182 protein-coding genes, 1 tRNA gene, 3 rRNA genes, 1 other RNA gene and 1 pseudogene (1 of these 188 only partly in view) are annotated in these 230,686 nt (G+C 71.0%); 101 read left to right on the top strand and 87 right to left on the bottom strand.

Translation table 11 applies throughout. The annotated features are described in order from the left end of the window. On the top strand, positions 1-1,206 hold the 3' portion of the coding sequence (locus L3078_RS18780) for a class I SAM-dependent methyltransferase (protein ID WP_239755023.1). It extends 96 nt beyond the left edge of the window; the window shows 1,206 of its 1,302 coding nt (coding positions 97-1,302); the start codon falls outside the window, past its left edge; the stop codon is at positions 1,204-1,206. Positions 1,207-1,265: 59 nt separating this feature from the next. On the opposite strand, the gene L3078_RS18775 is transcribed toward L3078_RS18780, so the two are convergent. Both L3078_RS18775 and L3078_RS18770 read right to left on the bottom strand, forming a co-directional pair. Next, entirely contained in the window at positions 1,266-3,806 is a 2,541-nt protein-coding gene (locus L3078_RS18775; protein WP_239755022.1) for an ABC transporter permease, read from the bottom strand. Positions 3,807-3,928: 122 nt separating this feature from the next. Beyond that, positions 3,929-4,699, bottom strand: a complete 771-nt coding sequence (locus L3078_RS18770) for an ABC transporter ATP-binding protein (protein ID WP_239755021.1) — start codon at positions 4,697-4,699, stop codon at positions 3,929-3,931. Between the two features lie 430 nt (positions 4,700-5,129). On the opposite strand from L3078_RS18770, the gene L3078_RS18765 reads away from it, so the two are divergent. From L3078_RS18765 to L3078_RS18755, 3 genes are all read left to right on the top strand, one after another. After that, a tRNA-Leu gene (locus L3078_RS18765) sits at positions 5,130-5,212 on the top strand. A 93-nt stretch (positions 5,213-5,305) separates the two neighbouring features. Beyond that, entirely contained in the window at positions 5,306-5,662 is a 357-nt protein-coding gene (locus L3078_RS18760) for a hypothetical protein (RefSeq protein ID WP_239755020.1), read from the top strand. A gap of 171 nt (positions 5,663-5,833) precedes the next feature. Next, entirely contained in the window at positions 5,834-6,715 is an 882-nt protein-coding gene (locus L3078_RS18755) for a Bax inhibitor-1/YccA family protein (protein ID WP_239755019.1), read from the top strand. 108 nt (positions 6,716-6,823) lie between these two features. Here the strand turns inward: L3078_RS18755 and L3078_RS18750 are convergent, their stop codons facing one another. Next, positions 6,824-7,054 (bottom strand): DUF4287 domain-containing protein, encoded by a 231-nt coding sequence (locus tag L3078_RS18750; protein WP_152169414.1) that lies wholly within the window; start codon positions 7,052-7,054, stop codon positions 6,824-6,826. Positions 7,055-7,157: 103 nt separating this feature from the next. Here L3078_RS18750 and L3078_RS18745 point away from each other — a divergent pair, with 103 nt between their 5' ends. Then, a complete protein-coding gene (locus L3078_RS18745) occupies positions 7,158-7,469 on the top strand; it encodes a hypothetical protein (RefSeq protein ID WP_239755017.1) in 312 nt (103 codons plus the stop codon). A 167-nt stretch (positions 7,470-7,636) separates the two neighbouring features. On the opposite strand, the gene L3078_RS18740 is transcribed toward L3078_RS18745, so the two are convergent. From L3078_RS18740 to L3078_RS18730, 3 genes are all read right to left on the bottom strand, one after another. Further along, complete coding sequence (locus L3078_RS18740) at positions 7,637-8,428, bottom strand: hypothetical protein (RefSeq protein ID WP_239760374.1); 792 nt, start codon at positions 8,426-8,428, stop codon at positions 7,637-7,639. Between the two features lie 295 nt (positions 8,429-8,723). Then, positions 8,724-9,941 carry an acetyl-CoA C-acetyltransferase gene (locus L3078_RS18735; RefSeq protein WP_239755016.1) on the bottom strand — a complete coding sequence of 406 codons (1,218 nt, stop codon included), beginning with the start codon at positions 9,939-9,941 and terminating at the stop codon, positions 8,724-8,726. A 426-nt stretch (positions 9,942-10,367) separates the two neighbouring features. Continuing rightward, positions 10,368-11,459 carry an SGNH/GDSL hydrolase family protein gene (locus L3078_RS18730; protein WP_239755015.1) on the bottom strand — a complete coding sequence of 364 codons (1,092 nt, stop codon included), beginning with the start codon at positions 11,457-11,459 and terminating at the stop codon, positions 10,368-10,370. A 158-nt stretch (positions 11,460-11,617) separates the two neighbouring features. On the opposite strand from L3078_RS18730, the gene L3078_RS18725 reads away from it, so the two are divergent. After that, the gene (locus tag L3078_RS18725) at positions 11,618-13,012 is read left to right on the top strand and encodes a cystathionine beta-synthase (protein ID WP_239755014.1); all 1,395 of its coding nucleotides are present in this window, start codon (positions 11,618-11,620) and stop codon (positions 13,010-13,012) included. A gap of 398 nt (positions 13,013-13,410) precedes the next feature. Here the strand turns inward: L3078_RS18725 and L3078_RS18720 are convergent, their stop codons facing one another. Further along, on the bottom strand, positions 13,411-13,860 hold the full coding sequence (locus L3078_RS18720) for a hypothetical protein (RefSeq protein WP_239755013.1): 450 nt from the start codon (positions 13,858-13,860) through the stop codon (positions 13,411-13,413). Positions 13,861-14,054: 194 nt separating this feature from the next. On the opposite strand from L3078_RS18720, the gene L3078_RS18715 reads away from it, so the two are divergent. The 3 genes from L3078_RS18715 to L3078_RS18705 all read left to right on the top strand — a co-directional run bounded on the left by L3078_RS18715 (position 14,055) and on the right by L3078_RS18705 (position 17,220). After that, complete coding sequence (locus tag L3078_RS18715; protein ID WP_239755012.1) at positions 14,055-15,650, top strand: aromatic amino acid ammonia-lyase; 1,596 nt, start codon at positions 14,055-14,057, stop codon at positions 15,648-15,650. Next, positions 15,647-16,507, top strand: coding sequence for a MurR/RpiR family transcriptional regulator (locus tag L3078_RS18710; RefSeq protein WP_239755011.1), 861 nt, complete (start codon positions 15,647-15,649; stop codon positions 16,505-16,507). The genes L3078_RS18715 and L3078_RS18710 overlap by 4 nt, the downstream gene beginning before the upstream one ends. A gap of 140 nt (positions 16,508-16,647) precedes the next feature. Further along, positions 16,648-17,220, top strand: a complete 573-nt coding sequence (locus tag L3078_RS18705; protein WP_239755010.1) for a hypothetical protein — start codon at positions 16,648-16,650, stop codon at positions 17,218-17,220. Positions 17,221-17,269: 49 nt separating this feature from the next. Here L3078_RS18705 and L3078_RS18700 read toward each other — a convergent pair whose 3' ends face one another. The 7 genes and pseudogenes from L3078_RS18700 to L3078_RS18670 form a co-directional block, all read right to left on the bottom strand. Further along, positions 17,270-18,631: an APC family permease gene (locus L3078_RS18700; protein ID WP_239755008.1), complete on the bottom strand. Its 1,362-nt coding sequence runs from the start codon at positions 18,629-18,631 to the stop codon at positions 17,270-17,272. A gap of 169 nt (positions 18,632-18,800) precedes the next feature. Further along, complete coding sequence (locus tag L3078_RS18695) at positions 18,801-19,514, bottom strand: lipoprotein (protein WP_239755007.1); 714 nt, start codon at positions 19,512-19,514, stop codon at positions 18,801-18,803. Between the two features lie 116 nt (positions 19,515-19,630). Beyond that, positions 19,631-20,005, bottom strand: a complete 375-nt coding sequence (locus tag L3078_RS18690) for a roadblock/LC7 domain-containing protein (RefSeq protein WP_239755006.1) — start codon at positions 20,003-20,005, stop codon at positions 19,631-19,633. A 16-nt stretch (positions 20,006-20,021) separates the two neighbouring features. After that, positions 20,022-20,627 (bottom strand): roadblock/LC7 domain-containing protein, encoded by a 606-nt coding sequence (locus tag L3078_RS18685; protein WP_239755005.1) that lies wholly within the window; start codon positions 20,625-20,627, stop codon positions 20,022-20,024. A 571-nt stretch (positions 20,628-21,198) separates the two neighbouring features. Then, a pseudogene (locus L3078_RS18680) lies at positions 21,199-21,888 on the bottom strand (hypothetical protein); the annotation flags it as partial. A gap of 92 nt (positions 21,889-21,980) precedes the next feature. Next, positions 21,981-22,379, bottom strand: a complete 399-nt coding sequence (locus L3078_RS18675) for a hypothetical protein (protein WP_239755004.1) — start codon at positions 22,377-22,379, stop codon at positions 21,981-21,983. Between the two features lie 330 nt (positions 22,380-22,709). Beyond that, entirely contained in the window at positions 22,710-24,131 is a 1,422-nt protein-coding gene (locus tag L3078_RS18670) for a type III PLP-dependent enzyme domain-containing protein (RefSeq protein WP_239760373.1), read from the bottom strand. 157 nt (positions 24,132-24,288) lie between these two features. Here L3078_RS18670 and hutU point away from each other — a divergent pair, with 157 nt between their 5' ends. From hutU to hutI, 4 genes are read left to right on the top strand one after another with little or no spacing between them, the layout of a single operon-like run. Further along, positions 24,289-25,953, top strand: a complete 1,665-nt coding sequence (hutU, locus tag L3078_RS18665; RefSeq protein ID WP_239755003.1) for a urocanate hydratase — start codon at positions 24,289-24,291, stop codon at positions 25,951-25,953. Beyond that, positions 25,950-27,224, top strand: a complete 1,275-nt coding sequence (locus L3078_RS18660) for an allantoate amidohydrolase (RefSeq protein WP_239755001.1) — start codon at positions 25,950-25,952, stop codon at positions 27,222-27,224. Before hutU ends, L3078_RS18660 begins: the two co-directional genes overlap by 4 nt. Further along, positions 27,221-28,576: a formimidoylglutamate deiminase gene (locus L3078_RS18655; protein WP_239755000.1), complete on the top strand. Its 1,356-nt coding sequence runs from the start codon at positions 27,221-27,223 to the stop codon at positions 28,574-28,576. Before L3078_RS18660 ends, L3078_RS18655 begins: the two co-directional genes overlap by 4 nt. Continuing rightward, positions 28,573-29,880: an imidazolonepropionase gene (gene hutI / locus L3078_RS18650; protein ID WP_239754999.1), complete on the top strand. Its 1,308-nt coding sequence runs from the start codon at positions 28,573-28,575 to the stop codon at positions 29,878-29,880. Before L3078_RS18655 ends, hutI begins: the two co-directional genes overlap by 4 nt. 23 nt (positions 29,881-29,903) lie before the next feature. Here hutI and L3078_RS18645 read toward each other — a convergent pair whose 3' ends face one another. Then, positions 29,904-32,252: an RICIN domain-containing protein gene (locus L3078_RS18645; protein ID WP_239754998.1), complete on the bottom strand. Its 2,349-nt coding sequence runs from the start codon at positions 32,250-32,252 to the stop codon at positions 29,904-29,906. Between the two features lie 307 nt (positions 32,253-32,559). Continuing rightward, on the bottom strand, positions 32,560-33,462 hold the full coding sequence (locus tag L3078_RS18640; RefSeq protein WP_045556445.1) for an RNA polymerase sigma factor SigF: 903 nt from the start codon (positions 33,460-33,462) through the stop codon (positions 32,560-32,562). A 247-nt stretch (positions 33,463-33,709) separates the two neighbouring features. On the opposite strand from L3078_RS18640, the gene L3078_RS18635 reads away from it, so the two are divergent. From L3078_RS18635 to L3078_RS18615, 5 genes are all read left to right on the top strand, one after another. Then, positions 33,710-34,078: an STAS domain-containing protein gene (locus L3078_RS18635; protein ID WP_239754997.1), complete on the top strand. Its 369-nt coding sequence runs from the start codon at positions 33,710-33,712 to the stop codon at positions 34,076-34,078. A gap of 406 nt (positions 34,079-34,484) precedes the next feature. Further along, positions 34,485-35,000 (top strand): ATP-binding protein, encoded by a 516-nt coding sequence (locus L3078_RS18630; RefSeq protein ID WP_239754996.1) that lies wholly within the window; start codon positions 34,485-34,487, stop codon positions 34,998-35,000. 797 nt (positions 35,001-35,797) lie between these two features. Further along, positions 35,798-36,535 (top strand): LPXTG cell wall anchor domain-containing protein, encoded by a 738-nt coding sequence (locus L3078_RS18625; RefSeq protein ID WP_239754995.1) that lies wholly within the window; start codon positions 35,798-35,800, stop codon positions 36,533-36,535. Between the two features lie 15 nt (positions 36,536-36,550). After that, a complete protein-coding gene (locus L3078_RS18620; RefSeq protein WP_420864174.1) occupies positions 36,551-37,648 on the top strand; it encodes a hypothetical protein in 1,098 nt (365 codons plus the stop codon). A 137-nt stretch (positions 37,649-37,785) separates the two neighbouring features. After that, positions 37,786-38,148: a hypothetical protein gene (locus tag L3078_RS18615; protein ID WP_239754992.1), complete on the top strand. Its 363-nt coding sequence runs from the start codon at positions 37,786-37,788 to the stop codon at positions 38,146-38,148. Positions 38,149-38,241: 93 nt separating this feature from the next. On the opposite strand, the gene L3078_RS18610 is transcribed toward L3078_RS18615, so the two are convergent. Next, positions 38,242-39,747 (bottom strand): peptide MFS transporter, encoded by a 1,506-nt coding sequence (locus L3078_RS18610; protein WP_239754989.1) that lies wholly within the window; start codon positions 39,745-39,747, stop codon positions 38,242-38,244. Between the two features lie 635 nt (positions 39,748-40,382). On the opposite strand from L3078_RS18610, the gene L3078_RS18605 reads away from it, so the two are divergent. Next, on the top strand, positions 40,383-41,060 hold the full coding sequence (locus L3078_RS18605; RefSeq protein WP_239754987.1) for a response regulator transcription factor: 678 nt from the start codon (positions 40,383-40,385) through the stop codon (positions 41,058-41,060). Between the two features lie 199 nt (positions 41,061-41,259). Beyond that, the gene (locus L3078_RS18600; RefSeq protein WP_239754985.1) at positions 41,260-42,528 is read left to right on the top strand and encodes an ATP-binding protein; all 1,269 of its coding nucleotides are present in this window, start codon (positions 41,260-41,262) and stop codon (positions 42,526-42,528) included. Between the two features lie 146 nt (positions 42,529-42,674). On the opposite strand, the gene L3078_RS18595 is transcribed toward L3078_RS18600, so the two are convergent. Further along, a complete protein-coding gene (locus L3078_RS18595; protein WP_239754984.1) occupies positions 42,675-43,217 on the bottom strand; it encodes a GtrA family protein in 543 nt (180 codons plus the stop codon). A gap of 236 nt (positions 43,218-43,453) precedes the next feature. On the opposite strand from L3078_RS18595, the gene L3078_RS18590 reads away from it, so the two are divergent. The 4 genes from L3078_RS18590 (at position 43,454) to L3078_RS18575 (ending at position 47,810) form a co-directional block, all read left to right on the top strand. Beyond that, on the top strand, positions 43,454-44,614 hold the full coding sequence (locus L3078_RS18590; protein WP_239754983.1) for a 5-(carboxyamino)imidazole ribonucleotide synthase: 1,161 nt from the start codon (positions 43,454-43,456) through the stop codon (positions 44,612-44,614). Beyond that, positions 44,611-45,147 carry a 5-(carboxyamino)imidazole ribonucleotide mutase gene (gene purE / locus L3078_RS18585; protein ID WP_239754982.1) on the top strand — a complete coding sequence of 179 codons (537 nt, stop codon included), beginning with the start codon at positions 44,611-44,613 and terminating at the stop codon, positions 45,145-45,147. Before L3078_RS18590 ends, purE begins: the two co-directional genes overlap by 4 nt. A 38-nt stretch (positions 45,148-45,185) precedes the next feature. After that, entirely contained in the window at positions 45,186-46,373 is a 1,188-nt protein-coding gene (locus L3078_RS18580) for a dipeptidase (RefSeq protein ID WP_239760372.1), read from the top strand. 150 nt (positions 46,374-46,523) lie between these two features. Next, positions 46,524-47,810 (top strand): dipeptidase, encoded by a 1,287-nt coding sequence (locus L3078_RS18575; protein WP_239754981.1) that lies wholly within the window; start codon positions 46,524-46,526, stop codon positions 47,808-47,810. Positions 47,811-47,941: 131 nt separating this feature from the next. Here the strand turns inward: L3078_RS18575 and L3078_RS18570 are convergent, their stop codons facing one another. Next, complete coding sequence (locus tag L3078_RS18570; protein WP_239754980.1) at positions 47,942-48,304, bottom strand: VOC family protein; 363 nt, start codon at positions 48,302-48,304, stop codon at positions 47,942-47,944. 108 nt (positions 48,305-48,412) lie between these two features. Between L3078_RS18570 and L3078_RS18565 the strand changes: the two genes are divergently transcribed. Further along, positions 48,413-48,919 carry a CGNR zinc finger domain-containing protein gene (locus L3078_RS18565; protein ID WP_239754979.1) on the top strand — a complete coding sequence of 169 codons (507 nt, stop codon included), beginning with the start codon at positions 48,413-48,415 and terminating at the stop codon, positions 48,917-48,919. Between the two features lie 263 nt (positions 48,920-49,182). On the opposite strand, the gene L3078_RS18560 is transcribed toward L3078_RS18565, so the two are convergent. Further along, complete coding sequence (locus L3078_RS18560; protein WP_239754978.1) at positions 49,183-50,526, bottom strand: UDP-glucose dehydrogenase family protein; 1,344 nt, start codon at positions 50,524-50,526, stop codon at positions 49,183-49,185. A gap of 205 nt (positions 50,527-50,731) precedes the next feature. Between L3078_RS18560 and L3078_RS18555 the strand changes: the two genes are divergently transcribed. Continuing rightward, complete coding sequence (locus L3078_RS18555; RefSeq protein WP_275593154.1) at positions 50,732-51,889, top strand: acyl-CoA dehydrogenase; 1,158 nt, start codon at positions 50,732-50,734, stop codon at positions 51,887-51,889. Between the two features lie 84 nt (positions 51,890-51,973). On the opposite strand, the gene L3078_RS18550 is transcribed toward L3078_RS18555, so the two are convergent. Then, positions 51,974-53,017 (bottom strand): sugar ABC transporter substrate-binding protein, encoded by a 1,044-nt coding sequence (locus tag L3078_RS18550; protein ID WP_239754977.1) that lies wholly within the window; start codon positions 53,015-53,017, stop codon positions 51,974-51,976. A gap of 742 nt (positions 53,018-53,759) precedes the next feature. Between L3078_RS18550 and L3078_RS18545 the strand changes: the two genes are divergently transcribed. Further along, positions 53,760-54,125, top strand: a complete 366-nt coding sequence (locus tag L3078_RS18545) for a four-helix bundle copper-binding protein (protein WP_215455871.1) — start codon at positions 53,760-53,762, stop codon at positions 54,123-54,125. A gap of 68 nt (positions 54,126-54,193) precedes the next feature. Here the strand turns inward: L3078_RS18545 and L3078_RS18540 are convergent, their stop codons facing one another. Together L3078_RS18540 and L3078_RS18535 are read right to left on the bottom strand one after the other, a co-directional pair. Next, the gene (locus L3078_RS18540) at positions 54,194-55,471 is read right to left on the bottom strand and encodes an LCP family protein (protein WP_239754976.1); all 1,278 of its coding nucleotides are present in this window, start codon (positions 55,469-55,471) and stop codon (positions 54,194-54,196) included. Positions 55,472-55,589: 118 nt separating this feature from the next. Next, positions 55,590-57,038 (bottom strand): LCP family protein, encoded by a 1,449-nt coding sequence (locus L3078_RS18535; protein ID WP_239754975.1) that lies wholly within the window; start codon positions 57,036-57,038, stop codon positions 55,590-55,592. A gap of 148 nt (positions 57,039-57,186) precedes the next feature. Here L3078_RS18535 and L3078_RS18530 point away from each other — a divergent pair, with 148 nt between their 5' ends. Beyond that, positions 57,187-58,215 (top strand): glycosyltransferase family 2 protein, encoded by a 1,029-nt coding sequence (locus L3078_RS18530; RefSeq protein ID WP_239754974.1) that lies wholly within the window; start codon positions 57,187-57,189, stop codon positions 58,213-58,215. A 72-nt stretch (positions 58,216-58,287) separates the two neighbouring features. Here the strand turns inward: L3078_RS18530 and L3078_RS18525 are convergent, their stop codons facing one another. The 4 genes from L3078_RS18525 to L3078_RS18510 all read right to left on the bottom strand — a co-directional run bounded on the left by L3078_RS18525 (position 58,288) and on the right by L3078_RS18510 (position 64,499). After that, positions 58,288-60,000, bottom strand: coding sequence for an LCP family protein (locus L3078_RS18525; RefSeq protein WP_239754973.1), 1,713 nt, complete (start codon positions 59,998-60,000; stop codon positions 58,288-58,290). Between the two features lie 287 nt (positions 60,001-60,287). Beyond that, positions 60,288-62,036 carry an LCP family protein gene (locus L3078_RS18520; protein WP_239754971.1) on the bottom strand — a complete coding sequence of 583 codons (1,749 nt, stop codon included), beginning with the start codon at positions 62,034-62,036 and terminating at the stop codon, positions 60,288-60,290. A gap of 244 nt (positions 62,037-62,280) precedes the next feature. After that, a complete protein-coding gene (locus L3078_RS18515; RefSeq protein WP_239754969.1) occupies positions 62,281-63,477 on the bottom strand; it encodes an LCP family protein in 1,197 nt (398 codons plus the stop codon). Positions 63,478-63,743: 266 nt separating this feature from the next. Next, on the bottom strand, positions 63,744-64,499 hold the full coding sequence (locus L3078_RS18510) for a TIGR03089 family protein (RefSeq protein ID WP_239754967.1): 756 nt from the start codon (positions 64,497-64,499) through the stop codon (positions 63,744-63,746). A gap of 120 nt (positions 64,500-64,619) precedes the next feature. Between L3078_RS18510 and L3078_RS18505 the strand changes: the two genes are divergently transcribed. After that, positions 64,620-66,077 (top strand): peptidoglycan recognition protein family protein, encoded by a 1,458-nt coding sequence (locus L3078_RS18505; protein ID WP_239754966.1) that lies wholly within the window; start codon positions 64,620-64,622, stop codon positions 66,075-66,077. Positions 66,078-66,278: 201 nt separating this feature from the next. Then, entirely contained in the window at positions 66,279-67,361 is a 1,083-nt protein-coding gene (gene manB / locus L3078_RS18500; protein ID WP_239754965.1) for a mannose-1-phosphate guanylyltransferase, read from the top strand. Between the two features lie 195 nt (positions 67,362-67,556). Here manB and L3078_RS18495 read toward each other — a convergent pair whose 3' ends face one another. The 4 genes from L3078_RS18495 to L3078_RS18480 form a co-directional block, all read right to left on the bottom strand. Further along, the gene (locus L3078_RS18495) at positions 67,557-68,558 is read right to left on the bottom strand and encodes a DNA-3-methyladenine glycosylase family protein (protein ID WP_239754964.1); all 1,002 of its coding nucleotides are present in this window, start codon (positions 68,556-68,558) and stop codon (positions 67,557-67,559) included. Positions 68,559-68,751: 193 nt separating this feature from the next. Then, positions 68,752-70,053 (bottom strand): coenzyme F420-0:L-glutamate ligase, encoded by a 1,302-nt coding sequence (locus L3078_RS18490; RefSeq protein ID WP_239760370.1) that lies wholly within the window; start codon positions 70,051-70,053, stop codon positions 68,752-68,754. Between the two features lie 80 nt (positions 70,054-70,133). Continuing rightward, positions 70,134-71,093, bottom strand: a complete 960-nt coding sequence (gene cofD / locus L3078_RS18485; protein ID WP_239754963.1) for a 2-phospho-L-lactate transferase — start codon at positions 71,091-71,093, stop codon at positions 70,134-70,136. Positions 71,094-71,200: 107 nt separating this feature from the next. After that, complete coding sequence (locus L3078_RS18480) at positions 71,201-71,698, bottom strand: cysteine dioxygenase (RefSeq protein ID WP_239754962.1); 498 nt, start codon at positions 71,696-71,698, stop codon at positions 71,201-71,203. Positions 71,699-72,324: 626 nt separating this feature from the next. Between L3078_RS18480 and L3078_RS18475 the strand changes: the two genes are divergently transcribed. The 3 genes from L3078_RS18475 (at position 72,325) to L3078_RS18465 (ending at position 77,908) form a co-directional block, all read left to right on the top strand. Then, a complete protein-coding gene (locus L3078_RS18475; RefSeq protein WP_003975777.1) occupies positions 72,325-72,588 on the top strand; it encodes a WhiB family transcriptional regulator in 264 nt (87 codons plus the stop codon). A 203-nt stretch (positions 72,589-72,791) separates the two neighbouring features. After that, positions 72,792-76,421 carry a glycosyltransferase family 2 protein gene (locus L3078_RS18470; protein ID WP_239754961.1) on the top strand — a complete coding sequence of 1,210 codons (3,630 nt, stop codon included), beginning with the start codon at positions 72,792-72,794 and terminating at the stop codon, positions 76,419-76,421. Further along, a complete protein-coding gene (locus tag L3078_RS18465) occupies positions 76,418-77,908 on the top strand; it encodes a DUF5719 family protein (RefSeq protein WP_239754953.1) in 1,491 nt (496 codons plus the stop codon). Before L3078_RS18470 ends, L3078_RS18465 begins: the two co-directional genes overlap by 4 nt. A 239-nt stretch (positions 77,909-78,147) precedes the next feature. Here the strand turns inward: L3078_RS18465 and L3078_RS18460 are convergent, their stop codons facing one another. Further along, complete coding sequence (locus tag L3078_RS18460) at positions 78,148-78,603, bottom strand: metallopeptidase family protein (RefSeq protein ID WP_239760369.1); 456 nt, start codon at positions 78,601-78,603, stop codon at positions 78,148-78,150. A 346-nt stretch (positions 78,604-78,949) separates the two neighbouring features. Between L3078_RS18460 and L3078_RS18455 the strand changes: the two genes are divergently transcribed. The 9 genes from L3078_RS18455 (at position 78,950) to L3078_RS18415 (ending at position 89,407) form a co-directional block, all read left to right on the top strand. Next, the gene (locus tag L3078_RS18455) at positions 78,950-79,375 is read left to right on the top strand and encodes a DUF3499 domain-containing protein (RefSeq protein WP_239754949.1); all 426 of its coding nucleotides are present in this window, start codon (positions 78,950-78,952) and stop codon (positions 79,373-79,375) included. A 245-nt stretch (positions 79,376-79,620) separates the two neighbouring features. Further along, positions 79,621-81,237 carry an L-lactate permease gene (locus tag L3078_RS18450; RefSeq protein WP_239760368.1) on the top strand — a complete coding sequence of 539 codons (1,617 nt, stop codon included), beginning with the start codon at positions 79,621-79,623 and terminating at the stop codon, positions 81,235-81,237. A gap of 116 nt (positions 81,238-81,353) precedes the next feature. Next, the gene (locus L3078_RS18445) at positions 81,354-82,718 is read left to right on the top strand and encodes a phosphomannomutase/phosphoglucomutase (RefSeq protein ID WP_239754944.1); all 1,365 of its coding nucleotides are present in this window, start codon (positions 81,354-81,356) and stop codon (positions 82,716-82,718) included. A gap of 236 nt (positions 82,719-82,954) precedes the next feature. Continuing rightward, the gene (locus tag L3078_RS18440) at positions 82,955-83,125 is read left to right on the top strand and encodes a Trm112 family protein (protein WP_239754942.1); all 171 of its coding nucleotides are present in this window, start codon (positions 82,955-82,957) and stop codon (positions 83,123-83,125) included. Between the two features lie 109 nt (positions 83,126-83,234). After that, positions 83,235-84,362 carry an SIS domain-containing protein gene (locus tag L3078_RS18435; RefSeq protein WP_239754939.1) on the top strand — a complete coding sequence of 376 codons (1,128 nt, stop codon included), beginning with the start codon at positions 83,235-83,237 and terminating at the stop codon, positions 84,360-84,362. 68 nt (positions 84,363-84,430) lie between these two features. Further along, entirely contained in the window at positions 84,431-85,582 is a 1,152-nt protein-coding gene (gene manA, locus L3078_RS18430) for a mannose-6-phosphate isomerase, class I (protein ID WP_239754936.1), read from the top strand. A 164-nt stretch (positions 85,583-85,746) separates the two neighbouring features. Beyond that, positions 85,747-86,724 (top strand): cation diffusion facilitator family transporter, encoded by a 978-nt coding sequence (locus L3078_RS18425; protein ID WP_239754935.1) that lies wholly within the window; start codon positions 85,747-85,749, stop codon positions 86,722-86,724. Positions 86,725-87,166: 442 nt separating this feature from the next. Further along, positions 87,167-88,624: an adenosylhomocysteinase gene (ahcY, locus tag L3078_RS18420; protein ID WP_239754931.1), complete on the top strand. Its 1,458-nt coding sequence runs from the start codon at positions 87,167-87,169 to the stop codon at positions 88,622-88,624. A 168-nt stretch (positions 88,625-88,792) separates the two neighbouring features. Then, positions 88,793-89,407, top strand: a complete 615-nt coding sequence (locus L3078_RS18415) for a hypothetical protein (RefSeq protein WP_239754930.1) — start codon at positions 88,793-88,795, stop codon at positions 89,405-89,407. A 20-nt stretch (positions 89,408-89,427) separates the two neighbouring features. On the opposite strand, the gene L3078_RS18410 is transcribed toward L3078_RS18415, so the two are convergent. Then, on the bottom strand, positions 89,428-90,516 hold the full coding sequence (locus L3078_RS18410; protein WP_239754929.1) for an RDD family protein: 1,089 nt from the start codon (positions 90,514-90,516) through the stop codon (positions 89,428-89,430). Between the two features lie 158 nt (positions 90,517-90,674). Between L3078_RS18410 and L3078_RS18405 the strand changes: the two genes are divergently transcribed. From L3078_RS18405 to rrf, 4 genes are all read left to right on the top strand, one after another. Then, a complete protein-coding gene (locus tag L3078_RS18405; protein ID WP_239754928.1) occupies positions 90,675-91,682 on the top strand; it encodes a stage II sporulation protein M in 1,008 nt (335 codons plus the stop codon). Positions 91,683-92,272: 590 nt separating this feature from the next. After that, positions 92,273-93,799, top strand: a 16S ribosomal RNA gene (locus L3078_RS18400). Positions 93,800-94,100: 301 nt separating this feature from the next. Next, positions 94,101-97,221: ribosomal RNA gene (locus L3078_RS18395) — 23S ribosomal RNA — on the top strand. A gap of 86 nt (positions 97,222-97,307) precedes the next feature. Beyond that, a 5S ribosomal RNA gene (gene rrf / locus L3078_RS18390) occupies positions 97,308-97,424 on the top strand. Together the 16S, 23S and 5S rRNA genes form the textbook arrangement of a ribosomal RNA operon. A 104-nt stretch (positions 97,425-97,528) precedes the next feature. Here rrf and L3078_RS18385 read toward each other — a convergent pair. The 5 genes from L3078_RS18385 to L3078_RS18365 are packed head-to-tail and all read right to left on the bottom strand — an operon-like array spanning position 97,529 to position 103,133. Further along, positions 97,529-98,839 (bottom strand): DUF58 domain-containing protein, encoded by a 1,311-nt coding sequence (locus L3078_RS18385; RefSeq protein WP_239754926.1) that lies wholly within the window; start codon positions 98,837-98,839, stop codon positions 97,529-97,531. Then, positions 98,839-99,828, bottom strand: coding sequence for an AAA family ATPase (locus L3078_RS18380; protein WP_239760367.1), 990 nt, complete (start codon positions 99,826-99,828; stop codon positions 98,839-98,841). The genes L3078_RS18385 and L3078_RS18380 overlap by 1 nt, the downstream gene beginning before the upstream one ends. Continuing rightward, positions 99,828-101,021 carry a DUF4350 domain-containing protein gene (locus tag L3078_RS18375; RefSeq protein ID WP_239754923.1) on the bottom strand — a complete coding sequence of 398 codons (1,194 nt, stop codon included), beginning with the start codon at positions 101,019-101,021 and terminating at the stop codon, positions 99,828-99,830. The genes L3078_RS18380 and L3078_RS18375 overlap by 1 nt, the downstream gene beginning before the upstream one ends. Continuing rightward, a complete protein-coding gene (locus tag L3078_RS18370; RefSeq protein WP_239754922.1) occupies positions 101,018-101,743 on the bottom strand; it encodes a DUF4129 domain-containing protein in 726 nt (241 codons plus the stop codon). Before L3078_RS18370 ends, L3078_RS18375 begins: the two co-directional genes overlap by 4 nt. Positions 101,744-101,747: 4 nt before the next feature. Next, positions 101,748-103,133 carry a PT domain-containing protein gene (locus tag L3078_RS18365; protein WP_239754921.1) on the bottom strand — a complete coding sequence of 462 codons (1,386 nt, stop codon included), beginning with the start codon at positions 103,131-103,133 and terminating at the stop codon, positions 101,748-101,750. 140 nt (positions 103,134-103,273) lie between these two features. On the opposite strand from L3078_RS18365, the gene mtnA reads away from it, so the two are divergent. The 7 genes from mtnA (at position 103,274) to L3078_RS18330 (ending at position 112,129) form a co-directional block, all read left to right on the top strand. Further along, entirely contained in the window at positions 103,274-104,419 is a 1,146-nt protein-coding gene (mtnA, locus tag L3078_RS18360) for an S-methyl-5-thioribose-1-phosphate isomerase (protein ID WP_239754920.1), read from the top strand. Positions 104,420-104,427: 8 nt separating this feature from the next. Beyond that, entirely contained in the window at positions 104,428-105,117 is a 690-nt protein-coding gene (gene mtrA, locus L3078_RS18355) for a two-component system response regulator MtrA (RefSeq protein ID WP_189823911.1), read from the top strand. 1 nt (position 105,118) lies between these two features. Beyond that, a complete protein-coding gene (gene mtrB, locus L3078_RS18350) occupies positions 105,119-107,215 on the top strand; it encodes an MtrAB system histidine kinase MtrB (protein WP_239754919.1) in 2,097 nt (698 codons plus the stop codon). Then, complete coding sequence (locus L3078_RS18345) at positions 107,205-109,034, top strand: LpqB family beta-propeller domain-containing protein (RefSeq protein ID WP_239754918.1); 1,830 nt, start codon at positions 107,205-107,207, stop codon at positions 109,032-109,034. The genes mtrB and L3078_RS18345 overlap by 11 nt, the downstream gene beginning before the upstream one ends. A 316-nt stretch (positions 109,035-109,350) precedes the next feature. Further along, on the top strand, positions 109,351-110,166 hold the full coding sequence (locus tag L3078_RS18340) for a ComF family protein (RefSeq protein ID WP_239754917.1): 816 nt from the start codon (positions 109,351-109,353) through the stop codon (positions 110,164-110,166). A 315-nt stretch (positions 110,167-110,481) separates the two neighbouring features. Then, positions 110,482-111,174: a ribosome hibernation-promoting factor, HPF/YfiA family gene (gene hpf, locus L3078_RS18335; RefSeq protein WP_391806714.1), complete on the top strand. Its 693-nt coding sequence runs from the start codon at positions 110,482-110,484 to the stop codon at positions 111,172-111,174. 205 nt (positions 111,175-111,379) lie between these two features. After that, positions 111,380-112,129, top strand: coding sequence for a response regulator (locus L3078_RS18330; RefSeq protein ID WP_239754909.1), 750 nt, complete (start codon positions 111,380-111,382; stop codon positions 112,127-112,129). Between the two features lie 3 nt (positions 112,130-112,132). Here L3078_RS18330 and L3078_RS18325 read toward each other — a convergent pair whose 3' ends face one another. Both L3078_RS18325 and L3078_RS18320 read right to left on the bottom strand, forming a co-directional pair. Next, on the bottom strand, positions 112,133-113,296 hold the full coding sequence (locus tag L3078_RS18325) for a winged helix-turn-helix domain-containing protein (RefSeq protein WP_239754908.1): 1,164 nt from the start codon (positions 113,294-113,296) through the stop codon (positions 112,133-112,135). Between the two features lie 266 nt (positions 113,297-113,562). Continuing rightward, positions 113,563-114,132 carry a GNAT family N-acetyltransferase gene (locus tag L3078_RS18320; RefSeq protein ID WP_239754907.1) on the bottom strand — a complete coding sequence of 190 codons (570 nt, stop codon included), beginning with the start codon at positions 114,130-114,132 and terminating at the stop codon, positions 113,563-113,565. Between the two features lie 301 nt (positions 114,133-114,433). On the opposite strand from L3078_RS18320, the gene secA reads away from it, so the two are divergent. Then, positions 114,434-117,280 carry a preprotein translocase subunit SecA gene (gene secA / locus L3078_RS18315; protein ID WP_239754906.1) on the top strand — a complete coding sequence of 949 codons (2,847 nt, stop codon included), beginning with the start codon at positions 114,434-114,436 and terminating at the stop codon, positions 117,278-117,280. Between the two features lie 173 nt (positions 117,281-117,453). On the opposite strand, the gene L3078_RS18310 is transcribed toward secA, so the two are convergent. Further along, positions 117,454-117,984: an Rv3235 family protein gene (locus L3078_RS18310; RefSeq protein ID WP_239754905.1), complete on the bottom strand. Its 531-nt coding sequence runs from the start codon at positions 117,982-117,984 to the stop codon at positions 117,454-117,456. Positions 117,985-118,333: 349 nt separating this feature from the next. Here L3078_RS18310 and L3078_RS18305 point away from each other — a divergent pair, with 349 nt between their 5' ends. Both L3078_RS18305 and L3078_RS18300 read left to right on the top strand, forming a co-directional pair. Next, a complete protein-coding gene (locus L3078_RS18305; protein WP_239754904.1) occupies positions 118,334-118,849 on the top strand; it encodes a DUF6912 family protein in 516 nt (171 codons plus the stop codon). 272 nt (positions 118,850-119,121) lie between these two features. Further along, positions 119,122-119,790 (top strand): HAD family hydrolase, encoded by a 669-nt coding sequence (locus L3078_RS18300; protein ID WP_239754903.1) that lies wholly within the window; start codon positions 119,122-119,124, stop codon positions 119,788-119,790. A gap of 25 nt (positions 119,791-119,815) precedes the next feature. On the opposite strand, the gene L3078_RS18295 is transcribed toward L3078_RS18300, so the two are convergent. Beyond that, positions 119,816-120,382, bottom strand: a complete 567-nt coding sequence (locus L3078_RS18295; RefSeq protein WP_239754901.1) for a DJ-1/PfpI family protein — start codon at positions 120,380-120,382, stop codon at positions 119,816-119,818. 594 nt (positions 120,383-120,976) lie between these two features. On the opposite strand from L3078_RS18295, the gene L3078_RS18290 reads away from it, so the two are divergent. Further along, entirely contained in the window at positions 120,977-125,950 is a 4,974-nt protein-coding gene (locus tag L3078_RS18290) for an NAD-glutamate dehydrogenase (protein ID WP_239754899.1), read from the top strand. Positions 125,951-126,030: 80 nt separating this feature from the next. Here the strand turns inward: L3078_RS18290 and L3078_RS18285 are convergent, their stop codons facing one another. Both L3078_RS18285 and L3078_RS18280 read right to left on the bottom strand, forming a co-directional pair. Then, on the bottom strand, positions 126,031-128,031 hold the full coding sequence (locus L3078_RS18285) for a serine/threonine-protein kinase (RefSeq protein WP_239754897.1): 2,001 nt from the start codon (positions 128,029-128,031) through the stop codon (positions 126,031-126,033). A 299-nt stretch (positions 128,032-128,330) separates the two neighbouring features. Beyond that, entirely contained in the window at positions 128,331-129,374 is a 1,044-nt protein-coding gene (locus L3078_RS18280) for a serine/threonine-protein kinase (protein ID WP_239754895.1), read from the bottom strand. Between the two features lie 145 nt (positions 129,375-129,519). On the opposite strand from L3078_RS18280, the gene L3078_RS18275 reads away from it, so the two are divergent. Further along, positions 129,520-132,474, top strand: a complete 2,955-nt coding sequence (locus tag L3078_RS18275) for a bifunctional glycosyltransferase/CDP-glycerol:glycerophosphate glycerophosphotransferase (protein WP_239754893.1) — start codon at positions 129,520-129,522, stop codon at positions 132,472-132,474. Continuing rightward, positions 132,471-133,589, top strand: coding sequence for a glycosyltransferase (locus L3078_RS18270; protein WP_239754891.1), 1,119 nt, complete (start codon positions 132,471-132,473; stop codon positions 133,587-133,589). The genes L3078_RS18275 and L3078_RS18270 overlap by 4 nt, the downstream gene beginning before the upstream one ends. Before the next feature lie 89 nt (positions 133,590-133,678). On the opposite strand, the gene L3078_RS18265 is transcribed toward L3078_RS18270, so the two are convergent. Together L3078_RS18265 and L3078_RS18260 are read right to left on the bottom strand one after the other, a co-directional pair. Further along, entirely contained in the window at positions 133,679-134,524 is an 846-nt protein-coding gene (locus L3078_RS18265; protein WP_392315159.1) for an ABC transporter ATP-binding protein, read from the bottom strand. Beyond that, positions 134,517-135,449, bottom strand: a complete 933-nt coding sequence (locus L3078_RS18260) for an ABC transporter permease (RefSeq protein WP_239754889.1) — start codon at positions 135,447-135,449, stop codon at positions 134,517-134,519. Before L3078_RS18260 ends, L3078_RS18265 begins: the two co-directional genes overlap by 8 nt. Before the next feature lie 195 nt (positions 135,450-135,644). On the opposite strand from L3078_RS18260, the gene L3078_RS18255 reads away from it, so the two are divergent. Beyond that, complete coding sequence (locus tag L3078_RS18255) at positions 135,645-136,283, top strand: TetR/AcrR family transcriptional regulator (RefSeq protein ID WP_239754886.1); 639 nt, start codon at positions 135,645-135,647, stop codon at positions 136,281-136,283. A gap of 87 nt (positions 136,284-136,370) precedes the next feature. Next, positions 136,371-136,871, top strand: a complete 501-nt coding sequence (locus tag L3078_RS18250) for a DUF6174 domain-containing protein (RefSeq protein WP_239754884.1) — start codon at positions 136,371-136,373, stop codon at positions 136,869-136,871. A 9-nt stretch (positions 136,872-136,880) separates the two neighbouring features. Here the strand turns inward: L3078_RS18250 and L3078_RS18245 are convergent, their stop codons facing one another. The 3 genes from L3078_RS18245 to L3078_RS18235 are packed head-to-tail and all read right to left on the bottom strand — an operon-like array spanning position 136,881 to position 138,875. Further along, the gene (locus L3078_RS18245; protein ID WP_239754883.1) at positions 136,881-137,828 is read right to left on the bottom strand and encodes an ADP-ribosylglycohydrolase family protein; all 948 of its coding nucleotides are present in this window, start codon (positions 137,826-137,828) and stop codon (positions 136,881-136,883) included. Then, positions 137,815-138,012 (bottom strand): DUF397 domain-containing protein, encoded by a 198-nt coding sequence (locus L3078_RS18240; RefSeq protein WP_239754882.1) that lies wholly within the window; start codon positions 138,010-138,012, stop codon positions 137,815-137,817. The genes L3078_RS18245 and L3078_RS18240 overlap by 14 nt, the downstream gene beginning before the upstream one ends. An 11-nt stretch (positions 138,013-138,023) precedes the next feature. Next, positions 138,024-138,875, bottom strand: a complete 852-nt coding sequence (locus L3078_RS18235) for a Scr1 family TA system antitoxin-like transcriptional regulator (protein ID WP_239754881.1) — start codon at positions 138,873-138,875, stop codon at positions 138,024-138,026. A gap of 202 nt (positions 138,876-139,077) precedes the next feature. Between L3078_RS18235 and L3078_RS18230 the strand changes: the two genes are divergently transcribed. Beyond that, positions 139,078-139,458 carry an ATP-binding protein gene (locus tag L3078_RS18230; protein ID WP_239754880.1) on the top strand — a complete coding sequence of 127 codons (381 nt, stop codon included), beginning with the start codon at positions 139,078-139,080 and terminating at the stop codon, positions 139,456-139,458. A gap of 16 nt (positions 139,459-139,474) precedes the next feature. Here the strand turns inward: L3078_RS18230 and L3078_RS18225 are convergent, their stop codons facing one another. The 6 genes from L3078_RS18225 to L3078_RS18200 all read right to left on the bottom strand — a co-directional run bounded on the left by L3078_RS18225 (position 139,475) and on the right by L3078_RS18200 (position 146,279). After that, complete coding sequence (locus L3078_RS18225; RefSeq protein ID WP_239754879.1) at positions 139,475-140,140, bottom strand: pentapeptide repeat-containing protein; 666 nt, start codon at positions 140,138-140,140, stop codon at positions 139,475-139,477. Beyond that, positions 140,121-142,385 (bottom strand): hypothetical protein, encoded by a 2,265-nt coding sequence (locus L3078_RS18220; protein ID WP_239760758.1) that lies wholly within the window; start codon positions 142,383-142,385, stop codon positions 140,121-140,123. The genes L3078_RS18225 and L3078_RS18220 overlap by 20 nt, the downstream gene beginning before the upstream one ends. Continuing rightward, positions 142,382-142,816 (bottom strand): DUF6507 family protein, encoded by a 435-nt coding sequence (locus L3078_RS18215; protein WP_239754878.1) that lies wholly within the window; start codon positions 142,814-142,816, stop codon positions 142,382-142,384. The genes L3078_RS18220 and L3078_RS18215 overlap by 4 nt, the downstream gene beginning before the upstream one ends. A 138-nt stretch (positions 142,817-142,954) precedes the next feature. After that, complete coding sequence (gene galE, locus L3078_RS18210) at positions 142,955-143,938, bottom strand: UDP-glucose 4-epimerase GalE (protein WP_239754877.1); 984 nt, start codon at positions 143,936-143,938, stop codon at positions 142,955-142,957. Between the two features lie 63 nt (positions 143,939-144,001). Then, a complete protein-coding gene (locus tag L3078_RS18205; RefSeq protein WP_239754875.1) occupies positions 144,002-145,630 on the bottom strand; it encodes a glycosyltransferase family 2 protein in 1,629 nt (542 codons plus the stop codon). Between the two features lie 133 nt (positions 145,631-145,763). Beyond that, entirely contained in the window at positions 145,764-146,279 is a 516-nt protein-coding gene (locus tag L3078_RS18200) for a MarR family winged helix-turn-helix transcriptional regulator (protein WP_239754874.1), read from the bottom strand. A 139-nt stretch (positions 146,280-146,418) separates the two neighbouring features. Here L3078_RS18200 and L3078_RS18195 point away from each other — a divergent pair, with 139 nt between their 5' ends. Beyond that, entirely contained in the window at positions 146,419-146,832 is a 414-nt protein-coding gene (locus L3078_RS18195; RefSeq protein WP_239754873.1) for an organic hydroperoxide resistance protein, read from the top strand. 73 nt (positions 146,833-146,905) lie between these two features. Here L3078_RS18195 and L3078_RS18190 read toward each other — a convergent pair whose 3' ends face one another. The 9 genes from L3078_RS18190 to L3078_RS18150 all read right to left on the bottom strand — a co-directional run bounded on the left by L3078_RS18190 (position 146,906) and on the right by L3078_RS18150 (position 165,319). Then, positions 146,906-148,522 carry a hypothetical protein gene (locus L3078_RS18190; protein ID WP_239754872.1) on the bottom strand — a complete coding sequence of 539 codons (1,617 nt, stop codon included), beginning with the start codon at positions 148,520-148,522 and terminating at the stop codon, positions 146,906-146,908. Positions 148,523-148,561: 39 nt separating this feature from the next. Then, entirely contained in the window at positions 148,562-149,860 is a 1,299-nt protein-coding gene (locus L3078_RS18185; RefSeq protein WP_239754871.1) for a hypothetical protein, read from the bottom strand. Continuing rightward, entirely contained in the window at positions 149,857-152,082 is a 2,226-nt protein-coding gene (locus L3078_RS18180) for a bifunctional glycosyltransferase/CDP-glycerol:glycerophosphate glycerophosphotransferase (RefSeq protein WP_239754870.1), read from the bottom strand. Before L3078_RS18180 ends, L3078_RS18185 begins: the two co-directional genes overlap by 4 nt. Positions 152,083-152,086: 4 nt before the next feature. Continuing rightward, positions 152,087-154,315: a bifunctional glycosyltransferase/CDP-glycerol:glycerophosphate glycerophosphotransferase gene (locus L3078_RS18175; protein WP_239754869.1), complete on the bottom strand. Its 2,229-nt coding sequence runs from the start codon at positions 154,313-154,315 to the stop codon at positions 152,087-152,089. Positions 154,316-154,546: 231 nt separating this feature from the next. Then, positions 154,547-156,790: a bifunctional glycosyltransferase/CDP-glycerol:glycerophosphate glycerophosphotransferase gene (locus L3078_RS18170; protein ID WP_420864075.1), complete on the bottom strand. Its 2,244-nt coding sequence runs from the start codon at positions 156,788-156,790 to the stop codon at positions 154,547-154,549. 375 nt (positions 156,791-157,165) lie between these two features. Next, the gene (locus L3078_RS18165; RefSeq protein WP_239754867.1) at positions 157,166-158,062 is read right to left on the bottom strand and encodes a carbohydrate ABC transporter permease; all 897 of its coding nucleotides are present in this window, start codon (positions 158,060-158,062) and stop codon (positions 157,166-157,168) included. Next, the gene (locus tag L3078_RS18160; RefSeq protein WP_239754866.1) at positions 158,059-159,429 is read right to left on the bottom strand and encodes a carbohydrate ABC transporter permease; all 1,371 of its coding nucleotides are present in this window, start codon (positions 159,427-159,429) and stop codon (positions 158,059-158,061) included. Before L3078_RS18160 ends, L3078_RS18165 begins: the two co-directional genes overlap by 4 nt. 9 nt (positions 159,430-159,438) lie before the next feature. Then, a complete protein-coding gene (locus tag L3078_RS18155) occupies positions 159,439-160,890 on the bottom strand; it encodes an ABC transporter substrate-binding protein (protein WP_239754865.1) in 1,452 nt (483 codons plus the stop codon). Between the two features lie 265 nt (positions 160,891-161,155). Continuing rightward, positions 161,156-165,319 (bottom strand): FHA domain-containing protein, encoded by a 4,164-nt coding sequence (locus L3078_RS18150; protein ID WP_239754864.1) that lies wholly within the window; start codon positions 165,317-165,319, stop codon positions 161,156-161,158. A gap of 506 nt (positions 165,320-165,825) precedes the next feature. Between L3078_RS18150 and L3078_RS18145 the strand changes: the two genes are divergently transcribed. The 4 genes from L3078_RS18145 to L3078_RS18130 all read left to right on the top strand — a co-directional run bounded on the left by L3078_RS18145 (position 165,826) and on the right by L3078_RS18130 (position 171,745). Beyond that, entirely contained in the window at positions 165,826-167,559 is a 1,734-nt protein-coding gene (locus tag L3078_RS18145; RefSeq protein WP_239754863.1) for a serine/threonine-protein kinase, read from the top strand. Between the two features lie 380 nt (positions 167,560-167,939). Next, complete coding sequence (locus L3078_RS18140) at positions 167,940-169,181, top strand: serine/threonine-protein kinase (protein WP_239754862.1); 1,242 nt, start codon at positions 167,940-167,942, stop codon at positions 169,179-169,181. Positions 169,182-169,418: 237 nt separating this feature from the next. Further along, a complete protein-coding gene (gene prfB / locus L3078_RS18135; RefSeq protein ID WP_239754861.1) occupies positions 169,419-170,522 on the top strand; it encodes a peptide chain release factor 2 in 1,104 nt (367 codons plus the stop codon). A 308-nt stretch (positions 170,523-170,830) separates the two neighbouring features. Continuing rightward, the gene (locus L3078_RS18130) at positions 170,831-171,745 is read left to right on the top strand and encodes a hypothetical protein (RefSeq protein ID WP_239754860.1); all 915 of its coding nucleotides are present in this window, start codon (positions 170,831-170,833) and stop codon (positions 171,743-171,745) included. A gap of 123 nt (positions 171,746-171,868) precedes the next feature. Here the strand turns inward: L3078_RS18130 and L3078_RS18125 are convergent, their stop codons facing one another. Next, positions 171,869-172,060, bottom strand: coding sequence for a hypothetical protein (locus L3078_RS18125; protein WP_005486830.1), 192 nt, complete (start codon positions 172,058-172,060; stop codon positions 171,869-171,871). A 242-nt stretch (positions 172,061-172,302) separates the two neighbouring features. Between L3078_RS18125 and ftsE the strand changes: the two genes are divergently transcribed. From ftsE to ssrA, 5 genes are all read left to right on the top strand, one after another. Next, positions 172,303-172,992, top strand: a complete 690-nt coding sequence (gene ftsE, locus L3078_RS18120) for a cell division ATP-binding protein FtsE (RefSeq protein ID WP_009320785.1) — start codon at positions 172,303-172,305, stop codon at positions 172,990-172,992. 34 nt (positions 172,993-173,026) lie between these two features. Next, on the top strand, positions 173,027-173,944 hold the full coding sequence (gene ftsX / locus L3078_RS18115) for a permease-like cell division protein FtsX (RefSeq protein ID WP_239754858.1): 918 nt from the start codon (positions 173,027-173,029) through the stop codon (positions 173,942-173,944). A 68-nt stretch (positions 173,945-174,012) separates the two neighbouring features. Then, positions 174,013-175,212, top strand: coding sequence for a S41 family peptidase (locus tag L3078_RS18110; protein WP_239754856.1), 1,200 nt, complete (start codon positions 174,013-174,015; stop codon positions 175,210-175,212). Positions 175,213-175,284: 72 nt separating this feature from the next. Further along, entirely contained in the window at positions 175,285-175,827 is a 543-nt protein-coding gene (gene smpB / locus L3078_RS18105; RefSeq protein WP_239760365.1) for an SsrA-binding protein SmpB, read from the top strand. A gap of 99 nt (positions 175,828-175,926) precedes the next feature. Continuing rightward, positions 175,927-176,314: a transfer-messenger RNA gene (gene ssrA / locus L3078_RS18100) on the top strand. A gap of 55 nt (positions 176,315-176,369) precedes the next feature. Here ssrA and L3078_RS18095 read toward each other — a convergent pair. The 6 genes from L3078_RS18095 to L3078_RS18070 form a co-directional block, all read right to left on the bottom strand. Next, positions 176,370-177,383 (bottom strand): LacI family DNA-binding transcriptional regulator, encoded by a 1,014-nt coding sequence (locus tag L3078_RS18095; RefSeq protein WP_239754854.1) that lies wholly within the window; start codon positions 177,381-177,383, stop codon positions 176,370-176,372. Then, on the bottom strand, positions 177,380-179,665 hold the full coding sequence (gene yicI, locus L3078_RS18090; protein WP_239754851.1) for an alpha-xylosidase: 2,286 nt from the start codon (positions 179,663-179,665) through the stop codon (positions 177,380-177,382). The genes L3078_RS18095 and yicI overlap by 4 nt, the downstream gene beginning before the upstream one ends. Positions 179,666-179,692: 27 nt before the next feature. Then, positions 179,693-180,517 (bottom strand): carbohydrate ABC transporter permease, encoded by an 825-nt coding sequence (locus L3078_RS18085; protein WP_239754850.1) that lies wholly within the window; start codon positions 180,515-180,517, stop codon positions 179,693-179,695. Then, positions 180,514-181,467 carry a carbohydrate ABC transporter permease gene (locus L3078_RS18080; RefSeq protein ID WP_239754849.1) on the bottom strand — a complete coding sequence of 318 codons (954 nt, stop codon included), beginning with the start codon at positions 181,465-181,467 and terminating at the stop codon, positions 180,514-180,516. Before L3078_RS18080 ends, L3078_RS18085 begins: the two co-directional genes overlap by 4 nt. Next, entirely contained in the window at positions 181,464-182,762 is a 1,299-nt protein-coding gene (locus L3078_RS18075; RefSeq protein WP_239754848.1) for an ABC transporter substrate-binding protein, read from the bottom strand. Before L3078_RS18075 ends, L3078_RS18080 begins: the two co-directional genes overlap by 4 nt. A gap of 113 nt (positions 182,763-182,875) precedes the next feature. Continuing rightward, the gene (locus L3078_RS18070) at positions 182,876-184,267 is read right to left on the bottom strand and encodes an MFS transporter (RefSeq protein WP_239754847.1); all 1,392 of its coding nucleotides are present in this window, start codon (positions 184,265-184,267) and stop codon (positions 182,876-182,878) included. Positions 184,268-184,351: 84 nt separating this feature from the next. Here L3078_RS18070 and L3078_RS18065 point away from each other — a divergent pair, with 84 nt between their 5' ends. From L3078_RS18065 to L3078_RS18020, 10 genes are all read left to right on the top strand, one after another. Further along, entirely contained in the window at positions 184,352-185,326 is a 975-nt protein-coding gene (locus tag L3078_RS18065) for a LysR family transcriptional regulator (protein WP_239754846.1), read from the top strand. Between the two features lie 160 nt (positions 185,327-185,486). Beyond that, a complete protein-coding gene (locus L3078_RS18060) occupies positions 185,487-186,473 on the top strand; it encodes a hypothetical protein (protein WP_239754845.1) in 987 nt (328 codons plus the stop codon). Beyond that, a complete protein-coding gene (locus L3078_RS18055) occupies positions 186,473-188,779 on the top strand; it encodes a bifunctional polysaccharide deacetylase/glycosyltransferase family 2 protein (protein WP_239754844.1) in 2,307 nt (768 codons plus the stop codon). The genes L3078_RS18060 and L3078_RS18055 overlap by 1 nt, the downstream gene beginning before the upstream one ends. Continuing rightward, positions 188,776-190,017, top strand: a complete 1,242-nt coding sequence (locus L3078_RS18050) for an acyltransferase family protein (RefSeq protein WP_239754842.1) — start codon at positions 188,776-188,778, stop codon at positions 190,015-190,017. The genes L3078_RS18055 and L3078_RS18050 overlap by 4 nt, the downstream gene beginning before the upstream one ends. Positions 190,018-190,135: 118 nt before the next feature. Then, the gene (locus tag L3078_RS18045; protein ID WP_239754840.1) at positions 190,136-190,993 is read left to right on the top strand and encodes a hypothetical protein; all 858 of its coding nucleotides are present in this window, start codon (positions 190,136-190,138) and stop codon (positions 190,991-190,993) included. 127 nt (positions 190,994-191,120) lie between these two features. Continuing rightward, on the top strand, positions 191,121-191,531 hold the full coding sequence (locus L3078_RS18040) for a helix-turn-helix domain-containing protein (RefSeq protein WP_239754838.1): 411 nt from the start codon (positions 191,121-191,123) through the stop codon (positions 191,529-191,531). Positions 191,532-191,720: 189 nt separating this feature from the next. Further along, positions 191,721-193,115 carry a serine hydrolase domain-containing protein gene (locus tag L3078_RS18035; protein ID WP_239754837.1) on the top strand — a complete coding sequence of 465 codons (1,395 nt, stop codon included), beginning with the start codon at positions 191,721-191,723 and terminating at the stop codon, positions 193,113-193,115. Between the two features lie 204 nt (positions 193,116-193,319). Beyond that, entirely contained in the window at positions 193,320-194,702 is a 1,383-nt protein-coding gene (locus L3078_RS18030; RefSeq protein WP_239754836.1) for a nitrate/nitrite transporter, read from the top strand. A gap of 242 nt (positions 194,703-194,944) precedes the next feature. Continuing rightward, the gene (locus L3078_RS18025) at positions 194,945-196,126 is read left to right on the top strand and encodes a uroporphyrinogen-III synthase (RefSeq protein WP_239760364.1); all 1,182 of its coding nucleotides are present in this window, start codon (positions 194,945-194,947) and stop codon (positions 196,124-196,126) included. Between the two features lie 88 nt (positions 196,127-196,214). Further along, entirely contained in the window at positions 196,215-196,724 is a 510-nt protein-coding gene (locus L3078_RS18020; protein ID WP_239754835.1) for an NUDIX hydrolase, read from the top strand. Between the two features lie 962 nt (positions 196,725-197,686). On the opposite strand, the gene L3078_RS44600 is transcribed toward L3078_RS18020, so the two are convergent. The 4 genes from L3078_RS44600 to L3078_RS18000 form a co-directional block, all read right to left on the bottom strand. Further along, complete coding sequence (locus tag L3078_RS44600; protein ID WP_275593153.1) at positions 197,687-197,812, bottom strand: hypothetical protein; 126 nt, start codon at positions 197,810-197,812, stop codon at positions 197,687-197,689. A 213-nt stretch (positions 197,813-198,025) separates the two neighbouring features. Next, a complete protein-coding gene (locus tag L3078_RS18010; protein ID WP_239754834.1) occupies positions 198,026-198,310 on the bottom strand; it encodes a hypothetical protein in 285 nt (94 codons plus the stop codon). Positions 198,311-199,379: 1,069 nt separating this feature from the next. Continuing rightward, on the bottom strand, positions 199,380-200,150 hold the full coding sequence (locus L3078_RS18005; RefSeq protein ID WP_239754833.1) for a GntR family transcriptional regulator: 771 nt from the start codon (positions 200,148-200,150) through the stop codon (positions 199,380-199,382). Between the two features lie 33 nt (positions 200,151-200,183). Beyond that, positions 200,184-200,609, bottom strand: a complete 426-nt coding sequence (locus L3078_RS18000) for a TIGR03668 family PPOX class F420-dependent oxidoreductase (RefSeq protein ID WP_239754832.1) — start codon at positions 200,607-200,609, stop codon at positions 200,184-200,186. 125 nt (positions 200,610-200,734) lie between these two features. On the opposite strand from L3078_RS18000, the gene L3078_RS17995 reads away from it, so the two are divergent. The 7 genes from L3078_RS17995 to L3078_RS17965 all read left to right on the top strand — a co-directional run bounded on the left by L3078_RS17995 (position 200,735) and on the right by L3078_RS17965 (position 208,871). After that, a complete protein-coding gene (locus L3078_RS17995; RefSeq protein ID WP_239754831.1) occupies positions 200,735-201,535 on the top strand; it encodes an SDR family oxidoreductase in 801 nt (266 codons plus the stop codon). 325 nt (positions 201,536-201,860) lie between these two features. Next, positions 201,861-202,472: a CGNR zinc finger domain-containing protein gene (locus L3078_RS17990; protein ID WP_239754830.1), complete on the top strand. Its 612-nt coding sequence runs from the start codon at positions 201,861-201,863 to the stop codon at positions 202,470-202,472. Positions 202,473-202,762: 290 nt separating this feature from the next. Then, complete coding sequence (locus L3078_RS17985; RefSeq protein WP_013003188.1) at positions 202,763-203,338, top strand: sigma-70 family RNA polymerase sigma factor; 576 nt, start codon at positions 202,763-202,765, stop codon at positions 203,336-203,338. Positions 203,339-203,367: 29 nt separating this feature from the next. Next, the gene (locus L3078_RS17980; RefSeq protein WP_239754829.1) at positions 203,368-204,159 is read left to right on the top strand and encodes an anti-sigma factor family protein; all 792 of its coding nucleotides are present in this window, start codon (positions 203,368-203,370) and stop codon (positions 204,157-204,159) included. Between the two features lie 124 nt (positions 204,160-204,283). Then, the gene (locus tag L3078_RS17975; protein ID WP_239754828.1) at positions 204,284-206,575 is read left to right on the top strand and encodes a HelD family protein; all 2,292 of its coding nucleotides are present in this window, start codon (positions 204,284-204,286) and stop codon (positions 206,573-206,575) included. A 331-nt stretch (positions 206,576-206,906) separates the two neighbouring features. Continuing rightward, a complete protein-coding gene (locus L3078_RS17970) occupies positions 206,907-208,319 on the top strand; it encodes an NAD-dependent malic enzyme (protein WP_239754827.1) in 1,413 nt (470 codons plus the stop codon). Between the two features lie 270 nt (positions 208,320-208,589). Continuing rightward, a complete protein-coding gene (locus tag L3078_RS17965; RefSeq protein ID WP_005486790.1) occupies positions 208,590-208,871 on the top strand; it encodes an HU family DNA-binding protein in 282 nt (93 codons plus the stop codon). Between the two features lie 114 nt (positions 208,872-208,985). Here the strand turns inward: L3078_RS17965 and murA are convergent, their stop codons facing one another. Then, entirely contained in the window at positions 208,986-210,332 is a 1,347-nt protein-coding gene (gene murA, locus L3078_RS17960) for a UDP-N-acetylglucosamine 1-carboxyvinyltransferase (protein ID WP_239754826.1), read from the bottom strand. 312 nt (positions 210,333-210,644) lie between these two features. On the opposite strand from murA, the gene L3078_RS17955 reads away from it, so the two are divergent. From L3078_RS17955 to L3078_RS17900, 12 genes are all read left to right on the top strand, one after another. Continuing rightward, entirely contained in the window at positions 210,645-211,217 is a 573-nt protein-coding gene (locus tag L3078_RS17955) for a YqgE/AlgH family protein (RefSeq protein ID WP_033524989.1), read from the top strand. Positions 211,218-211,246: 29 nt separating this feature from the next. Continuing rightward, positions 211,247-211,528 (top strand): DUF3039 domain-containing protein, encoded by a 282-nt coding sequence (locus L3078_RS17950; RefSeq protein WP_005486786.1) that lies wholly within the window; start codon positions 211,247-211,249, stop codon positions 211,526-211,528. A 227-nt stretch (positions 211,529-211,755) separates the two neighbouring features. Continuing rightward, entirely contained in the window at positions 211,756-213,057 is a 1,302-nt protein-coding gene (locus L3078_RS17945) for an extracellular solute-binding protein (protein WP_239754825.1), read from the top strand. Beyond that, positions 213,035-214,024 (top strand): carbohydrate ABC transporter permease, encoded by a 990-nt coding sequence (locus L3078_RS17940; RefSeq protein ID WP_239754824.1) that lies wholly within the window; start codon positions 213,035-213,037, stop codon positions 214,022-214,024. The genes L3078_RS17945 and L3078_RS17940 overlap by 23 nt, the downstream gene beginning before the upstream one ends. After that, positions 214,021-214,863, top strand: a complete 843-nt coding sequence (locus L3078_RS17935) for a carbohydrate ABC transporter permease (RefSeq protein ID WP_239754823.1) — start codon at positions 214,021-214,023, stop codon at positions 214,861-214,863. Before L3078_RS17940 ends, L3078_RS17935 begins: the two co-directional genes overlap by 4 nt. Before the next feature lies 1 nt (position 214,864). After that, positions 214,865-216,535 carry a beta-N-acetylhexosaminidase gene (locus tag L3078_RS17930; RefSeq protein ID WP_239754822.1) on the top strand — a complete coding sequence of 557 codons (1,671 nt, stop codon included), beginning with the start codon at positions 214,865-214,867 and terminating at the stop codon, positions 216,533-216,535. 290 nt (positions 216,536-216,825) lie between these two features. After that, positions 216,826-217,719: an FAD binding domain-containing protein gene (locus L3078_RS17925; protein ID WP_184893457.1), complete on the top strand. Its 894-nt coding sequence runs from the start codon at positions 216,826-216,828 to the stop codon at positions 217,717-217,719. After that, positions 217,716-219,689, top strand: a complete 1,974-nt coding sequence (locus L3078_RS17920; RefSeq protein WP_239754820.1) for a 2Fe-2S iron-sulfur cluster-binding protein — start codon at positions 217,716-217,718, stop codon at positions 219,687-219,689. Before L3078_RS17925 ends, L3078_RS17920 begins: the two co-directional genes overlap by 4 nt. Beyond that, positions 219,686-222,001, top strand: a complete 2,316-nt coding sequence (locus tag L3078_RS17915; RefSeq protein ID WP_239754818.1) for a xanthine dehydrogenase family protein molybdopterin-binding subunit — start codon at positions 219,686-219,688, stop codon at positions 221,999-222,001. The genes L3078_RS17920 and L3078_RS17915 overlap by 4 nt, the downstream gene beginning before the upstream one ends. 192 nt (positions 222,002-222,193) lie before the next feature. Beyond that, positions 222,194-222,790 (top strand): SUKH-4 family immunity protein, encoded by a 597-nt coding sequence (locus L3078_RS17910; protein WP_239754817.1) that lies wholly within the window; start codon positions 222,194-222,196, stop codon positions 222,788-222,790. Further along, the gene (locus L3078_RS17905) at positions 222,745-223,059 is read left to right on the top strand and encodes a hypothetical protein (RefSeq protein WP_239754816.1); all 315 of its coding nucleotides are present in this window, start codon (positions 222,745-222,747) and stop codon (positions 223,057-223,059) included. Before L3078_RS17910 ends, L3078_RS17905 begins: the two co-directional genes overlap by 46 nt. Positions 223,060-223,159: 100 nt before the next feature. After that, positions 223,160-223,648, top strand: coding sequence for a DUF6083 domain-containing protein (locus L3078_RS17900; RefSeq protein ID WP_239754815.1), 489 nt, complete (start codon positions 223,160-223,162; stop codon positions 223,646-223,648). 426 nt (positions 223,649-224,074) lie between these two features. Here the strand turns inward: L3078_RS17900 and L3078_RS17895 are convergent, their stop codons facing one another. The 11 genes from L3078_RS17895 to L3078_RS17845 form a co-directional block, all read right to left on the bottom strand. After that, positions 224,075-224,371: a hypothetical protein gene (locus L3078_RS17895; RefSeq protein WP_239754814.1), complete on the bottom strand. Its 297-nt coding sequence runs from the start codon at positions 224,369-224,371 to the stop codon at positions 224,075-224,077. 897 nt (positions 224,372-225,268) lie between these two features. After that, positions 225,269-225,439, bottom strand: a complete 171-nt coding sequence (locus tag L3078_RS17890) for a hypothetical protein (RefSeq protein ID WP_239754813.1) — start codon at positions 225,437-225,439, stop codon at positions 225,269-225,271. Between the two features lie 82 nt (positions 225,440-225,521). Continuing rightward, positions 225,522-226,910: an AAA family ATPase gene (locus tag L3078_RS17885; protein ID WP_239754812.1), complete on the bottom strand. Its 1,389-nt coding sequence runs from the start codon at positions 226,908-226,910 to the stop codon at positions 225,522-225,524. Between the two features lie 86 nt (positions 226,911-226,996). Next, entirely contained in the window at positions 226,997-227,146 is a 150-nt protein-coding gene (locus L3078_RS17880; protein WP_239754811.1) for a hypothetical protein, read from the bottom strand. Between the two features lie 430 nt (positions 227,147-227,576). Further along, a complete protein-coding gene (locus tag L3078_RS17875; protein WP_239754810.1) occupies positions 227,577-227,822 on the bottom strand; it encodes a hypothetical protein in 246 nt (81 codons plus the stop codon). 8 nt (positions 227,823-227,830) lie between these two features. Next, positions 227,831-228,793, bottom strand: coding sequence for a glycine-rich domain-containing protein (locus tag L3078_RS17870; protein ID WP_239760757.1), 963 nt, complete (start codon positions 228,791-228,793; stop codon positions 227,831-227,833). Continuing rightward, positions 228,793-229,062, bottom strand: a complete 270-nt coding sequence (locus L3078_RS17865; RefSeq protein ID WP_239754809.1) for a hypothetical protein — start codon at positions 229,060-229,062, stop codon at positions 228,793-228,795. Before L3078_RS17865 ends, L3078_RS17870 begins: the two co-directional genes overlap by 1 nt. Continuing rightward, positions 229,059-229,364, bottom strand: coding sequence for a hypothetical protein (locus L3078_RS17860; protein WP_239754808.1), 306 nt, complete (start codon positions 229,362-229,364; stop codon positions 229,059-229,061). The genes L3078_RS17865 and L3078_RS17860 overlap by 4 nt, the downstream gene beginning before the upstream one ends. A gap of 243 nt (positions 229,365-229,607) precedes the next feature. After that, on the bottom strand, positions 229,608-229,844 hold the full coding sequence (locus tag L3078_RS17855; RefSeq protein ID WP_239754806.1) for a hypothetical protein: 237 nt from the start codon (positions 229,842-229,844) through the stop codon (positions 229,608-229,610). Further along, complete coding sequence (locus L3078_RS17850) at positions 229,841-230,044, bottom strand: hypothetical protein (RefSeq protein WP_239754804.1); 204 nt, start codon at positions 230,042-230,044, stop codon at positions 229,841-229,843. Before L3078_RS17850 ends, L3078_RS17855 begins: the two co-directional genes overlap by 4 nt. Positions 230,045-230,112: 68 nt before the next feature. After that, complete coding sequence (locus tag L3078_RS17845) at positions 230,113-230,685, bottom strand: hypothetical protein (RefSeq protein WP_239754802.1); 573 nt, start codon at positions 230,683-230,685, stop codon at positions 230,113-230,115. Position 230,686 lies beyond the last annotated feature (1 nt).

The raw sequence follows: 230,686 nt of genomic DNA, 5'->3' as shown, positions 1-230,686 counted from the left end.
GGACCGCCGGAGGCCCCCGTCCTCGTGGTACGCAACCGCAGGGCCCTGCGCCGACTGCTGTGGAAGCCGGGCGAGCTGGGTCTGGCCCGCGCCTGGGTGGCCGGTGACCTCGGTGTGGACGGCGACCTCTACGCGGTACTGGACCTCGTGGCCGGACACGTGTGGGAGCGGGACGAGGACGCCCGGAGCCTCGCCGACACCCTGCGCGACCCGCGCGCACGGGCGGCCGTCAAGGACCTGCTGAAGCTCGCCGGCCCGGCCGTCCTGCTGCCGCCCGAACCGCCCCGCGAGGAGGTCCGCGCCCGCCACCGGCACACCAGACGCACCGACAGACGAGCCGTCAGCCACCACTACGACGTCGGCAACGACTTCTACGAGGCCGTCCTCGGCCCGTCGATGGTGTACTCCTGCGCCTACTGGTCCGCCTCCGACGGCACCACCCCCCTCGAAGCCGCCCAGCACGACAAGCTCGATCTCATCTGCCGCAAACTCGGCCTGGGGCCGGGGCAGCGGCTCCTCGACGTCGGCTGCGGCTGGGGCTCCATGGCCGTGCACGCGGCCCGCGAGTACGGCGTCCACGTCGTCGGCGTCACCCTCTCCCAGGAGCAGGCCGCCTACGCCCGTAAGCGCGTCGCCGACGAGGGCCTCACCGACCGCGTCGAGATCCGCGTCCAGGACTACCGCGACGTCACCGACGGGCCCTACGACGCGATCTCCTCCGTCGGCATGGCCGAACACGTGGGCGCGGACCGGTATCTGGACTACGCCGAGAACCTGTACCGGCTGCTCGGCCCCGGCGGACGGCTGCTCAACCACCAGATCTCCCGGCGCCCGCAGCGCGACGAGAGCACGTACTCCGTCGACGGCTTCATCGACGCGTACGTCTTCCCGGACGGCGAACTCGCCCCCATCGGCACCACCGTCACCCAGCTCGAACGCGCCGGGTTCGAGGTCCGCGACGTGGAGTCCCTGCGCGAGCACTACGCCCTCACCCTGCGCGCCTGGGTCACCAACCTCGAAGCGCGCTGGGCGCACGCCGTCGCCCTGGTCGGCCCCGGCCGCGCCCGCGTCTGGCGCCTCTACATGGCCGCCTCCGCCCTCGGCTTCGAACGCAACCGCCTCGGCGTCAACCAGGTACTGGCCGTACGGCCGCCGGAAGGGGGTGCGTCGGGCCTTCCGCTCAGGGCCCGGACCTGGGGCGCCTGAACGCCCGGACGGGGGCGCGTACGGCCATGTACGCGCCCCCGTCCGTATGTCCGCCTCGGCTACTCCGACTTGATCGCCGCGAGCATGTTCAGCTTCGCCGCGCGCCGGGCCGGCCACAGCGCGGCCAGGATGCCGACGGTGGCGGCGAGCAGGAGGAAGACGGCCATCCGGGCCCAGGGGAGGACCAGTTCGTACGTCGGCATCCTGCTGGCGACGAGTTCGCCGGCGGCCCAGCCGAAGAAGACGCCCAGGCCGATGCCGAGGACTCCGCCGAAGAGGGAGATGACCAGGGACTCCAGACGGACCATCCGCTTGATGCCCCGCCGGTCGAGACCGATCGCACGGAGCATGCCGATCTCCTGCGAGCGCTCGAACACCGACATCGCCAGGGTGTTGATCACCCCGAGGACGGCGACGATCACGGCCATGGCCAGCAGGCCGTACAGCATGTTCAGCATCAGCGTGAACATCTTCGCGATGTCGTCGGAGAGGTCCTGTCCGCTCTGGACCTTGATCGCCGGGTTCTCGCCGAGGGCCTTCTCCAGCCGGTCCTTGGCGGCGTCGGAGGCACCGGCCGAGGTCTTCACCATGACCATCATGTCGGCCGGGTCGACCTCGGCGGGCAGCCGCGCGTCGAGCGTCCTGTTGTCGAGGAGGATGCCCCGGATCAGCTCGTTGTTCTCGTAGACCCCGGCGACCGTCAGCTTCTGCTTCCGGCCCCCCTCGAACCCGGCCGTGAACTCCGAACCGGTCTTCCAGCCGCGCCGCTCGGCGGTCTCCGCGTCCACCACGACCTCGCCGCCGCCGACCTTGAACCGTCCGCTGTCGAGGGGGAAGTCGGTGAGCTTCGCGATGGCCGCGCCGTTGACGCCCGTGAGGTACTCGGTCTCGTCGCCGATCCGGGACTCCGCGTTGCGCAGCGGCGAGACGGCGGTGACGCCCTCGGTCGCGGCGAGCTTCTTCTCCACGTCCGGGGAGAGGAAGTTGCCGTTGGCCATCGAGACGACGTAGTCCGCCTTGATCGCGTCGGCGGCCATCTTGCCGATGGACTTCTGCAGGCTGCCCGCCATCACCGTCATGCCGGTGATCAGCGTCAGACCGATCATCAGCGCCGAGGCGGTCGCGGCGGTACGGCGCGGATTGCGCACGGAGTTCTGCCGGGCGAGCTTGCCGGAGATCCCGAAGACCCGCATGAGGGGCGCGGCCGCCGCGATCAGGGGGCGGGAGAGGAGCGGGGTGAGGACGAAGACGCCGATGATCAGCAGGACCGCGCCGAAGCCCATCGGGGCCTGACCGTCCGAGCCGTCCATCGTGGTGGCGTACAGGACGGTGGCGACGCCCGCGCCGGAGAACAGCGCGCCGATCGTGTTCCGTACGACGAGCGACTTGGTCGTCGCCTTCGCGTGCACGCTGCTCATCGCGGCGACCGGCGGGATCTTCGCCGCGCGGCGGCCCGGCAGCCAGGCGGCCAGCATCGTGATCAGCACGCCGACGAGCAGGGCGGTGGCGACCGTGCCGGGGGAGACCACCAGCGGCCCGGCGGGGACGGTCTCACCGAGGGAGCCGATCAGGGCCCGCATCCCGGCGCCGATCCCGACGCCGGCGGCGAGACCGGTGACGGCGGCGACCGCGCCCACCACGAACGCCTCGATCAGCACGGACCGCGTCACCTGGCGGCGGGAGGCGCCGACCGCGCGCAGCAGCGCCAGTTCCTTGGTGCGCTGGGCGACCAGCATCGTGAAGGTGTTGGCGATGATGAACGTGCCCACGAACAGGGCGATCCCGGCGAAGACCAGCAGCCCGTTCTTCAGGCCGCTCATCTGGGCGGCGATCTGCGTGGCCTGGTCGTCCGCGAGCTGCTGACCGGTGGTGGTGTGGGCGGCGTCCTTCGGCAGGACCTTGTCGACGGCCTTCTGCAACTGGGCCTGGCTGGTGCCCGGCGCTGCCGTCACGTTGATCGTGTCGAACTCGCCCTCCATGTGGAAGAGCTTCTGCGCCGTCGCCGTGTCGAACAGGGTGAGGCTGCCGCCGGCGGCGACATTGCCGTCGTCCGTCGTGAAGATCCCGCTGATGGTGGGGGTGAGGACCGGGCCGTCGACGGACAGCCGCACGGTGTCGCCCACCTTGTACCCGGCCCGCTTCGCGGTCTCCGAGTCGATCGCGATCTCGTCCGCGCCCCGGGGCGCGCGGCCGCCGTCCTGGAGGGGATACCGGGGGTCGTCCGTCCCCCAGAAGTTCCCGCCCTGCGACTGGAAGCCGCCGCCGATCAGCTTGCCGTCCTTGCCGGCGAGGGCGGTGAACCCGCTCACCACACCGAACGCCGACTCGGCGCCGGGCACCCGCTCGACCTTCTTCAGCAACTCCGGGGTGAGCTTCGGCTGTTCGGCGACGGTGTCGCCCTCGTCCGGCTGGTACTCCGACCGGATCGCGACGTCCACGTGGTCGAAGCCCTTGGCCGAACTCTTCTGGAGCGCGTCCGAGATGGTGTTCGTGAAGACCAGCGTGCCGGACACGAAGGCGACGCCGAGCATCACCGCGAGCACGGTCATGAGAAGCCTGGCCTTGTGCGAGAGCACGTTGCGCAGGGCGGTACGGAACATGAAGGGGTCCCTGTTTCGGGGTCGGGGCGGCCGAGGCCGGAGTGGGCCGAAGGAGGCTGGAGCGGGCCGGAGGAGGCCGGAGTGCGCGAAGGGGCAGTGGGAGCAGAGGGGGGTGAACTCCTCTAGCTCGTCCGCCCCTTGGTGTCGAACCTCTTCATCCGGTCCAGCACCAGGTCCGCCGTCGGCTCGTGCATCTCGTCCACGATGCGCCCGTCGGCGAGGAAGATGACGCGGTCCGCGTAGGCCGCGGCCACGGGGTCGTGCGTCACCATCACCACGGTCTGCCCCAACTCCCGTACGGAGTTGCGCAGGAAGCCCAGCACCTCGGCGCCCGAACGCGAGTCGAGGTTTCCGGTGGGCTCGTCCCCGAAGATGATGTCCGGCCGGGAGGCGAGCGCCCGCGCCACGGCGACGCGCTGCTGCTGGCCGCCGGAGAGCTGGGCGGGCCGGTGGCTCAACCGGTCGGCGAGGCCCACCATGCGGATCACGGTGTCCAGCCACTGCTTGTCCGGCTTGCGGCCGGCGATGTCCATCGGGAGGGTGATGTTCTCCAGCGCGGTCAGCGTCGGCAGCAGGTTGAACGCCTGGAAGATGAAGCCGATCTTGTCCCGGCGGAGCTTGGTGAGCTGCTTGTCCTTCAGCGAGCCCAGTTCGGTCTCGCCGATGCGGACGGAGCCGGCCGAGAAGGTGTCGAGGCCGGCCACGCAGTGCATCAGCGTGGACTTGCCGGACCCGGAGGGGCCCATGATCGCGGTGAACTGGGCCTGCCGGAAGTCGACGGTCACCTGGTCCAGCGCGACGACACGGGTCTCGCCCTGTCCGTAGACCTTCGACAGTTCCGTGGCGCGGGCGGCCACGGCGGTGGAACGGTCGGCGAGGGGAGTGGTGGTCACGGGTGGGAACTCCTGTCGGGACGACGGCGCGTGTCGATTCTTGGACGGCTCCATCGTCTCGGCGGAGGGGCGCCGTGTAGTCAGCCGCTGTTCCGGTTCCGGGGGCAGACTTCTGACGGACCGGCGGGGGGCTCGTCATACCTGGGGATGACGGTCGGCTCCGACCGGGGTGTGGGGGACATGACCGACACGAGTCACCGCGTCACCGCGTGTGTGCCGGGTGGGGCCGCTCGTTCGGGCGGTGAAATTCCGTCATTCCGCGCGCGGCCGGTCCTGCCGTCCGTAAGGCTATTGGCAAGTGCGGATGGCGTGTTCCGTGGGCTGATGCACCCTCAGACGTCAATAAAATAAGACAACATCGGTCCGCTCTTCGACTGTTCGGGGGAGGCGTCCCGATAGGCTCGGGACCGCAGCGCGGAGCCCATGGCCTGCCCGGATGGTGGAATGCAGACACGGCGAGCTTAAACCTCGCTGCCCCTCGCGGGCGTACCGGTTCAAGTCCGGTTCCGGGCACCTCCGACCAACCCAGCACATTTCTCCCCACACCCCCACATCCCTTCCCCTACCTGAGGTGCACCTCACCGGCCCCGGCCGCACCCTGTCCTCATGGCGATCGGTGCGGGGATCGGGTTCGCCGCCGGTGACGATTCCCGGGGTGGCGGCGCCGCCCGACCGACGGTGGCACGCGCGCTGGGGGCCGCCGAGAAGCCGACGGGCGACGGGATCCCCGGGGACGGCACCTTCATCGTGGGGGAGGACATCGAGCCGGGTGTCTGTCGCACCGACGGGCCGCAGGGTGGGGTCGTCACGTACTGCTCATGGGCGCGGCTGAAGGGCACCACCCACGAGGCGGAGGACGTCATCGCGGCCGACGGTGGGACGGGGCCCGACAGCGTGACCGTCAAGGCGAGCGACCAGGCCTTCACCGCCAGTGGCTGCGAGCGCCGGGAGCGGGTCGCGTGACGTGGGTGGGGGTGGGTTTGGGTTGAGGGGGGTGGGGCGGGGAATCAGGGGGACGCGTAGCGTGTTCGATGTCAGGGCAGGGGAAAGATCCTCCCCAAGCACTAGGGTCATTCTTTTGCCTACCTATTACTCTTGAGCCAAGGCCACGCAGGGTGGCCATGGAGGAGTGAAATGAGGAGCAGCAACCCGGTCTTCTCGCGACGGGGGTTCAGCCGCGACAACGGCTACGCGGGCTTCAACACCGCGCCGCAGGCCGGGGGAGCAGCTGTCGGCACCCAGGGCAACCCCTACGCCCAGCAGGGCGGCAACCCGTACGCGACGAACCCGTACGCCCAGCCGGGCGTGCAGCCCGGCACCCCGCCGCAGGCTCCGGCCCGCACGGGCGCCATGACCATGGACGACGTCGTCATGCGCTCGGCCATGACGCTCGGCACGGTCGTCGTCGGCGCGGTCCTTGCCTGGGCCCTCCTGCCGGTGTCGCCCACGAGCTACGGCCTGGCCATCGGCGCCGCGCTCATCGCCTTCGTCCTGGCGATGGTGCAGTCCTTCAAGCGCAAGGCCTCGCCCGCGCTGATCCTGGCGTACGCCGCCTTCGAGGGTGTCTTCCTGGGCGTGCTCAGCGAGATGTTCAACTCGCAGTGGAGCGGCGCGCCCTTCCAGGCGGTGCTCGGCACCATGGCCGTCTCCGGCGCCACCCTCCTGGTCTACAAGGCGGGCTGGATCCGGGTCACCGCGCGGTACGCCCGCATCGGCATGACCATCGCGATCGCCTTCATCCTCGTCATGGCGGTCAACCTGCTGCTGGTCGTCTTCGGGCTCGCCCCCGACGGCGGACTGCGCAGCATGGGCCCGCTCGGCGCGATCGTCGGCATCCTCGCGATCCTGCTCGGCGCGTTCTTCCTGACCCTCGACTTCAAGCAGATCCAGGACGGCATCGCCTACGGTGCCCCGCGCGAGGAGGCCTGGCTGGCCGCGTTCGGCCTGACCATGACCCTCGTGTGGATCTACATCGAGATGCTCCGCCTGGTCGCCATCTTCAGCGGCGACGACTAGATCGAACAGGTCGCGCCGATCGCACGGATCGCGCCGATCTGGCGGGAACAGTGATGAAGGGCCCCCGAACCTCGCGGTTCGGGGGCCCTTCATGGGTTCTCGGCGGCTTCACCGGAGCTTCCGCGCGGCCCTCCTCAGGTCGTACTCGTGAATGATCGCTTTGGCGTGTCCGTACGCGAGGTCGTACTCGTGCCGGAGCCAGCTGACCTTCTCCTCGAAATTGAAGAGAGCGGGGCCTTCGTCGACTTTGCGGAGCCAGTCGGAGACTTCGCGACCGGTGCAATGGGGGATGCGGGCGAGCAGGTTGCGATGGGTCTCCTCGGAGAAGACTTGGGACATCGGCGCCTCCGGACGAAAGGGAATGTAAGCCGGTCCTTCAGGTCACGTTGCCTGAGTGGCGGCCTGTTGGCAACAGTCCGGTTCAGGCGCGTACGCTCGCGGCGTGCTTGATACGACGCCGTTGACCCGTGCCGTGGATCATTTCGCCGACCGGCTGCGGGCGGCCCCGCAGAGCCGGCTGCAGCGGAGTGCCGCCGCGGAGGCGCTGGGGCTGGCCAGGGAGTTGGCACTGCGTGCCCAGCGGCTGGAGACGCCCGAGGGGCCGTTCCACGAGATGCCGGACGCGGGCATGTTCGCGGCGGCCGATCAGGTCATGGTCGCGGGTAATGATCTCGCGCTGGTGCTGGCGGACGAGGAGGCGCTCGCGGAGGCCGTGGCACTGGTGGAGGAGGCTCAGCGGCGGGCCGGGGTGTGAGACGAGCCCTCACGGGGTGCGCCGGCGCCCACGGGGGAGGGGGGCGCGCGTTCGTCGGCGGGTGCGGGCCCGGTGGGGCGTCTCGCGCAGTTCCCCGCGCCCCCTCGGGGCGCGGCCCTGCTCGGCGACGGAAACGGCGCCCCGGGCGAGCCAGGGAGTCTCGGCGTCTACAGGGACGCGATGACCCGGTCCGCCAGTATGTAGACCATGTCGTCGCCGCACTCGAACGTGAGGGTGTACGCGCCGGAGATGCCCGAGCCGCCCAGGAGGACCGGGGTGTCGCCGGTCTGGAGGGCCGTGGCGAGGCGCTCGGCGGTCTCGCGGTGGCCGGGGGTCATGCACAGGGTGGTGCCGTCGGCGAAGACGTAGACGTCGAGGGTGCCCAGGGGGCCCGGGCGGACGTCGGCCAGCTCGGTGCGGGACGCGGCGAGGTCCTCCAGGCAGGCGACCGTGCGCTCGTGGTCGTTGGCGACAGGTGACTGCACCGGCACGAAATCGGGGTGCGAGGGGTGGCGGCGGCGGGCCGCGGCCAGCTCGGCGGAGTCCCCGGCGAACTCGTCGCTCTCCAGACCGGGCTCGATCACCGGCTCCAGGTGTTCCAGGTGCTCCAGGCCCGCGAAATCGGACTGCCGGGGCAGGAACAGCTCGCTCTCGGGCAGCCCCAGCAGCGGCGGCGTGTCGGTGACGTCACGGGACTCCTGGGCGGCCCAGAAGGCCCGGGCCTCGGCGAGCTCACGCTCCCGCTCCTCGGCGAGGGCCTCGGCGACGGCGGCGCGTATCTCCTCGGTATCGGCGGCCGGACGGGCGGCCGGCACCAGGGCGCGTGCCCCGGCGGTCCGGCTCTCGGCCAGCTCGGTGCGCAAGGCAGCGACCTGTCGGCGCAGACCCACGAGGGTGCGCAGGACGGCGACGCCCACGGCGGCGGTGGCGGCCGTGGTGAGCAGCAAGGCGATCGGCATGGCGCTCACTGACGTACTCCCGGTTCAAAGTCGACCCCCGACTTCCTACATCAGCTTGAAGGGCGGACTAACCAGCTGTCAGTGCGTAACGTCACGAAACGGGCAGGAAACTTGCCCCGATGTTTGGTGGTGAAACGGCTCTGAGCTGCGTAAATCGCTCTCCGGGGGGAGATAGGTCACATCCTGGGGGAGATTGGATCACAAAACGGCCCGGAGTCCCACGGATTCCGGGACTCCGGGCCACAGCATCACGGTGCGCTTCCGTGCGGTCACGGCTCCACGCGGGACCGTACGGTCAGCTGAGGCGCTCGATGACCATCGCCATGCCCTGGCCGCCGCCGACGCACATCGTCTCCAGGCCGAACTGCTTGTCGTGGAACTGGAGGGAGTTGATGAGCGTGCCGGTGATCCGGGCGCCGGTCATGCCGAAGGGGTGGCCGACGGCGATGGCGCCGCCGTTCACGTTCAGCTTGTCCAGCGGGATGTTCAGGTCGCGGTAGGAGGGGATCACCTGGGCGGCGAAGGCCTCGTTGATCTCGAACAGGTCGATGTCGTCGACGGTGAGACCCGCGCGGGACAGCGCCTGCTTCGACGCCTCCACCGGGCCGTAGCCCATGATCTCGGGGGAGAGGCCGGAGACGCCGGTGGAGACGATCCGGGCGAGCGGGGTGAGGCCGAGGTCCCGCGCCTTGGTGTCGGACATGATCACCAGGGCGGCGGCGCCGTCGTTCAGTGGGCAGCAGTTGCCTGCGGTGACCAGGCCGTCCTCGCGGAAGACCGGCTTCAGGCCCTGCACGGCCTCCAGGGTGACGCCGGCGCGCGGGCCGTCGTCCTTGCTGACGACGGTGCCGTCGGGCAGCGTCACGGGGGTGATCTCGCGCTCCCAGAAGCCCTTGCCGATGGCCTCCTCGGCGAGGTTCTGCGAACGGACGCCGAACTCGTCCATCTCCTGCCGGGTCACGCCCCACTGGCGGGCCAGGTTCTCGGCGGTCTGCCCCATCGCGATGTAGGGGTCGGGGAGCAGGCCGTCCTCGCGCGGGTCGTGCCAGGAGGCGCCGACCGACTTCGAGACCGCCTCCGTGCGGGCCTCGGCCTCGGCGAAGAGCGGGTTGCGGGCGGTGTGGATGTCGCTGGTGCCGCGCGCGCTGCTGCTGACGACCTCGACACCGGCCGAGATGAAGACGTCGCCCTCGCCGGCCTTGATGGCGTGCAGGGCCATGCGGGAGGTCTGGAGCGAGGAGGAACAGTAACGGGTGATCGTGCAGCCCGGCAGGTGGTCCATGCCCAGCTGTACGGCCACGATCCGGCCCAGGTTGTGGCCCTGCTCGCCGCCGGGGAGGCCGCAGCCCAGCATCAGGTCGTCGATGTCCCTCGGGTCCAGCTCCGGGACCTTCGCGAGGGCGGCCGCGACGATGGTGGTGGTCAGGTCGTCGGGGCGCAGGTCCTTCAGCGAGCCCTTGAAAGCGCGGCCGATGGGGGAGCGGGCGGCTGAGACGATCACGGCTTCGGGCATCACGGCTCCATTGGCATGCGTTCGGAAAGCGGGGCTGTGGGGGAAGTTACCCGTACGTATGGTCTGGGTCACGGGCATGAGGGTGTGACTCCGACCGCACTTTTCTAAGCGCTTGCTTTTTGGTTGGGCGCCTAGTGACTCGGGGGTGGGGTTGCGTTGGCGGCCGCGGGTCCGGTGGGGCTTCTCGCGCAGTTCCCCGCGCCCCTGAAAGACCAGGCCCCTGCGGGCCTGAAAGACCAGGCCCCTGCGGGCCTGGAAGACCACGGCCGGGCGGGTCTGGAAGACCACGGCCGGGCGGGTCTGGAAGGCGACGGCTGGGCGGGGTGAAAAGCACGGGGCGCAGCCCCTGCTTTTCAGGGGCGCGGGGAACTGCGCGGGAAGCCCCACTCACCCGCGCCCGCCAACGCAACCCGCACCCCCGAGCTACTAGGCGCCCGGCTGCGCCTCCGCGGTAGCGGCCGGCGCCGGGTCCGTCGCCGGCACCCTCCGCCGACGCCGCCGCTTCAGCAGAGCCCACGGCCCACGCGGCCCCGTAGGCATCGCGGCCGTCACCTCCGTACCCGCCTCCGACGCGGCCTCCGCGGCCGCGCGGGCCACCGGCAGGAAGCCCTCGCGACGGCTGGCGTCCGGCCGCTCCTCGTCCGCCGGCCAGAGGCCCAGCGCCGCGCACACCGTCGGCAGGACGGCCATCGCGGCGGTCGCGTAGCCCTCGGCGGAGGGGTGGTAGTTGTCGGGGCCGAACAGCTCGCGCGGGTTCTGTTCGAACTCGGGGCCGAGGAGGTCGCCCAGCGACACGGTGCGGCCGCCCTGCTCGACGGTTCCGATCGTCTGGGCGGCCGCCAACTGCCGCGAGGCCCGGCGGGCGAGCCAGCGCAACGGCTGCTGCACCGGCTCGAGCGTGCCGAGGTCGGGACAGGTGCCCACCACCACCTCGGCCCCGGCGGTCCGCAGCCGCCGTACGGCCGCGGAGAGATGGCGGACGGAGCGGGTCGGCGGCATCCGGTGGGTCACGTCGTTCGCGCCGATCATGATCACGCAGACGTCGGGGACCTGGGCCGGGTCCTCCAGGACCAGGGCGACCTGCCGGTCGAGGTCGTCCGACTGTGCCCCCGGCAGCGCGACGTTGCGCAGCAGCACCGGGCGCTCGGCGACCGCCGCGAGCCCCGAGGCGATCAGCGCGCCCGGGGTCTGCCGGGACCGGTGGACGCCCTGACCGGCGGCGGTGGAGTCACCGAGCATGACGAGGCGGAGCGGGGGATCGTCAGGGGCGTCGTACGAACTGCCGTACGAGCCGTAGCCGTACGCGCGACCGTACCGGCTGCCGTGCGTGTGGCCGTACACACCCTCCGCGCTCGGCGGGTGCGGGCTGTGCCCGTTGCCCACGACGCGCTTGGCCATCCGCACCTCGGCCAGCACCACGCCCACGGCCGCCGCACCCAGCAGACCGATGCCGCCACCGCCGTACGCCGCGCCCGCCGCGATGCGGCGGGCCACCCTTGCTCTGGACATGCTCGTCATGCGTCGCCGCCACCTCCTCGTACCCGTACACCCACTCCTTGCCCCGTAGCGGCCCTCGGCCAATCCCGGCGGAAGGTGAACAGGGAGAAGAACAGTGAGGACGGGGCTTAGGCTGGCTGGACATTACGACCATCCCTTTTGCGGCTCCGGAGACAACGGTGCAAATCCACGACTCGATGATCAGCCTCGTCGGCAACACCCCGCTGCTGAGGCTCAACAGCGTGACCGAGGGCATCCAGGCGACCGTCCTGGCCAAGGTCGAGTACTTCAATCCCGGCGGTTCCGTGAAGGACCGCATCGCGCTGCGCATGATCGAGGCGGCGGAGAAGAGCGGGGAGCTCAAGCCCGGCGGCACGATCGTCGAGCCCACCAGCGGAAACACCGGTGTGGGGCTCGCCATCGTCGCCCAGCAGAAGGGCTACAAGTGCATCTTCGTGTGCCCCGACAAGGTGAGCACCGACAAGATCAACGTACTGCGGGCGTACGGGGCCGAGGTCGTCGTCTGCCCCACGGCGGTCGACCCCGAGCACCCCGACTCGTACTACAACGTGTCCGACCGGCTGGTCCGTGAGACGCCCGGCGCCTGGAAGCCGGACCAGTACTCCAACCCCAACAACCCGCTCTCCCACTACCACTCGACCGGCCCTGAGCTGTGGGAGCAGACGGAGGGGCGGATCACCCATTTCGTGACGGGCGTGGGGACCGGCGGCACCATCTCCGGCACCGGCCGGTACCTGAAGGACGCCAGTGACGGTCGCGTCAAGGTGATCGGTGCCGACCCCGAGGGGTCGGTCTACTCCGGCGGCTCTGGGCGCCCGTACCTCGTCGAGGGCGTCGGCGAGGACTTCTGGCCGACCGCGTACGACCGGACCGTCGCCGACGAGATCGTCGCCGTGTCCGACAAGGACTCCTTCCAGATGACCCGGCGGCTGGCCAAGGAGGAGGGCCTGCTGGTGGGCGGCTCCTGCGGCATGGCCGTCGTCGCCGCCCTGGAGGTCGCGAAGCGCCTCGGCCCGGACGACATCGTGGTCGTCCTGCTGCCCGACAGCGGGCGCGGCTACCTCAGCAAGATCTTCAACGACGAGTGGATGGCCGACTACGGCTTCCTGGAGGACGAGGGCCCGAGCGCGCGCGTCGGCGACGTCCTCAGCCACAAGGAGCACGGCGCCATTCCGTCCCTCGTCCACATGCACCCGGACGAGACGGTCGGTCAGGCGATCGAGGTGCTGCGCGAGTACGGCGTCTCGCAGATGCCGATCGTGAAGCCGGGCGCCGGTCACCCGGACGTCATGGCCGCCGAGGTGGTCGGCTCCGTCGTCGAACGCGAGCTGCTGGACGCCCTGTTCACCCAGCGCGCCTCGCTCGACGACCCGCTGGAGAAGCACATGTCCGCGCCGCTGCCGCAGGTCGGCTCCGGTGAGCCGGTCGGTGACCTGATGACCGTGCTCGGCTCGGCGGACGCGGCCATCGTGCTGGTCGAGGGCAAGCCGACCGGTGTGGTCAGCCGGCAGGACCTGCTCGCGTTCCTCGCCAAGGGCGGGGTCAAGCAGTAGGGGCGGCATAGCGGCGGCGTAGCGGCGGCGGGATCTGCCGCGCGAGGGGAGGGGCGTCTGAATCGGGGGAAAAATCCCGTGAAGCGCCCTTCTTCGTCGAAGATTTGCCCGAGCCAGGGGTTTGACTTCGCAGAAGTGGTACGAGCGCGTCACGTCCGCGCAGCACCCGCTTAACACGGGTCCGGCACATTAGTGGGTGTCGGCAGGGCGGGAGCGGCTCCCCGCTCCGGCCGACAACCGAACGGCGTCAAGGACCTCCGGAGCGGCTCCCGGACCTCCATGGACGCCACGGACGCGCCAGCCCGGTTCCGACCCGGCCCGCGTCCCTCGCGGGGACCGCCGTCGTCCCGCCCCCCGTCACACGGGGGTGCGGCGGTCCCCGCGCATATCTTCTCGGGTCACTTCTCCCACTCCGATTCCCCGCGCCTGTCCCGGCGTCGGTCCAGAATCGGCGAGTTGCGCAGGGCCCAGGCCACGTTCACGCCGACGATGCCCGCCCAGGTGACGAACAGGCCGCGCAGATCCGCCACCCCGCCGCCGATACCGGACAGGGGGATGGCGGCGACGAGGGAGACCACGCCGAAGCCGTAGCGTTCGCCCCAGCTGTCGGTGGACTTGTCGGGGGAGCGGCTGCCACGGGCCACCACCATCTGCTGCTCGGCCACCTGACGCCGGACCCGGCGGTCGACCACGCTGTCGATGCGCTGGTCGACCTTCTCCAGGAACGAGTCGACGAGCGCGGACTCGTAGTCGTCGCCCAGGTCTCTGCGGGCGTGCAGGGTGGCGGCGAGTTCCTTCTTCAGCTCGGTGTCGCCGAGCTGGGCGTCACGGGCATCCATACCGGTCATGCTCCTCACGGTAGGGATCCGGGAGCCGTCTGGCACTGGGGTTAGCCCCCCGGTCGGCGCACCGGCTCCCCCCTGTTTCCCGTCCGGCATCCTTGTTTCCCGTCCGGCATCCCTTGCCCGGCCTGCATAGTCTCATGCAGAGTTCTCGGTGACTGAATATGTGGTGTCCACCGGGGCTGAGGAGGCTGCTGGTGATGTCCTCTCGGATCATGGGCGCGACGGACGCCCCCGTTGCCGCCGCCGGGCCGAGCGCGCCGGTCGGGCCTGCCGCTTCTGCCGGGCTCGTCGTTCTCGACGGGTGTGCGCTGGGGGTCGCCGACGTCGTGCGGCTCGCCGACGGGGTCGTTCGGCCGGTGCCCGACGGCGCGGCGATGCGGCGGGTCGAGGAATCGTGGGAGGCCGCCCGGCTGATCGCGGCGACCGGACGGGTGTACGGCCGCTCGACCGGGGTCGGCGCCAACCGCACCGAGGACGTGCCCACCGAGGCCGCCGCCGAGCACGGTCTGCGGCTGCTGCGCAGTCATGCCGGGGCCATCGGTGAGGAACTGCCCGCCCGGCAGGTACGGGCCATGCTCGCCGTACGCGCCAATCAGCTGCTCGCGGGCGGGGCGGGGTTGCGGCCCGGTGTCGTGACCGCGCTCTGCGCGGCGCTGGAGAGCGGCGCGTACCCCGTGGTCAACGAGTTCGGTTCGGTGGGCACGGGCGACATCGCGGCCCTGGCCCAGGTGGGGCTGGCGCTGGCGGGGGAGCATCCGTGGCGGGGGCCGGCACCGGTGTCGGGGGAGTCCGGCGTGCCCGAGGCGCAGTCGCTCGACAACAACGACGCGCTCGCGCTGATCAGCAGCAACGCGCTCACGCTCGGACAGGCCGCGCTCGCGCTGCACGAACTGCGGGGGCTGATCGCGGCCACCCAGGTCGTCGCCGGGCTCTCGCTGCTCGCCGTGGACGGCTCGCACGAGGCGTACGCGGCGCCCGTGCACGTCGCGCGCGCCCACCGGGGGGCGCGCGAGGTGGCCCGGCGCATGCGGGAGCTGATCGGCGCGGCCGACCGGCCCACACCTCCGCTGGGGCGGCTCCAGGACCCGTACGGCTTCCGGTGCCTGCCGCAGATCCACGGGCCCGCGCTGGACGCGGCCGACGCGCTGGCGGGCGTCCTGGAGGTGGAGTTCAACGCTGCGGCGGAGAACCCGCTGATCATCCCGGAGGACATGGCCGCGTACCACCACGGCGGCTTCTACCAGGCCCAACTGGCCCTCGCCCTGGACCACTTCCGGCTGGCCGTGACCCAGGTGGCACGGCTGTCGACCTCCCGGCTCTCCTCGCTCAACGAGCCCGCCTACACCCGGCTGCGGCCCTTCCTCGCCGACCACGAGCCCGCCTCCTCGGGCGTGATGATCCTGGAGTACGCCGCCGGGGCCGCCCTCGGTGACCTGCGGGCCTTCTCCGCGCCCGCGTCGCTCGGTCACGCTGTACTCTCCCGGGGCGTCGAGGAACAGGCCAGCTTCGCCTCGCTCGCCGCCCGGCAGACGCTGCGGGCGTGCGGCGCGTACCGGCTCGTCGTCGGCTGCGAACTCGTCGCGGCGGTACGGGCGTTGCGCCAGCGGGACCTGCGGCCGGATCCCGGCCTGCCCGTCGCGCGGGCGCTGGAGCTGGCGGAGGCCGTGCTCGACCCGGACCCCGCCGACCGGCCGCTGACGGCGGACGTGAGCGCGGCGGCCGTACTGCTCGACCGGTTCACCGAGATCTGGACGGACGTCCAGGCGGATCCACTGAGGGGGAGCGCGTCATGAGCGCGGACAACGGCACGGGCATGACGGACAGTCCCGCCGCGCGGCTGCAGACGCTCTTCGAGGGGCACCGGCTGACGCCCACCCAGCGACGCATCGCCCACAGCATGGTGCGGCGGGCGGCCGACGTGCCGTTCCTGTCGAGTGTGGAGCTGGCGGAGCTGGCCGGGGTGAGCCAGCCGTCCGTGACCCGGTTCGCGGTGGCGCTGGGCTTCGACGGCTACCCGGCGCTGCGCCGGCACCTGCGGGACGTCGGGCCCACCGAGCCGGCCCCGGACACCACCGCGTACAACGAGTACCAGCAGGCCGTCGAGGCCGAGATCGAGAACCTGCGGCATCTGGCCGAGGTGCTCGCCGACCCGGCCCCGGTGGCGCGGGCCGGGCGCCTGCTGGCCGCGTCCCGCCCGCTGCCGGTGCTCGGACTGCGGGCCGCGGCCTCCCAGGCGTACGGGTTCGCCTACTTCGCCGCCAAGGTCCACCCCGACGTACGGCTGCTGCACGAGGGCGGCAGCATGCTCCACGACCGCATCGACGCCGCCGTGCGCGGGGGCGCGACCGCGCTGCTCTGCTTCGCGCTGCCGCGCCACCCCCGCGAGGTCGTCGAGACCCTGACGTACGCCAAGGAGGCGGGGCTCTTCGTCGTCACGGTCGCCGACTCCGCGTTCGCGCCCGTCGCCAAGGTCTCCGACCTGCTGCTGCCCGCCGCCGTCGGGACCGGGCTCGCCTTCGACACGGCCTGTGCCCCCATGCTGCTGGGCCGGGTGCTCCTGGAGGCCATGTGCGACGACCTGCCGGACGCCCAGGCCCGGCTGGAGGAGTTCGACGCGAAGGCCGCGACCAGGGGGTTGTTCGTCGAGTAGCCGTCCCGGAGGGGCCGGGCGGCCGTGGCGGACGGGAAGATCCGCGATTCTCAGGCGCGCTTCACGTTCGCTGGTTACGGTGCCCGCGACTGTCGTACGAACCGGTGTCTGACGACCGATGATGACGAGAGGTGGGGAACGTGACGCGCGGAGGGCAGGGGCTTGCTCGGGTGGCCGTCGTGGTGCGGGCCGGGGCGGCGCCGTTGTGGTGGCTGGGAGTGGTCGCGGCCGGGGTCGGGGCCGCGCCGTCGGGGCTGACCGGGCGGCGGATCGGGGTGCTGGCGGGGGCCGTGCTGTTCATCGTCGCGGCCGCCGGGGTGGCGTGGGCCGGGCGTGGCCGGTATCTCACGCCGGTGCGCGCCGCCGTGCGCGCCGGTAAGCACGACGTGCTCCAGGACCGTGCCGTGACCCTGCGCGCCTGGCGCCGAGGCCACCGCTGGTGGCTGCTGCTCGGCTTCGCGGCCGCCCTGGGCTCGTCCTTCGCGCTCCCCGCGGCGGGCGGGATGCTCCTCGCCGGCCTCGGCACGGGCCTCCGCCTCAAGGCGGCCTGGCTGGGCCGCCGTGAACTGGCCGCCGGGCAGCTCTACTGGGTCCGGGTCGACCGGCTGTCCGCACGCGCCGGCCGCCCCACGGGCAAGCGGGTCCCCGACTACCGGCTCACCGGCATCGGAGCGGGCGACGCGGCACCCGGGGGCGGCAGGCGACGGGCGTAGGCCCCTGCTCGACGGCCTCCGGTCGGGCGTAGTCCCTGCCCGACGGGGGTCATTCGCCCCGCGTGCGGAGGACCAGCTTGTTCACCGCCCACAGTGCGATGCCGATGACCAGGAGGACACCCGCGCGGATGTAGACGTCGGCCGGCCGGTCGGCCAGCGGGCTCGCCAGGATCAGGGCCGTCAGGGCGCCGAGCACCGGCAGGGCCGTCGGCGTCCGGAAGTGGGCGTGGTCGACGCGGTCCCGGCGCAGGACCAGGACCGCGATGTTGACGACGGCGAAGACACAGAGCAACAGGAACGCGGTGGTGTCACCGAGGCCCTCGATCTCCCCGGTGGAGACCAGCCCGATCGCGAGGAGGGTGACGAAGACGATGCCCACGACCGGCGTACGCCGGCGCGGCAGGACGCGGGCCATGCCGCGCGGGAGGATGCGCTCGTTGGCCATGCCGTAGCAGAGGCGGGAGGCCATCATGATGTTGATCAGGGCGGAGTTGGTGACCGCGAAGAGGGCGATCAGGGCGAAGAGCTTGTGCGGGAAGTCCACCCCGCCGGCCTTCACCACTTCGAGGAGCGGACCGCTGGAGCCCGCCAGGGTCTCGGCGTCCACCAGGAGCGACGAGACCAGCGCCACCAGCACGTAGATCGTGCCCGTCACGGCGACCCCGATGAAGATCGCACGGGGGAAGGTCCGGGTCGGGTTCTTCGTCTCCTCCGCCATGTTCACCGAGTCCTCGAAGCCGACGAAGGCGAAGAAACCGAGGGCGGTGGCGCCGAGGACGCTGGTGAGCAGGGCGTATCCCGTGCCGCTCGCCTCGAACTCGGTCAGGCGGGACGGCTCGCCGTCACCGCTCAGCACCGCCCACGCGCCGATCGTGAGGATGATCAGCAGGCCGGTCAGCTCGACCAGGGTCAGCACCACGTTCGTCTTCACCGACTCGGAGACGCCCCGCAGGTTGAGGGCGGCCAGCAGGACGATGAAGGTGATGGCGACCAGGGTGGGCGGCAGCGCACCGTTCGTCAGCTCGTCCAGGTAGTCACCGCTGAAGGCGCGCGCGGCGGCGCTCGCGGACGACAGGCCCGAGCACATCACCATGAAGGCGACGATGAACGTGAGGAAGGGCAGCTTGAACGCCTTCTGCGTGTAGAGGGCCGCCCCGGCCGCCTTCGGGTACTTGCCGACCAGTTCGACGTACGACGCCGCCGTCAGGATCGCCACCACGAAGCCGATCACGAAGGGGAGCCAGAGCGCTCCGCCGACCTTCCCGGCGACCTTGCCCGTGGTCGCGTAGATGCCGGTGCCGAGGATGTCGCCGATCACGAAGAGGATCAGCAGCTTCGGTCCGAGCACCCGCTTGAGGCCGGCCTCCTCGGCGGGCGCAGGTGACGCGGCGGTGCCTTCGGTGGTGGACAAGAGAACCTCCCCCGGTCGGTGATCCGTCCGGGGGACTCATGCCCGGTCGCGGGCTGTGGATGCCTTCGCGCCGGTTCTCGGAGCCGGAAACGTGATCAGGCCGTGCGGCCGGAAGCCTGATCAGGCCGTGGAACCGGAAGCCTGATCAGACCGTGGGCCGGAAGCGTGATCAGGCCGTGCGCAGCGTCCGCTTGGCCAGTTCGTACGCCGGGAGCATCTGCTCGTGCTCCTGGGTGTCGAGGCCGCCGAGATGGACGACGACGGGCCCGTCCTGCGTGACCGCGACGAAGGCCCGCTCCTTCTTGGTCTCCTCCAGGGCCTCGCTGGTGTAGAGGTACGCGACCTCGGTGCCGGAGACGTCGGAGTCGGAGGTGAACTCGCTGTACTTCGCCTCGCTCGTGTTCCCCTCGGCCGCCACGAACTCCTTGAGCAGCGCCTCCGCGTCCCCCTCCGTGGCGCCCTTCTCGCCGGTCCAGACCCGGATGAAGCCGATGTTCCCGGCCGGCTTGGCGTCGATCTCGCACGCGGTGGTGAACGGTCCCTGCCGCAGCAGCCCCTCGACCAGCTCGGCCGCGAGCTCGTCCTCCTCCGAGCCGCCCTCGGCGGGCGGGCCGCTCTCGACGGCCTCCGCCTTCCACTTCTCGGCCGTGTCGAAGGCGACCGGGAGCTCGCAGGCGGAACCGGCCGCGCCGACACTGCCGCCGCTCTTGGCGGCCTCCTGGGCAGCGTCCTCGGCGGTGTCCTCCGCGTCGGCGGTCGCCGCCCCGGTGGTGCTCCCCGGAGGCTTCGCGTCGCCGTCCCCCGCCGACTCCGAGCACCCTGTCAGGACCCCGGCGAGCAATGCGAGCTGCGCCAGTGCCGTCCCCCGTGCCGCTCTCCCCACGGTCACCCTCCCCTTGCCGTTCGACGTGTTGTTCGAGGCCGGACACGGTAGCCGAGGCACGCGCGGGCGGCGCTCCCCGGGTGGGGGGCGCCGCCGGAGCCGTCGTATCAGGGCGGTCAGACCTCCAGCTCCGCCTCGATCCGCCTCAACTGGTGCCTCGCCATGGCCAGGTTGGCCCGCTTGGCGTCGAGGACCAGGTAGAGGAAGAGGCCGTTGCCGCCGCGCCCGGTGAGCAGGCGGATCAGGTGGTACGCGTCGGACAGGGTGATCAGGATGTCCTCGATCTCGCCCTTGAGGCCGAGGTGTTCCATGGTGCGCAGCTTGGCTCGGACGACGTCGGTGTTCCCGGCGGCGGCGACATTGAGGTCGAACCCCTTGCTGCCGCCGATCGTGCCCAGTGCCATGCCGCTGGTGTAGTCGACCAGGGCGGCGCCGGTCGCGCCCTCGATGGACGCGAGGGCCTCTTTCAACGCGGTCTCGGTGTTGGCCATGGTGTGCGGTGTCCTTTCAACTCTCACTGGTGGTAGGTGCGTTGGGAGTGGTTCGGGGGGTGGGGCGTGGGGTGGTGGCGCGGGGCGTACGGCGGGGCATGGTCGACCTGACCGTGGCCTTGGCCGGAGTCGGGGCCGGTGTCTGGGCCGGGGGCCCGGGCGTGGTCCCGTCGGCGGTCCTGGCCAACGACCGGGCCGGGTTCCGGGTGGCCGCCGCCCTGGCGTTGCTCGCGGCCGAGTCGTCGGGCCGGGGCAGGGCGTCCACCAGCTCGCCGATCCGGCCGCCCGCCCGACGGCCCTCCAGGTGGAGCCGGCCCACGTTGACCCGGTCCTGGGCCAGCAGCGTCAGCACGGCGGAGGAACCCGCCGCGTACGTCGCCACGTAGCCGTGGTCGCCGCGCAGCAGCAGTTCACGGAGCTCGCCCCGGCCTGCGGCGTCCGTCATCCGTACGGCGACACCGAGCGCGGCCGCGGTGAGCGCCGCCAGGCCCTCGGGTTCCACGCCGGGGGTGTCGTGGGCGAGGACCAGCCCGTCCACACTGGCCGCCAGCGCGCCGGTCAACTGGGGTACACGGGCCCTCAACCGGTGCAGTTCGTCGAGGACTTCGGCCTCCGCGGCCATCAGCAGTCTCCTCTCGGCGGGACGCTCCCGCTGCCGCTCAAAGGGCCTCCAGCGCATCCCTGAGCCTTTGCAGTAGAGCCACGTCGGGGTCCGGGGTGGTGAGCGGCCAAGGTGGGGCGAGGGGCGCCGCCGCGCCCCCGGCCACGAGCCCGGCCGACGGCTCGCGCCCCGCGTCGGCCGCGGTGCGGTGGTGCGGGTCGGCTGGCGTGAGGTGGGCCGGGTGGGCCGGCGTGAGGTGGGCCGGGTGCGTCGGCGTGAGGTGGTGCGGGTCGGCCGGGGTGCGGTGGGACGGGCCGGGCGGTGGGGAGCGGTCCGGGTCGGGTTGCGGGGGGAGGCCCGGTGGGCGGGCGGGGGTGAGGCCCGGGTGGGTTTCGGGGGTGCGGCCCTGTGGGGCGGCGGGGAAGGTGTCCGGCCCTGTGGGGAGCGGCCGTGTGGGGAGCGGCACTGAGGAGAGCGGCCCTGCGGGGACCGGCTTTGCGGGGACCGGTGGTGCCGGGACGGGCCCTGTCGGGGCCAGTGATGTCGGGACCGGCCCTGCCGGAATCGGTGGTGCCGGGATCGAGCCTGTCTGGACCGGCGGTCTGGGGATCGGCCCTGTCGGGACCGGTGGTGTCGGGGCCGGGCTGTTGCGGGCCGTGGATATGAGGCCGGCCGCTGCCAGTCTTCGTACGTCCACGAGGGTGTGGAAGGCGGGGCGGCCCAGGGTCAGGGAGATCTCGGCGGCCGTGCGGAAGCCGTCGACCTGGCCGAGTACGGCTCCCTGCCGGGCCGGCACCGGCGGTGTGTCCAGGCCGGCCGCCGCCCTGATCAGCGGGGCCTCGTCCATCGCCGGGTCGGGCCAGATGCGGTGCAGCAGATCCCGGCGGCGCCGCGCCTCGCGCTCCACGGCGGCCACCGGCACCGGCCGGATCGGTCCCAGCCAGTGCGCGGCCCCGTAACGGAAGCTGGCCGGCGCGCTGCTCGGGCCGAGGACGAAGTACGCCGCGTCGAAGAGCGCCCCCGCGTGGCACAGCTCCAGCGCGCCCCGGGCGACCCGGCCGCTGTCCACCAGGAACCGCCCGACCCGCAGCCCGGCCCCGGCCGTGTCGACCGCCTCCCGCCAGCCGTCGGAGTCCAGGATGCCGCCGGTGGCGAGCAGCACGTCCAGGCCCGGGGAGCGAGGGCTCTCGGCGTGCACGACCTCGCCGTCGGACAGGTACAGCGCACCGGTCTCGCGCAGCAGGACACCGGTGGCCCGCTCGGCGGCGAGGCGGCTCAGCATCGGCGAAACGGCCTGCCGGAAGTGCTCGCCGCGCACGGGGAGCGGGGGCGCCGGGGTGGCTACCGGGGTGGGTACCGGTGTGGTGATCACGCTCATGCCAGCACCAGCCGTCCCGCCATCTCGCCGAGCCGGATCCGGGCCAGCGCGAGGTTGCCGTCCGTACGCGCCAGCCACAGGTGCAGGAACACACTGCTGTCGAACGTCGTCCGCACGAACCGCAGCACGTGGTACGTGTCCCGGTTGCTGACGATCAGGTCCTCGACCGGCAGCTCCGCCCCGGACCAGTCGGAACCCTCCTCCGGTGCGAACGCCCGGTGCTCCGCCGCGAGCCGAGCCAGTTCCGCCGCCTCCGCCGCGGTCGTCTCGTGGTCACCGCCGGGAGCCTCCCCGACCGTGCCCAGCGCCAGTCCGCTGGTCCAGTCGACCACCGCGGCGCCCAGGGCACCGGGCAGCCTCATGGCCTCCACCAGACACTCGTCGATTCCGGGCACCGTGGCTCCCCTCCTGCCTGCGGTTCGGCTGAGTGACGCAGACGCTACGCACCGTGTGCGCCAGGGGGTGAGGGATCTGGCATTTTCCAGCGGAACATGCGGACAGGTGACTAAGGTGGGTCGACTTGCCTGCTTTTCACCGCTGTTGGGGCTGAGGAGGCACGTCAACGCCCTGAGGTGGGCATATGCGGCTGCCCCGCATGCCGGGCCCGAACGAGCCGCCGACCGCTCACCATTCTGGGGGGCGCGAGGGGCGCGGGAAGGAGCGCGACCAGCAACCGTGGGGCGCCCCCAAGCCCCGCAAGTCTCCCCACGACCGGACGGCGACCGTCAAAGCCCCAGCAGCCCCGCCCGCTCGGCTCCCCCCGCCTCCGCCACGAGCTCCTCCACGGTCTGCGCCCGCCGCACCACCGCGAACCGCATCCCCCTCTCCCCGGGCGCGTACCCGTAGATCCCGGGCCGGGGCAGGGAGTTGTACGCGTAGTGGTGCGCGAAGTAGTACGCGCCGGTGTCCAGCGCGGCCGCGTAGTCCCCGGGCTCGAACAGCGGCAGTGCGCGCCCCTCCGCCAGCAGGTCCCCGGCGAAACAGGCGGGCCCCGCCACGTCCTGCGTCACCGTCGGCCCCACCTTCACCCGCCCCTTCGCGTCGTACGCGGCGATCCGCAGCGGCCACGACCCCGGCGCGTACACCGTCCGCGTCGCCACCTGCACCCCGGCGTGGGTGACCGCGATGGCCCGGCCGCCCGCGCTCTTCGTGTACTCCACCCGCGCGACGACCGTCCCGTGCTTCGCCAGCAGCGACCGCCCGAACTCGGTCACCAGCCCGTACCGCCCGTCGAACAGCCCCGGCACCGCCTCCGCCAGCAGCCGCGCGTACTGCTCGTACGTCGGCGTCGCCGCCTCCGAGGCGAAGTTCACCGGCAGCCCGCCGCCGATGTCGATCGTGTCGATCTGCCGCCGCCCGATCCGCCGGTTGATCTCCTCCGCCAGCTCGTACGTCTCCGTGATCCCCCGCGTCATCAGCGACAGCGGGATCCCCTGCGACCCGGTGTGCGCGTGCAGCCGGCTCAGCCAGGGCCGGTCCAGATACGCCCGTACGACCCACTCGCGGGCGCCCTCGTCCCGGAGCGCCACCCCGAACTTCGAGGTGGCCGTCGCCGTGGACAGTGCGTCGATCGCGCCGCCGCCGACCTGCGGGTTCACCCGGATGCCGAGGGGGGAGCGGGTGGTGGCCGACCGGACGAGCGCGTCGATGCGGTCCAGCTCCTGCGGATTGTCCGCGTTGACGGCGATGCCCAGCGCCAGCGCCTCCCGCAGCTCGGCCGACGTCTTGGCGGGGGAGTCGAGCACGGTCAGCCTCGGCGGCACCCCGGCCGCCCGCGCCAGGGCCAGCTCCCCGGCACTCGCCACCTCCGCGCCGATCCCCGCCTCGCGCAGCAGCCGCAGCACGGGCACCAGCGGCGTCGCCTTCACCGCGAACGCGTGCAGCACGGGCGTCCCCGGCGCCGTCACCGCGTCGAACGCCCTGCGCAGCGCCCCGGCCGACGCCCGGATCCCGGTCACGTCGAGCAGCGCGACGACCGGCTCGCCGGGACCCAGCAGCCCCTGCTCCACCGCCGCCCGCACCGCCTCGTCCCGCCGCGCGGCCCGCTCGCCGTCGGTGTCGAACAGCCGCAACGTGCGCTCGGCGTCCCCCTCGTCCTGCCGGGCGCCGGGCCTCTCCCCGCCGGTCCCGCTGGTCCTGTCTCCCATCTCTTCCCCCGCTGTCGTGTCGTCGTCCGAACCCATACGGCCAGTGTGTCCAGCCAAACACCCACGGCGCGCCGCCGCTGGCCCTACGGCTGTATTGACTAGCTCTATTCATCAAGCAAGGATGTGAATAGTTGCTGTAAAGCGAGGAGGCAGACCCGTGTCAGGACCCCGCCCCGTCAAAGCGCCGCGCGGTACGGAACTCAGCGCCCTGGGCTGGCAGCAGGAAGCCGCCCTGCGCATGCTCCAGAACAACCTCGACCCCGAGGTCGCCGAACACCCCGACAAGCTCGTCGTCTACGGCGGCACGGGCAAGGCCGCCCGTGACTGGCGCTCCTTCGACGCCATGGTCCGCACCCTGAGGACCCTCAAGCAGGACGAGACCATGCTGGTCCAGTCCGGGCGCCCCGTCGGCGTCATGCAGACCCACGAGTGGGCCCCGCGCGTCCTCATCGCCAACTCCAACCTCGTCGGCGACTGGGCCAACTGGGAGGAGTTCCGCCGCCTCGAACAGCTCGGCCTGACCATGTACGGGCAGATGACGGCCGGCTCCTGGATCTACATCGGCACCCAGGGCATCCTCCAGGGCACCTACGAGACCTTCGCCGCCGTCGCCGCCAAGAAGTTCGGCGGCACCCTCGCCGGGACGATCACCCTCACCGCCGGCCTCGGCGGCATGGGCGGCGCCCAGCCGCTGGCCGTGACCATGAACGACGGCGTCGCGATCTGTATCGACGTCGACCCGCGGGCGATCGAGCGGCGCATCGAGCACCGCTACCTCGACGTGAGGGCCGACAGCCTGGAGCACGCCCTCCAACTCGCGGTCGAGGCCCGGGACGCCCGCCGCCCGCTCTCCATCGGCCTGCTGGGCAACGCCGCCGAACTGCTGCCGCGCATGCTCGCCGAAGGCGCCCCCATCGACATCGTCACCGACCAGACCTCCGCCCACGACCCGCTGGCCTACCTCCCGGTGGGCGTCGACTTCGACGACATGGCCTCCGCCGCGGCGAAGGACCCGGCCGGCTTCACCACCCGCGCCCGCGAGTCCATGGCCCGGCACGTCGAGGCCATGGTCGGCTTCCAGGACGCCGGAGCGGAGGTCTTCGACTACGGCAACTCCATCCGGGGCGAGGCCCAACTCGCCGGATACGAGCGGGCGTTCGCCTTCCCGGGCTTCGTCCCCGCCTACATCCGGCCGCTGTTCTGCGAGGGCAAGGGCCCCTTCCGCTGGGCGGCCCTGTCCGGCGACCCCGCCGACATCGCCAAGACCGACAGGGCGATCCTCGACCTCTTCCCCGAGAACGAGTCCCTGCACCGCTGGATCAAGATGGCCGGCGAGCGCGTCCACTTCCAGGGCCTCCCGGCCCGCATCTGCTGGCTCGGCTACGGCGAGCGGGACAGGGCGGGGGAGCGGTTCAACGACATGGTGGCCTCCGGCGAACTCGCGGCCCCGCTGGTCATCGGCCGCGACCACCTCGACTCCGGTTCCGTCGCCTCCCCCTACCGCGAGACCGAGGCCATGCTCGACGGCTCCGACGCGATCGCCGACTGGCCGCTGCTGAACGCCATGGTCAACGTCGCCTCCGGCGCGTCCTGGGTGTCGATCCACCACGGCGGCGGCGTCGGCATGGGCCGCTCCCTCCACGCCGGGCAGGTCACGGTCGCCGACGGGACGAAGCTGGGCGGCGAGAAGATCCGCCGGGTTCTCACCAACGACCCCGGGATGGGCGTGATCCGCCACGTCGACGCGGGCTACGACATCGCCGAGACCGCCGCCGACGAGCGGGGCGTACGGGTCCCGATGCGCGAGGGTGACGACGCATGACGGCAGGCGCCAACTCTCCGGAAGCCAGGGACGGGGCCTCGTCCGTCGGCAGCTCGTTCCACACCATGTGGCGGGAGCTGCTGCCCATCGGACGGCACCCCGACTCCCACGGCTACCGGCGGTTCGCCTGGACCGGGGCCGACGCCGAGTGCCGGGCCTGGTTCAGGGAGCAGGCCGAGACGCGCGGGCTGACCTACGAGGTCGACCGGAACGGCAACCAGTGGGCCTGGCTCGGCGACCCCGCCGCCGGGGACGCCGTCGTCACCGGGTCGCATCTGGACTCCGTGCCCGACGGCGGCGCCTTCGACGGCCCCCTCGGTGTCGTGTCGTCCTTCGCCGCGCTCGACGAACTCCGGTCCCGGCGGGTCGAGTTCACCAGGCCCCTCGCCATCGTCAACTTCGGTGACGAGGAAGGCGCCCGCTTCGGCCTCGCCTGTGTCGGCTCCCGGCTGGCCGCCGGGCAGCTCACCGTCGAGGGCGCGCACCGGCTGACCGACGGCGAGGGCGTCAGCCTGCCCAGGGCCATGGAGGCCGCCGGGTACGACCCCGACGCCATCGGCCCGGACCCCGAACGGCTAGCCCGCATCGGCGCGTTCGTCGAACTGCACGTCGAACAGGGCCGGGCCCTGGACCTGTCCGGCGACGCCGTCGGCATCGCCAGCGCCATCTGGCCGCACGGACGGTGGCGGTTCGACTTCCGCGGCGAGGCCAACCACGCGGGCACGACCCGGCTCGTGGACCGCCGGGACCCCATGCTGTCGTACGCGGAGACCGTGCTCGCCGCCCGCCGCGAGGCACGTCTCGCCGGAGCCGTCGCCACCTTCGGCAAGATCGCCGTCGAGCCCAACGGCGTCAACGCCATCCCCTCCCTCGTCCGCGGCTGGCTCGACTCCCGCGCCGAGGACCAGACGACGCTGGACACGGTCGTCGACGCGATCGAGGAGGCCGCCCGCGATCACGCCCAGGCCCACGGGGTCGAGCTGGACGTCGTACGGGAGTCCTTCACCCCCGTCGTCGAGTTCGAACACGCCCTGCGCGACGAGATCGCCCGCATCCTGGGCCGGGACACGGCCGAGCTGAAGGTGCCGGTGCTCGGGACCGGCGCCGGACACGACGCCGGGATCCTCTCCGGGACCGTCCCGACCGCCATGCTGTTCGTACGCAACCCGACGGGCGTCTCGCACTCCCCGGCCGAACACGCCGCCGAGGACGACTGCCTGGCCGGGGTGACCGCGCTCGCCGACGTACTGGAAGGGCTGGTCCGCAGGTGACGGAGACGACCTACTGGCTCGAACACGCCTGGCTCGGCACGCATGTCGAGCCGGGCGTGACCCTGACCGTGGCCGGGCAGGGCTCGGCACAGGCCGGCCGCATCACCGCCGTACGCACCGGGACGCCCACCCCGCCCCCGGGCACGGTCGTCCTGCGCGGCCTCACCCTGCCCGGCCTCGCCAACGCCCACAGCCACGCCTTCCACCGGGCCCTGCGCGGTACCGTCCAGGTCGGCTCGGGCACCTTCTGGACCTGGCGCGAGGTCATGTACCGGGTGGCGGACCGGCTGACCCCGGACACCTACCACGCCCTCGCGCGGGCGGTGTACGCGGAGATGGCCCTCGCCGGCATCACGGCCGTCGGCGAGTTCCACTATGTGCACCACGCCCCCGGCGGCACCCCCTACGCCGACCCCAACGTCATGGGCGAGGCGCTGATCGAGGCCGCCGCCGAGGCGGGCATCCGGATCACCCTCCTCGACACGGCCTATCTCTCCGCCGGCTTCGGCAAGGCACCCGACCACCACCAACTCCGTTTCTCCGACGGCACGGCCGAGGCCTGGGCCGAACGCTGTTCAGTTCTCAAGGACCGGGATCACGCACGGATCGGAGCGGCCGTGCACTCCGTACGGGCCGTACCCGCCGGGCAGTTGGCGACCGTCGCACGCTGGGCCGAGGAACGGCGGGCGCCGCTGCATGTGCACCTGTCGGAGCAGACGGCGGAGAACGACGCCTGCCACGCGGCGCACGGGTGCACCCCCACCCGACTCCTCGCCGACCACGGAGTACTGGGCCCGCGCACCACCGGCGTCCACAACACCCACCTCACCGACGAGGACATCGCCCTCCTCGGCGACAGCGGCACCGGCACCTGCATGTGCCCCACCACCGAACGCGACCTCGCCGACGGCATCGGACCCGCCGTCGCCCTGCAACGGGCGGGCTCCCCCCTCTCGCTGGGCTCCGACAGCCACGCCGTCGTCGACCTGCTCGAAGAGGCCCGCGCGATGGAGCTGAACGAGCGGCTGCGCACCCGCACCCGGGGTCACTGGACGGCGGCGGCCCTCCTGCGGGCGGCCTCCGCCGACGGCCACGCGGCGATCGGCTGGGACGAGGCGGGCACCCTGGAGACGGGCGCGCTCGCCGACTTCACGACGATCGCGCTCGACTCCGTCAGGACAGCGGGGCCGCTTCCACGGCTGGGCGCGGAGACCGCGGTATTCGCCGCGTCGGCAGCAGACGTGTCGCACACGGTGGTGGGAGGTCGGCACGTCGTACGGGACGGGGCGCACGCGCTCGTACCGGATGTGCCGAGAGCCCTCGCGGACGCCGTCGCCGCACTGCGCGGATGACCCCCGCGGGCCCGCCCGTGCCTCCGGCCACCCGTTCCCGTCCCCGTCCCGATTCCGAACCGACCGCCGACCAGGCAACCAAGGACGCCATGAGCAGCCCGACGACCCACAGCCCCGCCCACTCGGCGAGCACCGCCAGCACGCTCATCACCAACATCGCTGCCCTGGTCACCAACGACCCCTCCCTCGGCGACGGATCCCCCCTCGGACTGATCCAGGACGCGGCCGTCGTCATCGACGGTGAACGCATCGCGTGGACCGGTGATCAAAGCAAAGCACCCGCCACTGACAATCGCGTCGACGCCGGTGGGCGGGCGGTGATCCCGGGCTTCGTGGACTCCCACTCCCACCTCGTCTTCGCGGGCGACCGGACCGCCGAGTTCAACGCCCGGATGTCCGGCCGCGCGTACAGCGCGGGCGGCATCCGCACGACCGTCGCCGCCACCCGCGCCGCCACCGACGAGGAACTGGAGGCCAACCTCACCCGTTACCTCCGCGAGGCCCTCCGCCAGGGCACGACCACCTTCGAGACGAAGTCGGGCTACGGCCTGACCGTCGAGGACGAGGCACGGGCGCTGCGCATCGCCGCCCGGCACACGGACGAGGTGACGTACCTCGGCGCCCACATCGTCTCCCCCGACCACGCCGAGGACCCCGCCGCCTACGTCGCCCTGGTCACCGGCGAGATGCTCGACGCCTGCGCCCCGTACGCCCGTTGGATCGACGTCTTCTGCGAGAAGGGCGCCTTCGACGGTGACCAGGCCCGCGCGATCCTCACGGCCGGCAAGGCCAGGGGCCTGCACCCGCGCATCCACGCCAACCAGCTCTCCCACGGCCCGGGCGTCCAACTCGCCGTGGAACTCGACGCGGCCAGCGCGGACCACTGCACCCACCTCACCGACGCCGACGTGGACGCCCTCTCCCACAGCCGTACGGTCGCCACGCTGCTGCCCGGCGCCGAGTTCTCCACCCGTGCCGAGTGGCCGGACGCCCGCCGCCTCCTCGACGCGGGCGTCACCGTCGCCCTCTCCACGGACTGCAACCCGGGGTCGTCCTTCACCTCCTCCGTCCCCTTCTGTGTCGCGCTCGCCGTGCGGGACATGGGGATGACGCCGGACGAGGCCGTCTGGTCGGCCACGGCCGGGGGCGCGCGGGCGCTCCGCCGCGACGACATCGGCCGCCTCACGCCGGGCGCGTACGCCGATCTCGCGCTGCTGGACGCGCCCAGCCACGTCCACCTCGCCTACCGCCCGGGCGTCCCCCTGGTCACGGGGGTGTGGCGCAGGGGCGTACGCGTGCTCTGACCGGCGCCGGGCGCGGACCGCTGCTAGCTGTGGACCGGCCCGGCACCCGCGCGCCAGCGTTGCTTGTCGCGTCCGGACGCCTCGGCGAAGGAGACGGAGCCGAGCGCGTCCGGGGTCACGGCGTGCCCCGGCGCGACCGCCGGGCGGATGACTCCCCGGGAGTCGACCTCGAACCGCAGGTTGTCCCCGTTGTCCCCGTCGAGCGAATCGCAGTCCCAGACGCCCACACCGTCGTCGGTGGCCCCCCGGCTGTCCAGGCACAGGTCGGGGTCCGCGAACGACTGGAGGGCGTCCCGGTGGGAGTCGACCCGCCAACGCTGGGTCGCACGCGAGGAACACGTGGCCGTGACGACGTCGGTGCCCTTCTCCAACTCGCCCCGGATGTCCAGGCACAGGCCCGACGCGACGTTCACCACCTGGGTGTAGGCGGCGTTCAGCGGGGGCCCGTAAGGCAGCGACGGCTTCGGGGGCCCCGACGTCGACGGATCCGGGCTCGGTTTCTTCGGCGGCTTCTCCTTCTGCGGCGGCTTCGAGGGACTCGCCGTCTCCGACGGGGTCGGGGACGGCGTGGGGCTCGGCGGGACGGTCGGGGTCACCGCGCCCGACGGCGGTACGGCGGGCGTGACGCCGGAACCCGCCTCGTCGTCGGACGACGAGCCGCCCGAGCCCGAGAACACCAGGAACGCCAACAGCGGCGCCAACGCCACCCCCAGCGCCACCGAGGTCAGCGCGACCCGACGCGACGACGACCACTTGGCCCCCGACGCCCCGGCCGTGTCCTCCCCACGGGCCCCGCCCCGGGCCCTGCGCAACGACCGCGTCCCGCCCACCGACCGGGCACCGAAGTCGGCCTGTTGTCCGGCCCCGCCACCGACTTCCGCAACGAACCCGGGCACGCCGCCGAACCCGGGAGCCGCTCCGGCCGCACCAGCCACCCCGGCCGGACCGGCCATGTCCGTGAAGTCGGCCGTACCCGCCGTGCCGGCGGGAGCGGCCGACCTGCCTATGCGCGTGTCCGAGTCGGGACCGGCCCACGCGCCCCCTCGGTCGCCGGAGCCGGGGCTCGCCCACGGCTCCGCTCCGGCCGGCGTACGGGCCTGGTCATCGCCATCGGGGCCGGGCCATGTCCCCGCTCCGGCCCCCGTGTCGATGCCCGCCCCGGAGTCGGCGCCGGACCAGCTCGACGGATCACCCGGCGTCTCCGCCCCCGCACCGCTCGCCGCACGCTCCCTGCCACCGGCACCGGCACCGGCACCGCCACCGGCACCGCTGCCTGAGCCCAAGCCGGTCCCGGCCCAAGCCGCAGCCGCAGCCGCAGAAGCCTCGGCAGCCGCCGCCGCACCCGTTCCCGCCCCCGCCCCGGCCCCCGCTCCAGCCCAGTTGCTGCTCGCCCCGGACCCACCCGGTGTTCTACGGCCACCTCGCGCCCCGGCGGTGTCCCGCCCGGCACCCCCGTCCCACGCCCCCGTGCCGCCGTCCCAGGCCCCGGCGCCACCCTCGGCGCGCGATCCCGACGCGCCCCGCGTGTACGCCGTACCGCCCCACGGCAAAAGCCCCTCCGCGAGGGTCGCGCGCGGGCTGTCGCGCAGGGCGCACAGCTCCGCGTACGCGCCGGCGCAGTGCGGGCAGTGCTCCATGTGGGACTGCAGATCGGTGCTGTGGCGAGGGGTGTCCGGCCGTACGGACTCCTCGATCAGCCGGCGGAAGTCCTGGCAGCGCGGGTCGTCGGAGGCGGCCAGGCGCACGCGCAGACAGGCCTGGCGCAGGGCGTGGAGCGCGGACTCCCGCTTGTAGGTCACGTCGTCGGGCGTGAGGCCGAGCAGGACGGCCGTACGGTCGTCCGGTTCCCGCTCCACGACGCCGTACCAGATGAGGCCCTGCGGCCGGGGCGGCAGCAGTTCGAACGCGGCGAGCAGGGGCGGGACGCGGCCGCCGGGGCCCGCCGTGTCCAACACGACGCGCAGGGCGGGGGCGAGACCGGTCGCGCCGCCGTCCGTGGCCCAGCCGGCGGCGACCCGTGCGGTCAACAGGAGCAGCCGATGGCGCCAGGGGACGGTCGACTCGATCCCCCGCGCCGTCTCCTTGGTGGCGGACGTGAACGCCTGCGTCGCCAGTTCCCGTGCCGAGGACTCGCTCGCGGCGCACAGCCGGGCGTAGGCGAGGACCGACGGGTGGTGGCGCTCGCGCAGTTCGCGCAGGGCCGCGTACGCGGTCGGCGAGTTGGAACGTAACAGCGCGGTCAGCCGTGTGTCCGACGCGCTCGCGTGCCGGTGCTCGGACCCGTCGTCGGGGCGTACGCCCGGCGCACCGGTGTCCTGTTGGTCCTCATGGCTGTCGTCGCCGCCGGGGCGCTCGTCCCGAGCCCGAGCCATCCTCGTGCCTCCTCGCACCCCCGTGTCCGCCCGTCGGCTTCTGACATACCGAACAGTCTGGCGCGTGACCATAGTGGCGGAAGGTGAACCGGGGGGAAGGGGTTTCTTGCGGTAAGGGGGTGGGACAGGGGGAGACGGGGTGAGACAGCAGGCGGACCGGACGCGGTTCGGCCGGGTACGTCAGGAGTGTCGCGACTCCCACCGCACCCGGCCGACTTGGATCCGTGCCGCTCGGTCTCTGCGTTTCGTGGCTGTGGCTTAGGCCGTGGCCGTTGCCGTCATTGATGTGGTCGGCTCCGGCGCGCGCTCACTCCTCCAGCGTCAGCCCCTTGCGCAGGCGTACCAGCGTGCGGGACAGCAACCGGGAGACGTGCATCTGGGAGATGCCCAGTTCGTCCCCGATCTCGGACTGCGTCATGCCGGCCACGAACCGCAGCGACAGGATCTTCCGGTCGCGCGGCGGCAGTTCGGCGATCAGCGGCTTCAGGGACTCGACGTACTCGATGCCTTCGAGGCCGTGGTCCTCGTAGCCGATCCGGTCCGCCAGGGCGCCCTCGGAGTCGTCCTCCTCGGGCTGGGCGTCCAGCGACGAGGCGGTGTACGCGTTCGACGCCGCCATGCCTTCGACGACCTCGTCGTTCGTCAGCCCGAGGCGCTCCGCCAGCTCTCCCACCGTCGGAGCGCGATCGAGCTTCTGAGCGAGCTCGTCGCCGGCCTTGGCCAGGTCGAGCCGGAGCTCCTGAAGTCTGCGCGGCACCCGCACGGACCAACTCGTGTCGCGGAAGAAACGCTTGATCTCACCGACGATCGTCGGCATCGCGAACGTGGGGAACTCGACGCCCCTGCTCAGTTCGAAGCGGTCGATCGCCTTGATGAGGCCGATCGTGCCGACCTGGATGATGTCCTCCATGGGTTCGCTGCGCGAGCGGAACCGGGAGGCGGCGAACTTCACCAGAGCCAGGTTGAGTTCGACCAGGGTGTTGCGGACGTACGAGTATTCGTACGTGCCTTCCTCAAGGGATTCGAGCCGCTCGAAGAGGGTCTTGGACAGGGCTCGTGCGTCCACCGGTCCCACCTCGTCGTACGGGGGGATCTCCGGGAGGTCGGCGAGCGCGTCGCCCGGATTGTGGGCGAGGTCGTCCTGCGTCTCTTCCGGGGCGGATGCCGACGTCGCCCTCTGGGTATGCGATTCGTCGAGCCGGGGTGACATGATGTCCTCCATCGTTCTCGGCATATGGCCGCCGATGCCAATACGTGCACTGCGGTGTGCGGCGCCTCCAAAGCCGGCCGTGTCGATTGGTGTCACTACTAGCCCTACCCGGTTTCCGGACGTCGTCGCAAGTGCCTCCTGTGGTGAAATGTCCCTTTCCGGGCGATTGTTCGGGTGTCGGGGAGTGTGGAGAAGGCGTAGTGTTCGAGGGCGAGTCAGCAGTCACGACGGTCGGGAGAGAGACGGCATGGACCGTGGGACGGTCGGCAGCGCACAGTCGGGCCGGCTACGGGTCGAGGTGCGGGAAGAGGGCCCCAGCGCCGTCGTGACCCCGGCGGGTGAGCTCGATCACCACACCGCAGATCTGTTGCGTGAGCCACTGGAGAGCTGCCTGGACAAGGGGTTCACACGTCTGGTGGTGGACTGCTCACGCCTGGAGTTCTGCGACTCCACCGGGCTCAACGTCCTGCTGGGCGTGCGGTTCAGGGCGGAGTCGGGCGGCGGCGGCGTTCATCTGGCGGGAATGCTCCCGGCGGTGGCGCGCGTGTTCGAGATCACCGGGGCGGACGCGGTGTTCACCGTCCACGACACCCTCGCGGACGCCCTGGGCGACTAGAGCCGTGGCCGACCCGCCCGTGACCTGCGTCACGGGCGCCGCCGCCCGCACCGGTCGGCGGTTCGGGTCGCCGGCGTCGGCCGGTCGTAGGTCCCGGGTCGCCGCTCAGGTGTCGCACCCCGACCGTCCGGTTGTTCGCGTCACAGGTTCTGTGCCGAAAACGTGGGTGTTCTGACGGTTCGCTCGGGCAGGAGACATGCTGAACGCGTCGGTGGTGACCCGGATACGACCGGGTCCCGGATGCGACCGGGTCCCGGCCCGGCGGCTCGGCAGTACGGCGAGGTGCGACGGAAGTACGGATGGCGCAACGGATGACAGCAGAGAACGGCACGTACCGCGGGTCTTCGTCCCGCACCCTTGATGAGTCCTGAATCGTGAACTGGTGAATCGGTGAGGTGAAGCGCTGATGAGCACCACCCGGCCTTTCTCGCCGGGCGACCGCGGCCCGGAACCGGGTGCCGGCGGCGCTTCCGGGGTGCCAGGCGGAGACCCGCCCGAGGCCCCCGCCGCGAGCCGTCTTCCCCGTCGGCTCGGCTTCGAGGGGGAGAGCGGAGTGGTGCCGCTCGCCCGTGACTTCACCCGCCAGGCGTTGTACGACTGGGGGTGGCTGCCGGCCGCGACCGCGGACCAGCGGGCCGCGGCCGAGGACGTGCTGCTGGTGGTTTCCGAGCTGGTCACCAACGCCTGCCTGCACGCCGGGGGGCCTGCCGAGCTGCGGATCGGGTGCGACAACAAGGTGCTGCGCATCGAGGTGTCCGACCGGGGGACGGGCAGCCCGGCCCCGCGCACACCGCACCGGGCCGGACGACCGGGCGGGCACGGGATGTTCATCGTGCAGCGGCTCTGCCTGGACTGGGGGGTCGTACGGGCGCCCGGGGAGTCCGGCAAGACGGTGTGGGCGGAACTGGGAGCACCGGCGTAGCCGCACGTCGCCGCGGATCGCGGGGCGCCGCGGATCGCGGGGCGCCGCGGAACCTCGGGCGGGCGGGGGAACGCCGGGCATGGCGAAACTTCGGGCGGGCTGCGAGCCGCCGGGCGGCTGCGAACGGCCGGGTGATGCGAACCCTTCGGGGCGGCTGCGAACGGCCGGGTGATGCGAACCCTTCGGGGCGGCTGCGACCGCCAGGTGATGCGAAGCGTCGGGCGGACCCGGCGCCGTCCGAGGTAGCGAAGCTTCGGGCGGGCCCCGAACCGTCCCTTGGCGCGTGAACCACGTACCGCCGTCGCGCGGTTCGCCCCAGGCCCGGCCGGCAGCGCCTGGACGAGGCCGCTCTCCAGCGCCACCCCGTCGGGCCGGTCGGGGTCCAGCCAGCGGCCTGAGGTGAGCAGCGGGCGGCCGGTGACGGGTCGCACCCCCGCGAGGCGACCGTCGTGGGGGTGGTCGGGTAGGGGCCCGCCACCGCCTCGACCCCGTCCAGACCGTCCTGCGCGCACCGGGCTGTTCTGGGCGCCGCCGGACGCCCTGACCCGTGCCGGCTCCGTCGGCGGCCAGGTGATCGCGCCTCGCCGTTCGGCCCAAGAGCCGTCCGGCGCACGTGCCGTTCGGCCCACGAGCCGTCTGGCCGCGAGCCGTTCGGCGTTCTACGGCTTTCCGGGTCGGCCCGGTCGCCGCGCGTTCGCTCGGGCTCGGCCCGTCGACACACATCCGACACTTGCGCGTGTCTTCCTTCTCCAAGGGCCCCGGCGTACCTTGAGCCGCCGATCTGATGTTCCGTCAGAATGTGGGGTGCCGAGGTGTCGTACCGGACGTACCAGAAACGAACCGCCGCGCTCGCGTCCCTCGCGGCCCTGGCAGGCTCGGCGGTGCTGCTGGCCGCCCCGGTGGCCCATGCCGAGGTCGTGGACGTCGAGTACAACTGCAAGACGCCGATCGGGGACAAGTCCGCGGTGTCGCCGATCGACATCAAGGGAGTCGAGAGCGGCGACGGCTACAAGATCACGATGTCGTGGCAGAAGGGTGTGTCGTCCAGCCCGGTCGAGCTGGGCAAGGGCGCGATGACGCCCAGCGCCACGATCGAACTGGGCGGGGCCGAGAGCGGCACGCTCACCGTGACGGGTCCGGCGAATGAGGACGCGATCCCGGCCAACACCCCGATCAAGATCAACGACCTGAGCGGCACGTACACCCCGAAGAAGACCGGCAAGGTCGAGTTCACCGCGGGGGTGCTCACCATCAAGGCCCTCGGCACGGTGACCACCTGCACCCCGGGCAACGATCCCGGCCCGTCGCTGACGCTCGACGTCACCGCCGGGGGCGGCTCGGGCGGCGGGTCCGACACCGGTGGCTCGGACGGGTCGAAGGCGTCGGGCGCTACGGGTGGTTCGGGCGGTGAGCTGCCGCAGACCGGCCCCCTGGACTCGGCGGTCGCACTCGGCACGCTCGGCGGCACCGTGCTGCTCGCGGGCGCGGCGGGGGTGTTGTGGGTGACGCGCAGGAACCAGGCTGTACGTCGCTGACGGGAGCCGAACGTGATCAGTGGGCGGACCCCGGCGTCGTACGCCACCAGGGTGCTCACCCTGGTGGTGCTCACCCTTGCCCTGGTGCTCCCGACACCCCTGGCGCACGCGGCCACGCCGGCCGTGAAGCTGTCCAAGTCGGAGGCGGGGACCGGTGGTTCGGTCACCGTGACCGGGAGCGGCTGGCGGCCGGGGGCGATCCTGATGGTGCTGATCTGCGGCCGTTCGACACCGTCGAGGGGCGTGCCCGGGGGCACCGACTCCTGTGCCAACGCCGACGGACGGGCGGTCACCGCCGACGACGAGGGCGCGTTCCGGCGGGAGTTGCCGGTGGCGGAGCCTCCGGTGCCGTGCCCGTGCGTCGTGCACGTCTCCACCATCACGGGCCCGAAGGCCGAGGCGGACGCGGCGTTCCGGGTCGCCGGGCACTCGGTCGAGCCGCTGCCGCGGGAGGCGAGCGGCGGACGGCTTTCGCTGCTGACGGACAGTCGACTGACGGGCTCCAGCGGCCTGTTGACCTGGTTCGGGGCGCCGCCCGCCCGCGAACTGGTCCTCACCGTCGGCAATGTCGGTACGTCCCCCGTGAAGGACCCGGTCTTCCAGGTCGGCACCTCCCACGGTGTGTTCGCGCCGCGTTGGGAGGAGCAGCGGTGGCGCGGCACGGTCCCCCCGGGCGGCGAGGCCCGCATCACCCTGCCCGTCGACCTTGCGGCCGGGGCCCACGGCGACTACACCGTCACCCTCAAGTACGGCGGCAAGGTCCTCACCGAACAGCCCTGGACCGTGGGCCGCCCCTGGGGCGTCACCCTCTTCTGGCTGATGCTCTGCCTCGTCGTACCGGCAGCGTTGTTCCGGATCGGCATGGCGGTGGTGGACCGCGTACGACCGGGGCGCGCGGCTCCCGACCCGAAACGCCGGCGACGCCTCGTCCCGGCCCTCCCCACCTGGCTCCCCCGACCACCCCCGTCGACCGCGGCCCACGCCCAGTCCCGCACACCACCACCCCCACCACGCACGACATCCGCGCCCCTGCCGTGGTTCACCCCGGACACGGACGCACGGACGGAGACTTCGGAGGCTGCGGCGGGCCGAACCCGGAAGGGTGACACCTGAACTCGCCGTGGCAGCCCTGAACCCCTGGGATTCCACGGGCGCGCAGTCGATCGAGGAAACGGGCCGTCCGTCGCGAGAGCAGGCCGGTGGTAGTGGTGGTGCCATCCGTTGCCGAGTGGCGTGCGAAAGAGGAGCGAATGAGCTGGGGGATGCGGGCCGTGGCCGGAGCATGTGCGGCCGTACTCATGGTGCCGGGCCTGTACCTGTCCATGGCGGGGCCCGCTGAGGCCGCGCCGGTCAGGTACAGGTGCAAGGCGTACTTCCAACTGGGCAAGCTGGGGCGGCCCGAGGCCTACTCCGAGTGCTGGAGGAGCCGTAGGGGCAAGGCGGTGAACCAGCACCGCGCCAGGATCGTCTGCGAACAGGTGCAGGGAGCCCGGGAACACCTGGTCAAGTGGACGCTGTACGGCGACTGGGCTTCGCCGAAGAAGAAGTCCACCGTCCGCTGCGGCTTCAAGAACTTCCTGATGGGCGGCGGAGTGGAGACGCGGAGGAAGTAGCCCGCACGAACGGCTCGTGCGCAAGATGCGGCGCGGGCCCGGCACGCCTGGGAACGAGGCGTGGCGGGCCCGCGATGTGCGAAGCCGTCGACGTCAGTGGATGTCGCCCATCAGCCGCTTGACCTTGCCGCGGTACAGGAACAGTGCGACACCGGCGATCGCCGCCAGCGTGGCCTCGACGGCGACGAAGCCGCTCCGGTCAAGGTTGACGCCGCCGACGGCCGGGTTGGAGAGCAGCGCGGTGACCGAGTCGCCCGCGGTGACCGCGAGGAACCAGACTCCCATCATCTGGGAGGCGTACTTCGCCGGTGCCATCTTCGTGGTGACCGACAGACCCACGGGGGAGAGCGTCAGCTCACCGAGGGTCTGGACGAAGTAGATCGCGGCGATCCACAACGCGGCGGCCTTCTCCCCGTCCTCGGCGATCGCCAGCGGGGCGAGGAAGAGGAAGAAGGACGCGCCGATCAGCAGCAGCGCCGTGGCGAACTTGGCGATCGTGCTGGGCTCCTGCCCGCGCCGGTTCAGCCACACCCACAACCAGGCGAAGACGGGCGCCGCCGCCATGATCATGACCGGGTTGAGGGACTGGTACCACGAGACCGGGAACTCCCAGCCGAGCACGCTGTTGTCCGCCGACTCCTGGGCGAAGATCGCCAGGGTCGAGGCGCCCTGGTCGTAGATCATCCAGAAGACCGCGGCGGCGACGAAGAACCAGATGAACGCCGACATCTTGGACTGCTCGACGGAGTCGAGGGCACGGTCCCGCTTGATGCGGGCGATGACCCAGATCGGGATGATCAGGCCGATCACCGTGAGCGGAATGATCGCCCAGTTGAGGGTGTAGAGGCCGGCGAAGCCCACGACCGCGTAGAAGATCACGGGGACGGTCAGCCACAGCAGACCCTTGCGCAGGACGGCCGACTTCTCCTCGGCGGACATCGGCGTCGGGACGATCTCGCTGCGCTCGCTCAGATGACGGCTGCCGATCAGGAACTGCGCCAGACCCAGTCCCATGCCGAGTGCGGCCAGTGCGAATCCGAGGTGCCAGTTCACCTTCTCGCCGACGGTGCCGATGACCAGCGGTGCGGCGAAGGCGCCCGCGTTGATGCCGATGTAGAAGACGGTGAAGCCGCCGTCACGGCGCGGGTCGTTGGGGCCGTCGTAGAGGTGGCCGACCATCGTCGAGATGTTGGCCTTCAGCAGACCCGAGCCGATCGCTACGAGCGCCAGGCCGATGTAGAAGGTGCCGGCCGACGGCAGGGCCAGGGTCAGGTGGCCCGTCATGATGACCAGGCCCGCGAGGGCGACCGTCTTGCGGGGGCCGAGAAAGCGGTCCGCCACCCAACCGCCGGGGAGGGTGAGCAGGTACACCAGTGACGCGTACACCGAACCGATGGTGATCGCGGTCGCCGCGCCGAGGTTCAGGCCGCTCGGGGCAACCAGGTACAGCGGGAGGAGAGCCTTCATGCCGTAGTAGGAGAAGCGCTCCCACATCTCGGTCATGAAGAGAGTGGCCAGTCCGCGGGGGTGGCCGAAGAAGGTGCCTTCGGCGCCGGGGGTTCCCCGGCCGGCCGAGTCCTTCGTCAGGCTGGACGCCATGGTCGTTCCTTGCAGGTCGGGACGGCGTCGTGGGGGCGCGCGCCCGGTGGAGGGGCGGCCGGCACCGGCGGACCGGGACGCCCACCCCACGCCCACGGGGATTCCGCCCCGGATCACGGGACGGCGGACGGCGGCCACCGGGATCCACGCCCCTCTACGCGCGTCAACGCATCGATGCGTCCCACGTGCTCGGGGCCCGGCCACAGGTCATTACGCACAGAAAAGAGACCCTCAGCGTGGATATGCCGCCAAAGGTCATCAGGTGTCGCTACAGGCGTTCCGTCACCATACGTCAGAAGGCTGAGGGAAACGGAAGGGCTTGAGAGGCGGATCACAGGTAAGAAGTCGCTGGTGATCGCATATTCGAAGGTCAATCAGGGATTCATGCAGGGCAGGCGCAGGGTGTAGCCGCACAGGGCACGGCGCGGCGACGCCCTGTTCACGGGACCCGCGTGCGATCCCCACCGAACCCGGCCGTCATCTCCACGCGGCGACGTGGATCTTCACCGGCGCGGACGAAACGCCCACCGCAGTGGATCATGCCCCGAGACGGTAAGAGAACCGTTGGACAAAGGTGTGAATCGCGCTTGCCGATCACCCTCCACCTGCGGTTCTCGGCGGACTACCATCAGCCCATGACCCGTGTACTGCTCGCCGAGGACGACGCGTCCATCTCGGAGCCGTTGGCTCGCGCTCTGCGCCGGGAAGGGTACGAGGTGGAGGTCCGCGAGGACGGCCCCACCGCGCTGGACGCCGGAATGCAGGGTGGCGTCGACCTGGTCGTCCTGGACCTCGGGCTGCCCGGGATGGACGGCCTGGAGGTGGCCCGTCGGCTGCGCGCCGAGGGGCACGCCATCCCGATCCTCATCCTGACCGCGCGCGCCGACGAGGTGGACACCGTCGTCGGCCTCGACGCGGGCGCCGACGACTACGTCACCAAGCCCTTCCGGCTCGCCGAGCTGCTCGCCCGTGTCCGGGCGCTGCTCCGGCGCGGCGCGGCGGAGCCGGCGCAGCCGCCCGCCACCCACGGCGTGCGGATCGACGTCGAGTCGCACCGGGCGTGGATGGGCGACGAGGAACTCCAGCTCACGGCCAAGGAGTTCGACCTGCTGCGGGTGCTCGTGCGCGACGCCGGCCGGGTCGTCACCCGTGACCAGTTGATGCGCGAGGTCTGGGACACCACCTGGTGGTCCTCGACGAAGACCCTCGACATGCACATCTCCTGGCTGCGGAAGAAGCTGGGCGACGACGCGGCGAACCCGCGGTACATCGCGACGGTGCGCGGGGTCGGCTTCCGGTTCGAGAAGAACTGATGCCTGCCGGGTGCTGACCCGGGCGCCACACAGCTCGGGGCGTGGGTCGTGTGGCGGCCGCGGGGTCCGTTGTGGCTGGTCGCGCGGTTCCCCGCGCCCCTTGCGGGGCTGCGCCCCGGCACCGACCCCCGTTCAGCGCCAGGCGCCGGGTGCCGCACAATCAGAGGTCCAGGAACACCTGCCCGCCCGGAGGGCAACCGTGCGTCGCCGTCTCATCCAGTCCACCCTCGCCGTGGTCCTCGTGGTCATCGCCGTCTTCGGCGTGTCCCTGGTCATCGTCGAGACCCGCACGATCAGCAACAGCGCCGAGGAACGCGTGGAGTCCGAGGCGGTCCAGCTGACGAGCATCGTGGACAGCCGGATCATCGGCGACGAGAGGATCACCGCCGAGGTCCTGCGGGACCAGGTGGGCGACGAGCGCTACGCCCGGATCGAGATCCCCGGCCAGTCCGTGATCGAGATCGGCGAGAAGCCCGTCGGCGACGTCATCAGCCACCAGGCCAAGGGCGAGAAGGACGAGGTCGTCACGGTCGAGGAGTCCCGCTCGGCGGTCAGCCGCGAGGTCGGCCGCACGTTGCTGATCATCGCGGCCGTGGCCCTGCTCGCCGTCATCGCCGCCGTCCTCCTCGCCGTACGCCAGGCCAACCGCCTCGCCTCCCCCCTGACCGACCTCGCCGAGACCGCCGAGCGGCTCGGTTCCGGCGACCCGCGCCCCCGCCACAAGCGGTACGGCGTCCCCGAGCTGGACCGGGTCGCGGACGTGCTCGACGCCTCCGCCGAGCGCATCGGCCGCATGCTGACCGCGGAGCGGCGTCTCGCGGCCGACGCGTCCCACCAGCTGCGTACGCCGCTGACGGCGCTGTCGATGCGGCTGGAGGAGATCACCCTCACCGACGACATCGACACGGTGAAGGAGGAGGCGCACATCGCGCTCACCCAGGTCGAGCGGCTCACGGACGTCGTGGAGCGGCTGCTGACCAACTCTCGCGACCCCCGCAACGGCTCCGCCGTCTCCTTCGAGCTCGACGAGGTCATCAAGCAGCAGCTGGAGGAGTGGCGGCCGGCCTACCGCAGCGCCGGACGGGCCGTGGTCAGCTCCGGCAAGCGGCACCTCCAGGCCGTCGGCACGCCGGGCGCGGTCGCGCAGGTGCTGGCCGCGCTGATCGAGAACTCGCTGATGCACGGCGGCGGCACGGTCGCGCTGCGCACCCGGGTCACCGGGAACCAGGCCGTCATCGAGGTCACCGACGAGGGGCCCGGCGTGCCCGCCGACCTCGGGGCGCGGATCTTCGAGCGGGCGATCAGCGGGCGCAACTCGACGGGCATCGGGCTGGCCGTCGCGCGGGACCTCGCCGAGGCCGACGGGGGGCGCCTGGAGATGCTCCAGGCGCAGCCGCCGGTGTTCGGGCTGTTCCTGTCGCGTACGCCGGTGCGGACGCCTGCCGGCGAGGACCGGCCCGTTCGGTAGCCCGGCGGTCACCTGGCTCCCGGAGGTCGGTGCGGAGGTTCGCGGACGCGCCGTGGCCTTCCGGGGCGTAGGACGGCGGCCGCGGGTCCGGTGGGGCTTCTCGCGCAGTTCCCCGCGCCCCTGAAGGGCGCGCGGCCCGCGCCCCCTCAGCGGCGCTTGCCCGTGGTCGTCCGTGGGTGGGTGGATTCCGCTTCCAGGAACGATTCCGCGCTGGCCACCGTCTCGCGTGCCGGGAGGGCCCGGAAGACCCAGGTGCGGTAAGACCAGAACCGGAAGAGGGTCGCGACGCCGATGCCGAGGAACTTGAAGATGTTGGACTGCAGGGGGCTGTCCCAGCCGAAGCCGTACGTGGCGGTGTAGAGGACCCCGTTCTCGATCACCAGCCCGACCGCGCTGAACAGCAGGAACAGCGACAGCTCCTTCGTACGGCCGCTCTTGTCGCGGTCGCGGTACGTGAAGTAGCGGAACCCCACGTAGTTGAACGCGATGGCCACGACCGTGGCGATGACGCTGGCCCGGACCACCTGGAGCTCGGTGGTGTGCCGCACGAGGTTGAACACCCCGAGGTTCACCAGCAGCCCCGCACCGCCCACCGCGCCGAACTTGGCGACCTCACGTACGAGCAGGTCGAGTCGGCGGCGCAGGACGCCACGGGGCTTCGTATGAGGTCCCGAGCTGGTACTTCCCATCGTGTACGGCCCCGTCGCTCGGTGAAATGGTCGAAATGAGTTGATCTGACTGAATCTGAGTGGATCTTCGGTCGAAATCCACTGGTTCGGCCATGCTAACCAGCGCCCCTGCGCAATGCCTGTGCAGAAGCTCACAGCCGGGGTGCGCAAGAGGTCCGGGGGCGGTCCAGGGGGGAAATGGGCGGGGAAATCGGGCACCTGGGAGTGGCCGATTCCGTGGCCGATACCCTGGGGGCGTGACGTTCCCGGTAGTCGGCATGGTCGGCGGTGGCCAGCTCGCTCGTATGACACACGAGGCGGGCATCCCGCTCGGCATCAGGTTCAAGCTCCTCAGTGACACCCCTCAGGATTCCGCGGCGCAGGTCGTCGGTGATGTCGTCATCGGCGACTACCGCGACCTGGACACGCTGCGTGCGTTCGCGCAGGGCTGCGACGTGATCACCTTCGATCACGAACATGTACCCACCGAGCATCTACGGGCCCTGGAGGCGGACGGCATCCCCGTGCGCCCCGGCCCGGACGCGCTGCAGCACGCCCAGGACAAGGGCGTGATGCGGGCGAAGCTCGTCGAGATCGGCGTGCCGTGCCCACGGCACCGCATCGTCGCCGACCCCGACGACGTGGCCGCGTTCGCCGCCGAGGGGGTCCCCGAGGGCGCCGAGGGCGACGGGTTTCCGGTCATCCTCAAGACGGTCCGCGGCGGCTACGACGGCAAGGGCGTGTGGGTCGTCCGCTCGGTCGAGGACGCCGCCGAGCCCTTCCGGGCCGGCGTCCCGGTCCTCGCGGAGGAGAAGGTCGACTTCGTACGGGAGCTGGCCGCGAACGTCGTACGGTCGCCGCACGGCCAGGCCGTCGCCTACCCGGTGGTGGAGTCGCAGCAGGTCAACGGCGTCTGCGACACCGTGATCGCCCCCGCGCCCGACCTGGACGAGACGCTCGCCCTGCGCGCCGAGGAGATGGCGCTGCGCATCGCCAAGGAGCTGGACGTCGTCGGCCACCTGGCCGTCGAGCTGTTCCAGACCCGCGACGGCCGCATCCTGGTCAACGAGCTGGCCATGCGCCCCCACAACTCCGGCCACTGGAGCCAGGACGGCGCGATCACCTCGCAGTTCGCCAACCACGTCCGCGCCGTCCTCGACCTCCCGCTCGGCGACCCGCGCCCCCGCGCGAAGTGGACCGTCATGGTCAACGTCCTCGGCGGCGACTACCCGGACATGTACTCCGCGTACCTGCACTGCATGGCCCGCGACCCGCAGCTCAAGATCCACATGTACGGAAAGGACGTGAAGCCGGGCCGTAAGGTCGGTCACGTCAACACCTACGGCGACGACCTGGACGACGTGCTGGAGCGCGCCCGTCACGCCGCCGGTTACCTGAGAGGCACGATCACCGAATGAGCAGCGCCGCCGGACCCGTCGTGGGCATCGTCATGGGGTCGGACTCCGACTGGCCCGTCATGGAGGCCGCCGCGCAGGCCCTCGACGAGTTCGAGATCGCGTACGAGGTCGACGTCGTCTCTGCGCACCGGATGCCGCGCGAGATGGTCGCGTACGGCGAGGAGGCCGCCGGCCGGGGCCTCAAGGTGATCATCGCGGGTGCGGGTGGCGCCGCGCATCTGCCCGGCATGCTCGCGTCCGTGACGCCGCTGCCGGTCATCGGCGTGCCGGTGCCGCTGAAGTACCTCGACGGCATGGACTCCCTGCTGTCGATCGTGCAGATGCCGGCCGGAGTGCCCGTCGCGACGGTCTCCGTCGCCGGGGCCCGCAACGCCGGGCTGCTCGCCGCGCGCATCCTCGCCACCCACGACGAGGAACTTCTCGGCCGTATGCGGGAGTTCCAGCAGGAGCTGAACGACCAGGCGACCGAGAAGGGCAAGCGCCTGCGCACCAAGGTCGAGGGAGCGGGCAGCGGCTTCGGATTCGGGAAGTAGACGCAGGAGACATGACGGGGGACACGGGGGAGATGGCCATGGCATCGCTGGAGGCGGCCCGGGAGCTGCTGCGGGAGTTCCCGGTCGCGGACGGGCACAACGACCTGCCCTGGGCGCTGCGTGAGCAGGTCCGCTACGACCTGGACGCGCGGGACATCGCGGCCGACCAGAGCGCCTTCCTCCACACCGACCTGGCGCGGTTGCGCGCGGGCGGGGTGGGGGCGCAGTTCTGGTCGGTGTACGTCCCCTCGCACGCCGAGGCCCTGCCGGGTGCCGTCCCCGCGACGCTGGAACAGATCGACTGCGTACGGCAGTTGATCGACCGTCACCCGGCGGAGCTGCGGGCCGCGCTGACCGCCGCCGACATGGAGGCGTCCCGCGCCGAGGGCCGGATCGCCTCCCTGATGGGCGCCGAGGGCGGCCACTCCATCGACAACAGCCTCGCCACGCTGCGGGCGCTGTACGCGCTGGGCGTCCGCTACATGACGCTCACCCACAACGACAACATCGCCTGGGCCGACTCCGCGACGGACGAGGCGGCCGTGGGCGGCCTGTCGGCCTTCGGCCGGGCGGTGGTGCGGGAGATGAACCGCGAGGGGATGCTCGTCGACCTCTCGCACGTGGCCGCGACGACGATGCGCGACGCGCTCGACACGTCCGCGGCCCCGGTGATCTTCTCCCACTCCTCGTCGCGGGCCGTCTGCGACCACCCCCGCAACATCCCGGACGACATCCTGGAGCGGCTCCCGGGCAACGGGGGAGTGGCGATGGTGACGTTCGTGCCGAAGTTCGTGCTGCAGGCCGCCGTCGACTGGACGGCCGCCGCCGACGAGAACATGCGGGCCCACGGTCTGCATCACCTGGACACCACCCCGGAGGGGATGGCGGTCCACCGCGCCTTCGAGGAGCGCAACCCCCGCCCGGTCGCCACGGTGGCCACGGTGGCGGACCATCTCGACCACATGCGCGAGGTCGCCGGCATCGACCACCTCGGCATCGGCGGCGACTACGACGGCACGGCCTTCACCCCGGACGGCCTGGGCGACGTCTCCTGCTACCCGAACCTGATCGCCGAGCTCCTCGAACGGGGCTGGTCCCGGACCGACCTGGCCAAGCTGACCTGGCACAACGCGGTCCGGGTGCTGGGCGCGGCGGAGGACGTGGCCCGGGACCTGCAGGCCCGTACGGGCCCGTCCAACGCGACGCTGGACCAGCTGGACGGGTGACACCGGGCGCCGTCCGGACCTCACCCGGGTGGCGTAGTGACGGCCCCGCGACGGCCGTTCAACCCGAACGCCCCACCCACCAGGAAGGCGGGCGGCCTCCGTGCCACGGTGACGAGTACTGCGATCACCCAACGGCTACGGAGGTCCGCCATGGCAGATCTGCAGGACGAACTGCAAGCCGCGGGGGAGGCCGGCGAACTCGACACGCCCCCCACGACCACCACCCGCACCGGCCCCGACCGCAAACGCGACCGGCGCCCACCGGCGGCGGAGCCGATAGCCCCCGGGGACGGCGACCACCCCGGCGACGGCGGCCACGGGGGAGCGGCCGACGTCCGTCACGGTGGAGCGGACGTCGCCGGGAACCCCGGGGACGACGAAGCCGTCGTGGTGGCGGGACCCGCCGAGGCCTCCCCGGCGCCCTCCCCCTCCTCGGAACTGGCCGAGGCGGACGCCTTCCTCGTCGCGCACCCCGTCGCCGACGGATACAGCGGGCTGCCGTGGGTGCTGCGCCAGCTGCCCCGGTACGACCTGGAGCTGGGCGAGGGCGGCGTGGACACCGATGTGCCGCGCATGCGCAAGGGGCACATCGGCGCGCTGTTCTGGTCGCTGCATCTCCCGGAGGGCCTCTCGGGCGAGCGGGCCGTGGGCGCCACGCTGGAGCAGCTCGACCTGGTCCGGACGGTCGTCGACGCCCACCCCGAGGGCCTGCGGCTCACCCACAGCGCCGGGGAGACCACCGACGCCCGCAACTGCGGACGCGTGGCCGTCCTGCTGGGCCCCGCCGGAGCGCCGGCGATCGGCGACTCCCTCGGCATCCTGCGCTCCCTGCACCTGCTCGGCCTCAAGGCCCTCACCCTCGCCGGCGCGTCCTGGGCGGGCGAGTCCGGGCTGAGCAGGTTCGGTGAGGAGGTGGTCCGCGAGATGAACCGCATCGGCGTCCTCGCCGACCTCTCCGGAGCCTCCGAGGAGACCGTCCGCCGGGCGCTCGCGGTCTCCCGCGCGCCGGTGGTGTGCACCCGCTCGGCGGCCGCGAAGCTGCGCGCCCACCCCGCCAACCTCTCCGACGACCTCCTCGCCGCGCTGGGCGAGGCGCGGGGCCTGTGCATGGTGCCGCTCACCGCCGAGCAGACGGGCCCCTCGGTCCGCGACGTCGCCGACCACCTCGACCACGTCCGCTCGATCGCCGGCCCCGAGTGCGTCGGCCTCTCCGGCACCTACGACTCCGGCGCGGCCCATCCCCAGGACCTCACCGACGCCTCCTGCTACCCGCGCCTCGTCGCCGAACTCATGCACCGAGGCTGGTCCGAACCCGACCTCGCCCTCCTGACCTGGGGCAACGTCCAACGCGTCCTGCGCACCGCCGACTTCACGGCCAGGGCGGCACGCGACCGCCGAGAGGCCTCGACGGCGAGGATCGCGGAACTGGACGGCTGACGAGAGGCGCGCGCCCCGTCAGGGGCGCGGGGAACAGCGCGACCAGCCACGAACGACCCGCGGCCGCCGCACACACCCCGCGCCCCTCCCTCTACCGCGAACTACCGCGAATTATCGCGAACTATGGGAACTCAGCTGCGGCAAAGGCAGAACGGATGCCCCGCGGGATCCGCGTACACCCGGAACCCCCGCTCCCGGTCCGCCGCGTCCAGCACCGTCGCCCCCAGTGCGAGCACCTGCTTCTCCGCCGCGTCCATGTCCTCCACGTACAGGTCGAGGTGGAACTGCTGCGACCGCTCCGCCGAGGGCCACTCGGGCGCCACATACCCCGGCGCCTGCTGGAAGGCCAGCCGCGCGCCCCCGCCCGGCACCTCCAGATCCACCCAGTCCCCCTCCCCGCTGACCTTCCCGCCGAGCACCTCGGCGTAGAACCCGGCGAGCGCGGCCGGGTCGGGACAGTCCAGAACGACGACATCCAGCGTGGCGATGGCCATGGCCTTCTCCTTGCTCGTTCTCTGCTCACCTGAACTTCGGTTACCTGCAAAGGAGGGTAACCAGTAACGGTTACCTTATGCACCCCCATAAGCAGTAACCTCGCGGGCATGAGTGCTCGAGCGTCCGCCCCCGGTGGCCTGGCCCTCGTGGAGAGCCTGGTGAACACGCTGGACCTGGAGACGGGCGCCGACACCCTGGAGAGCCCGGAGGCCCGCGCCGGCCTGCGCCTGGCGGCGGACGAGGACCTCACGGCCGTGCGCGAGCTGCGGGAGTCCCTCCGCGCGACCCTGCTGGCCCACGCCGGTCACGCCCCGCACGGCCCGGTGACCCCGCTGGGCACCCTCCTGGCCGCGGCACCGCTCGTCGTCGTGGTCTCAGCCGAGGACGGCTCCGCGAGCCTGCGCCCCGCCGCCGACCCGGCGCCTCTGCTCGCTCGCGTGGCCGCGGCCGTCGCCGAGGCCCTCACGGCGGGCACCTGGCAGCGCCTCAAGGCCTGCGAGGCGGCCGACTGCCACTGGGCGTACTACGACCGCAGCCCGGCCGGACGCGGCCGCTGGTGCTCGATGCAGGTGTGCGGCGCCCGTGCGAAGATGCGCCGCTACCGAGCGAAGTGAATGCTGCTTCCTTGAGCGAAGTGAACGCTTCGCCCCGGGCGAAGTAAGCGCTTCGCCCCCGCCGGGCGCCGGAACGGTGGACAATGGCGAAAGACGCCGTTCCGGCCGACTGAGCCTCGGCCGGAGCGGCGTCACCTCGCGTCACCTTGCGTAGGCGACGCGCCGTCGGAGCCGCCTTGCCGAAGCCGGGGCGCCCCACCGAAGCCGGGCGCCTTGCCGAAGCCCGGGACGCCCCACCGGAGCCGGCGTCGCCCCCGCGTCCCTTACGCGGTCGGCCGCCCCATCGCCCGGTACGTCCACCCCGCGCGCCGCCACAGCTCCGGGTCCAGCGCGTTGCGGCCGTCCAGCACGAGCCGGGTCGACGCGACCTCGCCCAGCGCCGCCGGGTCCAGCTCGCGGAACTCCTGCCACTCCGTCAGGTGCAGCACGATGTCGGCGCCCCGTACGGCGTCCAGCGCGGTGTCGGCGTACCCGAGCGTCGGGAAGAGCCGCCGCGCGTTGTCCATGCCCTTGGGGTCGTAGACGGTGACCTGGCCGCCCTGGAGGTGGATCTGCCCGGCCACGTTGAGGGCGGGGGAGTCGCGCACGTCGTCGGAGTCGGGCTTGAAGGTGGCGCCGAGCACGGCGACCCGCTTGCCCAGGAAGGAACCGCCGCCCAGCGCCTGCCGGGCCAGCTCCACCATCTGACCGCGCTGGCGCATGTTGATGGAGTCGATCTCGCGCAGGAACGTCAGCGCCTGGTCGGCGCCCAGCTCACCGGCGCGCGCCATGAACGCCCGGATGTCCTTCGGCAGACAACCCCCGCCGAAACCGATGCCGGCCCGCAGGTACCTCCTGCCGATCCGGTCGTCGTGCCCGATGGCCTCCGCCAACTTGGCGACATCGCCCCCGGAGGCCTCGCACATCTCGGCCATGGCGTTGATGAAGGAGATCTTGGTGGCCAGGAAGGAGTTCGCGGAGGTCTTCACCAGCTCGGCGGTGGGGAAGTCCGTGACGACGAACGGGGAACCCTCCTCGACGGGTGTCGTGTACACCTCCCGCAGCAGCTTCTCCGCCTTCTCGCTGCGCACGCCCACCACGATCCGGTCCGGGTGCAGCGTGTCGTTCACGGCGAAGCCCTCGCGCAGGAACTCCGGGTTCCAGGCCAGCTCGGCGTCCGCCCCGGCGGGCGCGTGCTCGGCGAGGTACGCGGCCAGCCGGTCGGCGGACCCCACCGGCACCGTCGACTTGCCGACGACCAGCGCCGGGCCCGTCAGATGGGGGGCGAGCGAGGCGAAGGCCGCGTCCACGTAGGACATGTCGCAGGCGTACTCGCCGTGCCGCTGCGGGGTGTTCACACAGACGAAGTGGACGTCGCCGAAGGCCGCGACCTCGGCGTAGTCGGTGGTGAAACGCAGCCGCCCGCTGGACCCCTCGATCCCGGCGACGTGCTTGCGCAGCAGCTCCTCCAGGCCCGGCTCGTACATCGGGACCTCGCCCCGCCGGAGCATGTCGATCTTCTCTTCGACGACATCGAGCCCGAGCACCTCGAACCCCAGCTCGGCCATGGCGGCGGCGTGCGTCGCGCCGAGATAGCCGGTGCCGATCACGGTGATCTTGAGGGCCATGGGTGCTCCTGTGCTGTCCGGCCGGGGGTGCCCGCGCGTGCGGGAGACGTGCGCTGCCTGAGCATAGTCGGGGCGTGTTCGAGCCCTTCACCGGGCAGATTCCCCGGGGGTCGCGGCCTGTCGTCAAACTCACGTACCAGTCCCTTGAGCAGCCCTCTAAAATTGCGTTACTTAACGGTAGTTAGCGTCAGGAGCGTGAGAGACCTTGGCCGGATCGGCTGATTTCGACCTGTACCGCCCGTCCGAGGAGCACGACATGCTCCGTGACGCGATCCGTTCCCTCGCCGAGGCGAAGATCGCGCCCTACGCCGCCGCCGTGGACGAGGAGGCACGCTTCCCGCAGGAGGCGCTGGACGCGCTGGTCGCCAACGACCTGCACGCCGTGCACGTGCCCGAGGAGTACGGCGGCGCCGGCGCCGACGCGCTCGCCACGGTCATCGTGATCGAGGAGGTGGCCCGCGCCTGCGTGTCGTCCTCCCTCATCCCGGCCGTCAACAAGCTCGGCTCGCTGCCCGTGATGCTCTCCGGCTCCGAGGAGCTGAAGAAGAAGTACCTGGGCCCGCTCGCCAAGGGCGACGCGATGTTCTCGTACTGCCTCTCCGAGCCGGACGCGGGCTCCGACGCGGCCGGGATGAAGACCCGCGCGGTCCGCGACGGCGACCACTGGATCCTCAACGGCGTGAAGCGCTGGATCACCAACGCGGGCGTCTCCGAGTACTACACGGTCATGGCCGTCACGGACCCGGAGAAGCGCTCCAAGGGAATCTCCGCGTTCGTCGTCGAGAAGTCCGACGAAGGTGTCTCCTTCGGCGCCCCGGAGAAGAAGCTCGGCATCAAGGGCTCCCCGACCCGCGAGGTCTACCTCGACAACGTGCGCATCCCCGCCGACCGCATCATCGGCGAGGAGGGCACCGGCTTCGCCACGGCGATGAAGACCCTGGACCACACCCGCATCACCATCGCGGCCCAGGCCCTCGGCGTCGCCCAGGGCGCCCTCGACTACGCCAAGGGCTACGTCCAGGAGCGCAAGCAGTTCGGCAAGCCGATCGCCGACTTCCAGGGCATCCAGTTCATGCTCGCCGACATGGCCATGAAGATCGAGGCCGCCCGCGCCCTGACCTACCAGGCCGCCGCCAAGTCCGAGCGCGGCGACAAGGACCTCACCTTCCAGGGCGCCGCCGCCAAGTGCTTCGCCTCCGACGTCGCCATGGAGGTCACCACGGACGCCGTCCAGCTCCTCGGCGGCTACGGCTACACCCGCGACTACCCGGTCGAGCGCATGATGCGCGACGCCAAGATCACGCAGATATACGAAGGCACCAACCAGGTCCAGCGGATCGTGATGGCAAGGAACCTGCCCTGACGGAGCCACGACCGGGCTCCACGCGGCGTGGGCGGTTCCGAGGAACGGGATCGCTCACCCCTCGCGACGGCCGACCGTTCGCGGTCACCGAGGGACGCTGTTGGCCCACATGGACCTGTCGTCGACGTTCTCCTTGGTGACCAGCGGAGCGGGCAGCTGATCCTCCAGGCCGTTGGGCAGTTCGACGATGGTGGAGCCATGGTCGGTCGGCCCGGGCTTGAAGGTCCTGCCCTCGGTCGCGGCCTTGGCGTAGTACACCGCGTACTTGGCGTACAGGTCGGCGGGCTGGGAGACGGTCGCGTCGATGTACCCCTCGCGGATGGCGTCGAACTCCTGAGGGATGCCGTCGTTGGAGACGACGGTGATGTGGCCCTTCTCGCCCGCTGGCTTGAGCAGGCTGTTCTCCTCCAGAACCTCCAGGGTCGGGTGCAGGAAGACACCGCCGGCCTGCATGTAGATGCCGCCCAGGTCGGGGTGCTGGGCGAGCAGCGACTGCAGCTTGGTTGAGGCGACGTCGCCCTCCCAGTCGGTGGGCAGCTCGAACACCCTGATCTTCGGGAACTTCGTCTCCATGCACTCGGCGAAGGCCTCGGAGCGGTCGCGCCCGTTGATGGAGTCCAGGGCGCCCTGGAGCTCGGCGACCTTGCCCTCGCCGTCGAGCTGCTCGCCGAGGAACTCGCAGGCCTTGGTGCCGTACGCCCGGTTGTCGGCGCGGACCACCATGTAGACGTCGCCCTCGTCGGGTCGGGTGTCGACGCTGATCACCGGGATCTTCTCGTCTGCCAGGGCGTCGAGGGTCGAGGCGATGGCTCCGGAGTCCTGAGGGGCCATGATGATGGCGTCGGCGCCGCCCGTCTTCTGGAGGACCTCCATGTTGGCGATGAGTCTGTGGACGTCGTTCTGGGAGTTGGTGACCGGCAGGTCGTCGACGCCCGCGGATCTGATGTCCTTCTTCAGGTAATGCACGTAGGAGTTCCAGAAGTCGGAGTCGGAGCGCGGCACGTCGATACCGATGGTGGGCCGGTCATCCTCTGAGGCCGCCCCGCGGTAGCACGCGGTGGCGAGAGCCAGTGTCGTGAGCACGGCGGTGGCTGCTGCGGCGGTGGACCAGGTGCGGGCGAGCTTCATGAGTGGGTCTCCATGAGGGACGGATGCCACGGGCGACGACAAAGGGGGAGAGAGGGCGCCCGGTTGTGAGGCCGGATGCCGCCGACGGGCGCGGCCCGGGACGTCGTGCGGGATCGCACCCGGTGAGCCGAATGATGAACGGCCTGAGTGAAAGGCGGAGGCCTGGTGGTCGCACTACGCACCGCCGGCAAATCCTCCGATGTCTTTTGGACGGCGAGGACGTTACGGCGCCGTGCGGATCAATTTCAAGGGTCAATGTCCACCAAGTTCGCCCCGAAGCGCGCCTACTGTGCCGTAACCCTCCCGTACGTCGCGGCCGGGAACGACGCAGAGGCTGTCGAACCGCCTCTTCGCCGTTTGCTGCAAGCCCGAAGCTGGGCAGGGATCGCACCTGGCGAGTCCGCGACGACGTTGCGGTGCCCCCGAGGCGGGCGCGCGATGGTGTCGGACTCGGCGGGCGAGGTGGCGTCCCAGCTATGGCCGAGATCCGCGTCGGCGGTGAGAGGGTGTCGTTCACCACCCCATCAGACATCCGATGAAATTCGGGGCGCCCGAGATGCCCGTCCCCCGTGCCCGCAGCAGGTCTGCCGGACGACCGGCTCCGCCCCGCCACGCGCTGGTGGCGATCACAGTCGGCGGATCGCCGCCCCGCCCGATGGCGGGCGGGGGCGGGGAGGCGTAGGACGGAAGTGCACGGGGTCCGCCCCGGACCCCGCACCCCTCACCCCCCCCAGGAGGAGCCATGACGCAGCAGGCCGGGAACATGACCGCGATGAGCAAGGAGATGCAGGACTGCGTCAACGCCTGCATGACGTGCCACAGCGTGTGCGAGGAGACCATGAGCTCCTGCATGCAGGCCGGCGGTCAGGCCCAGATGCAGATCATGCGCGCCCTGATGGACTGCGCCGAGATGACCCGTATGTGCGCGGACATGATGATGCGCCGCTCGCCGCTGTCCGCCGAGATGTGCGCGATGTGCGCCCGCGCCTGTGACATGTGCGCCGAGGCGTGTATGTCCATGCCGGACGACCAGCAGATGATGCGCTGCGCCGAGGCGTGTCGCCGCTGCTCCGAGATGTGCCGGACGATGGCGGGCGCGACCGCCTGACCCGTCGGAGACGACCGAGGGGCACCCCCTGCGACAGGAGGTGCCCCTCGGTCACGCCGTCCGCCGGGTCAGTTGCCCGACACCGTCACCGTCTCGTCGTTCTTCAACTGCTCCACCAGCTGCTTCACCTTCGCGGTGTCCCACTGGAGGTTGCCGTTGGCGGAGTTGCCGGAGATCGGCATGTTCATGGACTTGCCGTCGCCGCCCGTCACGCCCTTCATCGCCCAGAACATGTCGGCCAGGTCGAACAGGCTCATGTCCTTGTCGACGATCAGGGTGTCCAGGCCCGCGCTCATCGTCGGGTACAGCTTGAACGGGTTCAGCACCGTGCTCGGCGTCGCCGTCTGACTGGCGAGCGCCGCGAGGAACTTCTGCTGGTTCTTCGTCCGGTCCAGGTCGCTGCCCGCGAGGGCGTAGCGGGTCCGGACGAAGGCGAGGGCCTGCTCGCCGTTGAGGGTCTGCTTGCCCGCCTCGAAGTCGGCACCGGACTTGGTGTCCTTCATGCCGCCCTTCGGGATCTCGATCTCGACCCCGCCGACCGCGTCGACGATGTTCGCGAATCCCGCGAAACCGATCTCCACGTAGTGGTCGATGCGCAGCCCGGTGTTGGCCTCGACGGTACGGACGAGCAGCTCGGGCCCGTCCTCCGCGTACGCCGCGTTCAGCTTCACCTGGCGGCCGGTGCCCTTGTAGGTCTTGCCGGACTCGGAGCCCACGAACGACGGTATCTCGACGTTCGAGTCACGGGGCAGCGAGATCAGCGTCGGGCCGTTCGAACCGGTGTGCAGGATCATCATCGAGTCCGTGCGCTTGCCGTCGGCGGACCCGGTGTGGAGTTCCTTCTTCTGCTCGTCGGACAGGCCCGCACGGCTGTCGGAGCCGACGATCAGGTAGTTGGTGCCCTCGCCCTCGGCCGGCCGCTCGATGACCTTGGAGAGGTCGACCTCGCGGTTCAGCTTGGAGTCGGCCCAGAAGTACGTGCCGATCGTCGTCGCGAGCAGTACCACGGTGACCGTGATCGCGGTCAGCTTGATACGACGGCCCCAGTTCGGCGCGCCACGGTCGCCCCGGCCGCCTCCGTGACCACCGGAGCCGCCCGCGCCGCCGACACCGTAGACCTGGCCGGTGTTGTAGTCGCTGTTGTAGCCGCCGCCGTACTGCTGGTCGGGGCCGCTGTCGCCGTAGCCGTCACCGTACGAGTCGCCGTACGACGGCTGCTGGGGCACACCACCCTGAGGGGGTGCCGACGGGCCGCGCCGGACCTGGCGCATCACGCGCGGCCCGTCGGGCTGGGCGTAGTCGCCGCCGCGGTTGTTGCCGGACCATCCCTCGGGCCAATCGTTCATGCGCCCCAGTGTGCCGGGTCCTGCTGTGCCCTTTACAAGGGTCGACGAAAAACCAAGGCCGTGCTGTTGCCAAGCTGACACAAATCGCACGCAAGTCGAACGGTTGGCGGCGTGCCCGTCAGGCGCAGGAGACCTGGTCGCCCCGCACCACTCCCGACTCGCCCTGTTCCGGGTTCTCGGCGCGCACCTTGCGGACCTGCTCGAAGTCCGTGCCGGCGATCACCTTCATCGTGGGGCCCTGGGCGCGGACCGGGCGGAGCTCCGAGCCCGGGAGAGCGGCCGCGAGGGAGCGGGCGGAGCGGTCCCAGCGGGGGTCGTAGAGGACCTGGGTGCGGGTGATGTTCGGCTGCGGGGCGTTCACCGGGGCCTTGGTGGTGCGGAAGCCGGTGGCGGCCAGCTGACGGTCGACCTTCTTGCCGAGGCCCGCGACGGCGGTGCCGTTCTCGACCTGGACACGGATCTGCTGCGGGGCCACATCGACGAGCGCGTACGTGCCGCGCGCCTTGTAGGGGGCGAGGGGACGGTCGTCGCGCAGCGCCTCGAAGAGGCGGGCGGACTTGGCGTCGTCCCACTTCAGCGTCGAGCCGACCCCCTTCACGGCGTACCCCATACGGCCGATGGGCACGGTGGTGAACTCCGACGACGCCGGTGTGAGGTTGCGCATCGCGCGGCCGAGGTCGATCAGCTCGCCGGTGCCGAACTCCTTGTCGGCGCGGACGGAACCGAGGACGGCCTGGGTGATGTCGCGGAACTTCATCGGGTTGAGCAGGACTCCGGAGGAGGTCGCCTGGGACATCAGGGACGCCATGAACCGCTGCTGGCGCTTCATCCGGCCCAGGTCGGAGGAGCCGTCGGCGTGCCGGGAGCGGACGTACTGGAGGGCCTCGCCGCCGTCCAGCTCATGGGTGCCCGCGTCCAGGTCGAGGCCGGTGTAGGAGTCCTTGAGGGGGCGGGTGGTGCAGATCTTGACGCCGCCGAGGACGTCGACGGTCCGCATGAAGCTGGTGAAGTCGACCTCGACGTAGTGGTCGATCTTCACCTTGGTCATGTGTTCGACCGTGCGCACGGTGAGCTGCGGCCCGCCCTCCGCGTAGGCCGCGTTCAGCTTGATCGGGTGGGAGCGCTGGACCTTCCCGGTGGCGCGGTCGGTGTGCTCGGGCGTCTCGGCGTACGAGTCGCGCGGCAGGCTCACGATGCTCGCGCGCTCCCTGTCCTCCGAGATGTGCACGATCATCATCGTGTCCGTGCAGTGGCAGGGGGCACCGCCCAGCCGGTACTTGCGCCGCTCCCGCTCGCTGATCCGGTCGCGACCGTCGGTGCCGACCAGCAGCACGTTCATGCCGTGGCCCGCCTCGGGGCGGTTCTTCATGTCCTTGAAGGCGTCGACCCGCTTGATCTCGCCGTCCAGGCGGGTCACCACGGCGTGGCCGATGCCCGCGGCGGCCAGCACCACCACCGAGAGCGTGGTCACCGCCCGCATGGCCCAGCTCCGCCGCCGCGGAGGCACGGGGGGCCGGGGCTGCTGCGGACGGGCTGGACGGCGGGGCGGTGTGGACACGGGGGACACCTCCGCGAGACCGGTCGGGAGAAGGGGGGCGAAGAGGAGGGAGAAGCCAGAGAACCTTGAGCACCGTAGGGTCCCGGAATCCGTGCCCCGCGTACGCGACCGGGCGGCGCGCGTTCGTGTCCCCCGTTCGCGGTAACGTGAGCCCCCTATGAACGCCAAGCCCGACGTGCAGCTCCCCGCCGTGTCCGTGATCATGCCCGTCCTCGACGAGGAGCGGCATCTGCGCGGAGCCGTCCAAGCGATCCTCGCGCAGGAGTACGCCGGCGAGATGGAGGTCGTGATCGCCCTCGGTCCGTCCAAGGACCGCACGGACGAGATCGCGGCCCAGCTCGTGGCCGAGGACCCGCGCGTGCACACCGTCCCGAACCCCACCGGCCGTACGCCCGCCGCGCTCAACGCCGCGATCAAGGCCTCCCGCCACCCGATCGTGGTCCGCGTCGACGGCCACGGCATCCTCTCGCCGAACTACATCGCCACCGCCGTACGGCTCCTGGAGGAGACCGGCGCGCAGAACGTCGGCGGCATCATGCACGCCGAGGGCGAGAACGACTGGGAGCACGCGGTCGCCGCCGCGATGACCTCGAAGATCGGTGTCGGCAACGCCGCCTTCCACACGGGCGGCGAGGCGGGACCGGCGGAAACGGTCTATCTGGGTGTCTTCCGGCGCGAGGCGCTGGAGCGGCAGGGCGGCTACAACGTGGAGTTCATCCGCGCCCAGGACTGGGAGCTGAACTTCCGCATCCGCGAGGCGGGCGGCCTCATCTGGTTCTCGCCCGAGCTGCGGGTGTCGTACCGGCCCCGGCCCAGCGTGAAGGCGCTCGCCAAGCAGTACAAGGACTACGGGCGCTGGCGGCACGTGGTCGCCCGCTACCACGAGGGCTCCATCAACCTGCGCTACCTCGCCCCGCCGACCGCGGTGTGCGCGATCGTGGCCGGCACCCTGGTGGGCGCCCTGCTGACCCCGCTGGGCTTCGTCGTCCCCGGCGGCTACCTCGCGGCGATCGTCGCGGGCTCGATCCCGGCGGGCAAGGGGCTGCCGCTCAAGGCCCGCCTGCAGATCCCCGTCGCCCTCGCCACCATGCACATGTCGTGGGGCTTCGGCTTCCTCACCAGCCCCAGATCGCTGGCGAAGAAGGTCATCGCCTCCCGCCGCCCGGCGGTGCTGACCGAGAGCTGAGCCGAGCACGGAGCACGTACGAGCGGGGCCCCTCCCACTGCCGGGAGGGGCCCCGCTCGACGTTCCGGGCACTCACCAGGTGAACGCCGGATTGACCTTCATGCAGGCTTCCTTGTTCGCGCCGTTGAGGGCGTCCGCCGACTTCGGAGTCGTGTCGTCCTCCTTCTCGGCCTCGTACGTCTTCCCCTCGCGCCAGTCGGCGCCGACGACGAGCGTGACACCGCTGACGTTCGTGGACTTCTCCACCTGACCCAGCGGAATGCCGAGGGCCTTGGCGACCGCCTGGGCGTCACCCTCCAGGTCGGCGCTCGGGTAGCGCACGACCGTCTTGTCCTCGGTGGTCGCGGTGGCAGCGTCGGACGAGGACTTGGCGAAGCCGTCCTCGACGAGCAGTTGGGACACCGTGTGCGCGCGACCCGCGACCGGGGCGAGGGTGGAGGTCATGGTGCCGTTGACCACCAGCACCCCGATCTCGTCCTTCGCCGCCGCCGGATCGTCGGACGTCGCGTCCTCGGTGGTGGTCTTCTTCTTGTCCTTGCCGTCCAGGGCGATGTCCTCACGCACCAGCCGGAACAGCTTCTCCGCGTCGCCCTCCTTCGGCACGACGCGCGCGCCGGAGTACGTGTACGGCATCGTCGTCATCGTGATCCGGGCCGGCTCGACCTTGCGCAGTTCCATGCTGAGGTCGTAGAGCTCGGCGACGTCGCCGAGGCCCTCGTCGACGGTGAGCGCGTCGGTGGCCTCCTCGGCGAGCCTGCGCAGCTTGTTCGGGTTGGTGATCGTGGCGTTCTCGCGCAGCTCGCGGACCATCGCGTTCATGTACTGGTGCTGGGCCTTGGCGCGCGCGATGTCGCTGCCGTCCTCGAAGCCGTACCGGGTACGCAGCCACTGCAGGGCCTGCTTGCCCTGGATGTAGGTGGTGCCCTCCTTCAGCTTGAGCCCCGAGCCCTTGCCGTCGCTGGTGTGCGAGTAGATGTTGGCGTCCACGCACACCGGCACCCCGCCGATCGCGTCGGCCATCGACACCACACCGGAGAAGTCGACCATCATGAAGTGGTCGATGCGGATCCCGGTCAGCTTCTCCCAGGTGGCGACCGAGCAGCCGGGTCCACCGCGCTCCAGCGACTGGTTCGTCATCACATGGGTGAGCGCCTCGTACACCTCACCGCTGTCCGGGTCGGTGCACTTGGGGATGTCCAGCAGGGTGTCACGGGGCATGCTGACGACCGACATGTTGGTGCGGTCCGCGGACAGGTGCAGCAGCATCTGGACGTCGGCCAGCGCCGGCCCGTTGAAGTTCTCCTTGGCGCCGCCGAGTTTCTGGTTCTCCGCGGTGTCCCGCGCGTCCGAACCGATCAGCAGGATGTTCAGCGGGGTCTGGCCGGCCGCGTTCGGCGTCGGCTCGGCGATCTTCGTGTCGCCGAGGTTCAGCTTCTCCCTCTTGATGTTGCCGTTGAGGTGCTGGTAGTAGAGATAACCGGCACCCGCGGTGCCGAGTATCACGACCGCCAGGACCGTCGCCGACCAGCGCAGCACCCGTCTGCGCCGGGGCCTCCCGGGGGCCTTCGCGCGCCCCCGTCCGCCACCACCGCCGCCGTCGCGGCGCTTCCGTCCGCCCTGCCCGGGGACCCTGACATCCGCGTCGCCGTCCGAGCCGGACGAGTCGCCCTCCTTCGGATCCGAGCCGGAGGAGTCGCCCTCCTTCGGATCCAGGTCCCCGTCCCGCTCGCCGGGTTCGTCGACACGCGGTCGCCCCCCGTCCCCGCGCACGTCGCTCCGTACCATCTCCCTGCCCCTCCCCACCCTGCCGTGGCGGGGCCGTCCCCGCCTCCTGTTGGACCGTCGAGAACCCAACCGGGATGTACTCATGTTCTGTTGAACGCGTCATGTGTTCCGACCGGATGACATGCGGACACGGTTCGGCACAGCGGCACTCGCCGCCCCACGGCACTTCGACGACATTCGGAACCGACCGGGCGGGGGCCTCCTCGCGCCCGCCCGGTGCACCACCGGATCTTTCGACTGTCTTGCTGCTCGCGTCGGGTTAGACGCGCCACGACCCCGTCAGGTCATCAGCTGGCGCACTTTTCCTTGTCCGCGGTGTTCTTCTGGACGTCCAGATCCGTCGCCGAGCCCCCACTCAGCGGCACCCCGGCTCCCTTGAAGTCCTCGCCCAGGGTCAGCACCATCGAGGGCAGGCCCTGGGAGTTGGTCTCGCTGTTGCCCTCGCCCGGCTTCAGCGCGGACGCGGACAGACCCATGAGGTCGGCCAGCTTGCGCGCCTGGTCGGCCTGGTCGGGGTCGTACGCGAGGGTCGTCTTCTTCAACGTCTTGTCGGCGTTGCCGAGCTGGCTCGACTTGGTCACGCCGACATCGTTCTGCAGCCAACTGAGCGTCGCCTGTGCGCTGCCGGCCTTGGCACCGCCGTTGTAGACGCTGACCCGGACCTCGGAGGCGTCGGCGCGCTTGCCCTTGAGCTTCGCGGCCTCCTTCTCCTTGGCCTGCTTCTTCACCTCGGTGAGCGAGATGTCGTTCCTGATGGTCTCGAAGAGCTGCTCGGCCTTGCCCGGCGTGGGCAGTACGGTCGCGCCGTCGGTGTTGTCGACGACCGGCACGGTGGTGAAGGTGATGTTCTTCGTCTTCACCTTGCCGACCTCCTGGCCGAGCGAGGCCAGCTTCTTGATGTCTGTGATCCTGGAGTCGACGGACAGTGCCTTGGTGGCGGCCTCGGCGAGGTTCACCACCTTCGTCGGGTCGGTGAGCGTGTCCTGCGACTTCATCTGGCGGATCATCGAGCTGAGGAACTGCTGCTGCAACTCGATCCGGCTCAGGTCGCTGCCGAGACCGACGCTGTAACGGGTGCGCAGGAAGGCCAGCGCCTCCTCGCCCTCGATGCGGTGCTTGCCCGCGCTGAGGTCCAGCTTGGACTTGGTGTCCTTGATGTCCTTCTCCAGACACACCTCGACACCGCCGATGGCCGTGGAGAGCGTCTTCACCGCGTTGAAGTCGGCCACCATGAAGTGGTCGGGCGTGATCCCGGTCAGCTCGGTGACCGTGCGCATCGTGCAGCTCGGGGTGCGGCCGTCCTGACCGAGGCTCGTGTTGAACCGGACGTCGGAGGTGCCCGGGATGTTCTTCTCCGAGCCGTCCTCCTGCTCGGTCGGGCAGTCGGGGATGTCCACGATCATGTCGCGCGGGATGCTCATCGCGGTGGCGTTCGAACGGTCCTTGGAGACGTGCAGCAGGATCGTGGTGTCGGCGTGGCCGACGCTGTCCTTGTCGCCGTAACTCCCGTTGCCCGCGCCGGTCCGCTTGTCCGTGCCGATCACCAGCAGGTTGATCGCCCGGTCCTTGCTGAAGCCGCCGGTGCTCGCGCCGTCGTCCGAGATCTTCTGGATGTTGTTGTTGAGGTGCTGGTAGTAGAGGTAGCCCGCGGCGCTCACCCCGACCAGCACGAAGGCCAGCGTGCCGCCCGTCCACACCAGTATCCGCTTGCCCGTCGACTTCTTGGGCTTCGTCTTGCCCCGGCCGGTCCGGCGGCCCGGCAGCGGCTCCTCCTCGGGCGTGCCCCGCCGGCGCCGGGGTCCCGGCAGCGTGTCGGGGATCTCCCGGGTGTCCGTGCCCGCCGACGCGGAGCGCGTGGACGTGCCGCCCGCGGCCCTGGCCCCCGCCCCGGCGGGCGCGGCCCGACGCGGCCTCGGCACCGCCGACTGCGGTGCGGAAGGAGTCAGTCGCAGTTCGTATTCACCGGTGTTCGGGTTGAGTACCCACTGGTCTGCGGGGTCGATGTCGTCCGCCCGCCCACGGCCTTGCGCGTCCACGGTTGTCTGATTCCTCCGTCGGGGCCACGCGGCGTCTTCCCCCTCAAAAGACGCTCGGGTCTCGATGCAAGTGGTGCGTGACCGGAAGGCCTGACACACCGGATCGCTCACACTAGCCGCACGATCAGGCGCCGAGCGACGGCGGTGACAAATTGCACGTCCCTACAACCGGGCAATCCGCCCATTTCCTAGAGCATTTGTTCCTGCTGTTGACGTGTGCTTTACCTGCGGAACCCTCCCGGAGTCATCCGCAGTCCTCCTCGGCGGCCGTACTGCCACGGAAAGTCGGTACCGGATCCGGTGTCCCGGAGAGGCTTCCCGAAAGCTCTTCCGAATGCCCTTCCCGGGCCCCGTCCGGCAGTTCTCGCGCCACCGCCACGGGTGCGTCGGCGCGCAACCGTGCGAAAAGGCTCCGCGCCGCGGGCTCGACGAGCTCGTCACGATTGGCGTCGTACGCATACGACTTCCGGGGAACGGTGAGGAATTGCACCTTTTCCATGGGGATCGTACGCAGGCCGCGCACCAGGTCGTAGAGCCCGCGCAGACTCGCCAGACCCGGGTCCGTGGTGAGCGACGAGGTGGCCGCGTCGAGCACCGGATAGAGCTTCACGGGATTCAGCAGGACGTCATTGCCGCGTACCTTCGCCGCCAACGCCGCGAGGAAACGCTGCTGCCGGTCCATCCGCTCGGTGTCGCTGCCGTCGCCCAGTGACTTGCGGGCCCGCACATATCCCAGTGCCTCTTCCCCGTCGAGCTTCACCCTGCCCGCAGGCAGACGCAGTTCGGCCTGTTTGTCGTGAATGGGTTCGGCGAGACACACCTCGACCCCGTCCACGGCGTCGACCATCTCCTTGAAGCCGCGGAAGTCCACCACGATGTGATGGTCGACACGAATATCCGTCATCCGCTCGACCGTCCGAATCGTGCAGGCCGAACCGCCGCTCTGGAACGCGTAGTTGAGCATGGTGAACACCGGTTCGGTGCGACTGCCGTCCGGCCGCCGGCAACTCGGCACGTCCACCATCAGATCCCGGGGCAGCGACACCGCGGTCGCGCTGCGCCGGTCCGCCGCGAGATGCAGCAGGATCGTCGTGTCGGAGCGCTCGGTGCCCGAATCGCGTCCGTACTCGCTGTTCTCGTCCCCCGACCGCGAGTCCGACCCGATGACGAGGATGTTCTGCGCGCCCCGGACCAGCGCCGTCGGCCGCTCCTTCTCGTACCGCGCCAGCTCGTCCGCCGCCGACCGGTCCGAGGTGATGTTCCCGTCCAGCTTCTGGTACGCCGCCCAGCCCACCCCCAGGGCTCCGACGACCATCAGGGCGGCGCCGCTCGCCACCCACCGCCCCCAGCGCCGTCGACGCCGACGCCGGGGCCCGAGCCCGGTGGGCGTACCGCCCGCACCGGGCCCCAGCCCACGCGCCTGCCCTCCGACGTCGTCCACTTCCGGCCACCCCTCACGGCGTACGAGCGAGTCGTTGCTCCTACGACGATGGCGCGGGAGGGGGCAGGGGGGCGGCCGGGGCTAGGCCGAATGGGGGACGGGGCGGCGCCATGAGGCTGAGGGGCCAGGGCAGCCGCGCCCTTCAGGGGCGCGGGGCTGTGACACATGCGGCTCCGCCGCGTGGGCGCGAGCAACCACGAGGCACCCGCAGCCGCCCACCGACCTCGCCCCCACGGCGTCATCGCGCACAAACCGCCCAGAACACGTCACCGAGAGACCGAAGTGACCCGCTCGCTCTCGATCCGCTTGGCGAGCGCGTCCTCGCCCACCGACTCCAGGTGCCGGCACAACACCACGGACCCCCCACTGGCGAGCGGCCCGTACAACCCCGCGGCCAGCCCCTCCCACGTGTCGTACCCGAGCCCCGACAGCAGCCGTGACCCCGGCCCCGTCAGCCCCAGCCCGGCCGCGTCGGCCCGGGCCCGCTCCACGACCTCGGCCCCGCTGAACTCCCGCCCGGCCACGACGAGCGCCGCCTCCTCGGGATCCACCGGCGCGTACGCCACGAACCGGTCCCCCTGCGAGGGCACCTCGACGGCGTAGTCGGCGAACCCGGCGGGCACCTGCGGGAACCGCCCGCCGAGCGGCCGCAGCGCGAGCGCGACGCGTTCCCCGGAGCACGCCCGGGCCGCGTCCAGCGTGTCCGGGCCGCTCACCACGAGGTCGGCCGCCGCCGGGTCCCCGCCGACCTCGGCGACCACCCCCACCGACGAACACGCGAGCAGCCACACCGCCGTCTGCCAGTGGGCCGGCAGCAGCAGCGCGACCCGGTCGCCGGGCTCCGCGGACAACTCGCCCTGGAGGAGGTTGGCGGTCTTGGCCACCCAATTGGCGAAGGTGGCCACGGACAATTCGACCCGTTCGCCCGTGGCGTCGTCGTAGAAGGTCACCAGCGGGCGCGCGGGGTCCGCGGCCAGCGCGGATCGCAGCAGGTCGGCAGGGGTGCGGTCGGTGGCGTTCATCCGCGTAAGCGTACGCGGGGACCGTCGCGCCCACGGGCCCGGGAGGACCGGAAGGCTAACCGGTTCGGCGGAGCGGAGCCGACGGGCCGTCAATTCCGCGATGGACAGATATGTATGACTATGTCCAGGATCAGACACATGCGTAGATCACGATTCCTCGCGTCCTCGATCGGCGTCACCTGCGCGGCGGCACTCGCCCTCCCGGCGGCACTCCCGGCGACGGCCTCCGCGGCGACCCCGACGGACTCGTCCTCCACGGCGATCCAGGCTCTGGCGCGGCCCTCGACCCCCACCCGTCCGCTCGCGCTCGCCCCTGAGGCCGGCAGCACCCAGTCGCTCCCCCTCGTCCCCCTCGGAGTGGACCGGAACCTCGGCCCCGCCGCTCCCGAACAGGGTCTCGGCAAGCGGGACGTACGCTCGTTCTCCCTGGTCGGCGTCGTCTGGGACAACCCGGACGCCGAACTGGAGGGCCGCGTCCAGGTCCGTACCCGTGCGACGGACACCGCCCGCTGGTCCGGTTGGCAGGACGTCGAGACGCACAACCACGAGCACGCCGCCGACCCGGACACCGCCGAACGCTCCTCGGGCCGGGTGCGCGGCTCCACCGCCCCGCTGTGGGTGGGCGACTCGGACGGCGTCGAGGTGCGCGTACGCGCCGAGACCCGGGGCCGTACGGCCGCTCCGGGTGTCCAACTGCTCCCGGACGGCCTACGTCTGGAGCTGGTCGACCCCGGCGTCGCGGCCTCCGACGGCGCGGCGGGACCCTCGTCCGTGACGGGCGCCGCGCATGTCGCGGAACCCCCGCCCGTCGGCACCGTGGACACCCCGAGGCTGGGCGCGCTGACCGTCGAGTCGGCCGCCGCCTCCGCCGTCAACGCCGACCTCGCGCCGCTCGGCTCCACCACGATCCCGGCGCTGTCACGCAAGGAGACGGTGGAACGGCTGGCGACCGCGGTGCCCGGGGCGAAGCCGTACATCGGTCCGCGTCCCCGCATCGTCACGCGGGCCGGCTGGGGCGCCGACGAGAAGCTGCGCGAGCGCGACTTCCGGTACACCAAGCGGGTCAGCGCGGCCTTCGTGCACCACACCGCGTCGGGCAACAACTACAAGTGCGCGCAGGCCCCGTCCGTCATCCGCAGTATCTACCGCTACCACGTCGTGAGCAGCGGCTGGCGGGACATCGGCTACAACTTCCTCGTCGACAAGTGCGGAAACATCTACGAGGGGCGCGCGGGTGGTGTCGCCAAGCCCGTCATGGGTGCCCACACCCTCGGTTTCAACACCAACAGCATGGGCATCGCGGTCATCGGCAGTTTCGGGACCACCAAGCCACCCGCCGTGTCGGTCAAGGCGATCGCGCAATTGACAGCCTGGAAACTCGGCCTTTACGGGGCGAACCCGAAGGGCAAGACATACCTGACTTCTGGTGGCGGCAATCTCTACCCAAAGGGTAAGAAGGTACGACTGAACGTGATCTCCGGCCACCGTGACGGGTTCGCGACCGAGTGCCCGGGGGGGCGCCTTTACGGAAAGCTCGGTACGGCCCGCTCGGAAGCCGCCCGCTTGCAGGGCCGGTGACCGGCCGGAGGTCACTCCGACACGACACACCGCACAGGTCGAGGGCACGCCCGCCGTGCCCTCGACGGACACCGCCGTTGACGTGCGTCGCCGCACGTCGACGGCTTTCCGCACGGCCACGAAGGCGCCATGGAACGGTCTGCATACACTGGCCGGTCGAATGACAGTTCGGCCGGTCCCGGCAGGAAGCAGAGACGACAGGTGACAGAAGCGATCCTCCTGGTCGGCGGCAGAGGTACCCGGCTGCGTCCGCTCACGGTGCACACTCCGAAGCCCATGGTCCCGGCGGCCGGAGTCCCTTTCCTCACCCACCAGTTGGCGAGAGCCAGAGCGGCGGGTGTCGACCACATAGTCCTCGCCACCTCCTACCTCGCCGAGGTCTTCGAACCCCACTTCGGCGACGGTTCCGCCCTCGGCCTCCACCTCGAGTACGTCACGGAGGAGGAGCCCCTGGGCACGGGCGGCGCGATCCGCAACGCCGCCTCGCACCTCCACTCCGGCCCCGAGGACCCCGTCCTCGTCTTCAACGGCGACATCCTCACCGGCCTGGACATCCGCCGGCTGGTCGCCACCCACGAGACGACCGGCGCGGACGTCTCCCTCCACCTGACCCAGGTGACCGACCCCCGCGCCTACGGCCTGGTCCCCACCGACGACACGGGCAGGGTCCTCGCCTTCCTCGAAAAGCCCCAGACCCCCGAGGAGATCGTCACCGACCAGATCAACGCGGGGGCGTACGTCTTCCGCCGCTCGGTCATCGACACGATCCCGGCGGGCCGCCCGGTCTCGGTGGAACGCGAGACGTTCCCGGACCTGCTCGCCGCGGGCGCCCATCTCCAGGGCATGGTCGACTCCACGTACTGGCTGGATCTCGGCACCCCCGCGGCCTTCGTCCGCGGCTCCGCCGACCTGGTCCTGGGCAGGGCCCCGTCCCCGGCCGTCCCGGGCCGCTGCGGCGACCGCCTGATCCTCCCCACCGCGCGGGTCGCGGGCGACGCGAAGCTGACCGGCGGCACGGTGGTGGGCGAGGGCGCGTTCGTCGGCGAGGGCGCCCGGGTCTCCGGCAGCACGGTCCTGGCCGGCGCGGTCGTCGAACCCGGCGCCGTCATCACCGACTCCCTCATCGGCGCCCGCGCCCGCATAGGCGAACGCTCCGTCCTCACCGGCACGGTCGTCGGCGACGGCGCGATCATCGGCGCCGACAACGAACTCCGCACGGGCGTCCGCGTCTGGTGCGACGCGCAGATCCCCACGGGTGCGCTCCGCTTCTCGTCGGACCAGTAACTGCGGGGTGCGTTGTCGGGTGCGGGTGGGTGGGGCTTCTCGCGCAGTTCCCCGCGCCCCTAAAAGCTCCAGGCCCTGCGGGCCTGGAAAAGCTGGGGCGCAGCCCCGCTTTTCCAGGGGCGCAGGGAACTGCGCGACCAGCCCCCACCGGACGGACTGCCGACGGTTCAAGCGGCGCAGCCGGGGGCTGGGGCGCTACAACCGCCCGATATCCCCCCGAGGCATCCGCGGCACCCTCCGAGCCGGCACCCGCCCCGACAACAGAATCAACCGAGCCGCCCGATGCCGCTGCCCCACATACGGCTCCAACAACGACAACATCACCGAGTCGTCCGCATCCCGGTCCCCCGCCAGCGCGAACCCCACGATCCCCGGCAGATGCAGATCCCCCACGGTCACCTCGTCCGCCGCCCCATGACTGCGCTGCACGGTCTCCGCCGAGGTCCACGGCCCGATCCCCGGCACCACCTCCAACCGCGCCCGCGCGTCCACCGGCGACATCCCCACGGCCTCCTCCAGCCGCCCCGCCACCCGCACCGCCCGCAGGATCGTGGACGCCCGCTTGTCGTCGACCCCGGCCCGATGCCACTCCCAGGACGGGATCAGCGCCCAGTCCCGTGCCCCGGGCATCACACACATCCGCCCCGGCACGGGCCCCGGCGCGGGCTCGCCGAACTGCCGTACGAGCAGCCGCCAGGCCCGATACGCCTCGTCCGCCGTGACCTTCTGCTCCAGCACCGAGGGGATCAGCGACTCCAGCACCAGCCCGGTCCGCGTCAGCCGCAGCCCCGGCCGCCGCCGCCAGGCCATGGCCACGATCCGATGCCGGGGAGCGAAGGCCTCGGGCTCGTCCGACGCACCGAGCATCGTGGGCACCTGGTCGAGCAGCCACTCGGCACCCGGCCCCCAGGCCTCCGCCTCGACGGCCCCGCCCCGCAGCGCGACCCGCAGCGTCCCGGCGCCGACCGGCGTACGCGTGGCCCGCCACACGGACCCGTCCGGTGTGGCCCGGAAGGTCGGATCCCCGGGCCCCCGCCGCAGCGGCCCCAGGACGAGCCCCAGATCGAGCGCCCCCTCGGGCACCCAGTTCCGCCGCCGCCCGGCCACGGCCCCCTGCCGGGGCACCCCACCGGGCACCGCGACATGCCCACCCCGCACGGTCGTACGAGTGGGCCGCTGAGGAAACCGTCCGGCCACGAAGAGGTCCTAGCTGTCGAGGGGCGCCCTATGAGCGTAGGGGTCTTTCAGGAGCGGGGGGAACCGCGCAGCAGGTGACGCCCCAGGGGCGCGGGGAACTGGGCGAGAGCCCCCACGCACCCGAACACGCACCCGCACCCGCCCACAAGACCCGAGCCACCCCGAACCCCAGGCGCCCGGCCCCACTCACGCGTCACCGCACCTCGATGAACGCCCCCGCATCCCGCTCCGCCCGCGCCGCGGGCGCGGCCGCCGCGTGCCCCACAGCCACCGCCCCCATCGGATCCCACCCCTCCGGCAGCCCCAGCACCTCCCGCACGACATCCCGGCAGAACATCGTCGACGACACCCACGCCGACCCCAACCGCTCCCCGGCCAGCGCGACGAGGAAGTTCTGCACCCCGGCCCCCGCGGCGACCACGAACATCTCCCGCTCGGCCGCGTCCCGCCGCGCGTCCCCGTAGACGTGCGACCCGTCCATCACCAGACACGGCACCACCAGATACGGCGCGCGCCGCAGCACATCCCCGCGCCGCACCCGCTTCGCGATGGACTCCTCGCTCTTGCCGTCCCGCCGCAGGTCCGCGATCCACGCGTCCCGCATGGCGTCGAGCAGCCGCACCCGCGACTCCTCGGACTCCAGCAGCACGAACCGCCACGGCGTCGTGTGGTGCGGCGCCGGCGCGGTCACGGCCGCGGCCACGGCCCGCCGCACCGCGCCTGGGTCGACCGGCTCGTCCGTGAACGCCCGCACCGTGCGCCGCTGGGTCACCGCCAGCCGTACGGCCTCGGAGGTGCCGAGCCGGAACATGTCGTCCGCCGCGCCGCGCACGAGCGCCCGGGTCCCCTCGTCGGCGTCCTCGGCCACCACGTGCCCGAGCCCCCGGACGACGGCGACGGGCAGCCCGGCGGCCTTGCCCTTCACCAGGTCACCGGCGCCGGCCAGCTCGTCGGCGGTGGCGACGACGGTCGCGCTGAGCGGATTGCCGTGCGCGTCGGTGCCGCCGCGCAGGTCGTCGAGGACCCGCACACCCGCCGCACCGATGGCGACGTCCGTCAACCCGCTGCGCCAGGGCCGCCCGAACGTGTCGGTGACCAGCACCCCGACCTCGACCCCGAGCGCGTCCCTGATGCCGTCCCGGATCGCCCGCGCGGAGGCGTCGGGGTCCTCGGGCAGCAACAGCACCGTCCCGGAAGGGGTGTTGGAGGCGTCGACGCCGGCGGCGGCCATGACCAGCCCCTGCCGGTTCTCCACGATCCGCAGCGCCCCGCGCCGGGCCACCACCCGCACGGTCTCGGCGTCGATCGCGGCCTCCCGGTCGACCGCCTCGACCACCCGCCCCTCCGCCTTGGACACGATCTTGGAGGTGACGAGCACCACGTCCCCGTCGGCCAGCCCCGGTTCGGCGGCGGCTATCAGCTTGGCCAGATCATCGCCCTGCTGGACCTCGGGAATCCCCGTAGGCGCCCAGACCCGGTAGGCGGGACCGGGCAGACCATCCCCACCCGAGGCCGCGCCCGACGCGCCCCCGAGGTCCCGCGCTTGCTGTGACTCCCGGGAGTCCCGCGTATCGCTCACGCCCCCCGCACCTCCTCCGCCAGCGCCAGCGCCTCACGCGCCATCTCCGCCGTCGCGTCCACGTCGGTCATCATCAGCGGCACGGCCCGGCACCGTATCCCGGCGGCCTCCACACGCTCGACGACGCCCGCGTCGACCGTGTCGACCAGCCAGCCGTCCAGCAGCCCGGAGCCGTAGTGCTCGGCGACGGCGGCGGCCGTGGACTCGACGCCGACGGCGGCGAGGACCTTGTCGGCCATGCCGCGCACGGGCGCGTCGCCGACGATGGGGGAGAGGCCCACGACGGGGACCCCGGCCTCGGCGATCGCCTCCCGGATGCCGGGCACGGCGAGGATGGTGCCGACCGAGACGACGGGGTTCGACGGCGGGAAGAGGATCACGTCCGCCTCGGCGATCGCCTCCAGCACCCCGGGCGCCGGCTTCGCCTGCTCGGCGCCGACCGGCACGATCGCCTCGGCCGGCACGGAGGCGCGCAGCCGCACCCAGTACTCCTGGAAGTGGATCGCCTTGCGCTCGCCGTCCACCTCGACGGCGACATGGGTCTCGACGCGGTCGTCCGTCATCGGGATGAGCCGCACGCCCGGCTTCCACCGGTCGCACAGCGCCTCGGTGACGGCGCTCAGCGGATATCCGGCGCCGATCATCTGGGTCCGCACGATGTGCGTGGCGAAGTCCCGGTCGCCGAGCCCGAACCACTCGGGTCCGACGCCGTACGCCGCGAGCTCCTCCTTGAGGTGGAAGGTTTCGCCGGCCCGGCCCCAGCCCTGCTCCTCGTTGATGCCGTCGCCGAGGGTGTACATCACCGTGTCGAGGTCCGGGCAGACCTTCAGCCCGAAGAGGTGGATGTCGTCCCCGGTGTTGCCGATGACCGTGATGTCCGCGTCCGGCACGGCCCGCTTCAGACCACGCAGGAACCGGGCACCACCGATGCCGCCTGCCAGAACCACAATGCGCATGGCACTCAGTCTCGCAGGCGGGTACGACAGCGGGTCGTCCGGCCGCGATCACGGCCGGTTTCGCGCGCTCCCGAGGGGCGGTCGGCCGACAGGGGCCCGGCGGCCGCTCAGGCCGTGACGGTCGCCGCCCCCGCCGCGCAGGCCTTCGTGTGCATCGGCATGTCCGTCAGGCCGGGGTAGTACACGTGCAGGCTGACGGCCGGTTCCAGCGTGTCGTTGACGACCTCGTGCGCGTAGCCCGGCGCGAACACCCGCTGCGCGCCCGCGCCGAGCACGCGCGTGCCCCGGTCGGTGCGCTCGGTCAGCGTGCCGTCGAGCACCGTCAGTACGCCGGAGGAGCCCCCGTGGTCGTGCAGCCCGGTGCCCTGTCCCGGCACCCAGGACAGCAGCCACACCTCGTACCCGGGCCCGGTCTGCAGCCGGTGGTACCAGCGGGTGGTCGCGTCGTACTCGACGAGGTGCTCCCAGCGGGAGCGGTCGTCGGCGAGGGAACGGGCCAGGCCGACGAACTCGGCCACGGTGACCGGGTGTTGGCGCGGCGCCTGGAGGAGGTGGGGTACTTCGAGGAGGTCGCCGGCGATCTGGAGGTCGCTGTCGCTGTTCATGAAGAGAGGTGGTCCTCGACGATGAGTGCGTGGGGGAGGGCTGGGTGTCGCGTGGGGAACAGCAGCCGAGCCGGGACGGGCTCAGTGGCAGCCGGAGCGGGTGAAGCTCAACAGCTGGGACAGCAACAGCTACAGCGGCAGCGGGCAGCACCGTGGGACCCGGCGGTGCGGGTCGAGGTGAGTGCCAAGTGCGCGAGCATGCCCACAAGCACAGCGGTTCACACCTCTGCTGTCAACTTCGGGTCCGGTATGTGGATACCCCTTCACCTCTTTCGGTGTATCCGCGCGGCGAAAGGTTTGTGCTGGGGGAGTCGGGGACACATGGCGCACAACCCGGAACGAGCGAGTCGCATCGAGCCGGAACGAGATCGAACTCCTGGGCGTCTTTCCCCGTAAGGAAGGGTGATCCGGTGAGAACTCCCCTCTGCGGCCGCGCTGCTGTCAGGGTTTATGCCGATTTGAACACTTTCCGCATAGCCTTGGTTCCGCAGAGTGAATAAGGGGCTCAATAGCAGATCTCGGCTTGACTCGCCCGTAGCAGCACACTTGTAATTTCACTCGTGTCGTTCAGCCGAAATCGGTAACGGCCGCACGACGGGGACGCGAAAGACGGACGAGGGGCGCACATGACCGAGCTCGTGCAGCAACTGCTGGTCGACGACGCGGACGAGGAACTCGGCTGGCAGGAGCGCGCGCTGTGCGCCCAGACCGATCCCGAGTCCTTCTTCCCCGAGAAGGGCGGCTCGACCCGCGAGGCCAAGAAGGTCTGCCTCGCCTGCGAGGTCCGCTCCGAATGCCTCGAATACGCCCTCGCCAACGACGAGCGGTTCGGCATCTGGGGCGGCCTGTCGGAGCGCGAGCGCCGCCGCCTCAAGAAAGCGGCCGTCTGACCCGTCCCGGAACATCCGGCCCGTCCCGGGAACAGTCGAACAGAAACAACCGAACATGTCCGGCCCGTCGCGCGTGGGTTGTCCACAGGCGGCGGGCCGCCTTGCTGCTCAGCCGTTAGTGTGGGCCCTCGTCCGAGACGTCCCGCTGTCCCCGCCGGACACAGACGTCCACCGCAGTCCATCGAACCGGGGCCCGTACCTCGATGTCCGTGCACAGCCACACCTCAGCTCACCAGGACGCCGCTCCTGAGTTCCCGCGTCACGTGGTGACCGCGGTCCTCGTCGCGCACGACGGCGCCCGCTGGCTGCCCGACGCGCTCGCCGGGCTGCTCGGCCAGGAGCGCCCCGTGCAGAGCGCCATGGCGGCCGACACCGGCAGCGCGGACGACTCCGCCCGGCTCCTCTCCGACGCCCTGGGCGCGGACCGTGTGCTGCACCTCGCCCGACGCACCGGCTTCGGCCAGGCCGTCGAGGAGGCCAACCGCACCGCGGGCGTCCTCACCCAGGACGACCTCGCCTACCTGCGGCGCCCCAGCGGCTGGGACCCGGTCACCCGCAGCTGGCGCGACGACGCGTACGACATGCCCGAACTCCCCCACGGGGAGCCGGTCCAATGGCTGTGGCTGCTGCACGACGACTGCGCCCCCGAACCCGACGCCCTCGCCCAGCTGCTGCGCGTCGTGGAGAACGAACGCGAGCTGGGCCGCGACGACGTCGCCGTCGTCGGCCCCAAGCTGCGCGGCTGGTACGACCGCCGTCAGCTGCTGGAGGTCGGCGTCACCATCGCCCCCTCCGGCCGCCGCTGGACCGGCCTGGACCGCCGCGAGCAGGACCAGGGACAGCACGACCACGTCAAGCCCAGCCTCGCCGTGTCCACCGCCGGCATGCTGATCCGCCGCGACGTCTTCGAGGAGCTGGGCGGCTTCGACCGCCGACTGCCCCTCATGCGGGACGACGTGGACCTGTGCTGGCGCGCCACCGCCGCCGGGCACCGCGTCCTCGTCGCCCCCGAGGCCGTCGTCCGGCACGCCGAGGCCTCCTCGCGCGAGCGCCGCACCGTCGACTGCGTGGGCCGCAGCGCCGCCTCCCCGCACATGGTCGACAAGGCGGGCGCGGTCTACACCCTCCTCGTCAACTCCCGTACGGCGCAGCTCCCCTGGGTGCTGCTGCGCATCGTCCTCGGTACCCTGCTCAGGATCGTCGCGTACCTCGTCGGCAAGGTCCCCGGACAGGCCGTCGACGAGATCCGGGGCCTGCTGAGCCTGCTGCTGCGGCCCGAGCGGATCATCGCCGGGCGGCGCAGACGAGGCCGCTCACAGCTGGACAAGGGCGAGCTGCGGCCACTGTTCCCGCCGCCCGGCGCGACCGTCCGGGCCACCCTCGAACAGGCCGCCGGCGATCTGTTCGGCCGTACCGACGCCGAGACCTCCCCTGCCGGACGGCACGGCGGCGCCATCGAGTCGGGCCCCGGCGACGACGACGCCGAGTTCCTCCAGGTCGAGCAGTTCGCCCGGCTCAAGCGCATCGCCCGCGCCCCCGGCCCCGTCCTCTTCGCCCTCCTGCTGCTCGCCTCGCTCGTCGCCTGCCGTGAACTGCTCGGCGGCGGCGCGCTGGCCGGCGGCACCCTGCTGCCCGCCCCCGCGGACTCCGCCGAGCTCTGGTCGCGCTACCTGGACGCCTGGCACCCGGTCGGCGCGGGCGGCGCCGAGGCCGCCCCGCCGTACCTGGCCATCGTGGCCATGCTCGCCTCGCTGCTGTTCGGCTCGACCGGGCTCGCGGTCACCGTGCTCCTCGTCGCCTCCGTGCCGCTGGCCGGCTTCACCGCGTACTTCGCCTCGCGCCCGCTGGTCGAGTCCCGGCTGCTGCGCGCCTGGGCCGCGATCGTGTACGCCTTCCTGCCCGCCGTCACCGGCGCGCTCGCCACCGGCCGCCTGGGCACCGCCGTCCTCGCGATCCTGCTGCCCCTCATCGCCCGCGCGGGCGCCGCGGCCGCCGGGCTCGCGAACAGCACGGGGGCGCGCGGCAGCTGGCGTGCCACCTGGGCGTACGCGCTGCTGCTGACGATCACCACCGCGTTCACCCCGATCGTGTGGCCCATCGCGCTGCTCCTCGGCCTCGGACTCCTCGTCGTGCGCCGCCGCGAGCTCATCGCCTACGGCCCGCGCTTCCTCGCCCAGCTGGGCACCCCGCTGCTGATCCTCGCCCCCTGGTCGCTGACGCTGCTGCCGTTCGGCTTCTTCGAGGAGGCCGGTCTGGAGTACGGCCCGAGCACGGCCTCGGCGACCGATCTGCTCGGCATCAGCCCCGGCGGACCGGGCACGGTCGGCGGGCTGACGCTCATTGGCGTCGTCCTGGCCGCACTGGCCGCCCTGCTGCGCGCGGAACGCCGGTTGGCCATCCGCACCGCCTGGACGGCGGCCCTGGTGGCCCTCGTCCTCGCGGTCCTCTCCAACGGCTCCACCTGGGCCGGCCCCGCGACCCTGGTCTACGGCATCGCCCTCCTCGCCGCCGCCACCCTGGGCGCCGACGGGGCCCGCCACCGGGTGGCCGAGCAGAGCTTCGGCTGGCGCCAGCCGGTTGCCGTGCTCATCGCGCTCGCCGCCGCCGTCGGCCCGCTGCTGGCCGCCGCCGGCTGGGTGCTCGGCGGCGCCGACGGGCCCCTGGAGCGGCGCGACCCCGTCCAGGTGCCCGCGTTCGTCGCCGAGGAGAGCGGCACCCGCGACCAGGCCCGCACCCTGGTCCTCGACAGCGACTCCACCGCCGAGGTGCGCTACACCCTGGTCCGCGGTTCCGGCGTCCGCCTCGGCGACGCCGAACTCACCGCCGGCGCCGGGGAGAACGAGCAGCTCGACAAGGTCGTCGCCAACCTCGTGGCGGGCTCCGGCGCCGACCAGACCGACGAACTCGGCGGCTTCGCCGTGCGCTACGTCCTGGTCCGGCCCGGCGCGCCCCGCGAGGTCAGCCGCGTCCTGGACGCCACGCCCGGCCTGAGCAGACTCAGCCAGCAGGACGGCAGCGCCCTGTGGCGGGTGGACCGCCAGGTCGCCCGCGTCACCGTCGAGGCATCCTCCGGCGACCCGAAGGCCGTCGCCGCGGGCCCCGTCGACGTGCACACCACCATCCCGGCCGGCGGCTCGGGCCGGGTCCTGCGCCTCGCCGACACCGCCGACGAGTCGTGGACGGCCACCCTCGACGGCAAGCCGCTCACCCCGACCACGGTCGACGGCTGGGCCCAGGGCTTCCAACTGCCCGTCGACGGCGGCAGGCTGGACGTCACCTTCGACGCCCCGGTCACCCACACCGGCTGGCTGTGGACCCAGGGCTCGCTCGCCGTCGTCCTCGTGGTCCTCGCCCTGCCCGGCCGCCGCCGGGACGTCGACGACGACCTCCCCGACGAGCCCGTCGCCGTGCCCGCCCAGGACGTCACCGGCGACGGCCGCCGCGCCCGCCGGCTGCGCGCCCAGGCGGAGGCGGAGGCCGAACAGTCCGCCGACACGGGCGCGGCGTCCCCCGCCGAGGAGGTCCCGGTCGGGGCCCCCGTCCCGCAGCAGCAGACGTACGCGCAGTGGGCGACCGCGGACCAGGCGGGCGCCGAGTACGGCCACTACGACCAGGCGTACCAGGGCGGCCAGCAGTACCCGGCGGGCACCTACGACCAGCAGCACTACCAGGCCGACCCCTACCAGGGCGCCCAGTACGACCCGTACGCCACCTACGGCGGTGACACGGCCTCGTACGACCAGACGTACGCCCAGGGCTACGACGCGACGTACGACCCGTCGCACGGCACCGGCGCCGACTCCGAGCGCCCCGACGGGAGCCACCAGCAGTGAACCGCCAGACCCTGTCCCTGATCGCCGGCGCGACCGCCCTCGCCGCCGTCACCGGCTTCGCCACGCTCTCCGCGCCCGACGCCTCCGGCGGCGAGACCACGGCGAAGGCGGCCGCCCAACTGCCCGTGCAGCGCACGAGTCTGCTCTGCCCCCAGCCGAGCACCTCGGACCTCGCGGAGACGGCGTACACCGCCTTCACCCCCGCCACCGAGGGCACCGACGGGAAAGGCGGCGCCGAACTTGTCGCGGCGGGCGGGGGCGGCAAGGGTGACGAAGGCGGCAAGGGCAAGGCCGCCAAGCCGGTCATCGAGATCAAGGAGCCCGGCAAGCCCGTCGCCGACAGCACCGACGGCGGTGACTCGCCCGCGCTGATCGGCACGGCCGAGGGGAAGTTCGCGCCCGGCTGGACGGTCCAGGAGACCACCGAGGTCGCCGCCGGCACCGGCCGAGGTCTGCTCGGCGTCAACTGCGCCGCCCCCGACACGGAGTTCTGGTTCCCGGGCGCGAGCACGGCCGCCGGCCGCACCGACTACGTCCACCTCGTCAACCCGGACGACTCGGCGGCCGTCGTCGACATCGAACTCTTCGGCAAGGACGGCGCCCTGAAGTCGACGGTGGGCGACGGCATCACGGTCCAGCCCCGTGCCGGCGAGCCGGTCCTGCTGTCGACGCTCGCCACGGCGAAGGAGGCGGACCTCACCGTCCACGTCAACGTCCGCAGCGGCCGGGTCGCGGCCGCGGTCCAGGCCCTCGACGACAAGCAGGGCGGCGACTGGCTGTCCGCCGCGGCCGACCCGGCGGGCACCCTGGTCCTCCCCGGCATCCCGAAGGACGCCACCTCCGTCACGCTCGTCGCCTACGCCCCCGGCGAGACCGACGCCGACCTGAAGCTCCGCCTCGCTTCGCCCAACGGGTCGATCACCCCGGCCGGCAACGAGACGCTGCACGTCAAGGGCGGCATGACCGCCACCGCCGACCTGGGCGACATCACACGCGGCGAGCCCGGCTCCCTCATCCTCACCCCCACCGGCCGGTCGGTCCCGGTGGTGGCCGGCCTCCGCGTCGTCCGAGGCAAGGGCGCCGGCCAGGAGACGGCCTTCATCCCGGCGACCCGCCCGGTCGGCGCGCGCGCCACGGTCGCCGACAACCGCGCCAAGGGCACGACCCTGGCCCTCACCGCGCCCACCGGCGCGGCCGAGGTCAAGGTCACCGCGTCCGCCGGCAGCGGGGGCGGCGAGGCCACGACGAAGACGTTCAAGATCAAGGCCGGCACCACCCAGAACGTCGACATGCCCGCCCCGAGCAGCCTCAAGGGCACCTACGCCCTCACCGTCGAGTCCACATCCGGCGCCCCGGTCTACGCCTCCCGCACCCTCGAATCCAAACTGGACGACATCCCCGCCTTCACCATCCAAACCCTCCCGGACGACCGAGGAATGGTGGCCGTCCCGAAGGCGCGCCAGGACCTGTCGATCATGCAGCGTTAGGTGGTGCGTTGTCGGGTGCGGGTGGATGGGGCTTCTCGCGCAGTTCCCCGCGCCCCTTAAGGGCCTACGGCCCTTTCGGGCCTGAAAAGCACGGGGCGCAGCCCCTGCTTTTCAGGGGCGCGGGGAACTGCGCGACCAGCCCCCACCGGAGGGACGTTTGGGGGTCGAAGGGGCGCAGCCCCTGGGGATGGGACGGGTAGGGGCGGCGGGGGCGAAACCCTCCCGGGCCACCAGCCCCGTCAGTCCTCCCCGTATCGAGGATCCACAGTCTCCGGATTCAGCCCCAACAGCTCGGCCACCTGCTCCACCACGACCTCATGCACCAGCGCGGCCCGCTCCTCCCGCCCCTTGGTACGGATCTCCACCGGCCGCCGATACACCACCACCCGAGCCGGCCGCCCCTCCCGCGCCACCACGATCCCCCCGAGCGGCACCGCCTCGTCGTTCCACGCCCCGTCCGACGGCCCGTCCAGCCGAGGCACCTCCAGCACGAGGAAGTCGATGTCCGCCAGCTGCGGCCACCGCCGCTCCAGCCGCTCCACCGAGTCCTGCACGAGATCCGCGAACGCATCCGCGCGACTCGCCGCGAGCGGCACCTGCGGCGGCGCGATGGGCCCGCGCATCCCCCTGCCGTGCCGATCTCGGCGGCGGGGCCCGGGTGCGGAGGCGGCGCGGGGCGGTACGAGGTCGTCCATCACCTGTGAAGCGTAGTCCCCGCGAGGTCCGCCCGCCCGGCTCCACACCCCGGCCATCCCGCCGAACCCGACACCGCTGACCTGGCACGTCCAACCGGCTCGCCGCACGACGGTGCCCCGGCGAGCCCCACGATCTGTCGCGGGATGACCATTCCAGCCAAGGTTGGGCTCGTTTCCGTATCTCCACGAGACCGGCGAACTCACGCCAATTGGCAGGGTTTACACCGATAATTGACCGGACTTGGCGCCGTTCGGCATTCCGGACGCGGGGTTACTCGCAGGTCAACGCAGTGGGTTCCCAGGGGCGTGTGGGGCGTTTCACAGCACGACACGGGGGAGTGACCTGGTGCAGAGTCGTCGCGGCCCGCTCAAGAGTGCGGTACCGTCCAACGTCGTGAGCCCTGTACGTCGCTGTTCGCGCACCGCTTGCGGCCGCCCCGCCGTCGCGACGCTGACGTACGTCTACGCCGACTCGACCGCGGTCCTCGGCCCCCTCGCGACCTACGCCGAACCCCACTGCTACGACCTGTGCGCCGAGCACTCCGAGCGCCTCACCGCGCCGCGCGGCTGGGAGGTCGTACGGCTGCTGGACGCCTCGGCCCCCGCGCGCCCCAGCGGCGACGACCTGGAGGCCCTCGCCAACGCCGTTCGCGAGGCGGCCCGCCCGCAGCAGCGCGCGGCCGAAGCCGGTGGCGGCGGCGCACGCGCGGCCGACCCGATGGAGGTCGCCCGCCGCGGCCATCTCCGGGTCCTGCGCTCACCCGACAACTGACGTCCTGCCTGGGGCCGTTACGGCCGTCCGGCAGCCGCACTCGCCCTACCCCGTAGCCGTACCCGCTGCCGTTCCGGGCGGCACACTCGCCGAACCCCGTCCCGCTCCCGTCGTGGCTCTTTCCGTTCGTGCTGTTCCGCTCGGTGGCGCACGCCTGTTGACGTCGTGTCGGCGCGGACGCGATCATTCCGGGTGCCCGTGCCGTGAGAAGCCGCTTCCGCATCGCGGAATCCCGGGAGGCTCCCGTGTACGTCCAGCAACTGGAACCCGTGGCCGGTTCACTCGGCCTGTCCGCCCTCGTCGCGACCCTGCCCCTCGTCACCGTCCTGGTGCTGCTCGGCGGCGTGCGACTGAAAGCCCATCTGGCAGGCCTGATCGGCCTTCTGGTGGCCGTTCTGGTCGCCTGGCTCGCCTTCCGCATGCCCCTCGGCCAGACGCTCTCCAGCGCCGCCCAGGGGGCCGCCTTCGGTCTCTTCCCGATCATGTGGATCGTCGTCAACGCCCTGTGGGTGTACCGGATGACCGTCCGCACCCGGCACTTCGACATCCTGCGCCGCTCCTTCGGACGGCTCTCCGACGATCCGCGCATCCAGGCGCTCGTCGTCGCGTTCTGCTTCGGCGCGCTCCTGGAAGCCCTCGCCGGCTTCGGCGCGCCGGTCGCGATCTGCTCCGTCATGCTCGTCGCGCTCGGCTTCGAACCCGTGAAGGCCGCCGTCGTCGCCCTGGTCGCCAACACCGCCCCCGTCGCCTTCGGCGCGATGGGCACCCCGGTCGTCACCCTCGCCCAGGTCACCGAACTGCCCCTGGACACCGTCGCGTCCGTGGTCGGCCGCCAGACACCGCTGCTCGCCCTCGTGGTGCCCCTGCTACTGGTCTGGCTCGTCGACGGGCGACGCGGGCTGCGGGAGACCTGGGTACCCGCCCTCGCGTGCGGATTCGCCTTCGCCGTCGGCCAGTTCGTGGCCTCCAACTACGTCTCCGCGCAACTCGCCGACATCGGCGCCGCCTTGCTGGGTGCGGGCGCCCTCGTCGCCGTACCGCACGCCCGCCGGCCCGCCGCCGAACCCGTACGCGCCGCCGTCCTGACCGGCGTACGCAGCGACGACCTCGACGAGCAGGACCCGCCGCGCGAAGTACTGCGCGCCTACGCCCCGTACGCGCTGATCGTCGCGGTCTTCTCCGTCGCCCAGATCCCTGTGGTGAAGGACTGGCTGGCCGGGGCGACGCGGACGTACGACTGGCCCTTCCTCGACGTCGCGGGCCCTGACGGCGACCCCGTGGGCGGCAACGTCTTCACCTGGCCGATCGTCTCCACCGGCGGCACGCTGGTGCTGCTCGCCGGTGTGTGCACGGCCGTGGTGCTGGGGGTGCACGCGCGCGTGGCGGTCAGGGAGTGGGCGGCGACGGTCCACGAACTGCGGTTCGCGATTCTCACCGTGACGTCCGTGCTCGCCCTCGCCTATGTCATGAACCTCTCCGGACAGGCCGCCACCATCGGCCACTTCGTGGCGGCGGCCGGCGCGGGACTCGCCTTCCTCTCGCCCGTGCTCGGCTGGTTCGGCGTCGCGGTCTCCGGCTCGGACACCTCGGCCAACGCCCTCTTCGGCGCCCTCCAGGTGAGCGCGGCCCGCGAGTCGGGCCTGTCGCCGGAACTGCTCGCCGCCGCCAACAGCTCCGGCGGCGTCCTCGGCAAGATGATCTCCCCGCAGAACCTGACCATCGCCTGCGCCGCCGTCGGCCTCGCCGGGCGCGAGGGCGACCTGCTGCGCAAGGTGCTGCCGTGGAGCCTGGGACTGCTGCTGGTGATGTGCCTGATCGTGGTGGGGCAGAGCACGCCCGTACTGGAATGGATGCTTCCCTGAGGCCCTTCCGCCGGACCCGAGCCGCCCTCGGCCGTCACCCGGAGGTCCGGCCCTCGGCTGTCGGCCCGTCCGGGTAGTTTGGGGCGATCCGGTGGGGACTTCAGGAGGGTGTGGCCATGGCGGCTGATCTGTCGACGATCGTGAAGGCGTACGACGTACGCGGGGTGGTCCCCGACCAGTGGGACGAGCCCCTCGCCGAGCTCTTCGGGGCCGCCTTCGCCCAGGTGACCGGCGCCGACGCCGTCGTGATCGGCCACGACATGCGGCCTTCCTCGCCCGGCCTGTCCCGTGCCTTCGCACGCGGGGCGGCGGCGCGCGGTGTGGACGTCACCGAGATCGGCCTCTGCTCCACGGACCAGCTGTACTACGCGTCCGGCGCGCTGAACCTGCCCGGCGCGATGTTCACCGCCTCCCACAACCCCGCCCAGTACAACGGCATCAAGATGTGCCGCGCCGGCGCCGCCCCCGTCGGCCAGGACACCGGCCTCGCCGAGATCCGCGAGCTGGTCGAGGGCTGGAGCGAGACGGGCGCGCCGGAGCCGGCCGCCACCCCGGGAACGATCACCCGGCGCGACACGCTGGAGGACTACGCGGCCCACCTGCGGTCCCTCGTCGACCTGACCTCCGTCCGCCCCCTCAAAGTCGTGGTCGACGCGGGCAACGGCATGGGCGGCCACACCGTCCCCACGGTCTTCGCGGGCCTGCCGCTGGACCTGGTCCCGATGTACTTCGAGCTGGACGGCACGTTCCCGAACCACGAGGCCAACCCCCTCGACCCGGCGAACATCGTCGACCTCCAGAAGCGCGTCCGCGCGGAGGGCGCCGACCTCGGCATCGCCTTCGACGGCGACGCCGACCGCTGCTTCGTGGTCGACGAGCGGGGCGACGCCGTCTCGCCGTCCGCGATCACCGCCCTGGTCGCCGCCCGCGAACTCGCCAAGAACGGCGGCAAGGGCACGGTCATCCACAACCTGATCACCTCCTGGTCCGTCCCGGAGGTGGTGCGCGAGAACGGCGGCACACCCGTGCGCACCCGGGTCGGCCACTCCTTCATCAAGGCCGAGATGGCGAGATCCGGTGCCATCTTCGGCGGCGAGCACTCCGCCCACTACTACTTCGCGGACTTCTGGAACGCCGACACGGGCATGCTGGCCGCCCTCCACGTCCTGGCCGCCCTCGGCGGTCAGGACGGCCCCCTCTCCGGCCTCCTCGCCCAGTACGACCGCTACGCCGGCTCCGGCGAGATCAACTCCACGGTCGCCGACCAGCCGGGCCGCCTGGCCGCGATCCGCTCCGCCTACGAGAGCCGCGAGCACATCACCCTCGACGACCTGGACGGCCTGACGGTCTCCGCCCCCGACTGGTGGTTCAACGTCCGCCCCTCCAACACGGAACCCCTCCTGAGACTGAACGCGGAGGCGAGGGACGAGACGACGATGGCAAAGGTGAGGGACGAAGTCCTGGCGATCATCAGGGGGTGAACCCCTGGATAAAGCCGGGGCGCAGCCCCGCTTTTTCCAGGGGCGCGGGGAACTGCGCGACCAGCCCCCACCGGACGGACGCTTGGGGGTCGAAGGGGCGCAGCCCCTTGAGGATGGGACGGGTAGGGGCGGCGGGGGCGCGAACCACCCCGTCCCCCAACCCCGGCGCCAACCCCCACACGGCGGTACTCTGACCAGGCCGCACCGCACGAACCCGCCCCCGAAGGGACCGAGACATGCCGCTCGAAGCCGGCCTCCTGGAGATCCTCGCCTGCCCGGCGTGCCACGCCCCCCTCACGGAGGAGGACACCGAGCTGACCTGCACGAGCCAGGCCTGCGGCCTCGCCTACCCGATCCGGGACGGCATCCCCGTACTCCTCGTCGACGAGGCCCGCCGCCCCGCGTGACCCGCGCGACCCACACGATCACGCTCCCGCGCGAGGCGTAACCCCGCACAAGCCGGGAAAACCGGTGAAAAGGCGCATCAGGGCACCCGGCGATCGGAGGCTGCCGCCCATGCTCGACGAATCGCTGCTAGACACCCCCGACGCCTTGTCGGAGGCGGACCGCCGCGACCTGCTCCGCGGCGCCGCCGAGGCAGGCGCCCGGGTCCGCACGGCCATCCGCCTCGGCACCGAGGCCGGCATCGCGGACCTGAAACCGGACGGCCGCCCCCGCGCCCTCCTGATCGCGGGCCCCGGGATGGCCTCCGCGGGCGTCGCCGACCTGCTCGGCGCCCTGGCGGGATCCAGTTGCCCCCTCACCCGTATCCACCCCACCGGCGTGGCCCCCGCGCCGGGCGCCCTCCGCTGGGAGCTCCCGGGCTGGGCGGGCTCGGTCGACCTCCTCCTGATCGCCACCGCCGACGGCGCCGAACCCGGCCTGTCGCTCCTGGTCGACCAGGCCTACCGGCGTGGCTGCACGGTCGTCGCCGTGGCCCCGCCCCGCACGCCGGTCGCCGAGGCCGTCGAAGGCGCCCACGGGCTCTTCGTACCGATGGCGACAGGACCGTACGAGCAGGAGGTGCCCCTCGGCGCCGCCGCCCCCGGTGTGCTCTGGGCGCTGCTCACCCCGATGCTCGCGCTGCTGGCCCGCACCGGCCTGGTCGCCGCCGAGCCGGACGCCCTGCAGAAGGTCGCCGACCGCCTCGACCACGTCGCCGAGCGCTGCGGCCCCGCCATCGCCACGTACAGCAATCCGGCCAAGACGCTCGCCGCCGAGCTGGCCGACGCCCTCCCGGTGATCTGGACCGAGGGCCAGGCCGCGGGCCCCGTGGGGCGCCGTTTCGTCTCCGCGCTCGCCGAACTCGCGGGGCGCCCGGCCGTCGTGGCCCAGCTGCCGGAGGCGCTCGCCTCGCACGCGGTACTGCTGTCAGGGCCGCTCGCCGCGAGCGCCGACCCCGACGACTTCTTCCGCGACCGCGTCGAGGACCCGCCCGCCCTCCACGCGCGCGTGGTGCTCCTGCGCGACCGCCCGACCGGCGGCCTGAGCGCCGTCCCGGCCGCCCGCGAGCTGGCCCTCGGCCACGACACCGCGATCAGCGAGCTGGAGCCCGAGGAGGGCAGCGACCTGGAGACCCTCGCGGAGATGATCGCCATCACCGATTTCGCCGCCGTTTACCTGTCGCTCGCTTCCGGAGCCTGATCCTTACCGGAGCCCGACCCTGACCGGGGCCCCGGCCGGCTCCCCACGCGTACGGAGAAACTCACACCATGGACCGCCTCGACAACACCGTCCGCCCCTACGCCTGGGGCTCGACCACCGCCATCCCGCAGCTCCTCGGAGTGGCCCCCACCGGCGAGCCGCAGGCGGAGATGTGGATGGGAGCCCACCCCGGCGCCCCCTCGCGCACCGGGCGCGGCCCCCTCACCGAGGTGATCGACGAGGCACCCGAACGCGAGCTGGGAAGCCGGACGGTCGAGAAGTTCGGCCCCCGCCTCCCCTTCCTCCTGAAGCTCCTCGCCGCCGGCGCCCCCCTCTCCCTCCAGGTCCACCCCGACCTCGAACAGGCCAGGAAGGGGTACGAGGACGAGGAGCGGCGCGGCGTCCCCATCGACGCGGGCCACCGCAACTACAAGGACGCCAACCACAAGCCCGAACTGATCTGCGCCCTCACGGAGTTCGACGGCCTCTGCGGCTTCCGCGAACCGCTCCGCGCCGCCGAGCTGCTGGCCGCCCTCGACGTCGACTCCCTCAAGCCGTACGTCGACCTCCTGCACGCCCACCCCGAAGAGGCCGCGCTGCGCGAGGTGTTGACCGCCGTCCTGGGCGCCGACCCCGAGGAGATGGCCCCCACCGTCACCGAGGCCGCGGCCGCCTGCGCCCGCCTCGGCGGCGACCACGCCCCCTACGCCGACATCGCCCACCACTACCCGGGCGACCCCGGCGTCATCGCCGCCATGCTCCTCAACCACGTACGCCTGCAGCCCGGCGAGGCCCTGTTCCTGGGCGCCGGGATCCCGCACGCGTATCTGAACGGCCTCGGCGTCGAGATCATGGCCAACTCCGACAACGTCCTGCGCTGCGGCCTCACCCCCAAGCACGTCGACGTCCCCGAACTCCTGCGCATCGTCCGCTTCGAGGCGACCGACCCGGGCGTGCTGCGCCCGGAGGCGTCCCCCGACGGCGAGGAGGTCTACGAGACCCCCATCGACGAGTTCCGCCTCTCCCGCTTCGTCCTCCCCGAGGCCACCGCCCCGCACGACCTCACCCGCGCCACCCCGCAGATCCTTCTCTGCACCGCCGGTACGGTCCGGGCGGGCGAACACACGCTCGCCCCCGGCGAGTCCGTCTTCGTACCGGCGGACGAGAAGACCGAGGTGTCCGGACCGGGCACGCTGTTCCGCGCCACCGTGATCGCGTGACGGCCTGACCCCACCCGATCCACGACCCGACGCACCGACACCTGGCCGGGCTGCAACAATGCCCCCTGCAAAAGGCGGGCAAAGCCCGGCCGGTGACGGACGGAAGCGTGGGTACCCATCCCCACGCACAGACAGATGCGTAGGCGAAGGGACACCTCGGACACATGAGCGCGTCAGGCGGCACCAAGGCGATCGTGGCGGCACTCGCCGCCAACCTCGCGATCGCGGTAGCGAAGTTCGTGGCGTTCCTCTTCAGCCACTCGTCGTCGATGCTCGCCGAGTCCGTGCACTCGCTCGCCGACTCCGGCAATCAGGCCCTGCTGCTCCTCGGCGGCAAGAAGGCCAAGCGCGAGGCGACGGCCGAACATCCCTTCGGCTACGGCCGCGAGCGCTACATCTACGCTTTCCTCGTCTCCATCGTCCTCTTCTCCGTCGGCGGCATGTTCGCCCTCTACGAGGGCTACGAGAAGATCAAGCACCCGCACGAGATCGAGGCCTGGTACTGGCCGGTCGGCGTCCTGGTCTTCGCGATCATCGCCGAGACCTTCTCCTTCCGGACCGCCATCAAGGAGTCCAACGTCCTGCGGGGCAAGAAGTCCTGGACGGAGTTCGTCCGCCACGCCAAGGCGCCCGAGCTGCCGGTCGTCCTCCTGGAGGACCTCGGCGCCCTCGTCGGCCTGATCCTCGCCCTCGGCGGCGTCGGCCTCGCCCTGATCACCGGCGACGGCGTCTGGGACGGCATCGGCACCCTCTGCATCGGCGTCCTGCTCATCCTGATCGCGATCGTCCTGGCCGCCGAGACCAAGTCCCTCCTCCTCGGCGAGTCCGCCGGCGCCGAGAACGTGGAGAAGATCGCGAAGGCCGTCGTCGACGGTGACACCGTCACCCGCGTCATCCACATGCGCACCCTCCACCTCGGCCCCGAGGAACTCCTCGTCGCCGCCAAGATCGCCGTTCAGCACGACGACACGGCCACCGAGGTGGCGAACGCCATCAACGCGGCCGAGGCCCGCATCCGCGAGGCCGTCCCGATCGCCCGCGTCATCTACCTGGAACCCGACATCTACAGCGAGGCCGAAGCCGCCAAGGGCGCCGACCCGGAGGCCGCGCCCGGCGGCCCGTCCGCCCCCGCCGAGCACTGACCCAACCGGCCCTGTCGGGCCACCCCACCAGGCACCCAGCACCGGGGCCCGTCGCGCGAACACCCGCGACGGGCCCCTGCCCGTCCCCCGCCGACCCCCGCCCGCCCTCGGCCGAGCCCGTGCCCGTCCGTGGTCGGTGGCGCCTCCGTTCCCGTGCTGTCGGCGCCTCCGCCCCCACCCGCCGCCCCCCTCTTCGGCTTGATCCGTTCGCAGGCGGACTGGGGCGGGCCGGGCCCAGCGTGTAGCTTGGGACGGAGCCAGACGTCGCTGCTGATGGCGGTCGGGCGGTCCCACCGCGGACCGACCGAGGGAGAGAGGGCCTCCGACGGACTGCGCTGCGCGCACGCGGGCATGCCTGTGTCCTCTTCGGGGCACCCCTGTGTCCGCCGCCGCGCAGACCAGCCCTACCCACCCTCGACCCGACACCGAGGAGCAGTTCGCAATGACGACTGTCGACAACCGACAGGACTTCAAGGTCGCCGATCTCTCCCTGGCCGCTTTCGGCCGCAAGGAGATCACCCTCGCCGAGCACGAGATGCCCGGCCTGATGGCGATCCGCAAGGAGTACGCCGAGTCCCAGCCCCTCGCCGGCGCCCGCGTCACCGGCTCCCTGCACATGACCGTGCAGACGGCCGTGCTCATCGAGACCCTGGTCGCCCTCGGCGCCCGGGTCCGCTGGGCCTCCTGCAACATCTTCTCCACCCAGGACCACGCCGCCGCCGCCATCGCGGTCGGCCCGAACGGCACGGTGGACAACCCGCAGGGCGTCCCGGTCTTCGCCTGGAAGGGCGAGACCCTGGAGGAGTACTGGTGGTGCACCGAGCAGGCGCTGACCTGGCCGGACAGCCCCACCGGCGGCCCCAACATGATCCTCGACGACGGCGGTGACGCCACCCTCCTGGTCCACAAGGGCGTGGAGTACGAGAAGGCCGGCGAGGTCCCCGCGGTCGACACCGCCGAGAACGAGGAACACCGCGTCATCCTCGAACTCCTCAACCGCACCATCACCGACGGCTCGCAGAAGTGGACCCAGCTCGCCTCGGAGATCCGCGGCGTGACCGAGGAGACCACGACGGGTGTCCACCGCCTGTACGAGATGCAGCGCGACGGCCAGCTCCTCTTCCCGGCGATCAACGTGAACGACGCCGTGACGAAGTCGAAGTTCGACAACAAGTACGGCTGCCGCCACTCCCTGATCGACGGCATCAACCGCGCCACCGACGTCCTCATCGGCGGCAAGACGGCCGTCGTGTGCGGCTACGGCGACGTGGGCAAGGGCTGCGCGGAGTCCCTGCGCGGACAGGGCGCCCGCGTCATCGTCACCGAGATCGACCCGATCTGCGCGTTGCAGGCGGCGATGGACGGCTACCAGGTCACGACGCTGGACGAGGTCGTCGACAAGGCCGACATCTTCATCACCACGACCGGCAACAAGGACATCATCATGGCCTCGGACATGGCCAAGATGAAGCACCAGGCCATCGTCGGCAACATCGGCCACTTCGACAACGAGATCGACATGGCGGGTCTCGCCAAGATCCCCGGCATCGTCAAGGACGAGGTCAAGCCGCAGGTCCACACCTGGACCTTCCCCGACGGCAAGGTGCTCATCGTCCTGTCCGAGGGCCGTCTGCTGAACCTGGGCAACGCCACCGGTCACCCGTCGTTCGTGATGTCCAACTCGTTCGCGGACCAGACCCTGGCCCAGATCGAGCTGTTCACCAAGCAGTCGGAGTACCCGATCGGTGTGTACACGCTGCCCAAGCACCTCGACGAGAAGGTCGCCCGCCTCCACCTCGACTCGCTCGGCGTGAAGCTCACGACCCTCCGCCCTGAGCAGGCCTCGTACATCGGCGTCGAGGTCGAGGGCCCGTACAAGCCGGACCACTACCGCTACTGATCCACTTCGGATCCGCCCGGCGGCGGATGCGTCGTACGTCGACCGTCGACGCGTCCGCCTCGGCAGCAGCACCCAGGCAGGCCCCCGCACCCCCGTGCCGGGGGCCTGCCCGTTCGGCACCGCTTCAGGCCCGTCGGCCGGACCAGCCCGTCAAGACCCAGGACCCCCATGCCCCGCGGCCGGTATTCGCTTCATGACCCGCACGACCACACCCTCCTCGCCGAGGAACACTTCCACTGCGCGCCCGGCCCTTCCGGCTGGCGCTATGTCTCCCAACTGACCGCCCCCTCCGGCGACCACGCCGGCTCCGTCGACCTGGCCATCGACGAACTCGGCCGCCCCATCCGCCTCGAACTCCACGCCGCGAGCTGGCAGGTCCGCGGCGCCGCCCTGGACGGCGTCACCTGGGTCCGCACCGACCCCACCGGAACCGAAGCCACCGAAGGCAATGTCCGCGCCCACGCCTTCACCGGCACCTCCCCGGCGTTCCTCATCGCCACCGCACGCCTGCTGCGCCTCACCCCCTCCGCCCCGGCCACCCGCGTACGCCTCGTCGCCTTCACCGACCCGGTCCTGGCCCCGCGCACCCTCGACCAGTCCTGGGCCTTGATCGCAAGAGAAGCACACGCCACTGACAACGGCCCCCTGACCGTGGACGAGTACCAGGTCACAGCCCTGGACACGGGCGAGCGGCACACCGTTCACATCGCGGGCGACGTCGTTCTGGCGGCTCCCGGGATCGAGCTGGAGCACCTGGAAACACCGCCGTCCACATTCGATTGAGACGCGGTCCCACCCGCCACTCAGGCGGGCGGGGCGAACCCGGTGCCCGGCCGCTCGGGAGACGGCGCGTGCGGCGGCTCGGGAGCGGGCGGGGTGCCGGGGGCCTGCACACCTGGGAGGTCAGCAGCGGGCCCGGGAGTAGATGCGGGCGCGGGCGCGGCATCTGCGGCCCCCGCAGGCGGGCTGTACCCGGTGCCGATGCCGGGGCCGGAGTCGGCACCGGGGGTGGAAACGTGGGTGGAACCGCCCGCAGCCGGGGCCGGGCTCACATACCCCCGAGGCGGCGCATACGGAGGCGTCGCGAGGGGCTGAGCGGCGAAGTGCTGAGCGGACGGCGCGCCACCCACACCCGCCCCGGCCGCGCCCTGGAATGCCTGGCGAGCCTCCCGAGCCTGCCGCTCGTGCACCACGGCCGCCAGATACGCGCCCGCCGGCACCCCATACGGCGCCGGAGCCCCGGTACGCGCCGCGAGGTCCGCGGCGAGACGTTCCGCCATGGCCGCGCCGACGTGCGGGTCCAGCTGCCGCATCCGCGTCAGGTACTGGCGGATGGCCAGCCACAGCCCGTCCGGCACAGCCGACAGGTCGAGCGCGGCGAACTGGCCCGCGAGCCACGGCGGAGGCGGGGGCACGAACGCCGCCCGTCCGGCCGGAACCCGCTCCCGCACGACGAGAGTCCCGGCGAACACGTCACCCAGCCGCCGCCCCCGCGCCGAGACGAGCGAGGCGATGCAGGCGACGACCCCGAACGTCATCAGGATTTCGACCACCCCGACCGCCCCGCGCACCAGCGCGTGCCGGAACCGGATCGGCCCACCGTCGTCCCGCACCACCCGCAGCCCGCAGGCAAGCTTCCCCAGCGAACGCCCGTGGCTCAGCGTCTCCACCGCGATCGGCCCGCCCACCAGGACGAGCAGGAAGCTCGCGATGGATATCGCCGCCTGCGCCGCCTCGTCGAGGCCGGCCGTCGACAGCACCAGGACCAGAACCACCGCGAGGTAGACGACCATGGCCACGACCAGGTCGAGCAGCACCGCCAGCGCCCGGCTCGGCAGCTTCGCGGGACGCAGTTCCAGCGCCACCGCCTCGCCCGTCACCAGCTCACTCACACCCGTAGTCCCTTCCGGATTCATCCCCTGACCTGCCCTGAGAGTGGCCAGTCTGCCAAGCTGAGGTCACATCGCGCCGCAGTAGGACGAGTACGACCAGTGCGATCAGTGCGACAAGACGACACGCAGTGCGAGAGGGACGAGGAGCAGCACACCCGATGGACCTCGATGTCTTCGTGTCCGCCCATCGTGCCGAGTGGGACCGGCTCGACGCCCTGCTCCGCCGCCAACGCCGTCTCGACGGAGCCGAGGTCGACGAACTCGTCACCCTCTACCAGCGCACCGCCACCCACCTCTCACTGATCCAGTCGAGCGCTCCGGACCCACAGCTCACCGGACGTCTCAGCCAACTGGTGGCACGCGCGCGCAGCGCCGTCACAGGCAGCCGACGGGCCTCCTGGCGCGACGTCACCCGCTTCCTGACCCATGGTTTCCCCGCGGCGGTCTACCGATCCCGTCACTGGTGGGTCCCCACGGCGCTGCTCTCCACCCTCGTCGCCGTGCTCCTGGGGTGGTGGATCGGCACCCACCCGGAAGTTCAGGCCAGCATCGCGGCCCCCGACGCGCTCCGCGAGATGACCCGCCCCGGCGGCCAGTACGAGACGTACTACTCCAGCCATCCCGCCGCGTCCTTCGCGGCCCAGGTGTGGACGAACAACGCCCAGGCCGCCGCGATGTGCCTGGTTCTGGGGATCTTCCTGGGCCTGCCGGTCCTCTGGATCCTGCTCCTGAACATGCTCAATCTGGGCGTCGGCATAGGCCTGATGACCTCGGCCGGCCGCCTCGACGTCTTCCTCGGCCTGATCCTCCCGCACGGCCTGCTGGAACTGACCGCCGTCTTCGTGGCCGCCGGCACGGGGCTGCGGCTCGGCTGGACCGTCATCGACCCAGGGCCCCGGACCCGCCGTTCGGCCCTGGCCGAGGAAGGGCGAGCCGCCCTCGGCATGGCGATAGGCCTGGCGCTGGTGCTCTTCATCTCCGGCGCCATCGAAGGCTTCGTCACCCCGTCGGGCCTGCCCACCTGGGCCCGTATCAGCATCGGCGTCCTCGCCGAGGTCGCCTTCCTCGCCTACGTCTATGTCCTGGGCGGACGAGCCGTCCGCGCCGGTGACACGGGCGACGTCGACGAGCACGAACGCAGCGCCGCGGTGCCGACGGCCGCCTGATGTGCGTCCACCCCCGTCGGGCTGTTAGTCTCCTCTTCGTTCCCGCAAGAGCCGTTGACACGGCCGATGTGGGGAGGTAGATTCGAACAGTTGCCTAGAGGTGTCCATACCCCAGGGCGACAGTGAAAATCTACCGACTCCTCGTGAATGAGATGTCCCGAGCGAGTCCACCCGATGAATCAGGAACGAACGGCCGGTCAGTCCGGTCAAAAACTTCTGATAAAGTCGGACTCACCGAAAGAAAGCCGCAAGGCAATCAATTAGGTAAGGCCCCCAACGGCCACCGGAAATGAATTTCGACCGGAAACGGAACGGAAAACGGATCTGGTAGGGTTGGAAACGCAAGACAGCAAGACCGAAGGGAAACTGCCCGGAGGAAAGCCCGAGAGGGTGAGTACAAAGGAAGCGTCCGTTCCTTGAGAACTCAACAGCGTGCCAAAAATCAACGCCAGATTAGTTGATACCCCGTCTCCAGCATCTGCTGGGACGAGGTTCCTTTGAAATAAACACAGCGAGGACGCTGTGAACCATCGGCTTATTCCGCCGGTGGTTCCGCTCTCGTGATGTGTGCACCCGATTACGGGTAAACATTCACGGAGAGTTTGATCCTGGCTCAGGACGAACGCTGGCGGCGTGCTTAACACATGCAAGTCGAACGATGAACCACTTCGGTGGGGATTAGTGGCGAACGGGTGAGTAACACGTGGGCAATCTGCCCTTCACTCTGGGACAAGCCCTGGAAACGGGGTCTAATACCGGATACGACACTCTCGGGCATCCGATGAGTGTGGAAAGCTCCGGCGGTGAAGGATGAGCCCGCGGCCTATCAGCTTGTTGGTGAGGTAACGGCTCACCAAGGCGACGACGGGTAGCCGGCCTGAGAGGGCGACCGGCCACACTGGGACTGAGACACGGCCCAGACTCCTACGGGAGGCAGCAGTGGGGAATATTGCACAATGGGCGAAAGCCTGATGCAGCGACGCCGCGTGAGGGATGACGGCCTTCGGGTTGTAAACCTCTTTCAGCAGGGAAGAAGCGAAAGTGACGGTACCTGCAGAAGAAGCGCCGGCTAACTACGTGCCAGCAGCCGCGGTAATACGTAGGGCGCGAGCGTTGTCCGGAATTATTGGGCGTAAAGAGCTCGTAGGCGGTCTGTCGCGTCGGATGTGAAAGCCCGGGGCTTAACCCCGGGTCTGCATTCGATACGGGCAGACTAGAGTGTGGTAGGGGAGATCGGAATTCCTGGTGTAGCGGTGAAATGCGCAGATATCAGGAGGAACACCGGTGGCGAAGGCGGATCTCTGGGCCATTACTGACGCTGAGGAGCGAAAGCGTGGGGAGCGAACAGGATTAGATACCCTGGTAGTCCACGCCGTAAACGGTGGGAACTAGGTGTTGGCGACATTCCACGTCGTCGGTGCCGCAGCTAACGCATTAAGTTCCCCGCCTGGGGAGTACGGCCGCAAGGCTAAAACTCAAAGGAATTGACGGGGGCCCGCACAAGCAGCGGAGCATGTGGCTTAATTCGACGCAACGCGAAGAACCTTACCAAGGCTTGACATACACCGGAAACGGCCAGAGATGGTCGCCCCCTTGTGGTCGGTGTACAGGTGGTGCATGGCTGTCGTCAGCTCGTGTCGTGAGATGTTGGGTTAAGTCCCGCAACGAGCGCAACCCTTGTTCTGTGTTGCCAGCATGCCCTTCGGGGTGATGGGGACTCACAGGAGACTGCCGGGGTCAACTCGGAGGAAGGTGGGGACGACGTCAAGTCATCATGCCCCTTATGTCTTGGGCTGCACACGTGCTACAATGGCAGGTACAATGAGCTGCGAAGCCGTGAGGCGGAGCGAATCTCAAAAAGCCTGTCTCAGTTCGGATTGGGGTCTGCAACTCGACCCCATGAAGTCGGAGTTGCTAGTAATCGCAGATCAGCATTGCTGCGGTGAATACGTTCCCGGGCCTTGTACACACCGCCCGTCACGTCACGAAAGTCGGTAACACCCGAAGCCGGTGGCCCAACCCCTTGTGGGAGGGAGCTGTCGAAGGTGGGACTGGCGATTGGGACGAAGTCGTAACAAGGTAGCCGTACCGGAAGGTGCGGCTGGATCACCTCCTTTCTAAGGAGCACTTCTAGGCTGCCACGGCAGTCCAGAGGCCAGATCATCAGCGAACGTCTGATGCTGGTTGCTCATGGGTGGAACGTTGATTATTCGGCACCGTCGGCCGTCTCGGGCTGCAAGTACTGCTCTTCGGAGCGTGGAACGCTGATCACGAGCGGCGGGGGTGTCGGGCACGCTGTTGGGTGTCTGAGGGAATGAACGTCCCCTCAGTGCCGGCCCCAGTGAACTCCGGTGGAAACCGGGGGTGATGGGTGGTTGGTCGTTGTTTGAGAACTGCACAGTGGACGCGAGCATCTGTGGCCAAGTTTTTAAGGGCGCACGGTGGATGCCTTGGCACCAGGAACCGATGAAGGACGTGGGAGGCCACGATAGGCCCCGGGGAGTCGTCAACCAGGCTTTGATCCGGGGGTGTCCGAATGGGGAAACCCGGCAGTCGTCATGGGCTGTCACCCTTGCCTGAACACATAGGGCAAGTGGAGGGAACGCGGGGAAGTGAAACATCTCAGTACCCGCAGGAAGAGAAAACAACCGTGATTCCGGGAGTAGTGGCGAGCGAAACTGGATGAGGCCAAACCGTATGCGTGTGAGACCCGGCAGGGGTTGCGTATACGGGGTTGTGGGATCTCTCTTCTGTTGTCTGCCGGCAACAGGACGAGTCAGAAACCGTATGGGTAGGCGAAGGACATGCGAAAGGTCCGGCGTAGAGGGTAAGACCCCGTAGCTGAAATCTGTACGGCTCGTTTGAGAGACACCCAAGTAGCACGGGGCCCGAGAAATCCCGTGTGAATCTGGCGGGACCACCCGCTAAGCCTAAATATTCCCTGGTGACCGATAGCGGATAGTACCGTGAGGGAATGGTGAAAAGTACCGCGGGAGCGGAGTGAAATAGTACCTGAAACCGTGTGCCTACAAGCCGTGGGAGCGTCGGATAGAAGCTTGCTTCCATCTCGTGACTGCGTGCCTTTTGAAGAATGAGCCTGCGAGTTTGCGGTGTGTTGCGAGGTTAACCCGGGTGGGGTAGCCGTAGCGAAAGCGAGTCCGAACAGGGCGACTTTAGTAGCACGCTCAAGACCCGAAGCGGAGTGATCTAGCCATGGGCAGGTTGAAGCGGAGGTAAGACTTCGTGGAGGACCGAACCCACCAGGGTTGAAAACCTGGGGGATGACCTGTGGTTAGGGGTGAAAGGCCAATCAAACTCCGTGATAGCTGGTTCTCCCCGAAATGCATTTAGGTGCAGCGTCGTGTGTTTCTTGCCGGAGGTAGAGCACTGGATAGGCGATGGGCCCTACCGGGTTACTGACCTTAGCCAAACTCCGAATGCCGGTAAGTGAGAGCGCGGCAGTGAGACTGTGGGGGATAAGCTCCATGGTCGAGAGGGAAACAGCCCAGAGCATCGACTAAGGCCCCTAAGCGTACGCTAAGTGGGAAAGGATGTGGAGTCGCAGAGACAACCAGGAGGTTGGCTTAGAAGCAGCCACCCTTGAAAGAGTGCGTAATAGCTCACTGGTCTAGTGATTCCGCGCCGACAATGTAGCGGGGCTCAAGCGTACCGCCGAAGTCGTGTCATTGCGATATATACCCCCAACGGGGATCGTGATGGGTAGGGGAGCGTCGTGTGCCGGGTGAAGCAGCCGTGTAAGCGAGTTGTGGACGGTTCACGAGTGAGAATGCAGGCATGAGTAGCGATACAAACGTGAGAAACGTTTGCGCCGATTGACCAAGGGTTCCTGGGTCAAGCTGATCTGCCCAGGGTAAGTCGGGACCTAAGGCGAGGCCGACAGGCGTAGTCGATGGATAACCGGTTGATATTCCGGTACCCGCTGTGAAGCGTCAAACATCGAACCAGGCGATGCTAAGTCCGTGAAGCCGCCCCGGATCCTTCGGGTGAAGGGGAGTGGTGGAGCCGACGAACCAGACTTGCAGTAGGTGAGTGATGGGGTGACGCAGGAAGGTAGTCCATCCCGGGCGGTGGTTGTCCCGGGGTAAGGGTGTAGGACGTCAGGTAGGTAAATCCGCCTGGCAATAGTCTGAGACCTGATGCCGAGCCGATTGTGGTGAAGTGGATGATCCTATGCTGTCGAGAAAAGCCTCTAGCGAGTTTCATGGCGGCCCGTACCCTAAACCGACTCAGGTGGTCTGGTAGAGAATACCGAGGCGTTCGGGTGAACTATGGTTAAGGAACTCGGCAAAATGCCCCCGTAACTTCGGGAGAAGGGGGGCCATCACTGGTGATCCGATTTACTCGGTGAGCTGGGGGTGGCCGCAGAGACCAGCGAGAAGCGACTGTTTACTAAAAACACAGGTCCGTGCGAAGCCGTAAGGCGATGTATACGGACTGACGCCTGCCCGGTGCTGGAACGTTAAGGGGACCGGTTAGTCACTCTTCGGGGTGGCGAAGCTGAGAACTTAAGCGCCAGTAAACGGCGGTGGTAACTATAACCATCCTAAGGTAGCGAAATTCCTTGTCGGGTAAGTTCCGACCTGCACGAATGGCGTAACGACTTCTCGACTGTCTCAACCATAGGCCCGGTGAAATTGCACTACGAGTAAAGATGCTCGTTTCGCGCAGCAGGACGGAAAGACCCCGGGACCTTTACTACAGTTTGATATTGGTGTTCGGTTCGGCTTGTGTAGGATAGCTGGGAGACTGTGAAGCTCGGACGCCAGTTCGGGTGGAGTCGTCGTTGAAATACCAGTCTGGTCGTGCTGGATGTCTAACCCGGGTCCGTGATCCGGATCGGGGACAGTGTCTGATGGGTAGTTTAACTGGGGCGGTTGCCTCCCAAAGGGTAACGGAGGCGCCCAAAGGTTCCCTCAGCCTGGTTGGCAATCAGGTGGTGAGTGTAAGTGCACAAGGGAGCTTGACTGTGAGACCGACGGGTCGAGCAGGGACGAAAGTCGGGACTAGTGATCCGGCGGTGGCTTGTGGAAGCGCCGTCGCTCAACGGATAAAAGGTACCCCGGGGATAACAGGCTGATCTTCCCCAAGAGTCCATATCGACGGGATGGTTTGGCACCTCGATGTCGGCTCGTCGCATCCTGGGGCTGGAGTCGGTCCCAAGGGTTGGGCTGTTCGCCCATTAAAGCGGTACGCGAGCTGGGTTTAGAACGTCGTGAGACAGTTCGGTCCCTATCCGCTGCGCGCGTAGGAATATTGAGAAGGGCTGTCCCTAGTACGAGAGGACCGGGACGGACGAACCTCTGGTGTGCCAGTTGTTCTGCCAAGGGCATGGCTGGTTGGCTACGTTCGGGAGGGATAACCGCTGAAAGCATCTAAGCGGGAAGCCTGCTTCGAGATGAGTATTCCCACCCACTTGATGGGGTAAGGCTCCCAGTAGACGACTGGGTTGATAGGCCAGATATGGAAGCCCAGTAATGGGTGGAGTTGACTGGTACTAATAGGCCGAGGGCTTGTCCTCAGTTGCTCGCGTCCACTGTGTTGGTTCTGAAACCACGAACAACCCCGCCCAGGTCACGGGTGGTGCGGTTGAGTGTTTCATAGTGTTTCGGTGGTCATAGCGTGAGGGAAACGCCCGGTTACATTCCGAACCCGGAAGCTAAGCCTTACAGCGCCGATGGTACTGCAGGGGGGACCCTGTGGGAGAGTAGGACGCCGCCGAACAAATATTGAGAAAACCCCTGCCGGGTGACCGGCAGGGGTTTTCTGCGTTTCCGGGTCGATTTAGGGTCCCGGCCTCTCCTGGGGGTAATTGGACGGGATTCAGATCAAAGGCGTCCGGCTGCTTTCAGCGCCAGATAAGCGTCTGCCAGCGCCGGCGCCAGATTGTCTGGCGTGGCGTCGACGACCGTGACGCCATGGCGACGCAGTTGATCGGCGGTGCGGTGGCGGTCCGTCTGGGCCTGGGCTGCTGCTGCGGCCTCGTAGACGGCGTCCGTGGTGCCCCGGGAGTTCGCCATGAGGGCGATGCGCGGATCGGCCACCGACGCCACCAGGACCGTATGGCGCTGGGTGAGGCGGGACAGGACAGGGAGCAGACCTTGTTCGACCGGGGCCGCGTCGAGGGTGGTGAGTAGGACGATCAGGGCCCTGCGGGGTGCCGTACGGAGTGCGGTGGCGGTGAGGCCTCGGGCGTCCGTCTCGACGAGCTCTGGTTCGAGCAGGGCCATGGCGTTGACCAGGGACGGAAGGGCGTCACCTGCTGTGCGGCCCTGGACGAGCGCTCGTACTCGGCGGTCGTAGGCCAGCAGGTCCACACGGTCGCCGGCGCGGGAGGCGAGGGCGGCCAGGAGGAGGGCCGCGTCCATGGAGGCGTCGAGGCGGGGGGCGTCGCCCACGCGGCCCGCCGAGGTTCGGCCGGTGTCCAGTACGAGGAGGATGTGGCGGTCGCGTTCGGGGCGCCAGGTGCGTACGGCCACGGAGGACTGGCGGGCTGTGGCGCGCCAGTCGATGGAGCGGGTGTCGTCGCCGGGGATGTACTCGCGAAGGCTGTCGAACTCCGTGCCCTCGCCTCGGGTCAGGACGCTGGTGCGGCCGTCCAGTTCGCGCAGGCGGGCCAGTTTGGACGGCAGGTGCTTGCGGCTGGTGAACGGGGGGAGCACACGTACGGTCCAAGGGGCTCGGTGACTGCCCTGGCGGGTGAAGAGGCCGAGGGGGCCGTACGAACGGATGGTGACTCTGTCCGCTTGGCGGTCTCCACGGCGGGTGGGGCGCAGGCGGGTGGTGAGGCGTCGGCGCTCGCCCGCGGGGATCGTGACGCGGTGGCGGGAGGCGGCCACTTCGGTGCCGGGGAGCCAGCTGCTGGGGGGCCAGGCGTCGCGAAGGTCGGCGCGCAGGGGGCGGCGGGAGGGGTTGGTGACCGTGAGGGTGACGTCCGCGGTCTCGCCCAGGCGTGCGGAGGTGTCGCCGGAGCGCAGGAGGCCCAGGCGGCGCACGGGTGCGGCGAGGGCGTAGTCGCAGGCGCAGGCCAGGACCAGGGGAGCGTTCACGGCGAGGATGCCCGTCCAGCTGGGCTCCCAGATGCCGACGGGGAGGGTGCCTAGGGCCGCGAGGAGTGCGGCGCGTCCGGTGGGGGCCATCAGCGGGGCACGGGGACGTGGGCGAGGATCGCGTTGATGACCGAGTCGGCCGTCACGCCCTCCATTTCCGCCTCGGGGCGGAGCTGGACGCGGTGGCGGAGGGTCGGCAGCGCGAGCGCCTTCACGTCGTCGGGGATGACGTAGTCGCGGCCCGTCAGCCAGGCCCAGGCGCGGGAGGCCGCGAGGAGGGCCGTGGCGCCTCGGGGGGAGACGCCGAGGGTGAGGGACGGGGATTCGCGGGTGGCTCGGCAGATGTCCACCACGTAGGCGGTGATCTCCGGGGAGATCGTCGTCTTGGCGACGGCGGAGCGAGCGGCTTCCAGGTCGGCCGCGTTCGCGACGGGGCGTACGCCGGCGGCGCGCAGGTCGCGTGGGTTGAAGCCCTCGGAGTGACGGGTGAGGACGTCGATCTCGTCCTGTCGGGACGGGAGCGGGACCGTCAGTTTGAGGAGGAAACGGTCCAGTTGGGCTTCGGGGAGGGGGTAGGTGCCCTCGTACTCGACGGGGTTCTGGGTCGCGGCGACCAGGAACGGGTCCGGGAGCGGACGGGGGGTGCCGTCCACCGTGACCTGGCGTTCTTCCATGGCCTCCAGCAGGGAGGACTGGGTCTTCGGCGGGGTGCGGTTGATCTCGTCCGCGAGGAGGAGGTTGGTGAAGACCGGGCCGGGCTGGAAGGAGAACTCGGCGGAGCGGGTGTCGTAGACGAGGGAGCCGGTGACGTCGCTGGGCATCAGGTCAGGAGTGAACTGGACGCGCTTGGTGTCGAGATCGAGCGCGGATGCGAGGGCCCGCACGAGCAACGTTTTGGCCACCCCAGGGACTCCTTCTAGTAGGACGTGTCCGCGGCAGAGGAGGGCGACGACGAGGCCGGTCACGGCGGGGTCCTGGCCGACCACGGCTTTGGCGATCTCGGCGCGCAGGGCCTCCAGGGAGGCGCGGGCGGCGCCCGGGTCCCCGGTGGTCCCGGCGTTGTCAGTGGTCGGGTCCATCATGAACGGCGTACCTCTCTTTCGAGGGCGTCGAGTTGGTCGGTGAGTGCGATGAGGGCCTTGTCGTCGCCGGGCGGCGGGCCGAAGAGGAGGGCGTGCAGGGGCTGTCCGTCGCCGTGGAGGTGGGCGGACAGGGCGGGGAGCAGTGCCTCGGGCGTGTGGGCCCGGGAGACGGGGACACCTACGAGGGGGGCGAGGCGCGTGCGGGTGCTGGAGCGAAGAGCGGCGGCCGCGCGGTCGCGGGCATTGGCCTTGCGGTAGAGGCGGGCGCGGCCTTCGACGGTCTCGGAGGCACGGATCGCGACGGGGAGTTTCTCGGGCACCAGGGGGCCGAGTCGGCGTGCCCGCCACAGGGCGGCGAGGGCGCCGGCGACGAAGAGCTGCAGGGTGCCCCAGAACCAGCCCGAGGGGAGCAGGTCGAAGAAGCTGCGGTTGCCCGAGTCGGGGGCCGCGTCGTCGGAGAGCGAGGGGAGGTACCAGACCAGATGGGGGCGCGAGCCGAGGAGTTGGAGGGCGAGGGATGCGTTGCCCTGCTCGTCGAGGCTGCTGTTGAGGAGGATGTCGGGGGCGCCGAGGACGACGGTGTCGCCGTCCCCCTCGGCCGCCGGGACGCGGACCAGGGTGGGCAGGCCGTCCTCGGGGTAACAGGTGTCTGCCGCGCGGGCGGTGACGTGGTAGCGGAGCCCGCCGGTGTCGGCGCTGCCCGCGCGGCGGGCGGCGGGCAGCTCGCAGCGGGGCGTGAGGGTGGAGTCGAGGCTCAGGGCCACGTCGGTGGTGACTCCGGGGGCGAGGGTGCTCACGGACGGGGGGCCGGGGGCGACGAGGACCGTGCGGCCGCCGGAGGTCTCGGTCGCCTCGTGGAGGCGGCTCTGCTGGGAGTCGGTGAGCAGATCGGGCACGGCGATCAGGAGGGTGGTGTCCGGGCCGGCGGCGGCGCGTGCCTCGTCGAGGGTCGTGACGACGCGGGTGGACACGCCCCGGTCGTCGAGCAGTTCGGCGACCGCGCGGCTGCCGTCGGTGTCGGCGGAGCGCGGGTCGAGGCGGCCGTGTTCGGCGCCGGAGCGGATCACGGCGATCACGGCGGCCGCCGCCAGGAGGATCACCGCCCCGAGCACGACACCGCGCGCGCGGGTCCACACCTGGCGGGCCGTGGGCGATACCGAGGTGGAGGGGAGCGTGCTCTCGGTGGTCATTCGGCGGCTCCCGGGCGGGTGCTCCGGGCTGTGCTCGCGGTGCTTTGGGTGCTGCTCGCCAGCGCGGGCTTGGTGCGCTCGAGGTCGGTGTCGAGGGCGGCGAGGCGGCGGTACGTTCCTTCGGCGGCGGATCGGCCGCCGTATGTGACGTCGTCGAAGTCCCGGGCGGCGGTGTGGAGTCGGTCCGCGTGGGCGGGGAGGACCGCGCCCGCTTCGGAGGCGGCCTCGTCGGCGGTGCGGCCGGGGCGTACGTCGAGCAGCGCGCGTTCCTCCAGGGAGCGGACGACGGCGCGCATGCGTTCCTGGACGGCCTGGTTCCAGTGGCCCTGGGCGGCCTGTGCCTCGGCGGCCGCGCGGTGTTCCGCGGCGCTGCGGGGGCGGTCGTCGAAGAGCACGGCGGAGGAGGCCGGGGCGCGGCGGGGGGTGCCGAGGCGCCACCACAGCGCGCCGACGAGGGCGAGGACGGCCAGGACGATGACGACGAGGCCGAGTGTGCCGCCGGGGGTGGCGGTCGAGGCGGCGCCGAACACCTTGTCGAGCCAGTCCCAGAAGGCGTCCTGGGCGCGCTCGTACCAGCTGGGGTCGTTCTCGTGGTACATGCCCTTGGACAGCTCGCGCCGGGCCGCCTCCCGCGCGGGATCGCGCGGGAGGGTGACGGGCGGCTCGTCCGCCGACAGCCACGACAGCGGTATGGCTGTCAGTGCTCCCCCCGACCGTGTCACCCCGTCAGCTCCCCGGGGTGGCGCCCGGGGCGTCGCCGTAGCCCTGGAGGCCTGCGGCACGGCCCAGTTCGAGGTCGAGGGCCTCGCGGCGGATGCGCTGGTCGATGTAGAGGAGCACGGTGACACCGGCGCTGATCGGGAAGGTGAGCGTGGAGCCGATCACCGCGCCGACGCCGCTGATGACGAGGTAGGTCCAGCCGAGGGCGGTTCCGCCGGTGGCGAGGAGGCCGGAGATGCCGTCCCCGTCGAGGGCCGCGCCCGCGAAGGAGAAGGGGATCACGACGATCGAGGCGACGACGTAGGCGATGATCGCGGCGAGCAGCTGGATGCCGAGGACCCGCCACCACGAGCCGCGCACGAGCTTGACGGAGCGGCCCATCGACTTGCGGACTCCTTGCTTCTCCAGCATCAGCGCGGGAGAGGCGAGCGAGAAGCGGATCATCAGCCACACGGTGAGGACGAAGGCGCCGAGTCCGCCGAGGAAGGCGAGGAGAACGCCGGGCCCGGTGGAGCCTCCGGAGGCGAGCAGGACGCCGGGTGTGATGCCCACGGTCAGGATCAGGACGGCGATCACGAGGAGCAGGACGGTCAGGCCGCCCAGGCGGAGGAGTTGCGGGCGGGCGTCCCGCCAGGCCTCGGCTGTGGTGACCGACTTGCCGAGGACGGCGCGGCTGGTCACGGTCGTGAGCAGGGCCGTCGCGATGATGGTGCCCAACAGGGAGATCACCATGACGACGGAGGTGCTCAGCAGGGTGTCGCCGAGGGCGCGGCCCAGTTCGCCGGGGGTGGCGGTCGGGTCGTTGAGGGCGTCCATGCTGGCGGCGTCGTTGAGGACGAGGCCCTGGAGCAGGATGACCGCGATCTGGGTGACGACCGCGACGGTCAGGGAGATGCCGAGGACCGTGCGCCAGTGGGTGCGCATGGTGGAGACGGCGCCGTCGAGGATCTCGCCGATGCCGAGCGGGCGCAGTGGGATCACGCCGGGCTTGGCGGCGGGCGGGGGGCCTCCCCAGCCGCCGCCCCAGCCGGGAGTGCCGTGGCCGGGGTGGCCGCCGGGGGCTCCGGGTCCGCCGGGAGGGCCGTAGCCGCCGGGGCCGGGGTGCTGGGGGCCGGGGTGGCCGCCCCAGCCGGGGCCGGGCGGCGGTGGTGGCGAGGTCTGACCGGGGGCCTGCGGGGTCGGAGCGGACCACTGAGCGGGCGGCGGCTGGTCCTTGGACCACTTGGACGGCGGTTGCGCCTGGTCCGCGCCGGGCTGCCCCGTCGGCTGCCCCGTCGGCTGCGCCTGGCCGGCGCCGGTCGGGTCCGTCGGCTGTGCGGTGCCCTGCTGGTCCGGCTGCGGGCCGCCCGAGGGGGCGGATCCGGGCGAGGCCCAGCCCGGAGTGTCCTTCATCGTCGCTCCTTCACGGTGCTCGTCCGCGGTCGCGGCGGCAGGTTGGCGCCCATCGTGCCACGCGGTGTCCGGGAAGTGACCGGGGGCCGTATGTGCTGCGCACCTTCAATTGTCCGACGGATACGGGGCAGACTGACCGCATGGCTGATCAGTACGCGCGATCCGGCGACGACATCCGGCCGACCGGGATACCGGCGATCCGTTGGGACGAGCCACCCGAAGGCCCCGTCCTGGTCCTGCTCGACCAGACGAGGCTGCCGGCCGAGGAGGTCGAGCTGGTGTGCACGGACGCGCCCGCGCTGGTGGAGGCGATCCGTTCGCTCGCCGTGCGCGGGGCGCCGCTGCTGGGGATCGCCGGGGCGTACGGCGTCGCGCTCGCCGCCGCGCGGGGGTTCGACGTGGAGGACGCCGCCGGCGCGCTGGAAGGCGCCCGGCCCACCGCGGTGAACCTCGCGGTCGGTGTGCGCCGGGCGCGGGCCGCGCACCGGGCCGAGCTCGGCCGCTCGGGGGACCAGAAGCTGGCCGCGGAGGCGGCGCTCGCCGCGGCGCGGGCGCTGCACCGGGAGGACGCCGAGGCCAGTTCCCGCATGGCCGCGCACGGGCTGGCGCTGCTGGACGAGCTGCTGCCGGGCGGTGGGCACCGGGTGCTCACGCACTGCAACACCGGGGCGCTGGTGTCGGGTGGTGAGGGCACGGCGTTCGCGGTGGCGCTCGCGGCGCACCGGGTGGGGCGGCTGCGGCGGCTCTGGGTGGACGAGACGCGGCCGTTGCTGCAGGGCGCCCGGCTGACCGCATATGAGGCGGCGCGCAGCGGAATGGCGTACACCTTGCTCACGGACAATGCCGCGGGCTCGTTGTTCGCCGCGGGTGAGGTGGACGCGGTGCTGGTGGGTGCCGACCGGATCGCCGCCGACGGTTCGGTGGCGAACAAGGTCGGGACCTATCCGCTCGCGGTGCTGGCCCGGTACCACCATGTGCCGTTCATCGTGGTGGCGCCGGTGACGACGGTGGATCCGGGCACCCCGGACGGGGCGTCCATCGAGGTGGAGCAGCGCGCGGGTCATGAGGTGACGGAGATCACGGCGCCTCAGGTGCCGGTGGCGGGAGCGGAGGCGGGAGGTGGGATCGCGGTGGCACCCCTGGGAACCCAGGCGTACAACCCGGCCTTCGACGTGACGCCGCCCGAGTTGGTGACGGCGATCGTCACCGAGGAGGGGGTCGTGTCGCCCGTGACCGCCGATGCGCTTGTAGGGCTGTGTGACAGGTCACGCCAGGTAACGATTTAGTTAATGGGATGATGGCATTCATGAAGGGACGAGTCCTTGTCGTCGACGACGACACCGCACTGGCCGAGATGCTCGGCATTGTGTTGCGTGGTGAAGGTTTTGAGCCGTCTTTCGTAGCCGACGGCGACAAGGCGCTGGCCGCGTTCCGTGAGGCCAAACCGGATCTGGTGCTGCTGGATCTGATGCTGCCGGGCCGGGACGGGATCGAGGTGTGCCGTCTGATCAGGGCGGAGTCCGGGGTGCCGATCGTGATGCTCACGGCCAAGAGCGACACCGTCGATGTGGTGGTCGGCCTGGAGTCGGGCGCGGACGACTACATCGTGAAGCCGTTCAAGCCGAAGGAGCTGGTGGCTCGGATCCGGGCGCGGCTGCGGAGGTCGGAGGAGCCGGCGCCGGAGCAGCTCGCCATAGGTGACCTGGTCATCGATGTGGCCGGGCACTCCGTGAAGCGCGAGGGGCAGTCCATCGCGCTGACGCCGCTGGAGTTCGATCTGCTGGTCGCGCTGGCGCGGAAGCCGTGGCAGGTGTTCACTCGTGAGGTCCTGCTGGAGCAGGTCTGGGGGTATCGCCACGCGGCGGACACCCGTCTGGTGAACGTTCATGTGCAGCGGCTGCGTTCCAAGGTCGAGAAGGACCCAGAGCGGCCGGAGATCGTGGTGACCGTCCGTGGTGTCGGATACAAGGCAGGGCCCAGCTGACATGTCCGGTGACAGTGCCGCTTCGGCGCCCGGCCAGCCGGGGACCCGCGCGGAGCGGCCTGTCGGCCGGAAGAAGTCGGGTTCCCGTTGGGGGCGTCTCCTCGAGGGCGGGTTGCTGCAGGGCGGGGTCCAGGGCAGCCCGGTCCTGAGGCTGTTCATGCGCTGGGTGCGTCGCCCGCTGCTGCCCGTGATGCGGCTGTGGCGGCGCAACATCCAGCTCAGGATCGTGGTGACGACCCTGCTGATGTCGCTCAGCGTCGTGCTGCTGCTGGGCTTCGTCGTCATCGGGCAGGTCCGCAACGGTCTGCTGGACGCCAAGGTCAAGGCCTCGCAGAGCCAGGCCACCGGCGGTTTCACGGTCGCCGAGCAGAAGGCGGACAGTGAGGCGAACGCCGCCGGGAACGACAGCACGGACCCGAACGGCGACCGGGTGCAGAACGTCGTCGAGTGGATGACCACCCTGGTCAGTTCCCTCTCCAGTGGCGGTCAGGGCGCGTTCGACGTCGTGACGCTCAGTCCCGCCTCCGCCGACGGCGGCACCGGGGGGCTCGGGCCGCGTGCCTCGGGTGACGTGCAGTGGGACCTCAGTGTGCCCGTGGAGCTGCGTGAGCGGGTCGACGACGGCACCAGCGCCGTGCAGAGCTATACGCGGATCCACTACGACAACGGCCGGGAGTCCCAGCCGGGGCTGATCATCGGCAAACAGGTCAGCGACCCCAACAGCAATCCGTACCAGCTGTACTACCTCTTCCCGCTCACGCAGGAGGAGAAGTCCTTGAGCCTGGTGAAGGGGACGCTGGCGACGGCCGGGCTGTTCGTCGTCGTGCTGCTCGGCGCCATCGCCTGGCTCGTGGTGCGGCAGGTGGTGACGCCCGTGCGGATGGCGGCGGGGATCGCCGAGCGGCTGTCCGCGGGGCGTCTGCAGGAGCGGATGAAGGTCAGCGGTGAGGACGACATCGCTCGGCTCGGCGAGGCCTTCAACAAGATGGCGCAGAACCTTCAGTTGAAGATCCAGCAGCTCGAGGACCTGTCGCGGATGCAGCGGCGGTTCGTCTCCGACGTGTCGCACGAGCTGCGGACGCCGCTGACGACGGTACGGATGGCGGCGGACGTCATCCATGACGCGCGCGTGGACTTCGATCCCGTGACCGCGCGGTCGGCCGAGCTGCTCGCCGACCAGCTGGACCGGTTCGAGTCGCTGCTGGCGGATCTGCTGGAGATCAGCCGGTTCGACGCGGGTGCGGCGTCCCTGGAGGCCGAGCCGATAGATCTGCGTGAGGTCGTGCGGAAGGTCGTCAGCGGGGCCGAGCCGCTCGCCGAGCGCAAGGGGACGCGGATACGGGTGCTGGGGGACCAGCAGCCGGTCGTGGCCGAGGCCGACGCCCGACGGGTGGAGCGGGTGCTGCGCAACCTCGTGGTCAACGCCGTGGAGCACGGCGAGGGTAAGGACGTCGTGGTCAAGCTCGCGGCGGCCGGGGGCGCGGTGGCGGTCGCGGTGCGGGACTACGGAGTGGGACTCAAGCCGGGCGAGGCGACGCGGGTGTTCAGCCGCTTCTGGCGGGCGGACCCGGCACGCGCGCGTACCACCGGCGGTACGGGACTGGGGCTGTCGATCGCCCTGGAGGACGCCCGGTTGCACGGCGGCTGGCTGCAGGCATGGGGCGAGCCGGGCGGTGGCTCACAGTTCCGGCTCACGCTGCCGAGGACGGCGGACGAGCCGCTGCGGGGGTCCCCGATACCGCTGGAACCGAAGGACTCCCGGCGCCACCGGGGACTCAACGACGCCGGTCGGCCGCTCGGCGGTGGCGGCAAGCTCGCCACGGTGCCGGTCCAGGCCGGTGAGCACGGTGGCGCGAGGGCGGCCATAGGGCCCCGGCCGGGCGCCGGACAGGCTCCCACGGCGGACCCGACGGCGCTGCCGGGCAACGGCGCGCGCGTGGTGCCCCGGCCCGCCACACCGTCCGCGACCGCCTCTCCGGGGGTGCCCGCGCGGCGGACCGAGGACGGCGAGGGGCGCGAGGGACCGGCCGAGGAGACGCCGGCCGGGAGCGAAGCGGAGCGGCAGCACGAGCAGGGGGAGGCATTCCGTGGGCGCTGACCGCGCGAAACGCGGCCGTGGGCGTCCGGTGCGGGCGACGGCGTACGTCGGCATCGGTGCCGTGTTGCTGGCGGGGTGCGCCTCGATGCCGGACAGCGGGGACATGCGTGACGTCGAGTCCACGCCGAGGCAGGACGCCCAGGTGCGGGTCTTCGCGCTGCCACCGGCGGAGGACGCCGAGCCGCAGGAGATCGTGCAGGGCTTCCTGGAGGCCCTGACCAGCGACGACCTGAACTACGAGACGGCACGTAGGTACCTCACCGGTGACGCGCTGAAGACCTGGGACCCGGGCGCGTCGACCACCGTCCTCGACGAGGCGCCCACCGCGTACACCCGGGTCACGGGGGAGCGGCCGGAGGCCAACGAGTACGGGTTCGAGCTGTCCGGGAGGAACGTCGCCCGGGTCGACGGGCAGCACGCGTACACGCCCACCGGCGGCCAGTACCGCAAGCTCGTGCACCTCACGCGTGTGAAGCAGACCAGGCAGTGGCGCATCGACCAGCTGCCGCAGGGCGTGGTGCTCGGCAGGTCGGACTTCGAGCGCAACTACAAGTCCATCAACAAGTACTACTTCACCTCGGCCGCGCAGTCCGGTGAGCCGGGGACGGTCGCCGACCCGGTCTATGTGCGCAGCCAGGTCGACCCGGTGACCCAGGTGGTCCGGGATCTGCTGAAGGGCCCCACCAGCTGGCTCAACCCGGTCGCGAGGACGAGTTTCCCGTCCGGTACGACTCTGCTGAAGGGCACGAAGGCGTTGACGCCCGACGACCAGAACAGGCTGGTCGTGCCGCTGAACAAGAAGGCCAACCGCGTCTCGGCCAGCAGATGCAGGGAGATGGCGGCCCAGCTCCTCTTCACGCTCCAGGACTACATGCCCACGGGCGTCGACGAGGTGGAGCTGCAGGGGTCCACCGGCGCCCAGCTGTGCGTGCTTCGCGAGACGGAGGCCGACGGCATGATCACCTCGCGTGGCGTCGACAGGAGCGCGGGGTACGAGTACCTCATCGACGGCGAGCACAAGCTCGTACGGCTGTCCGAGCGGGATCCGGTCACGACACCGTCGCCCGTTCCCGGGGCGCTCGGGGAGGGTGAGAAGCAGTTGCGGTCCGCCGCCGTGTCGCGCGGCGAGGACCGGGCGGCCGGTGTGTCGGCCGACGGCAGCGAGCTGTATGTGGCACCGCTGACGGCGGGGGGCACGCTCGGCGACCCCGTGCTGCGCAGCTCCGGTGCCACGGCGAAGGACCGGCTGACGACTCCCAGTTGGGACGGGCGGGGCGACCTGTGGGTGGCCGACCGTGATCCGGACAAGCCCCGGCTGCTGGTCCTGGCGGACGGCATGGGTGAGCCGCTGGAGGTCCGGACGCCCAACCTCGACGGGCGCATCGAGGCGGTGCGGGTGGCCGCCGACGGTGTGCGGGTCGCGCTGATCCTGGAGAGCAAGGGCAAGCGGGCGCTGTACATCGGGCGCATCGAGCGGGACGCCGACGCGGAGAGCACCACCGTCTCGATCGTCGAGCTGAGGTCCGTGACGCCGGACCTGGAGGACGTCACCGCCATGTCGTGGGCCGGCGACAGCCAACTCGTGGTCGTGGGGCGCGAACCCGGTGGTGTGCAGCAGATGCGGTACGTCAGGGTGGACGGCTCCCCGATACCGGGCTCCGGGCCTTCCGCGCTCACTGGTGTGGAGGAGATCGCCGCGTCCGAGGACGAGAGCCAGCCGCTGGTCGCGCACTCGGCCGACGGGATCGTGCGGCTGTCGCCGGGGCAGCAGTGGCAGACGGTGGTCAAGGAAGGGTCGGCGCCGGTCTATCCGGGATGAGCCGCGGGGTGCGGTGGGTGCGGCTTGAGTGCGCGGCCCGGGTGCGTGTGGCTTGGGGCGCGCGGCCTGGGGCGGCTGCGGGTTGCTGTGCCTCTGCCGCCTGGGGGCGTGTGGTGTAGGGCCGCTTCTCGGGTGGGCGGGTTTGGCTGGCGCCGATTTTTTTTGGGGCTACCGGTCATTTTGGGGTGGCGTTCGGTCTTCTTCGGGCACCCGTCGTTCGTGTGGGTGACAACCCCGTTGCTGTTGCGGTGAGTTGTCCACAGGTGGTTGTCCACAGGGGTGGCAGGGGGCCGCATGCGTTGGCACAGTGGTGGGCATGCGGGGGTGGTGGCAGGACCTCACGGATCTGGTGCTGCCGGCCGAGTGCGGAGGCTGCGGGAGGCCTCGCGCGGTGCTCTGCCCGGAGTGCCGCGCGGCTCTGACCGGGGCCGCGCCGTGTCGGGTGCGACCGGAGCCGGAGCCGTCCGGACTTCCCGTGGTGCACGCCGCGGCGCCGTACGAGGACGCGGTGCGGGCCACGTTGATCGCGCACAAGGAACGGGGTGCGCTGGCGCTCGCCGGACCGCTCGGCACGGCCTTGGCGGGGGCCGTACGGGCGGGTGGCGGCGAAGGGCCGGTGCTGCTGGTTCCGGTGCCGTCGGCGCGGCGGGCGGTACGGGCGCGGGGGCACGACCCGGCGCGGCGGATCGCGCTCGCGGCGGCTGGGGTGCTGCGGCGCACCGGGACACCGGCCCGGGTGGTCGGGGTCCTGCGGCAGCGCCGTGCCGTGGCCGACCAGTCGGGGCTGGACCTTCGGCAGCGGCTGGACAACCTCGCGGGCGCTCTGGAGGTGGCCGCCGGGGGTGGCCGGCTGCTGGGCGACGGCGCGGTCGTGCTCGTGGACGACCTGATGACGACCGGTGCCTCGCTCGCGGAGGCGGCCCGGGCGGTGCGGGCGGTACGGGTGGCGAGGGACGGGCCGGCGGTGGCGGTGCCGGGGGAGTACGGAGTGGAACGGAGGGCAAAAGAGGCGGTGCGAACACGAGGGGTGACGGGAATGGCGAGCTCGGACGGCATCGACGACGCCGAGGACGGGCTCCGGGCGGCGGTGGTCGCCGCGCCTCCCGACTCTTTCCAAATAAACCGGAACTGACCGCTTACTTGCATCGTTGCAGGTAATGACAGGGTCAATTCACCTGAACGGAGGTACGTCTCGGTAGAGGGTGACGACATCCGTCCGAGCGAGATATGTTCGGTTGTGAGGGAATGGCCCCGGCCGTTCACCACATATCCGAATGCTGCGCTGCGGGTTTTCTGAATCACCCCGCGCCGGTGGGGTGGAGATCTTGCCCACGGGGGAGGAGGAGGTGGAAGTCACCGAGTCCGCGGTTCCGGGAGTCACCGGAACCTGGTGCACAAGGGAGATGCTCCGCCAGTGGAGCGGAGCGATCCGGGAACGGAGTTCTGCGTGGACATCGTCGTCAAGGGCCGCAAGACCGAGGTGCCCGAGCGGTTCCGCAAGCACGTGGCCGAGAAGCTGAAGCTGGAGAAGATCCAGAAGCTCGACGGCAAGGTGATCAGCCTCGACGTCGAGGTGTCCAAGGAGCCCAACCCCCGACAGGCCGACCGCAGTGACCGGGTGGAGATCACGCTCCACTCCCGCGGACCGGTGATTCGGGCGGAGGCAGCGGCCAGCGATCCGTATGCGGCGCTCGACCTGGCGGCGGACAAGCTCGAAGCCCGGCTGCGCAAGCAGCACGACAAGCGTTACACGCGCCGAGGCGCGCGCAGGCTCACGGCCGCGGAGGTCGCCGACCACGTCCCCGGCGTGGCGACCCTCAACGGCAACGGATACGTCGCCGACGAGGAGCAGCCGGACGGCGTGCCCACCAAGAAGATCGGCTCGCTGGAGGTCAAGGGTGAAGGCCCCCTCATCGTCCGCGAGAAGACCCACGTCGCTTCCCCGATGACCCTCGACCAGGCTCTCTACGAGATGGAGCTGGTCGGACACGACTTCTACCTCTTCGTCGACTCAGAGACCAAGGAACCGAGTGTCGTCTACCGGCGGCACGCCTACGACTACGGCGTCATCCACCTCAGCACGGACCCGATGGTCGCCCAGGCGCATGCGGACGCCCCGGGCGGCGCGCTCGGCGGCTGACCGCGCCGGGTGACAGTTGAGCCGGTGCCCCTGGAGCGCGTGTGCGCCCCCAGGGGCACCGGTGTGCGACCCCTCGTGGCCCGCTCTGTCACCGCGGTGACGGCGGGGCATGAAATCATGGCCGAACCGGCCCCAACCGGCGGGCCGTTGCCTTGGGTTGGCGATGGCACAGAAACACAGGCCACGGCCTTCAGGGGGAGGAACGATGGCGGACAGCAGTTTCGGACCGATGCGTGACGAGGATGCCGACGACGGCTCCGTCGGCATGGGATCCGCCGCGGGCTCCCCGCGCAAGGAACCGATCCGTGTCCTCGTGGTGGACGACCACGCGCTCTTCCGCCGCGGTCTGGAGATCGTCCTCGCCGCCGAGGAGGACATCCAGGTCGTCGGCGAGGCCGGTGACGGGGCGGAGGCGGTCGACAAGGCCGCGGATCTGCTGCCCGACATCGTGCTGATGGACGTACGGATGCCCAAGCGCGGCGGTATCGAGGCCTGCACCTCCATCAAGGAGGTGGCCCCCAGCGCGAAGATCATCATGCTGACGATCAGCGACGAGGAGGCCGACCTCTACGACGCGATCAAGGCGGGGGCCACCGGCTATCTCCTCAAGGAGATCTCCACGGACGAGGTGGCGACGGCGATTCGCGCGGTGGCCGACGGGCAGTCCCAGATCAGTCCCTCGATGGCGTCGAAGCTGCTCACCGAGTTCAAGTCCATGATCCAGCGGACCGACGAGCGGCGCCTGGTGCCTGCGCCGCGGCTGACCGACCGGGAACTGGAAGTGCTCAAGCTCGTGGCCACCGGGATGAACAACCGGGACATCGCCAAGGAGCTGTTCATCTCCGAGAACACCGTGAAGAACCATGTGCGCAACATCCTGGAGAAGCTGCAACTGCACTCCAGGATGGAGGCGGTGGTGTACGCGATGCGGGAGAAGATCCTGGAGATCCGCTAGGCCCTAGGCAAGTGCTCGCTGGAGGGGCTCGCGCAGTTCCGGGGCGTCCACGCGCTCGACGCGTACGTCGGTGCAGTCGACCCAGGTCGCTGCCTCCAGGAGGGCCTGGGCGACCGCCGGGATCACCTTGGGGCCGTCAAGGGTGACCTGTTTGGCGACCAGGGTGCGGCCGTCGCGGGCGGGGTCGACGCGGCCCACCAGATGGCCGCCGGACAGGACCGGCATCGCGAAGTAGCCGTGGACGCGCTTCTGTTTGGGGACGTAGGCCTCCAGGCGGTGGGTGAAGCCGAAGATCCGTTCCGTGCGGGCCCGTTCCCAGACGAGGGAGTCGAACGGGGACAGCAGCGTGGTGCGGTGGCGGCCGCGCGGGGGTGTGGCCAGGGCCGCGGGGTCGGCCCAGGCGGGCTTCGCCCAGCCCTGCACCGTCACCGGGACCAGGCCCGAGTCGGCGACCACCGCGTCGAACTGTTCGCCCTTGAGGCGGTGGTAGTCGGCGATGTCCGCGCGGGTGCCGACGCCGAGGGCCTCGCCGGCCAGCCGGACCAGGCGGCGTACGCACTCCGTGTCGTCCAGCTCGTCGTGGAGGAGGTCGGCGGGGATCGCGCGCTCGGCGAGGTCGTACACCCGCTTCCAGCCGCGGCGTTCCACGCAGACCACCTCGCCGTACATCAGGGCGCGTTCGACGGCGACCTTCTCGCCGGACCAGTCCCACCACTCGCTGGTGCGTTTGGCTCCGCCCAGCTCCGTGGCGGTCAGGGGGCCCTCGGCGCGGAGCTGTTTGACGACGCGGTCGTAGGCGCCGTCCGGGAGTTGGTGGCCCCATTGGGGGCGGGCGCGGTAGGCGCGGCGGCGGAAGGCGAAGTGGGGCCACTCCTCGATGGGGAGGATGCAGGCGGCGTGGGACCAGTACTCGAAGGCGTGCGTGTCCGTCCAGTAGGCCTTGTCGACCGTCCTGCGGCCTACCGCGCCGAGGCGGGCGTACGGGATGAGTTCGTGGGAGCGGGCCAGGACCGAGATGGTGTCGAGTTGGACCGCGCCCAGGTGTCGCAGGACGCCACGGACGCCGGCTCTGCGGTCCGGGGCGCCGAGGAAGCCCTGTGCCCGCAGGGCGATGCGGCGGGCCTCGTCTGCGGTGAGTTCTGCGGTGGGGCGCGGGAGGGAGGTCATGCTCCGCAGGGTAGGGGAGGGGACTGACAGGGTGTGCTGAGCTGGGGAAACGGGGCGCCGGGGGGAGCGGGGCCTCGGGGGTGGGGTGCCCGGGAGTGGGGCTGGGCGGGGGTGGGTTTCGCTCACCGGCGCTTGCCGGGTGCCGCCTGCGCCCACCCGTGCCGCCCCAGCGGCACGACTGCCCGCAGGAGGGCAGGAGGGCAGGGGAAGGTAGCGGGCGTGAGGGGGGAGGGGCGGTGCGAGCGGCCGGGCGTGAGGGCTTGTGGTCAGGGGCGGGATGGGAGGTACGGGGCCGTGGACGGGAGGTTCAGGTCTGAGGGGAGTAGGGAGGCTATCCAGCAGTCGCGGCGGACTCCGTTGTTGTCGAGGGCGGAGCGGAGGGTGCCTTCGAGGGTGAAGCCGGTGTGTTCGGCGACCGCGCGGGAGGCGGTGTTGCCCACTTCGGCGCGCCATTCGAGGCGGTCGAGGGTGAGGACCGTGAACGACCAGTGGGCGGCGGCGCGGGTGGCCTCCGTGATGTAACCGCGGCGCCGGTGTTCCTTGGTGGCCCAGAAGCCGATCTCGCCAGTGCCGAGGGCGCGCATGGTGATGCCGAGCATGCCCGCCAGTTCACCCGAGGCGGGGAAGAGGCCGAAGGTGAACATCGTGCCGGTGGCCCAGCCCTCGGGGACGGCGTGTTCGACGAAACCCTCCGCGTGCGCACGCGAATAGGGGGAGGGGATCGTGGTCCAGCGCTGGATGTCCGGGTCCTGCGCGGCGGCGTACACCGCGTCGGTGTCGCGCCGGTCCACGGTGCGCAGCAGCAGGCGCTCGGTGGTCAGGGTGACGGGGTCCATCGGGCGATTCTGCTCGGCGGAGCGGAAGGGCGCCACGCCTTATGCGGCTGTTCCGTTGGTCCGTGGACGCAGGGGGGAGCGGCACGGGGCGTGAAGAGGCGGTCACAATTCGCGCATTTCGTTGGTGGAACGCGGCACCATCCGCGACGCCCGCCCGTTGTCCTGGTAGCTGTCACTGCCAGACCTCCCGGCACAGCGGGGTCCTCGCTTACGATGGCCGTTGCTCAAGCTGTGATTGAAAACTGCCAACTGTCATTGAAACCGACCGTCCCAGGCCCGACCGGCAAGGAGACAAGCCCCCGTGTCCGTCCTCTCGAAGATCATGCGTGCAGGCGAAGGCAAAATCCTGCGCAAGCTGCACCGCATCGCGGACCAGGTCAACTCCATCGAAGAGGACTTCGTCGACCTCTCCGACGCCGAGCTGCGCGCCCTCACCGAGGAGTACAAGCAGCGGTACGCCGACGGTGAGACCCTCGACGACCTGCTCCCCGAGGCGTTCGCCACCGTCCGTGAGGGCGCCAAGCGCGCTCTCGGCCAGCGCCACTACGACGTGCAGATCATGGGCGGTGCCGCCCTCCACCTCGGCTATGTCGCCGAGATGAAGACCGGTGAGGGCAAGACCCTCGTCGGCACCCTGCCCGCGTATCTGAACGCGCTGGCCGGCAAGGGCGTGCACCTGATCACGGTCAACGACTACCTGGCCGAGCGCGACTCCGAGATGATGGGCCGCGTCCACAAGTTCCTGGGTCTGAGCGTCGGCTGCATCCTCGCCAACATGACGCCGGCCCAGCGCCGCGAGCAGTACAACTGCGACATCACCTACGGCACGAACAACGAGTTCGGCTTCGACTACCTCCGCGACAACATGGCGTGGTCCAAGGACGAGCTCGTCCAGCGCGGCCACAACTTCGCGATCGTCGACGAGGTCGACTCCATCCTCGTCGACGAGGCCCGTACGCCGCTGATCATCTCCGGCCCGGCCGACCAGGCCACCAAGTGGTACGGCGACTTCGCCAAGCTGGTCACGCGCCTGAAGAAGGGCGAGCCCGGCCAGCCCCTCAAGGGCATCGAGGAGACCGGCGACTACGAGGTCGACGAGAAGAAGCGCACCGTCGCCATCCACGAGTCCGGTGTCTCCAAGGTCGAGGACTGGCTGGGCATTGACAACCTCTACGAGTCGGTGAACACCCCGCTGGTGGGTTACCTGAACAACGCCATCAAGGCCAAGGAGCTCTTCAAGAAGGACAAGGACTACGTCGTCATGGACGGCGAAGTCATGATCGTCGACGAGCACACCGGCCGTATCCTCGCCGGCCGCCGCTACAACGAGGGCATGCACCAGGCGATCGAGGCGAAGGAAGGGGTGGACATCAAGGACGAGAACCAGACGCTCGCCACGATCACCCTGCAGAACTTCTTCCGCCTCTACAAGCGCCACGACCACAACGGCAAGGAACAGCCCGGCCTCTGCGGCATGACCGGTACGGCGATGACCGAGGCCGCCGAGTTCCACCAGATCTACAAGCTCGGCGTGGTGCCGATCCCGACGAACCGGCCGATGGTCCGCAAGGACCAGTCCGACCTGATCTACCGCACCGAGGTCGCGAAGTTCGAGGCGGTCGTCGACGACATCGTCGAGAAGCACGAGAAGGGCCAGCCGATCCTCGTCGGTACGACGTCGGTCGAGAAGTCCGAGTACCTGTCGCAGCAGCTGAGCAAGCGCGGTGTGCAGCACGAGGTGCTCAACGCCAAGCAGCACGACCGGGAGGCGACGATCGTCGCCCAGGCCGGCCGCAAGGGCGCCGTGACCGTCGCGACGAACATGGCCGGACGTGGTACGGACATCAAGCTCGGCGGCAACCCCGAGGACCTCGCCGAGGCGGAGCTTCGGCAGCGCGGCCTCGACCCCGAGGAGCACATCGAGGAGTGGGCGCACGCCCTGCCCGAGGCGCTCGCGAAGGCCGAGGAGGCGGTGAAGGCCGAGAAGGACGAGGTCGAGTCCCTCGGCGGTCTGTACGTCCTGGGCACCGAGCGGCACGAGTCCCGCCGTATCGACAACCAGCTGCGCGGTCGTTCCGGTCGTCAGGGCGACCCGGGCGAGTCCCGCTTCTACCTGTCGCTCGGCGACGACCTGATGCGTCTGTTCAAGGCGCAGATGGTCGAGCGCGTGATGTCCATGGCGAACGTGCCGGACGACGTACCGATCGAGAACAAGATGGTCACCCGCGCGATCGCCTCCGCCCAGTCGCAGGTCGAGCAGCAGAACTTCGAGACCCGGAAGAACGTCCTCAAGTACGACGAGGTCCTCAACCGGCAGCGCGAGGTCATCTACGGCGAGCGTCGCCGCGTCCTGGAGGGCGAGGACCTGCAGGAGCAGATCCAGCACTTCATGGACGACACCATCGACGCCTACATCCAGGCCGAGACGGCCGAGGGCTTCGCCGAGGAGTGGGACCTCGACCGGCTGTGGGGCGCCTTCAAGCAGCTCTACCCGGTGAAGGTCACCGTCGAGGAGCTGGAGGAGGCCGCCGGGGACCGGGCCGGGCTGACCGCCGAGTTCATCGCCGAGTCCATCAAGGACGACATCACCGAGCAGTACCAGGCCCGTGAGGCGCAGCTCGGCTCCGAGATCATGCGTGAGCTGGAGCGCCGGGTGGTGCTGTCGGTGCTGGACCGCAAGTGGCGTGAGCACCTCTACGAGATGGACTACCTCCAGGAGGGCATCGGCCTGCGCGCGATGGCCCAGAAGGACCCGCTGGTCGAGTACCAGCGCGAGGGCTTCGACATGTTCACCGCCATGATGGAGGGCATCAAGGAGGAGTCCGTCGGCTATTTGTTCAACCTGGAGGTCCAGGTCGAGCAGCAGGTCGAGGAGGTTCCGGTCGAGGACGCGAAGCCGTCCCTGGACAAGACCGACGCGGTGCCGGCGCAGGCGGGTGCGTCGCGGCCGGAGATCCGCGCGAAGGGTCTGGAGGCCCCGCAGCGGCGTGACCGCCTGCACTTCTCCGCGCCCACCGTGGACGGCGAGGGCGGCATCGTCGAGGGCGACCTGCCCGAGGACGAGCCGATCCGCTCCGAGGCCGACGGCCTCACCCGCGCGGAGCGCCGCAAGCAGCAGGGGAAGACGAGCCGCCGCCGCAAGAAGTGAGGGGTCGCGTCCGCTCCGGGAGGGGTGGGCGCGGGCTGCGCGGGCGTTCCTTGTGGGGCGTGTTGAGCAGCGGGGCGTGAGGCCGTGAGGTCGTGACGTCGTGAAGGGCCGGGCATCTTCGGGTGCCTGGCCCTTCGTGTGTCTCGGGCTGGGGGCGGTCGTGGGGGCCGGGCTCAGTCGTCGTCCGGGTGGGGGAACTTCGGGCCGCCGAGTTCCACCGCTGTGCAGCGCCAACGGTGGTCGGGGCCGTGTTCCAGGCGGAAGGCCATGGCGCTGATGCGGTCGCCCGCGCCGATACGGGCGAAGACCTCCAGGGCGCCCCGGGCCGCCACGTAGTAGCCGATGTCCCGGATGACGGGGTGAGGGCCGTGGGGGCAGCGCAGGGGGCCGCGTTCGGCGAGCCAGGCCAGTTCGTCGTAGGCCCTTCCCGCGGTGTGCCGCAGCATGCTGTGGACCGGGCGGCGGCCGCTGAGTACGGCGAGGAGGAGCTCGGCGAAGCGGTCGGTGGGGCGGGGTGGGGACGGGGGGAGGGGCTCGGTGAGGGACGGGGGCGGGGCCGGCGTGGGCGCCGGGCGCTGGGGTGCGGTGAGGCGGCCGCTTCCCGGGGTCGTGCGGGCCGGGGTGCGGCCGGGGCGGCGGGGGTCGTGGCGGACGGGCGGGCGGGTGCCGGGGTGGCGCTTGGTCCTGGTCATGACCTTGTTCATCGGGGATCCCCGTTCGTCGGTGAGGCCGCGGGTACCAGTCGGTAACTTGGCGTTGGGGATCTTGTACGAGGACGGCGGGGGCGCTCGCAAGGGAGCGCGAGGGGGCGGCGGGGGCCGCGAGATTTTCACCTATCAGGGTGACGGGGAGGGGTGTCGGGCCCGGCGGGTCGGGGCTGTACCGGGTGAGGTGGCGGGCTCGGGGTGGACGCGTGCGGGGGCTTGGGCGGGGGCTCGAAAGGGGACGCCCGCACGTATCCTGAAGGTCCTTTGGAGGCTTCGCGGGGACCGTCGGCACGGGTCGAGGTGCTCCGACGTGAACCCGAGAACACGACTACGAAAGCGGACTGCCATGCGCGTCTACGTCCCCCTGACCCTTCCCGGGCTCGCCGAGGCGTACAAGACGGGTGAGCTGGGGGAAGGGGCGTTCGTCGCGTACGCCGTCACGCCCGCTCTGCGGGAGTGGTATCTGTCCGACGACATCGAGGAGTTGGAGTACGCGGCGCTGAACCGGGCGGCGCTCGCGTCGTTGCGGCTGGTGGCCGTGGATCCGGGGGCGGCTCGGCGGCGGGTCGTGGTGGCCGTGGACGTGGCCGACCGGGACGCGGTGGCCGATCCCGACCGGGGGCTCGATCCGGTGGCGCTCGGGGAGGTGCGGGTGGCTGGGCCCGTGCCGCTGAGCAAGGCCGCGGCTGTGCATGTCGACTCGGTGGAGGCCGAGGGGGAGGTGGGGGAGGCGGCGGATGCGTTGGGGGCGGCGGATCTGGGAGACGATGACGCGCAGTTCATCGTGGACGGGGCGGATGATCATGAGCTGCTCTGGTATGCGACGCAGGAGATTCCGAACCTGGTGGGGCTCGGGGACTGAGCTGGTCGGGGTGCGGTGAGCCTCTGGCCGGGGTTGGTGTGCGGTGCCCTCCGCTGGGGTGGGGCGGGGCTGGGTTCCGCTGCTCGGCGGTTACGAGGTGCCGCCTGCGCCCACCCTCCCCCACTCTCGGCTTCGCTCGAGCGGGAGGTGCCCCCATCGCCCCAGCGGCACGATTGCCCGCAGGGGGGAGGGCCGGGGCCGTCCGCAGAGTGGGGTGACGCCGGGAGTGCGCGCAGGACTGGGTTGTCGGTGGTGGGGGGTAGTTTTTTGGTATGGGGATGAACGGAGTCGGGGCGCATATCGTCTGGGACTGGAATGGGACCCTGTTCCATGACAACGAGGCGATCATCGGGGCGACGAACGCGGCGTTCGCGGAGTTGGGGATCGAGCCGATCACGCTGGAGCGGTACCGGGAGCTGTATTGCGTGCCCGTGCCGAAGTTCTACGAGCGGTTGATAGGGCGGCTGCCCACGGACGAGGAGTGGGAGGCCATGGACGTGGTCTTCCATCGGTACTACGCCGAGCACCGGGTCGCCTGTGCGCTGACCGCGGGCGTGCCGGGGCTGCTGACGGACTGGGGTTCGGCCGGGCGCAGTCAGTCGATCCTCAGCATGTACGCGCACGAGGAGCTGGTCCCGCTGGTGCGCGGCTTCGGGATCGAGCCCCATTTCGTGCGGGTCGACGGGCGCACCGGGCCCTCCGGCGGCAGCAAGGCCGAGCACATGGTGCGGCATCTGCGCCGACTCGTGGGGGTGGAGCCGAGACGGACCGTGGTGATCGGGGACGCCGCCGACGACGCGGTCGCCGCCCGGTACGTCGGCGCGCAGGCCGTGCTCTACACCGGCGGGTCCCACAGCCGCGCCAGCCTGGAGGGGGTCGGCGCACCGGTCGTGGACACCCTGGAGGAGGCCGTCGCCGAGGCCGAGCGGCTCGCCGCCTGACCCCGTCGACCTGTGCCGCCCGCCGCTACGTCACCGGCGCCTTCGCCCGCAGCACCGTGAGGAACTCCCGCATCCAGGCGGAGTGGTCCGGCCAGGCGCGGGCGGAGACGAGGGTGCCGTCGACGACGGTCTCGGCGTCCTGGAAGGTCGCGCCGGCGGCCTGCATGTCCAGTTCGAGAGCGGGGTACGCGGTGACGCGGCGTCCGGACAGCGCGTCCACGGCGGCGGTCAGCAGCGGGCCGTGGCAGATCTGGGCGACCGGCTTGTCGGTGTCGAAGAACGACTTGAGGATCTTGCGCAGCTCGGGGTCGTTGCGGAGGTACTCCGGGGCCCGGCCGCCGGGGACGACGACGGCGACGTACTGACCGGGGTCGACCTCGGAGAAGGCCAGGTCGGCGGGCCAGGTGTAGCCGGGCTTCTCGGTGTAGGTGTCGTAGCCCGGTTCGAAGTCGTGGACGACGAAGCGGAGCGTCTTGCGGCTGGGGGCGGCGATGTCGACCTCGTACCCCTCCTCGCGGAGGCGCTGGTAGGGGTAGAGGACCTCCAGCGACTCCGCCGCGTCGCCGGTCACGATCAGGATCTTGGCCGTCATGGTGGGGCTCCCCTCGGTGCCGCAGGGCTTCCTTCGTCAGGCTATGGCTTCCTGGGCAACGTGCATCCGGGGTGGAGGTTTGCCAAGGGGGTGTGCTGATGCGGGGCGCGGCGAAAGCGCGTATAAGCTCGGTTGCGCGGAGGTAAGCTCAAAAGTGCGCGATGGGTACTGTGCAGAACGTCAAAGTTCGACCCCCGGTTTTGTACACATACGGCTCATGACGTGCCCCCCGTCCGGAGGGATAGCCTTGTGGCGTGATCAGCGCGATAGCTCGCGGGGACGTCGTCGTCCCTGCCCTGCGCCCGGTGAGCACGGAAGACATCCGTGTCCGGGCGGCAGTCGCTGGTCCTCGCGGGCGGGAGGGAGCCACCAGGGCTCCCGGGACGCCGGGTACCCCCACTGGCCGGACGGCGCCGAGAGCAGCGTCACACCCCTGCCGGGTACCGAGAATGGCTGATTACCCCCCGCTCGTCTCACCCTGCGGCATAGCGTCGAAGCAGACCGGACACCCCGTGTCGTGGTGGCGCGTCGGAGGGGACGACTTCGTACTTCCTTCTACGTCACGCAACGGCGCGCGACAGGAGCCAGAGGACAATGCAGACCAAGCTGGACGAAGCCAAGGCCGAGCTGCTCGAACGGGCCGCCCGGGTAGCTGAGAACAGCCCGGTCGGGGGGTATCTACCGACTGGGACGACGAGCGAGAGTACGTCCGACATCCCGGACCAGGAGACCGTGCTCGCGTTCCTCCAGCGCTACTACCTGCACACCGCCCCGGAGGACCTGAGCGGCCGTGACCCGGTCGACGTCTTCGGAGCCGCCCACTCCCACTACCGACTGGCCGAGAACCGCCCCCAGGGCACGGCCAACGTGCGGGTCCACACCCCGACCGTCGAGGAGAACGGCTGGACGTGCAGCCACTCCGTCGTCGAGGTGGTCACCGACGACATGCCCTTTCTCGTCGATTCCGTGACCAATGAGCTGTCCCGGCAGGGACGCGGGATCCACGTCGTCATCCACCCCCAGGTCGTCGTCCGGCGGGACGTCACCGGCAAGCTCGTCGAGTTGATCGTCGACCCCGCCGCCGTCGCCGCCGCGTCCGCCGCCGTGGCCGCCGGGGAGACGCTGCCGCACGACGCGCACATCGAGTCCTGGATCCACGTCGAGATCGACCGCGAGACCGACCGGGCGGACCTCAAGCAGATCAACAACGATCTGCTGCGCGTCCTGTCCGACGTCCGCGAGGCCGTCGAGGACTGGGAGAAGATGCGGGACGCGGCGGTCCGGATCGCCGACGGGCTGCCCGCCGAGCACACCGCCGACGACCTGCGCGGAGAGGAGGTGGAGGAGGCCCGCGAGCTGCTGCGCTGGCTCGCCGACGACCACTTCACCTTCCTCGGCTACCGTGAGTACGAGCTGCGCGAGGACGACTCGCTCGCCGCCGTCGCCGGCACCGGCCTCGGCATCCTGCGCTCCGACCCGCACCACGCAGGGGAGGACCAGCACCCCGTCAGCTCCTCCTTCGAGCGGTTGCCCGCCGACGCCCGCGCCAAGGCCCGTGAGCACAAGATCCTCGTCCTGACGAAGGCCAACAGCCGGGCCACCGTCCACCGGCCGTCCTACCTCGACTACGTGGGCGTGAAGAAGTTCGACGCCGAGGGGAACGTGATCGGCGAGCGGCGCTTCCTCGGACTGTTCTCCTCCGCCGCCTACACCGAGTCCGTGCGCCGGGTGCCCGTCATCCGCCGCAAGGTCGACGAGGTCCTCGTCGGCGCCGGGTTCTCGCCCAACAGCCACGACGGACGCGACCTGCTCCAGATCCTGGAGACCTACCCGCGCGACGAGCTGTTCCAGACCCCGGCCGACGAACTGCGGTCCATCGTCACCTCCGTGCTCTACCTCCAGGAGCGCCGACGGCTGCGGCTCTACCTGCGCCAGGACGAGTACGGGCGCTACTACTCCGCCCTCGTCTACCTCCCGCGCGACCGCTACACCACCGGCGTACGCCTCAGGATCATCGACATCCTGAAGGAGGAACTGGGCGGCATCAGCGTCGACTTCACCGCCTGGAACACCGAATCGATCCTCTCCCGGTTGCACTTCGTGGTCCGCGTCCAGCCCGGCACCGAACTGCCGCACCTCAGCGACGCCGACAAGGACCGCCTTGAGGCCAAGCTCGTCGAGGCCGCCCGCTCCTGGTCCGACGGGTTCGCCGAGGCGCTCAACGCCGAGGTCGGCGAGGAACGCGCCGCCGAGATGCTGCGCAAGTACGCGAACGCCATCCCCGAGGGGTACAAGGCCGACCACAACCCCCGCTCCGCCGTCGCGGACCTCTGCCGCCTCGAAGCGCTCGACCAGGACGAGGACTTCGAGCTCAGCCTGTACGAGCCGGTGGGCGCCGCGCCCGACGAGCGCCGCTTCAAGATCTACCGCAAGGGCGGCTCGGTCTCGCTCTCCGCGGTGCTGCCCGTCCTCAACCGCATCGGCGTCGAGGTCATCGACGAACGGCCGTACGAGCTGCGCTGCTCGGACCGGACGACCGCGTGGATCTACGACTTCGGGCTGCGCATGCCGAGGGCGCAGGCCGGGAGCGTGGACTACGCCGGGGACGACGCCCGGGAGCGGGTGCAGGAGGCCTTCGCCGCCACCTGGACCGGGCAGGCCGAGAACGACGGGTTCAACGCGCTCGTGCTGAGCGCCGGGCTCACCTGGCGGCAGGCCATGGTGCTGCGCGCGTACGCCAAGTACCTGCGGCAGGCCGGGTCCACCTTCAGCCAGGACTACATGGAGGACACCCTCCGCAACAACGTCCACACCACCCGGTTGCTCGTGTCGCTGTTCGAGGCGCGGATGTCGCCGGACCGGCAGCGGGCCGGGCGGGAGATCGTCGACGCGCTCCTCGAAGAGGTCGACGCCGCGCTCGACCAGGTCGCCAGCCTCGACGAGGACCGCATCCTGCGGTCCTTCCTCACCGTCATCAAGGCGACGCTGCGGACGAACTTCTTCCAGGAGGCCGCCGGCGGCAAGCCGCACGACTACGTCTCCATGAAGTTCGACCCGCAGGCGATCCCGGATCTCCCGGCGCCGCGCCCGGCGTTCGAGATCTGGGTGTACTCGCCGCGCGTCGAGGGCGTGCACCTCAGGTTCGGGAAGGTCGCCCGCGGTGGTCTGCGCTGGTCGGACCGGCGGGAGGACTTCCGGACCGAGATCCTCGGCCTGGTCAAGGCGCAGATGGTGAAGAACACCGTCATCGTGCCCGTCGGCGCCAAGGGCGGCTTCGTCGCCAAGCAGCTGCCCGACCCGTCCGTGGACCGGGACGCCTGGCTCGCCGAGGGCATCCGCAGCTACAAGACCTTCATCTCCGCGCTGCTCGACATCACCGACAACATGGTCGCGGGCGAGGTCGTCCCGCCGGCGGACGTCGTCCGGCACGACGAGGACGACACCTATCTCGTCGTCGCCGCGGACAAGGGCACCGCGACCTTCTCCGACATCGCCAACGAGGTCGCCGAGAGCTACAACTTCTGGCTCGGGGACGCCTTCGCCTCCGGCGGCTCGGCCGGCTACGACCACAAGGGCATGGGCATCACCGCGCGCGGCGCCTGGGAGTCCGTCAAGCGGCACTTCCGGGAGCTGGGGGTGAACACGCAGGCCGAGGACTTCACGGTCGTCGGCATCGGTGACATGTCCGGTGACGTGTTCGGCAACGGCATGCTGCTCAGCGAGCACATCCGGCTGGTCGCCGCCTTCGACCACCGGCACATCTTCATCGACCCCAGCCCCGACGCGGCCACCTCCTACGCCGAGCGCCGGCGCGTCTTCGAGCTGCCCCGCTCCAGCTGGGCCGACTACGACACCGATCTGATCTCCACCGGCGGCGGCGTCTTCCCGCGCACCGCCAAGGCGATCCCGATCAACGCCCACATCAGGGACGTCCTCGGCATCGAGGACAAGATCGCCAAGATGACCCCGGCCGACCTGATGAAGGCGATCCTCAAGGCGCCGGTCGACCTGCTGTGGAACGGCGGCATCGGCACCTACGTGAAGGCGTCGACCGAGTCGCACGCCGACGTCGGCGACAAGGCCAACGACGCGATCCGGGTCGACGGCGCCGATCTGCGCGTCCAGGTCGTCGGCGAGGGCGGCAACCTCGGGCTGACCCAGCTGGGCCGGATCGAGTTCGCGCAGAAGGGCGGGCGGGTCAACACCGACGCCATCGACAACAGCGCGGGCGTGGACACCTCCGACCACGAGGTGAACATCAAGATCCTGCTCAACGGCCTGGTCACCGACGGCGACATGACCGTCAAACAGCGCAACAAGCTGCTCGCCGAGATGACCGACGAGGTCGGCCGGCTGGTTCTGCGCAACAACTACGCGCAGAACACGGCGATCGCCAACGCCCTCGCCCAGTCCTCGGACATGCTCCACGCCCAGCAGCGCTTCATGCGCCACCTGGTGCGCGAGGGCCACCTCGACCGGGCGCTCGAATTCCTGCCCACCGACCGGCAGATCCGCGAGCGCCTGAACACCGGGCACGGCCTGACCGGTCCCGAGACGGCCGTCCTCCTCGCCTACACGAAGATCACCGTCGCCGAGGAGCTGCTGCACACCTCCCTCCCGGACGACCCCTACCTGCGCAAACTGCTGCACGAGTACTTCCCGACCGCGCTGCGCGAGCAGTTCCGCGAGCACATCGACAGCCACCCGCTGAGCCGTGAGATCGTCACGACCCTGCTGGTCAACGACACGGTCAACACGGGCGGTACGAGCTTCCTGCACCGGCTGCGCGAGGAGACCGGGGCCTCGCTCGAGGAGATCGTCCGGGCGCAGACCGCCTCCCGCGCGATCTTCGGGTCGGGTGCGGTGTGGGACGCGGTCGAGGGCCTGGACAACAAGGTCGACGCGGCCGTCCAGACCCGGATCCGGCTGCACTCCCGCCGTCTCGTCGAGCGCGGCACGCGCTGGCTGCTCAACAACCGGCCGCAGCCGCTGGAGCTCAGCGGGACCATCGCGTTCTTCTCCGAGGGCGTGCACCTGGTCTGGGGCGAGCTGCCCAAGTTGCTGCGCGGCGCCGACCTGGAGTGGTACCAGAAGATCTACGACGAGCTGACCGGCGGCGGAGTCCCGGAGGAGCTGGCCACGCGCGTCGCGGGCTTCTCCTCGGCCTTCCCGACGCTCGACATCGTCGCGGTCGCCGACCGGGTCGGCCGTACGCCGATGGAGGTCGCCGAGGTGTACTACGACCTCGCCGACCGGCTGCGCATCACCCAGCTCATGGACCGCATCATCGAGCTGCCGCGCGCGGACCGCTGGCAGTCCATGGCCCGCGCGGCGATCCGCGAGGACCTGTACGCGGCCCACGCCTCCCTCACGGCCGAGGTCCTCTCGGCGGGCAACGGCACCTCCACGCCGGAGCAGCGTTTCAAGGTGTGGGAGCAGAAGAACGCGGCGCTGCTGGGCCGGGCGCGGACGACCCTGGAGGAGATCCAGGGCTCCGACGCGTTCGACCTCGCCAACCTGTCGGTGGCGATGCGGACGATGCGCACGCTGCTGCGTTCGCACTCCTAGCGGTACGGCGAACTTCTAGCGGTACGGCGAAGGGGGCGCCCCAGGCTCTGGGGCGCCCCCTTCCGTATGCGTCGCCGGGGTTATTCGGTGATCTCCCAGAGGGTCAGCTTGCCCTGCACCGTGGGGACTTCCCAGCTGTACTCGCCCGGGGTCAGCCCGGTGATCTCGTACATGGCGAGGTTGCCCTGCTTGGTGACCGTGCAGAGCCTGACGCCCTTGTCGATCTCCGCCTCCTCGCCGAAGGCACCGGAGTCCAGGCTGGAGGGCAGCACGTCCGTCCCCGTGCCCTCGGCGCACTCCTGCGGTGTGGTGCCCGCGCTCTTGCCCATGGTTGTGTCGAAGTACCAGTAGCTGCTGTCGAGGTGCATGTCCATCAGGCCGTCGACCATCTCGTCCTCGGTGTCGACCTCCGGCTTGTCGAAGTCGACGTTGACGTAGGCCGAGCCGGCGGGGGTGCGCAGCGTGAAGGACTTGCCCTCGAAGACGGCTGTGTACTGGGCGTTCGCGGGGATCGAGGGGGTCTCGCTCGGGCCCGTTCCGTCGCTCGCGCCGCCCTGGTCGCCGGAGCCGGAGTCCGTGCCGGTGCCGGTCGGGGTCGGGGTGGGGGTCGAGGCGGCCTGGTCGCCGCCGTTGTCGTCCTTGCCGTCGTTCTTGGTGCTGTCCTTGGGGGAGTCGCTCGCCGAGCTGTTGCTGTCGTCCTTCTCGTTCAGCACGTACACGGCCGCGGCCGCGCCGGAGCCGGCCACGAGGACGAGGGCCAGGGCGACCAGGGCCGCCTTCAGGCCGCGACGGCTCTTCTTGGGCGGGGCGGCCGGTGCCGGGGCCGCTGCCTGCGGGGTGAGGTTGTAGGTGTCGGGGGCCGGGGGCGGATAGCCGTAGCCGGGGGTCGGGGTCTGGCCCTGGGCCGTTGGGCCGAAGCCGGTCGGCGGCTGGGTCGGCGCCTGCTGGGGTACGCCCTGGGTGGTGCCCTGGGCGTACGCGTGGGCCTGGGCCGCCGGGTCGTGGGGCGGGGCCGTGGGCGGCGTCGGGGCGCCGGTCGGGGCGGTGGTCGGGGGAGCCGCCGGGGGTGTGACCGGGGGCGCGGCCGGCATCTGGGGTGACGTCGGCTGGGGCGGGGCCTGGGCGGACTGCTCGCGGCGGGCGATCTCGGCGGTGAGCGGTGCCGGGAGCCAGCCGGTGAAGTCGCTGAGGCCCCGGTCGGCCGACTCCTGGCAGAGCGCGGCCAGTTCCTCGGTGCCGATGCGCTCGGCCGGGTCGGCGGTCAGGCAGCGCTCCAGCAGCGGGCGCAGCCGGTCGTCGTAGCCGTCGAGCCGGGGCGGGCGCTGGGAGGTGTTGGCGATCTGCGCGGCGATGGTGATGGCGCCGCCGTCGCCGTACGGGTGGCGTCCGGTGGCGGCGACCGCCGCGATCAGGCCCAGCGAGAAGACATCGGTGGCCGGGGTGACCTGCTCGCCGAGGGCGTGCTCCGGCGACATGTACTGCGGGGTGCCGATCAGGCCGCCGGACTGGGTCAGATGGGTGGCGTCGGCGGCGCGGGCGATGCCGAAGTCGATGACGTACGGGCCCTGGGAGCCCAGCAGGATGTTGCTGGGCTTGAGGTCGCGGTGGATGACTCCGGCCGCGTGGATCGAGGTGAGGGCGCGGGCCGCGCAGCCGACGAGCTGGAAGACGGCGGGCAGGGGGAGCGGGCCGAAGGCGACCAGGGCGTCGTGCAGGGGGATGCCGGCGATGAACACCGAGGCGAGCCAGGGGAGTTCGCCGGTGGTGTCGTGGTCGACGACCGGGACGATGTGGTAGCCCTGCACGCGGCGGGCGGCCTGGACCTCCTGCTCGAAACGGCGGCGGAAGTCGGCGTCCTGGCCGTACTCGCGGCGGATGACCTTCAGGGCGACGGGCTGGCCGCCGCGGGTGTGCGACAGGTAGACCGTGCCCATGCCGCCCTCGCCGATGCGGGCCTGCAGGTGGTAGCCGGCCGTCTCTCGTGGGTCCTGCGGTCCCAGAGGGCTCAGGATGTCGCCGGTGCTGGTGCTGATGGGAGCCTCCCCCGGTGCGGTGCCGAACTCCGGTGCCGGTGCGGGCACTTGGAGCGGTCCGAAGCTTATACGGCACTTATGACACTTGGGGTGGGTGTTGCGGTTCCCCGGGGGAATGGGGCGCCTTATAGCTCGGGGGTTCGGGTGCGTTGGCGACTGCGGGTGCGTGGGGCTTCTCGCGCAGTTCCCCGCGCCCCTGAAAGACCAGGCCCTGCGGGCCTGAAAGACCACGGCCCTGCGGGCCTGAAAAGCACAGGGCGCAGCCCCTGCTTTTCAGGCGCGCGGGGAACTGCGCGACCAGCCCCCACGCACCCGCACCCGACAACGCACCCCACCCGGCCCTCGACTCACGGCTCCCGGCGGACCCGGCGGCGCCATTCCTCGTCCCGCACAGTGATCGGTGCCGTAGGCGGGAGGCGGCGGGCTGTCGGGGCCTCCGAGATGTGGGGGGTCGGGGTCGTCGGCGCCTCTGTCAGGGACAGCGTGCGGAAGGCCGTCTCGATGATGGTCACCGACGTGGCGACCGGCGCCGGCAGCCAGCCCGTGAAGTCGCGGACGTCCCGGCGGGCCGCCCCCGCGCAGTGTTCGGCGACGGCGGCAGCCGACGGGCGGGACGCCGGGTCGGCGGTCAGGCAGCGGCGGATGACGTCCACGAGAGGGCGGTCGATGCCGTCCAGCGCCGGCGGCGCGACGTCCGTGGCGGCGATACGGGTCGCGATGGCCAGCGGGTTGCCGCGCCCGTACGGATGGCTGCCCGTCGCGGCGACCGCGGCGATCAGGCCCAGCGCGAACACGTCGGACGCGGAGGTGACCCGGCGGCCGAGGGCGTGCTCGGGGGACATGTAGCGAGGGGTGCCGATCAGGCGTCCGGCGGTGGTCAGGGTCGCCGCGCCCGCCGCCCGCGCGATGCCGAAGTCGAGCAGCCAGGGCCCGTCGGCGGCCAGCAGCAGGTTGGCGGGCTTGACGTCGCGGTGGATCACCCCGGCGGTGTGCACGGCGTCCAGCGCGTACGCGGCGCAGGCCAGCAGTTGCAGGACCGTGGCCATGGGCAGCGGGCCGTGGGTCTCCAGCGCCTGGTCGAGGGGGACGCCCGGGACGTAGTGCGTGGCCAGCCAGGGGCGCTCCGCACCGGCGTCGTGGTCGACGATCGGCACCAGGTGGTAGCCGGAGACGCGGCGCCCGGCGGCCACCTCGCGGGCGAACCGCTCACGGAAGGCGGGGCTGCCGGCGTACTCCGGGCGGACCAGTTTCAGCGCGACCGGCTGGCCGCCCCGGCTGCGGGAGAGATAGACGGTGCCCATGCCGCCCTCACCGATCCGGGCGTACAGCGGGTACCCGGCGATCTCCCGCGGATCCTCCGTCCGCAGCGGCTCAGGTACCACCCCACGCATCGACCGCCCCCTCCGCTCAGCACGTCCCCGGAGCGTATCGCGGTACCGGGCCGCCGGAAGCGGGTGAGGCAACCCGCGCACCGCCGGGGGCATCTACCCAAGTGGCCCTCAACCGCACCACGGTCTATAGAGGGTAGAAACAGTGATGAACGGAACGAACCGTACTGATGGGGTGAACGCGGACGTGGACCAGCGACCCGCCGTATCCGTCGTCGTGATCGTCTACAACGACGAGGCCAGGCTGCCCACGGCCGTCCGCTCGGTGCTGGAGCAGACGCTGCGGAGCGTGGAGGTCGTGATCGTCGACGACCACAGCACGGACGGCTCCTACGAGGTGGCCGCCCGGCTCGCCGCCGAGCATCCCGACCGGGTGCGCGCGTACCGGCTGCCCCAGAACAGCGGCGGCTGCGGCGCGCCCCGCAACGCGGGCATCCGGGAGACCCGGGGCGAGTACGTCGTCTTCCTCGACAGCGACGACGTCCTGGAGCGCAACGCCTGCCGGAACTTCCTGGAAGCCGCCGAGAGCACCGGCGCCGACCTCGTCTCCGGTCTCTGCGTCCGTGTCCACGTGGACACCCGCAACCGGAAGGAGGTCCCGTGGTACCCGTGGCTGTACGCCCGCACCCGTACCCTCGACTCCGTCTCCGAGCTGCCCGACCTGTTGGTCTACGACACCCTGTCCACCAACAAGTGCTACCGCCGGGACTTCCTCGTCGAGGGCGGGCTGCTGTTCCCGGTCGGCATCCACTACGAGGACCTCTTCTTCTCCGCCCAGGCGTACGCCGCCGCCCGCCGGATCGCCCTGATCCCCAACCGGGTCTACGACTGGAACGTGGTCGAGAGGGCGGAGGCCAAGTCGATCAGCAACCGGCGGGCCGAGATCGCCAACTTCGCGCACCGGATGGAGATCCACCGCCGGGTGGACCGGCTCCTGGCCGGTCAGGGCTTGGCGGAGCTGAAGTTTTACAAGGACGTCAAGTTCCTCAAGCACGACCTGGTGCTGCACCTGCGTGACCTGCCCTTCCGGGACGCGGCCTACCGCCGCGAGTTCGCCGAGCTGGCCCGCGCCTATCTGGCGTCGATCGACCCGGCCGCGTACGACGAGGTCGAACCCATCCACGCCGTCTGCGCGTATCTGCTGCGGAGGGGCGACTGGGACAACCTGCTGCCGGCCGTGGACACGCTCACCAACCGCGACAAGGTCTCCGCGCCCCTCGTCGAGCGCGACGGGCGGATCTACTGGTGCGCCGAACACCTGGACGCGCCGGGGGAGGAGGGCGAGTTCGCGCGCCGGATCCTGGACGTCACCGAACTCGGCTACCACGCCCGACCGGTCGGGAAGCTGTTCCTGCGCAACGAGCTGACGGAGTACGAGCAGCACCCGGACGGCACGGGGGCGGGCAGCGGCGGCCGTATCCGGCTCGCCGGGCGCGTCACCAACCCCCTCGGGGTGATCCCGGCCGACGCCCGGCTCTCCGCCGCGCTGGAGTTCTACGCCCGCCGCCCCGGCGTGCGGTTCCAGACCTTCCGGGTGCCGGTCGCCGATGTCCGGCACGAGGGTCCGTACCTCACCTGGCGGGCCGCCGTCGACATCTCCCGGACGCTCCGGCCGCTGGGCATCGTGGACGCCGTGTGGGACGTACGCCTCCACCTCGACGTCGACGGCGAGCGCACGACGAGCCGGCTGACGGCCGCCGAACCGGGGCTGACGGGCGGCGGCGCGCTGCCGGTCCGGCCGCGGCTCACGCGGCTGGTCGCCGACCGGGTCGAGCCGCAGATCTCCGTCCGAGGCCACCTCGCGTTCCGGCTGGTCCCCGACAAGAAGGCCAACGTCCTGGTCGCTAGAGGGCTTCGGGGCGCACCGGGCAAACTCGCCAAGTCGGGCTACCGCAAGGCGAAGGCGCTGCGCAAGAAGGCCACCTCGGGAAACGCCAAAATCCGCCTTTACCACGAGGTCTTCCTGCGTATGCCGAGGCAGCGGCGGCTGGTGGTGTTCGAGAGCCACCTCGGCCGGCAGTACAGCGACAGCCCCCGGGCGATCTACGAGGAGATGCGCCGCCAGGGTCTCGACTTCGAGGCGGTGTGGTCGTACGCGGGCCGCCCCGAGGGGTTCCCGGCCGACGCCACCCTCGTCCGGCGCTGGTCGCTGCCGTATCTGCGGGCGCTCGCCCGCGCCGAGTTCTGGATCGACAACCAGAGCTTCCCGCTGAAGCTGACCAAGCGCCCCGGCACGACCTACCTCCAGACCTGGCACGGCTCCGCGCTCAAGCGCATGGGCTTCGACGAGCCCGGCTGGAAGCTCAAGACCCGCGCCGAGCAGGCCGAACAGCAGCGCACCCTCGACCGCTTCGACCACTTCCTGATCCGCTCGGAGCACGACGTGCGCACCCTCGCGAAGGCCTTCCGGCTGCGGGAGAAGGTGCTGCTGAGGGTGGGCTACCCGCGTAACGACGCCCTCGCGCGAGCCCGGGAGACGGACCGGACGGACCGGACGGCCCAGCGCGCGCGTCTCGCCGCCGAGTTGGGCATCCCGGAGATCGCGGCGATCCCGCCGGACAAGAAGATCCTGCTCTACGCCCCCACCTTCCGCCACCAGGGCCAGCGCCGCTTCGCCCTCCCCTTCGACGTGGAGCGCTTCGCCGAGACCTTCGGCGACGAGTACGTGCTGCTCGTGCGCGCCCACTACCTCAACCACGTGGTGCTCCCGCCGTCGGTGCGGGGCCGGGTCGTCGACGTGTCCGACCACCACGACGTGACGCCCGTCCTCGCCCTCGCGGACGCGCTGATCACGGACTACTCGTCGGTGATGTTCGACTACGCGCTCCTCGACCGCCCGATGTTCTTCTTCACGTACGACTACGAGGAGTACGTCCACGAGGGCCGGGGCACCTACTTCGACCTCCTCGAACGCGCGCCGGGCCCGATCGTGCGCACCGAGGACGAGCTGCACGCCGTGCTGCGCGACTCCTCGCTGGAGGAGCAGACGCTCAAGTACGCCGCCGCGCGGGAGCGGTTCACGGCCGGTTTCGGCGAGTACGACCAGGGGACGGCGGCCCGTGACGTCGTCGACCAGTTCTTCTCCGAGTGGAGGCGCACGTGACCGGGCGGGGCGAGGCAGGGGGCACCGGGGCGCGGGACGTCTTCCTGGTGTCCAACAGTGTCGACGAGACGGGCGGGGTGACCAGTTGGACCCACCACCTGGCCCGTCTCCTGACCGAGCGGGGCCACCGCGTCCACGTCATCGGGATCACCACCCCCGAGGACCCGCACCCGCTCGGTGAACTCCCGTACCCCACCACGCGGTTGTACGACGGCCAGCCGCCTCCGCCCGGCCGAGCGCGGGACGCGAGCATGCGGGAGCGGGCGGCCGTGCTGACCGGCCTGTTCCGGGCCGCGCGCCCCGGCGGGGTCGTCATCGTGACCCAGGTGTGGGCGATGGAGTGGGTGAGGCTCGCCGACACCACTGGTCTGACCGTCATCGGGATGAGCCACGAGTCCTTCGAGACCTCGCGCCGCTCCTCGCGCTTCCGGCGGGTGCTCACGCACTACCGCGACGTCGACCGCATGCTCGTCCTCACCCGCGAGGACGCCGACCTGTGGATCGGGCAGGGCCTCAACAACGCCTCGTACCTGCCCAACGCCGTGCCCTGGCTGCCGGACGAGCCGTCCCCGCGCACCGCGAAGGCCGTCGTCAGCATCGGCCGGCTCAGCGACGAGAAGGGCGTCGACATGCTCCTCGACACCTGGGCCGAGGTGGCGCCCCGGCACCCCGACTGGACGCTGCTGGTCTACGGCTCCGGCGAGGACGAGGAACTGCTCAGGAAGCAGTGCACGGCCCTCGGGCTCGACGACTCGGTGTCCTGGATGGGCCGTACGCACGACGTGCAGGGCGCTCTGCGCGGCGGCTCGGTGTTCGCGCTGTCCTCCCGGGGCGAGGGTTTCCCGCTCGCCCTGATGGAGGCCATGGCGATGGGCGTCCCCTGTGTCGCCTTCGACTGCGCGCCCGGCGTCCACGAGATCGTGCGCGACGGCGAGGACGGCCTCCTGGTCCGCCCCGGCAACACGGGTGAACTGGCCCGCAAACTGGACCAGTTGATGACCGACAAGACCCTGCGGGACCGCATGGGCGACAAGGCGAGACAGAACATCCGCCGCTACGGCACGGAGGAGATCGTGGACCGATGGGAGGCCCTGTTCACTTTTCTGGAGAGGTGAGCATCGAAGGGGCGCGGGGAACTGCGCGATCAACCACGACGATCGCGCACCCGCCACCCCACAGGCCCCGCCGAGCTCTCAGGCGCGACCTACTTCTTCCCGCCGGTGAACTTCTCGTACTCCTTCAACACCTCGTCCGTCGGCCCGTCAAGGCGGAGCTCCCCGCGTTCCAGCCACAGCACCCGATCGCACGTGTCCCGGATCGACTTGTTGTTGTGGCTGACGAGGAACACCGTGCCCGCGTGCTTGCGCAGCTCACGGATCCGCGCCTCGGACCGCTTCTGGAAGGAGCGGTCCCCGGTCGCCAGCGCCTCGTCGATCAGCAGCACGTCGTGGTCCTTGGCGGCGGCGATGGAGAACCGCAGCCGGGCCGCCATGCCGGAGGAGTACGTGCGCATGGGGAGCGTGATGAAGTCCCCCTTCTCGTTGATGCCCGAGAAGTCGACGATCTCCTCGTACCGCTCCTTGACCTGCTCCCGGGACATGCCCATGGCGAGCCCGCCGAGGTGGACGTTCCGCTCGCCCGTGAGGTCGTTCATCAGGGCCGCGTTGACGCCGAGCAGCGACGGCTGGCCGTCGGTGTAGATGCGCCCGTTCTCCACGGGGAGGAGCCCGGCGACGGCCTTGAGCAGGGTCGACTTGCCGGAGCCGTTCGTGCCGATGAGCCCGATGGCCTCGCCCCGGTACGCGGTGAAGGACACGTTCCGCACGGCGTGCACCTTGCGCACGCCGGCCGCCTTCTCGGCCTTCTTGCGCCGCAGGATGCGGTTGAGCGCGGCGGTGGCGGTGCCGCGCCCGGCCCCCGTGCCGTTGACGCGGTAGACGATGTCGACGCCGTCGACGACGACGGTCGGCACGGGCTCGGGGACGGCGGCCTGGTCGGCTGCTGCGTGCCGGGTGCCGGGAACGGTGGGGTTGATGACGGTGTCAGCCACGGCCGTACGTCTCCTCAGCCTTCCAGAAGTAGATGAACCCGCCGACGCCCGCGAGGAGCGCCCAGCCCGCCGCGATCGCCCAGACGTGCGGCGGCAGTTGGCTTCCGTGGAAGCTGTCGATCAGCGCGAACCGCATGAGGTCGATGTAGACGGCGGCGGGGTTGCACTCCAGCAGCAGATGCACGAACGCCGGGATGTTCCGGTTGGCGAGCATGTGGTCGATGCTGAACATCACGCCCGAGGCGTACATCCAGGTGCGCAGCACGAACGGCATCAGCTGCGAGATGTCGGGGGTCTTGGCGCCGATCCGCGCCATCACCATCGCGACACCGGCGTTGAACACGAACTGCAGCGTCAGCGCGGGCACGATCAGCAGCCAGGACATGGCCACCGGAACCCCGAAGGCCAGCAGGATCACGACCAGCGCGGCCATGGAGAACAGCAGTTGCTGGAGCTGCTGGAGGCAGTACGACAGGGGGAGCGAGGCCCGGGGGAAGTGCAGGGCCCGCACCAGGCCGAGGCTGCCGGATATCGCGCGGGTGCCCGCCATGATCGAGCTCTGGGTGAAGGTCCACACGAACACGCCGGTCACGAGGAACGGGACGTAGTCCGGCACGCCCTTCTTGGTGCCCATGAGCAGGCCGAAGATCAGGTAGTAGACCGCCGCGTTCAGCAGGGGGTTCGCGATCTGCCAGATCTGGCCGAGCTTCGCCTGGCTGTACTGCGCGGTCAGCTTCGCCGTGGCGAACGCGGTGATGAAGTGTCGCCGGGCCCACAGCTGCCGTACGTACGCGCCGAGCGAGGGGCGGGCCCCGCTGACGCTCAGGCCGTACCGCTCGGCGAGCTGGGCCGGGGTCTCGGCGGCGCGGGCGGTTCGGGGGGTGTCCGCCGTGGTCGGGGGCGGTGTGTCGAGGACCTGGCTCACATCCGCTGCTTTCGCTAGTGAGGTCGCTGGTGGGGGGGCGTCCCGCGTACGCGGCCGCGCTGTCGTCGCTTGGCTTCTTACGTCGCCCTTGCCCTGCTCTTACGTCGGGACGGGACCGTATCGTCGCAACGCGAGAGTAAGCCGATTCGACGTCGGAACGCAACCGTTTCGTCGTCACGGCCTATGCTGTGAGCCATGACGACGAACGCCGACCCCTCCGAGGGGCAGCCGCCGCCACGGCCGCGCCGCCGGGCCCCCGCCGGGGCGGCCGTGCTCCGCGAGGACGTGACGGAGGCGATCCGGGCGGCGGTCTTCGAGGAGCTGGCGGCCGTCGGCTACGCCCGGATGTCCATCGAGGGCATCGCGCGCCGCGCGGGCGTCGGCAAGACGGCGGTGTACCGCCGCTGGCGCTCCAAGCTGCACCTGGTGCTGGACCTGGTCTCGGCGGTGGCGGTACAGGGCCTGCCGATGCCGGACACGGGCTCGCTGGAGGGCGACCTCCGGCTGCTCTACGAGGTCACGTCCCGCGCGCTGCGCCACCCGGTCGCCGGCCAGATCATCCCCGACCTCCAGGCCGAGGCCGCCCGCAACCCCGAGATCGCCGAGGCGATGCAGAAGGCGTTGCGGGAGGGGCAGCAGAGCGTCGCCACCGGGATCGTCGCGGCGGCGGTCGCCCGGGGCGAGGTCCGGGCGGGCGTGGACGAGGACCTGGCCCTGGACGTGATCTCCGGCCCGCTGTACTGGCGCTCGGTGGTCGTCCGCGCGCCGAAGCTGCCCAAGGGGTACCTGGAGAGCCTCACGCGGGCCACGGCGGCGGCGTTGCGGGCGCTGTAGGAGCGAGTCGGAGGCCCGCAGTTACGGAGCTGAACGTTCCGCCGACGGGTGGCGTCCTAGTCACAGTCGCTCAGGAATGGGGTCGCCGTGACTCACTTACGCTCCCGTGCTCGTTCCGTCCTCCTGGCCGCCGCGCTGGTCGCGGGGACCGTGGGGACGGTGGGGATGACCGCCGCCTGCGACGGCGGGGCACCCACCGAACCGAAGGGCCGGGCCTCGCCCAAGCCCACCACGACACGGAACACCGTCATGTGGCATGAGCCCGCCTCGTACGTCTACACCCTCACGTCGACCTCGCAGGCCCTGGCGGGGAGGTTCCGGGTGACCGTCCGGGACGGCGAGGTGGCCGAGGCGGTCGGCCTCGACGAGGACAGCCGGCGTGCGGTGCGGCAGAGGCCCGGCGACATCCCCAAGATCGGTGACCTGATGGCCATGGTGGAGAAGGCCTGGCAGGAGCAGGCGGACACGGCGGAGGTGGAGTACGCCACCGGCGGTCATCCCGCGCGGATCACCCTGGACGTGGACGAGAACGCCATCGACGACGAGGCCGAGTACGTCATCAGCGGCTACGAGCCGGGCGCGGGCTGAGGCCGACGGTCAGGGGGCGGCTCCGGTCGCCAACTGCGTTGCCAGGCGGATGAGTTCCGGGGCGCGCAGTACCCGGTCCCCGAACCCCGGCAGGGGCACGTGCAGCGGCTCCAGCCAGCGCTCCGGGATCGCGTCGGCGCCGTACACCGCGCCCGCGAGCCCGCCGGTCACCGCCGCGACCGTGTCGGTGTCGCCGCCGAGGTCCACGGCCGCGCGTACGGCGCCCTCGTAGGAGTCGGTCGTGCGTACGGCCCACACGGCGGAGCCCAGGCAGGGCCAGACCGCGCCGTTGAACTCCGTGGCCCGATCGGGGTGCCAGTCGGGGGCGAGGACGACGTCGTACCGGGCGCGGTGGTCGGGGCGGAGCGCGGCCAGGGTCTCGGGGACGGCGGCGAGCGGGTCGCCACCGGCCAGCGCGATCCGGACCAGCTCGTGGAAGGCGGCGGTGCCTTCCCAGGCGGCCGGGTCGCCGTGGGTGAGCGCGGACAGCCGCCGGGCCGCGTCCATGGTGGTGTCCCGGCCGTCCCTCGCGAAGTACACGGCCGAGGTGGCGGCCCGCATCAGCGCGCCGTTGCCTGCGGCCCGTAGGTTCACCTGGAAGTGCAGGGCGGCCGCGAGGTCCCAGGGGTCGCCGCTGGTCAGCACGTCCTGGGTCTGGATGCCGATGTCCTTGGGGTCGGACACCGCCCAGCGCTGGAACCTCCGGAAGACGTCGGGCAGTTCGAGCGCCCCGTGTTCGACGAGTGACTCCCCGACGAGCACGGCCATCTGCGTGTCGTCGGTGGCCTCCCCCGGGTCCCAGCCACCGCCGCCGCACATCTCCCCACCGTGCCCGGCCTTCGGGAACCGCGCGGAGAAGGCCCCCTCGGGCCCGAACTCGAACGGCGCGCCGAGCGCGTCCCCGACGGCGGAGCCGAGGACTGCGCCGAGGGCGCGCTGCGGGTCAACGACGGCCAAGGGTGCCTGCCTTGAGGGTGGTGAGGAGGGCGTGGAGGGGGGTGGGGGTGGTGGTGAGGACTGCGGTGGGGTGGTCGCTTTCGCGGAGGCGTATGGAGGTGGGGGTGGGGGCGAGTTCGACGCAGGTGTCACCCGCGTCGGCGCCTGAGAAGGACGACTTCTGCCACCGGGGAGCGTCGGGCACGTCGGCTCCTTTCACAGCTCGTGGGCAACGCGGGCGATGAGATCGCGGGATTCGGCGACAGGGAGAGCCGCCGCTGCCACCCGCTCGTACCGCCGTCGATACTGCAACAAGCGTGCCTCCGCGTCGAAGAACTCGCTGTCGTGGCCTGTATCGATCTGCACGGTGTCGAGTTGGGGGACGGGCCCGTGCAGGTAGAGCATCGAGTAGCCGGTACCGGCGAAGTCGTCCGTGTCGAACGGCAGCACACGAACGGTCACGTTGGCCGCATCCGATCGTTCGAGGAGCCGCTTCAGCTGGGCCCTGGTCGCCTCGCGGCCACCTACGCGGATGCGAAGAGCCGCCTCGTGGACGATGGCTTCGTACGGTGTCCCAGAGGGCTCGTCGAGGACCTGCTGGCGCTGAGTGCGGTACGCCACGAACGTGTCCACGTGGCTTGGCGGCACATTCCGCGACGCGTAGTTGAAGAGCGCCCGCATGTGGTCCTCGGTCTGCAGCAAGCCAGGGACATGCACGACTTGGAAGGTGCGGATGCGAGTGGCGTGATACTCGGACTCCGCCAGGGCGAGCCCCTGCTCGACCACGGTGCCCCGGTAGGCCTCCCACCACCCCTTGCCGCGTTCGTTCGCCATGCTGACCAGGGCATCGACGTACGCCACGTCATCGCATGCGCAATGCGCGGCCAGGCGGCGGATCCGCTCCTCGCTGATCCCGCTGCGGCCGGCCTCGTAGGCGCTCTGCTGTATGGGGTTCGTGCCCAGGAGTGCGGCGGCGGCGCGGGCCGTGACCCCCGCCCGCTCGCGGATCTTGCGCAGCTCGGCGCCGAGGCGCTCCTGCCGTGCGGTCGGGGTGCTCCTGGGTGGCATCGGTCCTCTCCCTGGTCGTTCGGCTGACGAGTATGCCGTCAGCCGAGCACGACGGTCACCGAAACGGGGGCAATGTCCGGCATCAGGTTGTGCCGTCACCAGGTTACGCCCTACGGTCTGTGACGTGCCCGGCACGGTGGGTGCGGAGCGCTCTCGTGCCTCAACTCACCCTTGCCCTGACGCGCGTTGGAGTTGATGAGCCATGCCCAAGTACGCCCTCAACTGCCCACCCCTGGACACCACACCCCGTATCGCCCGCGACTTCGTCGCCTCCGTCCTCCGGGCCCTGCGGCTCGACGCCCTCGTCGACGACGCGGTCCTGTGCACCTCGGAGCTGGTCACCAACTCCTGTCGGCACGCGAAGAGTTCCGGCGCCCATTTACTGCTGATCGCCGGCCCGGAGGGCCCCGTGCGGGTGACCGTCTACGACGACGACCGCACGCCCCCGTCACTCCACCAGGGCTACGACGGCGAATCCGGCCGGGGCCTGTGGATCGTGGACGCCGTCACGGAGGGCCGCTGGGGGACGGAGGCGCTGGGGGCGTCGGGGAAGGGTGTCTGGTTCGAGGTGGGGAAGGCGTAGGCACCCGGCGTCATGGTCAGGCCGACGTGTCGCGCTTTCCGTCGGGGACGGGCAGCACCTTGATCGAACCGCCGCGTTCGCGTACCCAGCGTTCCAGCGCCTCTCCCGCGATTTCATGTTCTGCGCCATGCTCGTCGATCACCTGGACGGGGCCGAATACGGTTCCCGAAAGGCCCTCCACCTTTGTGCGGTGGTCGACGGTCACTTTGAAGGAATTCTCCTGCAGAACCGCGTGGGAAAGGTCCGCTCCGCGAAGATCGACGCCGAGCAGGGAAGCGCCCAGAATGCGCGCACCGCGCAGGGAGGCGTTCGTGGCGTCGCAGTCGTAGAGGGAGGCCTTGACCAGGTCCGCGCCGTCCAGGACCGCGTCCCGGAGAACCGCGTCGTCCAGGTTGACCCGGACCAGCGAGGCCCGCGTCAGATCGGCCCTCGAGAAGTCCGCCCCTTCCGCGTCGGAACGGTAGAGGTCCGCCCCCACGAGCTTGGCCCCGACCAGCTTCGCGTCGGTGAACCAGGACTGCTGGAGGTTCGCGTCGGAGAGGTCCGCGTCGGAGAGGTCCAGCCCGATGGCGTCGAGCGGGCCCTCGCCGCCCGCGTCCAGCCACTCCTCCAGGCGTGCCTTCGCCTGCGGATCCGTCGGGAACACGCGGGGCGCCCAGTTCTTACGGGTACCAGATGACATCGTCTTCCCAGCCATTCTTCTCGACGATGGACTTGATGTCGTCGATCGCCGCCTGATTCGCGTTGCGCATGTCCAGGATAACTACGCGCTGCTTCTCGACGATCTGTTCCGCCAGCTTCTTGACCCAGCGCTCGTTCTTCGCGGGGTCATAAGCTCCCTTGAACGGTTGGGACTTGTCTCGCACATTGTTGAAGGGAGGCCAGTCGGAATGGACGCCCTTGATGTCGTAATACCGTCCCGTGCTGGGTGAGTAGAACTCGCCGCGGTCCGCCTCCGTGGGGCGCTGGATGTCGTCCGGGAGACGCCCCTGCTCGCTGAGGTCCAGGCCGACCCGGGCCTCGTCCTTGGACGGCTCGGAGATCCCGCCGTTCTTGTCGGGGTCCCGCTGGAGCTGGTCGAACTCCTCGGGGCTCCGGGACTCGACCTCGTCGAGGTGGTTCCAGTGGTCCGCCTTCTGCTGCGGGGTGAGCTCCGGCGCCGGCTCGTTGGCGCGCTCGGGGGCTGTCGTTCCCTCCGACGGCTCGTGCGGGGTCCCGGTGCCGTCATCGCCCGGGGTGCCGCCGCGCCCGCCGGCCGGGGGCTCGGTGGGTCCGCCGCCGGGCGTTCCGCCGTGACCGCCGCCCGAGGAGGTGCCGCCGTGGTCACCGCCCGGTGTCTCGGCGTGGCCGCCCCCGGTGGTCCCGGTGGTCCCGGTGCGGCCGTCGCCGCCGTGCGATCCTCCGGTGCCACCCGGTGTCTCGTGGACCGCGGAGGGCAGGCCGTTGTCGCCCACCCGCCCGGTACCGCCCAGGTCGTCCCCGACCCGTCCCACGGCCCCCGTACCGCCGTCGCCGACCTTGGCGCCGGCGCCCACCAACTCCTGCTCCGGTGTGCGTACTTCCGCGCCGCGCTCGGCCGCCGTCCCCTCGTGCCGGATCCCGTCCAGGGACTCCCGTACCGTCCCGTCGGCGTTGTGCATGACGAGGGTCTTGGTGTCGAGGTAGACGACCTCGCCCTTGGGGGTCTCCATGCGGACGCTGTTCTCGGGCGTGAGACCGGCCGGGAGGTCGTCCGCGATGTTCGGCACGTCGGCGATCTGGTACGTGCCCTCGCCGAGCCTGATGTGCGTCCCGTCGGTGATGCCGCGCAGGCTCGCCATGACGTCGCTGATCTTCACCGCCGTCGCCCCGACGCCCTTGGTGAGGTACGTCATCGGGTCGACGATCTTGCCGGCCTTGCCCGCGAACGAGATCGCCTTGGCGATGGCGCCCGCCTTGCCCGCGCCGGAGACCGCGCCACCCGCGCCGCCCGTGAAGATCGTGGTCAGCACGTTGAAGGTGACCGCTCCGGCCGCCCGGGAGGGGTTCTTGCCCCACTCGTCGTAGGCGATGAGCGCCTTGCCGGTCTCCACGACGGCCGTACGGGAGTCGCGCAGCCAGGACGGGAGTTTGTCGTCGGGGGCCAGCCAGTACGCGGCGCCGACCACGGGGACGGCCGTGATGACGATGCCCGTGGCGAGCTTGCCGAGACCGACCCAGGCCTGGCCCGCCGCGTCCCAGCCGTTGAAGCCGACCAGGGTGCCGAGGCCCTTGATCGTGCCCCACACGCCGTCCACGACGAAGCCGACCGTGAAGTCCCAGGCGTGTTCGTGGATGTAGTACCAGGGGTTGGACTCCTCGACCGGGTCACCCCACGGCAGACCACCGGCGTTGTTCAGGTCCTCGCCCCGGTAGCCGTACATGTTCTCTTTGTTGCTGCCGTCGTTGACGACGAGCGCCTCGCCGCCGACCAGCGCGACGATCTTGTTGTAGCAGTCGCGTTCGGCGGCCTGGAACGCGGCGTACGCGGCGTTGATGTCGGAGCGGCGGTTGTTGTTCTCCTCGACGAGGTCGCCGTCGGCGCGCCACTCGTCGTCGCCCTCGATCTTCGCGCGGAAGGCGATCGCGTCCCGGCGGAGCTGGTCGAACTTCTGCTTGAGCGGACCGACGGCGGCGGCGTACGTGTCGAGCGCCGAGGCCACGGTCTCCAACTCGGTGGCGAACTCGTCGCCCTTGGCCGCCACCGGAGCAGTCGTCGCGAACAGCGCCTCCGCCTCGGGTGCCTTGTAGTACGCGGAGAGGCCGCCGAAGCGGGTGTGGATCGCCGAGCCCGAGTCCTTCAGGGAGGTCCCGGCCGAACGGACGCCCGCGATGCCCAGGTCCAACTGCTCCAGATTGCCCGTGAACTCGGGGACCTCCTCCGGGATGACGGGGATGTCGTCGCTCACTTCGGCCCCTGCCCGCCGTTCCCGTCGACACCCGGCGGTGGCGGTACGACGGTCGCCTTGAGCGCGTTGGCCTGGTGCGTGGCGGCCATGTCCAGGTCGCCGGTGACGTAGGCGTTGGTGGCATCGGCCGCGCCCTGCACGGAGTCGATGGTGCGCTGCGCCATGTACGCCAGCTTCTGCTGCCGCTCCTGGAGGTACTTGCTCAGCGCCGCCGCGACCGGTCCGACCGGCACCCGGGGCGTGCCCGTGGCCACCGGCCCGATCATGGGGCCGCTGAACTGCCCGCCCGGTACGGCCGTCCCGGCGGACTCGGCCGCGCTCGCCATGTTCGACACCAGTGAGTTGGCGGCCTTCTCCAGGCCGCCGGCCGCCTCACCGGTCGACTTCAGCGTGGTCTGCACGTTGATCGGATCGATGTCCCAAGCCGGCACCGTCGCTACCCCCGTAACGCCCTGTCGGACACGTCGTACGTATGTCAGTCGCCGAGAAGTTCTTCGTCGGCTTCCCCTAGTACACACGAGCAAACGGCACCGGACAGTTCCCGCTTCGCGTCGATTCCGTCACAGGAGCTACGACCGTTCCGTGCGCCGCGTCCACCCCGCCCACGCCGTCGAGATCATGTCCTCGACGCCGTACCGCGCCTTCCAGCCCAGCTCGGCGGCGATCCGGTCCGCCGAGGCGACGACGCGCGCGGGGTCGCCGGGCCGCCGGTCGACCACCACGGGCGGCAGGTCGTGGCCGGTGAGCGCGTTGATCCGGTCGATCATCTCGCGCACCGAAACACCCTCCCCGCGCCCGATGTTGAGGGTGAGGTCCGTGCCCGGCGCCTCGCGCAGCCGCCGCGCGGTCGCCACGTGGGCCTCCGCGAGGTCGACGACATGGATGTAGTCGCGGACGCAGGTGCCGTCGGGGGTCGGGTAGTCGGCGCCGAAGATCCGTGGCGGGGCGCCCTCGGAGAGCTTCTCGAAGACCATGGGGACGAGGTTGAAGACGCCGGTGTCGGCCAGTTCGGGGGTCGCCGCGCCGGCCACGTTGAAGTAGCGCAGGGAGGCCGTCGACAGGCCCGTCGCCCGGCCCGTGGCCCGGACCAGCCACTCGCCGACCAGCTTGGTCTCGCCGTACGGGCTCATCGGCGCGCACGGGGTCTCCTCGGTGACGAGGTCACCGTCCCGCGCGGCGGACGGCATGCCGTACACGGCGGCGGAGGACGAGAAGACGAAGGACGCGACTCCGGCGTCGGTGACGGCCGACAGCAGGGTGCGCAGTCCCTCGACGTTCTCCCGGTAGTAGTGCAGGGGCAGGTCGACGGACTCGCCGACCTGCTTCTTCGCCGCGAGGTGCACGACGCCGGTAATGCGCCGGTCGCGGATCACCCGGGCCAGCCGCTCCCCGTCGAGGGTGGAGCCGATCTCCAACGGGACGCCCTCGGGCACCCGTTCGGCGACCCCGGTGGACAGGTCGTCGTAGACGACGGTCTCCTCGCCCGCGTCGAGCATCGCGCGCACCACGTGCGCCCCGATGTATCCGGCGCCACCGGTGATCAGCCAGGTCATGGACGACCGTCCCCTCGTAGTCAAGACGATGTTGCTGGGTTGCTGGTGGAATCCCGTCGGCTCTCAGTGAAGCAGGCGTTTGAGGCGTCGGCGGACGACCTCGGTCAAACCCCGCCAACCGGGCGCGAGTCGAACCGCGAGCGCCCCCGCGTGGGTCGCGTACGGCTGCACCAGGAGCACTCCGTGGCGCGTACTCGGCAGTGCGCTCCGGCGCAGCAGCCCGGCGCCCGCGAGGGCGTGCGCGGTGGTCTCACGACGGCTGCCGTCCGCGAACCGCAGCCGGAGCCGCAGGTCCCACGTGCCCTTGCCTAACGCGGCCAGATCCAGCGGGACTTCCGCCGTCCAGCTGTCGACATCCGACTCGTCGGGCGCGCCCGGCCCGCTGTCGCCCTCCGCCTCGGGCAGGAGGGGCGCGGTGCCGGTGAAGCCCACGCGCCCGTCGTCGCGTTCGACGAACTCCGCCTCCACGGCCCGGGGCCCCGCCTCCGCCATCCGCCCGTACAGCTCGTGGAGCCGCAGCCGGAGGACCGTGCCCCGCGTGCGGGGCCGCAGTTCCGCGTCGACGGCGGCGGGCAGCAGCTCCATGGGGCGGACCAGGAGATGGTCCAGCTCCACCTGCGGCAGGTCGGCGGACCAGACGGGCGTGCCGTCGCCCGCGCGCGCGTAGGGCGGGGTCAGCCGGGCGGGGCGGGCCGACATCTCCTTGAGGCGGGGCAGGTCGCGCGGCTCCTCGGCGGCGAGGATCACCCGGGCGACGACCCGGCCGGGCGCGGGCGCCGGCGCGAAGTCGCCCTCGTCGAAGGTGGCCAGGTACGCGCGCGTCAGCGTCCACCACTCGCGCCGGTACTCCGCGCCGCGCAGGTCCAGCTCGCGCGCGTACATCCGCAGCGAGTGGTCGAGGAAACGCGTCCGCGTGGCCCGTGCCGGGGCCTTCTCGCCGGCGCCCAGCAGGATGTCGTACGACATCCGGTCGGCGTCGAGGCGGGCCCGCCAGTTGGCGATGTCGGAGCGGTCCAGGGAGATGGACAGCCGGGCCGCCGACCGGCGCACCTGCCAGACGTACACCGGGTCGGGGACGAGCGCGACGCGCGGGGCGGCGGCCAGCACCCGTGCGCCGAACACGAAGTCCTCGTACGGGAAGCGGCCCTCGGGGAAACGGATGACGCGCTCGCGCAGGAAGGAGGTGCGGTAGAGCTTGTTGACGCAGAGGGTGTCGTGCACCAGGCGTGCGCGCTGGGACGAGTTCGCCACCAGCGTGCGCTGGGCGTACAGCTCGGGCTGCCAGGGGGTCTCCCGGCCGGACGGCAGCTCCTTGCGCACGCACAGCCCCGACGCGACCGGCGCGTCGTGCTCCAGGGCCGCCGCCAGCAGCGCGTCCACGGCGCCGGGCGGCAGGACGTCGTCGCTGTCCAGGAACATCACGTACGGCGCGGTCGCGACGTCCAGACCGGTGTTGCGCGGGGTGCCGCAGCCGCCGCTGTTGGCCGGGCGCCGGACCACCCGCAGCCGGGGCTCGTCCCCGGCGAGCCGCTCCAGCAGTTCCGCGCTGCCGTCCGTCGAGCAGTCGTCGACGGCGATCACCTCATGGACGGCCGGCCCCTGTGCGAGGGCCGAGCGCACGGCGTCCGCCACATGGGCCGCGTCGTCGTACCCGATGACGACGACGGAGACCTGCGCCTGCTGAAGAGCCATGGTTGCCCCGCACCTGTGAGAGGTATGTGTGCAAATCTTCCCTTAAGGGCGGCTTCGCGGCCCCGTGGGGAAGATGGCACGCGGGAGGCTGGGGTTCCGCATGACGGTGTCGGATTCTGTGGGGTCCTGACGGTCACCCGGCCGGATCCGCGAGCGCCGCCTCGTCCAGGGCGACCGTCAGGCGGTCCAGGCGGTCGCGCAGATCGCGGATGTCGTCGATGTCCAGGCTGGTCGCGGAGACGATCCGGCGGGGCACGGCCAGGGCGCGTTCCCGCAGGGCAGCGCCCTCCTCGGTCGGTCGCACCACGACCGAGCGCTCGTCGCGCGCGCTGCGTTCGCGCCGGACGAGGCCGGCCGCCTCCAGGCGCTTGAGCAGCGGCGAGAGCGTCCCGGAGTCGAGCCGCAGATGCTCGCCGAGCTTCTTCACGGGCAGCTCGCCCTGCTCCCACAGAACGAGCATCACCAGATACTGCGGATAGGTGATCCCCAGGTCCTTGAGGACCACGCGGTAGACACCGTTGAAGGCGCGCGAGGCGGCGTGCAGGGAGAAGCAGATCTGCCGGTCGAGACGGAGGAAGTCCTCCTCGGAGATCTGCCCGGAGATCTCCGAGGAGATCCCCTCGGGCGTGGAAGCGGGGCTCGTGGTCATGACTCCAGGGTAACTCCTGTCCGCCATTTAGTTGTGGGCAATTGAATTGTGTGCTCTACTGGAGCCCGTGAACGGCGGTCGGACCGGACCGCCGGACGCGACTCGACCTGACTTGACCTGTGAAAGGGATGGTTCTCCCATGGACGCGCTCTACACCGCTGTCGCCACCGCCACCCACGGCCGCGATGGTCGCGCCGTCACCAACGACGGCAAGCTCGACCTCGACCTGGCCCTCCCGGTGGAGCTCGGCGGCAACGGCCAGGGCACCAACCCGGAGCAGCTCTTCGCCGCCGGTTACGCGGCCTGTTTCGCCAGCGCCCTCGGCCTCGTCGGCCGCGCCGCCAAGGTCGACGTCAGCGAGGCCGCCGTGACCGCCGAGGTCGGCATAGGCAAGGAGGGCGAGGGCTTCGCCCTGAAGGCCACCCTCCGCGTCGAGCTCCCCGACACCGTCGACGAGGCCACCGGCCGCAAGCTCGTCGAGCAGGCCCACCAGGTCTGCCCCTACTCCAACGCCACCCGCGGCAACATGCCGGTCGAGCTGGTCGTCGAGTAGTCACACCCGCCGGCCACTCCCGCGCGGCCCGACACCCCCGGGCCGCCGCGCGGATCGCTCCGTACCACTCCCCCTACGGGGCGATCCGCGCCAGCACCTCCCCGGTCCGCGGACTCCAGTCCACGACCACCGCCTCCGCGGGCACCTTCTGCCGCGGGGTCAGCACCAGCCACCGCACCCCGTACCGCCGCGCGACGGCCGTACGCCCCTCCCGCGTCGACGCCGGATCCAGGTACGCCCGCACATCCGCGTGCCGCCGACCACGCTCTCCCTCCTCCAGCGCGGGATCGGGCCAGGTCGGCGCCGCCATGTTCACCCCGTACCCGGGGAGCGCGCGGGCCGCGAAGTACCCGTCGGTGATCAGCGTCTCGCCCGCCCGCACATGCCGCGCCGCCCAGTCGTACGAAGGCCAGCGCGGCGGCTGGTCGAAGCCGACGGGATCCAGCGCCCGGGGCACGACCGCCCCCGCCTGGACGGTCCAGAAACCCACGCAGACCCCCGCGGCCGCGGCCACGCCCAGGACCCGCCGGGCCCAGCCCCACGGCCGGGGCGCCGCCAGCTCCACCGCCAGGGCGAACTGCGCCGGCACCGCCGCGAGCGCCAGCACCCTCCCGTACGTGTAGTGCCCGCTGACCCAGCCGTACGCCGCCGTCAGGCACTCCGCCGCGCACATCAGCACCAGCGGGTCCCTCGGCGACCGGCGCCCCCGCGCCCACAGCGCCGGCAGCCCGAGCAGTAGCGCCAGCCAGAGGTTCCCCGCCGCGCTCTCGTACAGCAGGCGGTGGAACCCGTCCACGCCCGGGTGTCCGACCAGCGACAGGACGGGGTAGTACGGCCACGACACCGCCACCGCGAGGGCGGCCGCGCCCGCCGACGCCCACCGGGCCACCACCGGGCGCCGCCATCCGCGCTGCCACGCCGCCACGATCGCCACGGCCCCGGCCAGCGAGGCCACCGCCGTGATCGGATGCACCAGCACGATCAGCCCGTACAGCGCCCCGAGACCGGCGTACGCCCAGACGCTCCCGAGGCCGCTCGGCCCGACGTACCGCACCCGCCCGGAGGCGCCGCCCCCACGCGCGCGTGCCCCCGTCCACGCCCAGGCCCAGAACGTCAGCCCGGTCGCGAACGCCGACGGGTAGCCGAGGGTCATGGTCAGCGACATCAGCCCGAGGAAGCCGCTCCACAGGACCCGCTCGGTGCCCCACAGCAGCGTCATGAACAGCACCGCCAGGACCGGCGCCCACGGCCGGGGCGTCAGCACGCGGACGAAGCGGCCGATCCCGGTGAGCAGCACCAGCAGGTTCACCGGCCCGGCCAGCTTCACCACGGACCAGCCGCTCAGCCCGGTCAGCCGCGCGAGCACGCCCTGCGCGACGGCGTACGGGGAGTAGTACGGGCTGCCCGCGCCCGGCAGATCGGCGGTCGGGTGGGCCGGGTGCAGCAGGTCCCAGCGCAGCCGCTCGACGACCGCCGCGTGCTGACCGGCGTCGCAGCACAGGGGCACCCGCCAGTACGCCAAGGTCATGACCAGCCAGAACAGCCCGCCCATGACGACGTACGGGGTCGGCCGGCGGGACAGCCGGGTACGGCCGCCGCGCAGCGCGGTGGCCCCGAGCGCGCTCCGCAGGCGGCGCCGGACGCGAGGGCCCGGGCCGGAACCGGGGGCGGTGTGGGCTGTACGGGGCATTTGCCGTGTATTCCCGGTATGGCCGGGAGGGTCAACGGCTCAGCTAGCGGTCACCACATCGAGTGAGTCGCGGGTGGTGGTGATCCGCTCCAGCAGCAGCGGCAGCCCCAGGACCGGCAGCAGCCACGCCACGACGATCAGCCGGTCGCCCCAGATGGTGATGTCGGGATGCGCGGCCTGGTTGAGGATGCCGGTGCACGCCGCCGCGAGCACGAACCAGCCGAACACCGGCCGCTGCCGCAGCGCGCCCCACGCGCCCGCCACCAGCGCGGCGAGGAACAGCGGCTGGGTCAGCTGCCGACGCCCCCACTCCGCCCAGAAGTTCGCCTCCAGCCGCAGGAACTCCGGCCAGGGGGCGGTCCGGTCGGGGCGCGTGAAGTGATCGGTGAGCAGGTCCTGGAGGCTCTCGGCGGACGCCGGGTGGCGCAGCAGCGCGGCGAGCGCCGGCGTGCCCACCACCGCGCACGCGGACACGGCCCCGACCGCCAGGACCCACGGCTCACCACCGCGCACGCTCCCACGCCCGCGCCGTGCGGCGGCCACCGCGCACGCCCCCGCCAGACACACCCCCAGGAACAGCGCCTGCGAGTGCTTCACCGTGAACAGCGCCGCCAGGGAACCGGCGACCAGCGGCACCCCAGCCCGCACCCGGCCCTCCCTCGCCAGGGCGCACCCCCAGAGCGCCGTCAGCGTCAGGGCCAGCAGCACACCCTCGGTCATGGGCCGCATCGCGGTCGCGCCGCAGGGGAGCACGTAGTAGAGGGCCTGTCCGGTGAGGGCGACGCGCACCGGCGCGCGGACGGCGCGCAGGACGACGTAGGCCAGGACGCCCCCGGCCGCCGCGATCAGCACGCTCGCCAGCCACACGCCCCACACGACCCCGAACACCGCGACGAACGGGGCCAGCAGCAGCGGATACCCGAGCCGCACCTCGAAGATCCGCAGAAACCGCTCCGAGGTGAACGGCGCGATCGGGACGCCCGACTGTCCGGCCGCCAGCCGCCGGTCCACCTTCCGCCACAGCTCCCGCCGGCACTCCTCGGCGACGCGCGCGGCCGGACTCGGCCCCCGGAACCGCACCACGTCCACCCGCTGCTTCCGCTCGGCCCACGCCGCCCGGCTCCCGCAGTAGTGGTCGATGGTCCCGGCGGCCGACTCCCGCACCCCCGCGCCGCCCAGCGTGAGGGCGTACGAGACGTAGTTCTTGGTGTCGGGAGTGGCGCGCCCGGTGACGCCCGCCAGCTGGCACAGCGCGAAAACAGCGGCGAGCAACAGCACCCACGCCCGCGCGCGCGTCGCGAGGACCCGCGCCCGCACGCCGACCGTGGGCGCCCTCACGACGACGGAAAAGCGGCGGCGGTCGCCGAGGACGAGGCGAGTCGAGGCGCGGGCACCGCCCCCGCCGTCTCACCCAGCATCAGGGTCCGCACGACCCGCTCGGACGCCCGCCCGTCGTCGAACTCGCAGTACCGCTCCCGGAATCCCGCCCGCAGCCGCGCCGACTCCCTGTCCCGCCACTGCCCGGAGTCGAACAGCCAGGCGAGCTCCCGGTAGGAGCGGGAGACATGACCGGGCGGGTCGGCGGTGACGTCGAGGTACATGCCCCGGCTCGCGGCGAAGGCGTCGAGGTCGTCGGCGTGGACGACGATCGGCCGGTCCAGGTTGGCGTAGTCGACCATCAGGGCCGAGTAGTCCGTGACCAGGACGTCGGAGGCGAGCATCAGCTCCTCCACATGCGGTTCGTCGGTCGCGTCCACGACGACACCCCGCCGGTGCAGCTCGGCCAGCCCGAACCCGCGCGCCGGGCCGTCCGCGAGCGACGGGTGCAGCCGCACCAGGAGGGTCAGCGCCTCGCCCAGGCTGCGCCGCAGGTCGGCGGCGAACCGGGCGAGGTCGAAGCGCTCGACGTGGCCTCCGCGCCGGTAGTCGCGGGGCGTGGGCGCGTACAGCACGACCGTGTGCCCGGCCGGGACACCCAGCCGCTCACGGACCGCCGCGCCGCTGCCCGGACCGGCGTTCACGAGGACGTCGTTGCGGGGGCTGCCGGTCCGCAGCGAGGTGAAGCCGCACGGGTACGCCCTGCTCCACACCAGCTCGGAGTGGCGGTTGGCGACGAGGCTGTGGTCCCAGCGGTCGGCCCCCCGCAGCATCCCCGGCACGTCCACGCCGAGCCGGGCACCCGGCTTCCCCAGCAGGTCGGCGCCCATGAACTTGAGCGGGGTCCCCTGGTGGGTGTGGACGTGCACACTGCCCGGCCGCTTGGTGAGGGCGCCCGGCCAGTCGGCGTTGCCCACGAAGTACGTCGCCCGCGCGGCCAGCCGCAGATACGCGGGCGAGCCCGGCGTCACATGCTCCACGCCCGGCGGCAGCGCCGCCACCCGCTCCGGCCGCACCACCCACACGCCCCGGATGTGCGGCGCGAACTCCCGGGCGGCCTGGTACACGGCCGCCGGGTCCCCCAGCACCCCCCGATGGGAGAACGCCGAGTACAGGGCCAGGTTCGGGTCCAGCGGCAGCCGCTCGTGGGCCAGCGACCAGCTCCGCCCGATCCACTCGGCGCCGGCCGCCCACAGTCGCTCCCCGCGCACGCCCAGCGCGGTACGGGCGCGGGCCGCGCACCGCCGGGCGCGGTAGGCGGCCCAGCCGCCCTCCAGCACCCGGTGCGCGGGGGCCGGGGAGTCGTCGCCCGAGTGGTGCTTCCGGTACAGCCCCGCCGTCCGCCGGAAGAACTCGGCCTGGTCGCCGGGCGGCACCCGGTCCGGCGCGGCGAGGATGTCCAGACAGTGGTCCGCCATCGCGCTCCGCACGCGAGAGCACCAACTCGCCAGTTCCGGACGGGACTTCAGATGGGCGAAGACCCTCTCGTACTGGTCGTGCACGTCGAAGTGCCCCCGGCCGGAGGCGGACAGGAGGGTGCCCCGCGGGCGCTGCCGGCAGGACACGCAGATCCGGTCCAGGGTGGCGATCCGCCCGGCGCCGAGCAGCACCGGGAACGTCCACGGCGTGTCCTCGTAGTGGCCCGGCGGGAACCGGAAGCCGTGCGCCTCCAGGTACTCCCGCCGGTACGCCTTGTTCCACACGACCGTCGGCAGGCCGAGGACCTCCGGGCGCTCCGCGACCGTGAAGACGCCCTCGCCCACCGCGCTCAGGAGGTGCGCGCGGGCGTCGCGGCGCGTCTCGCCCCACCAGTACGCGCGGACGTGGTCGAAGACCAGCACATCGGGGTCCCCGGCCTCCTCCAGCCGGTCCGCCAACGCGCGCAGGGCGCCCGGCACGAGGGTGTCGTCGCCGTCGAGGAAGAGGACGAAGTCACCGGTGGCGAACGGCAGTCCGGCATTGCGGGCGCGGCCCGGACCCACGTTCGCGGGCAGGTGCAGCACCCGTACCCGCGCGTCGCGGGCGGCGTACGCGTCGAGGATCTCGCCGCCGCCGTCCGGCGAGCAGTCGTCGACGGCGATCACCTCCACGTCCCCGTACGACTGCTCCAGGACCGAGTCGAGGCACTCACGCAGCTGGCCCCGGACCTCGAAGACGGGGACGACGACACTGAAACGGGGCATGTCCTCAGCTCCTCACGAGGGTCGCGGCGGTCGGGGTCGGGGCCGCCGTCGGGGTCAGGGTCGGGGGCGGGGTCGGCGCCGGGGCGCGCTCGGCGAGCGGCACCACCGGCGGCAGCGCCTCCGGGCGCTCGCGGAGGAACACCCGCCGTACCACCCGCTCCGCCGCCCGGCCGTCGTCGAACTGGCAGAACCGCTCCCGGAAGACGGCCCGCAGCGCGTCGGACTCCCCATCCGCGTACGAGCCGTCCCGGAACAGGTCCGCCAACTCCCGCTCGGTGCGCGCCACATGACCGGGCGGGGCGGCCGGCAGATCGAAGCAGACGCCCCGGGTCTCGCGGAACACCTCCCAGTCGTCCGCGAGGATCACGACGGGCCGGTCGAGGTGGGCGTAGTCGAACATCAGGGACGCGTAGTCGGTGATCAGCGCGTCGGCGGCGAGGCAGACCTCCTCGACGCGGGGGTGCGCGGTGACGTCGATGATCCGCCCGCCGCTGCGGCGAGGGGGGCCGGCGGCGGAGCGGCGGGGCGCCCGCAGCAGCACCACGAACTCCTCGCCCACCGCCTCGCAGAACGCCTCCAGGTCGAGCCGGGCCTCGTGGCCGGGGGCGTGGGCGCGGTGAGTGGGAGCGTGGTCGCGGTCCGTGGGGGCGTAGAGGAGGGCCTTCCTGCCCTCGGGAACGCCCAGCGCACGCCGGGCGCGCGCCAGGTCCTCGGCCGTGGCCGTGCAGAGGACGTCGTTGCGCGGGCAGCCGTACTCCAGCGGTTCGTACCGCCCGGGGAAGGCCCGCTGCCAGGTCTCGGTGGTGTGCCGGTTGGGGGAGAGGACGAAGTCCCAGCGGTCCGCCTGCCGGAGAAGCTTCTTCGCACCGGCGGGACCGTCCGCCCCGGCGGCGACCACCGGATACGCGGACCGGTCCAGGCCCGTCGCCTTCAGCGGGGTGCCGGGCGGGATCCGGAGGTGGACGCTTCCAGGACGCTTGACGTACGTGTCGGTGAGGTCGGTGCTGTCCCCCGCGTCGACGAGGTACTTGGCGCGGGCCAGCAGCCGCCAGGCGCGCGGAGTGCCGACGACGGCGTGCTCGGCGCCCTGCGGGACCCGGTCCACCGCGTCGGCCGGGACGAGGAACACCGAGCGGACCCGGGGGGCGAGTTCGCGGACCTTCGCGTGGAGGGCGACGAGGTCGCCGCCGACGCCACGGCCCCGGTGCGCGCGGTACACGGCGAGGTCCCGGTCCAGCGGCAGACGGCGCTGGGCGGCGTACAGGGCGCGGGACAGGGGCGTGCGGGGACGGGGGAGCGCGGCCAGAGCTCCGACGGCGACCCGGTGCGCGGCGTGCAGGGCCCGGAACCCGGCGTACGAGCCGCTCGCGAGCAGCCGGTGCTGGAGCCCGAGGCGGCCGGCGGGCGGGGTGAAACCGGCCGGGCGGTGAAGGTCGTAGAGGTGGGTGGCGCGCTGGAAGAACGCCCGGCGGTGGTGGGCGGGCAGCCGCTCCAGGTGCGCGAGACCGCGCAGGACGATCGCGAAGAGCCGCCCGAACAATGCCTCCGACAGCCCCTGCCCGGCCGCGGCCCGGGCGAGCACCAGCTCCACCTGGTCGAGGAGTTCCAGGTGGTGGTCGCCGGGCGCGTACAGGCGGCTGCCCTGCCGGCGCAGCAGATGGCGTACGCAGACCGTGTCCCGCAGCTCGGCCGTGCGGTCGGCGGCGAGGGCGACCAGGCCGTTCCAGCCGAGGTCGGTGAAATGGCCGATGGGGAAGGTGAGTTGGCGCGCGCCGAGGAAGTCCCGGCGGTAGGCCGCGCTCCACGCCGGGGCGTCCGGGCCGGCCGGGCGCACGACGGTGGTGGCGCCCTCCCACCAGTGCGTCCGTTCGTGCGCGAAGTACAGGACGTCGGGGTCGCCGGTCTCGTCCAGCCGGTCCGCGATCGCCCGCAGCGCGCCGGGCGCGAGCGTGTCGTCGCCGTCCAGGAACAGCACGTACGACCCGTGCGCGGCCGCGAGTCCCGCGTTGCGGGCGGCGCTCAGGCCGCCCGCCGGCGGCGACTCGACCGGGGCGACACGGGTGTCCCTGACGGCGTACGCGGCGCTGATCGCCCCGGCCGGCGAGTCCGCTGCCGCCTCGTGCACCGGAATCAGCTCGAAATCACCGAACGGCTGACCGAGAACAGACTCCAGGGCGAGGGGCAGCCGCCCCTCCACGCCGTAGGTGGGGACGATGATGCTGAAGCGGGGCATTCTTTCCTTTCGGGGATGCGTTGTGGGGGCGTCGGGGGGTGCGTCGTCGGGTGCGGGCGCGTGGGGGCTGGTCGCGCAGTTCCCCGCGCCCCTAACCGGCATGGGGCGCGCCCGGCGCTTTTAAGGGGCGCGGGGAACTGCGCGAGAAGCCCCACCGGGCGGACGTCTGGGGGTCGAAGGGGCGCAGCCCCTGGGACGGGACGGGTAGGGGCGGCGGGGGCGAGGAAACGCCTACGTCCCCAACAGGTCGTCCGCCCCCGCCCGCACACTCGCCGCGGACGGAACCGGATGCCGCTCACCCAGCGGCACGACATCACCAGGCACGACGGCCTCACCCAGCACCACCCGCCGCACCACCCGCTCCGCCGCCCGCCCGTCGTCGTACGGACAGAACCGCTCCCGGAACGCCGCCCGCAGCTGCGCCGACCGCGACCCCCGCCAGTGCCCCGTCGCGAAGATGTCGATCAGCTCGTCCTCGCTGCGCGCCACCGCCCCCGGCGCGCACGCCCGCAGATCGAAGTACGTCCCGCGCGCCGCCTCGTACGCCTCCCAGTCCTCCGCGTGGATCACGATGGGCCGGTCGAGGTTGGCGTAGTCGAACATCAGGGACGAGTAGTCCGTGATCAGCGCGTCCGAGGCGAGGCAGAGGTTCTCCACGCTCGGATACCCGGTGACGTCCAGCAGCCGTCCGTGCGCCAGGTCGGTCAGCGGGGAGCCGTACGCGTGATGCGCGCGGGCCAGGACGACGAAGCGCGGCCCGAGTTTGCGTAGCACCCGCTCCAGGTCCAGATGGGCGCGCTGCGCGTGCCGGTAGTCGCGGTGCGTCGGGGCGTACAGGACGGCGACCGCCCCCTCGGGCACCCCGAGGTGCTCGCGCACCCGGGCCACGTCCGTCGAATTCGCCCTCAGGAACACGTCGTTGCGCGGCGAGCCGTATTCGAGGGTGGTGAACGGCGAGGGGTAGACGCGCTCCCAGACGAGCGTGGAGTGGCGGTTGCCGGACAGGACGTAGTCCCACTGGTCGCTGCCGCGCAGGACTTCCTCGAAGTCCGTGCCGCGCGCCGCAGCCGGCCAGTCCCGCAGATCGGTCCCCATGTGCTTGAGCGGGGTGCCGTGCTGGGTCTGCAGCAGCACCTGGCCGCGCCGCTTGACCAGCCGCCGGTCGAAGTCGGTGTTGTTCACCAGGTACTTGGAGCGGGCGAGCGCCGTCCAGTACGCCATCGAGCCGGGCAGCACCCGCCGGGTCGCCACCGGGAGCGTGTGGTGGTGCTCCGGGCGCGCGACCCACGAGGTGCGCATCGAGGGGACGTACGTCCGGAACGCGTTCTCCAGCGCGGCCGGGCTGCACTCGTAGCCCCGGCCCCCGTACGCGGCGAACACCGCCCGGTCCGCGCGCAGCGGGAGCAGACGCTGGACGCGGTAGTGCAGGCGCAGGCCGACGGAGCGGAGCAACCCGGCCAGGCCCCGCACCAGGCGACCGGCGCCCCGGCCCAGCCGCGCTCCGGCCCACAGGGCGCGGTAGAGGCGCGGGCTGCCCAGCCGCAGGAGCGCGTGCCGCAGCCGGGCGCGGGCGCGGAGCGGCGCACCGGGGGTGCGATAGCGGGCGCAGTGCGCGCGGACCGTGCGCAGGAACTCGGCGCGCGCCTCGCGCGGCAGCCGGTGGCGCCGGGAGAACACGGAGGTGAGGTGATCGAGCATGCGCCGGAACAGCACCGGACGCCACTGCGCCAGCTCCGGCCGCTCGTCGAGGTAGGCGAACACCCGGTCGTACTGCTCGAACACGTCGAAGTGACCGTGCGTAGTCGCGCCGAGGAGGCTGCCGTGGCGGCGCCGACGGTGGTGCACGCAGACCCGGTCGAGGGTGGCGACGGACTCGGCCGTCATCAGGACGGGATACGACCAGGCAGTGTCCTCGTAGATGCCGGGCGGGAACCGGAAGTCGTGGTCCTCGACGAATTCCCGTCTGTACGCCTTGTTCCAGGCCGCGGGGCGGACGGTGAGCAGCCCGGGGCGGTCGTCGAGCCGGAACGGGGCCGGGCCCTGCTCGGTGAGCCGACGGTCGCGCGGGTCGTGGACCTGCTCGCCCGACCAGGAGACACGCGCGAAGTCGTGGACGAGGACGTCCGGTTCGCCGGTCTCCTTGACGCGGTCGGCGATCGCCTGGAGCGCGCCCGGCGTGAACGTGTCGTCGCCGTCGAGGAAGAGGAGGTAGTCGCCCCTGGCGTGCTCCATCCCCGTGTTGCGGGCGGCACCGGGCCCCGCGTTCTCCCGCAGGCGCACGGTGCGCCGCACCCGCGGGTCACGGGCGGCGAACTCGTCGGCGATCGCCCCGCAGTTGTCGGGCGAGGCGTCGTCGACGACGATCAGTTCGAGGTCGGTGAAGGACTGGGACAGCACAGAATCCAGGCATTCGTGCAGGTACGCCTGAACCTTGTACGCGGGAACGATGACACTGAACCTGGGCAAGGAGGACATCCATGGGTCGGCGCGGGCATACTGCCCGGAAACGGCCGATGGGATGATTTGGTTACGGTGCGTGTTCCATACGGGGGATTCGGCGGGGAGTTGGGGGCGTGCGGGTGCGAATTCGGGTGCGGGGCGCGCCGGTTGGCTCTGCCGGGTGGGTGCGTTGGCGGGTGCGGGTCCGGTGGGGCTTCTCGCACAGTTCCCCGCGCTCCTGAAAAGCAGGGGCCGCGCCCCGTGCTTTTCCGGGGGCGCAGCCGGTCGCCTTTCATGGCCGCGGGTGCCTGGTTTTTTAGGGGCGTGGGGAACGGCGCGACAAGCCCCCACGCACCCGCACCCGCACCCGCGAACGAACCCGCGGCCCCTACCCATGAGGCGCCCTTGCCGTTACTTCACCGCTCCCGCCATCACCCCCGACACGAACTGCCGCTGGAACGCGAAGAACACGGCCAGCGGGATCACCATCGAGATGAACGCGCCCGGCGCCAGCACCTCGATGTTGCTGCCGAACTGCCGTACCTGCTGCTGGAGTGCGACCGTCAGCGGCTGCGAGTCGGAGCTGGAGAAGACCAGCGCGACCAGCATGTCGTTCCACACCCACAGGAACTGGAAGATCCCGAGGGACGCGAGCGCCGGTGCGGCCAGCGGCAGGACGACCGTCGCGAACAGCCGTACCTCACCCGCCCCGTCGAGCCGTGCCGCCTCCAGCAGCTCGCGCGGGATCTCCGCGAAGAAGTTCCGCAACAGGAAGATCGCGAACGGCAGTCCGAAGCCGACGTGGAAGAGCACCACACCGATGATGTCGCCGAAGATCCCGAGGTCCCGGAAGAGCCCGGACAACGGGATCAGCGCCACCTGCACCGGCACCACCAACAGCCCCACCACGCCCATGAACCACCAGTCACGGCCCTTGAAGTCCAGCCAGGCGAAGGCGTATCCGGCCATCGCGCCGATCAGGACGACCAGCAGCGTCGCCGGGACCGTGATCCAGACCGTGTTGAACAGGGCGTCCGTGACGCCGTCGTTCTCCAGCAGCGACTCGTAGCTCTTGGTGGTGAGTTGGGCGGGGGCCGAGAACACCTTCCACCAGCCCGAGGTGGAGATGTCGGTCGGGTCGCGGAACGACGAGACCAACAGCCCGAAGGTGGGCACCAGCCAGAACAGCGCCACGAGGAGCAGGAACATCCGCAGTGCGCCCCCGGCCGCGCCGCTCGCGAGCCGGGAGGCGACGGAGCGTTTCTCGACCGGCCCGGTGGCCACGGGGCGTTCCTCGACAGTCGTCACCGCTGGCGCTCCTTCCTGAGCCGCCGGATGTTGACCCACATCACCGGCAGCACGAGCAGCAGCAGGACCACACCGATCGCGCTGCCGAGACCGAAGTCGCCCCCACCGCCGTACGACACCAAGTAGAGCTGCAGAGCAAGGACGTTGGCCTCGTCCTGGGTGGGCTGGGGCGCGATGATGTAGACGAGGTCGAACACCTTCATCACATTGATCATCAGCGTGACGAGGACGACGACCAGGACCGGCGCGAGCAGCGGCACGGTGACCTTCCGGAAGACCTGCCACTCGTTCGCCCCGTCCACCCGGGCCGCCTCGAGCAGATTGCGGTCCACCCCGGCCAGCCCGGCCGCGATCAGCACCATCGCGAAGCCGGCCCACATCCAGACGTACGACCCGATGACGGCCGGCGTGACCAGGGTCGGGCCGAGCCAGTCGATGCCGTTGTAGGGGGCCGCGAAGTTCGAGCCGGGCAACCGCAGTTGGGCCCCGTCGGCCGCCTCGGGCAGGGTGAACGTGCCGTCGCCGCCACTGGTGGCGGTGGCGACGACCTCGCCGTCCTTCACCGCCTCGACCTTGACGCCCTCCAGCCCCTTCTCGCCCGGGTCGACGGCCCCCTTCTCACCACCGCCGCCGAGCCGGAAGTCCAGCCACACGGTCCCGGTGACACCGCCGCCGTCGGCGGGCCCGGCGGCCTTCGCGTCCCGCGCGTCGCCGGGCAGGCTGTTGGGGGCGATCCCGACGAGAGGGAGGAGCGCCGGGGTGCCCGACCGCACGGTCCCGTCCGTGGTGAACGACCCGCCGCCGGACGCCTTGAGGTCGCTCACCTGGGCATTGGGCCGGGCCTTCGGATACACCGACTCGTCCACGAACACGTCGTGCACGGACGTCACGACCGCGTTGGCGACACCCTGGTCCGGATCCTGCTCGTACACCAGCCGGAAGATGATGCCCGCGGCCAGCATCGAGATCGCCATCGGCATGAAGACGATCAGCTTGAACGCCGTTCCCCAGCGCACCCGTTCGGTCAGCACCGCGAAGATCAGCCCGAGCGCGGTGACGAGGGCCGGGGCCACCGCGACCCAGATCGCGGTGTTGCGTACGGCGACGAGGGTCGCGTCGTCGGAGAAGATCTCCGCGTAGTTGTCGAGGCCGACGAAGCCCGAGCCGTCCGCGTCGAACAGGCTCCGCCAGACCGAGTACCCGATCGGGTAGACCACGAGCGCGCCGAGCAGCACCAGCGCGGGCAGCAGGAACAGCACCGCCACCCACAGCCGGGTACCCGTCACGCTCTTGCGCGGTGCGGCGGGGGACACCGGCGGTTCACCGGCGCCCCCCGCCGTCTTCGTCGTTGTCCCGGCGGACGACATGAGTCGCCGTCAGCCGTTCCCGTAGGCCTTGGCCGCGTCGGTCTCCAACTGCTTCTGCGCACCGGCCACGTCGTCGGGGTTCTTCAGGAAGTCCTGGAGGTCCTTCCACTCACCGACGCCCTGGGTGCCGCCGAACGCCGCCGGGGCCTGGTCGGACATGTCGAAGCGGAAGTCGTCACCCGCCGCGAGCAGCGCCTTGGCGATCTCCCGGGTCACGTCGTCCTTGTAACTGCCCTCATCCATCTCCTTGTTGGGGGAGAGGAAGCCGCCCTGCGCCGCCCAGATCTCCGCCGCGTCGGTCGAGGCGAGGAAGGTGAGCAGCGCCTGCGCTCCCTTGCCGTCCTTCAGCGCCACGGCCGCGTCGCCGCCGGTGACCACGGGGGAGTCGTCGCCGACCGCCGGGAACGGGAACACCTTGGCGTCCGTGCCGATCTTGGCGTCTGTGTCGCCGTTGATGGTGACGGCCACGAAGTCGCCCTCGAAGACCATGCCGGCCGGGGCGTCCCCGGTGAAGGTCTGCGTGATCGACTTCGGATACTCCGTCTGGAGCGCGCCGGACGCCCCGCCCGCGATCAGCTCGTCCTTGCCCCACAGCTCCGCGAGCTTGGTGAGGGCGTCCTTCACCGAGGGGTCGGTCCACTTGATCTCATGCTTGGCCAGCTGGTCGTACTTCTCCGGGCCCGCCAGCGACAGATAGACGTTCTCGAACCAGTCGGTGAGCGTCCAGCCGTCGGCGCCGCCGATGGACACGGCGGGCGAGCCGGCGTCGGACAGCGTCTGCGCGGTCTGCAGGAACTCGTCCCAGGTCTTGGGCTCCTCGGTGATCCCGGCCGCCTCGAACGCGGCGGTGTTGTACCAGACGAGGGACTTGTTGGCGGCCTTCGCGTACACGCCGTACTGCTTGCCCTCGTAGGCGCCGAGGTCCTTCCAGCCGTCCGAGAAGTTCTTGTCCAACTGGGCCTGGGCCTCGCTGCCGAGCGGTTTCACCCAGCCCTTCTCGGCGAACTGGTGCAACACGCCGACCTGCGGCAGGAACGCCACGTCCGGCGGTTTGCCGCCCTCGATCTTCGTACCGAGGAACGTGGACGTGTTGTTGCCGGTCGGCACGAACGTCACCGAGGCGCCGGTGCGTTTCTCGAACTCGTCCAGCACCTTCTGGAAGTTGTCCAGCTCCGGGCCGGTGAAGACCGCCGCGACCTCCAGCTTCTGGCCGTCCAGCTTGGGGAGTTCCACGGTGGCCTCGGTGCCGCCGTCGTTGCCGTTGTCCCCGCCGTCGCCCTTGTCGTCGTCACCGCCGCACGCGGTGAGCGAGAGGGCGAGGACGCCTGCGGCAAGCGCCGCGAAGGCCCTGGACGTGGGGGGATGGGCGGGTTTGCCAAGGCGGTTGGGCCTGCGTGTGCGGCCGATGCGGCTGATACGGCCGGTGCGTGCACTGCGAGCTGTGCGGTGGATGTTGCGCATCTCTGACCCCGTTCTCCGTGCGTCGTCGAACGTAGAGCGCTGTCCCGTGCGCTCTGGTCTACGCCGGGTGCCCGGGGGCGGCAAGAGCGCCTGCCGCGTCAACGTCTTGATCGTGATGCCGTCGTGACCATGGCGCCGCCGGGTGCGCGCTCTGCGGGGTCGGGTACGCCGGTGCGCCGCGGGGCGTCCCGACGTGGGGCGGGTGACCGTCCGTCGTGGTTGCTCGCGCAGTTCCCCGCGCCCCTGACGGGCCTGCGGCCCGTGGTCAGAGCAGGGACGGTACGGGCGGTGCCGAGACCTCTCGGGCCGCTCGGTCCAACGCGCTGGCGAGCAGGGCCAGGTCCGTGGGGCCGTTGCCCAACTCCCGTACCGGGCGGCGGGCCGGCGGGTCGCCCATCCGGGTCCAGTCGAGCGGGACGACGGTCGGCCGGAGGGTGGCCGTGCGCGGGATGCGCCCCGTCACCCGGCCCGCCTGGAACGCGGTCGTACGACCGCCCTCACCCAGCAACTCACCCCGCCCGGGCGCCGGTTCGTCGGGCCCCGGCACCGGCGCGCTCAGCACGACCCGCCCGCCGGCCGCCCGCGCCAGCTCGCTGTCGCCCTTCGGCCCGCCCCCACCGGTCGTTGCCACGAGATGCACCCCGAGCCGCTCGCCCTCCCGGGCCACCGCCTCCAGGGCCCGGACGACCGAACCGGCCGCCGGCCGCCCCGTGGAACCCAAGGGGGGCGACAGCAGCGCGTCGAGGTCGTCGACGATCACGACGAGCCGGGGGAGCTCCGAGGCGAAGCCCTTCCCGGCCCCGCCCCGGCCGTCCTGCTCGCTGCTCCTCCGGCTCGGCCGCAGCCGCAGCGTGGAGCTGGAGGACGAGTCGAGGTCGGCGGCCCCGGCCGAAGCCGCCTGCGCGGACCCCGGCCCCGACGCGCCCGTGCCGGAGGAACCCGCCCCCGGTGCCACGGACTTCGCCGACCCGGACCCCGACGCCGCCGACGCCGCCGAGCGCTGCGGGACGATACGACCCGACACCTCACGCCGCGTGTGCCACTCCACGAACCCGAGCCCGCCCAGCAGTTCGTACCGACGCTTCAGCTCGGAGATCAGGGACTGGGCGAACTCCCGCATCCGAACGGGGTCGTTGGCCGTGAGATGCGTGCCCACATGGGGCAGGTCGGTACAGACCCCGAGCCCTTCCCCGCCCCGGCCACCGCCCGCCCCGGCGGCGCCACCGCCACCGCCGTCCCGCCCGTCGACGAGGACGATGCCCAGCCGGTCGGGCCGCTCGGCGGCGGCGAGCGACGCGGCTACGGCCCGCAACAGCTCCGTACGGCCGCTGCCGACCGGCCCCTCGATCAGCAGATGGGGGCCCTCGGCGACGAGGTCCACGGAGACGGGCCCGCGCGGCCCGGCGCCGAGCACGGCCCAGGCACGCCCCCCGAGCGCCGTCGTGTCGTCCCCCGCGTCCGCCCAGCGCGCCATCAGCGACGCCGGTGTGGCCCGCGCGAGCCCCAACTCGTCCAGCAGCCGCGCCGACTGCGGCAACGGCGCCGACACCCGCGCCTGGCGGTCGGCGACCGCCGCGTCCGTCCGCAACGGCGCGAGCGCCCGCGCGAACCGCTCGGCCCACGCCGCCGACACCGCGTCCAGCGTGGCCACCGTGCCGTGGTTCAGCAGGCCGGGCGCCTCGCGCGCGTCGAGCGAGGGGAGGTCCCGGGTGCCGGGGTGCGTCCGCTCGTCGGCACCCGAGAGCGCGCCGCCCGAGAGGTCGAGGGCGGTGTGCGTACGGCTCACCACGGCGGGGTCCGCGTGGTCGGGGCGGGGGCGCCCCGGCGAGACGTCGGACGCCGTACCACGCGCGTGGTCCACGGGCTCCCGCGACGGAATCCCGCCTTCCACGCCCCGCCCGGCCGCCCCGACACGCGCCGCTCCCGAACGTCCCACGGGCCCGTCATGCGCGCCCCCCGAGCCTCCGGCGCCGTCACGGGGCCCCGGCACCGCGCCGTACCCGGCGGAGGCGACGCGCAGCAACCGCAGCGCCGTGGCGACGTCACCGCTGAGCAGGGCGACGGCCCCGCACGCGCGGAACGCGGGGGAGACCTCGCAGGCCGCCGTGTACGTCTCCGCCACCGGTGAGGCGGGCGACGCGGACTCCGTCTCGGCGAGGCACACGACATGGATCCCGGCGACCGGCCCCTCGTGCGCCAGCCGCACCACGGCCTCGCGCACGTCCGCGCCCCCGGGGTCCCCGTCCACGATCACCACCGTGTACGGCCCGACGAAGTCACCGCCGGCGGGTCCGTCGTCCCGGGCCCACGACGGCCGCCGCGCGCCCCGCCGGCCCGCGCTGCCCTCGGCGGCCCCGGTCCCGCGATCGGCCGAACTCGTCGCCCCCGCCGCCCCGGTCGTCGTCGTACGTCCGCTGCCGGCACCCGGTGTGCTCCCGGGCGCGTGGCCCGCGGTGTCCGCCGCGTGGTCCTCCACGCGGCGCAGCAACTCGTCCAGCCGGGCGGTCGTCTGCTCGCGGTCGTAGGCGAGGAGGAGGCGGCAGTCCTGGCCGTGGGCGGGGCGGAGATGGGGGAGCCAGCCGAGCCAGGACCAGTCGGTGGTGCGCTCCTCGGCGGAACGGGCGCGGTCCGCGCTGATCAGGACCAGTTCCAGGGTGTCGGGGGAGTGCAGCGCGGCGAGCTGGGCCACGACCGCGCGGGTCAGCCCCAGCAGCCGGGGGCGCGGTCCGGCCAGCCCCAGCGCGCCGACCTCCCGCAGCCCGGTCGTCACCGGCACCGCCGGCAACAGGCCCGACCCGTCCGGCGCCACCCGGTCGGTCGTACCGAGCCGCACCGTCAGCGCCTCCGGGTGCCCCGGCCCCCGCTCCCACAGCCGGGCGCCGGGCCCGAGCGCGGTGAGCAACAGCGCGGCGAGGTCCGGCCAGGTCTCCGGCAGCCGCTCCCCGGCCGCCGGGAGCGCCGAGGCCAGCGCCCCGCGCTCGTCCTCGTCGTACTCCGTGTCGTACTCGTACGGGTCGTACTCGGCCTCCGACTGCGCCCGCCCGCCGGTCAGCCGCCGTGCCCAGGCCCCGAACCCGCCCCGTTTGCGCACCCCACGCGGCACGTCCGTCCCCCGCAGGGGCGTGCCTTTGCGGGTGCCGGACTCGGGGGCGTCGCCGCCGTTTCCGAATCCGCCGCTCCCGAGACCGCCGTCACCGGGCCCACCGGGCTCACCGGCGCGCGAGCCCCCCGCGCCCTGCGAGCCCCCTGAGCCGTGCGAGCCGCCGCCGTGGGCGCCGTCGCCGCCGCGCGGGTCACCGGAACCGTGCGGGTGGTCGGCGGCGCGGGAACCCCGGGCACCGCCGAGGGAATCATGGGTGTCGCGGGGACGGCCGTGGGCCTCCGCCCCGAGCGCGCCCCCACCGGGCTCGCCTGTGCCGTCGAGCGCAGGCCCCTTGCCGGTACCGGGCGCGGCCCCCCGACCCGCACCTCCGGTCGCACCGGACCCCGCACTCCCCGTCGTCCGCTCGATGCCGGGTACCCCGCCCTGCCCCGGCACTGTCCGCCGCTCGCCCCGCCCGTGCCCGGAACCATCGCCCCGCGACGCTCCCGTACCCCCACGAGACACCCCGCCGGAACCGGAACCAACGCCGGAATCAGTACCGGACCCGGCACCAGCACCGGAACCGTAAGCGACACCAGAACCGGAACCGGCACTCGACCCCGCACCAGCCCCGGCCCCGCCGTCACCCCCCGCCGCCGCCCCGCCCCCCGCGGCGACCCGGACATGCCCCTCCCCGTCAGGTGTCGTACCGACCCCCCGCGCCCCCGACGACGAAGCCAGCCGGAGCGCGGACTCGCCGATGCGCAGGAGCGCGCCCGGGGCCAGGCGGACCGGGCGGTCGCCGACGCGGGTGCCGTCGAGGGTGGTGCCGTTGGTGGAGCCGAGATCGACCACGGAGACCCGGCCGTCGGCGGAGAGGGTGACCGCGCAGTGGAGGCGGGAGACGTCCGGGTCGTCGAGCGGGACGTCGGCGTCGGCGGAGCGGCCGATGTGGATCTTGCCGCCGTGCAGCAGATGGACCCCGCCGGCGTCGGGGCCGGCCACGACATGCAGTTGTGCGGCGGCCTCGTCGACCTCGGGGCCCGGCTCGGAGGGGGCGCCCAGGGAGAGCACCGCGCCGTCGATGAGGGGCGGCTCGCCCAGGGTGCAGCGCTGGGCGTCGAGGCGCTCGGCGCCGGCGTACAGCACGACCTGCCCGCCGCCGGTCTCCCGACTGCGCTCCAGGCGCTCCGCGCCACCCTCCCCGACGGCGGAGGCGAGCCCCGAGGCCACGGCGGCGAGGGCCGTCCCGGCGGGCGCCGTGACCAGCACGTCGCAGGCCGTGGCACGTCCTCGCGGCTCGGAGGGCGGTCCCAGCGGGTCTACGACGGTCAGCCGGATCTGCATCGCCGTCAGCGGTCCCTTCCGCGCGGGCACCCGCGACGACGAGGACGAGACTGCGCGGTCCCCACCGCAGACTTCCCCCACCGCTTCACGGGCACGTCGGCCAGTACTGGAGGCATCCTCGCACCTGCCACTGACAACTCGCCCGCCGCCCAGCGTCAAGTGATCTTGATTGGTCGGCTCTGCCCCCAAAAATGCCTGACCAGTGCCCGCCAGTTGATCACTTGAGATCGGTCACGTCCGTATCGCGGCCGCATTCGGGATCGCTCCCGTCCGCATCCGGAACCCGGCATACCCCCGCACGGCAACCAACCGCCCATCGGGGAGCGTCTTTCCATCGAACGCACACGGGTACCCGTACGTACTCGAACCACAGCAAGCGGACAGAGTGGGCAGGAAGAGTCGGGAAGTGAACAGCCCGGTCCCGTGGACGGCCGCACTACAGTGGTCGGAACGTCCGCGGGAACTCAGGGCGTGACCAGGCAAGCAAGCAACAGGGAGCGCATGACGTGCGGCCGGTAGGCAGTAAGTACCTCCTTGAGGAGCCGATTGGACGCGGCGCCACAGGCACGGTCTGGCGCGCCCGCCAGCGGGAGACCGCCGGGGCCGAGGCGGCCGTCCCCGGCCACCCCGGCGAGACCGTCGCGATCAAGGTCCTCAAGGAGGAGCTCGCGAGCGACGCGGACATCGTGATGCGGTTCCTGCGGGAGCGCTCCGTCCTGCTCCGGCTCACCCACCCGAACATCGTGCGCGTCCGGGACCTCGTCGTCGAGGGCGATCTGCTGGCCCTGGTCATGGACCTGGTCCAGGGCCCCGACCTGCACCGCTACCTCCGGGAGAACGGCCCCCTCTCGCCGGTCGGCGCGGCCCTGATGACCGCCCAGATCGCCGACGCGCTCGCCGCCAGCCACGCCGACGGCGTCGTCCACCGCGACCTGAAGCCCGCGAACGTCCTGCTCAGGCAGGACGGCGGCGAGATGCACCCGATGCTGACGGACTTCGGCATCGCCCGGCTCGCCGACTCCCCCGGCCTGACCCGGACCAGCGAGTTCGTCGGCACGCCCGCGTACGTGGCCCCCGAGTCCGCCGAGGGCCAGCCGCAGACCTCCGCCGTCGACATCTACGGCGCCGGCATCCTCATGTACGAACTGGTCACCGGACGCCCGCCGTTCAACGGCCAGTCCGCGCTCGAAGTGCTGCACCAGCACCTCAGCGCCGAACCGCGCCGCCCCTCCACCGTCCCCGACCCGCTGTGGACGGTCATCGAGCGCTGCCTGCGCAAGAACCCGCGCGAGCGGCCCAGCGCCGTCAACCTCGCCCGCGCGCTCCGCATCGTCGCCGAGGGCGTCGGCGTGCACGCGAACTCCATGCAGATCGCCGCCGCCGAGGGCGTGGGCCACATCCTCGCCCCCGACCCGGCGCCCGCACAGGTGCCGGGCGCCCCCGAGCCGTTCGGTTCGGCCGACCCGACCCAGGTGCTGCCGCACGGCGCGGGTTCCTACGACCCGAACGCGGCGACCAGCGTCCTCCCGCACACCTCGGGACCGGCGGGCGCGGGCGACCCGACGACCGTGCTCCCGCACACCTCCGGCGCCGACCCGACGTCCGTCATGCCGCCGGTCCCCTCGCACGACCCCGGCGGGCAGCCGCCCGAGCAGCCCCACCCCTGGCAGAACCAGCTCCGCGCGGCCCGCGACCGCAACGAGCAGACGCAGGTCCAGTACCTCGACCCCAGCGAGGACCCGCTGCGCCGCCGCCCCCAGCGGCAGGCGGGCCGCCCGCAGCAGCCTCCGCAGCAGCCCCAGCAGCAGCCGCGCCGCCAGCAGCGACCGCCGCAGGGCGGGCCCGGCCCCGGGTACGGGCACCCGCAGCAGCAACAGCAGCCGTACGCGCCCGCGCCCGCCCCCGCGCGGCAGCCGCAGCGTCGGCAGCCGGAGCGGTACGCGCCCGCGCCGCAGCCGCAGCAGCCGGCGCCCCGGCCTCAGCGTGAGCCGCGGCCGCCGCGTGAGCCCCGGCCGCCGCGTCAGCGCAGCGCCAACCCGATGCGGATCCCGGGGCTGGGGTGCCTCAAGGGGTGCCTGTTCATGATCGTGCTGCTCTTCGTCGGTGGCTGGCTGATCTGGGAGTTCACTCCGCTGCAGGGGTGGGTGGGCACGGGGAAGAGCTGGTGGGGCCAGCTCTCGGACTGGGTCGGCGATGTGGGCAAGTGGGTGCGGGACTTGGACAACGGCTCCGGTTCGTAGGGCGCCTGATAGCTCGGGGGTGCGGGTGCGTCGGCGGGTGCGGCTCCGGTGGGGCTTCTCGCGCAGTTCCCCGCGCCCCTAAAAGACCAGGCCCCTGCGGGCCTGGAAAGACCACGGCCCTGCGGGCCTGAAAAGCACGGGGCGCAGCCCCTGCTTTTCAGGGGCGCGGGGAACTGCGCGACCAGCCCCCACGCACCCGCACCCGCTGACGCAACCAAGCCCCCCACCCCCCTTTGCGTACCCCGGACCCGGCGGAGCCCCGCGCGGAGCCCCACGTTGGGGACTTGTCGACATCTGAGGGGTGATTTCCGCCTCGGCGGTGAAGGTTGGGTCCCCGGGCGCGTAGCTTTGTCGCCAACACGCGGCCTGTAGGAGCAGTCTTGGGACGGAAGATCGGAAGCCGGTACACCGCGAACCAGATTCTGGGGCGGGGCAGCGCCGGCACGGTGTGGCTGGGTGAGGGCCCGGAGGGCCCCGTCGCCATCAAGCTGCTGCGCGAGGACCTCTCGTCCGACCAGGAACTCGTCAGCCGCTTCGTCCAGGAGCGCACCGCGCTGCTGGGCCTCGACCACCCGAACGTGGTCTCCGTCCGCGACCTCGTCGTCGACGGCAACGACCTCGCCCTCGTCATGGACCTCGTCCGGGGCACGGACCTGCGTACCCGCCTCGACCGGGAGCGGCGCATGGCCCCCGAGGCGGCGGTCGCCATAGTGGCCGACATCGCCGACGGCCTGGCGGCGGCGCACGCGGCCGGGGTCGTCCACCGGGACGTCAAGCCGGAGAACGTGCTGCTGGACATGCAGGGCCCGCTGGGCCCCGGCGGCGCGCACCCGGCCCTCCTCACCGACTTCGGCGTCGCCAAGCTGATCGACTCCCCGCGCCGCACCCGCGCCACGAAGATCATCGGAACGCCGGACTATCTCGCCCCCGAGATCGTCGAGGGCCTGCCGCCCCGCGCGGCCGTGGACATCTACGCCCTCGCGACCGTGCTGTACGAGCTGCTGGCCGGGTTCACCCCGTTCGGCGGCGGCCACCCCGGCGCGGTGCTGCGCCGCCACGTCACCGAGACCGTCGTCCCGCTGCCCGGCATCCCCGAGGAGCTGTGGCAGCTGCTCGTGCAGTGCCTCGCCAAGGCGCCGGCCTCGCGGCTGCGGGCGTCGGAGCTGGCGGCGCGGCTGCGGGAGCAGTTGCCGCTGCTGGCGGGGATGCCGCCGCTGGACGTCGACGAGCCGGGGACGGAGTCCGGCGACGGGTACGAGGAGGAGCCGGCCGAGGCCACCGCGACGCCGCGTGAGCGGGTGCGGCGCGGGGCGGTGCCGCTGGTGCCGGGGGCCAAGCCGGACTCCAACCGGGACACCCATACGTCGATGCGGGTGCCGGGGCCGGACGAGCTGGCGGGGGGTGCGCGGGGGACGGCGCGGGTGCCTCGCCCGACGGGGGCGCCGCGGCCCGGCTCCGCGCGGAACCGGGGGAGCGCGGTGCGGCGGCGTCGGATCACCCTCGGGGCGGCGGCGGTGGCGTTGATCGCGGCGGTGGGGGTGGGGACGTGGGCGGCGACGTCGGGGGACGACGACGGGGGAGCGCCGACGGACACGAAGAATTCGGCGCCGGGTAGTCCTTGAGGGCGCCTGATAGCTCGGGGGTTCGGGTGCGTCGGCGGGTGCGGCTCCGGTGGGGCTTCTCGCGCAGTTCCCCGCGCCCCTAAAAGACCAGGCCCTGCGGGCCTGAAAAGCAGGGGGCGCAGCCCCGGCTTTTCAGGGGCGCGGGGAACTGCGCGAGAAGCCCCACCCACCCGCGGCCGAAGCACATGCCCCCGCCGCCCCGCATGGCTTCCCCGGCGGAGCCGTTACGCTGGGGGCGTGGCAGTTGTCGATGTATCCGAAGAGCTGAAGTCCCTCTCCTCGACCATGGAGTCGATCGAGGCCGTTTTGGACCTCGACAAGCTGAGGGCAGACATCGCCGTGCTCGAGGAGCAGGCGGCCGCGCCGTCCCTGTGGGACAACCCGGACGAGGCGCAGAAGATCACCAGCAAGCTCTCCCACCTCCAGGCCGAGGTCAGGAAGGCGGAGGCGCTGCGCGGTCGCATCGACGACCTCGGTGTCCTCTTCGAGATGGCCGAGGAGGAGGACGACCCGGACACCCGCGCCGAGGCCGAGTCGGAGCTGGTCTCCGTCCGCAAGGCGCTGGACGAGATGGAGGTCCGTACCCTCCTGTCCGGCGAGTACGACGCCCGTGAGGCCCTGGTCAACATCCGCGCCGAGGCCGGTGGCGTCGACGCCGCCGACTTCGCCGAGAAGCTCCAGCGGATGTATCTGCGCTGGGCGGAGCAGAAGGGCTACAAGACCGAGGTGTACGAGACCTCGTACGCGGAGGAGGCGGGCATCAAGTCCACCACCTTCGCCGTGCAGGTGCCGTACGCCTACGGCACGCTCTCCGTGGAGCAGGGCACCCACCGGCTGGTCCGCATCTCGCCCTTCGACAACCAGGGCCGGCGCCAGACCTCCTTCGCCGGTGTCGAGGTCCTGCCCGTGGTCGAGCAGACCGACCACATCGAGATCGACGAGTCAGAGCTGCGCGTGGACGTCTACCGCTCCTCCGGCCCCGGCGGCCAGGGCGTCAACACCACGGACTCCGCGGTCCGGTTGACCCACCTCCCCACCGGCATCGTCGTCTCCTGCCAGAACGAGCGGTCGCAGATCCAGAACAAGGCCACCGCCATGAACGTTCTCCAGGCGAAGCTGCTGGAGCGGCAGCGCCAGGAGGAGCGGGCCAAGATGGACGCCCTCAAGGACGGCGGCAGTTCGTGGGGCAACCAGATGCGTTCGTACGTCCTGCACCCGTACCAGATGGTCAAGGACCTCCGCACCGACTACGAAGTCGGTAACCCCGAGGCCGTGTTCAATGGCGAGATCGAGGGCTTCCTCGAGGCCGGAATTCGCTGGCGCAAGCAGCAGGAGAAGTAGACCCGCCGAATTCAGCGCTTTGTCGACAAGGCAACTGCCTTCCCTCGGGAGGCAGTTGCCTTGTCTGTGTGGGGATGTCTGGGTCTTACGTCACACTCACATGTTATTGACGAGGTCAAATGCGGTGAACGGGACATCGCGTACGCAACGACCTTGACGTTGCTGGGAAAACTGGGAAGGTTGGCGTATGGCATGCGCATTACTGGGGCGCATGTGAACCGGGGGACTTCGAACCAACCGACTGCTCCCGTTGATCGCGGCCCCGGGCGCTGCTCCATTTACTGATAGCTACTGGGGGTAGCAGCCATATGACGAAGAAGACGCGGATCCGTGTGGCGCGCATAGCCGCGGGTGCCGTGATCGCCGCTGGCGCGTCACTGACCGCCGCGGGCGCCGCTTCCGCGCTGGACCTCGGTGTCGGCGTCAATGTCAGCACCGACGACGGAGGTTCCCTCGGGGCCGGCGTCTCGGTCCAGACCGGCAACGACACCGAGGGCAACACCAACGTGGGTGCGACCACGGGTGAGACCACCGGTGAGACCACGACCGGTGAGACCACCGCCGGCACGACCGGCACGACCGGCGCCGTCAGCACGACGGGCACCATCGGTACGTCCGGCACGACCGGCGGCGACACCGGCACCACGGGCACCACGGGCACCACGGGCACCACCGGCACGACCGGTACCACGGGCACCACCGGTACCACGGGCACCACCGGTACCACGGGCACCACCGGTACCACGGGCACCACCGGTACCACGGGCACCACCGGTACCAGCGGCTCCACCTCGAACGGAACGTCCAACGGCACCTCCGGCGGTTCCACCTCGAACGGAACCTCCAACGGCACCTCGGGCGGCTCCACCTCGAACGGGACCTCCGGCGGCTCCACCGACGGCGGCAGCGACGGTGGCTCGTCCACCTCCGGCGGCAGCGACGGCGGTTCCTCCACCTCCGGCGGCTCCGCCGACGGCGGCTCCACCTCCGGTGGGACCGACACCGACGGTGGCAACGACGAGGTCGTTCAGCAGGAGGGCTCCTCGGCCCTCACCGACACCGGCACGGAGACCGAGGCCCAGGGCGCCGGCACCGGCGAGCTGGCCGAGACGGGTGCCGCGGAGACCACGTTCCTGCTGGTCGGCGCCGCCACGATGATCGTCGGCGGTATCGGCTTCCGTCTGCTGCCGCGCCTGATGGTCGGCCGCGGCGCGGCCGCCTGACCGTAGACGGTCGGCACAGCACCACACGCGTACGACGAAGGCCCGGGGCAGCCAGCCCCGGGCCTTCGTCTTACGTTGTCGTACGTCTTGCCCCGCGCACGCGTCTGTGGCGGCGAGGCGTCCCTATGCCGTCTGGTGCGCCAGCAGCGCCACGGCCGCTATGAGGATCGCCAGGAGGGCGATCAGGGTCATGGGGCTCAGGCTCGCGAAGGGGTTCTCCTGCTGGAGACGCTCGCGGCTGGCCCGGCACACATGGCAACGGCCCTCGGCGACGGGGGACGCGCAGTTCGCGCACACCAACCGGTCGTACGTCATGCGCCTCGCCCTCCTTGCAATGGCCTCACACATACCTCAACGCTTCGCGGAGCCGGACCGTTCCTCTACACCACTGTGCCAGGTTCCGCCGGAGGTTGCGCGGGCGCCTACGAAAGGGGCTGGTAGCCGTGGTCGCGCGGCTGCGGGCCGGTGGGGGCTTGTCGCGCAGTTCCCCGCGCCCCTTACGGGGCCGGGGACGGTACAGTCTCGTCCATCCATTCCCGACGGCTTGTGGTGCATCCGTGATCCGATTCGACAACGTGTCCAAGGTCTACCCCAAGCAGACCCGCCCCGCACTCAGGGATGTCTCCCTGGAGGTGGAGAAGGGCGAGTTCGTGTTCCTCGTGGGCTCCTCCGGCTCCGGAAAGTCCACGTTCCTGCGGCTGATCCTCCGGGAGGAGCGGTGCAGCCAGGGCCAGGTGCACGTCCTGGGCAAGGACCTCGCGCGCCTGTCCAACTGGAAGGTGCCGCAGATGCGCCGCCAGCTGGGGACGGTGTTCCAGGACTTCCGGCTGCTGCCGAACAAGACGGTCGGCGAGAACGTCGCCTTCGCGCAGGAGGTCATCGGCAAGTCCCGCGGCGAGATCCGCAAGTCCGTGCCGCAGGTGCTGGAACTGGTCGGCCTCGGCGGCAAGGAGGAGCGGATGCCGGGCGAGCTGTCGGGTGGTGAGCAGCAGCGCGTGGCCATCGCGCGGGCCTTCGTGAACCGGCCCAAGCTCCTCATCGCGGACGAGCCCACCGGCAACCTCGACCCGCAGACCTCCGTCGGCATCATGAAGCTGCTCGACCGCATCAACCGCACGGGCACCACCGTGGTGATGGCGACCCACGACCAGAACATCGTGGACCAGATGCGCAAGCGCGTCATCGAGCTGGAGAAGGGCCGCCTCGTCCGCGACCAGGCACGCGGCGTCTACGGCTACCAGCACTGACCGCCCCCGTCCACGAAAGGCTCAGCGAGACGCCATGCAGGCCCAGTTCGTCCTGTCGGAGATCGGTGTCGGTCTCCGCCGCAATCTCACGATGACCTTCGCGGTCATCGTCTCCGTCGCCCTCTCCCTCGCCCTGTTCGGTGGCTCGCTGCTGATGAGCGACCAGGTCAGCCAGATGAAGGGCTACTGGTACGACAAGGTCAACGTGTCGATCTTCCTCTGCAACAAGAGCGACGCGGAGTCCGACCCCAACTGCGCCAAGGGCGCCGTCACGACCGAGCAGAAGAACCAGATCAAGTCCGACCTGGACAAGATGGCGGTCGTCGACAACGTCGCCCACGAGTCGCAGGACGAGGCGTACAAGCACTACAAGGAGCAGTTCGGCGACTCCCCGCTGGCCAGCAGCCTCACTCCGGACCAGATGCAGGAGTCGTATCGCATCAAGCTGAAGGACCCGGAGAAGTACCAGGTCATCGCGAGCGCCTTCAACGGCCGTGACGGTGTGCAGTCGGTGCAGGACCAGAAGGGCATCCTGGACAACCTCTTCAAGCTCCTCGGCTACCTGAACCTCGCGGCGCGCGGTGTGATGGCGGTCATGCTGGTCGTGGCGCTGCTGCTGATCGTCAACACCGTGCGTGTCTCCGCGTTCAGCCGTCGTCGTGAGATCGGGATCATGCGGCTGGTGGGCGCCTCGGGCTTCTACATCCAGGCGCCGTTCATCATGGAGGCGGCGGTCGCCGGTGTCATCGGCGGAGTGATCGCCTGTGTCTTCCTGGGCCTGGGCCAGTACTTCGTGATCGACAACGGAGTGGCGCTGTCCCAGAACCTGCCTTTGATCAATTTCGTCGGCTGGGACGCGGTCCTCGTCAAGCTGCCGCTCATCCTCACGGTGAGCTTCCTGATGCCGGCGTTGGCCGCGTTCGTCGCGCTGCGCAAGTACCTGAAGGTGTGACGCACGCCCCTGAGGGCCGTACCGGCAAGGGCCGGTACGGCCCTTCGCGTTGTCCTAGACTCGCCGACATGTCAGGCCGCGACCTGTTCTGCCAGCCCCGCCGCGTCGGCCGCGGGGCCGCCCTGACATTGGTCTTCGCGAGTGTGCTCGCCACGGGTGCCGCGACCGGCTCCTTCGACGCCCCGGGCCGTGGGACCACGGCCGTCGCGAACCCCTCCCGCTCCGTCGCGGCCGACCGGGAGCAGGACGTCGCCGACGCCGCCGCCGAGGCCATGGCCGAGGGCAAGTCCCCCGTGGAGGCCGCCGAGCGCGCCGTCAGCCGCAGCGGCGACCGGTGGGGCGCGGTCTACTCCGAGGGCGAGTACGAGCAGTTCGAGGAGGCCCTCGACGGCGAGTACACCGGCGTCGGCCTCTGGACCCGGCTGGAGCGCGACGGCCGTGTCGAGGTGACCCGGGTGCAGGAGGGCTCGCCCGCCGCCCGCGCCGGGATCCGCGCGGGCGACCGTCTCGTGAGCGTCGACGGCGAGAAGGTCGACGGCCGCCCGGTCACCGAGGTCGTCTCCTTACTCCGCGGCGACGCGATCGACGAGGGCACCGGGAAGTCCGGCACCCCCGAGAGCGCGGCCGCCGGCACCAAGGTGGAACTGGAGCTGGAGCGCGCCGGGCGGACCTGGTCCGCGACACTGCGCCGGGCCCGTCTCTCCACCGAGGACGTGACCGTGAGCCGCACCGCCGGCGGGGCCAGCGTCATCACGGTCGACGCGTTCACCAAGGGCTCCGGCGATCTCGTACGAGCCGCCGTGGAGCAGGGCGCCGACGCCGCCGGCTTCGTCCTCGACCTCCGTGGCAACTCCGGCGGTCTGGTCTCCGAGGCCGTCACCGCCGCCTCCGCCTTCCTCGACGGGGGCCTCGTCGCCACGTACGACGTCAAGGGCAAGGAGCGGGCCCTGCACGCCGAACCCGGCGGCGACACCACCAGACCCCTGGTCGCGCTCGTCGACGGCGGCACGATGAGCGCGGCCGAGCTGCTCACCGGGGCCCTCCAGGACCGGGGACGCGCGGTGGTCGTGGGCTCCCGCACGTTCGGCAAGGGCTCGGTGCAGATGCCGAGCCGCCTCCCCGACGGTTCCGTCGCCGAACTGACCGTCGGCCACTACCGCACCCCCTCCGGCCGGGGCGTCGACGGCCGGGGCATCACCCCCGACCTCGAAGCGGACGAGGACGCCCTGCGGCGGGCCGAGACGGTGCTCAGCGGTCTCGGGCAGTGAGCCACGCTCGTTAATCGGCTTCCCCCGCACCCCCTGTGTGGTGCGAAAATGGACGGCACTATGAGCAAGGGAATGTACGTACCGAAGGAGTCCCAGCCCAAGCAGGGCGGGGCGGCCGCCAAAGCCAGGGACGGCGAGAAGGGCGGCAAGAAGAAGATCGTCGCCCAGAACAAGAAGGCCCGGCACGACTACGCGATCATCGACACCTACGAGGCCGGTCTCGTCCTCATGGGGACCGAGGTCAAGTCGCTGCGCGAGGGCCGGACGTCACTGGCCGACGGCTTCGTCCAGATCGACCGGGGTGAGGCGTGGCTGCACAACGCCCACATCCCCGAGTACCACCAGGGCAGCTGGACCAACCACTCCGCGCGCCGCAAGCGGAAGCTGCTGCTGCACCGCGAGGAGATCGACAAGCTGGAGTCCAAGGCGCAGGAGACGGGCCACACGATCGTGCCCCTCGCCCTGTACTTCAAGGACGGCCGGGCCAAGGCCGAGATCGCGCTCGCGCGAGGCAAGAAGGAGTACGACAAGCGGCAGACGCTGCGGGAGAAGCAGGACCGGCGCGAGTCGGACCGGGCGATCGCGGCGGCGAAGCGGAAGCAGCGGGGCCAGTAGGGCGAGACCGCCGGGAATACGGTGGCACGCCCTCCCGTTGGTCACGTACGATGGTGTCAACACCGGCCGCGGCCGGTGTGCGCATTGAAAACACAACATGGGGATGATCGGTTTCGACAGCGGCTGTTGAGGCAGGGGAAGCGTGTCGAGGAAGCGGCAATGATCTCGTTAACCATATGTCGCAACCAATAATCGCCAACACCAAGCGCGATTCCCAGACCTTCGCTCTCGCTGCCTAATAAGCAGTGACTGAAGGTCCCTAATGGGTGTCAGCCCGGGAGCGTTCCCGACCCGGATCCTGGCATAATCTAGGGAACTAAACCATCGAGCCCGGTCACGGGGTTCGATGGGAAATCAAACAGTGACTGGGCCCGTCGGCGACTTGTTCGCGTGATCGCCGGGGCCGAGAAAATCACAGCGAACTGCACACGGAGAAGCCCTGATTTAGCACCGTTGGACGCGGGTTCGATTCCCGCCATCTCCACAATTCCCATGTGGGCGAAAGCCCCGCTGCGCCACAGCAGCGGGGCTTTCGTCATGTCTCAGGCGGTCACCCGGCGGGCCGTGCTCGCCCGGACGGTCAGCCGGGGCGGGAGCAGGGTGGCCTCGGGAACGGGCGTGCCGGAGAGCTTCCGCATCAGCAGGGCCACCGCCTGCTCGCCCACCTCCGCCGCCGGGATGGCGATCGAGGTGACGGGCACGGGGAGGCCCGCGGCGACGTCGTCCGGGCAGAGCGCCGTGATCGAGAGGTCGGTGGGGATCCGCAGGCCGAGGTGCTCGAACGCGTCGACCAGCGGTTCCAGGACCGCCTCGTTGTGGATCACCACGCCAGTGAGGGCCGGTTGTTCGCGCAGGAGGCGTTCCGCGACCGCGCGGGCCGCCGCCGGGGTCGCCTCGCAGGGGTGGACCGTGGAGGCCATGCCGTTGCGGGTGGCGGCCGAGGTGAAGCCCTGGACGACACGCTGCGCGAACGACGTCTGGCGGACGTAGACCTCGGGCGGGGAGCCGATCAGGCCGACCACGCGATGGCCCAGACCGGCCAGATGCTCCACGCAGAGTTCGCCCGCCGTCCTGAAGTCCAGGTCGATGCAGGTCAGACCGGAGGGGTCGGCGGGAAAGCCGATCAGGACCGAGGGGCGGTCCAGCGTGCGCAGCAACGGCAGCCGCGGGTCGTGGAGTTGGACGTCCATCACGATCAACGCGTCCACCAGGGCCGAGTCCGCCACCCGCAGCAGGCCCTCCTCGCCCTCCTCCTGCGTCAACAGCAGGACGTCGTGGTCGTGTGCGCGGGCCGCCGTGACCGCCGAGACGGCGAACCGCATGACCACCGGCACATGGATCCCGGCCCGTAACGGCACCACCATCGCCAGCACCTTCGACTTGCTGCTGGCCAGGGCGCGGGCACCCGCGTGCGGGCGGTAGCCGAGCTCGCGGATGGACGCCTCGACCCGTGCCCGGGTCTCCGCCGAGATCGGGCGCTTGCCGCTCAGCGCGTACGACACGGTGCTCGGGGAGACGCCCGCGTGCCGGGCCACGTCCGTGATCTTCACGGTCACCTCGTCCTCGTTCCCGGGGGAGCGGACTCCCCGTCCAGATCCATCGTCAGGAACCCCGTGCCCGCCTCCGCCCGGACCTCGCGCCCGTGCGCCGCCAGCCCCCAGGGCGCCCTCGGATCGGCGCAGGACGCCCGCAGCACGTTCCCCTCCCGGACGACGGTGAACGTCACCCCGCCCACCGGGACCGTCACCCGGTCGCCGTGGTCGAGGCCGTACGCGCGCAGGGTGACCCCGTCGGCGTGGTCGTAGTCCGGGCGGTCCACCGTCGCGCCGACCGGGACGACCGCGCCCGGACGGACCAGGAGGGGCACGCTGAGGAAGTCGTGGCGTTCGCGGACCCAGCGGGGGCCGGTGACCGTGCCGCCGTCGGGGAAGCGGGTCCAGGTGCCCTTGGGGACGTAGTACGTGACGTCGCCCTCGTCGCTGAAGACGGGGGCCACGAGGAGGTCGGGGCCGAGCATGTACTGGCGTTCCAGATGCGCGCAGCCCGGGTCGTCCGGGAACTCCAGCACCATCGCCCGCATCATCGGCACCCCCTCGGTGTGGGCGGTGCGCGCCGCTTCGTGGAGGTAGGGCATGAGGCTGAGCTTGAGCTGGGTGAACTCGCGGAGCACGTCGACCGATTCGTCGTCGAAGAGCCAGGGGACCCGGTACGACGACGAGCCGTGCAGCCGGCTGTGGGAGGAGAGCAGGCCGAAGGCGATCCACCGTTTGAACAGGGCCGGTGAGGGGGTGCCCTCGAAGCCGCCGATGTCGTGGCTCCAGTAGCCGAAGCCCGACAGGCCGAGCGACAGGCCACCGCGCAGGGACTCGGCCATCGACTCGTACGTGGACTCGCAGTCGCCGCCCCAGTGGACGGGGAAGCGCTGGCCGCCGACCGTCGCCGAGCGGGCGAAGAGGACCGCCTCGCCCTCGCCCCGGTGTTTGCGCAGGACGTCGAAGACGGTGCGGTTGTAGAGCTGGGTGTAGTAGTTGTGCATCCGCTCCGGGTCCGAGCCGTCGGACCAGACCACGTCCAGGGGCACCCGCTCGCCGAAGTCGGTCTTGAAGCAGTCGACGCCCTGGGCGAGCAGCGCCTCCAGCTTCGAGGCGTACCACTCGCGGGCCGCCGGGTTGGTGAAGTCCACCAGCGCCATGCCGGGCTGCCACAGGTCCCACTGCCAGACGCTGCCGTCCGGCCGGCGCAGGAGGTGGCCGAGGGCCTTGCCCTCCGCGAAGAGCGGGGAGCGCTGGGCGATGTACGGGTTGATCCAGACGCTGATTCTGAGGCCCCGGCGTTTGAGGCGGGCCAGCATGCCCTCCGGGTCGGGGAAGACCCGGGTGTCCCACGCGAAGTCGCACCACTGGAACTCGCGCATCCAGAAGCAGTCGAAGTGGAAGACGGACAGCGGCAGCCGGCGCTCCCGCATGCCCTCGATGAACGAGGTCACCGTCTCCTCGTCGTAGGAGGTGGTGAAGGACGTCGACAGCCACAGGCCGAACGACCAGGCGGGCGGCAGGGCCGGGCGGCCGGTGAGGGCCGTGTACTTGCGGAGGATGTCCTTCGGGGTGGGGCCGTAGATGACGTAGTACGTGAGCTGCTGGGTCTCCGCGCTGAACTGGACCCTCGACACCACCTCCGAGGCGACCTCGAAGGACACCTTGCCCGGGTGGTCGACGAAGACGCCGTAGCCCGCGTCGGTGAGATAGAACGGCACGTTCTTGTACGCCTGTTCGGTGGCCGTGCCGCCGTCCGCGTTCCAGATGTCGACGACCTGGCCGTTCTTGACCAGCGGGCCGAAGCGTTCGCCGAGGCCGTAGACGGAGGTGCCGACGCCCAGGTTGAGCTGTTCGCGGAGGTGGTGGGCGCCGGACGCCTCGCGCATGATGCCCATCGACTTGGGGCCGCTGGAGGTGAGCGTGCGGCCGTGGGCGAGGAAGTCGACCTGCCAGGGGCCGCCGCGCGCGATCCGGACCGACAGCTCTCCGGCGGTGAGGGTGGCGTGCTCGTCGTCGGAGGAGATGTGCGGGGTGAACTCCTCGGTGGTCAGCTCGAATCGGGGGCCGCGTGGCTGTTCGCCCTCGAAGTGGGTGAACGTGACACCGATGACGTCGGGCATCGGGGCGTGGGCGCTGATCGTCACGACCGGTCCCTTCAGCAGGTCGCCGCGGTGGCGGACGGGCTGGGTCGGGGCGTGCAGCTCCAGGGCGCCGCCGTCCGTGGCGGTGACGTCGAGGACCTCGGCCGGATGCGCGGCGGTGACTCCCTCGCGGAGCAACCAGTAGCCGTCGGTGAACTTCATGTGGGGGCGATCTCCTTACGTCACGGCCTACTTCACGGCTCCCACGGCGATGCCGCGGGTGAGCGTGCGCTGGAAGAGGAGGAAGAACACGAGGGCGGGGAGCAGTCCGAGCAGGGCGGCCGCGTTGGTCATCGTGGCGTCCATGAGGCGCTGGCCCTGGAGGACGCCGAGGGCCACGGACACGGTCTGGTTGTCGTTGGAGATCAGCATGACCAGGGGGAGCAGGAACTCGTTCCAGGTCCAGATGAAGAAGAAGACCAGGAGCACCCCCAGGGTCGGGCGGCTCACGGGGACGACGATCCGCCACAGCACCTGCCACTTGGTCGCGCCGTCGATCCGGGCCGCCTCGACGATCTCGCGGGGGAACTGCCCGAGGACCGAGGCGAGGAGGTAGGTGCCGAAGGCCGCCTGGATCACCGTGAAGACGATGATCACGCTGAGCCTGGTGTCGTAGAGGCCGACCTCCTTGCTCAGGTAGTAGACCGGGTAGACCAGCGCCTCCTGCGGGAGCACGTTCGCGAGGACGAAGAAGGCGAGGACCCAGGTCCGGCCCCTGACGCGGCCGATGCCGATCGCGTACGCGTTCAGGACGGACAGGACCACGGCGAGCACCGCCACCGAGCCGCTGATCAGCACCGAGTTGACGAGCTTGCGGCCGAAGTCGACGCGCTCCCAGAAGTCCCGCACGCCGTCCGTGTAGAAGCCCTCGGGGAGGCTGAGCGGGCCGTTCTGGGCGTACTCCGCCGGGGACTTGACCGCGTTGAGCGCGACGATCAGGAACGGCACGGTCATGAACAGGGCCGCGACGCACAGGGCGATGAGCACCGGGTAGCGGCGCAGGGCGGTGGTCATCGGTCGGTCCTCTCCTGGAGCTTCAGGCCGACCAGGGCCAGGGCGAGGACGAGCACGGTCAGGACGGTGGAGATCGCCGCGCCGTAGCCGACCTGGGTCTTCTCGAAGAACGTGGTGAAGGAGAAGTACGACGGCACGTCCGTCGCGCCTCCGGGGCCGCCCTTGGTCAGGACGTACACCGCGCCGAACACCTTCAGCGCGGCGATCGTGCACCAGAGGAGGACCACGTGGATCTCGGGGCGGATCTGCGGCAGCGTGATGTGCAGGAAGCGGCGCCACCAGCCGGCGCCGTCCAGTTCGGCCGCCTCGTACAGCGCCGGGTCGACGCGTTGCAGGCCCGCCATGAAGACGACCAGCGGGAAGCCGAGCTGCACCCACACCATCACGGCCATGACGGTGTAGAGGGCGAGGTCCGGGTCGCCGAGCCAGTCCTGCTGCCAACCGCCGAGCCCGACCGCCTTCAGCAGCTCGTTCAGGGAGCCGTTTTCCGGGGCGAGGATCCAGCTCCAGACGATGCCGGCGACCGCGATCGGCAGCACCTGCGGGAGGTAGAAGCAGGCGCGCAGCACGGCGGTGACCCGGCCGCCGAAGTGCTTGCCGACGAAGTCGAACAGGGCGGCCGCCAGCACCAGCCCGAGCGCGGTCGGCACGGCGGCCATGGCGACCACCATGAACAGGCTGTGCCGGAACGACGCCCAGAAGTCCTCGTCGCCGACCAGCTCCCGGTAGTTGGCGAGACCGGACCACTCGGGGCTGCCCACCCCCTGCCAGTCGGTGAAGCTCACCCCCGTGTTCATCAGGAACGGGACCACGACGACGGCGAGGAACGCGAGGGCGCCCGGGAGGAGGAACAGGGCGTAGGAGTCGCCGGGGCGGCGCGGCCGGTGGCGGGAGCGGCCGGCCGGGCGCTTCGCACCGGCCGCCGCCCCCCGTTCGACGGTCACCGTCATCGCTTCGGCGCGTCCTTCTCGTACGCCTCCCCGATGGCGTCCAGGTAGGCGTCCGGGTCCGCGCTGCCCGTGATCAGCTTCTGGGTCTCGGAGACGAGGACGTCGTAGAAGCCGGGGACGGGCCAGTCGGGGTAGAAGGCCAGCGCGTCCTTCTCGGCGAGGGCGTTGAAGTCGGCGATCAGCTCCTTGGCCCGCGGGTCGGTGACGGCGTCCGGGTCGGCGGCCACCGGGACCCCGCCCTCGTTGCCCAGCAGATTCTGGATCTTCTCCGACATGGTGATGTCGATGAAGTCGTAGGCGAGTTCCTTGTTCTTCGCGCCCTCGGGGACGACCCAGAGGTTGCCGCCCGAGCCGAGCGTGAGGTCGGTGCCGGGCCACGGGAAGGTGCCCCAGTCGAACTTGTTCTCCGCCTGGAAGCGGCCGTACCACCAGCTCCCCGAGAACAGGATCGGCGCCTTGCCCTGGATGAACGAGACGCCCGCGTCCTCGGACTTCGTGCCCGTCGACTTCTCGCTGATGTACCCCTTCTCCACCCAGTCGGCGAAGGTCCGCGCCCCGTACGTCCACGCGGCGTCGTGGAAGTCCACCTCGCCCCGGTACAGCTCGAAGGCGTCGACCCAGGCACGGTCCGCCTTGCTCAGCGCCAGCTGGTACAGGTACTGCTGCGCCATGTACTCGGCGCCGGCGTTGGCCAGCGGGGTGATGCCCGCCTTCACGAACTCGTCCATGGCGGCGGTGAGTTCGGCGAACGTGGTCGGCTCGGCGATGCCGTGCTCGGCGAAGAGGTCCTTGTTGTAGAAGACCATCGTGTACTCGGCGTAGTTCGGCACGCCGTACCACTTGCCGGAGCCCATGACCCCGTCCTCGTCGTACTGGCTGGTGGTACGGACCCCCGCGCCGATCTTCTTGTCCCAGCCGCGCGCGGTGACCTCAGGGGTGAGGTCGGTCAGCAGGCCCTGCTTGGAGAGGAGCCCGGCCGTCGCGTTGCCCTTGTTGTACTCCATCAGGTCCGGCGCGTCGGAGGAGTTGAGGACCATCGGGGCGGTCTTGCGGATCTGTTCGAAACCCTTCTCCTCGAACTCGACCTCGACGCCCGGATGGGTCTTCTCGAACTCCTCGATCGCCGCGTTCCAGGCCACGCCCATCGCGCTGTCGGGGCCCTCGTAGTGCCAGAGGCGGAGCGTCTTCCCGTCCCCGCCACCGTCGCCGTCCGAACCGCCGCAGGAGGCCAGGAGCAGGGCCCCGCTCAGGGCCGCCGCCGCGACCGCCGTCATACGCCTTCGTGCCGCCCACATCCCGCGCCTCCAGGGGAGTCGGATGGATCTCGGACTCGTGGATCGTCGAACGGTGCAGTCGAATCGCTTCGACGAATGACGTCGAAGCGCTTCGACGGAAGGTAAGGGTGGGCTCAGAGCGCGTCAATGGGTGCGCGGGAATTCGGCCGGATCACCGCGACCAGCAGGGCCAGGGCCGCCGCGGCCACCGGCACCGCGAAGCCGACCGTGTCGGAGGCCGGGCCGGCGCCCGCCGCCGGGGCGTGTTCCACGACCCAGCCGCCCAGGGCCGAGCCGCCCGCTATCCCGCCGAGCAGACCGGTGACGGCGAGGGTCATGCCCTCGTTCAACTGGCCCCGCGGGGTGCGGTGCTGGACCAGGGCCATGGCGGTGACCATCGTGGGGGCGGTGGCCATACCGGCGAGCAGGAGGGCCGGGGCGAGGAACAGCAGGGACCCGGTGGCGACGGCGGAGAGCCAGGGCAGCGCCATCAGGACGGCCATCGCGGCCAGGCAGCGGCGGAAACGGCGCTCCGCCGGGCCCGTCACCCGCAGCGCGCCGTAGGCCAGCCCCGCCGCGCAGGAGCCGGCCGCCTGGAGGCCGAGGATCACCCCCGCCGAGGAGGCGTGGCCCCGGGCGTCCGCGTAGGCGATGGTGACGACCTCCAGGGAGCCGAAGACCGCGCCGGTGGCGAGGAAGACGGCGAGGAGCGGGGGGATGCCGGGGGCGCGCAGGGGGGACTTCGCGGTCGTACGGCCGGTGGGGGGCGGCTCCGTGGCGCGTTGGGCGGCGAAGAACAGGACGCCCGTCATGCAGAGCAGACCGCCGACCAGGGTGCCGGCCTCGGCGAACAGCGTCGTGCAGAGGAAGGCGGCGACGACCGGGCCGATCATGAAGCAGAGCTCGTCCGCCGCCTGTTCGAAGGAGTTGGCGGTGTGCAGCGCGGCCGGGTCGTCCTTGAGGAGGTGCGCCCAGCGGGCGCGGGACATGCCGCCCGTGTTGGGGACCGTGGCGGTGGCCGCGTAGGAGGCGAACAGGGTCCAGGCCGGGGCGTTCCAGTGGACGCAGGCGATCAGGAAGAGGGCACCGAGGAGGGCGACGGCGGTGGCGGGTACGGCGATCCTGGCCTGGCCGTGGCGGTCCACGAGGCGGGCGGTCCAGGGGGCGACCAGGGCGGTGGCGGCGAGGCCGGTGGCGACGACGGCGCCGGCGAGGGCGTAGGAGCCGTGGGCGCCGGCGATCATGAGGATCGCGCTCACGCTGAACATGCCCATGGGGAGGCGGGCGAGGAGGGCGGCTGCGGCGAAGCCGCGGGTGCCGGGGCGCTGGAAGAGGGCGCGGTAGGGGGCCGGGGTGTGTGTTTCGTCGGCGGGTGCGGGTGGGTGGGGGTTCTCGCGCAGTTCCCCGCGCCCCTTTCGGGGCGCGGTTCCTGGGCGGCGACGAGAAGAGAAGTCGGCTGCCACCAGGGTGTCCGCGGTGACGGTGAGCAGGGGCATGTGGGGGTGGTCGGGGTCGTGTCTCGGCATGTGACTCACCGTCGCCCGTTCCTTGATCCACCGTCCAACACCTGCTCCGTCGCCATTCACGCGCTTCGGTTGTAGATTCGCCGGATGTCCGCTGCCCCGTACGCCGTCGATCCTCGGCTTCTGCGTGGGTTCCTCGCCGTCGCCGAGGAACTGCACTTCACCCGGGCCGCCGCTCGGCTCTACGTCGCCCAGCAGGCACTCAGCCGGGATGTGCGGCGGCTGGAGCGGGAGTTGGGGGTGGAGTTGTTCGTGCGCAGTACCCGGCAGGTGGCGTTGACGGCGGACGGGGAGCGGCTGGTGCCCCACGCGCGGCGGGTGCTGGAGGCGCAGGAGGAGCTGGTGGCCGCGTTCCGGCAGGTGCGGCCCCTCCTGGTGGACCTCAACTCGCCGGGGCTGGCCACCGGGGCACGGGTGCTGCGGCGAGCCCGGGAACTCGCGCCGGAGCTGGAGCTGATGGCCCGCTACGAGAGCGGGCTGACCCATGCGGCGGCCGAGATCCTGGCGGGGCGCCTCGACGTGTCGTTCGGGAGGTTCGCGGGGCTCGACCCCGCGGTGCGGGCGCGGCTCGCCCAGCAGCCGGTGCGGTACGCGCCGATGACGGTGATCCTGCCCGAGGACCACCGGCTGGCCGCGCTGGACGCCGTACCGCTGGCGGAACTCGCGGGCGAGCGGGTCTACGCGGGGGCCGGCAACCCCCGTACGCGGGAGTGGACGGACCTGGCGGCGCGGCTGTTCGAGGGGCGGGGGATCGAGGTCGCGGCGCCCGCCCCGCTGGCCGTGGGGGAGGAGGAGTTCCAGCGGATCATGGCCAAGACCAGGTCACCGGTGCTGGCGGTGGTGGACTTCCCGCCCATGCCGGGCACGGTCGCGCGGCCGCTCGTCGACCCCGTACCGCTGTCGCCCGTCTCGCTGGTGTGGCGCGAAGGGCTCAACCATCCGGGGCTGGACGCGTTGCGGCGGGCCGCCGCCGAGCTGGCGCGGGCGGAAGTATGGCTGTCACATCCGGAGGACGGGTGGATTCCGCCCACAGATGCACTCATCATGATGACCTTCACCTGACGTCACACACATACACATCTTTCCCGCCCATACATTCGTTGGCCCGGGTGCGTGTGATGGGTGGGGCGCCCCGGATCGGGTGGGGGCCCGGTCCGGTACAGGAAAGTGCGACAGTCCGGCATCGACCACGCGCTCGGAACGATCCCGTGGGGGGAAGTGCGTGCACGTCGACAACTGGCCCAAGGGCATTCAGCCGAAGCGGACCGAGGGCGAGGGCCCGGGTCCGGGCCGTGGTGGTAGTGACAGCGGTGCGTCGGACCAGGTGGTCTGGCCCGACGCCGCCGGCAGAACGGGAGCGGTCTCCCAGGTGGAGGCGGCGCCCTGGGAGCGGCCCGACCAGCCCGGCCGCAACCACGATCCGCACGAGGTGACCGTCCAACTCGACGGTGTCGGGCGCGAGGTGGAGGAAGGAACCGGCAAGCACGCCGGGAAGAACGGGGACGCGGCGGGAGCCGCCCAGGACTCCGACGGGCCCGTCTTCGTCGACGAGTCGGGGCGGCGCCGCAACCTCTACCGTCGCCTCGGCATCGCCGTCGGCACCGCCTGCGCCGCGTACGCCGTGGTCATCGTCGGCACCCTGGTGTCGGGCAACTCCGACGCGCCCTGGCTGCCGGTGCCGATGCAGAAGGACGACAAGCCGGCGGGCAAGGTGGACACACCTCCGCTGCCGGCCGAGTCGGACGACCGGGCCGACACGGCGGACGGCTTCGTCCCGGACTCCGGTCCGGGCGGCGGCCGCGCGGGAGCGACGGTCTCGCCCGGCGGCAAGTCGCCGACCGGCGCGGCGGGCCGGGCGAAGCGGCCGGAGTCGTCCGCCGGCGCCGAGCCCTCGGCCGAGCCCAGCGCCGGAGTGGTGCCCCGGCCGAAGCCGAGCACCAGCGCCAAGGACCCCGAGCCGTCCGCCTCCGCCTCCGAGCCGCCGAAGGTCGACCCCAGCCCTTCGGGCTCGCCGTCGCCCTCGCCCTCGGACACCACCGACCCCGGACCCGCCCCGGACGGCGGCGGCACGGACACCGTCGCGGGCGGCCCCGCCTCCCCGGCGCCCGTCGAGCCGGCCCCGGCGACCTCGGACAGCTCACAGAGCCCGCAGGAGCCGGCGGGCCCGCAGGACCCGCAGGGACCGCAGAACCCGGAGACACCCGCCTGATGACCCGCTCCCAGCGCGGCGGCACGCCCTCGCGTGCCGCCCGGCGCCCCACCCGCTCCTCGCCGTCCTCGAACCCGGATTCGACTGACCCTGTCGACACCACCGGGAACGGCGCCGCGAAGCGTGCGCGCAAGAGCCCGAAGAAGCGTTCCGGGCGGCGGCTGCCGCTGCGCTACCTGCTGCCCTGTGTGCTGCTCCTCGCCCTGATGGCCATGCTCATGCTGCGCGGATACGTGCACAGCGAGATCCTCGCGGACCACCGGGTCCGGCCGCCCGTCTCGAACGACCGGGTGCCGAAGGAGATACTGAAGGGCGGGCCCGTCATCGACACCCGCTCGGAGCGCCTGCGCAGCCTGGACGTCCCCGACTACGAACTGGTCCTGACGTTCGACGACGGGCCGGACCCCCGGTGGACCCCCAAGGTCCTCGACATGCTGAGGAAGCACGACGCCAAGGCCGTCTTCTTCATCACCGGCACCATGGCCTCCCGCTACCCCGACCTGGTCCAGCGCATGGTCGACGAGGGCCACGAGATCGGGCTGCACACCTTCAACCACCCGGACCTCTCGCTGCAGAGCAAGGACCGCGTCGACTGGGAGCTCTCCCAGAACCAGCTGGCGCTCGCGGGCGCCGCCGGCATCCGCACCTCGCTGTTCCGGCCGCCGTACTCGTCGTTCTCGGAGCGCATGGACAACCGGACCTGGCCGGTGACGCGGTACATCGGCAGCCGCGGTTACATCACCGTCGTCAGCGACACCGACAGCCAGGACTGGAAGCGGCCCGGCGTCGCCGAGATCATCCGCCGGTCCACGCCCGAGCGCGGCGAGGGCGCGGTCGTGCTGATGCACGACTCCGGCGGCGACCGCTCGCAGACCGTCGCCGCACTGGACCGCTACATTCCCCAACTCCAGGTCAAGGGCTACAAGTTCGACACCCTGACCGGCGCCCTGAGGGCCCCCAGCGCCCACACCCCGGTCACCGGCCTCGGCCTGGCGAAGGGCAAGGTCTGGGTCACCCTGGTACAGGTCTCGGAGAAGACCACGAGCGTCCTCGTCGTCGCCCTCGCGGTCGTCGGTGTCCTCGTCCTCGCCCGCTTCGGGCTGATGCTGATCCTGTCGATCGCGCACGCCCGCAAGGTCCGCCGCCGCGGCTTCCGCTGGGGCCCGGGCGGGCCGGTCACGGAACCCGTCTCGGTGCTCGTCCCCGCGTACAACGAGGCCAAGTGCATCGAGAAGACGGTCCGTTCCCTGGTGGCGAGCGACCACCCCATCGAGGTGCTGGTCATCGACGACGGCTCCAGCGACGGCACGGCCGGCATCGTCGAGGAACTCGGCAAGGACCTGCCGGGCGTCCGCGTCGTACGGCAGCTCAACGCGGGCAAGCCCGCCGCCCTCAATCGGGGCATCGCCAACGCCCGGCACGAGATCATCGTCATGATGGACGGCGACACGGTCTTCGAACCGTCCACCGTCCGCGAACTGGTCCAGCCCTTCGCCGACCCCCGCGTCGGCGCGGTCGCGGGCAACGCCAAGGTCGGCAACCGGGACACCCTCATCGGCGCCTGGCAGCACATCGAGTACGTGATGGGCTTCAACCTCGACCGCCGGATGTACGACATCCTGCGCTGCATGCCGACGATCCCCGGCGCGGTCGGGGCGTTCCGCCGCACGGCCCTCGAACGGGTCGGCGGGATGAGCGAGGACACCCTCGCCGAGGACACCGACATCACCATGGCCATGCACCGCGACGGCTGGCACGTCGTCTACGCCGAGAACGCGCGCGCCTGGACCGAGGCCCCGGAATCCGTGCAGCAGCTGTGGTCCCAGCGCTACCGCTGGTCGTACGGCACCATGCAGGCGATCTGGAAGCACCGTGGCTCCCTCTTCGACCGGGGCCCCTCCGGCCGCTTCGGCCGCGTGGGCATGCCGCTGGTGTCGCTCTTCATGGTCGTCGCGCCCCTGCTGGCCCCGCTCATCGACGTGTTCCTGCTCTACGGGCTGATCTTCGGGCCCACGGAGAAGACGATCGGCGCCTGGCTGGGCGTCCTGGCCGTCCAGGTGGTCTGCGCCGCCCTGGCGTTCCACCTCGACAAGGAGCGCATGACCCACCTGATCTCCCTCCCGCTCCAGCAGCTCCTCTACCGCCAGCTCATGTACGTCGTCCTGCTCCAGTCGTGGATCACGGCGCTGACCGGCGGCCGGCTGCGCTGGCAGAAGCTGCGGCGGACGGGGGCCGTCGGCCTGCCCGGTGCCCCGGAGGGGGCCGTGCCCCAGCAGCAGTCGGGGGAGCGGAGGCCGGTCGGATGAGCACCCTCGCACACGGCTCCACGCCACCGGACGCGACGCCGCCCGGTTCCACGCCGCCCGGTTCCACGGCACCGGGCGTGCCCCCGCAGTCCGACGGAGGACCGCGGGACCCGGCCGCCCGCGCCCCGGGCCGGGACCGCTACTTCGACCTCCTGCGGGCCCTCGCCCTCTTCCGGGTGGTGCTCTACCACCTCACCGGCTGGGCCTGGCTGCCGCTCCTCTTCCCGTCCATGGGCGTGATGTTCGCCCTCGCCGGCAACCTCATGGCGCGCTCGCTGAAGCGCCCGGCCCTGGGTGTCGTCCGGGGCCGTCTGCGCCGACTGCTGCCGCCGGTCTGGCTCCTGGGGGTCGTCGGCGTGACGGGGATGGTGGCCCAGGGCTGGGGGCCGGACGCGGACGGGCACCCCGCCTGGTGGTGGTTCCACCTCACGTTCTGGATCCTCCCGATCAGCGACCCGCCGTACGCCGAGGGCCTCCCCGGAGTCCACGGCCTCATCGGCGCCGACTGGGCCGGGGAACTCGCCGGCCCGCTCTGGTACGTCCGCGCCTACCTCTGGTACGTCGTCCTCTCCCCGCTGCTGCTCCGCGCGCTGCGGGCGGCGCCGGCGGTGACGGTCCTCGCGCCGATCGCGCTGGCCGGGGTGCTCGAACTGGGCCTGCTGGAACTGCCGGGCGAGCGGTTCTCCTCGGGGCTGACGGACTTCAGCACCTTCGGCGCCTGCTGGATCCTCGGCATGGCTCAACAGGAGGGCATCCTCGCGCGCCTCCCGCGCTACCTCGTCCCCTCCGTGGCCCCGGTGGTCGCCCTGACCGGCCTCTGGTACGCCCTGAACCGCGACTTCGGCACCGGCAACGACCTGGACAGCATGCCGTTCGCCCAGGCGCTCTGGTCCGTCGGCACGGTCGCGCTGCTGCTGCACATCAGCCCGTCGTGGCAGGAGTGGCCGGACCGGCTGCGCCGCTGGGGCGGGCTGATCGCCCTCCTCAACGCCCGTGCGGTGACGATCTACCTCTGGCACAACACCTGCATCCTGATCGCCGCGACCCAGTGGGACCGGCTGTGGAACGTGGTGTTCCTCGAACAGAACACCCCCTGGCTGCTGGAGAGCGTCTGGCCCGTGCTGGTCGTGACCTGGCTGCTGATCGCCGTCTGTGTGGTCGCCTTCGGCTGGGCGGAGGACCTGGCGGCCGGGCGCAGGCCGCGGTGGTGGCCGACGGGTCGTGTACTGACCCGGTAACCAACCGGGATACGCACTTGCGTACGACTGACCGGGTGTTGGATGTTGGGCTCGCTTGAGGCAGGTGTTCCTCGCACTGCTCGCCTCGTCGAAGCGACTCAAGGAGTGACACCCGCCGATGACCCAGCCTCCCGGCCAGCCGCCCTACGACGGTTACGGGGCCCAGCCGCCGCAGCAGCCGTACCCGGGTTCGTACCCGCCTCCGGGCCAGGTACCGGGCCAGCCGCCGAACCCGTACGCGACGGCTCCGCAGCCGCCGTACGGGACGGGTGGGCAGCAGCCGTACGGCGCCGGCGGGCAGCCGCCGTACGGGGCGCCGGGGGCGCCGGGGGCTCCGGGTGCGCCTGGGGCGCCGAACTACGGGCCCCAGTACGGGGGTTACCCGCCGCCGCCCCCGCCCTCCGGTGGTAGCGGTGGCAAAGTCGCGCTGATCATCGTGGCCGTCGTGGCGGCGCTCGCGGTGATCGGCGGGGGAGTCTTCCTCCTCACCGCCGACGGGGACGACGACACCACGGCCAAGCCCGAGCAGAGCGTCTCGGCCACGGAGACCGGCTCCGCGACGCCGACGGACGAGGCCAAGGGGGACGACGCCGGCGACGAGGGCACCGGAACGCCCGACGGCGGTCTGGACGACGGCGGCTCGACCACCGCGCCCGCCGAGGGCGTCGAGGGCCAGTGGCAGGACGACCAGGCCCGGACCCTGACCATCGGCGCCGAGCAGACCAGCGGTGACGGCAAGGGCCAGCACCCGCTCTCGTACATCGACATGGTCGGCGGCAAGGGCATCATGACCGGCGTCGGCGCCTACCGCGACGAGAACAACTTCCGGATGGCCCTGACCCCCATGGCCTCGAAGGACGTCAGCGACGAGGACGTCACCTTCGCCACGGTCCGCCGCTCCGGTGACGACGTGATCATCACCTGGGAGAAGGGCGGCACGGACAGGCTCAGCTACGTGGGCGAGTCGAACAACTGACGCGCACCGGTACGTCGGTGGGGGTGGGCCGGAGCGTCCGGCCCACCCCCACCGCTGTTTCCCGGCAACCAAGTGGTGGGGCGGTGGCGACTGGTACGAGGGGGAGGTCGAAGGAGGAGCGTCCACGATGAGGGGCGATGCCGAGCACATCGACGAGTTCGCGGCCTGGATGGAGGGCCTGATACGGGCGCGCGGCTACGACATCGACAGCCCGCGCGGTGGTGGGAAGACCCGGCTGGCCGAGGAGGCGGGGGTGCACCGGGCGGCCGTCACCCGGCTGTTGCAACGGCGGAGCATGCCCGACCTGGAGACGATGCGCGGTCTGTCCCGCGCCCTCGGCGTCCCGCTGCGCGACGTCCTGATCCGCTCGGGCAAGCTGACCGAGCAAGACCTGCCCCTAGCCCCGGTCCCGGCCCCGGCGCCCGAGACCGGCCCGCTCTCCCCCGAGCAGGCGGCGTTGGCCCTGGGCATCCCGGAACACCGCAGGACGGCCTTCATCCAGCTCACCGAACGACTGAGACAGCCTCCCGCTTCCTGACGTTCCACGCTCCGACCCTGGACCCTGGACACCGAGGCCGCACGGCAGCAGTCACGCCGTGCGGCCTTTCGCATGGCCACGCCGGAACAGCGTTCCGGTCTTGCGAACACTGTGCGCAATGCGTACGGTGTTCCATGTCGCCGCGCAGCGCAGGCGGCAGCCCCACACCACGCTCCCGGAGGACACGCCATGTCTCAGCCCACCGCCACCACCACCCCCGCCCCCTCCCTCGACCTCGCCCACTGGCAGCGTCGGCTCGACACCCTGCGCGCCGCCCACGACGTGCCCGGCGCGAGCCTCGCCTTCGTCGTCGACGGGGAGGTGCACGAACTCGCGAGCGGGGTGCTGAGCCGCGCGACCGGCGTGGAGGCCACCCCCGACTCCGTCTTCCAGCTCGGCTCGATCGCGAAGGTCTACACCGCCGCCCTCGTCATGCAACTGGTGGAGTCCGGCGAACTCGACCTCGACGTCCCGGTGGTGAAGGTGCTGCCGGAGTTCGCGACCATCGACCCGGCCGCCACCGAGGTCATCACGCCCCGCATGCTGCTCTCCCACACCAGCGGCCTGACCTGCGACTTCCACATCGACACCGGACGCGGCGACGACGCGATCGCCCGGTACGTCGAGGCCGCGAAGGGCGTGGCGATGGACTGCCCGCCGGGCACGGCGGTGTCGTACAGCGGCATCGGCTACGTCGTCCTCGGCCGGATCGTCGAGGTGCTGACCGGGCTGACCTGGGACCAGGCGCTCAAGGAGCGGGTGTTCGCGCCGCTCGGCCTGACGCACTCCATGACCCTGCCGGAGGAGGCCCTGCCGTACCGCGCGGCGATGGGCCACATGGCGGGGGAGGACGGGACACAGGTCCCCGCCCCGGTCTGGGACCTGATGCCGCGCGCGGCCGGACCGGGCGCCCGCGTGCTCGCCACCGCCGGCGACGTCGTCCGGTACGCGAAGGCACACCTCGACGGCGGCGCCGGCATCCTCCGCCCCGAGACCGTGACGGCCATGCAGAACCGCGAGACCGACGTCCCCGACAAGTGGACGGTCAGCGCCGACGGCTGGGGCCTCGGCTGGACCCTCTACGACTGGGACGGCGTCCCGGGCTACGGCCACGACGGCGCCGCGACCGGCCAGTACGCCTTCCTCCGCGTGGTGCCCACCGAGGGCGTCGCCGTCGCACTGCTCACCAACGGCGGCGCCTCCCGCCTCCTCTACGCCGACCTGCTGCGCGAACTGCTGGCGGAGCTGGCCGGGATCACGCTGCCCGCCCCGTTCGCCCCGCCCGCCGAGCCGCCCACCGTCGACATCACGCCCTGGACCGGTACGTACAAGAGGGAGGGAGTGGTCATCACGATCGGCGAGAGGAACGGCACACCGCACCTCACCTACGCCTTCGTGGACGGCATGGTCGGCTACTCGCCGGACCTGGAGATGGAGCTCGTGCCCCTGTCGGAGACGGTGTTCGCCGGCGCGGGCGGCGGCGCCTCGTTCGCGGAGGACTGGATGCCTGTGGTCTTCGCCACGCTGAGCGACGGCACCCGGTGCGCCTACATTGGCATGCGGGCCGCGCCGAAGGTGGCGTGACCACCAGGTATCCACCCGGTATCCGCCCGGTATGACGCCCTGCTCACCGATTCCTCACCGGCAGGGCCGCCCGCTCGTGAGAGCAAAGTTCCTTTCCGGTCACCCGGTGCCACAACGAGGAAACGCGCCCTCCCTACCTTCGGGACTCATCACCCCTCACCACACCGCATCGCGACACCGGAGCCCGGAGAACGTGGAGGCGTCATGACAGCCCCGAGCACTGCCCCCGCATCGAGCAGGGGAGGCCGCTGGATCGAACACTGGGACCCGGAGAACGAGGCCTTCTGGAACGCGACCGGCGAGAAGGTCGCCCGTCGCAACCTCATCTTCTCCGTCCTCTCGGAGCACATCGGTTTCTCCATCTGGACCGTGTGGTCGGTGATGGTCCTGTTCATGGGCCCCGAGTACGGGCTCACCCCGGCCGACAAGTTCTTCATCGTCTCGATGGCCACGCTGGTCGGCGCGATCGTCCGGATCCCCTACACCTTCGCGGTGGCGATCTTCGGCGGACGCAACTGGACGGTGGTCTCCGCCAGCCTGCTGCTCATCCCGACCGTCGCGGCCTTCGTCGTCATGGAGCCGGGGACCTCGTTCAACACGTTCCTGATCTGCGCGATGCTCGCCGGCATCGGCGGCGGCAACTTCGCCTCCTCCATGACCAACATCAACGCCTTCTTCCCGCTCAGGAAGAAGGGCTGGGCGCTCGGCCTCAACGCGGGCGGCGGCAACATCGGTGTCCCGGTCGTCCAGCTCATCGGCCTCGCCGTCATCGGCGCCTCCGGCGGTCCCCGCGTGCTGCTCGGGATCTACATCCCCTTCATCGTGATCGCCGCCGTCCTGGCCTGGCTGAAGATGGACAACATCACGTCGCTGAAGAACGACACCGGCGCCGCCAAGGAAGCCGTCAAGGACGCCCACACCTGGATCATGTCCTTCCTCTACATCGGCACCTTCGGCTCCTTCATCGGCTACAGCTTCGCCTTCGGCCTCGTCCTGCAGACCCAGTTCGGCCGTACGCCCCTGGAGTCCGCGTACGTCACCTTCATCGGCCCGCTGCTCGGCTCGCTGATCCGGCCGGTGGGCGGTGCCCTCGCCGACAAGTACGGCGGCGCCAAGATCACCCTGTGGAACTACGTCGGCATGGCCGCCGCCACCGGGATCATCGTCATCGCCTCCATGCAGAAGTCGCTGCCGCTCTTCACCACCGCGTTCATCGTGCTCTTCGTCCTCAGCGGCCTCGGCAACGGCTCCACCTTCAAGATGATCCCGGGCATCTTCCACGCCAAGGCTCTGGCCAAGGGCCTGGAGGGTGAGGAGGCCGCGGCCTACGGACGCAGGCTCTCCGGCGCCACCATGGGCATCATCGGCGCGGTGGGCGCGCTCGGCGGCCTCGGTATCAACCTGGCCTTCCGCCAGTCCTTCCTCACGGTCGGCTCCGGCACCGGCGCCTTCGTCACCTTCCTCGCCTTCTACGGTCTCTGCTTCGCGGTGACCTGGGCCGTATACCTTCGCCGAACGGCCTCGAACACCGTCGCGACGACGGCCACGACGGAATCGAAGCCGCAGCTCAGCTACGCCGAGGTGTGACATCGCCCATGCCGTGACACGTGCGACGTAACACCAGCGACATCAAGCCGAACCGAGCCTGTCACGCGCCGTTGACAGGCTCGTTCGGCATGTGGGTGCGCCAATCGGCGCACCCGCACGCACAGAGCTTCGACTGAGTGCAACGACTCGACTGCGGGACGAGAGCCATGTACGACGAACAGCAGCGACCCGAGCGATCAGATCGAGCCGATCGACCAGACAGGACGGTTCTGATGGATCGGATGGACCCGACGGACCCGACGGACCGGAACGAAGGCACGGACAGGGCGACGCGGACGGAACACGGACCGCTCGCCGGGTTCACCGTGGGTGTCACCGCCGCCCGCCGGGCCGACGAGCTCGGGGCACTGCTCCAGCGCCGCGGAGCCGCGGTCCTGCACGCCCCCGCCCTGCGCATCGTGCCGCTCGCCGACGACAGCGAACTGCTCGCCGCGACCAAGGACCTGCTCGACCAGGCACCCGACATCGTGGTCGCGACCACGGCCATCGGCTTCCGCGGCTGGATCGAGGCGGCGGACGGCTGGGGCTTGGGCGAGGCCCTGCTCGACCGGCTGCGGGGGGTCGAGGTCCTGGCGCGCGGACCGAAGGTGAAGGGCGCGATCCGTGCCGCCGGCCTGACGGAGGAATGGTCCCCCTCCTCCGAATCCATGGCCGAGGTACTCGACCGACTGCTGGAGCACGGAGTCGAAGGCCGCCGGGTCGCCGTCCAGCTGCACGGCGAACCGCTCCCCGGTTTCGTGGAGTCCCTGCGCGCCGGGGGAGCGGAGGTGGTCGGCGTCCCCGTGTACCGCTGGATGCCCCCCGAGGACCTCGCCCCGATGGACCGTCTCCTCGACGTGACGGTCACCCGCGGCGTCGACGCCCTCACCTTCACCAGCGCCCCGGCGGCGGCGTCCCTGCTCTCCCGGGCCGAGGACCGGGGCCTGCTCCCCGAGTTGCTCAACGCGCTGAACCACGACGTCCTGCCCGCCTGCGTGGGCCCGGTGACCGCGCTCCCCCTCCAGGCCCACGGCGTGGACACGGTCCAGCCCCAACGCTTCCGCCTCGGCCCCCTCGTCCAACTCCTCTGCCAGGAACTCCCCGGCCGCGCCCGCACGTTGCCCATCGCCGGCCACCACGTGGAAATCCGCGGCCACGCGGTCCTCGTCGACGGCGCCCTGCGCCCCGTCCCCCCGGCCGGCATGTCCCTGCTCCGCGCGCTCTGCCGCCGCCCCGGCTGGGTCGTCCCCCGCTCCGATCTCCTCCGCGCGCTCCCGGGCGCCGGCCGCGACGAACACGCCGTAGAGACGGCGATGGCCCGCCTCCGCACGTCCCTGGGCACGCCGAAACTGATCCAAACAGTGGTCAAGCGCGGCTACCGCCTGGCCCTGGACCCGGCGGCGGACGCGAAGTACGACGCGTAGGGGGAGTACGGCGGGTCGCGCGAAACCCCCATCCCACCCCCGCCCACCCGGCCGCGAACGCCGAGCTGGAGCGGGGCAGGATGGTCCGATGAGCCAAGACACCGGTGACGCGGCCGAGGCGGTCGCGGGCGAGCCGAAACGGGGAAGCTTCCGCCTGGCGGCGTACGCCGTGTGCGTCGAGGACGACCGAGTACTGCTCGCCCACCATGTGTCGGGCAACTGGACCCTGCCGGGCGGCAGGGTCGAGCACGCGGAGGACCCGTTCGACACGGTGATTCGGGAGGTGGCCGAGGAGACGGGCTGTGACGCGGTGGTCGAACGCCTGTTGGGCGTGGACTCACGGGTGATCCCCGCGACCGTGGCGCGCGGGGGGATCGAGCACCAGAACATCGGCGTCTTCTACCGGGTCCGGATCACCGGGGGCCGCCTCCGCCCCGAACCGAACGGCCAGACCGTGGAGTCGGTCTGGACCCCGATCCCCGAGATCGCCCTGCTCCGCCGATCGTCGCTGGTCGACATCGGCCTCGCCCTGGCCCGGACCGCCCCGGAAACCGGCCATGTCGCTCCCGTACCGGTCGGCGGCCTGGTCCAGCACTGAGACACCTGTGACGTCCGCCCGGCCGCCGACGGCAGCGCACGACCGGCCACCCCTCTTCGGTGTCCGGTCCGGGAGCAACGGACCGATCAGGCACAGACAGTTCACAACCTGACGAAGCACTATCAGGCCGCCGCGCCGTTCCCCGCGCCCATTGAGGCCGAATAGCACAGGGTGCCGCCCGAGCTTTTCAGGGGCGCGGGGAACGGCGCGAGAACTGCGGCCCACCCGCACCCGACAACGCACCCAGGGGATCAAAGGGGCGCAGCCCCTTGCGGACAGGATGGGCGCGCCCACTCGGATCACGGCCACGCAGGCCCACTCCGTCGCACACGTAGCAGCAGTTCGGCAAGGTGCGGGTCCGGCCGAACGAGGTGGGCATGCGCACGGTGCGCCCACACCACACGCCCTGGACCGGAGTTGACGTGCTCGTAGGCGACTTGCACGGCGTTGCCCGGATCGAGAATCGATTCGTCGCAGTGACGGCAGACGCGGGGCATCGTGCGCTCGGTCATGCCCATGGTGTCTTCGGACCGGATCACCGACGGTTCGTGGGGCTCGGTGCCCGTCGACACCCCGGTGTCCGGCAGACGGCGACGTACCCTCGCCCCCTCCGGACATCCCTGGTTCAGAGGCATCGTGGCGCACTGACGGCAATCGAAGGTGTGTGCCAGAAACCCGTCCCAATCGCGGCCCCCGGCGCCGCCTGCCCCGATCTTCTCTGTGGAACTCATGGTGTCTCCCGGTCGACCGGGCGTTGGCAGCGGCCACACCGGCGCTCAGAGCCTCGGCGAGCGTGAGCTTCCGCAGAGCCATCAGGGGAGTGTCCCACTCGACTCCACCACCAATCGGACGCACCTGCACGTACAGCCCCTCGAACCCCAAGACCTTGCCGACCTTCCCCCGGCGAACGTCCTCCACGGTGTCCCCGAGGCGCGGCTGGTACGACTCGGACGCGTGCGGCATCACGGGTATCCGGCCTCCCTCGCAGCGAAGGGGACGCGCATGCACTCCTCCAGAGAGGGGACGTAAGCGCGGACCAGGCCACCGTCGATCGGGTCGTACTCGACGGAGGGCCGTTCACCAGGCATCCATCGGTGCTGGCTACGACGACGGCGTGACAGGGCGAGCAGGGCGGCCCGATGTGCCAGTGAGGGATGTCGCAGGGGTAGCGCCCGGTTCTGCTCGGTAGTGCTGCCTAAGACGGGACCACGCCATTCGGGCTGCCCTAAGAGGAGTGTTCTCACACGTTCGAAGACCTGCGACAAGCGGTGCATAACGACTCCTTCACGGGCGTTGCGGCATCACCGAAAGACTGTCACTTGCATATCCAAGCAATGTTGACTGTAGGTGCTGATGGCTTGCATATGCAAGTCGCGTGGGTGGTCCGGGCGGGATGGCAGCGCCGTGTCGGCGAAGGCGATGTTGGTGAGTTCTGACGGCAGTTGGGGTCTTCCGGTAGGGCGATGGTTGCGCTGTCTCTGCGGGGGGCACCGATGTGCCTGCCGGAATTCGAGGCCGATCTGCACGCGGCGATCCGCCCGGACCGCCGCCGGGATGTCGATGAGCTGGACGATGTCGTAGTCCATCCCGTGGCTCATTCCGCCACGGCGGGTGCAGTGAGCTGAACCAGTTGCAGCTGCCGTGCAGCTCTCCTTCACCGCGCACGGTTCTGGGAAGGCGAGCTCACCCGTCACCCCCGACTCGGCCAGTTCCGTGACGTTGCGTAGGCCCCTGACCGTCGACTTGCTTGATGTGACACTCCGTAACACTCAGGCATGCAGGCAGGCAGCATTCAGGCCCAAGCGGCCCTTCTCGCGACCCGGTCGGCGTCGTCGGCGAGAGATGCGTTCCGCCAGGCCCCCCGGGCCCTCCGTCGACGTGCGAGTTCTCAGCATGTGGACAGGGCGGATGGGACGGATTCCGCCGATCTGCCCCGGTGGGGCTGCTCCGCACTGCCTCGTGTCATAACAAGGCCGTCACAGGCTTGGTCAGACCCTCCTGGAGCGACCGTGAGTGCCTGGATGATTGCGGAGCGAAAGCGAAGGGCCCCCGGCGCTGCAACGCCATTGGGGGCCCATGAACCCCGGAACCTGTAGAGAACTGGAGCTCAGATGCAAGCTTCCCAAGGAAGCGAAGATCAGACGATTCCGCGCGAGACTCGCAACCGGATCGTTGCCGTTGGCGGAGCCCTCTCGACATCGGCCAACGTCGGGCAGCTGGCGGCTTTCTTCGAGTTGGCTGTCGCCCACAAGCGAGCGGCCGATGCCGTAGTAGCGGGGTGCGCAGCGGGTGCCGCCACGCTCACGCTGATCACAGGCCTCATGGCCTTCATCTGGATCGGACACCGCAGCGACAGGAACACATCCACGCTGCCGCAAGCACCTGCGCTGCAAACGCCGACCCCAGCAACATCGACACAGGGCTAGAAGAAGTACAGGAAGGGGCTGTCCACCAGCTGGTGGACAGCCCCTCCCACATGACCGACTACGCCGCCCAGTGAGTTGCGTGTATCGAGAAATCCCAGGTCACTTGGCTGGGATGCGGGCGTCTTGCCGTGCTCGCGGTGGTCGGTGGTCGGCGTCCACGATGAAGATCGTCTGTCAGGGCGGCCCGAGGGCAGTTCTCGGGTTCCGCTGCGTTCACACAGATGACTGCTCAGGGCACGTCGATGACGTACTGGAACAGATGCCGGTCGCACGGGATGCGGGAGTCCAGAATCTCGACCACCTGTCCGTCCGCCACACGCGCGCTGCGCAGGACGCGTGCCAGCGGAACGCCGGGCGGGATACGCAGTGTGGCGACTTCGGCAGGCGTCGGCATGCGGATCTCCAGGTCCTCGACGAAACGCACGATGCGTTGGCCGACGGGTCCGGCGGGGTCCTCGATCAGGGAGCTGACGCCACCAGGGATGCGAGCAGACCCTTCCACCGAGCTCCCACGGAACAACTCGTCCGGGTAGTACCCATCGGCCAACTGCATCGGCTCCTCGTCGACGAAGAAGGCGCGTCGCCGGACAATCACCGAGGTGCCTGGGGAGACCCCGAGTCGCTCCGCGATCTCGACGGGAGCGGGGACCCTCTCCACCGAGAGGATGCGTTGCTCTGCCCGCAGCCCCTGTGCTGCGGCCTCGGCGGTGAAGTTGCTGACGCCTGTGGCCCGCCGTGCACGGAAGTTGGCGCCGGTCGTCCGCATACTCACGCTGGGCCGCCGACGCACGAAGACGCCCCTGCCCTGTTCGCTGACGAGTAGTCCGTCCGCCTTGAGCAGGGCCAACGCCTTGCGCACGGTGACCCTGGTGGTGCCGTACTGGTCCTTGAGTTCGTTCTCTGACTTCAGCTTCTCGCCAGGAGTCAGCTTTCCCTTGGCGATCGCCGCGCGCAGATCATCGGCGATCCGGCGGTACGGGGGAACATCTCGGTCCGGCATGCGCGTCACCTCGGGTCGGCTGTCCCAGCAAGGCTATGTGAAGGTCCATCCCGTCCAGTGCTCGACTCGAACGGCGACCACGGGGCCCTGCGGGGGCGAGTCCCCGTACTGATCGGGCCGGTCGTACTTGGCACACAGCAACTCCAACGCCAAGCCGCGCTCCGACCCCTCTGCCAGCACTTCCGCACGGCCGTCGGCGCGAGCCCACCACAGTGTCGACCAGTCATCGGCGTAGTGGTCGACCAGGACCGTCACCGAGGGGTTCGCCCGGATGTTGCGCAGCCGCCGCAACTGCCATGTGCTCTTGGGCTTGTGATCCACCGCGAAATACAGGAGGTCGTCCCGGACGGCGAACGTCACCGGCACCGCGTGCGGTACCCCGCTGGCGTCGGCGGTCGCCAGCCGGGCGACGGGAGTTGCGGTGAAGCGTTCCCGGGCTACAAGTGGCGAGAGTCTCATGCGCTCACCGTAGCGACCCCAGAAGGGCTGGATGGATGGGCGCCAGACGTGAAGTACGAAGTAGTTGTCAAGGCACGTGGGTCGGGCGGAAGGAATTGAGTTGCCATGCCCGCATCGCAGCCCGAATGCTTGCGCCTTGTGACGACCATGGAGAGAAGCCGCCGTTCAGTGCTGCCAGGCCGGTCGCGTTGGTGACCGGGGTCGGCCGGTCCGTCGGCGTCGGCGCGGGCATCGCTCACCGGCTTGCCGAGGCGGGCTGGAACGTCGCCTTCACCTACTGGACGCCGTACGACGCCCGCATGGTGTGGGGCGCCGAGACCGGTGCCGCGGACACCATCGCCAAGGCGTTGGGCGAACGAGGCGCCGACGGGATGGCCGTGGAGGCGGACCTCGCCGATCCAGAGGCGGCGGAGCGTGTCTTCGATGAGGTCGAGCGTCGCCTCGGCGGCGTCACCGCCTTGGTGATGTGCCACTGCGAGTCGGTCGACTCCGGCCTGCTCGACACCACGCTGGAGAGCTTCGACCGTCACTTCGCGGTCAACGCGCGTGCCACCTGGCTGCTGATCCGCGAGTACGGCCGTCGCTTCCGCGGAACCCCGGGAGCCGGGCGCGTCATCAGCCTCACCAGCGACCACACCGTCGGCAACCTCCCCTACGGAGCGAGCAAGGGCGCGCTCGACCGCATCACCCTGGCAGCCGCCCACGACCTTTCCCACCTCGGGATCACCGCCAACGTGATCAACCCGGGGCCGGTGGACACGGGTTGGATGTCCGACGACATCCGGGAGCACGTACTGCGTCGGACGCCGCTGGGGCGTCTGGGCAGCCCGCAGGACACCGCTGATCTCGTGGAGTTCCTGTGCTCCTCGCAGGGCCAGTGGATCAACGGGCAGCTACTGAAGAGCGACGGCGGGTTCGCCAACTGATCGGCGACCCGACTGCGCGGCCTCCACGTGTTCGACCAGTACGCCGTTCTTGAACCTGGCGCTGGAGCGGACCAGGGCAACCGGGGAGGCACCAATGATCGCCTGGCAGCGTTCCTGGATGAGAGTTGCCACGCACTTCTCGCTCCCTCTCAGGGGTGCGGGGAACGGCGCGAGAAGCCCCACTGGCCCCGCGCACACTCACCGGGCGAACAATTCCGGCCGGACCCCACCGAGTTCCACCCCCGGGTGCGGCCAGGCCCCGACACGGGTACGTACCCCTGAGGCGCACCCCCGCCCGGTCGTCCCCCAAGGCGGTGACAGGCACATGGCACACCCCCCAACCCCCCGCTTCGACTGCGGTCACCTCTGCCTGGACTTCCTCACCACCACCCACCCCGAGGAACAACTCGCCTCCCCGCCCGCCCTGCGCACCTGGATCACCGCCGCCCACCTGGTCCCCGAAGGCACCCCCCTGGACCACATCACCCCGCACTGGCTGATCGGCTTCAGAGAACTCCGCGCCCACATAGCCCAGTTGGTACGCACCACTACCGACCGAACCCCCGACCGCACCCCGGCCCGAACCCCCGACCGCGCCTTCGACATCTCCCTGGCGAGGGTCAACGACCTGGCCCGCGCGGCGACTCCGGCCGTCCGCGCAGTCCGCACCCCCGACGGCACCCTCACCCGCGCACTGGACCGCACCCCCGAGTGCGCCGCCCTGCTCGCCCTGCTCGCCCGCGACACCGTGGAGCTGCTCACGGACCCGGTCGCCTGCGCGAGCCTGCGCCAGTGCGCCGGCGACAACTGCCCCGTGGTGTACGTCGACACCTCGCGCGGCCGACGCCGCCGCTGGTGCTCCAGCGAGATCTGCGGCAACCGCGAACGCGTCGCCCGCCACCGCCGTCGAGCCGACCTGGCCCGCTCCCGCGCGTAGTTGGGACCGATATGCCCACCCGCCCTACCCAGCCCGGGAGTTGGGCAAACCCCGGGTAGCCGTAAAGAAGCAGCAGTGCTGTTTTTCACATCGCGGCGCGGGTGTCTTCACAATTCCCGTCCATGCGTGCCGGTTTAAGCGCGGATATGGCCACACTTGTCCCCCACCTGCCTCATCTTTCCCGCGTTTAATCGAGAAAGTTGTGGCTCAACTCTGAACACACAACTGGTTACCTACGTATCCCGATGTGAGCGACCGACTGGGGGAACCCCCGGACACCGGAGGTAGCCGTGCGCAAGGATTCCGCTGTGGCCGATGAACGCCCGCACAGGGCACGACATCGCGCATCGCAGCCCTCAGAGCCAGACGAGGAGCTGATGCGCGCGCTGTACCGCGAGCACGCTGGACCCTTGCTCGCGTACGTGCTGCGTCTGGTCGCGGGCGACCGCCAGCGTGCCGAGGACGTTGTGCAGGAAACTCTCATCAGGGCCTGGAAGAACGCCGGTCAGCTCAATCGAGCGACCGGATCGGTACGCCCCTGGCTGGTGACGGTCGCACGTCGCATCGTCATCGACGGCCACCGCAGCCGGCAGGCCCGGCCGCAGGAGGTCGACCCGTCGCCGCTGGAGGTCATCCCCGCGGAGGACGAGATCGACAAGGCGTTGTGGCTGATGACACTGTCGGACGCGCTGGACGACCTGACCCCTGCCCACAGGGAGGTCCTGGTCGAGACCTATTTCAAAGGGCGTACGGTCAATGAGGCGGCCGAGACGCTTGGCATCCCCAGTGGCACCGTCCGCTCCCGGGTGTTCTACGCCCTGCGGTCGATGAAGCTGGCTCTAGAGGAGCGCGGGGTGACGGCATGAGCAACATCTACGGGGGGTATGGACCGGGAATGCCCGGATCTGTGCAAGGAGCCCAAGGTTCCGGCGACAACATCCACGAGACCGTCGGCGCGTACGCCCTCGGGATACTGGACGACGCCGAGGCCACACAGTTCGAGATGCATCTCGCCACGTGCGAGTGGTGCGGACAACAGCTCGACGAGCTGGCCGGTATGGAACCGATGCTGGCCGCGCTCGCGGACCTGCCCGCCGCCCAGGGCACGCCGGCGATCGGCGAGTCCCTGTCGGCGAAACCGTCCACCGGACTCGCGGACCGACTGGTCGGCGAGGTCGTCCAGCACCGCGCGAAGAAGAGCCGACGGAACTTCTTCATGCTCGCGGCCGGTGTCGCCCTGATCGTCGGCGGCCCGACGGCGGTGTTCGCGACGACGGGCGGCGGGGACGACGAACCGCAGAACCGGACCGTGGTCGCCAGCCCGGCCAAGGATTCCTTCATGCACATGGCCGCCAAGGACAAGGTCTCGTCCACCGACGCGTCCACCCAGGTCACCGCCACGGTCGGCATGGAGTCCAAGGCCTGGGGCACCCACGCGGTCCTGGAGCTGAAGAACGTCAAGGGTCCGGAGAAGTGCTCGCTCATCGCCGTCGGCAAGAACGGCGAGCGTGAGACGGTCACCTCCTGGTCGGTCCCGAAGTGGGGCTACGGCATCAAGAACGCCGAGACCCAGCAGGCCCGCGACCCGCTCTACGTCCACGGCGGCGCGGCCTTCACCCCCGACGAGATCGACCACTTCGAGGTCCTGACCTTCAGCGGCAAGAAGCTCGTCTCGGTCAAGGCGTAGCCCGTCGAGGCGAAACGCCACTCCTCGCGGCAAGCAGCGGACGGACCCCGGTCGGGCACATAGCCTGACGGGGTCCTTTTCGCGTACGGTGGACGGCTGCCCAGCACGTCAGAAGGGGGCCCGGGTGGCCGTCCAGCAGGAAACGCTCGACTCCGCTCACGACTCGGTGCGTGAGAAGGAGATCGGCGTCGAACAGGAACATCTGGACCGGGTCTACCGGCGCCTCGAGGAGAAGATCCACGAGGCCGAGTTCCTGATGAACGACGCGGCCAAGCGCGGTCAGGTGGGCACTCCCGGCGCACTCGCCGAGCGGGACGCCCAGGTCTTCCGGGCGGGCATCCACCTGAACCGGCTGAACAACGAGTTCGAGGACTTCCTCTTCGGCCGGATCGACCTGCTGCTCGGCAAGGACGGGAAGAAGGGCCCGGACGGCGCGTACACCGCCGTCGAACCGGCCGAGGGCGCGGTCCGCCCCGACGGGACCGCCGACATCGCCGAGACCCTCCACATCGGCCGCATCGGCGTTCTGGACTCCGAGTACGCGCCGCTGGTCATCGACTGGCGGGCCCCGGCGGCCGCCCCCTTCTACCGCTCGACCCCGGTCGACCCCGGCCGGGTCGTCCGCCGCCGGGTCATCCGCTCCAAGGGCCGCAAGGTGCTCGGCGTCGAGGACGACCTGATGCGCCCCGAGCTGAAGGCCTCCCTCGACGGCCACGAGCTGGCCGTCATCGGCGACGGCGCCCTCATGGCCGCCCTCGGCCAGGCCCGCAGCCACACCATGCGCGACATCGTCGCCTCCATCCAGGCCGAACAGGACCTGGTGATCCGCGCGCCCGCCGCCTCCGTCACGTACGTCGAGGGCGGCCCCGGCACCGGCAAGACGGCCGTCGCCCTGCACCGCGCCGCCTACCTCCTCTACCAGGACCGCCGCCGGTACGCCGGCGGCATCCTGATCGTCTCCCCGACCCCGCTGCTCGTCGCCTACACCGAGGGCGTCCTGCCCTCCCTCGGCGAGGAGGGCCAGGTCGCCATCCGCGCGATCGGCTCCCTCGTCGACGGCGCCGAGGCCACGCTGTACGACTCCCCGGCCGTGGCCCGCGCCAAGGGCTCGTACCGCATGCTCAAGGTGCTGCGGAAGGCCGCCCGGGGCGCCCTGGAGTCGAGCGACGCGCCCACCCGCCTCCGGGTCGTCGCCTTCGGCCGACGCATCGAACTGGAGGCCCCCGACCTGGACCGCGTCCGCCGCAACGCGCTCAGCGGCACCGCCCCGGTCAACCTGCTGCGCCCCCGCGCGCGCAAGCTGCTGCTGGACGCCCTCTGGGACAGATCGGGCGCGGCGGGCCGCCACACCGACCCGGAGCTGGCCGCCGAACTGCGGTCCTCCTTCGACGAGGACATCACGAGCGAGGACGAGTTCATCGCCTTCCTCGACGCCTGGTGGCCCGAGCTGACCCCGCGCGGTGTCCTGGCCGCGATGGCCGACGAGCGCCGCCTCGGCCGCTGGGCCCGCCGCATCCTCAACCCGGGCGAGGTCCGCCGCGTCGCCCGCTCCCTGAAGCGGGACGGCCTGTCCGTCCACGACGTCGCCGTGCTCGACGAACTCCAGGCGATCCTCGGCCTCCCGGCCCGCCCCAGGAAGAAACGCGACCTCGACCCGCTGGACCAGCTCACGGGCCTGGAGGAGCTGATGCCCGTACGCGAGGAGAGCCAGCGGGAGCGGGCCGAGCGGCTGGCGCAGGAGCGCACCGAGTACGCGCACGTCATCGTCGACGAGGCGCAGGACCTGACGCCGATGCAGTGGCGGATGGTGGGCCGCCGCGGCCGCCACGCGACCTGGACGGTCGTGGGCGACCCCGCCCAGTCCTCCTGGTCCGACCCCGACGAGGCGGCCGAGGCCCGCGACGAGGCCCTGGGCACCCGCCCGCGCCGCCGCTTCACGCTCACCGTCAACTACCGCAACCCGGCCGAGATCGCCGAACTGGCGGCGAAGGTGCTGGCGCTGGCCATGCCGGGCTCCGAGTCCCCCACGGCGGTCCGCTCCACCGGTGTCGAGCCGCGCTTCGTCACCGCCGCCCGCGACACCCTCGCCCGCACGGTCCGCGCGGAGGCCGCCCGCCTCCTCGACCTCGTCGACGGCACGGTCGGCGTCGTCGTCGCGATGAACCGCCGGGAGGAGGCCGCCCGCTGGCTGGCCGGCCTCGGCGACCGGGTGGTGGCCCTCGGCAGCCTGGAGGCGAAGGGCCTGGAGTACGACGCCACGGTGGTCGTCTCCCCGGCGGAGATCGCGGACGAGTCCCCGGCGGGACTGCGTGTGTTGTACGTCGCACTCACCCGGGCGACGCAGCAGCTGACGGTCGTCTCGGCGGACCGCGACGACCCGGACGCGAACGGAGTTCCCGACCTGCTGCGCGACTGACCACGAACCACCCGCACCCGCCGACGCACCGGCAACTCCCCGAACTCCGAGGCGCCTGTTAGCCTTGACGGTGGCACCGGCTCGATCCAAGCCCCCGGGCCCAACCTTCGTCGCTACGAGCGACCACTTGCCGCGAGGCGAGCATGGCGGGTCGGTGCCACTGAACGTACGAAGAGGTCCACGTCGAATGTGACGTGGGCCTCTTCTCGTTGAGAACAAAACGTTCTCAACCCCCGACGGCTAACGCCTACCCGGCGGTAGGTGCGACGATCGGACGGCAAAACGCAGCAAACGCAGTAGCAGAAGTACGCGAAAGCAGAGGAAGTCGGCCATGGCAACGGCGCCCAGCGTCTCCTACTCGATGACGGTCCGGCTGGAGGTGCCCGCGAGCGGAACCGCGGTCTCCCAGCTCACCGGAGCCGTCGAGTCCCACGGAGGCTCGGTGACCGGCCTCGACGTGACCGCGTCCGGCCACGAGAAGCTCCGCATCGACGTCACCATCGCCGCCACCTCCACGGCGCACGCCGACGAGATCGTCGAGCAGCTGCGCCACATCGAGGGCGTGACGCTCGGCAAGGTCTCCGACCGTACGTTCCTGATGCACCTCGGCGGCAAGATCGAGATGGCGTCCAAGCACCCCATCCGCAACCGTGACGACCTCTCGATGATCTACACCCCGGGCGTGGCCCGCGTCTGCATGGCGATCGCCGAGAACCCCGAGGACGCGCGCCGCCTCACCATCAAGCGCAACTCCGTTGCGGTCGTGACGGACGGCTCCGCCGTGCTGGGCCTCGGCAACATCGGCCCGAAGGCCGCGCTGCCCGTCATGGAGGGCAAGGCGGCCCTCTTCAAGCGGTTCGCCGGCATCGACGCCTGGCCGATCTGCCTGGACACCCAGGACACCGACGCCATCGTCGAGATCGTCAAGGCCATCGCCCCCGGCTTCGCGGGCATCAACCTGGAGGACATCTCCGCGCCCCGCTGCTTCGAGATCGAGGCCCGGCTGCGCGAGGCCCTCGACATCCCCGTCTTCCACGACGACCAGCACGGCACCGCGATCGTCGTCCTCGCCGCCCTCACCAACGCACTTCGCGTCGCGGGCAAGGCGATCGGGGACATCCGCGTCGTCATGTCGGGCGCCGGCGCGGCCGGTACGGCCATCCTCAAGCTGCTGCTCGCCGCCGGTGTGAAGAACGCCGTCGTGGCCGACATCCACGGTGTCGTGCACTGCGACCGCGACGACCTGGTGGACGCCGCCTCCGACTCGCCGCTGCGCTGGATCGCCGACAACACCAACCCCGAGGGCCTCACGGGCACCCTCAAGGAGGCCGTGCGCGGCGCCGACGTCTTCATCGGCGTCTCCGCCCCGAACGTCCTCGACGGCGACGACGTGGCCGCCATGGCCGACGACGCCATCGTGTTCGCGCTCGCGAACCCCGACCCCGAGGTCGACCCCGCCGTCGCCCGCCAGACGGCGGCCGTCGTGGCCACCGGCCGCTCCGACTTCCCGAACCAGATCAACAACGTGCTGGTCTTCCCGGGTGTCTTCCGCGGTCTCCTCGACGCCCAGTCCCGGACCGTCAACACGGAGATGATGCTCGCCGCCGCGACCGCCCTCGCGGACGTCGTCACCGAGGACGAGCTGAACCCCAACTACATCATCCCCAGCGTCTTCAACGACAAGGTCGCGGGCGCGGTCGCCGGCGCCGTCCGCGAGGCCGCGAAGGCGGCGGCCTCGGCCTGAACCCCCGCTGTGACGGTGGCCACGGCCCCGCGCCGTCGGCGCGTCGCGGGGCCGGAGTGCTTGCGCCGCCCTTTAGTGTGGCGGCCAAGCTCAGGCCTGCCATGACTCCCATGGGCGTGCATGTGACTCCCAAGGGTGTTCGTGTGACTCCCCAGGGGTGCCGGATTGGCTTTCCCGCCGCAGGTGAGTGCAGGATGCGTTTCTGGGCGCGAGGGTCTGACGACGGACCCGGGTCCGCCTCAACGGCAAGAAGAACACGGGAGTAACAACATGAACCGCAGTGAGCTGGTGGCCGCGCTGGCCGACCGTGCCGAGGTGACCCGCAAGGACGCCGACGCCGTGCTGGCCGCGTTCGCCGAGGTCGTCGGCGACATCGTCGCCAAGGGCGACGAGAAGGTCACCATCCCCGGCTTCCTGACCTTCGAGCGCACCCACCGTGCCGCTCGCACCGCTCGCAACCCGCAGACCGGCGACCCGATCCAGATCCCCGCCGGCTACAGCGTGAAGGTCTCCGCGGGCAGCAAGCTCAAGGAAGCGGCGAAGGGCAAGTAACCTTGCCGTCCGTCCTTCCGGGGATGGTGTGGCGCGCGTAGAACGCCTGATGGGGGCGGCACCTGGTCTTCCAGGTGCCGCCCCCATCGTCGTGCCGTGGGGCCTGTCGTACCGCTAGCCGAGAGCCTTGCCCGGCAGTTCCACCTTCGCGCCGAGTTCCATGAGCTTCTCCATGAAGTTCTCGTAGCCGCGGTTGATCAGGTCGATGCCGTGGACCCGGGAGGTGCCCTGGGCCGCGAGGGCGGCGATGAGGTACGAGAAGCCGCCGCGCAGGTCGGGGATGACCAGGTCGGCGCCCTGCAGCCGGGTGGGGCCGGAGACGACGGCCGAGTGCAGGAAGTTGCGCTGGCCGAAGCGGCAGTCGGAGCCGCCGAGGCACTCGCGGTAGAGCTGGATGTGCGCACCCATCTGGTTCAGCGCGGAGGTGAACCCGAGCCGGGACTCGTAGACCGTCTCGTGGACGATCGAGAGGCCGGTGGCCTGCGTCAGCGCGACGACCAGGGGCTGCTGCCAGTCGGTCTGGAAGCCCGGGTGGACGTCCGTCTCCAGCGCGATCGACTTCAGCTGGCCGCCCGGGTGCCAGAAGCGGATGCCCTCGTCGTCGATCTCGAAGGCACCGCCCACCTTCCGGTAGGTGTTCAGGAACGTCATCATCGAGCGCTGCTGGGCGCCGCGGACGTAGATGTCGCCCTCGGTCGCCAGCGCGGCGGACGCCCAGGAGGCGGCCTCCAGGCGGTCCGGGAGCGCCTTGTGGTTGTAGCCGCCGAGCGAGTCCACACCGGTGATGCGGATCGTGCGGTCGGTGTCCATCGCGATGATGGCGCCCATCTTCTGCAGGACGCAGATCAGGTCCTCGATCTCGGGCTCGATGGCCGCGTTCGCGAGTTCCGTCACGCCCTCCGCGAGGACGGCGGTCAGCAGCACCTGCTCCGTGGCGCCCACGGACGGGTACGGCAGCTGGATCTTCGTGCCCCGCAGCCGCCGCGGCGCCTCCAGGTACTGGCCGTCCTCCCGCTTCTCGATCTTCGCGCCGAACTGCCGCAGCACCTCGAAGTGGAAGTCGATCGGGCGGCCGCCGATGTCGCAGCCGCCGAGGCCGGGGATGAACGCGTGGCCGAGGCGGTGCAGGAGCGGGCCGCAGAAGAGGATCGGGATGCGCGACGAGCCCGCGTGGGCGTCGATGTCGGCGACGTTCGCGCTCTCCACGTTCGTCGGGTCCATCACCAGCTCGCCCGGCTCGTCGCCCGGGCGGACCGTTACGCCATGCAGCTGCAGCAGTCCGCGCACGACCCGTACGTCGCGGATGTCGGGGACGTTGCGCAGCCGGCTCGGACCGCTGCCGAGCAGCGCGGCGACCATGGCCTTGGGTACGAGGTTCTTCGCACCGCGGACACGGATCTCGCCACTGAGCGGGGTGCCGCCGTGTACAAGCAGTACGTCGTCAGAGCCGTTGACGGTCATGGATCTCGCGTTCCGTGGAGTTGGGCAGAGGCGTGTGCGGCGCGGGCGGACGGCCGACGGACCCGTGGTGCGGGGGCCGGCGCGGCGCGAGCCGGAGAGCTAGCGTAATCGCCGCCCACCCCCCTTCCGTAAGCCCAAGTGCTTCTCAGCCACGTCATGGATTCGCCACAATACGTACCGTTCATCACCGGCCACGCGGGGTCACCGTGTCGGCCGTGCGCCCCGTCGGCTCCCCGCGCGCCGTGAGCTGCGCGCACACCGCTGCGGGCATTGGCTCCCCGTACCCGGGCGGGATGCGGGATCATGTCTGGCATGACCGAGGTGTCCTCGCTCACAGGGCGGCTGCTCGTGGCCACGCCCGCCCTGGCGGACCCGAACTTCGACCGCGCTGTCGTGCTGCTCCTCGACCACGACGAGAAGGGCTCGCTCGGCGTGGTCCTCAACCGGCCCACCCCGGTGGACGTCGGCGACATCCTGGAGGGCTGGGCGGATCTCGCCGGCGAGCCCGGGGTCGTCTTCCAGGGCGGCCCGGTGCAACTGGACGCGGCGCTGGGGGTCGCGGTGATCCCCGGCGGCGGCTCCGTGGACCGGACCCCGCTCGGCTGGCGGCGCGTGCACGGCGCGATCGGCCTGGTCGACCTGGAGGCCCCGCCGGAGCTGCTGGCGTCCGCGCTCGGCTCGCTGCGGATCTTCGCCGGGTACGCCGGCTGGGGGCCCGGCCAGTTGGAGGACGAACTGGCGGAGGGCGCCTGGTACGTCGTCGAGTCCGAACCGGGCGACGTCTCCTCGCCCTGCCCGGAACGCCTTTGGCGCGAGGTCCTGCGCCGCCAGCGCAGCGAACTGGCGATGGTGGCCACCTACCCGGACGACCCTTCGCTCAACTGATGCGGGTGCGCTTCAGTACCCTTGGCGTCATGAGCACTCTTGAGCCCGAGCGCGGGACTGGTACGGGGACCCTCGTCGAGCCGACGCCGCAGACGTCGCACGGCGATGGTGACCACGAGCGCTTCGCCCACTACGTCCAGAAGGACAAGATCATGGCGAGCGCCCTCGACGGCACGCCCGTCGTGGCGTTGTGCGGCAAGGTGTGGGTCCCGGGCCGCGACCCGAAGAAGTACCCCGTGTGCCCCATGTGCAAGGAGATCTTCGAATCCCTCGGCGCGGGCGGCGACGACCAGGGCGACGGCAAGAAGTAGCCCAGGACGCGATCGGCTCGGGAGCGCCCGCGCGGCGGGTGCCCCCGGGCTTTGTCGTGTCCTTTGTGCGGGGCTTCGTTGCGCGGAACGCTTCCGTGGATCACAAGGTGGTGGAGACCTCTTGTGGTCATGTTCATGTACTCCATAGCCTCCGGTGTGTTGTGTAGAGCAGAACGCCCGTTGCAGAGAATGCAACGCTCCGCTCCCCCCTCCGGAGGATTCGCTCGATGAAGCTCGCCGCCCGACTCGCCGCGCCCGCAGCGGCACTGGCCCTCGCCGGGCTGACCGCCTGCGCCCCCCAGACCTCCGACAACTCCTCCTCCGGGGAGGACGAGAAGACCGGCACCCTCCGCGTCTGGCTCTTCCAGGAGGTGAGCAACGAGCCGAAGCAGAAGGTCGTCGACAAGGTGGTCGCCGCCTTCGAGAAGGCGCACGACGGCGCGAAGGTGAAGGTCGAGTACATCCCCGTCGAGACCCGCGCCCAGCGCATCAAGGCCGCCTTCAACGACCCCAAGAGCGCCCCCGATGTCATCGAGTACGGCAACACGGACACCGCCGGCTATGTGAAGGACGGCGGACTCGCCGACGTCACCGCGGACTTCAACTCCTGGTCCGAGGCCAAGGACTCCGACCCGACCGCCAAGACGTCCGTGACCGTCGAGGGAAAGGTCTACGGGGCGCCGTTCTTCGTGGGCGTCCGCGCCCTGTACTACCGCACCGACGTCTTCGAGGAACTCGGCCTCGAACCCCCGAAGACCCTGGACGAACTGGCCACCACCGCCAAGCGGATCCGCGCGGCCCAGCCCGACCTGTACGGGCTCGTCGTCGGCGGCGCCTACACCTACGGCGCCATGCCCTTCGTCTGGGCCAACGGCGGCGAGATAGCCGAGGGCAAGGGCGGCTCGTACGCCTCCACCATCGACAGCGCGGCCGCCCAGAAGGGCATCGAGGCCTACACCTCGCTCTTCGGCGACGACAACTGCCCCGCCGCCAAGTGCGCGAGCATGGGCGGCAACGACACGGTCACCGCGTTCGCCGCGGGCAAGGCGGGCATGGCGATCGGCGGTGACTTCAGCCACGCCGCCGTGGAGGCCGGCAAGGTCAAGGGCAAGTACGCGGTCGTACCGCTGCCGGGCGTGAAGTCCGGTTCGGTGGCCCCGGCGTTCGCGGGCGGCAACAACGTCGGCGTCCTGAAGAGCACCACGCACCGCACCCTCGCGGTCGACCTGATGAAGCGGCTGGCGTCCAAGGAGACGCAGGGCGAACTCTTCGACGCGATGGGCTTCCTGCCGACGTACACGGACGTGCGGGCCGAGGCGGCGAAGGAGGAGCCGTTCATCGAGCCGTTCGTGAAGACGCTGTCGTCCGGCACGAAGTTCGTGCCCGTCTCGCCGGCCTGGTCGCAGATCGACGCCTCGCTGGTGCTGCCGACGATGTTCCAGGAGGTCGTCAGCGGCAAGAAGGACGTGGCCGAGGCGTCCGAGGACGCGGCGAAGCAGATGAACGATGCGTTCGGCTCCGCTGGTTGAGCGGGGGGCGCCTGGGGGGGTGGGGGGTGCTGTGCGTGGGCGGCCTCGGGTGCGTCGTGGTTTGTCGCGCAGTTCCCCGCGCCCCTATCGGGGCGGGGGTGGGTGGGCTCCATGGCTTTATCTCGCCCCTGCTCTTGTCGTCCTCGGTGGGTTGCTTCTCTATCCCATCTATCAGCTTGGGCTGATATCGCTCTTCGAGTACACGCAGGCGCAGGTCAGTGGTGGGGAACCGGCTACTTTCCAGGGGGTCGGGAACTACGCCGAGTTGTTCGGGGACGCCGAGTTCTGGCGGGTGCTGCTGGCCACGGTCGTGTTCGCGGCGGCGTGTGTGGTGTCCACACTCGCCGTCGGGTGCGCGCTCGCCGTGCTGCTGACACGAGTACGGGCCGTGCCCCGGCTCGCGTTGATGCTGGCCGCGCTCGGCGCGTGGGCGACCCCGGCGATCACCGGCTCCACGGTCTGGCTGCTGCTGTTCGACCCGGACTTCGGGCCGGTCAACCGGATCCTGGGACTGGGCGATCACTCCTGGACGTACGGGCGTTACAGCGCCTTCTTCCTCGTCCTGCTCGAAGTGGTCTGGTGTTCCTTCCCGTTCGTGATGGTGACCGTCTACGCCGGTATCCGTTCCGTGCCCTCCGAGGTGCTGGAGGCCGCCGCTCTGGACGGCGCCTCGCAGTGGCGGATCTGGCGGTCGGTCCTCGCGCCGATGCTCCGTCCGATCCTCGTCGTCGTCACCATTCAGTCGATCATCTGGGACTTCAAGGTCTTCACCCAGATCTATGTGATGACGGGCGGCGGCGGAATCGCGGGCCAGAACCTCGTCCTGAACGTGTACGCCTATCAGAAGGCCTTCGCGTCCTCGCAGTACAGCCTCGGTTCGGCGATCGGCGTGGTGATGCTGGTGATTCTGCTCGTGATCACCCTGGTGTATTTGCGACTGCTGCGCAGACAGGGGGAGGAGCTGTGAATTCACCGGGTTTCGTAAGGCGGCCCTGGCGGCTCGCTGCGGAGGCTTCCGCCCTGGTCATCGCGGCCGTCGTGGCGTTCCCCCTCTACTGGATGGTGTTGAGCGCCTTCAAGCCGGCGGGGGAGATCGAGTCGTCCGAGCCCCGGCCGTGGACCCTCGCGCCGACCCTGGATTCCTTCCGCCGTGTCTTCGGGCAGCAGGAATTCGGCCGCTACTTCGCCAACAGCCTCGTCGTCGCCTGCGCGGTGGTCGTCGCCTCCGCGCTCATCGCGTTTCTCGCCGCGACGGCGGTCACCCGATTCCGCTTCCGATTCCGGACCACCCTGCTGATCATGTTCCTGGTGGCCCAGATGGTTCCGGTGGAGGCGCTGACCATCCCGCTCTTCTTCCAGCTGCGGGACCTCGGCCAACTCAACACCCTGGGCGCGCTGATCCTGCCGCACATCGCCTTCTCGCTGCCGTTCGCGATCTGGATGCTGAGGGGCTTCGTGAAGGCCGTACCCGAGGCGCTGGAGGAGGCGGCCTACCTCGACGGGGCGAGCCGTTCCCGCTTTCTCTGGCAGATCCTTTTCCCGCTCGTCTTCCCGGGATTGGTGGCCACCAGCGTCTTCTCCTTCATCTCGGCCTGGAACGACTTCCTGTTCGCCAAGTCGTTCATCATCAGCGACACCTCCCAGTCGACCCTGCCGATGGCCCTCCTGGTCTTCTACAAGCCGGAGGATCCGGACTGGGGCGGTGTCATGGCGGCGTCCACGGTGATGACCGTCCCGGTGCTCGTCTTCTTCGTACTCGTACAGCGGCGGCTGGTCTCCGGACTGGGCGGCGCGGTCAAGGACTGATGTGCGGAACCCCGAACTGATTCCGGCGCCCCGCGCCGTCGACGCCACCACCGGCGAGGTACGGCTGACGGCGCGCTCCCGGCTCCACGCCTGCGACGGGACCGAGGGCGTCGGCCACTGGCTCGGCACCGTCCTGCGGGACGCCACCGGCCTGCCGCTGCGCGAGGGACGCGAGCTCGACGACACGGAGGGGGACGGCATCGGGCTCCGGCTCGACCCCGGACTCGGCCCCGAGGAGTACCGCCTGGTCAGCGATGCCTCCGGCGTCCTGATCGAGGGCGGCGGCGCGGCCGGTGTCTTCTGGGGCGCCCAGACGCTGCGTCAGCTTTTCGGTCCCGGGGCGTACCGCAGGGCCCCGATCGACCGGGACCGCGCCTGGACCGTGCCGTACGTCACGGTCGAGGACGGCCCCCGCTTCCGCTGGCGCGGCCTCATGCTCGACGTCGCCCGGCACTTCATGCCCAAGGACGGGATCCTGCGCTATCTGGACCTGATGGCCGCGCACAAACTCAACGTCCTCCACCTGCACCTGACGGACGACCAGGGCTGGCGGATCGAGATCAAGCGGTACCCCCGGCTGACCGAGGTCGGCTCCTGGCGGGCGCGTACGAAATCCGGCCACCGCGCCTCGCCCCTGTGGGAGGAGAAGCCGCACGGCGGTCACTACACCCAGGACGACCTCCGCGAGATCGTCGCCTACGCGGCGGAACGGCACATCACCGTGGTCCCCGAGATCGACGTCCCGGGACACAGCCAGGCCGCCATCGCCGCGTACCCGGAGCTCGGCAACACCGATGTCGTCGACACGGCCGCCCTCGGCGTCTGGGACACCTGGGGCGTCAACCGGAACGTGCTCGCCCCCACCGACCACACCCTGCGCTTCTACGAGGGGGTGTTCGAGGAGGTCCTGGAGCTGTTTCCGGCCGATGCCGCCCCGTTCTCGGCGTTCGTGCACATCGGTGGCGACGAGTGCCCCAAGGACCAGTGGCGGGAGTCGGCCGCCGTGCGGGCCCGGATCCGGGAGCTGGGGCTCGCGGACGAGGACGCGCTGCAGTCCTGGTTCGTCCGGCACTTCGGCAACTGGCTGGCCGCGCGCGGGCGTCGCCTGATCGGATGGGACGAGATCCTGGAGGGCGGGGGCGCGGCGACGGGATTCGGCCTGGCGCCGGGGGCCGCCGTGTCGTCCTGGCGGGGGTACGCGGGCGGGGTCGCGGCGGCCCGCGCCGGCCACGACGTGGTCATGTGCCCCGAGCAGCAGGTGTATCTGGACCACCGTCAGGACGGCGGCCCCGACGAGCCGGTGCCCATCGGCTACGTACGCACCCTGGAGGACGTCTTCCGGTTCGAGCCGGTTCCCCCGGAGTTGACGCGCGACGAGGCTCGGCATGTGCTCGGCGCCCAGGCCAATGTGTGGACCGAGGTGATGGAGGACCAGGGGCGCGTGGACTACCAGACGTTCCCGCGCCTGGCGGCCTTCGCCGAGGTGGCCTGGAGCCGGCTGCCGGCCCCCGCCGAGCGTGACTTCGGCGACTTCGAGCGGCGGATGACGGTCCACTACGCGCGACTTGACGCCCTGGGGGTCGGATATCGGCCGCCTTCGGGCCCGCGTCCGTGGCAACGGCGACCCGGTGTGCTCGGACGTCCGATCGAGGGGGCGCCCCCGAACGTGTGAGGCGGCGGCCAGGACGTAGGACCGAAAGCGCGTGCCCTGCGACGGTGGCCGCACGGGGAACGAGTGGGACAAGGGGTGTGAGAGTCGGCCGAAAGTACCAACGCGCGCCTATGGGTGATGTCGCACCAAAACGGACCATGTCTCGGGTGAGGTGGGCGAATGCCTCCTAGCGGACCCCCGCGTTCGGGCCTCGCGAGAATGTGCCAGAGTTGCCACGTCCGCCCTGTCAGCACGTACCGTACGGCAACACAGGCGGGGACCAGGTGGGGCAGCGGGAAGGGGCAGCCGGTTTGACCACGCACGCACCGCAGGCGGCGCAGGCCGTGACCCTGCCCGGCTCGCTGGACGAGGCCGTGGCGGCCCTCGCCGCCATGCCCTGGGCGGTTCCGGTGGCGGGCGGCACGGACCTCATGGCCGCGGTCAACTCCGGGCAGCTCAGGCCCGCCGCGCTGGTCGGCCTCGGCCGGATCAGCGAGATCCGCGGCTGGCAGTACCAGGACGGGCATGCCCTCCTGGGGGCGGGACTGACGCACGCCCGTATGGGGCGCCCGGATTTCGCGGCGCTCATTCCGGCGCTCGCCGCGGCCGCGCGCGCCGCCGGGCCACCGCAGATCCGCAACGCCGGCACCCTCGGCGGCAACATCGCGACGGCCGCCCCCACCGGGGACGCGCTGCCCGTGCTCGCCGCCCTGGAGGCCACGCTGATCATCGCGGGCCCGGGCGGGGCCCGGCGCGAGATGCCCGTTTCGCACCTGCTGGCGGGCATGGAGATGTTGCGGCCCGGTGAACTCATCGGCTTCGTGCGCGTGCCGCTGCTGCACGCCCCCCAGGTCTTCCTGAAGGCCACCGGGCGCACCGGTCCCGGCCGCGCGGTCGCCTCCGTCGCCCTCGTCCTCGACCCCGCCCGGCGCGGGGTGCGGTGCGCCGTCGGGGCCATAGCGCCGATGCCGCTGCGCCCGCTGGACGCCGAGGCGTGGGTCGGTCAGCTGATCGACTGGGACGGCGAACGCACCCTCGTGCCCGAGGCGCTCCAGGCCTTCGGCGAGTACGTCGCCGCCGCCTGCATCCCGGACCCGGCCCCCGAGGTCGACGGTTCCGTGGCACCGCTTCCGCCCGCCGTACTGCACCTGCGGCGCACCGTCGCCGCGCTGGCCCGACGAGCACTGGGGAGGGCACTGTCGTGACCGACGACCAGCACGGAGAGGGCACCCCGCAGCAGGGGGGCCAGGGCGGCTGGGAGCGGCTGCCGCAGGGCGACTACGACGACGGCGCCACCACGTTCGTCCAGCTCCCCGAGGGGGGCATCGACGCGCTGCTCGCCGCCGACAGCCCGCTGGCCGCGCCCGGCCACGGCTATGTGCCGCCGCAGATAGCGACGAACGCCATCAACCCCGCCCACCTGGGAGAGGTCGGTGACACGGCCCACACCGCCGGCACCGACCCGTCCGTGCCGGGCACCTGGGCGATGCCGGCCGGGGGTGCCGAGTGGCACGACCCGAACGCCGGGCGGCCGTCGCCGCCCACGCAGCACGGTTTCACGTACAACCCCGGCTCGACCGGGCAGTGGACCTTCGAGGAGCCGGCCGCGCCGGAAGGCACCGCTCCCGGTCACGATGTGACCGGTGAGTGGTCGATTCCGGTCGCCGGTGGTGATCTTCCGGACGAATCCGGTGAGTTCAGTACGTCGGCTCTGGTCGAGCAGTGGGGCGGGACCCCGCCCGCCACGCTCCCCGGCGGCGCTGCCGCGCCCTGGGCGACGGAGGAGATCGGCACGGCATGGACCGCGCCGCCGCCCCCCGCCCGGCCCGACGAGCACCCGGCCGACGAGCACCCGGCCGAGGGCCGCGCGGCGGGGGAGAGCGCGCCGGGTAGCGCCCCGGACGCCTCCGGGGACGCCTCCGCGGCCGCTGGGGACGCGTACGCCGGTCGGGCTCCCGAGCCCGCCGGTGAGGCCCCGGAAGCCGCCCAGGAGCCCGCTGAGCCGGTCGGCGCGGCCGACCCGGACACCCCGGGCCCGGAGCGGACCGGGGAGCCGGAGCCGGCCACCGACGCACCCGGGGCCGGGAAGCCCGCCGACTCCGCCGAGTCCGCCGACTCCGTCGAGCCCTCCGGGGCCGGGGACGACCCGGCGGCGGCCGAGGAACCCGCCCCCGCCCCGCCCCCGCACGACGACCACCCCCTCGCCTCCTACGTCCTGCGCGTCAACGGCACCGAGCGGCCCGTCAGCGACGCCTGGATCGGCGAGTCGCTGCTCTACGTGCTGCGCGAGCGCCTCGGCCTCGCCGGCGCCAAGGACGGCTGCTCGCAGGGCGAGTGCGGCGCCTGCAACGTGCAGGTCGATGGCCGGCTCGTGGCGTCCTGCCTGGTGCCCGCCGTCACCTCCGCCGGCAGCGAGGTGCGCACCGTCGAGGGCCTCGCCGCCGACGGGCAGCCCTCGGACGTGCAGCGGGCGCTCGCCAAGTGCGGTGCCGTGCAGTGCGGTTTCTGCGTGCCCGGCATGGCGATGACCGTGCACGACCTCCTGGAGGGCAACCCCGCCCCCACCGACCTGGAGACCCGCCAGGCGCTCTGCGGCAACCTCTGCCGCTGCTCCGGCTACCGGGGCGTCCTCGCGGCCGTCCGTGACGTCGTCGCCGAGCGCGAGGCGCACGCGGCCGCCGAGAACGAGGCCGCCGCGGACACCGAAGAGGCCCGCATCCCGCACCAGGCGGGCCCCGGCGCGGGCGGCGTCAACCCGGCGGCGTACGACGCCCAGCAGGCGCCCCCACCGGCCCCGCACGACCCCGACCGGTCCTACGGCGGCCAGGGGCTGTCGTTCACCGGCCCGGACGACTCGTACGGCGGCCAGGGGCAGTCCTTCGGCGGCCAGGACCAGACGTTCGGTCAGGACCAGTCGTACGGCGGTCAGGGCCAGTCCTTCGATGGGCAGGACCAGTCGCTCGGCGGTCAGGACCAGACGTTCGGCGGCCAGGGGCAATCCTTCGGCGGTCAGGACCAGTCGTTCGGCGGTCCGGGCGACACCTACGGCGGTCAGGGGCAGTCCTTCGCCGGGCAGGGAGACACGTACGGCGGCCAGGGCCAGTCCTTCGGCGGCCAGGACGACTCGTACGGCGGTCAGGGCCGGTCGTTCGGCCAGGACGGAGGCCAGGCGTGAGCAACGAAACCGTCCTCGCGGCGCCCACGGGCCCCGGCGAGGCAGCGCCCACTCCCGAGCAGCTGCCGCACGGCCTGGGCGTGTCCCTGCCGTCGGCCGACTCCCGGGCCAAGTCGGAGGGCACCTTCCCGTACGCGGCCGACCTGTGGGCCGAGGGCCTGCTGTGGGCCGCCGTGCTCCGCTCGCCGCACCCGCACGCGCGCATCGTGTCCATCGACACGTCCCACGCGCGCGAGATGCCCGGCGTACGGGCCGTCATCACGCACGAGGACGTCCCCGGCGTCGCCCTGCACGGCCGCGGCAAGGCCGACCGGCCCCTGTTCGCCTCCGAGGTCGTCCGCCACCACGGCGAGCCCATCGCGGCCGTCGCCGCCGACCACCCCGACACCGCGCGGATGGCCGCCGCCGCCGTCATCGTCGAGTACGAGGTGCTCGACCCGGTGATCGACCCGGAGCAGGCCTTCGAGGCCGAACCCCTGCACCCCGACGGCAACCTCATCCGCCACATCCCGCTGCGCCACGGCGACCCGAACGCGGCCGGCGAGATCGTCGTCGAGGGCCAGTACCGCATCGGCCGCGCGGACCCCGCCCCCATCGGCGCCGAGGCCGGCCTCGCCGTGCCCCGCCCCGACGGCGGCGTCGAGCTGTACGTCGCCTCCACCGACCCGCACACCGACCGCGACGCGGCCGCCGCCTGCTACGGCCTGGCCCCCGACCGCGTCAAGATCGTCGTCACCGGTGTCCCCGGCGCCACCGCCGACCGCGAGGACCAGGGCTTCCAGCTCCCGCTGGGCCTGCTCGCCCTGAAGACCGGCTGCCCGGTCAAGCTGACGGCCACCCGCGAGGAGTCCTTCCTCGGCCACGCCCACCGCCACCCCACCCTCCTGCGCTACCGCCACCACGCGGACGCCGAGGGCAAGCTGGTCAAGGTCGAGGCGCAGATCCTGCTCGACGCGGGCGCGTACGCCGACACCTCCGCGGAGGCGCTGGCCGCGGCCGTCTCGTTCGCCTGCGGCCCCTACGTCATCCCCAACGCCTTCATCGAGGGCTGGGCGGTCCGCACCAACAACCCGCCGTCCGGCCATGTGCGCGGCGAGGGCGCCATGCAGGTCTGCGCCGCCTACGAGGCGCAGATGGACAAGCTCGCGAAGAAGCTGGGCATCGACCCGGCCGAGCTGCGGATGCGCAACGTGATGTCCACGGGCGACGTGCTGCCGACGGGCCAGTCCGTGACCTGCCCGGCGCCCGTCGCCGAACTCCTCCAGGCCGTCCAGGAGTTCCCGCTCCCGGCGCTGCCCAAGGACACCCCCGAGGACGAGTGGCTGCTCCCGGGCGGCCCCGAGGGCGCGGGCGAGCCGGGCGCGGTCCGGCGGGGCGTCGGCTACGGCCTCGGCATGGTCCACATGCTCGGCGCCGAGGGCGCGGACGAGGTCTCCACGGCCACCGTGAAGGTCCACGACGGCATCGCCACCGTCCTGTGCGCGGCCGTCGACACTGGCCAGGGCTTCTCCACCCTCGCCCGGCAGATCGTCCAGGAGACCCTCGGCATCGACGAGGTCCACATCGCGCAGGTCGACACCGACCAGCCTCCGGCGGGACCCAGCTGCCGGGGCCGCCACACCTGGGTCTCCGGCGGCGCGGTGGAGCGCGCGGCGAAGATGGTCCGCACCCAGCTCCTCCAGCCCCTGGCCCACAAGTTCGGCATGTCCACCGAGCTGCTCCAGATCACCGACGGCAAGATCACGTCGTACGACGGTGTGCTGTCGACCACGGTCGCCGAGGCGATGGACGGCAAGGAACTCTGGGCCACGGCCCAGTGCCGCCCGCACCCGACCGAGCCGCTGGACGAGGCCGGCCAGGGAGACGCGTTCGTGGGCCTGGCGTTCTGCGCGATCCGCGCGGTCGTGGACGTCGACATCGAACTCGGCTCCGTACGGGTCGTGGAACTGGCCGTCGCCCAGGACGTGGGCCGGATCCTCAACCCGGACCAGCTCACCGCGCGGATCGAGGCGGGCGTCACCCAGGGCGTGGGCATCGCGCTGACCGAGAACCTGCGCACCCCCCGGGGCCTGGTCCGCCACCCCGACCTGACCGGCTACGCCCTGCCCACCGCCCTCGACGCCCCCGACATCCGGCTCGTCAAGCTGGTGGAGGAACGGGACGTCGTCGCCCCCTTCGGCGCGAAGGCGGCCAGCGCGGTGCCGGTGGTCACCTCCCCGGCGGCCATCGCGGCGGCGGTACGGGCGGCCACGGGACGTCCCGTGAACCGCCTGCCGATCCGCCCGCAGGCGGCGGTGGTGACGGGGGCGTAGGGCCGGGGGCGCAGGGCCGGGGGAGGCGACTGCGGCCCGCCTCCGGCACAGCCCCTGAAGTGCGTGTTCGCGCGTACGGCGGGCGTTGTCAGTGGGGCGGCGTATGGTTCTCGGAAGTGGGGACGACGACCGCTCGGCGGTGTGGGGGTCCCGCTGGGGGATGCACGCTGCGACCATGTGCCGGGGGGCGCCATGAGCACGATGACGATGGGGACTATGGGCCTGACGGACCTGAACGACCTGCGCGATCCGACGCGCATCGACGACCTGGCGGTGCTGACCGGGGGACCGGTCACCCGCTCGGGGCTGGCGCTCGACCTGCCGGCCCGGCTGCTGGACGAGGAGTTCGGCCGCAGCAGGGTGTGGCGCTTCGAGGACTTCGACTTCCCGGCCACGCTCACCCACGAGCCGACCCGCCGCTTCCTGCGGGACATGGGCCTGCCCGAGGACCACGGCTTCTTCCACCTCGACACGGAATTCCCGCTGCCGACCCTCGCCGAGTACTACGCGCACGACCGCGCCGACGCGTTCGCCGCCGGCCGACTCCCCTCCGGAGCGGCCCACTTGATCCGCCTCGGCCACTTCGTCGAGGGCAGCAGCGTCGTCGTCGACGGCACCACGGGTGCGATCCTCAACTGGAGCGAACCGGAGTCCACCCTCTGCCCCCTCGACGCCGACCTCTCCACCCTCGCCTTCACCCTCTGGCGCCTCCACCGCGAGAACCACGAGGGAACGGCGACGGGTTGCTGGGTGGAACGCCTGCGCAACGAGGCCTGCGCCGAGCTCTGACGATCGTCTGCGTCGGCCCGGCCCAGGCCCAGTCCACCGCTCAGCTGTCCGCGTGGAACCCCTACGCGAGCAACGATCCGCAGCCGTCCCCCACGGGCACCTGCACCGCCACCTTCGAGGTCGGCACGACGGTGACCTTCACCGCCACGCCCGACACCGGGTCCTTCATCGACGACGGCCCCACACCGAACCCTGTGACGATACGAACCGGCTACAACTACACATGGGTGATGTTCTGCCCCAACGACGGACTCTGCTCCGCGGGTTAGCGTCCATGGGCGACGCGTCTGTCACGTTCACGTCCGTCGTGCCCCGATGCGCCCTGATTGCGCCCTCCCTGTGCCCGAGGGGCGTGCGGACGCTGGAGCGATGGGGGACACGGACAAGCCGAGCATCGTCCCGTTGCCGGGCGCGGACGGGCATCGCCAGCCACCGCCGGACACACCGCGACCGTGGGAGAACGTCGACCGCGCCCAGGCCGCGCTGGAAGGCGCCACGGGCCCCGAGCCCCCAGCCCCGCCCGTCTGCCCCGACTGCGGGCTCACCGGTGACCGGCGCCCCACGTACTACGACGCCCACGTCCTCCTGGAGCCCGACCTGTACGCGCCGGCCCACATGGTGCCGGCCTGGCACCGGTGGTACGTCGACTCCCACGGCGTCGGATGGAACAGCCGGGAGGACGAGCCCGAACCAGGCGCGGTCTGCCGAATCCCCCACCACATCGCCTGCCCGGGCCTGAAGTTGGACGAGATCGGCCTGTGGCGCTGGCTCGACACGGTCCGCGCGGAGAACGCGCGTCGGGCGCGGCGAAAGGCGGACGAGGAGGGGATCCGGGAAGCCCTGCCGGAAGTGGGCTGACCGGCAGGCCGGAAGGCCGCCGCAGAGCGGACGGCCGACTGAGACGGAACCCCGAAAGGGCGGCGCCCCTTTCGGGGTGCCGCCCTTTCGTGCTGCCTGGCCAGGCAGGTGGAGGCCGTGGCGGGAATCGAACCCACGTACCTCGCTTTGCAGTCAGTACGCCTACGCTCCGTGACAACACCTAGTCTGAGCTGGGGAAACGTCTTGGGTCAAGGCGATCACGGCTGCACGACGACTTACCCAGCGGACGGCACGGCCGCTCTGAACTGGCCGCCAGATATGCACCCAGCATCGAGCGCTTTCCTGGCTCGGTGGCCTCTGCTCAGACCCTCTCGGGGGGATGCTTCCTGACCCACTCGCGTACGCGCCCAACCAGGGCTTCCGGGCTCATGCCTGACCCCTGTTCCACACCCAACCGAGAGCGCGTCAGGCAGCGGCCTTCGAGAAGTCCAGCGCCTTCCCGCGACCCTTCGCCTTTCCCATGTCGGCCGGGTCGTGGAACCGGAAGTACACGGTGCCTTCCTCGCCGATCGCTTCCGCGTCCATGCCCGCCATATCTGCGCGGTGGTCCAGCTCGGCCATGAACACCTCCACGTCACAGAAGAAGTCGTCACCCTGCCGGGCGAGCCAGGTCCCGCCCTTCATCCACTCGTCCCACTTGCAGGCCGAGAACGGCGTCTCGCCGGTCTCCCACATACGGTCATCAGCCAGCTTCTGAGCCATGGTTCGTCCCTCCTCGGCGAGTCATTCCCGCCTGTCGACCGACCCTCTGTCGGCGACACCAGAAGAGTCCCGCCACAGCCACGCTCACGGCAACTCGCATCCGTCACTCTCCGTGTCCGCTCGAAGTGTCACCCCTGATAAGTGGCCCACGCACGTAACTCTCTGACCTGGAGGTCCCATGATCGCCAATTGGTCATGTGACCTGTACCACACACCCCGTGTCGTGCTCTCGACTCCATCTCGCACGTTCCCGCGCACGCTCTCGTCACGCTCCCGCCTCAAGATCATCAGAGCGTCAGAGAGTGCATCAGAGACGTCCCGCGCTGGATGCGTCAGAAGTGCGTCAGAAAGACCTCTTCTGACGCTCGCTCTGATCCTTCCTGGCGTCAGAGAGTGCATCAGAACGTCAGAGCGTCAGAGAGCGTCTGACGGTCATTTCCGCAGATCAGATGCGTCAGAGCTTGTTTCTGATGCTGTCTGCGTGAGTGTCTCTGAAAGAGACACACTCAGACGCAGAGACAGAGCTATCAAGATCAATAAAGGTTCATGTGCGCGCACGCGCGTGCGGAATACGCGCTCACGCGCACGAGTAGGACACCCAACCCCTGTCGCGCGAGACGGAGCACGACGACCAACAGCCCAAGATCATCTCTATGCCGGCGAACATCGCTCACGACGTGCGCACACGAGAGCGCGTCTCTCACTCTCACTGCACCGTTAGGACGCTCTGACAAGCTCTCAGGAGCGCCAGCAGTGCGAGAGCACAGACACGCTCACGCGTGTTCTTTCGGCTCGCCAGACAAGCGCTCAGAGCTCCAGCCACCAAACGGCCCTCGAACTCACAAGAGCCGAGGACCAGTTGGTTCGGTACATCACCGCGCACAGCGGTGTGGTGCGTCAGACTGCCACGACCTGACGCCGGGCAGCCTTCGGTGCCACCGACTTATAGCGGTCGTCCACGCACGCCATGAGACTCAGGAATGCACGCCCACGCTGCGAGATGGTCAGACCCGTTCCCTCCGTCAGCCTCAGCCATGCTTCCCACAGTTTCTCGTCACCCTCGAACATTTGACGCTCCTTGCCCCTCACTAGCCTTTACGACTGTGCGCAGCACAGTAATCGCCGTTCTGCGGCTGCGCACCGTGTGGCTTTAGGGCGCGTACTCCCATAGACCGTCGTCGTTCTTCTGGGCCTTGTCATTCTGCCGAGTCTCGTAACGGCCCTGCCCGGCGTTCTTGCTCACCTGCCTATCGTCCCAGCCGGGATAGGCGGCCCTTACCTCTTCCTTGGTTAGGCTGATCCACTGTTGATCAGTAAGAGGGCCCTGGAGCCTGAGAACGGACTCGGCGATCTCGCGGACGCTGCGCCGCTCATTTCCCTCCGTAGCGGTCTCGCCCTTCTTGTTCGGCTCCTGCGAGAGGATCTGAACGGTGATGGCGTCCCGATCCTGGGAGCTGTCACGCACCACATAGGCGACCGGGTCACCCTTTTCCGCGTCGACCTCTCCCGTGTTGTCCTTGACCAGGAACAGAGTCGAGTATCCGCGCGTGCCGACGCGAGACCGCTCGGTGTTGGCCATCCGGTACTTAACCGCCTGGGTGATCTCACCCTTCCGGCCTGTGCCGCCCTCGCTCTTGTCGTTGTCCTTGTTCGGGTGATCCAGGATGACCGAGGTCATCTGTGGATTAGCGTCACGCAGCGGACGGAGGTACGTGCGATAGACGAGGTTCGGACCGGCGGAATCGTTGGTGTTTTTGCCCACGTGGTTAATCGCCGGGTTCAGAGCATCCAGGACGACGAGAGCCACCGGCTCGCTAACCTCGGGCGCCTCGTCGGGGTGGTCGTAGACGTGGAAGAACGCTTCCACCCACGCCTTGGTAACGCCCACCTTGCGCATCCGGCCCTTGAGGTCGGCCACGGTGTTCTGCTCGAAGTTGAGGAACACCACGTGCTGACCCTGGCGCACGAACTCAGCGGCCACGGCAATGAGTAGCCATGTCTTACCGGAGTCCCACGGGCCGAACACCGAGTTATCCCGCCCCTTGTAGAACAGGTACCGGCTCGGGTCGTCCGCGAACTGTCCCACACCCAACTTGGCAGGCTCATCCTCATCCGAGCCGTCACCGCCCATCCGGTCACGGGAGTGCGCTGCCGCTGCGGCCTCGATCTCGAATGCTGGCGGCGGCCATAGCACCACCCCCCTGCCCTGAGGGTCTACCTCGGTGTCGGAAAGGTAGCCCGCGCGGCGAAGTGCATTAGCCAGCTTGATGTCATCCTCGCTGGGTGGGAATGACGCAAGGTCCTTCTTGTACTGCTCCACCCTCGCGTTGAATTCCAGCGACTCTTGCTCTTCCCGTGCCCAGTCTGCCTCGATCTCCAATGCCGCTTCGTGCGCGGCCTCGATGTCCTCCCGAGAGACGAGAAGGAACCCGCCTTTCTTCCTGTCGTCCGGGATCATGTGGACGTCGCCGGACGGGTCGTACCCATCCCCCAATTCGTCGTTTCCCTTGCCGTCAGCGCGTGCAGTAGAGTCGTGCACAGCTCATCCTCTCTCGGTTCGTCGGAGTGCTCATCCTCGAACCCTCGGTTGGTGTGGTAGATAGGGCGGAGTTCCTCGGCTCCGCCCTATTCCTTTTCCTGCGCACGCTGGCACTTGTTCATCTCGCCGTGGGTCATGTCGTGCTGGCACTCGCCGTGGTCGTCGCGGGCTCGGTCGCAGAGCTTGGCCGCCCACACCGTCATGGGATGGTCGCACTCCTCATGCCTCATCTCCAAGCGGCACAGGGTGCGGGCATAGCTGGTTAGTTCGTGGTCGCATCCGTGATGGTTGATCATGCCCTTCGGCATTTTAGCCGCCTCCCGCTCGTTCGGTATTTGGTGATACCAAAAGCGTAGAGAGCTGAATTCCGCGCACCAAAATGAGTGCGGATGTCTGCCGAATGTGATCTGTGACACATTAAGTTACCGGCCGGAAGATTAGCACCGTGATGAATGCGGAATAGCTCAGCGCTCGTACTTCTCGCGTGTTCGTACGCACTGAGTGTGTACGTAGTTAGGGCGTCTAGAAGCGCCTGTACGGCGCTGAGCAGCGCTCGCCGACACAGAGAGACGCGCGAGACGAGAGGGCGCCCGAGAAGCGCACAGAGCGATTCCACCAGAAAGCCCCGAGACCAGTGGTTGTCATGGTCTGGGGGCTGAATCGTGGTTACTTCGGGACCGAGTTGACGGCGGCAACGGTCCCGCCTGCCCCCATCAGAAGTGCGGCAACGATGGCATAGCGCCAGTTCTCCAGTGAGCCCACGCGCTGTTCCGTGGTCTCGATCTCGCCCTGTAGCTGGCGAACGTCCGTGCCGTGGTCGGTACGGTCCTCGGTTTGTCGTGTCAGGAGGTCATCCAACTTGGCTTCGATGCGGACCAGCCGCTCAACGTCTTCTCTTGCCATGTCGCTCACGGAGGCCCCTAGAAGTATGTGGTCACGATGACGATGCCAGCGGCGCCATTGCCACCCGCGAATGCAGAGGTGGAAGACTCGGCAATACCGCCGCCCCCGCCGCCTCCATAGAGTCGACCGGAAGTGCCGGAGGCTCCCGCAACAGTGGCAACGCCGCGACGTTGACCGCCGAGTACCGATCCGCCGCCCCAGCCGTCAGACGAGACATTGCCGCCAGCTACGCGGCCGTTGCCGCCGTCGTCTCCCTGGATCAGGAGATCCCCAGTGGTTCCGGTACCTCCCACACCACCGCCGATGACGAGGTTGGCGGTAGAACTCCGAGCCGCTGTCTGGGCTATCCCACCTTCGCCTCCACCAGCTACCACGAGGGTGCCGAAAGAAGAGTCCCCGCCGTTGGTCCCATTGTTGGAGCCCGCTGCACCCCCAGCTCCGCCAGTACCCACGGTGACAGTCTCGGAGGTTCCCACTGAATTGGCAGAAAGCCACGACTCGGCATAGCCACCTCCGCCACCCCCGCCCGAGGCTCCCGCTTCTCCCGAGTTGGTAGCGGAAAGGATTCCTCCACCTCCGCCCCCTCCGGCCTGCACCTGGATTCTCACCATGCGTGCGCCGGGAGTCTTATCCCATGTGTCGTTGTCGGTGAAGATGTCCACCTGTGGATCTTGAGGAGCGGCGTCCACAGCGCCGATGATCATGTAGGTGGTGCCCACCGGGATAAGAACAACCCTGGCGCCAGGGAGCGGGTAGTAGCCCGACATGACCGTGTACCGCTTCTGAGAAACAACCTTCTCCCCGTCGAACAGAACACGAGGGTTGATGCCGCCCAAGAAGTCTGCCGGGTCGTAATTGAAATCGATACGGCCCAGGCGAATGGGACGGTTCTCCACGTCAGAGGCGGAGTTGGCCTCAGTGAAACCCTTGATGACGCGGAGGAAGTCGTGAGCCTTGCGACTCGAACCGGAGCCAGCCATCAGTCCTCCTCGAACACAGGCACGGGGGTGATGGGTTCCTGGCACAACCCGCACTGACCGCGGAAGATACCGTCGGCGTTCTCGTGCAAGGTCACCGGATCGGGAATGCCGAACGCCCGACAGGTGGGTGTGGTACAGGTGCTGGTGCCGGGGATCGACAGCCAGTCCTCATACTCCGGCCAGACCTGTTCGTCCCGTGGCTTCTGTGAGATGGCCTCCAGGGTGGAGCGGAACTCCGCGGCCAGTGCCTCGTACTCGGAGCGCTTCATCCTGTGAACTCCTGCCAGGACAGCCAGTGGACGTTGGTGTCCACGTCGCTGGTTCGGAAGATGTAGGCGGTGAATCCGGTCGGTGTCGAGAAGCGGTAACCCACTTCACGGACACGGGCCCACGGATAAGCCGAATGAGCCGTGAGAAGGACCACCGGTTCGTTGGTCCCGACGTGGTTGACCTTGACCTCAGAGGCCGTGGCCGTGTTGGTCTGCGGGCTCATGAGCACAGAGCCGAACAGGATGTTGGCCGCACTGAGTGCGCCCGACACAACGAGATCGTCACTGATGGTGGTGGTCATTTCCCAACTCCCGCGGATTCGGATACGTGAAGAGGCTGGGCATGGCAGCCACCCAAGGAACTGCCACACCCAGCCTCATGACTCGGCACCCATCGAACCGAGTCGTCCCGGCTGGCCGACGACAATCAGGGACCGGGAGTTGAAAGGCTGGGTGTGGGAGCGCTGGATATCCCTCCGGGCAGCGACCCGGGTGGGGCCATGGCCATGCCCCAGGACAACTCCCACACCCAGCCGGTCTGTGTGTCAGGCCCGCGCGCGATACAGACGGTGAGAGTCCACGTACTGACCGGGCAGGATCAGGCACCGGTACACGCTGTCGACCTCGATCTCGCCACGGTCGAGCATCCGGCCGAGAAGCCGAGGCACGGCGTTGAGGGAGAGGCCAGGGAGCGCCTCGAAGAAGCTCCCGTATTCCATCCCGCCCGTCGGGCTCTCGCCGAGGACGGCGAGTACCTTCTCCCGAGCCTCACGGACCTTCACGACGCCGCCGCGATGGCGGCGAGGGCGCGGTCGGTGACCTGGCCCTTGATGGTCACGGACGGGTCGTACGGCTCGGCTCCGCCGGACTTGGCGGACGCGGCGGCGATGACCTGGGCTCCCACCTGCTGACGGCCCTGGCCGTCGAGAAGGAGCTGGCTGTAAGCGATGAAGTCGTCCACGTGCATGGTGACGCTGGCCATCTCGGGTACCTCTTTCGTTACGCGGTTGAGCGGTCGGACGGTGATACGTGGGTGGTGCAGTCGGCCGGCTACAGGTGCTCGCCGTCGGCGATGGCACGCAGCTCGGAGACCAACTTGTCGTCGGCTTCCTGCTGGTAGAGGTGCCAGACCGTCCCGTTCGCCTGGGCCATGAGACGTTCCGAGACGCGGTCACGGCGGGCGGTCTGACCCTCCGGCGAGACGTAGGGCGTTCCCGGCTCGGGAGCGCGGTCGGCACGCAGCGGCCGGTTGGCTCGCTGCTCCCACTCGGCCCGCTGGCGGTCCCTCTCGGCCGACTGGCTCATGGCCTCGAACGTCTGGCGCTGCTGGTCGCGCCGCGCGCTCTCCTGCGCCTCCCTGGCGATCTGCTGACGGGCCGTCGCCTCCGGGTGCGGCACACCCTGGTTGGCGAGCGCACGAGCACGGGTACGGACGTCCCGCTCGTGCTCCTGCCGCCCCTTCGCGTTGGCCTCGTGGACGCTGCTGTAGTCCGTGCTGCCACGCATCTGACGCTGGATCTCACGCGTCGTGGCGTCGCCCTTCGGCTCCCGCGACTCGAAACGGCTGGGAGACGTTCCCGCTATCAGCCGGTTCCACAGTTGCTGAGTGACCTTGTCGGCCATG

This window comes from Streptomyces deccanensis (assembly GCF_022385335.1).
Lineage (GTDB): Bacteria > Actinomycetota > Actinomycetes > Streptomycetales > Streptomycetaceae > Streptomyces > Streptomyces deccanensis.
Note: the sequence above shows the minus strand (reverse complement) of the source record. Positions and strands in the feature narration are given on the sequence as shown.

Bases quoted from the DNA above. Each gene is read 5' to 3' on its own strand.
- L3078_RS18775 (WP_239755022.1), bottom strand. From the start codon at position 3,806: ATGTTCCGTACCGCCCTGCGCAACGTGCTCTCGCACAAGGCCAGGCTT.
- L3078_RS18760 (WP_239755020.1), top strand. From the start codon at position 5,306: ATGGCGATCGGTGCGGGGATCGGGTTCGCCGCCGGTGACGATTCCCGG.
- L3078_RS18755 (WP_239755019.1), top strand. From the start codon at position 5,834: ATGAGGAGCAGCAACCCGGTCTTCTCGCGACGGGGGTTCAGCCGCGAC.
- L3078_RS18750 (WP_152169414.1), bottom strand. From the start codon at position 7,054: ATGTCCCAAGTCTTCTCCGAGGAGACCCATCGCAACCTGCTCGCCCGC.
- L3078_RS18740 (WP_239760374.1), bottom strand. From the start codon at position 8,428: ATGCCGATCGCCTTGCTGCTCACCACGGCCGCCACCGCCGCCGTGGGC.
- L3078_RS18735 (WP_239755016.1), bottom strand. From the start codon at position 9,941: ATGCCCGAAGCCGTGATCGTCTCAGCCGCCCGCTCCCCCATCGGCCGC.
- L3078_RS18730 (WP_239755015.1), bottom strand. From the start codon at position 11,459: ATGACGAGCATGTCCAGAGCAAGGGTGGCCCGCCGCATCGCGGCGGGC.
- L3078_RS18720 (WP_239755013.1), bottom strand. From the start codon at position 13,860: ATGACCGGTATGGATGCCCGTGACGCCCAGCTCGGCGACACCGAGCTG.
- L3078_RS18715 (WP_239755012.1), top strand. From the start codon at position 14,055: ATGTCCTCTCGGATCATGGGCGCGACGGACGCCCCCGTTGCCGCCGCC.
- L3078_RS18710 (WP_239755011.1), top strand. From the start codon at position 15,647: ATGAGCGCGGACAACGGCACGGGCATGACGGACAGTCCCGCCGCGCGG.
- L3078_RS18690 (WP_239755006.1), bottom strand. From the start codon at position 20,005: ATGGCCAACACCGAGACCGCGTTGAAAGAGGCCCTCGCGTCCATCGAG.
- L3078_RS18685 (WP_239755005.1), bottom strand. From the start codon at position 20,627: ATGGCCGCGGAGGCCGAAGTCCTCGACGAACTGCACCGGTTGAGGGCC.
- L3078_RS18670 (WP_239760373.1), bottom strand. From the start codon at position 24,131: ATGGGAGACAGGACCAGCGGGACCGGCGGGGAGAGGCCCGGCGCCCGG.
- L3078_RS18660 (WP_239755001.1), top strand. From the start codon at position 25,950: ATGACGGCAGGCGCCAACTCTCCGGAAGCCAGGGACGGGGCCTCGTCC.
- hutI (WP_239754999.1), top strand. From the start codon at position 28,573: ATGACCCCCGCGGGCCCGCCCGTGCCTCCGGCCACCCGTTCCCGTCCC.
- L3078_RS18645 (WP_239754998.1), bottom strand. From the start codon at position 32,252: ATGGCTCGGGCTCGGGACGAGCGCCCCGGCGGCGACGACAGCCATGAG.
- L3078_RS18640 (WP_045556445.1), bottom strand. From the start codon at position 33,462: ATGTCACCCCGGCTCGACGAATCGCATACCCAGAGGGCGACGTCGGCA.
- L3078_RS18635 (WP_239754997.1), top strand. From the start codon at position 33,710: ATGGACCGTGGGACGGTCGGCAGCGCACAGTCGGGCCGGCTACGGGTC.
- L3078_RS18630 (WP_239754996.1), top strand. From the start codon at position 34,485: ATGAGCACCACCCGGCCTTTCTCGCCGGGCGACCGCGGCCCGGAACCG.
- L3078_RS18625 (WP_239754995.1), top strand. From the start codon at position 35,798: ATGTGGGGTGCCGAGGTGTCGTACCGGACGTACCAGAAACGAACCGCC.
- L3078_RS18615 (WP_239754992.1), top strand. From the start codon at position 37,786: ATGAGCTGGGGGATGCGGGCCGTGGCCGGAGCATGTGCGGCCGTACTC.
- L3078_RS18610 (WP_239754989.1), bottom strand. From the start codon at position 39,747: ATGGCGTCCAGCCTGACGAAGGACTCGGCCGGCCGGGGAACCCCCGGC.
- L3078_RS18605 (WP_239754987.1), top strand. From the start codon at position 40,383: ATGACCCGTGTACTGCTCGCCGAGGACGACGCGTCCATCTCGGAGCCG.
- L3078_RS18595 (WP_239754984.1), bottom strand. From the start codon at position 43,217: ATGGGAAGTACCAGCTCGGGACCTCATACGAAGCCCCGTGGCGTCCTG.
- purE (WP_239754982.1), top strand. From the start codon at position 44,611: ATGAGCAGCGCCGCCGGACCCGTCGTGGGCATCGTCATGGGGTCGGAC.
- L3078_RS18580 (WP_239760372.1), top strand. From the start codon at position 45,186: ATGGCATCGCTGGAGGCGGCCCGGGAGCTGCTGCGGGAGTTCCCGGTC.
- L3078_RS18575 (WP_239754981.1), top strand. From the start codon at position 46,524: ATGGCAGATCTGCAGGACGAACTGCAAGCCGCGGGGGAGGCCGGCGAA.
- L3078_RS18570 (WP_239754980.1), bottom strand. From the start codon at position 48,304: ATGGCCATCGCCACGCTGGATGTCGTCGTTCTGGACTGTCCCGACCCG.
- L3078_RS18565 (WP_239754979.1), top strand. From the start codon at position 48,413: ATGAGTGCTCGAGCGTCCGCCCCCGGTGGCCTGGCCCTCGTGGAGAGC.
- L3078_RS18560 (WP_239754978.1), bottom strand. From the start codon at position 50,526: ATGGCCCTCAAGATCACCGTGATCGGCACCGGCTATCTCGGCGCGACG.
- L3078_RS18550 (WP_239754977.1), bottom strand. From the start codon at position 53,017: ATGAAGCTCGCCCGCACCTGGTCCACCGCCGCAGCAGCCACCGCCGTG.
- L3078_RS18545 (WP_215455871.1), top strand. From the start codon at position 53,760: ATGACGCAGCAGGCCGGGAACATGACCGCGATGAGCAAGGAGATGCAG.
- L3078_RS18540 (WP_239754976.1), bottom strand. From the start codon at position 55,471: ATGAACGATTGGCCCGAGGGATGGTCCGGCAACAACCGCGGCGGCGAC.
- L3078_RS18530 (WP_239754974.1), top strand. From the start codon at position 57,187: ATGAACGCCAAGCCCGACGTGCAGCTCCCCGCCGTGTCCGTGATCATG.
- L3078_RS18525 (WP_239754973.1), bottom strand. From the start codon at position 60,000: ATGGTACGGAGCGACGTGCGCGGGGACGGGGGGCGACCGCGTGTCGAC.
- L3078_RS18510 (WP_239754967.1), bottom strand. From the start codon at position 64,499: ATGAACGCCACCGACCGCACCCCTGCCGACCTGCTGCGATCCGCGCTG.
- L3078_RS18505 (WP_239754966.1), top strand. From the start codon at position 64,620: ATGTCCAGGATCAGACACATGCGTAGATCACGATTCCTCGCGTCCTCG.
- cofD (WP_239754963.1), bottom strand. From the start codon at position 71,093: ATGCGCATTGTGGTTCTGGCAGGCGGCATCGGTGGTGCCCGGTTCCTG.
- L3078_RS18480 (WP_239754962.1), bottom strand. From the start codon at position 71,698: ATGAACAGCGACAGCGACCTCCAGATCGCCGGCGACCTCCTCGAAGTA.
- L3078_RS18475 (WP_003975777.1), top strand. From the start codon at position 72,325: ATGACCGAGCTCGTGCAGCAACTGCTGGTCGACGACGCGGACGAGGAA.
- L3078_RS18470 (WP_239754961.1), top strand. From the start codon at position 72,792: ATGTCCGTGCACAGCCACACCTCAGCTCACCAGGACGCCGCTCCTGAG.
- L3078_RS18460 (WP_239760369.1), bottom strand. From the start codon at position 78,603: ATGGACGACCTCGTACCGCCCCGCGCCGCCTCCGCACCCGGGCCCCGC.
- L3078_RS18445 (WP_239754944.1), top strand. From the start codon at position 81,354: ATGGCGGCTGATCTGTCGACGATCGTGAAGGCGTACGACGTACGCGGG.
- L3078_RS18440 (WP_239754942.1), top strand. From the start codon at position 82,955: ATGCCGCTCGAAGCCGGCCTCCTGGAGATCCTCGCCTGCCCGGCGTGC.
- L3078_RS18435 (WP_239754939.1), top strand. From the start codon at position 83,235: ATGCTCGACGAATCGCTGCTAGACACCCCCGACGCCTTGTCGGAGGCG.
- manA (WP_239754936.1), top strand. From the start codon at position 84,431: ATGGACCGCCTCGACAACACCGTCCGCCCCTACGCCTGGGGCTCGACC.
- L3078_RS18425 (WP_239754935.1), top strand. From the start codon at position 85,747: ATGAGCGCGTCAGGCGGCACCAAGGCGATCGTGGCGGCACTCGCCGCC.
- ahcY (WP_239754931.1), top strand. From the start codon at position 87,167: ATGACGACTGTCGACAACCGACAGGACTTCAAGGTCGCCGATCTCTCC.
- L3078_RS18415 (WP_239754930.1), top strand. From the start codon at position 88,793: ATGCCCCGCGGCCGGTATTCGCTTCATGACCCGCACGACCACACCCTC.
- L3078_RS18405 (WP_239754928.1), top strand. From the start codon at position 90,675: ATGGACCTCGATGTCTTCGTGTCCGCCCATCGTGCCGAGTGGGACCGG.
- L3078_RS18385 (WP_239754926.1), bottom strand. From the start codon at position 98,839: ATGGCCCCCACCGGACGCGCCGCACTCCTCGCGGCCCTAGGCACCCTC.
- L3078_RS18380 (WP_239760367.1), bottom strand. From the start codon at position 99,828: ATGGACCCGACCACTGACAACGCCGGGACCACCGGGGACCCGGGCGCC.
- L3078_RS18375 (WP_239754923.1), bottom strand. From the start codon at position 101,021: ATGACCACCGAGAGCACGCTCCCCTCCACCTCGGTATCGCCCACGGCC.
- L3078_RS18365 (WP_239754921.1), bottom strand. From the start codon at position 103,133: ATGAAGGACACTCCGGGCTGGGCCTCGCCCGGATCCGCCCCCTCGGGC.
- mtnA (WP_239754920.1), top strand. From the start codon at position 103,274: ATGGCTGATCAGTACGCGCGATCCGGCGACGACATCCGGCCGACCGGG.
- mtrA (WP_189823911.1), top strand. From the start codon at position 104,428: ATGATGGCATTCATGAAGGGACGAGTCCTTGTCGTCGACGACGACACC.
- mtrB (WP_239754919.1), top strand. From the start codon at position 105,119: ATGTCCGGTGACAGTGCCGCTTCGGCGCCCGGCCAGCCGGGGACCCGC.
- L3078_RS18340 (WP_239754917.1), top strand. From the start codon at position 109,351: ATGCGGGGGTGGTGGCAGGACCTCACGGATCTGGTGCTGCCGGCCGAG.
- L3078_RS18330 (WP_239754909.1), top strand. From the start codon at position 111,380: ATGGCGGACAGCAGTTTCGGACCGATGCGTGACGAGGATGCCGACGAC.
- L3078_RS18325 (WP_239754908.1), bottom strand. From the start codon at position 113,296: ATGACCTCCCTCCCGCGCCCCACCGCAGAACTCACCGCAGACGAGGCC.
- L3078_RS18320 (WP_239754907.1), bottom strand. From the start codon at position 114,132: ATGGACCCCGTCACCCTGACCACCGAGCGCCTGCTGCTGCGCACCGTG.
- L3078_RS18310 (WP_239754905.1), bottom strand. From the start codon at position 117,984: ATGAACAAGGTCATGACCAGGACCAAGCGCCACCCCGGCACCCGCCCG.
- L3078_RS18305 (WP_239754904.1), top strand. From the start codon at position 118,334: ATGCGCGTCTACGTCCCCCTGACCCTTCCCGGGCTCGCCGAGGCGTAC.
- L3078_RS18300 (WP_239754903.1), top strand. From the start codon at position 119,122: ATGGGGATGAACGGAGTCGGGGCGCATATCGTCTGGGACTGGAATGGG.
- L3078_RS18295 (WP_239754901.1), bottom strand. From the start codon at position 120,382: ATGACGGCCAAGATCCTGATCGTGACCGGCGACGCGGCGGAGTCGCTG.
- L3078_RS18290 (WP_239754899.1), top strand. From the start codon at position 120,977: ATGCAGACCAAGCTGGACGAAGCCAAGGCCGAGCTGCTCGAACGGGCC.
- L3078_RS18280 (WP_239754895.1), bottom strand. From the start codon at position 129,374: ATGCGTGGGGTGGTACCTGAGCCGCTGCGGACGGAGGATCCGCGGGAG.
- L3078_RS18275 (WP_239754893.1), top strand. From the start codon at position 129,520: ATGAACGGAACGAACCGTACTGATGGGGTGAACGCGGACGTGGACCAG.
- L3078_RS18255 (WP_239754886.1), top strand. From the start codon at position 135,645: ATGACGACGAACGCCGACCCCTCCGAGGGGCAGCCGCCGCCACGGCCG.
- L3078_RS18235 (WP_239754881.1), bottom strand. From the start codon at position 138,875: ATGCCACCCAGGAGCACCCCGACCGCACGGCAGGAGCGCCTCGGCGCC.
- L3078_RS18230 (WP_239754880.1), top strand. From the start codon at position 139,078: ATGCCCAAGTACGCCCTCAACTGCCCACCCCTGGACACCACACCCCGT.
- L3078_RS18225 (WP_239754879.1), bottom strand. From the start codon at position 140,140: ATGTCATCTGGTACCCGTAAGAACTGGGCGCCCCGCGTGTTCCCGACG.
- galE (WP_239754877.1), bottom strand. From the start codon at position 143,938: ATGACCTGGCTGATCACCGGTGGCGCCGGATACATCGGGGCGCACGTG.
- L3078_RS18205 (WP_239754875.1), bottom strand. From the start codon at position 145,630: ATGGCTCTTCAGCAGGCGCAGGTCTCCGTCGTCGTCATCGGGTACGAC.
- L3078_RS18200 (WP_239754874.1), bottom strand. From the start codon at position 146,279: ATGACCACGAGCCCCGCTTCCACGCCCGAGGGGATCTCCTCGGAGATC.
- L3078_RS18195 (WP_239754873.1), top strand. From the start codon at position 146,419: ATGGACGCGCTCTACACCGCTGTCGCCACCGCCACCCACGGCCGCGAT.
- L3078_RS18190 (WP_239754872.1), bottom strand. From the start codon at position 148,522: ATGCCCCGTACAGCCCACACCGCCCCCGGTTCCGGCCCGGGCCCTCGC.
- L3078_RS18180 (WP_239754870.1), bottom strand. From the start codon at position 152,082: ATGCCCCGTTTCAGTGTCGTCGTCCCCGTCTTCGAGGTCCGGGGCCAG.
- L3078_RS18175 (WP_239754869.1), bottom strand. From the start codon at position 154,315: ATGCCCCGCTTCAGCATCATCGTCCCCACCTACGGCGTGGAGGGGCGG.
- L3078_RS18170 (WP_420864075.1), bottom strand. From the start codon at position 156,790: ATGTCCTCCTTGCCCAGGTTCAGTGTCATCGTTCCCGCGTACAAGGTT.
- L3078_RS18160 (WP_239754866.1), bottom strand. From the start codon at position 159,429: ATGTCGTCCGCCGGGACAACGACGAAGACGGCGGGGGGCGCCGGTGAA.
- L3078_RS18155 (WP_239754865.1), bottom strand. From the start codon at position 160,890: ATGCGCAACATCCACCGCACAGCTCGCAGTGCACGCACCGGCCGTATC.
- L3078_RS18150 (WP_239754864.1), bottom strand. From the start codon at position 165,319: ATGCAGATCCGGCTGACCGTCGTAGACCCGCTGGGACCGCCCTCCGAG.
- L3078_RS18130 (WP_239754860.1), top strand. From the start codon at position 170,831: ATGACGAAGAAGACGCGGATCCGTGTGGCGCGCATAGCCGCGGGTGCC.
- L3078_RS18125 (WP_005486830.1), bottom strand. From the start codon at position 172,060: ATGACGTACGACCGGTTGGTGTGCGCGAACTGCGCGTCCCCCGTCGCC.
- ftsX (WP_239754858.1), top strand. From the start codon at position 173,027: ATGCAGGCCCAGTTCGTCCTGTCGGAGATCGGTGTCGGTCTCCGCCGC.
- L3078_RS18110 (WP_239754856.1), top strand. From the start codon at position 174,013: ATGTCAGGCCGCGACCTGTTCTGCCAGCCCCGCCGCGTCGGCCGCGGG.
- smpB (WP_239760365.1), top strand. From the start codon at position 175,285: ATGTACGTACCGAAGGAGTCCCAGCCCAAGCAGGGCGGGGCGGCCGCC.
- yicI (WP_239754851.1), bottom strand. From the start codon at position 179,665: ATGAAGTTCACCGACGGCTACTGGTTGCTCCGCGAGGGAGTCACCGCC.
- L3078_RS18085 (WP_239754850.1), bottom strand. From the start codon at position 180,517: ATGACCACCGCCCTGCGCCGCTACCCGGTGCTCATCGCCCTGTGCGTC.
- L3078_RS18080 (WP_239754849.1), bottom strand. From the start codon at position 181,467: ATGACGGTGACCGTCGAACGGGGGGCGGCGGCCGGTGCGAAGCGCCCG.
- L3078_RS18075 (WP_239754848.1), bottom strand. From the start codon at position 182,762: ATGTGGGCGGCACGAAGGCGTATGACGGCGGTCGCGGCGGCGGCCCTG.
- L3078_RS18070 (WP_239754847.1), bottom strand. From the start codon at position 184,267: ATGCCGAGACACGACCCCGACCACCCCCACATGCCCCTGCTCACCGTC.
- L3078_RS18065 (WP_239754846.1), top strand. From the start codon at position 184,352: ATGTCCGCTGCCCCGTACGCCGTCGATCCTCGGCTTCTGCGTGGGTTC.
- L3078_RS18055 (WP_239754844.1), top strand. From the start codon at position 186,473: ATGACCCGCTCCCAGCGCGGCGGCACGCCCTCGCGTGCCGCCCGGCGC.
- L3078_RS18050 (WP_239754842.1), top strand. From the start codon at position 188,776: ATGAGCACCCTCGCACACGGCTCCACGCCACCGGACGCGACGCCGCCC.
- L3078_RS18045 (WP_239754840.1), top strand. From the start codon at position 190,136: ATGACCCAGCCTCCCGGCCAGCCGCCCTACGACGGTTACGGGGCCCAG.
- L3078_RS18040 (WP_239754838.1), top strand. From the start codon at position 191,121: ATGAGGGGCGATGCCGAGCACATCGACGAGTTCGCGGCCTGGATGGAG.
- L3078_RS18035 (WP_239754837.1), top strand. From the start codon at position 191,721: ATGTCTCAGCCCACCGCCACCACCACCCCCGCCCCCTCCCTCGACCTC.
- L3078_RS18030 (WP_239754836.1), top strand. From the start codon at position 193,320: ATGACAGCCCCGAGCACTGCCCCCGCATCGAGCAGGGGAGGCCGCTGG.
- L3078_RS18025 (WP_239760364.1), top strand. From the start codon at position 194,945: ATGGACCCGACGGACCCGACGGACCGGAACGAAGGCACGGACAGGGCG.
- L3078_RS18020 (WP_239754835.1), top strand. From the start codon at position 196,215: ATGAGCCAAGACACCGGTGACGCGGCCGAGGCGGTCGCGGGCGAGCCG.
- L3078_RS44600 (WP_275593153.1), bottom strand. From the start codon at position 197,812: ATGCCTGGTGAACGGCCCTCCGTCGAGTACGACCCGATCGACGGTGGC.
- L3078_RS18010 (WP_239754834.1), bottom strand. From the start codon at position 198,310: ATGGACTACGACATCGTCCAGCTCATCGACATCCCGGCGGCGGTCCGG.
- L3078_RS18005 (WP_239754833.1), bottom strand. From the start codon at position 200,150: ATGCCGGACCGAGATGTTCCCCCGTACCGCCGGATCGCCGATGATCTG.
- L3078_RS18000 (WP_239754832.1), bottom strand. From the start codon at position 200,609: ATGAGACTCTCGCCACTTGTAGCCCGGGAACGCTTCACCGCAACTCCC.
- L3078_RS17995 (WP_239754831.1), top strand. From the start codon at position 200,735: ATGCTTGCGCCTTGTGACGACCATGGAGAGAAGCCGCCGTTCAGTGCT.
- L3078_RS17990 (WP_239754830.1), top strand. From the start codon at position 201,861: ATGGCACACCCCCCAACCCCCCGCTTCGACTGCGGTCACCTCTGCCTG.
- L3078_RS17980 (WP_239754829.1), top strand. From the start codon at position 203,368: ATGCCCGGATCTGTGCAAGGAGCCCAAGGTTCCGGCGACAACATCCAC.
- L3078_RS17970 (WP_239754827.1), top strand. From the start codon at position 206,907: ATGGCAACGGCGCCCAGCGTCTCCTACTCGATGACGGTCCGGCTGGAG.
- L3078_RS17965 (WP_005486790.1), top strand. From the start codon at position 208,590: ATGAACCGCAGTGAGCTGGTGGCCGCGCTGGCCGACCGTGCCGAGGTG.
- murA (WP_239754826.1), bottom strand. From the start codon at position 210,332: ATGACCGTCAACGGCTCTGACGACGTACTGCTTGTACACGGCGGCACC.
- L3078_RS17955 (WP_033524989.1), top strand. From the start codon at position 210,645: ATGACCGAGGTGTCCTCGCTCACAGGGCGGCTGCTCGTGGCCACGCCC.
- L3078_RS17950 (WP_005486786.1), top strand. From the start codon at position 211,247: ATGAGCACTCTTGAGCCCGAGCGCGGGACTGGTACGGGGACCCTCGTC.
- L3078_RS17945 (WP_239754825.1), top strand. From the start codon at position 211,756: ATGAAGCTCGCCGCCCGACTCGCCGCGCCCGCAGCGGCACTGGCCCTC.
- L3078_RS17940 (WP_239754824.1), top strand. From the start codon at position 213,035: ATGCGTTCGGCTCCGCTGGTTGAGCGGGGGGCGCCTGGGGGGGTGGGG.
- L3078_RS17910 (WP_239754817.1), top strand. From the start codon at position 222,194: ATGAGCACGATGACGATGGGGACTATGGGCCTGACGGACCTGAACGAC.
- L3078_RS17900 (WP_239754815.1), top strand. From the start codon at position 223,160: ATGGGGGACACGGACAAGCCGAGCATCGTCCCGTTGCCGGGCGCGGAC.
- L3078_RS17895 (WP_239754814.1), bottom strand. From the start codon at position 224,371: ATGGCTCAGAAGCTGGCTGATGACCGTATGTGGGAGACCGGCGAGACG.
- L3078_RS17890 (WP_239754813.1), bottom strand. From the start codon at position 225,439: ATGTTCGAGGGTGACGAGAAACTGTGGGAAGCATGGCTGAGGCTGACG.
- L3078_RS17870 (WP_239760757.1), bottom strand. From the start codon at position 228,793: ATGGCTGGCTCCGGTTCGAGTCGCAAGGCTCACGACTTCCTCCGCGTC.
- L3078_RS17865 (WP_239754809.1), bottom strand. From the start codon at position 229,062: ATGAAGCGCTCCGAGTACGAGGCACTGGCCGCGGAGTTCCGCTCCACC.
- L3078_RS17860 (WP_239754808.1), bottom strand. From the start codon at position 229,364: ATGACCACCACCATCAGTGACGATCTCGTTGTGTCGGGCGCACTCAGT.
- L3078_RS17850 (WP_239754804.1), bottom strand. From the start codon at position 230,044: ATGGCCAGCGTCACCATGCACGTGGACGACTTCATCGCTTACAGCCAG.
- L3078_RS17845 (WP_239754802.1), bottom strand. From the start codon at position 230,685: ATGGCCGACAAGGTCACTCAGCAACTGTGGAACCGGCTGATAGCGGGA.